Origin of the sequence: Kineococcus rubinsiae (assembly GCF_011839805.1) — a bacterium.
GTDB lineage: Bacteria > Actinomycetota > Actinomycetes > Actinomycetales > Kineococcaceae > Kineococcus > Kineococcus rubinsiae.
This window is the reverse complement of sequence record NZ_VWPY01000003.1, coordinates 1-184,953: the sequence shown is the minus strand read 5'-3', so window position 1 is coordinate 184,953 and position 184,953 is coordinate 1. Positions and strand designations below refer to the sequence as shown.

Annotated in this window: 158 protein-coding genes, 1 rRNA gene, 2 pseudogenes and 1 riboswitch; of the genes and pseudogenes, 65 read left to right on the top strand and 96 right to left on the bottom strand. The window is 73.7% G+C overall.

Annotation, left to right across the window (positions count from 1 at the left end; all coding sequences use genetic code 11):
- Positions 1 to 761 (bottom strand): zinc-binding dehydrogenase (locus F1544_RS03840; RefSeq protein ID WP_167582259.1); only part of this gene is annotated, 761 nt, incomplete at its 3' end.
- Positions 762 to 903: 142 nt separating this feature from the next.
- On the opposite strand from F1544_RS03840, the gene F1544_RS03835 reads away from it, so the two are divergent.
- Both F1544_RS03835 and F1544_RS03830 read left to right on the top strand, forming a co-directional pair.
- Complete coding sequence (locus tag F1544_RS03835; RefSeq protein WP_308469862.1) at positions 904 to 1,878, top strand: sugar-binding transcriptional regulator; 975 nt, start codon at positions 904 to 906, stop codon at positions 1,876 to 1,878.
- Entirely contained in the window at positions 1,878 to 2,678 is an 801-nt protein-coding gene (locus tag F1544_RS03830; protein ID WP_167582255.1) for an SDR family NAD(P)-dependent oxidoreductase, read from the top strand. Before F1544_RS03835 ends, F1544_RS03830 begins: the two co-directional genes overlap by 1 nt.
- A 25-nt stretch (positions 2,679 to 2,703) precedes the next feature.
- On the opposite strand, the gene F1544_RS03825 is transcribed toward F1544_RS03830, so the two are convergent.
- The 5 genes from F1544_RS03825 to F1544_RS03805 form a co-directional block, all read right to left on the bottom strand.
- On the bottom strand, positions 2,704 to 3,567 hold the full coding sequence (locus F1544_RS03825) for a GAF domain-containing protein (RefSeq protein ID WP_167582253.1): 864 nt from the start codon (positions 3,565 to 3,567) through the stop codon (positions 2,704 to 2,706).
- Positions 3,568 to 3,606: 39 nt separating this feature from the next.
- Positions 3,607 to 5,184 carry a chemotaxis protein CheW gene (locus F1544_RS03820; protein ID WP_208971238.1) on the bottom strand — a complete coding sequence of 526 codons (1,578 nt, stop codon included), beginning with the start codon at positions 5,182 to 5,184 and terminating at the stop codon, positions 3,607 to 3,609.
- Positions 5,177 to 7,615, bottom strand: a complete 2,439-nt coding sequence (locus F1544_RS03815; RefSeq protein WP_167582251.1) for a methyl-accepting chemotaxis protein — start codon at positions 7,613 to 7,615, stop codon at positions 5,177 to 5,179. The genes F1544_RS03820 and F1544_RS03815 overlap by 8 nt, the downstream gene beginning before the upstream one ends.
- 121 nt (positions 7,616 to 7,736) lie before the next feature.
- Positions 7,737 to 8,843, bottom strand: coding sequence for an alcohol dehydrogenase catalytic domain-containing protein (locus F1544_RS03810; RefSeq protein WP_167582249.1), 1,107 nt, complete (start codon positions 8,841 to 8,843; stop codon positions 7,737 to 7,739).
- Positions 8,840 to 10,306 (bottom strand): purine-cytosine permease family protein, encoded by a 1,467-nt coding sequence (locus F1544_RS03805; protein ID WP_167582247.1) that lies wholly within the window; start codon positions 10,304 to 10,306, stop codon positions 8,840 to 8,842. Before F1544_RS03805 ends, F1544_RS03810 begins: the two co-directional genes overlap by 4 nt.
- Positions 10,307 to 10,466: 160 nt before the next feature.
- On the opposite strand from F1544_RS03805, the gene F1544_RS03800 reads away from it, so the two are divergent.
- From F1544_RS03800 to F1544_RS03790, 3 genes are all read left to right on the top strand, one after another.
- Positions 10,467 to 10,916, top strand: a complete 450-nt coding sequence (locus tag F1544_RS03800) for a YybH family protein (RefSeq protein ID WP_167582245.1) — start codon at positions 10,467 to 10,469, stop codon at positions 10,914 to 10,916.
- A gap of 132 nt (positions 10,917 to 11,048) precedes the next feature.
- Positions 11,049 to 11,855, top strand: a complete 807-nt coding sequence (locus F1544_RS03795; protein ID WP_167582243.1) for a hypothetical protein — start codon at positions 11,049 to 11,051, stop codon at positions 11,853 to 11,855.
- Between the two features lie 44 nt (positions 11,856 to 11,899).
- On the top strand, positions 11,900 to 13,021 hold the full coding sequence (locus tag F1544_RS03790; protein WP_167582241.1) for an XRE family transcriptional regulator: 1,122 nt from the start codon (positions 11,900 to 11,902) through the stop codon (positions 13,019 to 13,021).
- Positions 13,022 to 13,079: 58 nt separating this feature from the next.
- Here F1544_RS03790 and F1544_RS03785 read toward each other — a convergent pair whose 3' ends face one another.
- From F1544_RS03785 to F1544_RS03765, 5 genes are all read right to left on the bottom strand, one after another.
- Complete coding sequence (locus F1544_RS03785) at positions 13,080 to 14,576, bottom strand: FGGY-family carbohydrate kinase (RefSeq protein ID WP_167582238.1); 1,497 nt, start codon at positions 14,574 to 14,576, stop codon at positions 13,080 to 13,082.
- A gap of 69 nt (positions 14,577 to 14,645) precedes the next feature.
- The gene (locus F1544_RS03780; RefSeq protein WP_167582236.1) at positions 14,646 to 15,680 is read right to left on the bottom strand and encodes a Brp/Blh family beta-carotene 15,15'-dioxygenase; all 1,035 of its coding nucleotides are present in this window, start codon (positions 15,678 to 15,680) and stop codon (positions 14,646 to 14,648) included.
- 11 nt (positions 15,681 to 15,691) lie between these two features.
- Positions 15,692 to 16,570 (bottom strand): bacteriorhodopsin-like, encoded by an 879-nt coding sequence (locus F1544_RS03775; protein ID WP_167582234.1) that lies wholly within the window; start codon positions 16,568 to 16,570, stop codon positions 15,692 to 15,694.
- 408 nt (positions 16,571 to 16,978) lie between these two features.
- Positions 16,979 to 17,827, bottom strand: a complete 849-nt coding sequence (locus F1544_RS03770; protein ID WP_167582232.1) for an NAD-dependent protein deacetylase — start codon at positions 17,825 to 17,827, stop codon at positions 16,979 to 16,981.
- Positions 17,824 to 19,059 carry an MFS transporter gene (locus F1544_RS03765; protein ID WP_208971237.1) on the bottom strand — a complete coding sequence of 412 codons (1,236 nt, stop codon included), beginning with the start codon at positions 19,057 to 19,059 and terminating at the stop codon, positions 17,824 to 17,826. Before F1544_RS03765 ends, F1544_RS03770 begins: the two co-directional genes overlap by 4 nt.
- A gap of 73 nt (positions 19,060 to 19,132) precedes the next feature.
- Here F1544_RS03765 and F1544_RS03760 point away from each other — a divergent pair, with 73 nt between their 5' ends.
- Together F1544_RS03760 and F1544_RS03755 are read left to right on the top strand one after the other, a co-directional pair.
- Positions 19,133 to 20,059 (top strand): LysR family transcriptional regulator, encoded by a 927-nt coding sequence (locus F1544_RS03760; protein ID WP_208971236.1) that lies wholly within the window; start codon positions 19,133 to 19,135, stop codon positions 20,057 to 20,059.
- An 81-nt stretch (positions 20,060 to 20,140) separates the two neighbouring features.
- Complete coding sequence (locus tag F1544_RS03755) at positions 20,141 to 20,311, top strand: CsbD family protein (RefSeq protein ID WP_167582227.1); 171 nt, start codon at positions 20,141 to 20,143, stop codon at positions 20,309 to 20,311.
- A gap of 39 nt (positions 20,312 to 20,350) precedes the next feature.
- Here the strand turns inward: F1544_RS03755 and F1544_RS03750 are convergent, their stop codons facing one another.
- The 3 genes from F1544_RS03750 to F1544_RS03740 are packed head-to-tail and all read right to left on the bottom strand — an operon-like array spanning position 20,351 to position 23,428.
- Positions 20,351 to 21,085, bottom strand: coding sequence for an SDR family oxidoreductase (locus F1544_RS03750; protein WP_167582225.1), 735 nt, complete (start codon positions 21,083 to 21,085; stop codon positions 20,351 to 20,353).
- A gap of 16 nt (positions 21,086 to 21,101) precedes the next feature.
- Positions 21,102 to 21,995, bottom strand: a complete 894-nt coding sequence (locus tag F1544_RS26095; protein WP_167582224.1) for a DNA-3-methyladenine glycosylase family protein — start codon at positions 21,993 to 21,995, stop codon at positions 21,102 to 21,104.
- A complete protein-coding gene (locus F1544_RS03740; protein WP_308469861.1) occupies positions 21,992 to 23,428 on the bottom strand; it encodes a DNA polymerase IV in 1,437 nt (478 codons plus the stop codon). The genes F1544_RS26095 and F1544_RS03740 overlap by 4 nt, the downstream gene beginning before the upstream one ends.
- 82 nt (positions 23,429 to 23,510) lie before the next feature.
- Between F1544_RS03740 and F1544_RS03735 the strand changes: the two genes are divergently transcribed.
- From F1544_RS03735 to F1544_RS03725, 3 genes are all read left to right on the top strand, one after another.
- On the top strand, positions 23,511 to 24,263 hold the full coding sequence (locus F1544_RS03735) for a sulfite exporter TauE/SafE family protein (RefSeq protein WP_167582223.1): 753 nt from the start codon (positions 23,511 to 23,513) through the stop codon (positions 24,261 to 24,263).
- 46 nt (positions 24,264 to 24,309) lie between these two features.
- A complete protein-coding gene (locus F1544_RS03730; protein ID WP_167582222.1) occupies positions 24,310 to 25,491 on the top strand; it encodes a winged helix DNA-binding domain-containing protein in 1,182 nt (393 codons plus the stop codon).
- Between the two features lie 66 nt (positions 25,492 to 25,557).
- Positions 25,558 to 25,779, top strand: coding sequence for a hypothetical protein (locus F1544_RS03725; protein ID WP_167582221.1), 222 nt, complete (start codon positions 25,558 to 25,560; stop codon positions 25,777 to 25,779).
- 59 nt (positions 25,780 to 25,838) lie between these two features.
- On the opposite strand, the gene dnaB is transcribed toward F1544_RS03725, so the two are convergent.
- Positions 25,839 to 28,391: a replicative DNA helicase gene (gene dnaB, locus F1544_RS03720; RefSeq protein ID WP_167582287.1), complete on the bottom strand. Its 2,553-nt coding sequence runs from the start codon at positions 28,389 to 28,391 to the stop codon at positions 25,839 to 25,841.
- A 474-nt stretch (positions 28,392 to 28,865) separates the two neighbouring features.
- Between dnaB and F1544_RS03715 the strand changes: the two genes are divergently transcribed.
- Positions 28,866 to 30,149, top strand: a complete 1,284-nt coding sequence (locus F1544_RS03715; RefSeq protein ID WP_244307805.1) for an MATE family efflux transporter — start codon at positions 28,866 to 28,868, stop codon at positions 30,147 to 30,149.
- 65 nt (positions 30,150 to 30,214) lie between these two features.
- Here the strand turns inward: F1544_RS03715 and F1544_RS03710 are convergent.
- From F1544_RS03710 to F1544_RS03700, 3 genes and pseudogenes are all read right to left on the bottom strand, one after another.
- Positions 30,215 to 30,586 (bottom strand): annotated as a pseudogene (locus tag F1544_RS03710) (choice-of-anchor I domain-containing protein); the annotation flags it as partial.
- 87 nt (positions 30,587 to 30,673) lie between these two features.
- Positions 30,674 to 31,558, bottom strand: a complete 885-nt coding sequence (locus F1544_RS03705) for a YncE family protein (RefSeq protein ID WP_167582215.1) — start codon at positions 31,556 to 31,558, stop codon at positions 30,674 to 30,676.
- 146 nt (positions 31,559 to 31,704) lie between these two features.
- On the bottom strand, positions 31,705 to 32,490 hold the full coding sequence (locus F1544_RS03700) for a carbon-nitrogen hydrolase family protein (RefSeq protein WP_167582213.1): 786 nt from the start codon (positions 32,488 to 32,490) through the stop codon (positions 31,705 to 31,707).
- Between the two features lie 189 nt (positions 32,491 to 32,679).
- Between F1544_RS03700 and F1544_RS03695 the strand changes: the two genes are divergently transcribed.
- From F1544_RS03695 to F1544_RS03680, 4 genes are all read left to right on the top strand, one after another.
- Positions 32,680 to 33,675: an alpha/beta hydrolase gene (locus F1544_RS03695; protein WP_167582211.1), complete on the top strand. Its 996-nt coding sequence runs from the start codon at positions 32,680 to 32,682 to the stop codon at positions 33,673 to 33,675.
- 72 nt (positions 33,676 to 33,747) lie between these two features.
- A complete protein-coding gene (locus tag F1544_RS03690; RefSeq protein ID WP_167582209.1) occupies positions 33,748 to 34,746 on the top strand; it encodes a helix-turn-helix domain-containing protein in 999 nt (332 codons plus the stop codon).
- Between the two features lie 128 nt (positions 34,747 to 34,874).
- Positions 34,875 to 37,313, top strand: coding sequence for a diguanylate cyclase domain-containing protein (locus F1544_RS03685; protein ID WP_167582207.1), 2,439 nt, complete (start codon positions 34,875 to 34,877; stop codon positions 37,311 to 37,313).
- A gap of 39 nt (positions 37,314 to 37,352) precedes the next feature.
- A complete protein-coding gene (locus F1544_RS03680) occupies positions 37,353 to 37,877 on the top strand; it encodes a GAF domain-containing protein (protein ID WP_167582201.1) in 525 nt (174 codons plus the stop codon).
- Positions 37,878 to 38,004: 127 nt separating this feature from the next.
- On the opposite strand, the gene rplI is transcribed toward F1544_RS03680, so the two are convergent.
- The 8 genes from rplI to F1544_RS26090 all read right to left on the bottom strand — a co-directional run bounded on the left by rplI (position 38,005) and on the right by F1544_RS26090 (position 47,997).
- The gene (gene rplI / locus F1544_RS03675; RefSeq protein ID WP_167582199.1) at positions 38,005 to 38,457 is read right to left on the bottom strand and encodes a 50S ribosomal protein L9; all 453 of its coding nucleotides are present in this window, start codon (positions 38,455 to 38,457) and stop codon (positions 38,005 to 38,007) included.
- A gap of 14 nt (positions 38,458 to 38,471) precedes the next feature.
- Positions 38,472 to 38,708, bottom strand: a complete 237-nt coding sequence (gene rpsR, locus F1544_RS03670) for a 30S ribosomal protein S18 (protein ID WP_104431617.1) — start codon at positions 38,706 to 38,708, stop codon at positions 38,472 to 38,474.
- A 71-nt stretch (positions 38,709 to 38,779) separates the two neighbouring features.
- Positions 38,780 to 39,361: a single-stranded DNA-binding protein gene (locus tag F1544_RS03665; RefSeq protein WP_167582197.1), complete on the bottom strand. Its 582-nt coding sequence runs from the start codon at positions 39,359 to 39,361 to the stop codon at positions 38,780 to 38,782.
- On the bottom strand, positions 39,361 to 39,657 hold the full coding sequence (gene rpsF, locus F1544_RS03660) for a 30S ribosomal protein S6 (protein ID WP_167582195.1): 297 nt from the start codon (positions 39,655 to 39,657) through the stop codon (positions 39,361 to 39,363). The genes F1544_RS03665 and rpsF overlap by 1 nt, the downstream gene beginning before the upstream one ends.
- 191 nt (positions 39,658 to 39,848) lie before the next feature.
- Positions 39,849 to 41,240 carry a glycosyltransferase 87 family protein gene (locus F1544_RS03655; protein ID WP_167582193.1) on the bottom strand — a complete coding sequence of 464 codons (1,392 nt, stop codon included), beginning with the start codon at positions 41,238 to 41,240 and terminating at the stop codon, positions 39,849 to 39,851.
- Positions 41,241 to 41,254: 14 nt separating this feature from the next.
- The gene (locus F1544_RS03650) at positions 41,255 to 43,453 is read right to left on the bottom strand and encodes a transglycosylase domain-containing protein (protein ID WP_167582191.1); all 2,199 of its coding nucleotides are present in this window, start codon (positions 43,451 to 43,453) and stop codon (positions 41,255 to 41,257) included.
- Positions 43,454 to 43,688: 235 nt separating this feature from the next.
- Positions 43,689 to 45,512: a serine/threonine-protein kinase gene (locus tag F1544_RS03645; protein WP_167582189.1), complete on the bottom strand. Its 1,824-nt coding sequence runs from the start codon at positions 45,510 to 45,512 to the stop codon at positions 43,689 to 43,691.
- 193 nt (positions 45,513 to 45,705) lie between these two features.
- Entirely contained in the window at positions 45,706 to 47,997 is a 2,292-nt protein-coding gene (locus tag F1544_RS26090) for a molybdopterin-dependent oxidoreductase (RefSeq protein WP_167582187.1), read from the bottom strand.
- A gap of 89 nt (positions 47,998 to 48,086) precedes the next feature.
- Between F1544_RS26090 and F1544_RS03635 the strand changes: the two genes are divergently transcribed.
- Entirely contained in the window at positions 48,087 to 49,988 is a 1,902-nt protein-coding gene (locus F1544_RS03635) for a diguanylate cyclase domain-containing protein (RefSeq protein WP_167582185.1), read from the top strand.
- Between the two features lies 1 nt (position 49,989).
- Here the strand turns inward: F1544_RS03635 and F1544_RS03630 are convergent, their stop codons facing one another.
- The 7 genes from F1544_RS03630 to F1544_RS03600 all read right to left on the bottom strand — a co-directional run bounded on the left by F1544_RS03630 (position 49,990) and on the right by F1544_RS03600 (position 57,167).
- Positions 49,990 to 50,646, bottom strand: a complete 657-nt coding sequence (locus F1544_RS03630; protein WP_167582183.1) for a GAP family protein — start codon at positions 50,644 to 50,646, stop codon at positions 49,990 to 49,992.
- Entirely contained in the window at positions 50,643 to 51,467 is an 825-nt protein-coding gene (locus F1544_RS03625) for an aldo/keto reductase (RefSeq protein WP_167582181.1), read from the bottom strand. The genes F1544_RS03630 and F1544_RS03625 overlap by 4 nt, the downstream gene beginning before the upstream one ends.
- A gap of 87 nt (positions 51,468 to 51,554) precedes the next feature.
- Positions 51,555 to 52,430, bottom strand: coding sequence for a phytanoyl-CoA dioxygenase family protein (locus F1544_RS03620; RefSeq protein ID WP_167582179.1), 876 nt, complete (start codon positions 52,428 to 52,430; stop codon positions 51,555 to 51,557).
- 37 nt (positions 52,431 to 52,467) lie between these two features.
- Positions 52,468 to 53,361, bottom strand: a complete 894-nt coding sequence (locus tag F1544_RS03615; RefSeq protein ID WP_167582177.1) for a carbohydrate ABC transporter permease — start codon at positions 53,359 to 53,361, stop codon at positions 52,468 to 52,470.
- Position 53,362: 1 nt separating this feature from the next.
- Complete coding sequence (locus tag F1544_RS03610) at positions 53,363 to 54,313, bottom strand: carbohydrate ABC transporter permease (protein ID WP_167582175.1); 951 nt, start codon at positions 54,311 to 54,313, stop codon at positions 53,363 to 53,365.
- Positions 54,313 to 55,608 (bottom strand): ABC transporter substrate-binding protein, encoded by a 1,296-nt coding sequence (locus tag F1544_RS03605; protein ID WP_167582173.1) that lies wholly within the window; start codon positions 55,606 to 55,608, stop codon positions 54,313 to 54,315. Before F1544_RS03605 ends, F1544_RS03610 begins: the two co-directional genes overlap by 1 nt.
- A 53-nt stretch (positions 55,609 to 55,661) precedes the next feature.
- On the bottom strand, positions 55,662 to 57,167 hold the full coding sequence (locus F1544_RS03600) for an alpha-N-arabinofuranosidase (protein WP_373368053.1): 1,506 nt from the start codon (positions 57,165 to 57,167) through the stop codon (positions 55,662 to 55,664).
- A 358-nt stretch (positions 57,168 to 57,525) separates the two neighbouring features.
- Between F1544_RS03600 and F1544_RS03595 the strand changes: the two genes are divergently transcribed.
- Positions 57,526 to 58,548, top strand: a complete 1,023-nt coding sequence (locus F1544_RS03595; RefSeq protein ID WP_167582169.1) for a LacI family DNA-binding transcriptional regulator — start codon at positions 57,526 to 57,528, stop codon at positions 58,546 to 58,548.
- 25 nt (positions 58,549 to 58,573) lie between these two features.
- Here F1544_RS03595 and F1544_RS03590 read toward each other — a convergent pair whose 3' ends face one another.
- Together F1544_RS03590 and F1544_RS03585 are read right to left on the bottom strand one after the other, a co-directional pair.
- A complete protein-coding gene (locus F1544_RS03590) occupies positions 58,574 to 58,927 on the bottom strand; it encodes a VOC family protein (protein WP_167582167.1) in 354 nt (117 codons plus the stop codon).
- 158 nt (positions 58,928 to 59,085) lie between these two features.
- Complete coding sequence (locus tag F1544_RS03585) at positions 59,086 to 59,763, bottom strand: TetR/AcrR family transcriptional regulator (protein WP_208971232.1); 678 nt, start codon at positions 59,761 to 59,763, stop codon at positions 59,086 to 59,088.
- Positions 59,764 to 59,850: 87 nt separating this feature from the next.
- Between F1544_RS03585 and F1544_RS03580 the strand changes: the two genes are divergently transcribed.
- From F1544_RS03580 to F1544_RS03570, 3 genes are all read left to right on the top strand, one after another.
- Entirely contained in the window at positions 59,851 to 60,357 is a 507-nt protein-coding gene (locus F1544_RS03580; protein WP_167582163.1) for a nitroreductase family deazaflavin-dependent oxidoreductase, read from the top strand.
- A 112-nt stretch (positions 60,358 to 60,469) separates the two neighbouring features.
- The gene (locus tag F1544_RS03575; RefSeq protein WP_167582161.1) at positions 60,470 to 61,486 is read left to right on the top strand and encodes an NADP-dependent oxidoreductase; all 1,017 of its coding nucleotides are present in this window, start codon (positions 60,470 to 60,472) and stop codon (positions 61,484 to 61,486) included.
- A gap of 49 nt (positions 61,487 to 61,535) precedes the next feature.
- A riboswitch (guanidine-III (ykkC-III) riboswitch) is annotated at positions 61,536 to 61,602 on the top strand.
- Positions 61,603 to 61,612: 10 nt separating this feature from the next.
- Complete coding sequence (locus F1544_RS03570; RefSeq protein WP_167582285.1) at positions 61,613 to 61,927, top strand: DMT family transporter; 315 nt, start codon at positions 61,613 to 61,615, stop codon at positions 61,925 to 61,927.
- 58 nt (positions 61,928 to 61,985) lie between these two features.
- Here the strand turns inward: F1544_RS03570 and F1544_RS03565 are convergent, their stop codons facing one another.
- Together F1544_RS03565 and F1544_RS23910 are read right to left on the bottom strand one after the other, a co-directional pair.
- Entirely contained in the window at positions 61,986 to 63,482 is a 1,497-nt protein-coding gene (locus F1544_RS03565) for an alpha-L-fucosidase (RefSeq protein WP_167582159.1), read from the bottom strand.
- Complete coding sequence (locus F1544_RS23910; protein ID WP_373368052.1) at positions 63,479 to 64,825, bottom strand: alpha-L-fucosidase; 1,347 nt, start codon at positions 64,823 to 64,825, stop codon at positions 63,479 to 63,481. The genes F1544_RS03565 and F1544_RS23910 overlap by 4 nt, the downstream gene beginning before the upstream one ends.
- Before the next feature lie 210 nt (positions 64,826 to 65,035).
- Between F1544_RS23910 and add the strand changes: the two genes are divergently transcribed.
- Positions 65,036 to 66,034 (top strand): adenosine deaminase, encoded by a 999-nt coding sequence (gene add, locus F1544_RS03555; RefSeq protein WP_167582283.1) that lies wholly within the window; start codon positions 65,036 to 65,038, stop codon positions 66,032 to 66,034.
- 30 nt (positions 66,035 to 66,064) lie between these two features.
- Here the strand turns inward: add and F1544_RS03550 are convergent, their stop codons facing one another.
- Both F1544_RS03550 and F1544_RS03545 read right to left on the bottom strand, forming a co-directional pair.
- The gene (locus tag F1544_RS03550) at positions 66,065 to 66,766 is read right to left on the bottom strand and encodes an SDR family oxidoreductase (RefSeq protein ID WP_167582155.1); all 702 of its coding nucleotides are present in this window, start codon (positions 66,764 to 66,766) and stop codon (positions 66,065 to 66,067) included.
- Positions 66,763 to 68,220 carry an MFS transporter gene (locus F1544_RS03545; protein ID WP_167582153.1) on the bottom strand — a complete coding sequence of 486 codons (1,458 nt, stop codon included), beginning with the start codon at positions 68,218 to 68,220 and terminating at the stop codon, positions 66,763 to 66,765. The genes F1544_RS03550 and F1544_RS03545 overlap by 4 nt, the downstream gene beginning before the upstream one ends.
- A gap of 14 nt (positions 68,221 to 68,234) precedes the next feature.
- On the opposite strand from F1544_RS03545, the gene F1544_RS03540 reads away from it, so the two are divergent.
- Positions 68,235 to 68,840 (top strand): LmrA/YxaF family transcription factor, encoded by a 606-nt coding sequence (locus tag F1544_RS03540; RefSeq protein WP_244307804.1) that lies wholly within the window; start codon positions 68,235 to 68,237, stop codon positions 68,838 to 68,840.
- Positions 68,841 to 68,844: 4 nt separating this feature from the next.
- A complete protein-coding gene (locus F1544_RS03535) occupies positions 68,845 to 69,714 on the top strand; it encodes a class I SAM-dependent methyltransferase (protein ID WP_167582152.1) in 870 nt (289 codons plus the stop codon).
- Between the two features lie 11 nt (positions 69,715 to 69,725).
- Here the strand turns inward: F1544_RS03535 and F1544_RS03530 are convergent, their stop codons facing one another.
- The gene (locus F1544_RS03530; RefSeq protein WP_167582150.1) at positions 69,726 to 70,715 is read right to left on the bottom strand and encodes a hypothetical protein; all 990 of its coding nucleotides are present in this window, start codon (positions 70,713 to 70,715) and stop codon (positions 69,726 to 69,728) included.
- A 140-nt stretch (positions 70,716 to 70,855) separates the two neighbouring features.
- Here F1544_RS03530 and F1544_RS03525 point away from each other — a divergent pair, with 140 nt between their 5' ends.
- Complete coding sequence (locus tag F1544_RS03525) at positions 70,856 to 73,942, top strand: SNF2-related protein (RefSeq protein WP_167582148.1); 3,087 nt, start codon at positions 70,856 to 70,858, stop codon at positions 73,940 to 73,942.
- Positions 73,935 to 74,933, top strand: coding sequence for a hypothetical protein (locus tag F1544_RS03520; RefSeq protein ID WP_167582146.1), 999 nt, complete (start codon positions 73,935 to 73,937; stop codon positions 74,931 to 74,933). Before F1544_RS03525 ends, F1544_RS03520 begins: the two co-directional genes overlap by 8 nt.
- On the opposite strand, the gene F1544_RS03515 is transcribed toward F1544_RS03520, so the two are convergent.
- From F1544_RS03515 to F1544_RS03505, 3 genes are all read right to left on the bottom strand, one after another.
- Positions 74,830 to 76,788 carry an amylosucrase gene (locus tag F1544_RS03515; RefSeq protein ID WP_167582144.1) on the bottom strand — a complete coding sequence of 653 codons (1,959 nt, stop codon included), beginning with the start codon at positions 76,786 to 76,788 and terminating at the stop codon, positions 74,830 to 74,832. The genes F1544_RS03520 and F1544_RS03515 overlap by 104 nt on opposite strands.
- Before the next feature lie 172 nt (positions 76,789 to 76,960).
- A complete protein-coding gene (locus tag F1544_RS03510) occupies positions 76,961 to 78,247 on the bottom strand; it encodes an alkaline phosphatase (RefSeq protein ID WP_167582142.1) in 1,287 nt (428 codons plus the stop codon).
- Between the two features lie 115 nt (positions 78,248 to 78,362).
- Positions 78,363 to 79,058: a TetR/AcrR family transcriptional regulator gene (locus tag F1544_RS03505; protein WP_167582140.1), complete on the bottom strand. Its 696-nt coding sequence runs from the start codon at positions 79,056 to 79,058 to the stop codon at positions 78,363 to 78,365.
- Positions 79,059 to 79,174: 116 nt separating this feature from the next.
- Between F1544_RS03505 and F1544_RS03500 the strand changes: the two genes are divergently transcribed.
- Together F1544_RS03500 and F1544_RS03495 are read left to right on the top strand one after the other, a co-directional pair.
- Positions 79,175 to 80,089 (top strand): hypothetical protein, encoded by a 915-nt coding sequence (locus F1544_RS03500; protein WP_167582138.1) that lies wholly within the window; start codon positions 79,175 to 79,177, stop codon positions 80,087 to 80,089.
- Entirely contained in the window at positions 80,086 to 80,415 is a 330-nt protein-coding gene (locus F1544_RS03495) for a DUF2834 domain-containing protein (RefSeq protein WP_167582136.1), read from the top strand. The genes F1544_RS03500 and F1544_RS03495 overlap by 4 nt, the downstream gene beginning before the upstream one ends.
- A gap of 21 nt (positions 80,416 to 80,436) precedes the next feature.
- Here the strand turns inward: F1544_RS03495 and F1544_RS03490 are convergent, their stop codons facing one another.
- Together F1544_RS03490 and F1544_RS03485 are read right to left on the bottom strand one after the other, a co-directional pair.
- Positions 80,437 to 80,985, bottom strand: coding sequence for a MarR family winged helix-turn-helix transcriptional regulator (locus F1544_RS03490; RefSeq protein WP_167582134.1), 549 nt, complete (start codon positions 80,983 to 80,985; stop codon positions 80,437 to 80,439).
- Positions 80,986 to 81,048: 63 nt separating this feature from the next.
- The gene (locus F1544_RS03485) at positions 81,049 to 82,341 is read right to left on the bottom strand and encodes an MFS transporter (protein ID WP_308469857.1); all 1,293 of its coding nucleotides are present in this window, start codon (positions 82,339 to 82,341) and stop codon (positions 81,049 to 81,051) included.
- A gap of 151 nt (positions 82,342 to 82,492) precedes the next feature.
- On the opposite strand from F1544_RS03485, the gene F1544_RS03480 reads away from it, so the two are divergent.
- Positions 82,493 to 83,344: a LysR family transcriptional regulator gene (locus F1544_RS03480; RefSeq protein ID WP_308469856.1), complete on the top strand. Its 852-nt coding sequence runs from the start codon at positions 82,493 to 82,495 to the stop codon at positions 83,342 to 83,344.
- A gap of 51 nt (positions 83,345 to 83,395) precedes the next feature.
- Here F1544_RS03480 and F1544_RS03475 read toward each other — a convergent pair whose 3' ends face one another.
- Positions 83,396 to 83,791, bottom strand: a complete 396-nt coding sequence (locus F1544_RS03475; RefSeq protein WP_167582128.1) for a hypothetical protein — start codon at positions 83,789 to 83,791, stop codon at positions 83,396 to 83,398.
- A gap of 41 nt (positions 83,792 to 83,832) precedes the next feature.
- Entirely contained in the window at positions 83,833 to 84,915 is a 1,083-nt protein-coding gene (locus tag F1544_RS03470; protein ID WP_167582126.1) for a Gfo/Idh/MocA family protein, read from the bottom strand.
- Between the two features lie 127 nt (positions 84,916 to 85,042).
- On the opposite strand from F1544_RS03470, the gene F1544_RS03465 reads away from it, so the two are divergent.
- The 4 genes from F1544_RS03465 to F1544_RS03450 all read left to right on the top strand — a co-directional run bounded on the left by F1544_RS03465 (position 85,043) and on the right by F1544_RS03450 (position 89,286).
- Complete coding sequence (locus F1544_RS03465; protein ID WP_308469855.1) at positions 85,043 to 85,870, top strand: alpha/beta fold hydrolase; 828 nt, start codon at positions 85,043 to 85,045, stop codon at positions 85,868 to 85,870.
- Positions 85,867 to 87,627, top strand: coding sequence for a sensor domain-containing protein (locus F1544_RS03460; protein ID WP_167582122.1), 1,761 nt, complete (start codon positions 85,867 to 85,869; stop codon positions 87,625 to 87,627). The genes F1544_RS03465 and F1544_RS03460 overlap by 4 nt, the downstream gene beginning before the upstream one ends.
- A 28-nt stretch (positions 87,628 to 87,655) precedes the next feature.
- Positions 87,656 to 88,663 (top strand): hypothetical protein, encoded by a 1,008-nt coding sequence (locus F1544_RS03455; protein ID WP_167582120.1) that lies wholly within the window; start codon positions 87,656 to 87,658, stop codon positions 88,661 to 88,663.
- A 68-nt stretch (positions 88,664 to 88,731) separates the two neighbouring features.
- Complete coding sequence (locus F1544_RS03450) at positions 88,732 to 89,286, top strand: isochorismatase family protein (protein ID WP_167582118.1); 555 nt, start codon at positions 88,732 to 88,734, stop codon at positions 89,284 to 89,286.
- 10 nt (positions 89,287 to 89,296) lie between these two features.
- Here F1544_RS03450 and F1544_RS03445 read toward each other — a convergent pair whose 3' ends face one another.
- The 9 genes from F1544_RS03445 to F1544_RS03405 form a co-directional block, all read right to left on the bottom strand.
- On the bottom strand, positions 89,297 to 89,950 hold the full coding sequence (locus F1544_RS03445) for a CoA transferase subunit B (RefSeq protein ID WP_167582116.1): 654 nt from the start codon (positions 89,948 to 89,950) through the stop codon (positions 89,297 to 89,299).
- Positions 89,947 to 90,723 carry a CoA transferase subunit A gene (locus F1544_RS03440; protein ID WP_167582279.1) on the bottom strand — a complete coding sequence of 259 codons (777 nt, stop codon included), beginning with the start codon at positions 90,721 to 90,723 and terminating at the stop codon, positions 89,947 to 89,949. Before F1544_RS03440 ends, F1544_RS03445 begins: the two co-directional genes overlap by 4 nt.
- Positions 90,720 to 91,733, bottom strand: coding sequence for a fumarylacetoacetate hydrolase family protein (locus F1544_RS03435; RefSeq protein WP_167582114.1), 1,014 nt, complete (start codon positions 91,731 to 91,733; stop codon positions 90,720 to 90,722). The genes F1544_RS03440 and F1544_RS03435 overlap by 4 nt, the downstream gene beginning before the upstream one ends.
- Entirely contained in the window at positions 91,730 to 92,869 is a 1,140-nt protein-coding gene (locus F1544_RS03430) for an FAD-dependent monooxygenase (RefSeq protein ID WP_167582112.1), read from the bottom strand. The genes F1544_RS03435 and F1544_RS03430 overlap by 4 nt, the downstream gene beginning before the upstream one ends.
- A 58-nt stretch (positions 92,870 to 92,927) precedes the next feature.
- On the bottom strand, positions 92,928 to 93,929 hold the full coding sequence (locus F1544_RS03425; RefSeq protein WP_167582110.1) for a cyclase family protein: 1,002 nt from the start codon (positions 93,927 to 93,929) through the stop codon (positions 92,928 to 92,930).
- A complete protein-coding gene (locus F1544_RS03420; RefSeq protein ID WP_167582108.1) occupies positions 93,926 to 95,083 on the bottom strand; it encodes an alpha/beta hydrolase family protein in 1,158 nt (385 codons plus the stop codon). The genes F1544_RS03425 and F1544_RS03420 overlap by 4 nt, the downstream gene beginning before the upstream one ends.
- Before the next feature lie 13 nt (positions 95,084 to 95,096).
- Positions 95,097 to 96,122, bottom strand: coding sequence for a VOC family protein (locus F1544_RS03415; RefSeq protein WP_167582106.1), 1,026 nt, complete (start codon positions 96,120 to 96,122; stop codon positions 95,097 to 95,099).
- Between the two features lie 130 nt (positions 96,123 to 96,252).
- Complete coding sequence (locus tag F1544_RS03410; RefSeq protein ID WP_208971230.1) at positions 96,253 to 97,524, bottom strand: MFS transporter; 1,272 nt, start codon at positions 97,522 to 97,524, stop codon at positions 96,253 to 96,255.
- 160 nt (positions 97,525 to 97,684) lie between these two features.
- A complete protein-coding gene (locus F1544_RS03405; protein ID WP_167582104.1) occupies positions 97,685 to 98,602 on the bottom strand; it encodes a LysR family transcriptional regulator in 918 nt (305 codons plus the stop codon).
- A gap of 122 nt (positions 98,603 to 98,724) precedes the next feature.
- On the opposite strand from F1544_RS03405, the gene F1544_RS03400 reads away from it, so the two are divergent.
- From F1544_RS03400 to F1544_RS03375, 6 genes are all read left to right on the top strand, one after another.
- On the top strand, positions 98,725 to 99,516 hold the full coding sequence (locus F1544_RS03400) for an SDR family NAD(P)-dependent oxidoreductase (RefSeq protein ID WP_167582102.1): 792 nt from the start codon (positions 98,725 to 98,727) through the stop codon (positions 99,514 to 99,516).
- Positions 99,513 to 100,286 (top strand): SDR family NAD(P)-dependent oxidoreductase, encoded by a 774-nt coding sequence (locus F1544_RS03395; RefSeq protein ID WP_167582100.1) that lies wholly within the window; start codon positions 99,513 to 99,515, stop codon positions 100,284 to 100,286. Before F1544_RS03400 ends, F1544_RS03395 begins: the two co-directional genes overlap by 4 nt.
- Before the next feature lie 184 nt (positions 100,287 to 100,470).
- Positions 100,471 to 100,968, top strand: a complete 498-nt coding sequence (locus F1544_RS03390; protein WP_167582098.1) for a nuclear transport factor 2 family protein — start codon at positions 100,471 to 100,473, stop codon at positions 100,966 to 100,968.
- A gap of 118 nt (positions 100,969 to 101,086) precedes the next feature.
- Positions 101,087 to 102,331 (top strand): RNase A-like domain-containing protein, encoded by a 1,245-nt coding sequence (locus F1544_RS03385; RefSeq protein ID WP_167582096.1) that lies wholly within the window; start codon positions 101,087 to 101,089, stop codon positions 102,329 to 102,331.
- Positions 102,331 to 103,290 carry a hypothetical protein gene (locus F1544_RS03380; protein ID WP_167582094.1) on the top strand — a complete coding sequence of 320 codons (960 nt, stop codon included), beginning with the start codon at positions 102,331 to 102,333 and terminating at the stop codon, positions 103,288 to 103,290. Before F1544_RS03385 ends, F1544_RS03380 begins: the two co-directional genes overlap by 1 nt.
- A 31-nt stretch (positions 103,291 to 103,321) precedes the next feature.
- The gene (locus tag F1544_RS03375; protein ID WP_167582092.1) at positions 103,322 to 103,471 is read left to right on the top strand and encodes a hypothetical protein; all 150 of its coding nucleotides are present in this window, start codon (positions 103,322 to 103,324) and stop codon (positions 103,469 to 103,471) included.
- A gap of 37 nt (positions 103,472 to 103,508) precedes the next feature.
- On the opposite strand, the gene F1544_RS03370 is transcribed toward F1544_RS03375, so the two are convergent.
- The 5 genes from F1544_RS03370 to F1544_RS03350 form a co-directional block, all read right to left on the bottom strand.
- Positions 103,509 to 104,498, bottom strand: coding sequence for a sensor domain-containing diguanylate cyclase (locus F1544_RS03370; protein ID WP_167582090.1), 990 nt, complete (start codon positions 104,496 to 104,498; stop codon positions 103,509 to 103,511).
- Positions 104,499 to 104,628: 130 nt separating this feature from the next.
- Positions 104,629 to 107,631, bottom strand: coding sequence for an alpha-mannosidase (locus F1544_RS03365; protein WP_167582275.1), 3,003 nt, complete (start codon positions 107,629 to 107,631; stop codon positions 104,629 to 104,631).
- A gap of 150 nt (positions 107,632 to 107,781) precedes the next feature.
- Positions 107,782 to 109,041: an ROK family protein gene (locus tag F1544_RS03360; RefSeq protein ID WP_208971228.1), complete on the bottom strand. Its 1,260-nt coding sequence runs from the start codon at positions 109,039 to 109,041 to the stop codon at positions 107,782 to 107,784.
- A 49-nt stretch (positions 109,042 to 109,090) separates the two neighbouring features.
- Entirely contained in the window at positions 109,091 to 110,314 is a 1,224-nt protein-coding gene (locus F1544_RS03355) for a hypothetical protein (RefSeq protein WP_167582088.1), read from the bottom strand.
- Between the two features lie 12 nt (positions 110,315 to 110,326).
- Positions 110,327 to 111,256: a hypothetical protein gene (locus tag F1544_RS03350; RefSeq protein WP_167582086.1), complete on the bottom strand. Its 930-nt coding sequence runs from the start codon at positions 111,254 to 111,256 to the stop codon at positions 110,327 to 110,329.
- 81 nt (positions 111,257 to 111,337) lie between these two features.
- Here F1544_RS03350 and F1544_RS03345 point away from each other — a divergent pair, with 81 nt between their 5' ends.
- The 6 genes from F1544_RS03345 (at position 111,338) to F1544_RS03320 (ending at position 118,202) form a co-directional block, all read left to right on the top strand.
- Positions 111,338 to 113,245: an ABC transporter ATP-binding protein gene (locus tag F1544_RS03345; RefSeq protein WP_167582084.1), complete on the top strand. Its 1,908-nt coding sequence runs from the start codon at positions 111,338 to 111,340 to the stop codon at positions 113,243 to 113,245.
- The gene (locus F1544_RS03340) at positions 113,242 to 115,017 is read left to right on the top strand and encodes an ABC transporter ATP-binding protein (RefSeq protein ID WP_167582082.1); all 1,776 of its coding nucleotides are present in this window, start codon (positions 113,242 to 113,244) and stop codon (positions 115,015 to 115,017) included. Before F1544_RS03345 ends, F1544_RS03340 begins: the two co-directional genes overlap by 4 nt.
- An 809-nt stretch (positions 115,018 to 115,826) precedes the next feature.
- Positions 115,827 to 116,240 (top strand): hypothetical protein, encoded by a 414-nt coding sequence (locus F1544_RS03335; protein WP_167582080.1) that lies wholly within the window; start codon positions 115,827 to 115,829, stop codon positions 116,238 to 116,240.
- Between the two features lie 21 nt (positions 116,241 to 116,261).
- Positions 116,262 to 116,768, top strand: a complete 507-nt coding sequence (locus F1544_RS03330; protein WP_167582078.1) for a hypothetical protein — start codon at positions 116,262 to 116,264, stop codon at positions 116,766 to 116,768.
- Positions 116,765 to 117,550, top strand: a complete 786-nt coding sequence (locus F1544_RS03325; RefSeq protein ID WP_167582077.1) for an HTTM domain-containing protein — start codon at positions 116,765 to 116,767, stop codon at positions 117,548 to 117,550. Before F1544_RS03330 ends, F1544_RS03325 begins: the two co-directional genes overlap by 4 nt.
- Before the next feature lie 127 nt (positions 117,551 to 117,677).
- Entirely contained in the window at positions 117,678 to 118,202 is a 525-nt protein-coding gene (locus F1544_RS03320) for a VOC family protein (protein ID WP_167582075.1), read from the top strand.
- Between the two features lie 22 nt (positions 118,203 to 118,224).
- Here the strand turns inward: F1544_RS03320 and F1544_RS03315 are convergent, their stop codons facing one another.
- On the bottom strand, positions 118,225 to 118,536 hold the full coding sequence (locus F1544_RS03315) for a hypothetical protein (protein WP_167582073.1): 312 nt from the start codon (positions 118,534 to 118,536) through the stop codon (positions 118,225 to 118,227).
- Positions 118,533 to 119,162, bottom strand: a complete 630-nt coding sequence (locus tag F1544_RS03310; RefSeq protein WP_167582071.1) for a nucleotidyltransferase domain-containing protein — start codon at positions 119,160 to 119,162, stop codon at positions 118,533 to 118,535. The genes F1544_RS03315 and F1544_RS03310 overlap by 4 nt, the downstream gene beginning before the upstream one ends.
- Before the next feature lie 241 nt (positions 119,163 to 119,403).
- Between F1544_RS03310 and F1544_RS03305 the strand changes: the two genes are divergently transcribed.
- Positions 119,404 to 120,063, top strand: a complete 660-nt coding sequence (locus tag F1544_RS03305; RefSeq protein WP_167582070.1) for a DUF6226 family protein — start codon at positions 119,404 to 119,406, stop codon at positions 120,061 to 120,063.
- A 13-nt stretch (positions 120,064 to 120,076) separates the two neighbouring features.
- On the opposite strand, the gene F1544_RS03300 is transcribed toward F1544_RS03305, so the two are convergent.
- Entirely contained in the window at positions 120,077 to 121,084 is a 1,008-nt protein-coding gene (locus F1544_RS03300; RefSeq protein WP_167582271.1) for an isopenicillin N synthase family dioxygenase, read from the bottom strand.
- A 156-nt stretch (positions 121,085 to 121,240) separates the two neighbouring features.
- Between F1544_RS03300 and F1544_RS03295 the strand changes: the two genes are divergently transcribed.
- Positions 121,241 to 121,777: a hypothetical protein gene (locus F1544_RS03295; RefSeq protein ID WP_167582068.1), complete on the top strand. Its 537-nt coding sequence runs from the start codon at positions 121,241 to 121,243 to the stop codon at positions 121,775 to 121,777.
- A 115-nt stretch (positions 121,778 to 121,892) separates the two neighbouring features.
- Positions 121,893 to 123,572, top strand: a complete 1,680-nt coding sequence (locus F1544_RS03290) for an amidase (protein ID WP_167582066.1) — start codon at positions 121,893 to 121,895, stop codon at positions 123,570 to 123,572.
- A 486-nt stretch (positions 123,573 to 124,058) separates the two neighbouring features.
- Here the strand turns inward: F1544_RS03290 and F1544_RS03285 are convergent, their stop codons facing one another.
- The 5 genes from F1544_RS03285 to F1544_RS03265 all read right to left on the bottom strand — a co-directional run bounded on the left by F1544_RS03285 (position 124,059) and on the right by F1544_RS03265 (position 128,767).
- Entirely contained in the window at positions 124,059 to 124,316 is a 258-nt protein-coding gene (locus F1544_RS03285; protein WP_167582064.1) for a hypothetical protein, read from the bottom strand.
- A gap of 92 nt (positions 124,317 to 124,408) precedes the next feature.
- Positions 124,409 to 125,245, bottom strand: coding sequence for a carbohydrate ABC transporter permease (locus F1544_RS23905; protein WP_167582062.1), 837 nt, complete (start codon positions 125,243 to 125,245; stop codon positions 124,409 to 124,411).
- The gene (locus F1544_RS03275) at positions 125,242 to 126,204 is read right to left on the bottom strand and encodes a carbohydrate ABC transporter permease (protein ID WP_167582060.1); all 963 of its coding nucleotides are present in this window, start codon (positions 126,202 to 126,204) and stop codon (positions 125,242 to 125,244) included. Before F1544_RS03275 ends, F1544_RS23905 begins: the two co-directional genes overlap by 4 nt.
- Positions 126,201 to 127,496 carry an ABC transporter substrate-binding protein gene (locus F1544_RS03270; RefSeq protein WP_208971226.1) on the bottom strand — a complete coding sequence of 432 codons (1,296 nt, stop codon included), beginning with the start codon at positions 127,494 to 127,496 and terminating at the stop codon, positions 126,201 to 126,203. The genes F1544_RS03275 and F1544_RS03270 overlap by 4 nt, the downstream gene beginning before the upstream one ends.
- 41 nt (positions 127,497 to 127,537) lie before the next feature.
- The gene (locus tag F1544_RS03265) at positions 127,538 to 128,767 is read right to left on the bottom strand and encodes an aminotransferase class V-fold PLP-dependent enzyme (RefSeq protein ID WP_167582058.1); all 1,230 of its coding nucleotides are present in this window, start codon (positions 128,765 to 128,767) and stop codon (positions 127,538 to 127,540) included.
- Positions 128,768 to 128,940: 173 nt separating this feature from the next.
- Here F1544_RS03265 and F1544_RS03260 point away from each other — a divergent pair, with 173 nt between their 5' ends.
- Positions 128,941 to 129,627, top strand: coding sequence for a FadR/GntR family transcriptional regulator (locus F1544_RS03260; RefSeq protein WP_167582056.1), 687 nt, complete (start codon positions 128,941 to 128,943; stop codon positions 129,625 to 129,627).
- A gap of 38 nt (positions 129,628 to 129,665) precedes the next feature.
- Here the strand turns inward: F1544_RS03260 and F1544_RS03255 are convergent, their stop codons facing one another.
- Positions 129,666 to 130,835 (bottom strand): Fic family protein, encoded by a 1,170-nt coding sequence (locus tag F1544_RS03255; RefSeq protein ID WP_208971225.1) that lies wholly within the window; start codon positions 130,833 to 130,835, stop codon positions 129,666 to 129,668.
- Positions 130,836 to 131,093: 258 nt separating this feature from the next.
- On the opposite strand from F1544_RS03255, the gene F1544_RS03250 reads away from it, so the two are divergent.
- Positions 131,094 to 132,800, top strand: a complete 1,707-nt coding sequence (locus tag F1544_RS03250; RefSeq protein WP_167582052.1) for a DEAD/DEAH box helicase — start codon at positions 131,094 to 131,096, stop codon at positions 132,798 to 132,800.
- A gap of 517 nt (positions 132,801 to 133,317) precedes the next feature.
- On the opposite strand, the gene F1544_RS03245 is transcribed toward F1544_RS03250, so the two are convergent.
- The 5 genes from F1544_RS03245 to F1544_RS03225 all read right to left on the bottom strand — a co-directional run bounded on the left by F1544_RS03245 (position 133,318) and on the right by F1544_RS03225 (position 144,866).
- Positions 133,318 to 135,834: an N-6 DNA methylase gene (locus tag F1544_RS03245; protein WP_167582050.1), complete on the bottom strand. Its 2,517-nt coding sequence runs from the start codon at positions 135,832 to 135,834 to the stop codon at positions 133,318 to 133,320.
- A gap of 4 nt (positions 135,835 to 135,838) precedes the next feature.
- Positions 135,839 to 139,051, bottom strand: a complete 3,213-nt coding sequence (locus tag F1544_RS03240; RefSeq protein ID WP_167582048.1) for a type I restriction endonuclease subunit R — start codon at positions 139,049 to 139,051, stop codon at positions 135,839 to 135,841.
- Positions 139,052 to 139,054: 3 nt separating this feature from the next.
- Positions 139,055 to 140,326, bottom strand: coding sequence for a restriction endonuclease subunit S (locus F1544_RS03235; protein ID WP_167582046.1), 1,272 nt, complete (start codon positions 140,324 to 140,326; stop codon positions 139,055 to 139,057).
- Positions 140,323 to 142,329 (bottom strand): type I restriction-modification system subunit M, encoded by a 2,007-nt coding sequence (locus F1544_RS03230; RefSeq protein ID WP_167582044.1) that lies wholly within the window; start codon positions 142,327 to 142,329, stop codon positions 140,323 to 140,325. Before F1544_RS03230 ends, F1544_RS03235 begins: the two co-directional genes overlap by 4 nt.
- 437 nt (positions 142,330 to 142,766) lie before the next feature.
- A complete protein-coding gene (locus tag F1544_RS03225) occupies positions 142,767 to 144,866 on the bottom strand; it encodes a GmrSD restriction endonuclease domain-containing protein (RefSeq protein ID WP_167582042.1) in 2,100 nt (699 codons plus the stop codon).
- A 717-nt stretch (positions 144,867 to 145,583) separates the two neighbouring features.
- On the opposite strand from F1544_RS03225, the gene F1544_RS03220 reads away from it, so the two are divergent.
- The 4 genes and pseudogenes from F1544_RS03220 to F1544_RS03205 all read left to right on the top strand — a co-directional run bounded on the left by F1544_RS03220 (position 145,584) and on the right by F1544_RS03205 (position 151,265).
- Positions 145,584 to 148,679 carry a DEAD/DEAH box helicase gene (locus F1544_RS03220; RefSeq protein ID WP_167582267.1) on the top strand — a complete coding sequence of 1,032 codons (3,096 nt, stop codon included), beginning with the start codon at positions 145,584 to 145,586 and terminating at the stop codon, positions 148,677 to 148,679.
- A 70-nt stretch (positions 148,680 to 148,749) separates the two neighbouring features.
- Positions 148,750 to 149,391 carry a uracil-DNA glycosylase gene (locus F1544_RS03215; RefSeq protein WP_208971222.1) on the top strand — a complete coding sequence of 214 codons (642 nt, stop codon included), beginning with the start codon at positions 148,750 to 148,752 and terminating at the stop codon, positions 149,389 to 149,391.
- A gap of 130 nt (positions 149,392 to 149,521) precedes the next feature.
- Positions 149,522 to 149,680 (top strand): annotated as a pseudogene (locus F1544_RS26780) (carbohydrate ABC transporter permease); the annotation flags it as partial.
- Positions 149,681 to 149,870: 190 nt separating this feature from the next.
- Positions 149,871 to 151,265, top strand: coding sequence for an ADP-ribosylglycohydrolase family protein (locus F1544_RS03205; protein ID WP_167582040.1), 1,395 nt, complete (start codon positions 149,871 to 149,873; stop codon positions 151,263 to 151,265).
- On the opposite strand, the gene F1544_RS03200 is transcribed toward F1544_RS03205, so the two are convergent.
- On the bottom strand, positions 151,225 to 151,665 hold the full coding sequence (locus F1544_RS03200; protein WP_167582038.1) for a very short patch repair endonuclease: 441 nt from the start codon (positions 151,663 to 151,665) through the stop codon (positions 151,225 to 151,227). The two genes, F1544_RS03205 and F1544_RS03200, sit on opposite strands and share 41 nt — an antisense overlap.
- 305 nt (positions 151,666 to 151,970) lie before the next feature.
- Here F1544_RS03200 and F1544_RS03195 point away from each other — a divergent pair, with 305 nt between their 5' ends.
- The 4 genes from F1544_RS03195 (at position 151,971) to F1544_RS03180 (ending at position 155,200) form a co-directional block, all read left to right on the top strand.
- Complete coding sequence (locus F1544_RS03195; RefSeq protein WP_208971220.1) at positions 151,971 to 152,750, top strand: transglutaminase-like domain-containing protein; 780 nt, start codon at positions 151,971 to 151,973, stop codon at positions 152,748 to 152,750.
- Complete coding sequence (locus F1544_RS03190; protein ID WP_208971219.1) at positions 152,747 to 153,631, top strand: transglutaminase domain-containing protein; 885 nt, start codon at positions 152,747 to 152,749, stop codon at positions 153,629 to 153,631. Before F1544_RS03195 ends, F1544_RS03190 begins: the two co-directional genes overlap by 4 nt.
- 106 nt (positions 153,632 to 153,737) lie before the next feature.
- Positions 153,738 to 154,340 (top strand): DUF6318 family protein, encoded by a 603-nt coding sequence (locus F1544_RS23900; RefSeq protein WP_167582034.1) that lies wholly within the window; start codon positions 153,738 to 153,740, stop codon positions 154,338 to 154,340.
- Positions 154,341 to 154,360: 20 nt separating this feature from the next.
- Positions 154,361 to 155,200 (top strand): PKD domain-containing protein, encoded by an 840-nt coding sequence (locus F1544_RS03180; protein ID WP_167582032.1) that lies wholly within the window; start codon positions 154,361 to 154,363, stop codon positions 155,198 to 155,200.
- Between the two features lie 4 nt (positions 155,201 to 155,204).
- Here F1544_RS03180 and F1544_RS03175 read toward each other — a convergent pair whose 3' ends face one another.
- The gene (locus F1544_RS03175; protein ID WP_308469853.1) at positions 155,205 to 156,323 is read right to left on the bottom strand and encodes an NAD(P)/FAD-dependent oxidoreductase; all 1,119 of its coding nucleotides are present in this window, start codon (positions 156,321 to 156,323) and stop codon (positions 155,205 to 155,207) included.
- A 116-nt stretch (positions 156,324 to 156,439) separates the two neighbouring features.
- On the opposite strand from F1544_RS03175, the gene F1544_RS26085 reads away from it, so the two are divergent.
- Positions 156,440 to 157,501, top strand: a complete 1,062-nt coding sequence (locus F1544_RS26085) for an HNH endonuclease (protein ID WP_167582028.1) — start codon at positions 156,440 to 156,442, stop codon at positions 157,499 to 157,501.
- A 24-nt stretch (positions 157,502 to 157,525) separates the two neighbouring features.
- Here F1544_RS26085 and F1544_RS03165 read toward each other — a convergent pair whose 3' ends face one another.
- Complete coding sequence (locus F1544_RS03165) at positions 157,526 to 157,879, bottom strand: nuclear transport factor 2 family protein (protein WP_167582026.1); 354 nt, start codon at positions 157,877 to 157,879, stop codon at positions 157,526 to 157,528.
- 102 nt (positions 157,880 to 157,981) lie between these two features.
- On the opposite strand from F1544_RS03165, the gene F1544_RS03160 reads away from it, so the two are divergent.
- Positions 157,982 to 159,100 (top strand): spore photoproduct lyase family protein, encoded by a 1,119-nt coding sequence (locus F1544_RS03160; protein ID WP_167582024.1) that lies wholly within the window; start codon positions 157,982 to 157,984, stop codon positions 159,098 to 159,100.
- A 39-nt stretch (positions 159,101 to 159,139) separates the two neighbouring features.
- On the opposite strand, the gene F1544_RS03155 is transcribed toward F1544_RS03160, so the two are convergent.
- The 5 genes from F1544_RS03155 to F1544_RS03135 form a co-directional block, all read right to left on the bottom strand.
- Complete coding sequence (locus tag F1544_RS03155) at positions 159,140 to 159,919, bottom strand: GolD/DthD family dehydrogenase (RefSeq protein WP_167582022.1); 780 nt, start codon at positions 159,917 to 159,919, stop codon at positions 159,140 to 159,142.
- A 34-nt stretch (positions 159,920 to 159,953) separates the two neighbouring features.
- A complete protein-coding gene (locus F1544_RS03150; protein WP_308469863.1) occupies positions 159,954 to 161,018 on the bottom strand; it encodes a substrate-binding domain-containing protein in 1,065 nt (354 codons plus the stop codon).
- Between the two features lie 55 nt (positions 161,019 to 161,073).
- On the bottom strand, positions 161,074 to 162,060 hold the full coding sequence (locus F1544_RS03145) for an ABC transporter permease (protein WP_167582019.1): 987 nt from the start codon (positions 162,058 to 162,060) through the stop codon (positions 161,074 to 161,076).
- A gap of 1 nt (position 162,061) precedes the next feature.
- Complete coding sequence (locus F1544_RS03140) at positions 162,062 to 163,660, bottom strand: sugar ABC transporter ATP-binding protein (protein WP_167582017.1); 1,599 nt, start codon at positions 163,658 to 163,660, stop codon at positions 162,062 to 162,064.
- Positions 163,661 to 163,813: 153 nt separating this feature from the next.
- Entirely contained in the window at positions 163,814 to 165,361 is a 1,548-nt protein-coding gene (locus tag F1544_RS03135) for a xylulokinase (RefSeq protein ID WP_167582016.1), read from the bottom strand.
- Positions 165,362 to 165,488: 127 nt separating this feature from the next.
- Between F1544_RS03135 and F1544_RS23885 the strand changes: the two genes are divergently transcribed.
- The 5 genes from F1544_RS23885 (at position 165,489) to F1544_RS03110 (ending at position 172,290) form a co-directional block, all read left to right on the top strand.
- Positions 165,489 to 166,298, top strand: a complete 810-nt coding sequence (locus F1544_RS23885; RefSeq protein WP_167582015.1) for a DeoR/GlpR family DNA-binding transcription regulator — start codon at positions 165,489 to 165,491, stop codon at positions 166,296 to 166,298.
- A gap of 56 nt (positions 166,299 to 166,354) precedes the next feature.
- A complete protein-coding gene (locus F1544_RS03125) occupies positions 166,355 to 167,401 on the top strand; it encodes a zinc-dependent alcohol dehydrogenase (RefSeq protein WP_167582014.1) in 1,047 nt (348 codons plus the stop codon).
- 5 nt (positions 167,402 to 167,406) lie between these two features.
- Positions 167,407 to 168,048: a class II aldolase/adducin family protein gene (locus F1544_RS03120; protein WP_167582261.1), complete on the top strand. Its 642-nt coding sequence runs from the start codon at positions 167,407 to 167,409 to the stop codon at positions 168,046 to 168,048.
- A gap of 130 nt (positions 168,049 to 168,178) precedes the next feature.
- Entirely contained in the window at positions 168,179 to 169,945 is a 1,767-nt protein-coding gene (locus F1544_RS03115) for an alpha/beta hydrolase (RefSeq protein ID WP_167582012.1), read from the top strand.
- Between the two features lie 167 nt (positions 169,946 to 170,112).
- Positions 170,113 to 172,290 carry a glutamine synthetase III family protein gene (locus tag F1544_RS03110; RefSeq protein ID WP_167582010.1) on the top strand — a complete coding sequence of 726 codons (2,178 nt, stop codon included), beginning with the start codon at positions 170,113 to 170,115 and terminating at the stop codon, positions 172,288 to 172,290.
- Positions 172,291 to 172,362: 72 nt separating this feature from the next.
- On the opposite strand, the gene F1544_RS23880 is transcribed toward F1544_RS03110, so the two are convergent.
- Genes F1544_RS23880 through F1544_RS03090 form a run of 4 tightly spaced genes read right to left on the bottom strand, consistent with a single transcriptional unit; the run spans position 172,363 to position 176,508 of the window.
- A complete protein-coding gene (locus F1544_RS23880; protein WP_167582008.1) occupies positions 172,363 to 173,187 on the bottom strand; it encodes a carbohydrate ABC transporter permease in 825 nt (274 codons plus the stop codon).
- Positions 173,184 to 174,122, bottom strand: coding sequence for a carbohydrate ABC transporter permease (locus F1544_RS23875; RefSeq protein ID WP_167582007.1), 939 nt, complete (start codon positions 174,120 to 174,122; stop codon positions 173,184 to 173,186). The genes F1544_RS23880 and F1544_RS23875 overlap by 4 nt, the downstream gene beginning before the upstream one ends.
- Before the next feature lie 5 nt (positions 174,123 to 174,127).
- The gene (locus tag F1544_RS03095; RefSeq protein ID WP_167582004.1) at positions 174,128 to 175,513 is read right to left on the bottom strand and encodes an extracellular solute-binding protein; all 1,386 of its coding nucleotides are present in this window, start codon (positions 175,511 to 175,513) and stop codon (positions 174,128 to 174,130) included.
- Positions 175,510 to 176,508, bottom strand: coding sequence for a carbohydrate kinase family protein (locus tag F1544_RS03090; RefSeq protein ID WP_167582001.1), 999 nt, complete (start codon positions 176,506 to 176,508; stop codon positions 175,510 to 175,512). Before F1544_RS03090 ends, F1544_RS03095 begins: the two co-directional genes overlap by 4 nt.
- Before the next feature lie 148 nt (positions 176,509 to 176,656).
- Between F1544_RS03090 and F1544_RS03085 the strand changes: the two genes are divergently transcribed.
- Positions 176,657 to 178,027: a 6-phospho-beta-glucosidase gene (locus F1544_RS03085; RefSeq protein WP_167581999.1), complete on the top strand. Its 1,371-nt coding sequence runs from the start codon at positions 176,657 to 176,659 to the stop codon at positions 178,025 to 178,027.
- Here F1544_RS03085 and F1544_RS03080 read toward each other — a convergent pair.
- The 9 genes from F1544_RS03080 to rrf all read right to left on the bottom strand — a co-directional run bounded on the left by F1544_RS03080 (position 178,012) and on the right by rrf (position 184,832).
- Positions 178,012 to 179,031: an ADP-ribosylglycohydrolase family protein gene (locus tag F1544_RS03080; RefSeq protein ID WP_167581997.1), complete on the bottom strand. Its 1,020-nt coding sequence runs from the start codon at positions 179,029 to 179,031 to the stop codon at positions 178,012 to 178,014. The genes F1544_RS03085 and F1544_RS03080 overlap by 16 nt on opposite strands.
- Before the next feature lie 167 nt (positions 179,032 to 179,198).
- Entirely contained in the window at positions 179,199 to 179,942 is a 744-nt protein-coding gene (locus tag F1544_RS03075; protein WP_167581995.1) for an anti-sigma factor, read from the bottom strand.
- The gene (locus tag F1544_RS03070) at positions 179,939 to 180,544 is read right to left on the bottom strand and encodes an RNA polymerase sigma factor (RefSeq protein WP_208971217.1); all 606 of its coding nucleotides are present in this window, start codon (positions 180,542 to 180,544) and stop codon (positions 179,939 to 179,941) included. Before F1544_RS03070 ends, F1544_RS03075 begins: the two co-directional genes overlap by 4 nt.
- A gap of 47 nt (positions 180,545 to 180,591) precedes the next feature.
- Complete coding sequence (locus F1544_RS03065; RefSeq protein ID WP_208971216.1) at positions 180,592 to 181,236, bottom strand: class F sortase; 645 nt, start codon at positions 181,234 to 181,236, stop codon at positions 180,592 to 180,594.
- A 26-nt stretch (positions 181,237 to 181,262) separates the two neighbouring features.
- Positions 181,263 to 182,087 (bottom strand): DUF4397 domain-containing protein, encoded by an 825-nt coding sequence (locus tag F1544_RS03060; RefSeq protein ID WP_167581989.1) that lies wholly within the window; start codon positions 182,085 to 182,087, stop codon positions 181,263 to 181,265.
- A 97-nt stretch (positions 182,088 to 182,184) separates the two neighbouring features.
- On the bottom strand, positions 182,185 to 183,033 hold the full coding sequence (locus F1544_RS26080; protein WP_167581987.1) for a sulfurtransferase: 849 nt from the start codon (positions 183,031 to 183,033) through the stop codon (positions 182,185 to 182,187).
- A 15-nt stretch (positions 183,034 to 183,048) separates the two neighbouring features.
- Positions 183,049 to 183,333 carry a hypothetical protein gene (locus F1544_RS03050; RefSeq protein ID WP_167581985.1) on the bottom strand — a complete coding sequence of 95 codons (285 nt, stop codon included), beginning with the start codon at positions 183,331 to 183,333 and terminating at the stop codon, positions 183,049 to 183,051.
- A complete protein-coding gene (locus tag F1544_RS03045) occupies positions 183,330 to 184,547 on the bottom strand; it encodes a hypothetical protein (protein WP_167581983.1) in 1,218 nt (405 codons plus the stop codon). The genes F1544_RS03050 and F1544_RS03045 overlap by 4 nt, the downstream gene beginning before the upstream one ends.
- 168 nt (positions 184,548 to 184,715) lie before the next feature.
- Positions 184,716 to 184,832, bottom strand: a 5S ribosomal RNA gene (rrf, locus tag F1544_RS03040).
- Positions 184,833 to 184,953: the final 121 nt, after the last annotated feature.

The following is a 184,953-nucleotide window of genomic DNA, read 5'->3' as shown; positions in this document are numbered from 1 at the left end:
GAGGCGATCATCCGCAGCGCCGCGGGCCACGTGTTCTGCCCCAGGTGCGCGCCCAGGACGTTGAGCTCCTTGTCGTCGCTGATGATCGACCAGTCCACGCTCACCGGGTCCTTGAACACGCTGTACTCGACGTAGGTGCCCTGCTTGCGCAGCAGGTTCAGCCCCTGCGACACCGCCGAGGGGTGACCGGTGCCCTCGATGTACACGTCGGCGCCGTAGCCCCCGGTCATCTCCTTGATGATCTCCACCGCGTCCTGCTCGGCGATGTTGATCGTCAGGTCCGCCCCGCACTTGCTCGCCAGCGCCAGCTTCGAGGGCAGCGCGTCCAGGGCGATGACCTTCGCGGGGAACTTCGCCGCCGCCCCGGGGGTGCGGCGCTTGAACCCGAACATGTCGTGTGGCTGGCACATGTGGTACTGCCCGCGGTCGCAGTAGCGGCAGTTCCAGCACGGCACGATCTGCTCGGCCACGACCCGGTCACCCTCGACGACCCCCCACCGGGCGGACGCCTCGGCGTCGATCTCGACGATGCGGCCGGTGAACTCGTGACCGGGGCTGGTCATCGTCTCCGCCCACGCGGGACGGTTCTCGTCGCCCCAGAACTTCGCCGCCCCGTGGTAGCACTTCAGGTCCGAGGCGCAGATCCCGACGGCCTCGACCTTCAGCAGGGCCTGACCCGGACCCGCGGTCGGGACCGGGATCTCCTCCAAGCGGTAGTCGTGGGGACCGTGCACCACGACAGCCTTCATCGTGCTCGTCATGACTGCTCCTTCGCAGACGGCGCTCTGGCGCTCCGAACGCTAGGGGCGTTCCGCACACTTGTCCAGCACATCTGTGCAACAGTGTGGCCGCGATGAGGCACCGACGCCTCGTAGGGTGAGCGGATCCCGAGAGGAGGCCGTCGTGGCCCTCAGTCCGTCCGGCGCGCGGTTCCCCGCATCGCTGCTGCACACCGCCGCGACGCTCTACTACCTGCAGGACGCCACGCAGGCCGAGGTCGCCGAGCGCCTCGGCACCAGCCGCGCCACCGTGAGCCGCCTGCTGCGCGAGGCGCGGGCCCGCGGCATCGTCCGCATCGAGGTCGTCGCCCCCAGCGAGCAGGACTCCTCCGACCTCGCCGAGCGGCTGCGCGAGCAGCTCGGCCTGCAGCGCGTGCACCTGTCCGCGGCCGGGGCGCCGGGCCACGTGCCCGACGCGGTGTCCCCCGTCCTGGCCGAGGCCCTCGCCGGCGTGGGCCTCGTGCGCGACGACGTGCTGCTGGTGTCCTCGGGCCGCACGGTCTACGAGGTCGCGCAGCGGGGCCTGCCCTCGCTGCCGGGGGTGCTGGTCGCCCCCATGGTCGGCGGGCAGGACGAACCCGAGGCCTGGTACCAGACCAACGAGATCACCCGGCAGGTCGCGGTCGGCATCGGCGGGGTGCCGAAGTTCCTCTTCGCGCCCGCCATGCCCGGGGAGGACCTGCGCGCCAGCCTCGTCACCGACCCCTCGATCCAGCGCGTGTTCGACCTGTGGAGCCGCGCCCGCTGCGCCGTCATGGGGGTCGGTGCGCCGCCCCTGCTGCGGGAGTCGATCCCGGGGTTCGTGCCCACGGGCGAGGAACCCCTGCGCCGGGCCGTCGGCGACGTCGTCAGCCGGTTCTACGACGCCGACGGGGTCGAGGTCCTCTACGACGGCGCCCAGCGGCTCATCGCCACCCCGCTGGAGACGATCCGCACCATCCCCACCACCATCGCCGTCGCCTACGGCGCGCAGAAGGTCCCGAGCATCGTGGCCGGCGCGCGCGGCGGGTACTTCAACCACCTCGTCACCGACCCGTCCACGGCCGCGCTCCTCGTCGCGACGACCGCGGACGCCCCGATCTCCCCGGAGGACACCTGATGCCCACCTCGTCGTCCAGCCCGTCGTCCAGCGCGCCGTCCACCCCGTTCAGCCTCGCCGGGCGCCGCGCCCTCGTGACCGGTGCGTCGCAGGGCATCGGGGCCGACGTCGTCCACGGGCTCGCGGCCGCGGGCGCCGACGTCGTCCTCACCGGGCGCCACCGCACCCCGCTCGAGGCGCTCGCGGCGGACGTCGAGCGCGCCCACGGCGTGCGCACCGCCGTCGTCGTGGCGGACCTGTCCTCGGCCGCGGAGACGGAGCAGCTCGCCGATCAGGCGCTGGTGCCCTTCGGCGGGCTGGACGTCCTCGTGGGCAACGCGGGGATCTCGCACCCGCAGGCGGTCGTCGACGTCGACGCCGACACGTGGGACGCCGTGATGGCGGTGAACCTGCGCGCGCCCGCGCTGCTGGGTTCGCGCGTCGGGCGGGCCATGGCCGCGGCCGGCGGCGGCAGCATCGTCATGGTCGCCTCGGTCGCGGGCTCGCTCGCCCTGGCCGAGCACTACAGCTACTGCGCCAGCAAGGCCGCGCTCATCATGGCCACGAAGGTGCTGGCGCTGGAGCTCGGGCCGGCCGGGGTGCGCGCGAACGTCGTGAGTCCGACCGTGGTCATGACCGAGATGGGGCAGCGGGTCTGGGGCGAGGCGGAGAAGGCGGCGCCGATGCTGAGCCGGATCCCGCTGGGCCACTTCGCCCTGCCGCCGGACGTCGCGAACGCCGTGGTGTTCCTCGCCTCCGACGCCTCGGCCATGGTCAACGGCCAGGACCTCCGCCTCGACGGCGGGTTCTCCGCCGCCTGACCCGCAGCCGCCTGAGCGACGGGGTTCAGGCGGTGGCCGTGCCGCGACCGGCCTCGAGCCGGGCCAGCGTCTCCGCGCCGATCGCGGCGAGGTCCGCGAGCTGGTCGGGCCGCGGGTCCAGCGGCGCGTCGTCGAGGACGCACAGCGCCCCGATCGCGTGCCCGTCGACGGTGATGAGGGGAACCCCCGCGTAGCTGACGATGCCGCCGGGCTGCACGAGCGGGTTCGCCCGCTGCAGCACGTCGACGGTCGCGTCCTCGATGACGTAGGCCTCGCGCCGGCGCACCGTCGTCGCGCAGAAGGCCCACTCGACGGGGGTCCCCCCGGCCTCGAGCGGCCACCCCTCGAGCTGGTGGCTGCCGACGTAGCTCTGCGCGCCCTCGGTCAGGAGCGTCACGAGCCCGAGCCGGGTCCCGAGCCGCTCGGAGGCGCGGCGGGCCGCCGTGTCGAGGATCCCCCGGTTCGCCTCGGAGAACAGGTCGAGCGCCGCGATGGCGGCGATCCGCCGGTCGTCGGGCATCCGGCTGCGCACCAGCTGGGCCGCGGAGCGGAACCCCGGGTCGTAGGGCCGGGACGGCACGCCGGCCGCCGCCTCCTGGTCCGCGAGCAGCTTGTAGCTGAGGACCCGCACCCGGAAGTCGCGGCCCGCGACCCCCACGGCGGCGGGCTGGGCGACCATGGCCGCCGCGAGGTCCTCGGCCTGCGCCACGGTCAGCAGGTGGACCCCGGTGGACAGGCCCGCGGCGGCGCAGACCTCCACCCAGACCCGGTCGACGATTCGGCCGTCCGCGTGGGCCGCGTGGCCGAGCACCCGGCGGGCGTCGTCCCCGGTGGGGGCGGAGAGCCCGTGCAGCGGCAGGCGCGGCAGGGGCGTGGCGGCGGTGGTCATGGTGTCCTCATCGACGGTTCTAGAAGGGGGCTTGAGCCCTCAGACCCGCGCGCCCGGGGCGTGACGCGGGGCGCGGCTCCCGGGGGCCGTCTCGGCCTGGACCCGGCGGGCGAGGGCCGGCAGGTCGAGGTCGGGCAGCAGCTCCCGGCCGCCGCCCACGCCGATGAGTGCCGCCGAGCGCAGGGCCTGCGCCGAGGCGCGCACGGGCGGGCGCGGGGCCGGTGCGCCGTCCGGCCCGGCCTCCTGCCACGTGAGGGAGTCGATGCCCCGCAGCGTGTCCACGACGAAGGCGACCTGCTCCCCGTCGACCTCGACCAGCAGCAGGCACGTGGAGGCGGTGGGCGCGGTGCGCGGCAGGCCGAGGATCGCGGGCAGGTGCAGGACGGGGACGGCGGCACGCCGGTGCACGAGGACGCCGAGCACGTGCTCGCCGACGTGCGTCGGCGTCCACGCGGGCGGGTAGGGGAGGATCTCCGCCACCTGGTCCAGGCGCGAGGCGACGTCGACGCCGACCGAGTACGTCAGGTACGCGGGGGCGGTGCGCGAGGCCACGGCCGCCGCGGCCCCGTCGCGCGCCCCGCCGTCGGCGGCCCCCGCCAGCAGGGTGTTCACGGACGCGTAGGTCACGAGGTCCGGCTCGGCGCGCAGCGCGTCCCCGTCGACGACGAGGCACTGCCCGCGGCCCGCGACGTCGACGATCCCGGTCAGCAGGTCGGGGCGGCCCACGGAGAACCGCGGGACCGGCAGGACGTCGTCGGTGGGGACGCGGACGATGTCGAGCACCGCGGAGACGGCCAGGACGACGTAGCCGGAGCCGAGGTCGAGCACGACCCCCGCCCCCGACTCGGGGCCCGCCGGGAGGCCGCCCAGCCCCAGCACGGCCAGCGGGTCGAGCACGGCCACCTCGCGGCCGGCGAAGTCGGTGACCCCCCGGCACGAGGCCCCGGCCAGGACGGACGGGCGCGCCGCGGCGCCGGCGAGCGTGGTGTGCACGACGTCCACGTCGAGGGCGAGGACCTGCGGGCCGCACTGCAGCAGCGTCAGCGTGCGGCGCGTCGCCGACGAGCGCAGCTCCGCGGTGCGCTCGGCGACCGCGGCGTCGTCGACGGCCTCCCCGACCTCGACGGTCGGCACGCCCGGCAGCGCCAGGACGGCCCCGACGTCGAGGACGCTGAGGACCGCGTCGCTGCCGGCGTCGCGGACGGTGTGCGAGAACAGCAGGACGGTCCCGGCGGCGCGCACGGCGCGGCGGGCCGCGAGGCCGATCTCGCCGATGCCCCGGACGGCGTCGGCGAGCAGCCCCAGCTGCCGCTCCCCGTCGGAGACGATGACGACGACCTGGTCGAGCAGGCGCTGCGTGGGCGTGCCGAGCACGGGCCGCAGGTCCAGGACGGGCAGCGGCACGCCGCGCAGGACCATCGCGCCCAGCAGGCCGGGTGCGCGGACCGGGAGGTCGGTGAACTCCGCCGGGGCCGGGACGACCTCGCGCAGCGCCGACAGCGGCAGCGCGACGTCGACCCCGGCCATCGACAGCAGCCCGCAGACGACGTGCCCCCCGCCGGTCGCGCAGTCGGTCGCCCCGTCGGGCACCTCGCCGGCCGCGGCCGGGTCAGGCACCGTGGTGGTCCGCGATCTGGGAGATCAGCTGGTTCACCGTCTCCGACGTCTCCTGCTGCACCCGGGTCCGGTCGGAGATCGTGCGGATCGCGTCGTTCGTCTTGGCGACGCTGGTGACGATCCGCTCGAAGGCCTGCTCCGCGCGCTTGGACACCTGCGCGCCCTGCGCGACGCGGTCCTCGGACTCCTCGATGAGCTTGCCGATCTGCTGCGCCGCCTCGGCGGAGCGCTCGGCGAGCTTGCGGACCTCGCCGGCGACGATCGAGAAGCCGACGCCGTGGTCGCCGGCCCGGGCGGCCTCGATGGAGGCGTTGAAGGCCAGGAGGTTCGTCTGGTTCGCGATCTCGCCCATGACCCGGACGATCTTGCTGATGGACGACGACGAGCGCTGGATGAGGTCGATGGCCTCCAGCGCCGCGCGCAGCGCCTCGACGCCCTGCTCGGCGTTCGCGTGGGTCTCGTGCGCCAGCTCGGTGGCCATCCCGGAGCTCTTCGCGATGTCGCTCGTCGAACCCACGAGCCCGCGGACCGAGACGGTCATGTCGGCGGTGCTGCGGGCGACGCGGCTCTCGCGCTCGACCGAGTCCGTGATGTCGTAGGCGTACTTGACGACCTTGACGACCTGCCCCTTGAGGTCCAGGACGGGGTTGTAGGAGGCCTGGATGTAGACGTCGCGACCGAACTTGCCGACGCGGTGGAAGCGGCCGCTGATGACCTCCCCCTTGCCCAGGCGCATCCAGAAGTCGCGGTACTCCGCGGACCGGGTGTAGTCCGGGGGGCAGAGGGTGCTGTGGTGCTGGCCGACGAGCTCGCGGCCCGAGTAGCCGACGCACCGGAGGAAGTTCTCGTTGGCGTCCAGGACGACGCCGTCGAGGTCGAACTCGATGACGGCCTGCGACCGGTCGACGGCCGTCATCCGGCTGGCGACCTCCGCGGTGGCCAGCTTCGTCGCCGTGACGTCGGTGGCGAACTTGACCACCTTCAGCGGTGCCCCCTCCGAGTCCAGGATGGGGTTGTAGGTGGCCTGCAGCCACACCGCGCGGCCGGACTTGGCGACGCGCTCGAACTCCCCGGCGCAGTAGAGCCCGGCGCCGAGCTGCTCCCAGAAGGTGGCGTACGCGTCGGAGGCGGCGTGCGCCGGGTCGCAGAACATGCGGTGGTGCTTGCCGACGACCTCGGCGAGGGTGTACCCCATCACGGCCAGGAAGTTGGCGTTGGCGGTGAGGACGTGCCCCTTGAGGTCGAACTCGATGACGGCCTGGGCGCGGTCGACGGCGGCGACCTTGCCGATGAACTCGGCGTTGGCGATCTTGGCGGCGGTGACGTCGGACGCGAACTTCACGACGCGCTCGACGCGGCCCTCGGCGTCGAACACGGGGTTGTACGTCGCCCGCAGCCAGAGCTCGCGCCCGTCGCGGCCGAAGCGCTTGTACTCGCCGGCCTCGTACTCCCCCGCGCCGAGGCGGTCCCAGAAGTCCTGGTAGGCGGCCGACGCCACGAGCTCCTCGCTGCAGAAGATGCGGTGGTGCTTGCCGACGATCTCGGGCAGCGTGTACCCGACGACGTCGAGGAAGTTCTTGTTGGCCGTGATGATGCGGCCCTCGCGGCTGAACTCGATGACGGCCTGGGACCGCTCGATCGCGTTGACCTTGCTCACCTGCTCCGCGGCCCGGACGGTCGACTCCGTGACGTCGCTCGCGATCTTCACGATCTTCAGGACGGTCCCGTCCACGTCCAGGACGGGGTTGTAGGTGGCGTTCAGCCACACCTCGCGGCGGTCCTTGGTGAGGCGCTTGAACTCCCCGGCGACGTACTCGCCGGCCCCCAGCCGCTCCCAGAAGAGGCGGTACTCCTCCGACGCGGCGTGGGCGGCGTCGCAGAAGGCGCGGTGGTGGCGGCCGACGACCTCGGCCAGCCCGTACCCCATCAGGTCCAGGAAGTTCCGGTTGGCGGTGAGCACCCGGCCCTCGAGGTCGAACTCGATCACGGCCTGCGCGCGGTCCACCGCGGCCGCGGTGCCCCGGGCGAGGGCGGCGTCGCGCTCGGACGACGTGACGTCGACGGCGTTCAGGAGCACCCCGCCGGTCTCCGGCAGGACGTGCAGCTCGGCGTGCAGCAGGCGGGTGCCGCCCTCGGCGGCGAGCCGCAGGCGGAGGCTCACGGGCTCCCCGGACGCGGCCACGGCCACCTCGGCGGCCAGGTCGCGGCCGCTCGTCGTGCTCAGCAGCGCGGCGGCACCGTCGGCGACGACGTCCGCCCGGGGGCGCCCCGCCACGCGGCAGAAGGCCTCGTTGGCCTCCCGCACGGCGAGGTCGGCGGGATCGAGCACCAGGACGAGCTGCTCGCGCAGCGCGATCTCGCCGAGGCGCTCGGCGATGGCCTGTTCCGCGGGCGCACCGGGCACCGGGTTCGCGGGACGGGGGTCTGCCATGACGGGGCTCCTCGAGGACGAGCGGCGGTGCTGTGCACGGAGGGCCGCTGGTGGACCCACCTCCACCATCGACCGCCACCCGCCGGTCCTGAACGTCCCGGGTCGGCCGGCCCGCGCGGGGTCAGTCGTGGACGACGACGGTGCGCAGGCCGCGGGCGGCCCGCAGGTCGTCCAGCGCCGAGCCGATCTCGTCGAGGGCGACGGTGCGCCCGACGAGGTCGCCGAGCGGCAGGGCGCCGGCGAGGTGGGCCCGGGCGAGGCGGGGGAAGTCGACCTGGGCGATCGAGGAGCCGTAGTTGCAGCCGAGGATCCGCTTGCCCGCGTCGGCGAGGTCGAAGGGCCGCAGCCGCACGGTCGTGTCGTAGGCCGTCATCCCCACGAGGACGGCGGCGCCGCCGGGGGCGACGAGGTCGGGCAGGCCCTCGATGGTGGAGGCGCGGCCGATGCACTCGAAGGCGAACTCGGCGCCGCGGCCGGTGAGCTCGCGGACGGCCGCGGGCAGGTCCTCGACGTCGCCGCGCACGAGGTGCTGGGCGCCGAAGCGCCCCGCGGTGGCGAGGCGCTCGTCGGAGAGGTCGACGGCGATGACCGGTCCCGCCCCGACGAGGTGCAGGCCCATGACGGCGGCGAGGCCGACCCCGCCGCAGCCCACGACGACGGCCGACTGACCGGCGCGCACCCCCGCGGTGTTCACGACCGCGCCGACCCCGGTGGCGACGGAGCACCCGATGAGCGCGGCGACCTCGAAGGGGACCTCGCGGGGGACCCGCACGACGGCCGACTCCCCCACGACGACCTCGGAGGCGAACGCCCCGAGGCCGAGGAACGGGGCCACGGGGTTCGCGTCGAGGTCCGTGGACGGCACCGACCCGTCGGGCAGGCGGTTCTCCAGCGACCGGGTCCGCGAGCACGTCCACGGCCGGCCCTGGGCGCAGTCGGCGCAGCGCCGGCACGGGGCGAACCAGGACAGCACGACGTGGTCGCCGACCTCGAGGTCGAGGACCCCCGCGCCGGTCTCGGTGACCACCCCGGCGCCCTCGTGGCCGAGGACGAGGGGTTCCTCCGCCGGCCAGTCCCCGTCGACGACGTGCAGGTCGGAGTGGCAGACCCCGCTGGCCCGGACGGCGACCCGGACCTGGCCCGGGGCGAGCGCGTCCGGGGTGCGGACCTCGCGCACGACGACGCCGGCGGCCCCGGGTTCCAGGACGGCGGCGCGCACGACGCTCACGCCCCGCCTCCGAGGTCGGCGAGGGTGTCCTCGCTGCGGGTGATGGCGGCCTGCTCCTGCCGCGGGTCGAGGCTGCGCGAGAGCAGCAGGTAGACGACCCCCGGCACGACGAGCCCCACGACGACGGCGACGTCCACGCCGCCGAGCGCGTCGGCCACCGGCCCGGAGAACACGTCGGCGACGTGGATGAACGGGAGTTCCGCGACGATCCCGACGCCGTAGGCGACGAGCCCCCGCCGCCCCCAGCGCCCGTAGATGCCGTCGGGCGTGAACAGGTCGGCGATCGCGTAGTGGCTGCGGCGCACGAAGAAGTAGTCGACGAGGTTCACCGCCGTCCACGGCGCGAGCAGGTACAGCATGATGAGCAGGGCGTTGTTCACGGCCGCGCTGGCGTCGCTCAGGCCGATCGCCACGACGGTCCACACGACCGCGAGCACGAGGATCGCGACGACGCGCACGGAGCGCGTCCGCGGCACCGGGCGCACGGAGTCGACCGCGGTGACCAGGGAGAGCATGCCGCTGTAGGCGTTCAGGCCCATGGTGGCCACCAGCGCCAGGACGGCGAGCAGCGTGAGGATGCTGCCGAACGCGGGGACGACCTCGTTGCCGGCGTCGTGCAGGCCGACGAGCGCGTCGGTCGCCCCGAGGTTCGTGGCGAACCAGGCGCCGAGCGGGATCAGCCAGGCCGGCGAGGCGGCCGCACCCCAGAACACCGAGCCGATGATCTTCGCGGGGGCGGTGTCCTCCGGCAGGTAGCGGGAGTAGTCCGACACGTAGGGCGCGTAGGTGATGTTGTAGCTCGCCGCGACGGTGAACATGATGACGAACCCCGTGCCGGAGAACCCGCCGGGGTCCGCGGGCGCGGTCCCCCCCGCGGCGCCCGCGAGCACGCCGATCGTCAGCACCAGCCAGAACGGCAGCGAGATCCAGAACAGCACCTTGAAGGCGAGGTGCAGCCAGTCGTGGCCGAAGATCGCCAGCGCCGTGGCGATGACGCTGATGACGATCCCCACCAGCACCGGGCTCCACCCGAACAGGCCCTGCAGGCCCGAGCCGATGATGACGGTGTCGACGATGTTGAACGCGACGAACGTGACGAGGGAGCCGACGAGCGGGACGAGCACGCCGCTGTAGCCGAACTGCGCGCGCGACTGCACCATCTGCGGCAGCCCGAGCCGGGCGCCCTGCGTGGCGTGGAACGCCATGAACAGGGTGCCGAAGAGGATCCCGGCGATGCCCGCCACGGCCGTCCAGCCCAGGGAGAGGCCGACGCTCGGCCCGACCAGCCCGATGGCCAGCGTGAACGGCTGGAAGTTGCCCATGAACCAGAACGGCCCCTGCAGGCCCACCCTGCCGTGGCGCTCGGAGGTGGGGACCCAGTCCAGGGACCGGGCCTCGACCAGCGGGGTCCGCGGGGCCGGGGCCGGGGCCGGCCCACCGGAGGACGGGCTGACGGGCGTCATGCTCACTCCCTCGTGTCGGGTGACGTCACGCGCTGCCGCGCGGTCCCACGCTCCCGCAGCCCGAACACGCGGTCAACCCCGGTTTATCGCCCGAAACCGACAGTTAACAACCCGGCACGTCTGCCGTAGCGTGGCGCGCTCCCCGACCGGGAGGACCCCCATGACGCCGCCGCCGGCAGCACCGCGCACCACCCCCTCCGACACCGCCCCCTCCGACATCGAGCTGGCCGCCGCAGCCGAGCGCCTCGTCGCCGCCTTCGCCACGGGCGACCTCGACGCCTACTTCGCGAGCTTCGCTCCCGATGCGACGTTCGTCTTCCACAGCACGGCGGAGGTCCTGACCTCGGTCGCGGCCTACCGCGCGCTGTGGGCGCGCTGGGTGGCCGAGGACGGCTTCACGGTCCTGGCCTGCACGAGCAGCGAGCAGCACTGGCAGGAGGAGGGGGGTTCCGCGGTGCTCGTGCACCGGGTCGCGACCACCACCCGCGCCGGCGGGGTCGTCTCCTCCACCGACGAGCGGGAGTCCATCGTCTTCACCCGGCGCGAGGGCCGCTGGCTCGCCGTCCACGAGCACCTCTCGGAGCACCCCGCCGCCGGGGCGGACGCCTGACGGGGGTCAAGGACCCGATCCGGGGACAGTAGGCCCGACACAGGTCAAGGGCGGGGTTCACAACGACACGCTGAGCACGCCTTTGGGTTCAGTTCCTTGCACCGTTTACTGATTCCGGGTAGTGTCTGCGCCATGAGCGAGCAGGATGACGCACTGCATGACCTCGGCGAGTCTCTCGTCCTCGAGGGGCTGCGCTGGGCGGCTGCGTCTAGCGCCAACCGGGTCCTCAGCGACTACGACGCTGAGACCGGTCACGATCAGGGTTGGCTGGGGTACTCCCACCACAAGCTTATGAAGGACCGCATGGATCGGGTCTTTTCGTGCGGCAAGTACGCCGCTCCGTCAGTCGACGAGTCAGCGGCTGGCCTCGACGTGGTCGGAGCCGGGCTGAGCCAGGAGGATCTGCGCGCCATGCCGCAGCTGGCGTCTGACTTAGTTGTCAGGGAGGACCTCAACGGCTCGCCGGGGTGGCGCTTCGGGGAGTGGCGATGGCTGCTTGCCTCCTTCCGCCACGGTGAGGCCCACCGCATTCAATGGACTAGGAAGAGTTTGACCAAGCAGCGCGTGGCAGCACAGCGGAACCCGGACCAGCTGGCGTTCGACGACGAGCAACTGGGCATCGCCGAGCTGACGGACGTGTTCGCCAGCCTGTCGCAGTTGACCGCCGTGCCCAGCACGACACTGGTCCTAGGGCATGCTCTCGATCCGTTCAACGGAGGCGTACAGCTCCCTCTCGGTCGGCCTCGGCTGAATCCCGGCGGCACTGAACCGTGGTACTGGATGAAGGACCTCGTCGACGACTGGCAGCCGGGCGGCCGAGGTCGCGTCGGCAGCACTGGGTCGAACCCCAGTGGATCGGGTGGGCCTGACCTGCCGGACGCCCCTATTCGTCTGCGCAGGCGCAACATGAGTGCGAGCGGCGGCGACAGCGACCAGTGATCCAGAGGTCTGCGTCGCCCGACCGAGTTGGCGATGCCGCACGCATGTTCGACGGCGAACGACTGACGCTTGCTCGCCACCTCGCGGGCCTGCGCAAGAATGCGTTGGCTGAGGCCATCGGCAAGACGCCAACCGCCATCGCTTCCTACGAGAATGGGACGAAGAGGCCGTCGGGTGGGACTGTCGCACAGCTGTGCCTTGCTTTGGGAGTCGAGCCAGAATTCTTCATGGCCGGCTTGCCTCGTTTCGCGTCATCGCATGGCAGTCCACATTTCCGGTCCCTTCGGTCGACTACTCAGGTCGCTCGCGACCAGGCGTACGCCCTTGGACAGTTGGCGGTCAGCGTCGCCGCAACACTTGAGCGGCACGTCGAGCTGCCTGCCGTGGACGTACCTCGACTGAACGTGAGCCTGGACAGCTCACTTGACGATGCTCAACATGCAGCGCGTGAACTCCGCGAGCTGTGGGGCATTACCTCGGGCCCTCTCTCTCATACGATTCGACTGATGGAGCATCACGGGATCCTTGTACTGTTCTCGGCTGCACAGACCTCCTCGGTTGATGCCTACTCTTTCGACAATTCTCACCGGCCCGTGGTACTGCTCAATCCGGTAAAGGACGACTATTACCGACAGCGGTTCGATGTTGCTCACGAGCTCGGACATCTAGTGATGCACGCCGATTCCGAGCCGGGCGGAAGAGTTATCGAGGAGCAAGCTCACCGTTTCGCAGCTGAACTGTTGATGCCAGCCGAGCAGATCGTGGATCTACTACCGACGAGGGCGGACTGGAGACTGCTAGGTCGATTGAAGGAGACTTGGGGGGTCAGTCTTCAAGCGCTGCTCTTCCGGGCGCGGCAGCTTAACGTCATGAGCGATGTGACTTATCGGAACGCCATGGCGACTGTGTCAGCTCGCGGCTGGCGGCGGCGTGAGCCGGGCGCCAGCATGACCGTGGAGCAACCCTCGCTGCTCTCTCGTGCTGTCGAGCTTTTGGAGTCGGAGGGTGTCGCTGGGCTACGTATCGCAGGAGAGGCTCGGGTACCACTTGAGCTTTTCTGGCTGGTGACATCGCGAACGCCTCTCATGTCCGCAGTGGACCAAGACGGCGACGCCCCCTCGACCGCCACCGGAACGGTCTCGCTGCTCACCGCCCCTCATCCTTGATAGGCAAAGTGTGTCTAGCAGTCTCTAGTCTTGTGAGGTTTTGAGGCCTGGCCGGCCGTCAGCCCCGGTCGCTCGAGCGCTCGAGCGCCGACAGCTGGTGCTGCAGGTCGGCCGTGGCCTCGTGCAGCCGGCGGTACGCCGGGTACAGGCTCGCGTAGACCCCGGCGTCGGGGCCGGGTTCCGTGACGACCTCGACGGAGTTCCAGGTCGCGTCCACCGCGACGGCGCCGAGCGCGACGGCCGCGAACTTCGCGTCGCCCAGGGAGGCGCCGATGCGCTCGGCGGGCAGCTCCTGCGGGCGGCCCGTCACGTCGGTGACGATCTGCGGCCACAACCGCGACCCCGTGCCGCCCCCGACGCCGACGACCCGGCGCACCTCGACGCCCGCGTCCTCCAGGGCGTCGACGTTGTGCCGCACGCCGAACGCGGTCGCCTCGAGCAGCGCGCGCTGGACGTCGCCGCGCGTGGTGCGCAGCGTGAGCCCCAGCACGGCGCCGCGCGCGTCGGCGTCGGCGAAGGGCGTCCGCTCCCCCGCGAAGTAGGGGAGCGCGAGCAGGCCGTGCGCGCCCGCGGGCGCCGCGGCGGCCTCGGCGACGAGGTCGGCGACGGGCGGTGAGCCGACGGTCTCGCGCCACCACTCGGTCGCGCTGCCCGAGCTGGCCATGCCCGCCGCGAGGGTGCTCTGCCCCGGCCGCGCACCGGCCGTCCCCCACAGGGCCGGGCTGGTGCGCGGGCCGTCGGTGACGGCGACGAGGAACATCGTCGAGCCGTACATGACCATGAGGTCGCCGGGGCGCCCGACGTCGACGCTCTCCGCCTCCGCCCACGCGTCGATCGTCCCCGCGGCGACCGGGATCCCGGGCGGCAGGCCCGTCGCCTCCGCGGCCGCGGCGCTGACGCGACCCACCTCGTCGGAGGGCCACACGAGCCGCGGCATGGGGATCCCCGCGGCGATCTCCTCGCAGCGCTCGGGGATCCACTCCGCGGCGTGCCGGTCGTACAGCGGGGTCGCCTGGCTCGCGGAGTGGTGGTCCAGCACGTACTCCCCCGTGAGGCGGAACACGAGGTAGGAGTTGCACATGAAGAGGTAGCGGGCGCGGGAGAACTCCTCGGGCCGGTGGCGGCGCAGCCACTCGACCTTCGCGCCGGCGGCCTGCGAGGACATCTGCGACCCGCAGCGGCGCAGCAGGTCCTCGGCGCCGTAGCGCTCCTGCAGCTCCGCGGCCTCGGCGAGGGCGCGGGTGTCGACGCCGTAGAGGATGGCCGGGTGCAGCGGCCGGCCGGCGTCGTCGGCCAGCAGGACGGTCGGGCCGACGCCGCTCGTGCACACGGCGACGACGTCGTCGCCGTCCTCGCGGGCGCGGTCGGTCAGCACCCGCGCGATCGCGGCGAAGTCCGCCCACCAGATCGCGTCGGCGTCGTGCTCGACGTGCCCCGGCCGGGGGTTGTCGGTGCGGTGCGGGCGCGACTCGCGCGCGACCACCCGCCCGTCCAGCGTCGCGAGCACGCCCTTGCTGCTGCCGGTGCCGATGTCCACGCCCAGGACCAGGTCCACCACGCCTCCTCGCGCTCCGCCTCGCCGCGCATCCTGCCACCCGCGGCGGCGGGGTCCGGGCGGGGGCGCTCACCCCCTCCCGTGGACGGGCACCTCCGCGACCGCCGGGCCGCGGGCACCCCGGGCGCGGGCCGCGTCGAGGACCGCGACGGTCTGGACGTGCGGGAACGTCAGCGCGAGCAGGACGGCGATCTCGGTCGCGAGCAGGGACGACTCGCGGGTGGCGGCGATGGCGAGCAGCGCCGCGAGGGCGACCGCGGTGGGCGCGGCCGCGTGCAGGGCGTAGCGCAGCAGCGCGCGCCCCGGCCCCCTCACCGGTCCGGTCCCCGACGGGCCCGGGGCGGCGGCGAGCTCGACCATGCGCCACGTGTGGCGCATGGCGTGCCAGAGGCCGAAGTAGACGCCGAAGGCCGCCGCCGGCGGCACCACGGCGAAGCACGCGACGAGGACGGCGAGCTCGGTCAGCTCCCGCCACCGGCCGCGCCGCGCGAGGTCCGCGGCGGCCAGCAGCACGAGCACGCCCGTCGCGGCCACGACACCGAGGCGCAGCGCGGGCGACGGGTCCGCCACGGCCGGGGCGAGCTGGCGCAGGACGGCGGCGGCCTCCCGGCTGCCCAGCGCGAAGAGCAGGCCGACCACCGTCGCGCCGTGGGCCAGCGCGAGGGGGAGGTCCTCCAGCAGCCGCGGGGCGGGGCGTCCCGCGCGGGCCGCCGCGACGACGACCTCGCCCCGCCCGAAGTGCAGGGCGGAGACGACGAGGAACACGACGAAGGCCGGGCCGGGGGCGAGCAGGAGGGCCGCGGCGGCGAGCCCGGCGACCGCGAGGTAGGAGGTCAGGACCCCCACGAGGCGGCGCAGGGTGACGGGTTCGCCCGTGCTCCAGAACGGCACGAGGTGGTCGACCGCCCCGTGCGGCAGCCCCAGCAGGAGACCGGCGACGGCCAGCGCGGGCGCGGCGGCGGCGAGCGAGGCCGGGGACGCCAGGTGCCAGAGCAGCAGGACGGCGAGCGCACCCGTCGACGCGGTCGAGACGAGGGCGGCCCCCCGCCCCGGCCGGGCGCCGTGAGGGCGCCCGACCGGGGTGGGCCGCAGCAGGAGCGCCACGGCGGGCGACGTCAGTCCGCGACCACGACGGGCCGGGGGCCGTCGGCCGCCGGCCGGCCGTTCCGGTTCCCGCGGTGCTCGTCCCCGGGTTCCGTGCCGTGGTCGTCGGCGTACACCGCGTCCTCCAGCCCGCTCTTGACCCGGGCGATCTTGAAGATGATCAACCCGTAGGCGGCCTTGGCGAGGATGTCGGCCACGGAGTAGCCCACCTGCTTGGACACGAAGGCGTCGGAACCCACGAGGCCGAGGATCGGGAACAGGTAGGCGATCGGGTAGATGCCCCAGAGGCCCACCAGCATGATGCGCAGCATCTTGATGGTGTGCTGCACCTCGACGGGCTGGCGCACGATCGAGCGGGACAGCTCCACGAACAGCACGTACAGCAGGTAGACGAACGGCACCGTCGAGGCCGCACCCCACAGGGCGCGCGGCACGACCTCCACGGTGATCTCCCCGGGGTAGCCGAGGATGATCATCAGCGCGGACGCGGGCACCAGCTTGTAGAGCAGCCGGCTCTGCTCGACCTTCGCCAGCGCCATCACGGCGACCGTCTCCACCAGCAGCAGCGGGACGGTGAGCAGCCAGTCGACGTAGCGGTAGCCCTCGTTGAACTCGATGTTCCCGAGAGCGTGCGCAGCGGTCGCCGTCGCGCCGGGCGGGAAGCTGTCGCGGAAGTTCTCGAAGATCCGGAAGTAGTGGTACGCCGCGATGCTGCAGACGATCGCCGAGACGACGACCGCGTTGCGGTAGCGGGGGGCGACGCGGCTGCGGGAGAACAGCAGGTAGATCGCGGTGAACAGCAGGCTCGCCAGAGCGAGGGACAGGACGTTGTAGACCGTGGCGTACTGCGAGGCGGTGAGCGATGCGGGGACAGCCTGGGCCGGGAGCATGGATCGTCCTCCGTGCGGGAGTGACCGGGACGTGACGGGGCACCGCGGCGGCGGTGCCGCGACGGTGGTGCCGCCGGGACGGGCCCGGCAGCGGGACGAGCGGGCGTGCGGCACCGCCGGAGGTGCGGGGGTGCCGCTGGACGGGCGTGACGTGGTGCGGGACAGGCGCTTCTCGACGACGAGGGGCCGTGCGCGACGGCCGTGTGCGCTCGCGGGGGCTGCGACGGTGCAGCGCGGCGCGGGACGCGATCGGATGAGCGGGGGAACTCTCAGGACGTCCTGAGTGCTCACATCATGCGCTCAGGTCGTGACCCTGTGATCGCTGTCCGGGGGTGACCTGCATCACGCCGGCTGAGGTGCGCCCGGCCGCTCGCGGAACTCCCCCCGGCGGTCGCCGCCGGGGAACCCTCAGGCCCGCTCGCGCCCCGTCGCGCAGGCGCGGGCCAGGCGGGGCAGCACCTCGCCCAGGGGCGCGTCCAGGCGCAGGTCCGCCTTCTCGTCGCCGCGGGTCGGGCCCGCGTTGACGATGGCCACGGGCAGGCCGAGCTTCGCCGCGTGCAGCACGAACCGGTAGCCCGACATGACCTTCAGGGAGGACCCGAGGACGAGCAGCGAACGGGCGCCGTCGACGATCGCGAACGAGCTCTCGACGCGGTCCTTCGGCACGGTCTCGCCGAAGAACACCACGTCGGCCTTCAGCGCGTCCTCGCCGCAGCGGCGGCAGACCACGGTGCGGAAACCCTCGAGCTGCGCGTCGCTGAGGTCCGCGTCGCCGTCGGGGTTCACGGCCGTGAACTCCCGGCGCCGCGCGTCGAACTCCGGGTTCGCCGCGGCGAGGCGGAGGGCGAGCTCGGCCCGCGCGGTGACCTCGGCGCAGTGCAGGCAGACGACCCGGTCGAGGTTGCCGTGCAGCTCCACGACCGAGCGGGTCCCCGCCGCGACGTCGAGGCCGTCGACGTTCTGGGTGATGGTGCCGCGCAGCAGGCCCGCCGCGTCCAGGGCCGCGACGGCGCGGTGGCCGGAGTTCGGCTGCGCCCGGCGGAAGTGCTCCCAGCCGACGTGGCTGCGGCCCCAGTAGCGGCGCCGGGCCTCCGCGGAGCCCGTGAACTCCTGGTAGGTCATCGGGGTGTGGCGGGACAGGGACCCGCCGGGACCCCGGTAGTCGGGGATGCCCGAGTCGGTGGACAGGCCGGCCCCGACGAGCACGGCGACCGCTCCGTCGCCGACGAGGTCGGCGAGCCTCTCGTCGTCGCTCACGCGGCCATGCTGCCCGCCGGGCGCGCGCGCCGCAGCACCAGCCCCGCCAGCAGCACCGCGACCGCCGCGAGCGCCGTGACGAAGGCGACGACCGCCCCCCACCCCGCGGCCCCGTAGAAGGCGCCGCCCAGCCACCCGAGCACGCTGGAACCCAGGTAGTAGCCGAACGTGTAGAGCGCCGACGCCTGCGCCCGCACCTCGGGGCGGGCCCGCGCACCCGTCCAGCCGCTCGCGGTGGCGTGGGCGGCGAAGAACCCCGCCGTGAGCAGGACCAGCCCGGCGACCACGACGGGCAGCGACGCGGCCAGCGTGAGCAGGCAGCCGACGGCGAAGACGGCGCCCGAGCCGACGAGCACCCGCAGGCGGGAGGACCGCCCGGCCAGCCGCCCCGCCAGCGTCGAGCTGGCCGTGCCCGCGAGGTAGGTGACGAACAGCAGGCCCACGACGGTCTGCGACAGGGAGAAGGGCGCGGCCAGCAGCCGGAACCCGAGGTAGTTGTAGACGGTCACGAAGGCGCCCATGAGCAGCAGCCCCTGCGCGTAGAGCACGAGCAGGCCGGGGTCGGCGAGGGCGGCGGACAGGCGCCGCACCAGGTTCGCCTCCCCGGGGGCGCGGCGGCGGCCCGCGAACCCCCGCGCGCGCGGCACGAGGACGCAGAACACGACGGTGGCGGCGACGCCGAGCGCGGCCACGGCCCCCACGCCCCAGCGCCACGACGTGAGGTCGGCGACGGCGCTGGACACGACCCGCCCGGACAGCCCCCCGATGGTGGTGCCCGCGACGTAGGCGGCGGCCGCCTGCGCCACCTGCGACGAGCGGACCTCCTCGGCCAGGTAGGCCATCGCGACGGCGGGCAGCCCGCCGAGGGCCGCGCCCTGCAGCGCGCGCAGCAGGAGCAGGCCGCCGAGGCCCGGCGCGAGGGGCACGGCGAGCCCGAGGACGCTGGCCGCGACGACGGAGGCGACCATCGCGGGCACCCGCCCGACGCGGTCGGCCAGCGCGCTCCAGCCCACGACGCCGACGGCCAGCGCGCCCGTCGCGACCGAGACGCCGAGCGCGGCGCGGGAGGGGTCGACCGCCAGGTCGCCGGCCAGCGCCGGCAGCACGGCCTGCACCGAGTACAGCTGCGCGAACGTCGCGACCCCGGCCGCGAACAGCGCGACGACGACGCGGCGGTAGCCGGAGCTGCCCAGCGGGTGCCCCGTCCAGGGCGTCGTGCGCAGCTCGGTCACCCGCTCGACGCTAGGCACCCGCCACCGATGCGTCCAATGCATCGGAGGGCCCGGACTGATGCAGGATGGCGGGGTGGAGGAGGACCTGGACGCCGTGCTGCGCGAGCTCGCCGGCCCCCTGCGGGTGTTCGCGGCGGTCGCCGAGCACGGGCACGTGACCCGGGCCGCGCAGGCGCTGGGCCTGGGCCAGCCCACGGTGAGCCGGGCGCTGGGCCGGGTGGGTGAGGCGGTCGGCGTCCCGCTCGTCGTCCCCGCCGGGCGCGGGGTGCGGCTGACCGCGGCCGGGGAGGTGCTCGCCGCCGCCGCGGTCCGGGCGCTCGCCGAGGTCGAGCGCGGGGTGCGGCGCGTGCGGGAGGACGACGACCCCCGCACCGGGCGCGTCGCCCTCGGGTTCCTGCACACCCTGGGCGCGAGCGCCGTGCCCGCCCTGGTGCGGGCGTTCCGCGAGCAGAGCCCGGGGGCCCGGTTCTCGCTGCGCCAGGGGGCCGCGGGCGCGCTGCTCGCCGAGCTGGAGACGGGGGCCGTGGACCTGGTGCTGACCTCCCCGCTGCCGCAGCGCCCCGGCCTGGCGGTGCGGGCCCTGCTGGAGCAGCCGCTCGTCCTGGCCCTGCCGACGGGGCACCGGCTCGCCGGCCGCCCCCGGCTGCGGCTGGCCGACGTCGCGGCGGAGGAGTTCGTCGTCTTCGAGCCGGGCTACGGCCTGCGCAGCACCGTGGACCGCATGTTCGCCGAGGCGGGGATCGTGCCGCGCATCGCCTTCGAGGGGCAGGACGCCGACACCGTGCGCGGCCTCGTCGCCGCGGGGCTGGGCGTGGCGGTGCTGCCCGCCGCCGAGGGGGCGCGGGGCGTCGTGGACCGCCCGATCGACGGGCCGACGACGTCGCGCACGCTGGGCCTGGTCTGGCGCGAGGGGGACCTGCCCCGCGCCGCGGTCGCCTTCCGCGACAGCGTGCTGCGCCACCCGGACCCGCTCGGTGGCGGGGCTCCCGGCGCCACCTGACCGGTCGCTGGGAACGCCCCGCCGTGCCATGGTCACCGGTGGGGGACGCGGACGTCCCCCACCACCGACGAGGAGGACGACATGGGTCTCGACGACAAGATCAAGAACGCGGCCGAGAAGGTCACCGGCCAGGGCAAGGAGAAGGTCGGCGACGCCACGGGCGACGAGCAGCTGAAGGCCGAGGGCCAGGGCGACCAGGCCAAGGGCTCGCTCAAGCAGGCCGGCGAGAACGTCAAGGACGCGCTGCGCTGACGTCCCGTCCTCCGGTGCCCCCGCGCGGGGCGCCGGGGGTCAGCGTCCGCCGCTGACGTCGAGCGTCGCCCCCGTGACGTAGGACGCGGCGTCGGACATGAGCCAGACCACGGCCTCGGCGACCTCCGCCGCCTCGCCCCCGCGGCCCATCGGCACGGTGCGCTGCAGGCGCTCCACACGGCCGGGTTCGCCGGCGCTGGCGTGGATGTCGGTGCGGATGAGCCCCGGGCGCACGCCCGCGACGCGGATCCCGTCGGCCGCGACCTCCTTGGCCAGGCCCACGGTGAGGACGTCGACGGCCGCCTTCGATGCCGCGTAGTCCACGTACTCCCCGGGGCTGCCGAGCACCGCCGCGCGCGAGGAGACGTTGACGATCGTCCCGCCGCCCCGCGTCGTCATCCGGCGCACCGCCTCCGCCGCGCAGAGGAACGCCCCCACCACGTTGACGTCGAGGATGCGCCGGATCCGGTCGGCGTCCAGGTCGACGACGGAGGACTGCGGGGCGTTGATGCCCGCGTTGTTCACCAGCCCGCCCAGCGGGCCCATCTCGTCGGCCTCGGCGAACAGGCGGCGCACGTCGGCCTCGACGGAGACGTCGGCCTGCACGGCCTTGACCCGGGTCCCGAGGTCCTCGGCCGAGGCCGCGACCACGTCGGCGGCCTCGCGGCGCGAGGCGTAGCTGAAGCACACGGGGATCCCCCGGGCCGCGAGCGCCTGCACCACGGCCGCGCCGATGCCCCGGCTGCCACCCGTCACCACCACGGTTCCGTCCACGCACGCACGGTAGCGCTCAGGCGAAGACCGCGTCCGTCCACAGGTGCAGCAGCGCGTACCCCCGCCACGGCCGCCACGGCTCGGCGGACGCGGTCGCCTCGCGCGCCGCGATCCCGCCCAGCGCGCGCCGCAGGACCAGGTCGGAGCCGAGGAAGGCGTCGGAGTCCCCGAGCACCCGCAGGGCGACGTAGTCGGCGGTCCACGGGCCGATCCCCCGCAGCGCGAGCAAGTCCCGGTGGGCGCGCCGCGCGGCGTCCGGGTCCCCCGCGGCCGCGGCGAGCGCGGCCGCGTCCAGGTCCAGGCCGTCCGCGAGCGCGGCGGCCAGGGTGTGCAGCGCGAGGGCGCGCGCCCCCGTCACGCCCGTGGTGGCGCGCAGGGCGTCCGGCCCCGCGGCGGCCAGGACGGCGGGCCGCGGGAAGGCGGTCAGGCCGTCCGCGACGGGCCGGCCGAACGCGGCGACGAGCCGGCCGCCGAAGGTGCGGGCCGCCGCGAGCGACACCTGCTGCCCGAGGACGGTGAGCAGCGCGGTCTCCGCGCCGTCGACCGTGCGCGGCACCCGCAGCCCCGGCCGGGCCGCGACCAGCGGCGCGAGCCGCGGCGACGCCGCCAGGGCGTCCTCCACCGCGTCGGTGTCCGCGTCGAGGTCGAGCCAGCGCCCCACGGTGGCCAGCACGGCCGCGGAGGGGTCCCCTCCCCCGCTCGCGCCGGCCGTCAGCACGCGCACGGTCCGCGCCCGCGCGTCCGGGCCCAGGTCGACGCTCACGACGACGGGACCGTCGGGTGCGGGGACGACGCGCGTGTGCACGCCCGTGGCCGGGTCGTACCGCTCGGCGCCGGGCAGGGCGTGGGCGGCCAGCCAGCGGCGCAGCGGCTCCGCGTTCACGGGCGTGCGGGCGGCGAGGTCGGTCACTCGGCGGCCTCCTGGACGGCGTGGGTGGGGACCTCGAGTTGGGAGGCCGTGGGCGCGGGCTGGAACACCGGCGGCGGGCCGGGCTCGAGGTCGGGGTCGTCGTCGGCGAAGGTCCGGATCCGGCCCACCGGGGTGTGCGGGCCCTCGAAGCGCACGGTGACGCGCCCGACGCCGGACCCCTGCACCCAGCCGGGCCCGTGCTCGGCGTGCACGACGTCCTGCCCGGGGCGCCAGCCCGCCGCCGCGGCCGGCGGGCCGTAGGGCTGCTCGCTCGCGACGGGGGTCTCCTCCGTGGCGGCCTCGTCGGCGTCGCCCGCGGCGGTCTGCTCCTCGGCGGCGGCCTCGTCGGCGAGGAGGTCGGCGAGCAGGTCGGTCTGGGAGAACTCCGTCAGCCCGGACACCCCGACGCCGAGCAGCCGCACGCCGTCGGCGACGTCGATGCCCGCGAGGAGCTCCGCGGCCCGGGCCGTGATCTCGGCGGCCGAGGACGTCGCCCGCGTCAGGGTGCGGGAGCGGTTCAGGGTCGTGAAGTCGTAGCGCCGCACCTTGATCGTCACGGTGCGCCCGGAGACGCCGGACGCCGCGAGGCGCGCCGCGACCCGGTCGGCCATCCGGCGCGCGCGCTCGGCGAGGTCGCGGGGGTCGGTGAGGTCGGTCGCGAACGTCTCCTCCGCCGAGACCGACTTCGCCTCCCGCTCCGAGACCACCGGGCGCGGGTCGATGCCGCGCGCGAAGGCCAGCAGGCCGCTGCCGTGCGCCTTGCCGAAGGTGCGGACGAGTTCCGCCTCGTCGGCCACCGCGAGGTCGCCGATCGTGCGGATCCCGCTGCGGGTGAGGCGGTCCGCCGTCACGGCCCCCACCCCCGGCAGCGTCCGGATCGCCAGCGGTCCCAGCACCTCCGCCTGCTCGCCCGGCGGCACGACGACCAGGGCGTCGGGCTTGCGCAGGTCGGAGGCGATCTTCGCGACGAGCTTGCTGGCCCCGACGCCCACCGAGATCGTCAGGCCCGTCGCGGCGAGGACCCGCTCCCGGAACCCCTCGGCGATCGCGGTGACCTCGGCGACGTCGATCGCCGGGTGCTCGACCGAGAGGTCCACGTACGCCTCGTCCAGCGACATCGGCTCCACCAGCGGCGAGAGCTCCCGGGCCAGTTCCATCACCCGCTCCGACACCACGCGGTAGGCGTCGAAGCGGCCCGCGAGGTAGGCGGCGTTCGGGCACAGCCGCCGCGCCTGCTGGGTGGGCATCGCGGAACCGATCCCGAACACCCGCGCCTCGTAGGAGGCCGTCGCGACCACGCCCCGCCAGCCCGTGCCCCCGACCACGACGGGCCGGCCCCGCAGCGACGGCTTGTCCCGCTGCTCGACCGCGGCGAAGAACGCGTCGAGGTCCAGGTGCAGCACGCCGGGGCGCGTCGGGTCGGGGTGGTGCACCCCACGATTCTGCGCGCCCTACCGTTGCGCGAGTGCTACCGCCCCGACCCCGCCCCACCACCGCCCCGTCCGGAGGTCCCTCGTGGACGTGAGCACGGGGGGTTTCATCGCCCTCGCGATCGCCGCCCTCGTCGTCGGGTTCTCCAAGACCGCGATCGGCGGGGCCGGGCTCATCGCCGTCGCCGTCTTCGCCGCGGTGCTGCCGGCCCGCGAGTCGACCGGCGTCATCCTGCCGCTGCTGCTCGTCGGTGACGTCTTCGCGATCGCGGCCTACCGCCGCCACGCCGACTGGGGTCTGCTCGTGCGGCTGTTCCCGTCGGTGGCCGTCGGCGTGCTCGTCGGCGCCGGGTTCGTCTCGGTCGTCGACGACACCGTCATGCGGCGCTCCATCGGCATCGTCCTGCTGGCGCTCGTGGTGATCCACGTGCTGCGCCAGCGGCGGCTGCGGCGCAGCGGGGAGGCGCTGCCCGCCTCGCGCACCCGCCGCCTGCTGCTGGCCGGGGGGTTCGGGTTCCTCGCCGGGTTCACCACGATGGTCGCCAACGCGGGCGGGGCGCCGATGGCGATCTACCTGTTCACGATGGCCCTGCCCGTCATGGCCTTCCTCGGCACGGGCGCCTGGTTCTTCTTCATCGTCAACCTGTTCAAGCTCCCGTTCAGCATCGGGCTCGGGCTCGTCAGCGTGGACTCGCTGTGGCTGGACCTGCGGCTCCTGCCCGCGGTGGTCGTCGGCGCCCTGCTGGGGCGCTGGGTGATCGGGAAGCTCGACGCCAAGCGGTTCGAGAACCTCGTCCTGGGTGCGGTGACCGTCTCCAGCCTCAACCTCGTCCGCTGAGCGCGCGCCCTCCCCCCGTGTCGGCGGGCGGGGGCACCCTGGGGGCGTGACCGCAGCGAGCGCCACCGCGACCCGCCTCCCGCGCAGCGAGGTCGGCCTCGTGCGCCTCGCCGCCCAGCGCGTGCACGCCCCGCCGGGAGGCGCCGCGGACGTCGTGCGCCACCTCGGCGCGGTGCAGGCCCAGGACCTCCGCGCCGGCGCGACCGCCGTCGCCCTGCGCTGCGGCGCGGCGGACGTCTCCGGGGTCGCCGCGGCGCTCGCGGCGGGGACGGTGGTGCGGACGTGGCCGATGCGCGGCACCCTGCACCTGCTCGCCGCCGAGGACGTCGGCTGGGTGCTGGGGCTGACCGCCGGGCGCACGGTGACGGCCACCGCGACGCGGCGGCGCCAGCTCGGCCTGGACGAGGCGTTCGTCGAGCGCGCCCGCGAGGTCGCCGTGGGCCTGCTGACCGGCGGCCGCGCCGCGCGCCGCGCCGACCTGCACGCGGCGTGGACGGCGGCGGGCCTCGACGTGACGGGCCAGCGGGCGCCGAACCTCCTGCAGCACCTCGCCCTGACCGGGACGCTCGTCCTCGGCCCGCCCCGCGGCCGCGAGCAGCTCGTCGTCCTGCTCCAGGAGTGGGTGCCCACCGGGCGCCGGCTGACGGGCGAGGAGGCGCTGACGGAGTGGGCGCGGCGCTACGTCGCGGGCCACGGCCCCGCGACGGCCGCCGACTTCGCGACCTGGACGAAGCTGCCGCTGACCGCGGCCCGCCGCGCCTTCGCCGCGCTGCGCCCCGAGGTCGAGGCGGTCGACGTCGACGGGGTCGAGCACCTCGTGCACCCCTCGGCCACCGCGGCGCTCGCCGCGTCCCGCCGTGCGCTGCGCGCCGTGCACCTGCTGCCCGGCTTCGACGAGTTCCTCCTGGGCTACGGCGACCGCTCGCACGTCCTCGCCCCGGAGCACGTCGACGCGGTCTGCCCGGGCGGCAACGGCATCTTCCGCGGCACCGTGGTCACGGCGGGTCAGGTGGTCGGCACCTGGGTGCGCGAACGGGGGACGGTCGCCGCCACCCCCTTCACCGCGTTCGGCGCGGCGGTCACCGCGGGTGTCCGGCGGCGGGCGCAGACGCTGCCGGACGGGTTCCTCGACGAGGGCCCCGCCCCCGCAGCGGCCGCCCCGCGGGCCCCCCGATCGGCCCAGGCCCCGGCTCCTCCGACCGGGGGATCTCAAGCCGCGCCGCTCTAGCCGGCCGCCGCGGGACCGATCCCTCATGTCGCGGGACGAGCCCGCTCCGTCGAGAGGACGACTCCCATGGCCGGCTTCGGCAGCTCCACCCTCAGCATCGCGTCCGTGATGGCCGCGCAGGCGTACGTCGCCACGCGCCCCGCCACGCCCAAGGTCGAGGAGCCGGCCGCCGCCGCGCTCACCGCGCCGGAGCCCGCGCCCGCCGACGGCACCGTGGCGCCCGTCGGCGACGCCCGCCGCTTCCGCCACTGGTCGGCCCTGGGCGCCGCCCGCCGCGCCGTCCTCTGACGACCGCCCCGGCCGCCGCACGGTGGCCGACGCGGGGCGCCTCCGTCAGGTGGTGCTCGTCAGGTGGCCATGTCCACGAAGCGCGAGTAGTGCCCCTGGAACGCGACGGTGATGGTGTCCGTCGGGCCGTTGCGGTGCTTGGCGACGATGAAGTCCGCCTCCCCCGCGCGGGGAGACTCCTTCTCGTACATGTCTTCCCGGTGCAGCAGGATGACCATGTCCGCGTCCTGCTCGATAGATCCACTTTCGCGCAGGTCGCTGATCATCGGCTTCTTGTCGGTGCGCTGCTCCGGCCCGCGGTTCAGCTGCGAGAGCGCGATGACGGGGACCTCGAGCTCCTTGGCGAGCAGCTTCAGGGCCCGGGAGAACTCGGCGACCTCCTGCTGGCGGCTCTCGACCTTCTTCCCGGAGGACATGAGCTGCAGGTAGTCGACGATGACGAGCTTGAGGTCGGCCTTCTGCTTCAGGCGCCGGCACTTCGACCGGATCTCCATGAGCGACATGTTGGGCGAGTCGTCGATGTACAGCGGCGCGTCGGCCAGCGCGCCCATGGTGCGGGCGAGCTTGGTCCAGTCGTCCTCGCGCATCGTGCCCTTGCGCATGTTCTGCAGCGGGATGCGCGCCTCGGCGGACAGCAGGCGCATCGAGATCTCGTTGCGGCCCATCTCCAGCGAGAAGATGACCGACGCCAGACCGTGTTTGATCGAGCAGGCCCGGGCGATGTCGAGCCCGAGGGTCGAGTTGTGCGTCGGGACCATGGACGGCCCTGCGAGGTAGAGGTGCTCCGCGTTGTCGACCTCCACGCACCGCACCGGCACGGGCTCGACCCGCCGCACCTCGGTGATGAACCGCGAGTCCCGGCGCTGGAACGTGCGCTGGCGCCGGTCCTTGTGGACGAGGCGCTTGCGCTCCAGCCGGAAGACGTCGTCGTCCGTGCTGAACGTGATCGTGAACGCCGTGCTGGACTCCGGCGACCGGCCCCGCACGGCCTTCTCGCTCCAGCCCGTGCGGTAGCCGAGGCTGTGCAGGAGCTCGCGGACGTCGTCGGCCAGCCGCCGCGACGTCACCGCGAACTGCACGGTGCCGCTCGGGGCGACCGTCCCGTCGGTGTCGAGCAGGCCGGCGAGCAGCTGACGACGCTGGTCGACGGAGGCCCGCAGGTACGTCGTGGGGATGTGCTTGTCGCCGAGGACGCCGAGGGTCCGCAGCCGGGCCTGCACGGTCCCGTGGTGGTCGCGGCACGCCTGGCAGAGCACGAACCCCGAGGAGGGGCGGTCGCAGTCGGGGCAGCGCGGCGGCACGCTCGGCCCGCCGATGCCCTTGGCGCGCCCGCCGCAGCTGCGCCCGCACGTCTTCACCTGGGAGGTGTGCGGGACGAACTCCTCGCCGCACACGACGCAGTCCTTGCGCGCGACCACGGGGACCGGCAGCTGCAGCGAGTAGGAGTACCCGCCCCGGGGCACCACGTGCAGCCCCTCCGCCTCGAGGTGGACCACGATCTCCGGGTCGGCCGTCGTGAACTGCGCGGACGCGCTGGTGCCGTCACCCAGCCAGGCACCGAGGACGTACGGCGGGACCAGCAGGTCGGCCACCTCCGGCAGCTCCAGCGGCGCCGTCAGGGCCACGGCGTGGTTGAGGCGCTGCTCGGCGGGGCCGCCGCAGCGGACCGTCGCGGCGATCTCCTCGGTGGTGCGCACCGCGGGGAACGTCCGCTGGGTCCGCGTGCCACCCGAACCCGTCGCGGCCGCGTTGGCCGACTTCCGCGACGCGCGGCTGCTCGTCAGCCACTGGTGCTGCGCGTCGGCCACGACGACGCTGCCGTCGGAGAAGTGCACCTCGTAGCAGGGCCGGTCGAGCATCACCTCGGTCGCCGCGACGACGCGGGTGGGTCGGCCGTCGGCCGCGATGAGCTCGTCGCCGACCTGGACGGCACCCATCGTCGTCCAGCCGGTGGGCGTCGGTAGCGGCGTGTCGAGGGCGAGCGCCTTCCCGACTGCCGGTCGAGCCGCGATCACGATCATCTGACCGGGGTGCAGGCCGTTGGTCAGGCCGTCGAGATCCGCGAAGCCCGTGGGGACGCCGACCATGCCCTCGCCGCGGTGCGCGGAGGCCTCGATCTCGTCGATCGCGCCCTCGATGATCTCGCCCAGCGGCGCGTAGTCCTCGCGGACCCGCTTCTCCGTCACGGCGTACACGGCGGCCTGGGCGGCGTTGACGATGGTCTCGACGTCGCCGCCGTCGGTGCCGTAGCCCATCTGCACGATCCGGGTGCCAGCCTCCACGAGGCGGCGCAGGACGGCGCGCTCGCGGACGATGACGGCGTAGTAGCCGGCGTTCGCGGCGGTGGGGACGGTGGAGATCAGGTCGTGCAGGTACGGGGTGCCGCCGACGCGGGACAGCTCACCGCGGTTGGTCAGCTCCGCCGACACCGTGACCGGGTCGGCCGGCTCGCCGCGGCCGTACAGGTCGAGGATCGCCTCGTAGATCAGCTCGTGGGCGGGGCGGTAGAAGTCCACGCCCTTCAGCGCCTCGACGACGTCGGCGATGGCGTCCTTGGAGAGCATCATCCCGCCGAGCACGCCCTGCTCCGCGGCGATGTCCTGCGGGGGCATCCGCTCGTACGGCTCGCTGCCGACGGAGGGGCCGCGGTCGCTGCCGCCCCGGCCGCCGCGACGGGGTTCGTCCTCGAATCCGTCCCACTGGGTGGGCAAGTCCTGGTCGGTCGTCACGCAGCGCCTCTCTCTCCTGCAGGTGTCCGCCGAACGTCTCGACGGGGCAGTCCTACAGGGCGCCGCCGACACTGGTGCACGGCCGCGCCAGGGTCAAACCGCCCTGTGCACAGCCCCGTTGACAACCTGTGGATGACGGGGGGGCGGTTGTGCACAGGCGGTGGACAACCCTGGGGACAACACGCCGGAGCGCGACGGATGTGGCGCACGCCCGGCCTGTGACCTGCGACGATGTCGTCCACCCCGTGTGGAGGGGAAGAACTTCGGGGAGACGGGCGGGTGGCCGGCGTGTTGCGGTCGGGTAACGGTCTGGCCCGCAGGCTTCAGGTCACAGCGCGTGATGCCGAGATACTCCGGTTGGCTGTCCCCGCCCTGGGGGCCCTGGTCGCCGAGCCGCTGTTCCTGCTCGCCGACTCCGCGATCGTCGGCCGCCTCGGCACGCTGCCGCTGGCCGGGCTGGGCATCGCGGGGGCCGCGCTCTCGACCGCCGTCAGCGTCTTCGTCTTCCTCGCCTACGGCACCACCGCGAGCGTCGCGCGCCGCCTGGGCGCCGGCGACGAGAGCGGCGCGCTGGCGCAGGGCGTCGACGGGATGTGGCTCGCGCTCGGCCTGGGCGTCGTCGCGGCGCTGCTCGCCGTGCCGTCCGCGGGCTGGGTCGTCGACGCGCTCGGGGCCTCCGCCGCGGCCCACCCCTACGCCGTCACCTACCTGCACCTCAGCCTCCCCGGACTGCCCGGGATGCTCGTCGTCCTGGCGGCGACCGGGGTGCTGCGCGGGCTGCAGGACACCCGCACCCCCCTCGTGGTGGCCGGCGCCGGGGCGGTCATCAACGTCCTGCTGAACCTCCTGCTCGTGCACGGGCTGCACCTCGGCATCGCCGGCTCCGCGATCGGCACGGCCACCACCCAGGTCCTCATGGCCGTGGCGCTCGCCGTCGTCGTCGGGCGCGGGGTGCGGCGCACCGGGGCACGCGTGCGCCCCCACCCGCTCGGGGTGCTGCGCACCGCCCTGGGCGGGGTGCCGCTGCTCGTGCGCACCCTCACGCTGCGCGCCGCGCTGCTGCTCACGACCGCCGTGGCCGCCGCCCAGGGCGACGCGTCGATCGCCGCGCACCAGGTCGCGATGACCGTCTGGACGACCACCGCCCTGGCCCTGGACGCCCTCGCGATCGCCGCACAGGCGCTCGTGGGCCGCGCCCTGGGCGCCGCCGACGTCGAGGGCGTCCGCTCGAGCGTGCGGCGGATGGCGCAGTGGGGCGTCGCCGTGGGCGTCGTGCTCGGCCTGCTCGTGGGCGCCACCGCGTGGCCCGTCGCGGGCTTCTTCGCCCCGGCGCCCGACGTCCGCGCGCACCTGGCGGCCGCGCTGGTCGTCGTCGCGGCCTCGCTGCCGCTGGCCGGGTGGGTGTTCGTCCTGGACGGCGTCCTCATCGGCGCGGGCGACGGGCGCTACCTGGCCCGCGCGGGGCTCGTCACCCTGGCCGTCTACGCGCCGCTGGCCCTCCTGGTCCACGCGAGCGCCCCGGCGGGCCGCGCCGGGCTCGTCTGGCTGTGGATCGCCTTCGCGGGCGCGTTCATGCTCGCGCGCCTCGTCACGCTGGTGCGCCGCGAGCGCTCGGGCCGCTGGATGGTCACGGGCGTCTGAGGGGTACGACCGTGCGCGGACGGTCCCCGCGGGGCGGGTGTCCGCGCACGGTCGTCACCGCCGGCTCAGCGGCGGCGCGTCGTCAGGGTGAAGACGCTGATGGTGCCGTCGTCCTCGTTGCTCGTCAGGAGCAGGTCGCGCGAGGGGACGGCGAGGACGCCCTCGGGCGCCGTGCCGGTGGCCAGCACCTGCTGCAGCCGGGGCGCGCGGTCGTCGTCCAGGACGTAGGTCAGCACGGCGTTGCCCCGCTCCGAGCCGATGAACGCGTACTGCTGCGCGTTCCGGCCCCGCCCGAAGGTCGCGACCTCCGCGCCCTCGAACTCCGCTCCCTTGTCGTCGCTGCGGCCGTCGGGGTAGCGGCCGGCGCCGGCCAGCGCGCGCTCGGCGGAGCCGCCGGCCGTCCAGAGGACCTCGCCGCGGGGGGAGAACACCGTCCAGCCGCGGCCGCCGGAGGGTTCCCCGGCGAGGTCGCCCTCGTCCGCCGTGACGAGGTTCCCGTCGGCGGTCCACTGGACGCCGTCGGGTTAGCGCGGGGCGGTGAGGGGCTCGGTGAAGCTCACCCGGCCGTCGTCGTGCAGGTCGGCGTCGGTGCGGTGGACCTGCCCCGCCGAGAACGACGTCAGCACCTGCGCCGCCGCGAGGTCGACCAGGACGACGGCGTCGTTCTCCTGCAGCGTCACCGCCGCCACGCCGCGGGCGTCGACGTCGACGAACTCGGGCTCGGGGTCCTCGGGGAACGCGAGACCGGGCAGGCCGGCGACGTCGACGCGGGTCCCCCTCCAGTGGGCGACCCCACCCGTGAGGTCGAGCGCGACCACGAAGCCCGCGGGGGCCTGCGGCAGGCCGCCCTCGACCCCGCCGACGGTGAGGTCCTCGTCGCGCTGGTTCTCGATCGCCACGGCGCCCGTGCGGCCGTCGGGGGCGATGCCGATGGAGTCGGGCTGCCCGCCGAGGTCCAGGCTCCGCACGACGGTCGCCGTCCGGAGGTCCACGACGTCCAGGCGCCCCGAGGGGGTGGTGAACGCGCCGTCGGTGGTGTCGACGACGACGAGGGCGTAGCGGCCGTCCGGCGTGGTGGCCACCGAGGTGGGCTCGCCGCCGACGTGCACGACGCCGAGCTGCCGCGGGTGCGAGGGGCGGGTCAGGTCGACGAGGCCGAGCTCGCCGCGGGCGGAGTCGGTGTAGAGGACCGTGCGCCCGTCCGGGGTGACGGCCAGGATCTCCGCGACCTCCCCGCTGACGGCGAACGTGGCCGTCGGGACGAACTGCCGGTTCGCGGGCGGCCGGGGGTGGGCCGAGGCGGCGGGGGCGGACGCCGCGCCGGTGACGACCGGGACGAGGGCCAGGGCGCCGGCGACGGCGAGTCCGCGCGGGGTGCGGCGGGCGGTGGAGCGGGCGGTGGGGGACACCGGGCGTACCTCCGTAGGTGGTGGGACCGAACACCTACCGGCCGTGGACGACCTGAGCGTGTCCTGGGTGTGAACCCCCGACCACGACGCGGGGCCGTCCCCTCCACCCCGCCGACCGGCGGCCGCGCGGGCCGCGAAGCCGCGGCTCAGAACCGGCGGTCGGCCAGCACGGGCAGGCTCGCGCGCGCCGCGGCGACCTCGGTGAGGTCGAGGTCGACGACCAGCGTGCCCACCTCGGCGCCGAGCTCCGCGACGACCTGCCCGAGGGGGCCGACGACGCGGGAGTGCCCGACCCCCGTGGGGGCCCCGGTCGGCTCCTCGCCGCGGGTGGCGGGGTCGGCCTGCCCGCAGGCGGCGACGAAGCAGGTCGAGTCCAGGGCCCGCGCCGCCGTCAGGAGGTCCCACTGCTCGACCTTGCGGGGCCCCGCACCCCACGACGCGGCCAGCGCGACCACCTGGGCGCCGCGGTCGGCGAGCGCCTGGAACAGGCCCGGGAAGCGCACGTCGTAGCAGGTGGCGAGGCCCACGCCCACGCCGTCGACGTCGAGGACGACGGGTTCGGTGCCCGCCTCGACGGTGCGGGACTCCTCGAAGCCGAAGGCGTCGTAGAGGTGGACCTTGTCGTAGTGGGCGCGGACGCCGGCGCCCACCGCGACGAGGGTGTTGCGGACGCGGTCGCCGGCCGGGGTGAAGGACCCGGCCACGACGGTCAGCCCGGCGTCGTCGGCGAGGCGCTCCACGGCGCTCGCCCAGGGCCCGTCGACGGGTTCCGCGACGGGGCCCAGCGGCACGCCGAAGCGGCAGATCATGGCCTCGGGCAGGACGAGCAGCCGCGCACCGGCGTCGCGGGCGCGGGCCACCTCGGCGGCGACGAGGTCCAGGTTGGCGCGCGGGTCCGTCGTGCTGATGGTCTGGCCGAGCGCGATGCGCACGGTGCTCCTCCTCGGGTCCCGGCGCGCCGGGAGGCGTGCCGCCGCGGGTGCGGGTCGTGACCGCACGGTACCGAGCGGGCCCGCGACCTGGCGGGGAACGCCCGCCGGGGCGCGGTCCGCGCGCAGCCTCGGCGGGTGCACGCTGGGCCCGACCCGGCGTTCCGGGCTCCTCGGCAGAAGGGGTCGACGATGACCACCACCAGCAGCGGTACCAGCGTGCCCGTCGGCCCACCGCCGCCGTTCGACCCCGAGGTCGCCGCGGCCCTGGCCGCGATGGGCGGCTTCCCGCCGATCACCCCCGACCTGATCCCCGTCCTGCGCCAGGGCCTGCCCGGGCAGGAGCCGCCGTCGGACGCCGACCTCGCGCGCGGCGGCGCGTTCTCCGTCGCGGAGCGCTCGGTGCCCGGGGCGGCGGGCGACCCCGACGTGCGGTTGCTCGTCTGCCGGCCCACCGGCACGACGACGCCGGTGGGGGCCGTCTACTGGATCCACGGCGGCGGCATGGTCCTCGGCGACCACCGCAGCGGCGTCCTCGAGGCCCTGGACTGGGCGCAGGAGCTGCAGCTCGTCGTCGTGTCCGTGGAGTACCGGCTGGCGCCGGAGACCCCCCACCCCGGTCCGGTCGAGGACTGCTACGCCGGACTGGTGTGGACCGCGGAGCACGCCGCCGAGCTGGGCGTCGACCCCGCACGGCTCGTGGTGGCGGGGGCGAGCGCCGGCGGCGGGCTGTCCGCCGGGGTGGCGCTGATGGCCCGCGACCGCGGCGGCCCCGCCCTGGCGGGGCAGCTGCTCATCTACCCGATGCTGGACGACCGCAACGACTCCCCCTCCGCGGTGCAGATGGGCGACACGGGCACGTGGGGGCGCACCGCCAACGACACCGGGTGGACGGCCCTGCTAGGCGAGGCGCGCGGCGGGCCGGACGTCTCCCCCTACGCCGCCCCGGCGCGCGCGGAGGACCTCTCGGGCCTGCCGCCGGCCTTCGTCGACGTCGCCTCGGCGGAGAACTTCCGCGAGGAGGACGTCGCCTACGCGACCCGGCTGTGGCAGGCCGGGGGCCGGGCGGAGCTGCACGTGTGGCCCGGCGGGTTCCACGGCTTCGACACCTTCGCGCCGGAGACGGTGATCGCGAAGGAGGCGCGGGCGGCGCGGCTGCGCTGGCTGCGCCGGCTCCTGGCGGACTGACGCGGTCGTCGGTGGGGCCGTCGACCGGAGGGGACACCGCCGCCGGGTCCCGCGCGGGGCGATGATGACGCCGTGCGGGAGCTGACGGTGCGGCTGGCGGCGCTCGACCCCGAGGCCGGGGCGGCGCTGCGCGTCGTGTCCTACTTCGACGAGCTCGCGGCCGGGCACGCGGGGCTGCAGGCCGTCGTGCGCGGGGCGGCGGTGCTCACCGGGGGCGCCGCGGGCCTGACCGACGACCGCCGTCACCTGTCGGTGCGGGTGGCGGCCGACGGCGCCTCCTCCCCCGGCGCCCCGGACCCCGGCTGGCTCAGCACGCCCGTCGACGAGGGCGCGGTGTTGTGGCTGGAACGCACGGGCCCGGCGCGGATGGTGGACGCCGTCGTGCTGGAGCGCGCGGCGGCGCTGGCCCGGACGGTCCTCGAGCGCACGCGGCCGCTGCCGGGGGCCGGCGCGGCGGGCGGCCGCCAGGACGACGCGCTGCTGGAGGTCGTCGGCGACCCCGCCGCCGACGTCGTCGCCCGCCGCGCGGCCGCGCACGCGCTCGGCCTCGCGCCCACCGCGCCGGCCCGGGCCGTCGTGTTCGCGGGCGGCGAGCTCCGGGTGCTGCCCGCGCACGAGGCGGTCGACCCCGGTGGGCGCCGCGTGGGCGTCGGGCCGGCGGGGCCCGTCGAGGACCTGCCGGCCTCCCTCGCCGCGGCCCGCCGCGCGCTGCGGCTGACAGCCGAGGACACCCCGGGCGACCCCGGCCCCCGCGTCGTGCACGCCGAGCAGGCCCAGGCCCTGCTCCTGCTGGCCGGCACCGTGACCCCGGCCAGCCCACCGGTCGCCGACGTCGTGGCGCTGGAGCGGGCCGCCGCCGCGGCGCCCTGGATGCTCGGCACGCTGCACGCCGTCGTCTCCGCCCCCACGCGGCGCTCCGCGGCCACCGACCTGGCCGTGCACCACTCGACGCTGGCCGAGCGCCTCGCCACGGCCCAGCGCCTGCTCGGCTGGGACCTGCACGAGCCGTCGGGTCAGCAGCGGCTGCACCTCGCGCTCGTGCTGCGGCGCCTGCACCGCAACCCCGCCTGACTCCCGGCCTCCGCGAAGATCACGCCCGGTGCTCAACCGGGCGCACCCGCGTGTCGATGGACTGCTGCGCCCACTCCCCCGGTGGGCGCACCAGTCCTCCGGGAGCAGCGAGCGTCAGGCGGTGAGCGGTGCAGCCAGCGGTCGGCACCGTCGTGTCCCGGTGGCGCGCCCCGCTGCGCAGCGCGGCCTTCGCCGCCGTCTTCGCCGGGGCCGTCCTCCTTGGGCGCCTGACGGTCATGGACGGCACGAGCCTCAGTCTCGTGTGGCCCGCCGCGGGCGTGGCGGCGGCCTGGTTCGCCGTCCAGCGCGACGCCGGGACCCGCCCGCTCGACGTCGCTCTGCTCGCCGTCATCACGTGGTCGCTGAACGTCGCGACCGGCACGGGCGCCGTCCTCGCCGTGTTCTTCGTCGCCGCCAACCTCGTGCAGGTCGAGGTCTTCGTCGTCCTCCTGCGCCGCTGGTGCCCGGGCCTGTGGGGGTCGGGGGGCTCCGCACCGCTGACGGGCACGCGCACCCTCGCCCGCCTCCTGGCCGCCGCCGTCGTCGCGACCGCCGCGGGCGCCCTCGTGGGACCCACCGCCGCAGCGCTCGACACGGGCCGCTGGTCGTGGCTGGTCGTCGCGGTGTGGCTGGTCCGCAACACGGTCGCGGTCCTGCTCGTCACGGTGGCCGCGCTGCGCCTGGGCCACGTCCTCGGCGCCGTCGCCGGCCGAGCGGGGCAGGGCCCCCGGGCCACGGCCGACGCGCTCCCCCGGCAGCTGCCGTTCCTCGTCCCGCGGGGCTGGCAGGCCCTGGAGCTGGCGGCTGCCGTGCTCGCCTCGGCGCTCGCCTACGGGGCCGTGTTCTGGTTCGCCCACGGGCTGCCGCTGGCCTTCCTGCCGCTCTCCCTCACGGTGTGGGTGGCGCTGCGCTTCGACACCACGCTCGTCGCCGTCCACGGCGTCGTCGTGAGCTCGGTCGCGGTGGTCTGCACGCTCGCCGGCGGCGGCCCCTTCGCCCTCATCGCGACCGACGCCACCCGGGCCCTCGTCGTGCAGGCCTACGTCGGGCTGCTCGCCGTCATCGGCCTCATGCTCGCGGTGAGCCGCGACGAGCGCGAGGTCCTCGTGCGCCGGCTGCGCGGCTCCGAGACGCGGACGCGGGAGCTGCTGGACCAGGTCCGGCTGCGCGCCGACTTCGCCGACACCGTCCTCGCGACCGCCGACGTCGGGGTCGCGGTGTGCGACGCCGACGGCCGGCTCACGCTGCTGAACGACACCGCCCGCACCTGGTTCGGCCTGCGCCCGGACGACGACCTCGACACAGCCGGTCCCGCGCTCGACGCCCTCGTGAGCGACGGGTCCGCCCTGCGGCGGGCCCTGGCCGAGGGGCGCGTCGAGGGCCTGGAGCTGCTCGTCGCGCCGCCCGGGCGACCGCCCGTCCCCGTGACCTGCAGCGCCCGCCGCATGAGCGCCTCCGACGGCACCCACGTCGGCGCCGTCGTCGCGCTGCACGACCTGCGCGGCCTGCGCTCGCGGGAGTCGGCACTGGCCGCCGCCAACGACCGCCTGCGCGAGCACAGCGAGCACCTCGAGCGCCTGGCCCACGCCTCCCGCGCCGTGCTCACCTCCGAGGACCCGCGCCGCGCGGTCTGCGAGGCCGCCCTGGACATCGGCGGCGCCTTCTCCGTCACGCTCTGGCAGCCCGACACCGCCCGGCAGCGGTTCGTCGCCACGGCCAGCGCCGCCGACGGCGACTCCACACCGGTCGCCACGCTGCGCCTCGACCACGACGGCGACCGCGCGAGCAGCCTCGTGAGCGCGTGCTACCAGGCCGGCGAGGCGATCTTCCTGGCCGACGCGGCCCGGCACCCGCTGGCCAGCCCGCTCATCGCCGAGGTCCTCGGCGACGCGTCGGGCGTGTGGCTGCCCGTGCCCGACCCCGACGGCGGGGTGGCCGGGGTCCTGGTGGTGCTGTGGACGCAGCGCGTCGCGGTGCTGCCCGCCGCGACGTCCGCCCTGCTCACCGCCCTGGCCGGGGAGGCCGCGCACGCGTTCGACCGCGCCGACCTCGTCGCCCGGCTCGACCGGGCCGCCGGGCACGACGCCCTGACCGGCCTCGCCAACCGGCGCCGGTGGGACGAGGCGGCCGCGGCGGAGATCGCCCGCGCGGCCCGCACCGGCGACCCCGTGACGTTCGCGCTCATCGACCTCGACCACTTCAAGGCCTACAACGACACCCGCGGTCACCTCGCGGGTGACGCCCTGCTGGCCGAGTTCGCACGCCGGGCCCCGGAGCACCTGCGCGAGGGCGACGTCCTGGCCCGCTGGGGTGGCGAGGAGTTCGCCGTCGCCCTGCCCGGCTGCACGGCCGAGCAGGCCCGCACGGTCGCCGACCGCATCCGCGCCGACGTGCCCGACGGGCAGACCTGCAGCATCGGGGTCTGCCAGTGGCAGCCCGGCGCGAGCGCCGAGCAGGTCATGGCCGAGGCCGACGCCGCGCTCTACCGCGCCAAGCACCAGGGCCGCGACCAGACCGTCCTCGCCGGGTCCGAACCCTCGCTGAGCCGGTCCGGCGCAGCGCGCTGACGACGCCCCCCCACCCCGACCCACCGACCTGGAGGACCTGTGCCCGCCGCCCCCGAGCACCGCGACGAGCGGCGACGCCTCGCGTCGCTGGAGGAGCTGGACGCCCGGGCGACCAGCGCGGACGTCGAGCTGCGCGCGCTCGCGACGGAGGCGGCGCGGGCGCTCGGCATGCCGGCCGCGATGATCAGCATGGTCGGCGGCGACCGCCAGTGGTTCGCCGCCCGCCGGGGCCTCACCGGCGTCCTCGGCTACGACGCGCCCCAGACGCCGCGGGACGTGTCGTTCTGCGCGCACGTCGTGGCGGCCGAGGCACCCATCGCCGTGCCCGACGCCACCGCCGACGAGCGGTTCGCCGACAACGCCCTCGTCACCGGCCCCGAGCACCTGCGGGCCTACGCCGGCGCGCCCGTCTTCGACCGCGACGGCCTGCCGCTGGGCGCGCTGTGCGTGCTGGACCGCCACCCCCGCGACCTCGACGCCACCGCGCTGGCGGTGCTCAGCGAGCTGGCGGCGTCGGTGGGCGAGGTGCTGGACCGCCACCGCCCGGCCGCTCCCCCGGCCTGACCGGCACGACCTCACCGCCGGTCTCCACGGCCCGTCGCGGACCGGACCCGGCCGGACGCACCGGAGGCCGGTCACGCTGCTGCGTGACCGGCCTCCGGGCGACCCCTCGCGGGGTGGGCGAGCTCCCTCAGGCGGAAGCCTCGGTGACGTCGACCGTCACCTTGGCGGACACCTCGGGGTGCAGGCGGATCAGCACGGTGTGCGAACCCGTGATCTTGATCGGCTGCGGCAGCTCGACCTTGCGCTTGTCGACCGACGGGCCGCCACCGGCCGTGACGGCCAGGGCGATGTCGGCGGGCGTGATGGCACCGAACAGGCGGCCACCCTGACCGGCCCGGGCGGTGAGCACCACGGGACGCGACTCGAGGGACTGCTTGATCGACTGCGCCTCGTCGAGCGTCGCGATCTCGCGAGCCTGACGAGCCTTGCGGATGACCTCGACCTGCTTCTCGCCGCCGCGCGTCCACGGGGTCGCGAGGTTGCGGGGCAGCAGGAAGTTGCGGCCGTAGCCGTCCTTGACCTCGACGATGTCGCCGGGGGTCCCGAGGCCGGAGACCTCGTGCGTGAGGATGAGCTTCATCTCTGGTCCCCTCCTCAGCGGGCGGAGCTGCTGTAGGGCAGCAGCGCCATCTCGCGGGCGTTCTTGATCGCGGTCGCGATCTGCCGCTGCTCCTGCACGGACACACCCGTCACCCGGCGCGCGCGGATCTTTCCGCGGTCCGAGATGAACTTGCGCAGCAGCGCCGTGTCCTTGTAGTCGACCGCCTCGATCTTGGCGGCCTTGAGCGGGTTCTGCTTCTTCTTGGGCTTGCGCACGGGCACCTTGGCCATCGTGGTGCTCCCCTCTCGTGAGAGCCCGGGGGACTGCCCCGGGATGGTGGTGTTCTAGAGGTGGACGACCGTCAGAACGGCGGGTCGTCGTTGGAGGAACCGCCCCAGCCCCCGCCGGATCCGCCCTGGCTCCCGCCGGACGGGCCGGTGGCCCAGGGGTCCTCCTGCTGCTGGCCGCCGCCACCCTGACCGCCGCCGGAGTTCCCACCCCAGCCACCGCCCTGGTTCCCGCCGCCGCCGGAGTTGCCGCCGCCGCCGAAGCCACCGCCGCCGCCACCCCCGCCACCGCGCGAGGTCTTGTTGACCTTCGCGGTCGCGTAGCGCAGCGAGGGGCCGACCTCGTCGACCTGCATCTCGATGACGGTCCGCTTCTCGCCTTCCTTCGTGTCGAAGGTCCGAGACTGCAGACGGCCCGTGACGACCACGCGGGTGCCCCGGGTCAGCGACTCGGCGATGTTCTCCGCGGCCTCACGCCACACGGCGCACCGCATGAACAGCGTCTCGCCGTCCTTCCACTCGTTCGACTGACGGTCGAACGTGCGGGGGGTCGAGGCGACCGTGAAGTTCGCGACCGCCGCACCCGAGGGGGTGAAGCGGAGCTCCGGGTCGTTCGTCAGGTTCCCGACGAGGGTGATGACCGTCTCGCCGGCCATCAGGCGACCTGCGCGCGGAGCAGCTTCGTCCGCAGCACCGCCTCGTTGAGGTTGAGCTGGCGGTCCAGCTCCTGGGCGATCTCGGGCGTCGCCTGGAGGTCGACGACCGCGTAGATGCCCTCGGACTTCTTCTTGATGTCGTAGGCCAGACGGCGACGACCCCAGATGTCGACCTTGGCGACCTCGCCACCGCCCTGACGGACGACGTTGAGGAACCTGTCCAGCGACGGGCCGACGGTCCGCTCCTCGAGCTCTGCATCGAGGATGACCATGAGCTCGTAGTTGCGCGTGCTCATTCCCCACCTCCTTCGGTCTCATGCGGCCACGGTCTCTCCGTGGCAGGAGGGTGAGCGTTCAGTCTACCGGCCCTCCGACGCCCACCCTGCCGCGAGCACCGGGCGCCGGCTCCGCCCGTCCACAGGCTGGCGTCGCGCTGCGGCGCGAGCCCCCCTGTGGACCCGGCGGACGGGGCGGCCTGCGGGCCGGCTCAGGCCACGCGGACGACGAGGCGGTCGGGCGCGCCGTCGAGGACGCCGCCCGCCGGGTCGTCGTCGCCGTCGGCCCGCACGACGTCGCGCTCCGGGGTGCGCACGTCGCGCACGACGGCCACCACGAGCCACGCGATGCCCGCCGCGCGCAGCAGCACGGCGACCGCGTAGAACTCCGGCGGCAGCGCGCGGGCCGGCGTCGACTGGCCCGCGATGAACAGCCAGACGGCGCCGAAGTACAGGGCCTCGGTGACCCACCAGAGCACGTGGTCGCGCCAGCGGGGCGCGGCCAGCGCGGCCAGCGGCAGCAGCCACAGCGCCGCCTGCACGGGGAAGGACGAGCCGAGCACGCAGAATCCCGCCACGAGCAGGAACGCGACCTGCGGCACGCGGGGCCGCCGCGGCGCCCACAGCACGAAGACCGTGACGAGCAGCGACCACACCACCCACGCGGCGAGGGTCAGCGCCGTGACCGCCCCCGCGGGCAGGCCGTCCTGCGACGCGGCCTCGGTCGCCTGCTCCACCAGCTGCGGCAGCAGCCAGAGCGAGCCGTAGCCGGCGCGCTGGGGGAAGAAGCCCGCCAGGTACGCCGACCAGGCGTCGTAGGAGGTGAGCGCCAGGGGCAGGTCGACGACGAGCCAGGTCGCGACGGCGGCCGCGGCGGTCGTCGCGAAGGCGCGCAGGCGGCCGGCGCGCAGGGCGAGCAGGAGCAGGGCCAGCAGCAGCAGCACCGGGTAGGTGCGGGCGGCGACGGCGAGGCCGAGCAGGACCCCGGCCGCGACGGGGCGGCGGCGGGCCCAGCAGGCGAGGCCCGCGGTGGCCAGCGCGACCCCGGCGAGGTCGAGGGACACGAGACCTGTGATGGCCAGCAGGGGGCTGACGGCGACGAGCAGCACGTCGAGGCTGCGGCGGCGCCCGGCCGCGACGACCACGGCCGCCACGACGACGAGGGCGGCCAGCAGCAGGGCCACGGCGGTGGCGTCGAAGTAGGCGCGCTGCGCGGCGACGGTCACCTCGTGGGGCGCGAAGCGGCCGATCAGCCACGCCAGCCCGGCCGTGACCGGCGGCTGCGACAGGGACACCCCGTCGGCGTAGGGGCCGAGCCCCGACGCCAGCCCTGAGGACGTGTAGACGACGGGGGCGTCGGAGTAGCAGAGGTGGAAGAACTGGTCGGGGCTGTTCCAGCCCACCGTGCGGCAGTGGTGCTTCGCGACGGCTCCGACCGCGACCAGGACGGCCGCGAGCGCCAGCCCGAGGGGCAGCGCCCCCGCCCACCAGGGTGGCTCGCCCCCGATCCGGCGCCCCGCCGGTCCACCGACGACCTCGCTGGCCGCGCGGGCCAGGGGGTCGCTGCTGGTCGGCGACTTCGCTCGCCGTGTCGGAGTGCTCACCGACCCAGCTTCCCTCACCCGGTCGGGCCAGCGCTCGCAGACCGCTGGTCGGGGGCTTGCGTCGGCACGGCCTGGGCGGCGTCCTGCGTCGTGGACGGCGCGGAGGAGGTCGCGGCGCTCGCCGTCGGCGAGGACGTCGGGGCGTCCGTCGCCGAGGAGGTCGGCGACGCCGTGGGCGACTCGGTGGGCGAGGCCGTCGCGGTCTCGCTGGGCGAGGACGTCGCGCTGGTCGACGGCGACGGGGTGCGCGAGCGGGTCGGCGCGCTCGTCGCGGCCGGGGCACCGCGGGAGGTGCCGAGGTAGACGGGCTTCGGGAACGCCTGCGTCGGCTGGCCCTGCAGGGCCGCCCGCATGAACGCCGTCCAGACGCGGACGGGGTAGGAGCCGCCGGTGACCTCGCCGGAGCCGAGCTTGACCGTCTGCTGGCTGCCGTCCTCGCCGATCTGGTACAGCGCCACCGTCGCCGCGAGCTGCGGGGTGAAGCCCGCGAACCACGCGGACTTGTTGCCGTTGGACGTCCCGGTCTTGCCGGCCGCGGGGCGCCCGAGGTTGCGGGCGTAGCGGCCGCTGCCCTGCTGCACCACCTGCTGCATCGCGTACGTCGCGTCGGCCATCACCTCGGGGGAGAACACCCGCTGGTTGGTGGGCGACGCGGTGAAGGTCCGCGCGCCCGTCGCGTCGTCGACGGAGGCGACGGTGTGCCAGTCGTTGCGGACCCCCTGCGCCGCGAACGTCGCGTAGGCCTGCGTGACGTCGATCGGGCGCGGTGCCGCCGTCCCGAGGACGTTGGCGGGGTTGTCCGCGAGGTCCTGCGTGGTGTCGGGGTAGCCGGCCCGCACCGCGACCTGCTCGGTCTTGGCGGGTCCGACGGCGGCGTTGAGCTGCGCGTAGACCGTGTTCACCGAGTTCGCGGTGGCCGTGAGCAGGTTGATGCGCCCGAAGGACTCCGAGCCGAAGTTCCTGACGGGCGTGCTCCAGCCCTTGACCGTCATCGGACTGGACCCGCTGTAGGTGCTGCGCAGCGAGATCCCGTCCTCGAGCGCCGCGACGAGCGCGAACGGCTTGAAGGTGGACCCTGCCTGAGCTGTGTCCTGCGTCACGGCGTTACGGCTGCGCTGCAGGAAGTCCGCCCCGCCGTACATGGCCCGCACCCCGCCCGTCGCCGGGTCGATCGCCGACACCGCGACCTGGAAGCCGGCGGGCCGGTCCTCCGGCAGCTGCTCGGCGACGGCGTCCACCGCGGCGGCCTGGGCGGTCGCGTCGAACGTCGTGACGATCCGGTAGCCGCCGCGGTCCAGCTCGTCCTCGGTGAGCCCGACCGTGGGGGACAGCAGCTCGCTCCGCACGGTGGACAGCAGGTACCCGTCGGTGCCGGCGTAGGCGTCGGGCTCCTGCGACGGTTCGACGGTCGGCGGGAGCCCGGAGGCCGCGCGGTCCGTCGCCGACAACCAGCCCTCGGAGACCATGCCGTCGAGGACGTAGTCGACGCGCTGGGTGGCCGCCTCCGGGTCCTTGCGCGGGTCCAGCGCGCTGGGCGCCTTGAGCACGGCGGCCAGCAGCGCGCCCTCGGAGGCGTTCAGCTGCCCCACGTCCTTGCCGAAGTACGCCTGCGCCGCGGTCTGGATCCCGTAGGCGTTGCGCCCGAAGTAGACGGTGTTGAGGTAGTCCTGCAGCGTCTCCGACTTCGACTGCGCCTGGTCGATCTTCAGCGACAGGAAGAACTCGTCGAACTTGCGCTTGTAGGTCCGCTCGGACGTGAGGAAGTAGTTCTTCACGTACTGCTGGGTGATCGTGGAGCCGCCCTGCTGCGAGCCGCCGCTGACGTTGTTCCACACGGCGCGCGCGATGCCCGTCGGCGAGACGCCGCGGTTCTCGTAGAAGCTGCGGTCCTCGGCCGCCAGCACCGCGTGCTGCACGACGAGGGGCACCTGGTCGATCGTGACGCTCTCCCGGTTGCGGGTGGCGAAGTCGCCGATCTCGGTGGTGCCGTCGGAGTAGTAGACGGTGCTGACCTGGGCGTCCGCGAGGGCGTTCGGGTCCGGGATGTCGGTCAGCGAGTACGCCGCCGCGAAGCCGCCGACCCCGAGGACCAGACCGAGGCCGACGAGCCCACCGAGCCACGCGGCGATCCGGCGGCCGCGGCGCTTCGGGCGGCGCGCCGCCGCCTTCGTCGCGGCGCGGGTCGGGGCGGGGGCGGGTCGGCGTGCTGCCACTGCGGTCTGGTCCTCCGGCGTCGGGGAGCGCACGGCACCGGCGGTGCGCCTGGAACTGGTCCTGCTCCACCGGGGCGGCCGGCGGGGACCGGCCCCGCCGTCGGGCGCACCGGTCACATCCAGTATGCGGGCACGCCGAGGGCGGACCCCGCCCTCGGGCGGGCGCACCCCGAGGTGTGCACAGCACCTCCACGCGGCCCCGCCGGCCGCGGCGGCGGCCCGGGACGCGGGTGGATCAGGGGCGGACGGGCGGTCGGCCCGAGGCGAACGGCGGGACCGATGGCCCGCCGGACCTCGGCGGTTCCACGGTGACGGAGGCGCTCGGCAGGATCGTCGTCGTCGGGCTCGACGAGGGGCTGGTCGGCTCCGTCGTCGGCGAGGGCGACGACGTGGGGGCCGGCGACGACGGGGCCGGGGACGACGGGGGTGGCGACGAGGGGGGCGGCGACGTCGGCGGGGGCGAGGCCGGCGGCGCCGAGGAGGGCGGCGGCGGGGTGATGACCGGCGGCGTCGTCACGGGCGGTGACGTCACGGGGGGCGACGTCACGGGGGCCGACGTGACCGGGGGCGACGTGACCGGCGGGGACGACGGCACGGGCGCCGCGGACGGCGGGAACGGGCCGGACACCGCGGGCGGGATGAGCGGCGGGACGGTCGGCACCTCGCCGGCGGGCGGCACGAGCGCCTCGCCGGGCACGAGCGCGCCGGGAGCCGACGTCGGGGGGACGCCCGGCACGGTCCCGGGGGCCGTGCTCGCCGCACCGGAGGAGCTGCTGCTGGGCCGCCGGCGCGTGGTCGTCGAGGGCGCGCTGTCCCCCTCCGCGCTCTCCTGCGCCGCGCTGGGGGCCTGCGTGCTCGGGACGCCGAGCGCGTCGGTCGACTGCGTCACGGGTGCCGGCTGCACGATCGCGACGGGGTTCGGCACGTCCTTGAGGCGGCCCTGCTGCACGGCGGCGATGGCGATGCCCGCCCCGGCGGTGGCCAGGACGAGGGCCCCGACGACGACGGCGACCGGCCGGCGGGGCAGCGAGCGGGTGCCGGCCGCGGCGCGCGCGGGGTCCTCCGCGACGACGTGGCCGACCGGGACGACGGGCAGCGCCTCGGTGGCGGGCGACGGGTCGACGTGGGCGCGCAGCGCGTTGACCCACAGCGGCAGCCGGTCGGGGCGGTCGTGCGGGTCGGTCGCGACGGCCTGCAGCAGCAGCTCCGCCATCCCCGGGTGCGGGGCCGTGTACGGCGCGGCGCCGAGCTGGCGGCGCACGAGGTCGAGGTCGGGCTCGCCGTCGTGGCCGACGACGGGCGGCTGGCCCGTCAGGACGGTGATGGCGGTGGCGCCGAAGCCGAAGACGTCGCTGGCGGCCGAGGGCAGGCCGCCCGCGCGCACCTCGGGGGCGGTGTAGGGCGAGGCCGGGTCGCCGTGCAGGGGGCCGCGGCGCAGCCCGCCCAGGCTGGCCCCGGCCAGGCGCACGCCGTCGGACGGCCAGAACCCGCCGAGCCGGACGGTGCGCGGGGAGATGTCGCCGTGGACCAGCGGGGGCACGTGGTCGGAGCCGCGGTGCAGCTCCTGCAGGACGCCGGCCGCGGTCGCGAGGACCGTGAGGCGCTCCTGCACGGGGGCGCCCGGGTCGTCCCGCAGCCAGTCGGCCACCGAGCGGCCCGAGGCCTGCTCCAGCACCGCGTAGCTCCACGGCTCGTCGTCGGCGACGGCCCGCCCCGGCGCGTGCGGCGCCGGGCCGCGGAAGGTCGTGACCACGCCGGCGAGGCGCTCGTGCCGCACCCGGGTGAGCCCGGCGGCGCGCTCGCGCCACATCTCCTGCTCGGCCTGGTGGCCCTCGGCGTCCTGACCGGCGCGCGGCGTGGGCCGCAGCGTCACGAGGGTGAACAGCGCGTCCCCGGCCCCCGCGTCGCGGTCCAGGACGTGCCAGCCCTCGTCGGGGCCGTCGGCCGGGCCGAGGATCTCGTAGCGGTCCTCGTCCCCCACCGGGCCCGCGCAGTGCCGCACGATCGACGGGACGTCCGCAGCGCCGGTCACCCGGTCGTCAGGCCATCCCTCGGTCACGGTGGCTCCTCAGGGCCTCGGCGGTGCGACGTGCGCACCGTGGTCGGAGTTCCATGATGCCGCATCCGGGGGCCGCGACCGCCCGTTCGCGGCAACGGTCCGGTGGAGCGCCTTGCACCCCAGGCGCACCGGGGGTAAAAGGCGTCCGTCGCGTCTGCTCCCCTCCGACGCGCTCACGCGCCCCGGGGTTCCCTCACGCCCCGGACGTGACGGGCTGGTCGAACACGGTGACGCGCGGCACCGGCCCGTCGAAGGACGACACCTCGACGGCGGCGTGCTGCCCGGTGCAGCCCTGCGCCAGCCGCGACGTGCCCGTGTCGGTCGTCAGCACGTTGACGTTGCCGTGCCCGCACGTCACCCCGGCCGCGGCGCCCGCGACGGGGTCGAACCAGGCGCCCGTCGACATCTGCGCGACGCCCTCGCGCACGTCCGCGGACGCCACGAGCCCGGCGAGGCAGCTGCCGCGCCGGCTGCGGACCACGACGACCTGCCCGGCCACCAGGCCGCGCGCGCGCACGTCGGCGGGGTGCATGCGCAGCGGTTCGCGCCCCGCCACCTTCGACGCCTGCGACGTCGCCCCGTGGTCGAGCTGGCTGTGCAGGCGGCCCGCCGGGTTGTTCGCGACGAGGTGCAGGGGGAACGCCGCGTCGGGACGCTCCTCGGGCTCGCGCCACACGGGGTGCCCGGGGCAGTCGTCGTAGCCGAATCCGGCGACCACGGCCGAGTGCAGCTCGATGCGCCCGCTGGGCGTGCGCAGCGGGTGGCGCTGCGGGTCGGCGCGGAAGGACGCGAGCAGGACCCGCTCGGTGGGTTCCGGCGGCAGCACCAGCTCGCCGGCGGCGACGAAGCCCGCGTAGGGCGGCGCGTCGATCCCGGCGCGCGCCGCAGGCCCCTCCCGCCACTGCTCGTAGAGGTGCTCGACCCACTGCTGCGCCGTGCGGCCCTCGGTGAACCGCTCCCCCACCCCGAGGCGCTGCGCCAGGGCGGCGAGGACCGCGTAGTCGTCGCGCGCCTGGCCGAGGGGCTCGTGCACGCGGCCCATCGCGATGACCCGGTCGTCGTAGCGGGCGGCGCCCAGGTCGACGCGCTCCATCGTCGTCGTCGCGGCCAGCACGACGTCGGCGTGGCGGGCCGTGGACGTCCAGAACGGCTCGTGCACGACGACGGTGTCCGCGGCCCGGAACGCCCGCTGCAGGCGCTGCAGGTCCTGGTGGTGGTGGAAGGGGTTGCCGCCCGCCCAGTGCACGAGCCGCAGCCGCGGGTAGGTCTCGGTGCGCCCGTCCACGGCGTACTCCTCGCCGGGGTGCAGCAGGGCGTCGGCGATGCGCGCCACCGGGATGCGCCGGCGCAGCGGGTCGCCGAACTGCGGCAGGGTCGGCAGCGCGAGGCTGCCCGCGCGCCGCGCCACCCCGCCCGTGGAGCCGTAGCCGTGGCCGAACCCGCCGCCCGGCAGGCCGATCTGGCCCAGCAGCGCGGCGAAGGCGATCGCCGCCCACAGCGGCTGCTCGCCGAAGCGGGCGCGCGGCACCGACCAGCTCAGCGTCACCAGGGTGCGCCCCGCCGCGGCCCGCCGGGCCAGGGCGCGGATCCGCTCCGCGCTGATCCCCGTCAGGGGTGCGGCCCACTCGGGCGTCTTCTCCACGCCGTCGTCGCCGCCGCGCAGCGACGCGAGGAACTCCTCAGGCCCCGCGCAGTGCGTGCGCAGGAACTCCTCGTCGTGCAGGCCCTCGGTGACCAGGACGTGCGACATCGCCAGGAGCAGCGCGGTGTCCGTCCCGGGCTCGACGGCGTACCAGTCGGCGTCCAGCTCGGCGGCCAGGTCGTCGCGCAGCGGGGAGACGAGGACGAACTCGGCGCCCCGCGCGCGGGCCCCGCGCAGCCGCCCGGCGACCTCGTGGCGGCTGATCCCGCCCGAGGCGACCTGCGCGTTCTTCGCGGGCAGGCCCCCGACCGCGATGACGAGCTCCGTCGTCGCCTCCACGACCGACCACGCCGTCGGCGAGACCAGCGCCTCCAGCGACCCCAGGACGTGCGGCAGCAGCACCTCGGCCGTGCCGTGGCTGTAGGTGCCGCTGGAGCGCGTCGCGCCGCCCAGGCAGTTGAGGAAGCGGTGCAGCTGGCTCTGCGCGTGGTGGAAGCGCCCCGCGCTGGCCCACCCGTAGGAGCCCCCGAAGACCGCCTCGGGGCCGTCGGTGTCCAGGACCCGCCGGTACTCCGCGGCGAGGCGGTCCAGCAGCTCGTCCCAGCCGACGGCGAGGAACTCGTCGCGCCCGCGCCGCTCGTCGGGGCCCGCGCCGTCCTCCCACCAGCCGCGCCGCACGTGCGGGCGCAGCACGCGCGCCCTGCCGGTCGCGGCGACCGGGAGGTTGGCGAGCAGGGCGGAGGGGTCCGGGTCGTCGGGGTGGGGGCGGACGCCGACGCTGCCGTCGGCCTCGCGGACGGCGGTGAAGGAACCCCAGTGCGACGCGTGCGGGACGGTGCTCACGCGCCCAGGATCCGGCACGCGCGCGGCGCGGGGGAAACTTCGTCCGTCCGGGCGCTCAAGGTCCGGCCCCGACCTGCCGAAGAGGGCACATGATCACGGCACCGGCCCGAGGTGGGGACCTCACCCGTCCGGCCCAGCGACGTCGCGACGGCACCTCGGGCGGCGGTCCTTCGAACGGCGGCTACGGGAGCGTCCGGGGCGGCGGGCCGCGGCTCGCGGTGACCACGGCCGCCGTCGTCGCCGTGCTGGGTGTGCTGATGACCGGGCTCGTCGGTGCCGACTCGCTCGGCGCCACCGTCTGGTGGCCCGCGGCGGGCGCGGCCCTGGCGCTCGCGGTCCGGCGCCCGGCGCGCCGCTGGTGGGTGGTCGGCGGGACCCTCGTGGGCACCGTCGTCGCCGGCCGCCTCGTGGGGGACGACGCGTCCGCGACCGCGGTCTTCGCGAGCGCCCAGGCGCTGCAGTGCGGCGTCGGCGCCTCCGTCGTGACGCTGCTGGCCGGCGGCGCGCCCGTGCGGCTGCGGCGCGGCCGCGACGCGTGGGGGCTGAGCGCGGGCGCGGTGGCTGGCATCCTCGCGGCGGCGCCGCTCGCGCAGTCGACGGACGCCTCGACGCAGGTGCTCGCCTACGTCCCGACGCAGGTGCTGGGCGTGCTGCTCGTGGCCCCGCTGCTGCTGCTGCCGGTGCCCACGCCCCCCTCCGACGCCCGCTCCGCCCGCCTCGCGGCCCTGGAGTGGTTCGGCGTCCTCGCGACGGCGGCCGGGATCTCGGCGACCGTCTTCCTGTTCTCCGACCCGGGCCCCTGGTCGTTCGTCGTCGTCGTGCCGCTGCTGTGGGGCTCGGCGCGGCTCGAGGTGGGCCGGGCGCTGAGCGCGCTGCTCCTGGTCGCCGTGGTCACGACCGCGGGGACGGTCGGCGCGGCCGGCTCCGCCGCGCTGCTGACGTCGCCCCAGCTGCACGTGCTGCAGGCGCTGCTCTCCACCGCCGGGGCCGTGACGCTCGTGATGACGCTGGTGGTGCGCTCCCGCGAGCGCGCCGTGGTGGTCGCCGGCCGCCGCGAGGAGCTGTTCCGCCGGACCTTCGACGACGCGCTGCTCGGGGTGGCGCTGCTGCGGCTGCGCGCCGACGGCTCGGCGACGGTCGCCCGCGTCAACGACCGCCTCGTCTCGATGCTGGGCACGGGCGACGTGGTGGCGGGTTCCGACTGGGCCGACCAGGTCGCCGACGTGCACCGCGACGCGTTCGTCGACGCGGTGCAGGGCCTCGTCGAGGGCGTCGCGGCGGGCGAGCCCGGGCACTGGCACGCCGAGCTGCAGCACGGGGACGGGCGGGTGTGGCTGGAGCTGGCGATGGCGGCCTGGCCGACCACTCCGGACGGTGCGCGCACCGGCGACATCGCGGCCGTCGTGCAGGTCGCCGACGTGACCCAGCGCCGCCTGGTGCAGCGCCGCCTGCGCGAGGCCGCGCTGCACGACCCGCTGACGGGTCTGCCGAACCGGACGCTGCTGGAGGACCGGCTGCGCCACGCGCTGGACGCCTCCTCGCGCTCGGGGCGCCGGGTCGCGCTCCTGTACTGCGACCTCGACGACTTCAAGCCGGTCAACGACACGGGCGGCCACGCGGCCGGCGACCACGTCCTCATCGGGGTCGCGCAGCGGCTGACGCACGCCGTGCGCCCGGGCGACACGGTGGCCCGCCTGGGCGGCGACGAGTTCGCCGTTGTGTGCCCCGACCTGCCCGACGAGGCCGCGGCGCAGGCCGTCGCCCAGCGCGTCGTCGACGCCATGCGCACGCCGTTCCCGGTGGCGGGGTGGTCGTTCGACGTCGGCATCAGCGTCGGCCTGGCGATGGCCGAGCTCGGCGCGGACCCGCAGCGGGTGCTGCAGCAGGCCGACGGCGCGATGTACGAGGCGAAGGGCTCCGGGAAGGGCCGGGTCCGCGCGGCGGGCGTCAAGGTCCTGGACCTGCGCGCGCAGCCCCGCACCGGCAGCTGACCTAGGCCAGGGCCGCCGCGACCAGGAGGGCGGCGGCCAGCACGACGCACGCGACGACGACGGGGACGCTGCGCTCCTTGCCGCCGAGGCGCCCGAGCAGCCCCGCCAGCAGCGAGCGGGCCCGCTCGCGGTGGGCGGCGACGAAGCCCAGGACGACGAGCGAGGGCAGCGAGAGCACGACGACGTAGCCGACGAGCGCGAGGACCGCGGCCGTCGTGGAGAGGTCGGCGCTGACGAGCCGTTCGACGGCGAGCAGGAACGGCAGGGCCGTGGGCAGGTCGCCGAGCGCACCGGCGGCGCCGAGCGCCACGGCGGTGCCCGGGGAGAACCACCGCGGCAGGCCCGGGGCGCGCCCGGGGCGCGTGCGCGCGCGCCGGACGGCGTGCACGAGCAGCAGCACGGCGAGCAGGACGAGCCCGGCGCGGCGGACGGCCAGCAGGCCGCCGGTGACGGCGTCCTGGGCGGCCGCGGCGCCGAGGTACAGGGCGACGCCCACGACGAGGAACACCGCCGCCGCCCCGGCGACGCACGCGATCGCGGAGGCGACCGGGCGTCGGGGGGCGGCGAGCAGCGCGGCGACGGCGACGAGCATCGCCGACGTGTTCAGCGCGTCGAGCAGCGCCAGGCCCGCAAGCGCCAGCGCGAGGCCGGGGCTCACCCGAAGGTGTCGGGGTCCGGCCCGGTGCGCTCGTCGCGGTTCAGGCCGGAGATCGCGGCGACCTGCTCGTCGGTCAGGGTGAAGTCGAAGACGTCGATGTTGCTCTCGATGCGCGAGGGCGTCACCGACTTCGGGATCACGATGTTGCCGAGCTGCACGTGCCAGCGCAGGACGACCTGCGCCGGGTCCTTGCCGAGCTCCTGCGCCACGGACGTGATGACGTCCTCCTTGAGGAGGTCCCCGCCCTTGGCCAGCGGGCTCCACGCCTCGGTGAGGATGCCGTGCTCGGCGTTGAACGCCCGCAGGTCGTCCTGCACGAGGTAGGGGTGCTGCTCGACCTGGTTGACGGAGGGGACGATGCCCGTCTCGTCGAAGAGCTTGCGCAGGTGCGTCTTCTGGAAGTTCGAGACGCCGATGGACCGGATGCGGCCCTCGCGCTGCAGCTCCTCGAGGACCTGCCAGGTCTCGACGTAGTCGTCGGCCAGGCCGGGCCAGTGGATGAGGTACAGGTCGAGGTACTCGAGCTGCAGCTTCGCCATGCTCTCGTCGAAGGCGCGCAGGGCCTTCTCGCGCCCGTGGGCCTCGTTGGCCAGCTTGGTGGTGACGAACACGTCCTCGTGGGCGAGGCCGCTGGCGCGCAGGGCGTCGCCGACGCCGGCCTCGTTGCCGTACCCGGCGGCCGTGTCGATGTGGCGGTAGCCGGCGTTCAGGGCCGTGAGGACGACCTCGGCGGTCTGCTCCTGCGGGACCTGCCAGACCCCCAGGCCGAGCTGCGGGATCTCGACCCCGTCGTTGAGCGGAAGGTTCGGGACGTTCGGCACTGCTCCTCCTCGAGTGGACTGCCGCCAACGTAGGACCGCGTGATCCGGGCCGCCCGGTGGGACGGCCCGGACCGGGGACGGCCTCGCTCAGCCGGCGGCTCCCGCGGCGGCCTGCTGCGCCCGCAGCCGCGGGGGCACGACGGCCTCGCGGGGCGCGCTCGGGCGGAACGCGAGGCGGTCGACGCCGAGGCCGCGCAGGACGGCCTGCTCCACCGGCGAGGAGAGCGAGGCGTCGGCGCGGTCGAAGTCCATCGGCTCCCTCAGCGCCAGCGGCGGGTTGGTGATGAGGCGCTGCGCGCGCAGCACGTTCTGGGACGTGGCGTGCAGCATGAACGGGTGCATGAGCACGACGTCGCCGGCCTTGCCGGTGAGCTCGGCGAAGTCGTGGCACTGGCGGATCAGCGCGGTCTGCTGCAGCTCGTCGGGCAGGACGCCCTCGGGGCGCCCGGCGAGGAAGCGGGCGACCACGCCGACGGAGTCGGTCGCCACGAACGTCCCGCCGCCCTGCGACAGGACGTCGGTCCACAGGACGATGGTCAGCAGGCCCTGCTCGGGGGAGTCCAGGAAGTGGCGGAAGAAGTCGCCGTCCTTGTGCCACCCGTCCACCTCGGCCGACGGCGGGTCGAAGGGGCGGTCGGCGCCGACGCCGAGGTTGGCGATGATGCCGTCGCTCCACTGCCACGGCGTCTGGACGCGGTCCTCACCGCCCAGCAGCTGGCACGCGGCGGCGTAGGCGGCGGGGGCGAACTCCGCGGCGTCCACGTGCTCGACGGAGGGCAGGTGGACGCGGGGGCGGTCCCAGGTGGTGGGGTCGTCGCGGTCGACGCCGAGGCGGTCCCAGGCGCGGTCGGCGATCGGGGCGGCCTGCTCGGCGTCGAAGCAGTGCTCCAGGACGACGAAGCCCTTCTCGAGGAAGTGCTCGACCTGGCTGTCGCTGAGGGGGGCGGTGGTGCTGGTGCTCACGGGTGTCCTCCCGGTGGCGAGTGGTGGGGGAAGGGTCTCAGCCCTTGAAGGCCCCGTCCATGATCCCGGAGACCATCTGCTTGCCGAAGAAGGCGAACAGCACCAGGAGCGGGACGGTGACGAGGAAGGACCCGGCCATCGCGAGGCCGAGGTCGACGGAGATGTTGCTCTGCAGGGCCTTGATGGCGATCTGCGCGGTGTACATGTCGGGGGACTTCAGGACGATGAACGGCCAGAGGAAGTCGTTCCAGGCGTTGACGAACCCGAGCAACCCCAGCACCGCGGCCGCGGGCCGCACCACGGGAAACGCGATCCGGGCGAAGATCTGCCAGGAGTTCGCCCCGTCCATGCGCGCCGCCTGGAGCAGCTCGTCGCTGATGGTGGCGCTGATGTGCTGGCGCATCCAGAAGATGCCGAAGGCGCTGACCAGACCGGGCACGACGAGGGCCTGCAGGGTGTCCACCCAGCCGAGCCGCGACATGATCATGTACTGGGGGATGATGGCCAGCTGGGCCGGCACAGTCATGGTCAGCACGAGGACGAGGAACAGCGCGTCCCGGCCGCGGAACGTCATCTTCGCGAAGGCGTAGCCGGCGAGCGAGCACAGGAACGCCTGACCGACGGCGATCAGCGCCGCCACGACGAAGCTGTTGAACAGCGACCGCAGGAACGGCACGGTCTCGAAGACCAGCTTCAGCAGCCCCAGGAAGTTCCCGCCGGGGATGACCCGCGGCGGCAGCTGGGTGGCCGCCGCCGAGCCGACGGAGGAGACCACGAACATCCAGTAGACGGGGAAGATGCAGGCCAGGGCGGCCAGGGTGAGGAGCAGGTAGGTGTACCAGCGCACCCGGGCGATGCGCGGCTGACGGCGGGGCCGGGACGCGCGCTGGGGCGCTGCGGTGCGGCGGGGCGGGTCGGTGGTGGTGGTCATGTCAGGCCTTCTTCCCCAGACGGCTCGAGAGCAGGAAGTTGATGAACGCCACGACGACGATGATGGCGAAGAGGGCCACCCCGACGGCTGAGCCGTAGCCGAACTTGAACGAGCCGAAGCCCTGCTCGAACAGGAACAGCGAGAGGGTCTGGCACTGGCGGGCCGTGCCGCAGGTGAGCGTGCCGTTGGACAGCAGCAGCGGCTCGGTGAAGATCTGCAGCCCGCCGATGGTGGACATGATGACGGTGAAGACGATGACCGGGCGCAGCGAGGGCAGCGTGATGTTGATGAACTGCTTGACCGGCCCGGCCCCGTCCATCGCGGCCGCCTCGTAGAGGTCGCGCGGGACGGCCTGCAGCGAGGCCAGGTAGAGCAGCGTGTTGTAGCCGAACCAGCGCCAGATGACCATCACCGAGATGAGCAGGTGGCTGCCCAGGGCGGTGGACATGAAGTCGATGTGCCCGATGCCGAGCAGCCCCAGGAACCAGTTCAGGAGGCCGTAGTCGCGGTTGAACAGCTGCGCGAAGACGATCGCTGTCGCCGCCACCGACGTGATGTACGGCAGCAGCATCGCCATCCGGTAGAAGTTCGCCAGCCGCAGGTAGGCGCTGTTGAGCACCTGCGCCAGGATCAGCGCGATGAGCAGCTGGGGGACGGTGGAGATGATCCAGATGCTGAAGGTGTTGCGCAGCGCGTTCCAGAACCGCGGGTCCCCGGCCAGCTGCTGGAAGTTCGCCAGGCCGACGAACGTCTTGTCGCCGATCGGGTTCCAGTCGAAGAGCGAGACGTAGAACGTGAACAGCAGCGGGAAGAGGCCGAAGACCAGGAACAGGACGTAGAAGGGCGCCACGTACCCGTAGGGCGCCACCCGCTCCCAGCGCTTCTCCACCGGCCGGGTGGCCGTGGCCGGCTTGACGCCCCGGAGGCTGCCGGGGGTCAGGGTGGCGCTCATCAGGCGCCGATCGCGGTCTTGATGTTCTTGACGGCGGTGTCCCACGCGGCGGCGGCCGGCGCCCCGTCGCCCTCGACGCCGTTGAGGCCGTTGAGCAGCTCGGTGCTGATCTCGGTGTTGTACTCGCCGTTGACGAAGGGCTTCAGGCCCAGGACGGCCTGGGTGAAGATCTTGCCCGTGGGGGCGTCGCTGAAGAAGGGGTCGGTGTGGTCGACGAGCTCGGGCTTGTCGTAGTTCACCGGGGTGGTGGGCAGGGACCCGGACTCGATGAAGTGCTGCAGCTGCTGCTCGGGGGACTGCATCCTCGAGATGTAGGTCCAGGCCGCCTTCGGGTTCGCCGCCCGCGCCGGGATGGCCAGGTAGCTGCCGCCCCAGTTGCCGCTGCCGCCGGGGATGGTGGCGATGTCCCACTTGCCCTCGGTGTCCGGGGCCGCGGAGCGGATGGAGCCGAGCATCCAGGACGGTGCCGCGACGGCGGCGAAGTCGCCCTTGGCCATGCCGGCGTTCCAGCCGTCGGTGAAGCTCTCCAGCTTGGCGGTGATCCCGGCGGCGATGGCCTTCAGGCCGAGGTCGAAGGACTGCTTGACGATGGGGTTGGTCGCGTAGACCACCTTCCCGTCCGCGGAGTAGTACTGCTCCTCGCCCTGCGAGACCGCCTGCAGGAACACGGTGGTGGCGGCGTTGTCGATGAAGGCCTTGCCGCTCGCCTGGGTGTAGCGCTGGCCGGTGGCGATGAAGTCGTCCCACGTGGGCCACAGCGCGCTGACCTCGTCGCGGTTCGTCGGCAGCCCGGCGGCGGCCATGAGGTCCGTGCGGTAGGCGACGCCCATGCCGCCGACGTCGGTCGGGATGCCGATGATCTCCCCGGACTGCGCGGTGGCCTGCTTCATCACCCAGTCGACGTACTCGCTCTGGACGTCGTCGGCGCCCAGCGTCTTGAGGTCGGTGAAGTTGCCGGGGTTCTTCATGAACTTGGGCAGGTCACCGGCCTGGATGAGCACCAGGTCGGGGACCTTCCCGCCCGCCAGGGCGGTGGTGAGCCCCTGCGCGGTCTCCTGCGCGTTGCCGACCTCGGTGAGCTTCACGTTGACGTCCGGCGCGAGCTTCTTGTACGCCGCGACGTCGTCCTTCTGGTTGATGCCCGTGAAGGACCAGAAGTCGAAGGTGTTCGGGTCGCCGGACCCGGACGAGCCCGACGAGCAGGCGGTGAGGCCCAGGCCGCCGGCGAGCCCGGCGAGGCCGAGGAGGTGGCGGCGGGACAGGGACGACAGCGGGGTGCGGGACGGCGTGTTCACGCGGAGTCCCTCCTTCGGGAGAGTCGAGGGGTGGGGTGGTGGTGCGGGAGAGGTCAGGCGTCGACGGCGAAGCGGACGGTGGCGAAGCTGTGGGCGGGCAGCGTCACCCGCAGCACCCCGTCCTCGACGGAGACGTCGTCGAGGTCGCGCACCTGCACCGCGGTGTCCGTGGCGGTGTTGTGCGCGGTGAGGGACCCGGCGGTGAGCAGCCGGCCGGTGGGGGCGCCCACCGCGGAACCGCGGACGTCGACCTCCACCGTCAGCGGCGCGGTGGCGTCGAGGTTGCTCAGCGAGACCAGGACGTGGCCGTCCCGGACGCTCGCCGAGCCGGAGAACGTCGGCAGGGCGGTGCCGTCGACGTCGTGGACCGGGGCCTCGCCCCGCACCGTGAGCGGCAGCACCGCCGCGCCCTGGTGGCCCTTGTTCATCTCGAACACGTGGTAGCTGGGCGTCAGGACGAGGGCGTCGCCGTCGGTGAGCAGCATGGCCTGCAGCACGTTGACGGTCTGGGCGATGTTGGCCATGACGAGGCGGTCGGCGTGGCGGTGGAAGGCGTCGAAGTGGACGCTCGCCACCAGCGCGTCGCGCAGGGTGTTCTGCTGGAACAGGAAGCCGGGGTTGGTCCCGGGTTCGACGTCGAACCAGGTGCCCCACTCGTCGAGGACGAGGCCGACGAGGCGGTCGGGGTCGTAGGCGTCCATGACGTTGGCGTGCCCGGCGATGATCCGCTCGATCTCGGCCGCCTTGACCATGGTGCGGTAGTACTCGTCGGTGTCGAAGTCGGTCGCCGAGCCCTTGTTCTCCCACGTCGGCCCGACGACGGTGTAGTGGTGGAACGAGATCGCCTGGTAGGTGTTCTTGCCGTGCCCGCTGACCTCGCCGACCCCCAGGTAGCGGCCGAGGTTCTGCATCAGCACCTCGGTCCACGGGTAGTCCGCGTCGGCGGCCCCCGCCGCGATCCGGTAGAGGTGGTTGTCGCCGTGGTCGAGGCTGTAGGTGCCGTACTGGCGGGCCAGCTCCGCGTAGGCGCCCGCGCCCATCCCGCCCCCGCAGCCCCACGGCTCGTTGCCCAGGCCCCAGAACGGGACCCTCCACGGCTCCTCGCGGCCGTGGGAGCGGCGCAGCTGCGCCATGGGCGACTCGTCGGCGCGGGTCAGGTACTCGATCCACTCCGCGGCCTCGCGGACGGTGCCGCTGCCGACGTTGGCCGAGACGTACGGGTCGGTGCCCAGCAGCTCGCACAGGGCCATGAACTCGTGGGTGCCGAAGGAGTTGTCCTCCACGACGTCGCCCCAGTGGGAGTTCACCATCGTGGGGCGCTGCTCGCGCGGGCCGACCCCGTCGCGCCAGTGGTAGGTGTCGGCGAAGCAGCCGCCGGGCCAGCGCAGGTTCGGGATGTCCAGGGCCTTCAGGGCCTCGACCACGTCGAGGCGGATGCCGCCCTCGTTCGGGACGTCGGAGTCCTCCCCCACCCAGAACCCGCCGTAGATGCAGCGGCCGAGGTGCTCGGCGAAGTGCCCGTAGACGTGCTTGCTGATCGTGGCCCCGGGCAGGTCCACGTCGAGGACGGCCCGGACCTGGGGGGAGGTCGGGTCGGTGGGGACGGCCGGCCGGGTGGTGGCCGGTCCGGCCGCTGGGTCGTCGAGCACGCGGTCCTCGCAGGAGATCGGGGTGGTGCGGGCAACCGGCCCGGAGGGTCGAGCAGCGCTGCTCCGCAAGAGGTCTGGTCGTCGCCTCGTGGCCGTCGCGCACCCTCGTCGGTGCGGTCGTGCACGAGTGTGTATCGGTAAACGTGTATCGGTATAGTGGAACTGCCGCACCGACGCTGTCAAGGACCTGACCTCTGCGTGTCCCTGTACCGTGATCCACGGGACGGCGCGCTCACCGCGGTCCGGCACGCGGAGCGGGAGGAGCTCGATGGTCACCATGCGGGACGTGGCCCAGGAGGCCGGCGTCTCGCCGATGACCGTCTCCAACGCGCTCACGGGGCGCCGGCCGGTCAGCGCCCGCACCCGCCAGCTCGTCCTCGAGACCGTCGAGCGCCTCGGCTACCAGGTCAACGTCGCCGCGCGCAGCCTGCGCCAGGGGCGCACGGGGGTCGTCGGCATCGCCGTGCCGACCCTGGACAGCCACTACTACAGCCAGCTCGGGCACCGCCTCGTCCTCGCGTTCTCCCAGGCGGGGCTCGCGACGGTGGTCGAGGAGACGCACGCGAGCCGCGAGGGCGAGCTGGCCGCGTTCCGCGACTCCCGGCTCAACGCCTACGACGGGCTGGTCATCGCGGCCCTGGGCCTGTCCGAGCGGGAGATCAACGCGCTCAGCCGGGAGGTGCCGGTCGTGGTCCTCGGCGAGCAGGAGCTGCACCAGACCGTCGACCACGTGAGCATGCCGAACCTCGAGGGGTCCGAGGCCGCCACCCGGCTGCTGGTGTCCCGCGGCTGCCGCCGCCTCGCGATCGTCGGATCACCCAGCCTGGACGACCTCGCCGACTTCGTCGTGCCGGAGGGCGCGGCGTTCACCCTGCGCGCCGAGGGGTTCCTGCGGGCCGTGCGGGAGGGCGGGGTCAGCGCCACCGCGACCCACGCCGGGGTGACCCAGGCCGCCGGGGTGCGCTGCGCGGAGAACCTGCTGGCGCTGGACGAGCTGCCGGACGGCATCTTCTGCGTCACCGACACCCTGGCCTTCGGCGTCGTGCGCGGTCTGGCCGACCACGGCGTCCGGGTGCCCGACGACGTCCTCGTCATCGGCTTCGACGACGTCGAGGACGCCCGCTACCGCGTCCCGTCGCTGTCCTCGGTCGCCCCGGACCTCGACCACCTCGTCGACGAGGCGGTCCAGCTGCTGCAGCGCCGCATCGCCGACCCGTCGGCCGCGCCGCGCGACGTCACGGTGGGCTTCACGGTGGTCGAGCGCGAGTCGACGACCCGGCGGGGCCGGTAGCCCCGGCCCCACCGTCGCCGCGTCGTCAGGCGGGCGGCGCGTAGAACTGCAGGTCGTTGCCCTCGCTGTCCTTGAACGGCGCGATGCGACCCCACTCGTGGTCGCTGATCTCGCCGGTGAACTCGACCCCCGCCTCGCGCAGCCGGGACACCTCGTCGTCGATGCTCCCGTCGGGCTGGAACGAGATCACGGCGCCGCCGTCGGCGTGGCGGGCCGTGCCCTCGCGCGCGTTGAGGCCGATCATCAGCCCGTTCGCCGTGACCTCGCTCCACACGGGCGACGTCGACGCCACCTCCAGGCCCAGGGTCTGCCCGTAGAAGCGGACCGCGCGGTCCATGTCGTCCACCGGGACCCACACGCTCGCCACACCACTCGCCATGTCGTCCTCCAGGACGTCTGCGGTCGCCGTGTTCGGACCCCCGCGGCCCGGCGACCGGGGGCTCCGCGGAGTGCGGCCCACGCTGACGCACTCCCGGCGAGGCCGCACGTCGGGGCTCCGGACCCGTTGCCCAACAGGCCGCTCGGGGACCGGGCGGCTCAGAGCCCGAGACGGTCGGCGAGCGCCTCGATCGTGGCGTCGGCGAACGCGTCGGCCGGGTCGAAGGTGTTCGCGAGCTGACCGAACAGCTCGCTGCTGACCAGGCCCAGCAGCGCCGTCCAGCACTGCGCCGCCGCCACGACGAGGCGGGGCGGCACCGCGCCCGCCCCGGCCGCCGCGATCCGCGAGGCCCCCTCGGCGAGGCGGGGTTCCAGGCGGGCGACGGGGGCCGGGTCCTCCAGGCCGTCCAGCACCGCGAGGAGCGCCAGCGGGGCCCGCGCGCCGGCCGCGGTCGTCCGCTCGTCGCCGCGGTAGCCGGGGACGGGGGAACCGTGGACGAGGGCGTACTCGTGGGGGTGCTCGACGGCCCACGCGCGCAGCGCCCGGCACCCGCCCGTGAAGCGCGCCCGCCGGGACCGCCCGCGCCGGGGGGCGGCGGCGGCCTCCACCGCGTCGGCGAGGTCGCCGTAGGCCTCGACGATCAGCGCCGTCAGGAGCTCGTCGCGCGTGGCGAAGTAGCGGTAGAGCGCCGAGGAGGCCAGGCCCAGCTCGCGGGCGACCGCGCGCACCGACAGCGCCGCCGCCCCGGACTCGGCGAGCTGGCGGCGGGCGGCCTCGAGGATGTCGGCGGTGAGCTCGCGGCGCGCGCGCTCGCGGGCGGTGGGGACGGCAGGCACGAGGCCATCCTCCCACATGCGGGATCGGTGCTCACGGACGAGAGCGGTGCTCTTGCGCAGTGGGGGCGAGGGGTGCATCCTGAGGACATGACGAGATCAGTGCTCTCCGACAAGACCACCGCTCACGGCAGCGCGGCGCCCCGCTACCTGGCCCCCGACGTCCTGACCCGGCGGGTGCTCAACCCGCTCGTGGCGGTCTCGACGCGCCTCGGCCTGCCGCTGGCCGGCTCCCGCGTCCTCGCGGTCCGCGGCCGCACCAGCGGCGAGTGGCGCACGACGCCCGTGAACCCCCTGACGATCGACGGGACGCGCTACCTCGTGGCCCCCCGCGGCCACACGCAGTGGGTGCGCAACCTCCGGGCCGCGGGCACCGGCGAGCTGCGCGCCGGCCGGCGGTCGGAGGCCTTCACCGCGGTGGAGGTCCCCGACGCCGACAAGCCGGCCCTGCTGCGGGAGTACCTGCGCCGCTGGGCGTGGGAGGTCGGCATGTTCTTCGACGGCGTCGACGCCTCCGCGACCGACGCGGAACTGCTGGCCGCGGCGCCGAAGCACCCCGTCTTCCGGATCACCTCCGCCGAGCGCGTGCACCGCTGACCGCTCCGGGTCGGCGTCACAGCGCCCCGGCGAGACCGACGAGGGCCCGGTGGGGAGCTCCGGCGTCGCCCGCAGTCATCGGTCGCAGGCCGGGCGGCCTACCGTGGCGGGCATGTCGACTCGCAGCACGCAGGTCCAGCTCGTCGCCCGCCCCCACGGCTGGCCCACCCACGACGACTTCCGCACCGTCGAGGTGGACCTCCCCGACCTCGCGCCCGGTCAGGTCCGCGTGGCCAACGAGTTCCTCTCCGTCGACCCGTACATGCGCGGCCGGATGAACGAGGGACGCAGCTACGTCCCGCCCTTCGCGCTGGGCGAGACCATGACCGGCGGGGCCGTGGGCCGCGTCGTGGAGTCCGCCGCGGACAGCGTCGCCGTGGGCGCGCTCGTGTCCCACATGCAGGGCTGGCGCACCGTCGCCCAAGGCGACGCCGGCGAGTTCCGCGTCGTCCCCGACCTGCCCGGTGTCCCCTCCTCCGCCCACCTCGGCATCCTCGGGATGACGGCGCTCACGGCCTACGTCGGGCTGCTCGACATCGCCGGGATGAAGCCGGGCGACACCGTCTTCATCTCCGGGGCGGCCGGGGCCGTCGGCACCGCCGCGGGCCAGATCGCGCGGCTCAAGGGCGCCGCCCGCGTCGTCGGCTCGGCGGGGTCGTCCGAGAAGGTCGCGCTGCTGACCGGGAAGTACGGCTACGACGCGGCGTTCAACTACAAGGACGGCCCCGTGCGCGAGCAGCTGCCGACGGTGGCGCCCGACGGCATCGACGTCTACTTCGACAACGTGGGCGGCGACCACCTCGAGGCCGCGCTCGACGCGTTCAAGGACGGCGGCCGTGCCGCGCTGTGCGGGGCCATCTCGGCCTACAACTCCACCGAGCGCACCCCCGGGCCCGACAACCTCACGAACATGGTCACGCGCGGCCTCACGCTGCGCGGGTTCACGGTGGGCGGCTGGTTCCACCGGCTGCCCGACTTCGTGGCCGACATGACCGGCTGGCTCACCAGCGGCCAGGTCGTCTTCGACGAGACCGTGGTGGACGGCATCGACCACGCCGTCGACGGGTTCCTCGACCTCATGCGCGGCGGGAACACCGGCAAGATGGTCGTCCGGGTCGCGCAGGGCTGATCCCCGGGCGGCCGGCTGGCCGCCCCGCAACGGTCGTGACACGGTTGCCGGGAGCCCGCGGCCCGCGGGCTCCCGGACGAGGGGTGCCGTACCCGGTCGACGACAAGACGGCCCGTGGAGGCCGTCGTGCCGTGGTTGTTCCTCGTCATCTCCGGTGTGCTGGAGGCGGTGTGGGCCACCGCGCTGGACCGCTCCGAGGGCTTCAGCCGGAAGCTGCCGACCGCGGTGTTCGTCGTGGGGGTCGTCGCGAGCATGGTCGGGCTGTCCCACGCCCTGCGCTACCTCCCCGTCGGCACCGCCTACGCGGTGTGGGTCGGCATCGGCGCCGTCGTGACGGTCGCCTACGCCATGGTGACCGGGGCGGAGTCCGCGTCCGTCCTCAAGCTCGTCTTCCTGGCGATGATCATCGGCGGGGTCGTGGGGTTGAAGATCACCTCGTGAACCGGTGGAGCCCCCGCCCGGCGCCCGTGGGCGCCGGGTGGGGTGCTGAACGGCTCGCTCAGTGCCACTGGTCGGTGCGGCGCACCGCGACGGGCTCGACGACCCGGACGCGGACCACCACGCCGACACCGCTCGGCCGCTCGGCGGGCAGGTCGACCTCGAGCGCGTCGCCCGTGCGGCGCGAGGTCGTCTCTCCCGCACCGAGGACCGTGACGTCCGCGATCTCCAGCGGCAGCAGACCGGAGGCCCGCCCGAACGCGCGGATGCGGGCGGTGCCGTCCTCCGGCCACGCGAGCACGGTCGCGTAGACGTAGGAACCGGTGGTGTTCGAGCGCGCCGTGAAGCGGACGTCGCGGGAGCCGTACTCGCGGGCGGTCGCGTCCACGAAGGACCCGGCGGCGAACTCCGTCGGCCCCTCCGACGGGATCGTCCACGGCCGCGTGCCGTAGACGGCCTCGCCGTTGACGTCGAGCCAGTCCCCGATACCGTGCAGCAGCTCGACCTCGGCCGCGGGGATGGTGCCGTCGGCCTTCGGGCCGATGTTCAGCAGCAGCACGCCGTTCTTGGCGACCACGTCGACCAGCTCGCCGACGAGCTCCGCGACGCCCTTGTACTCGTGGCCCTCGACGAAGCTCCACGACGTGCGCGAGACCGACGTGTCGTTCTGCCACACCTGCGGGTGGATCCCGGGCATGGCCCCGCGCTCGATGTCGTAGACGGCGCTGCCGGGCGCGAACGCCTCCCACTTGTAGTTGATGACGACCTCGCGGCCCCACCGCGCGGCCTCGTTGTAGTAGTAGGCGGCGAGCAGCCGCAGGTACGGCTCGAACGCCGGCTGCTCGATCCACCAGTCGAACCACAGCACCTGCGGGCGGTAGCCGTCGATGATCTCGACCGTGCGCAGCAGCCAGTCCTCGAGGTGCTGCTGGTTCGGGGCCGTCTCCTCGCGCATCGCGGGGCCGTACAGGTCGGCGAACGCCGGGTCCCGCACGTCGGAGTCGAAGAGGTTCCCACCGTTCATGAACCACCAGTGCTCCGCGCGGTGCGAGGAGGCGCCCAGCACCATGTGCTGGTCGCGCACCGCGGCGCCGAGGTCCCCCAGCACGTCGCGGCCCGGCCCCATCGCGGACGACTTCCACCGCGAGCGGGCGGTGTCGTACATCGCGAACCCGTCGTGGTGCTCGGCGACCGGCACGACGAACTGCGCCCCGGCCCGCCGGAACGTCGCGGCCCACTGCTGCGGGTCGAAGTGCTCGGCCGTGAACTGCGGCACGAAGTCCTTGTAGCCGAACCCGGTCTGCGGGCCGTAGGTCGCGACGTGGTGGTCGAACTCCGGCGTGCCCTGCTTGTACATGTTCCTCGCGTACCACTCGTTGCCGAACGCCGGCACCGAGTAGACGCCCCAGTGGATGAAGATGCCGAACTTGGCGTCGGCGTACCAGCGCGGGGACTCGTAGGTCTGCAGCGACGGCCACTCCGGCTGGAAGGGCCCGGCGGTCGCGACGGCCCGGATCCGGGCGAGCTCCGCGTCGTCGGCGGAGACGGCCGCGCTCACCGCAGGTCCAGGGCGACGACGACCGGGCCGGGCACCTTCGCGGCGGGCACGTCGACGACGATGCCGTCGCCCTCGGCGCGGGCGGGCACCGGCGTGCCGTCGAGCAGGCGGGCGGAAGCGACGTCGAGCCGGGCCGGGTCGGCCGCGAGTGCCACCTCGCCGGCCGCGTCCACCACGGCGTGCGCGGTGTCGCCCGCGCGCGTCCAGCGCACCCAGGGCTCCTCGCCCGCCGAGGCGAGCGCCGCGTCCAGCACCGTGGTGCCGTGCACCGCGGCCGCGTGCAGCTCCATCCAGTCCGCGACGCCCTCCAGGCACTGCCGCTGCAGCTCCGGGATCCGCCCGCGGCTGTCGGGGCCGACGTTCAGCAGGAAGTTCCCGCCGCGCGAGACGACGTCCAGCAGGTGGCGGACCGCGGCCGGGCCGTCCATGTAGTGCGAGGCGTCCTCGACCTGGTTGTAGCCGAACGAGTAGCCGACGCCGCGGCAGTTCTCCCAGGCGCTGTCGTCCTCGTTGTCGCGGCCCTGCTGGTACTCGCTCGTGCGGAAGTCCCAGTGGGTGGCCCCGAACCGGTCGTTGACCACGCCCTCGGGGTTCGCGGCGTAGAAGCGGTCCAGCACGTGCTCGAAGCTGCGGGGGCCCGCGGGCTTGCCCGCGTCGGGCCACTCGATGTCGCCCCACAGGACGTCGGGGGCGTAGCGCTCGACGAGGTCGTCCAAGTGTGCGTTGGCGTAGTCGGTGTACGCCTCGTCCACGGGACGCCGGGCCGAGAAGTCCATGTCGTCCAGCGCGGGGAAGTCGCTCACGTGCCAGTCGAGCCCGCCGGAGTAGTAGACGCCGAAGCGCAGGCCGGCCGCGCGCGCGGCGGTCGCGAACTCCCCCACCAGGTCGCGGCGAGGGCCGCGGGCCACGGTGTTGCGGCCGTCGGTGCCGGGGGCGTCCCACAGGGTGATGCCGTCGTGGTGCTTGGTCGTCGGGACGACGTAGCGCGCACCGGCCCGCCGGAAGAGGTCCAGGACGGCGTCGGCGTCGAAGTCCTCGGCCGTCCACCGGTCGAGGAAGTCGTCGTACGGCGCGCCGCCGTGCACGTCCTGCTGGTGCTGCTGGGCGGGGCTGCCGTCGATGCGGATGGTGTTGGCGTACCACTCGGCGTAGGGGTTGTGGGCGAACCACGTCTTGGCGTCGATCGTCCCCAGCTCGCCGATGGGTTCCGCCCACGCGGGCACGGAGTAGGCGCCCCAGTGGACGAAGATGCCGAACTTGGCGTCGCGGTACCAGGCCGGGACCTCCCGCTCGAAGCGGCGGTAGTTCTCGGGCCGGACGTGCTCGGAGTGGGCCACGCGGATGTCCTCCGTCGGAGTCGGGCGGGCGCCCGCGGAGCTCCCCGGGTGCCCGAGGTCCGGGGTCACGCCTCGTCGCCGCCCCGGGACCTCGTCGTCGCAGTCACGGTCACAGACGTCTGACGTCTTGTCAACGGGGAACCGCGGGCACCCGTCGACGCCCGCCGCGGGGGCCGCCATGATGGGCGCGTGGACCTCGGCCCCTTCATCGACCTCATGCCCAAGTGCGAGCTGCACGTGCACCTCGAGGGCACCCTCGAGCCCGAGCTCAAGCTCGAGCTGGCGCAGCGCAACGGCGTGGACATCGGCCAGACGACGGTCGAGGAGGTCCGCGCCACCTACGTCTTCGACTCCCTGGCCTCCTTCCTGGCCGTCTACTACCCGGCGATGGACGTGCTGGTGACCGAGGAGGACTTCCACGACCTCGCGCTCGCCTACCTGCGCAAGGCCGCGTCCCAGGACGTGCGCCACGCGGAGGTGTTCTTCGACCCGCAGGTCCACGTCGGCCGCGGGGTGCCGTTCGAGACGGTCGTGCGCGGCTACCACCGCGCGACCGTCGAGGCGGAGGCCGAGCTGGGCATCACGTCCGCGCTGATCCTCTGCATCGTCCGCGACCTGCCGGTCGAGAGCGCGGCCGAGACGATCCGCGCGGCGCTGCCCTTCAAGGACCTCATCGTCGGGGTGGGGCTCGACTCCGACGAGCGCGGGAACCCGCCCGCGAAGTTCACCGAGGTCTTCGCCACCGCCCGCGAGGCGGGGTTCCACCTGACGATGCACTGCGACGTCGACCAGGAGGACAGCGTCGAGCACCTCCGGCAGGCGCTGGAGGACCTGGGCACCGAGCGCCTCGACCACGGCACGAACGTGGTCGAGGACGCCCGGCTGCTGGCCCTGGTGCGCGAGCGCGGCATCGGGCTGACCTGCTGCCCGGTGTCGAACTCCTTCGTCACCGACGACTCGAAGGCGCCCGTGATCGCGATGCTGCTGCGCACGGGCGTGAAGGTGACCGTGAACTCCGACGACCCGGCCTACTTCGGCGGCTACGTCAACGAGAACGCCCGCGCCCTGGCGGAGGCGGCCGACCTCACGCCCGACGAGCTCATCCAGCTCCAGCGCAACGCCTTCGAGATCGCCTGGATCAGCGACGAGCGGCGCGAGGAGCTCCTCGCCGAGCTCGACGCCTACGCCGTGCTCTCGGTGCCGCCCACCGGCTGAGCCGGGGCGGGGTCGCCGCGTCCGGGAGGCTCAGGCGGCCGCGCGCGCGAGCCCGAGGTGCACGGGGTCGCCCGCCAGCGCGGACTTCACGAAGCGGCTCGTGTCGTCGGCGAGCACCTCGGTGGCGTCGTCGAGGATCCCCTGGACGGCCGCGCGGGCGACGTCGCGCGGGTCGTTCTTCGGGGCGTCCACGTGCGCCGTCATGTCGGTGTCGGTGTAGCCGAGGTGCAACCCGGTGACGAGCGTCCCGGCCGGTGCGAGCGCCGCCCGCAGGCCGTTGGTGACCGACCAAGCGGCCGCCTTCGAGGCGCTGTAGCCGTTGCCCGCGCTCCCCCACGACAGCGCCGAGTGCACGTTGAGCAGCGCGCCTCCCCCGGCCGCGGCGAGGACCGGCGCGAAGGCGCGCGACACCGCGAGCAGGCCCAGCACGTTGACCTCGAACTCGTCGCGGACGTCGGCGAAGTCCCCCGTCAGCAGGTCGGTGGAGCGGTCGACCCCGGCGTTGTTCACGACGATCGAGACGTCGCCGAGGCGCTGCGCCAGCGCGGCGACCTGCGCCGCGTCGGTCACCTCCAGCTCGACGGGCCTGAGCCGCGGGTCGTCGCTCGGGACCGGTCGGCGGGCGGTGACGTGGACGGTCGTGGCCCCCGCGTCGAGGAGGGCGGCGGCCAGGGCGCGGCCGAGACCGCGCTGCCCACCGGTGACGAGAGCGGTGCGTCCGGAGATGTTCACAGGGGGGATCCTTCGGGGACGAGGCCGAGCGCTTCGGCCGGAGCGGTGCGCGGGGTGCGCAGGAGGAGGAGCGGCAGGGCGGCCGCCAGCACGAGGACGACGACGGCCACGAGGAGCCCGTCGCCCACGGCGGCGGAGAAGGCGGCGGTGGGGTCGCCGGCGCCCGAGCGCAGCCGGTCGGCGTAGCCGCGGGTGACGACCGTGCCGAGCACGCTGCCGCCCAGGGCGGCACCGACCTGGCGCACGGTCGTGAGGGTGGCGCCGGCCATGCCGGTGCGGGCGGCGTCCAGGCCGGCGAGCGCCGCCGCGGTCGTGGGGGCGATGAGCAGCCCGAGGCCGACGCCGACGAGCAGGTACCCCGGCCAGGTGAGGGCGAAGGACGTCTGCGGGCCGGTGGCGCGGGCGAGCAGCGCCCCGGCCGCGGTCAGCAGGAGGCCGGTGACGAGGGTTGGGCGGACCCCGGCGCGCCGCACGACGCGCGCCGCGAGGGCGCTGACGACGACGTAGGGGCCCATCAGCCCGAGCAGCCGCCACCCGGAGCCGAGGCCCGTGACGCCGTGCACGCGCTGCAGGTCGAGGACGAGGACGAGCGCGACGCCCGTGAAGGCGAACAGCGCGACCGCGGCGACGACCAGCGCCGTCGTGAAGCGGCGCGAGCGGAAGAGGGCGAGGTCCACCACGGGGTGGCTGCTGCGGCGCTCGATCGCGACGAAGGCGAGCAGGGCGAGGACGGCGAGGGCGCCTGCGGCCACCGGGACCGCGCCGGTGAGGCCGTCGGAGCCCACCTCGACGACCCCGACCACCAGGGCCGAGACCGCGACGAACGCCGCCAGCGTGCCGGGGACGTCGAGGACGCGGCCGGGGACGCGGGTGTCGGGCAGGACCAGGGGCGCGGCGGCGAGGACCACGACCGCGACCACCACGTCGACGAGGAACACCGCGTGCCACCCGGAGGAGGCGAGCAGGAGGCCCGCCGAGAGCGGACCGACGGCGAGGCCGATGCCCGAGCAGGCCGCCCAGACGCCCACCGCGCTGGCCCGCCGGGCCGGGTCGCCGAAGGTGCCGGCGACCAGCGCCAGGCTGTTCGGCACGACGAGCGCGGCGCCGGCCCCCATGACCACCTCGCCGGTGACGACCGCACCGGCGGAGCCCGCGGTCGCGGTGACGACGGCCCCGGCGGCGAGCACGAGGCTGCCCGCCTGGAACACCCGGCGGCGCCCGAGGACGTCGCCGAGGGTGCCGGCCGAGAGCACGAGCGCGGCGAGGGCGAGCGGGTAGGCGCTGCTGACCCAGACGAGCTGGACGCTGCTGAGCCCCAGGTCCGCCTGGATCGCGGACAGCGAGGAGACGGTGGCGGTGATGGTCAGGAAGCTCATCGTCATGCCGAGGCACGCGACGGCGACGCCCCACCACGAGCGCCGGTCCCGCCGAACATGACGACCGTCATAATCCATGGGGAGGTTGTAGCATGACACTCGTCATGACGTCGAACCCCGAAGCACCCGGCCCCCGCGACCGCATGGTCGACAGCGCGCGCGCGCTCATCCAGGAGCGCGGCGTCTCCGGCGTCGGCCTGCGCGACGTGGTCGCCCACGCCCAGGCCCCGCGCGGCTCGCTGCAGCACTACTTCCCCGGCGGCAAGACGCAGCTCGTCGCCGAGGCCCTGGCGCGCGCCGACGTCGTCGCGCGCGCCGTGGTGGGCGCCGCCGCTGCTGACGGCACCGGCGCGGCCGCGATGCTGAGCGCGGTCGTCGCCCGCTGGCGAGCGGCCCTCACCGACGGCGACTACGCCCGCGGGTGCCCGTTCGCCGCGACCGTCGTGGACGTCGCCGCCGGCAACGAGGCGCTGCGCGAGGCGGCCGCGACCGGCCTGGCGGACTGGCGGAGCGACGCGGCCGCGGTGCTGCGCCGCGACGGCTTCCCCGCCGAGCGCGCCGCGTCGCTGGCCTCGCTGCTCCAGGCCGCCGTGCAGGGTGCGCTCCTCCAGGCGCGCGCGCAGCGCTCGACGGCACCGCTGGACGCCGTCGAGCGCGAGCTCCTGCCCCTGCTGGCGCCGCCCGCGGTGGCACGCTGAGGGGATGACGCAGGGCCCGGGGGACGTGGCCGGTGGGGACGTGGCCGGCGGGGACGTGGCCGGTGGGGACCCGCTGCTCTATGCCGGCAGCGCGGCCCACTACGCGGTCGGCCGGGTCCCCTACCCCCCGGAGCTCGCGGGCGTGGTCGCGCGGACGCTGGGGCTGGACGGCACGGGCGTCCTGCTCGACGTCGGCTGCGGCCCGGGGTCGCTGACGCTGCCGCTCGCACCCCTCGTGGCGCAGGCCGTGGGCATCGACGCGGACGCGGACATGCTCGCCGAGGCGGCCCGGCAGGCGGACCGCCAGGGGGTGGGCGACGTCTCCTGGCGGCGGCTGCGCGCCGAGGACCTCCCGGCGGACCTCCCGGCCCCCCGGCTGGTGACCTTCGCCCAGTCCTTCCACTGGATGGACCGCCCACGGGTGGCCGCGGCGGTGCGGTCGATGCTCATCGCCGGCGGGGCCCTGCTGCACGTGGGCGCCGTCACGCACGAGGGCCTCGACGGCCCCGACGACCTGCCCCACCCCCGGCCCCCGCGGCGGGCGGTCGAGGCGCTGGTCGAGGCGCACCTCGGCCCGCGGCAGACCCCCGCGCAGCGCGTGCTGGCCGGGCGGACGGCAGGCGACGAGGACGACGTCCTCCGTGCCGCCGGGTTCTCCGGGCCGGAGCGCGTCGAGCTGCCCGGCCGCGTCGTCGAGCGCACGGTCGAGGAGGTCGCCGCGTCGGTGTACTCGCTCTCCAGCTCGACCCCGCACCTCTTCGGCGACCGGCTGCCCGCCTTCGACCGCGACCTGCGGGCGCTGCTGGCCGCGGCGAGCGACGACGGGCGCTTCAGCGAGTCGATGCGGCCCGTCGCCCTCAGCTCCTGGCGCTGAGGGACGGGTCGTCAGCCCTCCGCGGCCGGCTCCTCGTCGTCGGTGAAGAACACCCGGACGGACGCCGCGATCGCCGGGCCGAGGCCCGCGGGCGCGGTCCACGGCTCGTCGGCCGACAGGACCCCGCCCGCGGTGAGGCGGCTCACGAGGTCGAGGGCGGCCGACATCGCCTCCGGCTGGTCGGGCCCGACCGTCGCCTGCAGCTCCCCGGTCGACATCGGCCGCCCCAGCACGGCAGAGGCGAGCGCCGAGAGGCCACCGACCATGCCGGCCTCGACCGTCGCGCCGGTGACCTGCTCCACGATCCAGCCGACGAGGACGGCGCGGTCGGCGGCACGCCGGGCCTCAGGCGCGAGGTCCTCCTCGGCGGTGGCCGCGGCCACGACGGGGACGGCCGCGAGCGCCGCGAGCTCCTCCTCCAGCGTGACGCCGGAGACCGCCACGGCCAGGGCGTCGAGGACGTCGCCGCCGAGCTCGCCGGGGGCGTCGGCCGCGACGACGTCGAGGCAGTCCGCGAGCTCCTCGTCCTCCCCGCGCCAGCTGCCCGACTCGCCGAGGAACTCCAGGTAGGACGCCCACGAGGACGCGACCTCCTCGCGGAGCTCGGGCAGGTCCAGGTCGTTGGCCTCGGCGACCGCGGGCAGGACCTCCCCCAGGAGGCCCTGCAGCTCCGCGGCCGTGAAGTACGTGGCCGAGGACGGAGCGACGTCCTCGCCCTGCGAGAGCAGGAGCCAACCGAGGGACTCCATGAGCCGGGCCTCGACGTCGCCCGGGGACATCCAGTCGTCCGGAGCCTCGATCCCGTCCACCTCGGTGCCGGCCACCGCGACTGCGTCCGCCTCAGGCGCGTCCGCCCCGACCGCGTCCGCCTCGGCCTCCAGGAAGGCCCGGAACGGCACCTGCAGGTCGCCGATCGCGCGCCCGCCCGTGCGCAGCGGGGAGCGGACGACCGGCGTGCGGACGGGGCGCGACGACGTGCGGGAGGACTTCTTCTTCGGCACGGCTCGGGCACCTCGGGACGTCGGGGACGGGCGGCCGACCCTACCCAGCGGGTCCCGGTCGCGGCGCCCCGGCGCGGGGCGGGGCGCGGGGCGGGGCACGGGGCCGGGCTGCTGTCGGTGGCGTCGTCCACCATGGCGCCATGGTCCTGCGCACCACCTCCGCGACCGGACCGGCGTCCGCCCCGCCCGCCGGTCCCGCGGTGGTGCACGCGGTCCTCTCCCCGGCGCACGGCGTGGTCTGGTGGCTGGAGCGGCACTCGCGCTGGGAGCTCGGCGCCGGGCTCGCCGCCCACCCGGGGGCCCTGCCGGCGGCCGAGCGGCGCGCGCTGGCCCGGTCCCTGCCGGACGCGTCGCTGCGCGCGGCGCTGACCGGCCCGGCGCGGACCGTGCGGGTCCTCATGCCGGTGCGCGACGGCGTGCCGGTCCGCAGCCCCGAGGCCGTCGGCCGGGTCCCGCAGCAGCGCCGCCCCGCGGGGTCGACCGCCCTAGAGGTCGTGGCGCTGCCCGTGGCGGCCCCCGACGTCGCGACGAGCCTGGCCGCGCTGCGCTGCGTCGCCGAGGGTCCCGCCCTCCTCGTGGGGCGCGAGGTCCGGCACCTCGCGGCCCTCGTGCGCGACGTCGAGCGGCTCGTCGAGGCGGGGCGCGTGGTGCCCGAGGCGGTCTCCGAGCCCGGCACCGACGTGGTGCGGGCGACGTGGCGCCTCGCCCCCGACGAGGACGTCCGCGCGTGGATCGCCGCCCACGCCGCCGCCCTGCCCCCGGCTCTGTCCACGGCCCTGCGCACGGGGTCCAGGGGGGCCACGGCGGGCACGGCCGAGGAGGTCCTGGCCGGGCTGCTCGACGCGGTCGTGCCCGTGCTGGTGCGCGAGCGGGCCGCCGGGGACGCGCGCGTCGAGCCCGTCCTGACCGACGCCCACCCGCTGCTGACCGCCCTGGTGCGGGGCACGGCCCTGGGCGTCGACGCCTCGCGTTGGGCGCGGCTGCGCGCCGACCTGGCCACCTGGGTCGCCTCGCACCGCCGGCGGCGGGTCGAGGTGGTGCTGCGCCTGCAGGAGCCGCGGTGGTCCGACGACGAGGTGGCGGCCGGAGACGACGCGGCCTGGCCCGTGGACGTCCTGGTCCGCCTCGACGGCGCGGTGCCCGAGCCCCTCGCCGGGCTCACGGGGGACCGCGAGGCCGTCGCGGCCCTGCGCGACGGGCTGCGGCGGGCGCTGACCGTCCTGCCGTCGCTGCGCGCGGCCCGGCGCGACGCCGTCGACGAGGGCCGGCTCTGGGTCACGACGACGACCGCGCTCGGGCTGGTCGAGCACGGCGCCGACCTGCTGCGCGAGGCGGACGTCACCCTGCTGCTCCCGCGCGACTGGACGCGCGTCGCCCCCTCCCTGCGCCTCGACGTGCAGGGCTCGCGCGACGCCGGCGGGGAGCGCCCGCTGGGGTTCGCGGCCCTGGTGTCGTGGGACTGGTCGGTGGCGCTCGGCGGGGACGTCCTGACCGAGGACGAGCTCGGCGTGCTCGCCGACGCGGCCTCGCCCCTGGTGTGGCTGCGCGGGGAGTGGGTGCGCCTGCAGCCGGGCAGCCTCGCCGCCGCCCGGCGGTTCGTGCGGCGCGCGCGGCAGCGCCGCGACGACGCCCCCGCCTCGCTCGCCGGGCTCGTCGCCGAGCTCGCGGGCGCCGATGCCCTGCCGGTGCCGCTGTCCGCCGTGACGGCCCGCGGCTGGGTGGACGGGCTGCTGCGCGGCACGGAGGCCGAGGTCGTCCAGGTCCCCGTCCCCGCTGCGCTGCAGGGGGTCCTGCGGCCCTACCAGCACCGCGGGCTGTCGTGGCTGGCGTTCCTGGACCGCCTGGGCCTCGGCTCGGTGCTGGCCGACGACATGGGGCTGGGCAAGACGGTGCAGGTGCTGGCGCTGCTGCTGCACGAGCGCGACGACGCGCCCTCCCCCGGGCCGACGCTGCTGGTCTGCCCGATGTCGCTGGTGGGCAACTGGTCGCGGGAGGCGGCGCGCTTCGCCCCGACCCTGCGCGTGCGGGTGCACCACGGGGCGTCGCGGGCGCGCGGCGAGGCGGTCGCGGCCTACGCGGACGCCGACGTCGTCGTGACGACCTACGGCGTGCTGGCCTCCGACGTCGACGAGCTCGCGGGCGTGGCCTGGCACCGGCTCGTCCTCGACGAGGCGCACCAGGTGAAGAACACCGCGACCCGGCAGGCCCGCGCGGTGCGCCGCGTCCCGGCGGCCCGGCGCATCGCCCTGACGGGAACTCCCGTGGAGAACCGCCTGGAGGAGCTGCGCGGCGTCCTGGACGCCGTGAACCCGGGCATGCTCGGCTCGGCCGCGGCGTTCCGCGACCGCTTCGCCCGGCCCATCGAGCTGCGGGCGGACGCGGCCGCCGCCTCCCGGCTGCGGGCGGTGACCCGGCCCTTCGTCCTGCGCCGGGTGAAGACCGACAAGGCGGTCATCGCCGACCTGCCCGAGAAGATCGAGATGGTCGTGCCCGTGTCCCTGACGCGCGAGCAGGCGGCGCTGTACCGCTCGACGGTCGACGCGCTGCTGACCGGGCTCGACGACCTGTCCCCGATGCAGCGCAAGGGGTCCGTGCTGCGCACGCTCACCCAGCTGAAGCAGGTGTGCAACCACCCCGCGCACTTCCTCGGCGACGGGTCGCCGCTGCTGCGCGGCGGCCGGCACCGCTCCGGCAAGCTCGCGGCCGTCGACGACCTCGTCGAGTCCCTGCTCGCGGAGGGCGACCGGGCCCTGCTGTTCACGCAGTTCGCGGAGTTCGGCCGGATGCTCGCGCCGCACCTGCAGGAGCGGTTCGGGGTCGAGGTGCCGTTCCTTCACGGCGGGACCACCCGCACCCAGCGCGACGGCATCGTCCGGCGGTTCCAGTCCGACGACGGGCCGCCCCTGCTGCTGCTCTCGCTCAAGGCGGGCGGCACGGGGCTGAACCTCACGCGGGCCAACCACGTCCTGCACGTCGACCGGTGGTGGAACCCCGCCGTGGAGGACCAGGCGACCGACCGCGCGTTCCGCATCGGCCAGGACCGCACGGTGCAGGTCCGCAAGCTCGTCACGGCCGGCACGGTCGAGGAGCGCATCGACGCCGTCATCGCGGGCAAGTCCGCGCTGGCCGACCTCGTCGTCGGGCCGGGCGAGGGCTGGCTGACCGAGCTCGGCACCGAGGCGCTGCGGGAGCTGCTGGTGCTGTCGCAGGAGGCCGTCGATGCGTGAAGGCCTGGGGCACCTCGCCGACGCGCGCGCCGCGACGTCGGGCGAGGAGCTCGCGCGGCTCGTCGAGGACCTCGCCGACCCGGGCCGCCACGACCGGGGGCTCGTCCTGCTCGAGGAGGGGGCCGTCGGCCGGATCGACGTGGCCCGCGGCCGCTTCACGGCGACCGTGCACGGCGCGAGCGGCCTCCAGCACGACGTGCAGGTCCACGTCCGCGCCCTGCCCCGCGACGAGGCGGCGCGGCTGTTCCGGCTGCTGCTGGACGACCCGCGGCTGCTCGCAGCGCTGCTCGCGGGCACCGCCGACCTGGCCGCCCAGGCGGGCCGCGGGGCCCGCACACCCCCGCCGCGGCCGACGGGGCTCACCGAGGACGACGTCGAGTTCGTCTGCAGCTGCCCGGACCCGGACCCGCTGTGCAAGCACGCCGTCGCCCTGGCCCTCGCGGTCGCGGACCTGGCCGACGACGCCCCGGCGACGTGGCTGCGGGCCAGAGGTGTTCCGCTGGAGGGGCTCTCGCGCGGCGGCCGCGCGCTCGTCGTGGTGCCCGAGCTCCCGGCCGCGCCCGAGGAGGACCCGGCGGCCGACTTCTGGGACGGCCCGGGCGGGGCTCCCGTGCTGCCCCCGGGCCTGTGGCACCGCCCCGCGACCGCCGTCCGGGACCCGGACCTGCTGGCCGGGGTGTTCCGCCCGCTGCTGCGCGCGGAGGACCCGCGGCGCGAGCGGGAGCGGGTGGCGCAGGCCGTCGCGGGCCTCGCCGCGGTCTACGCGGCGCTCGCCGGCGCGGCGGCGCAGGAGACGCCCGCGATCGGCCCGCCCGACGTCCCCTCACCGACCGGTACCTCCGCGACCGACACCTCTCCGACTGACCCGGCCCCGGCCGCGCCGGGGCTCAGCGCGACGACGCCGGCCGGTCGGGGACCCGCAGCCAGAGCGCTCCCGCCGGCGGCAGCCACACGTCCCCGTCGCCGCCCCACGGCACCCCGGCCCCGGTGAGCGCGTCCTCGGCCTCCGCCAGGCCGAGCTCGCGGACGCGGTGCCCGGGCCACGCACGCCACTCACCGGTCACGTTGTAGAGGCACAGCAGGTCGCCCACGGGGTGGCGCCGCAGCACGGCCAGGACGCCGGGGTCGCTCACCTCGAGGACCTCCGCCGCGACCGAGGCGTGCAGGTGGGGCAGGCCGGCGCGCACGCGCACGAGGTGCCGCAGCCCGGCGAGGACCCGGCCCGGCACGGTGGCCGGGTCGGCGGCCGCGGCGAGCTCGGCGTCGTCCAGCCACGGGCGGTGCACCCAGCGGTTGTCGGCCTCGTGCCCCTCCTCCCCGGCCCAGCCCGGGTCGCCGGACTGCCCGAGCTCGTCGCCCATCCACAGCACGGGGATCCCGCCCCAGGCCAGGACGACGGCGTGCGCCATCAGCACCCGCGCGACCGCCGCGTCGACCCCGGCGTCGTCACCGGCCTCGCGCGCCGCCGTGAGGCCCGTCAGGTCGGCCGCGGTCCCGCTGATCCGCCGGTCGCGCGTCGCGGGGTTCTCCTGGAACACCAGCCCGCGCGCGGATGACCCGGGGAACTCCCCGCTGTACCAGTCGGACAGGAACGAGCGGTGCCAGAACCCGGACAGGCCCACCGCCTCGGCGTCGGCGTCGGAGATCGCCCAGCCGATGTCGTCGTGGCAGCGGACGTAGGTGATCCACGCGGTGGACGTCGGCACGGCGGGCAGCGCCCGCAGCGCGTGGGTGGCCAGCCGGACGTCGCGCGCCGCGAGCATCGACCAGACCTGCACCATGAGGGTGTTGTGGTAGGCGAGGTCGCTGACCCGGCCGTGGTGGCGGCCGCGGCCCAGGTAGTGCACGAGGTCGGCGGGCGCCACGATCGCCTCGGCCTTCAGGAGCACTGCGGGGCAGGCGATCCGGGTCAGGGCGCGCAGCACCTGGGTCAGCGAGTGCACCTCGGGCTCGTTCTGGCAGGTGGTGCCCAGCCGCTTCCAGAGGAACGCGATCGCGTCCAGGCGCAGCACGTCGACGCCGAGGTTCGCGAGGAACAGCACGATGTCGGCGTACTCGACCAGGACGTCGGGGTTCGACCAGTCGACGTCCCACTGGAACGCGTTGAACGTCGTCCAGACCCAGCCGTCCAGCTCGTCGTCCCAGGTGAAGTTCCCCGGCGCGAAGTCCGGGAACACCTCGGGCAGGGTGCGCTCGTAGGCGTCGGGGACGCTCCGGTCGGGGTGGATCCGGAAGTAGCGGCGGTGGTGCTCGTCCCCGCGCCGGGCGGCCTGGGCCCACGCGTGCTCGCGCGCGACGTGGTTCAGCACGAGGTCCAGGACGAGGCTGACGCCCCGGCCCCGCAGGGCCCGGGCGAGGTCGCGCAGGTCCTCGACGGTGCCGAGGTCGGAGCGCACCGCGCGGTAGTCGGCCACCGCGTAGCCACCGTCGCTGTCGCCCGAGCGCGGCTGCAGGACCGGCATGAGGTGCAGGTAGGTGACGCCGAGGTCGGCGAGGTGGCCCAGCCGGTCGTGCACGCCCGCGAGGGTCCCGGCGAACCGCTCGGTGTAGGCCGCGTAGCCCAGCATCGTGGGTTCCTGGAACCAGTCCGGGCGCAGGGTGCGCTCCTGGTCGAGGCGGTGCAGGTCCTCCTCGCGCTCGGCGTAGGCGGCGGCCGCGGACGCGAGCAGCCGCTGCGCGAGCCCGTCGACGACCTCGGCCGGGTAGACGTCGGCCAGGCCGTCGCGCAGGTCGGGCCACCACCGCTGCACGCGCAGGTCGAAGAGCTCGCGGCGCTCGGCGGAGAGGCCCGCCAGCACGTCGTCCGGGACGGGCGGGCCGGCGGGTGCGGCGGGGCGAGCGGGCACGGCGTCCTCCTGGGCGGGCGGGGAGGGCCACTGTCCCAAGCCCTCCCCGCCCCCGGCCAGCAGGCCGCGCCGGGCGCCGGTTCGCGACCTCGGCGCGGTCCGGACCCGGCGCAGCGCCGACCTCAGCGCGGACCCGAGCCGGTGCAGCCCCGACCTCAGCGACGACCCGATCTCAGCGACGACCCAGCATCGCGGCGGCGATGGCGTCGTGGACGTCGGTGCTGTCCTGGACGCGGCCGAGGCGGTCCGCCCCCGGCCCCTGCGCCGTGAGCGGCGTCGCCGCCCCCGTGTGCTGCTCCGTGGTCCAGTCGACGACGAACTCCAGGTCCGTCCCGGCCACGGTGAACGGCCCGTCCTCGGTCGACTCCCCGTCGCCGGACTCGTCGTCCGCGTCGGGGTTCTCGATGGCGAGCCCGCCCGTCTCGTGGTCGCCGACCACGACGACGAGGGTGTCGGGGTGCGTCTCCGCGAAGTCGAGGACGAGCTGCACGGTCGAGTCCAGCGCGGCGCCCGCCTCGATCGTGAGGTGCGCGTTGTTGTGGTGGGCCATCTCGTCGACGCCCTCCTCCTCCACGAGCAGGAAGAACCCGTCGCGGTCGCGCGAGAGCACGTCCAGCGCCTTGGACGCCATGTCCCGCAGCGGGACCGCCGGGTCGTACAGGGCGTCGGGGCCCTCGTTGCGGTGCTCGAACATCTCCTCGTTGGCGAACAGGCCGAGCAGCCGGCCGCGGGGGCGGGCCGCGGCCAGGCCCTCGGCGTCGGAGACGTAGTGGTAGCCGAGCTCCTGCGCGCGCTCGATGAGGTTGCCCTGCGTGCCGGCGCTCTCCTCGGTGGGGTCGGTGGCCGGGTGGTCGGGCCACGCGCCCTCCTCGCCCGGCGGCAGCCACCGGTCCTCGCCGCCGCCGAGGACGACGTCGGGGCGCGTCTCCTCGATGAACTGGCGGGCGATCTCGCTCTGGTCGTCTCGGTCGGGGACGTGCGAGCCGTAGGCCGCGGGCGTCGCGTCGGTGACCTGCGACGTCGTCACGAGCCCGGTGGCCTTGCCGGCGCGGCGGGCCTGCTCGAGCAGCGTCGGCAGGGCGCGGCCGTCCGCGTCGACGCCGACGGCCCCGTTGTAGGTGCGCACACCGGTCGCGAACGCGGTCGCGGAGGCGGCGGAGTCGGTGACGGTGTCCTCGGGGTCCAGCGGGTCGGTGTGGACCCAGCCGGCGACGTCGAGGGAGTCCATCGCCAGCTCCTCGTCCTGGCCCTTGGTGGCCAGCCGGACCAGCTCGCGGTGGGCGATGCCCATGCCGTCGCCCTGCAGCACGACGACGTTCTTCGCCCGGGCGTGGCGGGGTCCGCCGGCCGGGTCGGCGGTGGGGGCGGGCTGGACGCCGCAGGCGGCGGCGGTCGCGGCCAGCGCGATCAGGGTGGCGGCCCCCAGCAGGGGCCGGGACGGACGGGAGCTTCGGGGCATGGCGTGGACCTCTCGCAGCGCTGCGACGTCAGGACCCGCGCGAGCCTGGCAGTCCGCTGTGTCCCGCGCCAGCCGGCGCTGTGGACCACGTGTGCGGCGCCGCCGGCCCCGGCCGTCAGCGGGTGAGGGCGGTGATGGTCGAGCGCAGGGTGGCGTCGAACAGCGCGGGCTGACCGCGCAGCTGCGGCGGCAGGTGCCGGTTCAGCTCGAGGTCGATGGCCCCGTGCAGGGCGGCGTAGCAGATCGCCGCGGCGCCGAGGGCGGCCGCGGGCAGCGGGCGGGGCAGCGCGGCCGACCAGCCCTCGAGCGCCGCGCGCAGCGGGTCGGTGAGGAGCGCGTCGACGGTGGCGGTGTCCACGCGGTCGGCGTCCACGGCCCGGGCCATCACCTCGAGCAGGACGCCCGAGGAGCGCTGCGCGGCGGCCGTCGTGGCGTCGGTGCCGGTGTAGCCGTCGACGGGGTTGCCGAAGGCCAGCCGGTACTGCAGCGGGTCGGCGAGCGCCCAGTCGCGGTAGGCGCGGCCGACGTGCAGGTAGGCCTCGACGGCGTCGGCGCCGGCGGGCACCTCGTCCAGCGCGGTGCGCAGCCGGGCCGTGAGGGCGTCGAAGCAGTCGACGACCAGGGTGGTGAGGAGGTCGTCGCGGCTGGGGAAGTAGCGGTAGAGCGCGGAGACCGCCATGCCCATCTCGCGGGCCACCCCGCGCAGGGAGAGCCCCGTGGTGCCGGAGCGCGCCATGTCCGCCCACGCGGCCGCCTTGATCTCGGCGAGCGTCGCGGCCCGCTGCTCGCTGCGGCGCGTGGTGGCGGTCATGGGGAGAAGGCTACCGCAGTCGTGTGAACGACGTTCTCGAGGAGAACACTGTTGACAACCGCGGCGAGGCGAGTGAACGGTGTTCGCACCACCCCTCCTCGCTCCTGGAGCTCCCCGTGACCGTGCTGCACCCCGCCCCCGCCCCGCCCTCCCCCACCACGGCGTCCCGGGTGCTCCGGGGGGTCGCGGTGGCCTGCGTCGCCGCGCTCGCCGCGACCGCCGTCGGCCTGCTGCTCGACGACCGCACCATCACCGGCGCCCCGGCGTGGCTCAAGCCCGCCAAGTTCGCCGTCTCCATCGCCGTCTACTGCGCCACGCTCGCCTGGGTGCTGCGGCAGGTCACGGGCCACCGCCGGGCCGTCGCCGCCATCGCCTGGACGACCGGGGTGGCCCTCGTCGTCGAGCTGCTGCTCATCGGCCTGCAGGTCGCCCGCGGCACGACGAGCCACTTCAACGACGACACCCCCTTCGACGCGGCCGTGTTCAGCGCCATGGGCGGCTTCGTCGCGCTCGTCTTCCTCGCCGCGGCCGCGGCCGCCGTCCTGCTGCTGCGCCAGCGCGGGCTGCCCCGCACGCTCGCGGCGGGCCTGCGGGGCGGGCTGCTCGTGTCGCTGCTGGGCATGGCCGAGGCCGGGCTGATGCTGGCCAACCGCACGGCGACGGCCGCGGGCGCGCACACCGTCGGGGCCCCCGACGGCGGGCCCGGCCTGCCGGTGACGGGCTGGAGCACCGCGGCGGGCGACCTCCGGGTGGCGCACTTCGCCGGGCTGCACGGCCTGCAGGTGCTGCTCCTGCTCGCCTGGGCGCTGCACCGCTGGGCGCCCGGGCTCGCCGACCGCACCGCCGCCCGCCTGGTCACCGTCGCCTCGGCCGGGTACGCGGGCGGCGTGGTCCTGCTGGCCTGGCAGGCGCTGCGCGGCCTGCCGCTGCTGCGCCCCGACACCGCGGTGGGCCTCGCGGCGCTCGGCTGGGCGCTCGCGGTCGCGGTCGCCGGCGGGCTCGTCCTGCGCCGCCGGGCGGTGGCGGCGTGAGCGCCTCGGCGGGGCGGCAGGTGTTCTACGGCGTCGCGGCCGCGGCGGGCCTCGTCCTCACCTGGTACTTCAACCTCACCTACGACGGCTCCACCGGGTACGTGCAGGCGTGGTTCGCGAACGCGGCGTCCTCGTCGGCGGCCGTCGACCTGCTCGTCCTCGCGGCCGCCGTCAGCATCTTCGTCGTCACCGAGGGCCGGCGGCTCGGGATGCGGTGGCCGCTGGCCTACGTCGTCGCCGGCCTGGTGGTGGCGATGGCCTTCGCGGTGCCGCTGTTCCTGCTGGTGCGCGAGCGGGCGCTGCACGCCCGCCGCGGGGACGGCTGAGCCCTCGGGCCCAGCCCGCGCTCAGCCGGGGGGCGTCGTGCCCCGGCTCGTCACCGAGCCGCAGAGGAAGGGCGAGGCGGGGTCGATGCGGGCCAGGACGGCGCGCGCGATCTCCGTCAGCTGCTCCAGCTGCTCGGGCGTGAGGGGTTCGATCACGTGGTGCAGGACCGTCCGGACGTGGCCGGGGGCCGCCTCGACGACCTTGCGCCGGCCCGCCTCGGTCAGCGTGGCGATCGTGTAGCGCCCGTCGGCCGGGTCGGTGCTGCGCTCGATCAGCCCGAGCCCCTCGAGGCGCTTGGCGGCGTGCGAGAGCCGCGACAGGGAGCCGTTGCAGTCCTGCGCGAGCGCGCTCATGCGCAGCAGGCCGGCGGGCTCCTCGGTGAGCCGCGCCAGCACGCCGTACTCGAAGTTGGTGACCGCGGCCTCGCGCTGGAGGTTCGCGTCCAGCAGCGCGGGCAGCTTCACGCTGAGCTCGACGAGGCCGCGCCAGGCGACCTGCTCGTCCGTCGTCAGCCACCGCGGGGGCCCGTCGACCGCAACCGTGGCGGAATCCTGCCGGGGATCCGTCATGTTCCCCACGGTACTAGAACTCTTGACCCTTCAACGGGACACGCCGTGGCGGGTCCCCTCCGCTCAGGCGGCGAGCTGCGCCGTCCGGGCGGCGCGCGAGACGCGGACGGAGAGCATCAGGCCGAGCGCGAGGGCCGCGACCATCGGCACCAGGCCGCACAGCGCCATCCCGGCCCGCACGCCGGCGTGCTCGGTGACGTAGCCGACCAGCGGCGCGCCGAGCGGGGTGCCGCCGATGAAGACGAGCATGTAGAGGCCCATGACCCGGCCCCGGAACTCCGGGTCGACGGAGAGCTGGACCGAGGAGTTCGCCATCGCCTGGAAGGCCAGGTTGGTGACGCCCATGGCGACCAGCGCGACCACGAAGACCGCGAGCGTCGGGGCGAGGGCGGCCGCGAACTGCGCCAGCCCGAAGGCCGCGCCCATCGCGACGATCAGCCGCAGCCGGATGCGCGTCCGGCTGCCGGCGATCAGCGCGCCGGCGATCGAGCCGACCGCGAGGACGATGTTGAAGGTCCCGTAGAGCCCGGCACCGCCGGCGAAGGTCTGGCTGGCCATGGCGGTGAGGACGACGGGGAAGTTGAGGCCGAAGGTGCCGAAGACCCCCACGAGGGCGATCGTCCACGCGACGTGCGGGCGGTCCGCCACGTAGCGCAGCGCCGAGCGCAGCTGCCCCGGCGCGCGCAGGGACCGCGGCGTGGGGGTGAGGTCGGCGGTGCGCAGGAACGCCAGCGCGACGGTCGGGCCGAGGTAGCAGAGCGCGTTCACGCCGAAGGCCCAGCCGCTGCCGACCGTGCCGATGAGGATGCTGGCCACCGCGGGGCCGACGAGGCGGGTGCTCTGGAAGACGGCCGCGTTCAGGGCGACGGCGTTGCGCAGGTAGCGGGCCGGGACGACCTCGCTGACGAACACCTGGCGCGTGGGGTTGTCGATCGCGAAGACGACCCCGCCGATGAGGGCGACGGCGTAGACGAACCCGACCGAGATCCGGCCCGTCAGCGTCATGACGGCGAGCGAGCCCGCGAGCAGGCCCGAGAGGACCTGCGTCGTCATGAGGATCGTGCGCTTGGAGTAGCGGTCGGCGAGCATGCCGCCGTGCATCCCGAGGAAGAGGATCGGCGTGAACTGCAGCGCCATCGCGATGCCGACGGCCGCGGGGCTGCCGGTCAGCTGCAGGACGAGCCAGTCGAGGGCGATGTTCTGGATCCAGGTGCCGGTGTTCGCGACGGCCTGCCCGCTCACGTAGATGCGGTAGTTCGGCACGGCCAGCGCCCCGAACGTCGCGCGCAGCCCTCCGCTGCGGGTGGATCCTCTGCTGACGGACTTCCTGCCGTGCTCGGCGATCGCCGCGGTCACAACCAAACCTCTCGTGGTCCAACGCTCTGCCACCCAGTCTCGGCGAGGACCCGCGTAGACTTCACCCCCAGCTACCTCGATCAAGCAACTATCAGTCATCACGAATCGCGATGGGCGGGACCTGGTGGATCCGGCGACGACGCTCGACCCCGTGCAGCTCCGCTCGTTCCTCGCTGTGGCGCAGACGAACAGCTTCACCCAGGCGGCCGCGCGGCTCGGGGTCCGGCAGTCCACCGTGAGCCAGCACCTGCGCAAGCTCGAGGAGGCCGTCGGGCGCACCCTCGTGCTGCGCGACACGCACACCGTCTCCGTCACCCCGGACGGTGAGGCGATGCTGGGGTTCGCGCGCTCCATCCTCGCGGCGCACGAGGAGGCCGCGAGCTACTTCCGCGGCGAGCGCCCCCACGGCCGGCTGCGCATCGGGATGTCGGACGACCTGGCCCTGACCCGGCTGCCGCAGATCCTGCGCGACTTCCGCTCCGAGAACCCCCGGGTCGACCTGGAGCTGACGGTCGACCAGTCGGGAACCCTGCACCGCCGCCTCGAGAGCGACCGCCTCGACATCTTCATCGGCAAGCGCCCGCGCGGTTCCGGCGAGGGCAAGCTCGTCAAGCGCGAGCGGATGGTCTGGGTGGGCAACCCGTCCACCCGCCTGGACCTCACCAAGCCCATCCCCCTCGCGGTCTACCCCTCACCCAGCCTCAGCGGCACCGCGATGCACGAGGCGCTGGAGAACGCGGGCATCGGCTACCGCACGGCGTGCGTGTGCCGCGGCGTGAACGGCCTCATCGCCGCGGTCGCCGCGGGCATCGGCGTCTCGTGCCTCGCGAGCAGCCTCGTGCCCGTGCAGCTGACCCAGCTCGGCGCCCAGCACAAGCTGCCCGAGCTCGGGCAGATCGACCTGGTGCTGCTGACGAACCCGCGGACGGAGGGGCGGCCCGCGGCCCGGGCACTCGCCGCGGCCGTGCTCTCCAGCGGCCCCCGCGGCCTCTCGGCGTCCTGATCCCTCCGTGATCATGCAGGTGATCCCTGCAAGATCACGGAGGGATCGGGGTCAGCTGACCTCGGCGACGGCGCAGAGGCGCCGGACGGCGGCGGACGCCGCGACGACCTGCGTGACCAGGCCCGTGAGCTGCTCGTCGGAGAGCGCGCTCTCGCCGCTCCCCGTCGCGACCACCTGCGCGGCCGTGTCGGAGAGGGTCGCGTACCCGCCCGCGAGGTCGCGCCAGCGGGCGTCCTCCTCGGCCGCCGAGGCCGCGAGCTCCGCCGCCTGCGCGTAGGCGTCGCGGCGCTCGGTCGAGACGCCCGCCGCGTCGTCCGCACCCGGGTCCTCAGCGGGCACGGGCGCCGTCGAGCACGCGGCGGCCGCGTCGCCGGCCCCGCCGTCGCCGCAGGCCGCGGTCAGCAGGAGCAGACCCGCCAGGGCCGCGGCGGCCGTCCGTCGGTGCACCCCGCCGACGCTACCCGCGCGGCCCCGGCGGGGCGGGGGGTCTAGGCCCAGGGCTCCCCGGCGACGGTGACGTCGGCGCCCGTGCTCGCCGACTCCTCGATCGCGAGCGCCACCGCGTGGTCCTGGCAGGCCTGCGCGAGCGGGTACGGCTCCGGCCCGTCGCCGGCCGCCCACGCGCCCGTGTCGGCGAGGATCTGCGCCACCGCGATGTCGTCCTCGGACATCCGGGTGCCCGCCCAGGCGTTGCGGTAGACCACGCGCCCGTCGAAGCTCACGGTGTCGAGGTCGACGCCCTCGAGGTTCATGTCGATGCCGCGCCGCCGGTAGGACAGCAGCGAGGTGACGGGGCTCGTGGGGTCCACCATCCGCGTGACGGCGTCGTCGACGATCTCCCCGGCCGAGCCGCGCACGACGACGCGCCGGGCGCGCAGCGGGTTCCACCACTGGTTGTCGGTGAAGTCGTAGAGGCCGGAGCGCCCGCCCCAGTCGAGCATCCCGAGCGTGGTGGTGCGGGGTTCCGCCGGGGCCGGCGGGTTCCAGCCGGCGCCGCTCATCGGGTCCAGCAGCGGCGCCGCGAACCGGCGCGCGGTGACCGTGACGGGTTCGCGGTCGACGCCGAGCAGGCCGCGCACGAGCGAGACCGCGTGGTACTGGTGCGTCGAGGAGACCTGCACCGACGTGGGCTCGCCGATGACGCCCTCGCGCACCAGGGTCCGGCGCGCGGCGTGGCCCGGCATGAGCAGGTACTGCTCGGCGACCTGGACGCGCCCGCTCGCCCCGACGTCGGCCCACAGCGACCGCAGGCCGTCGAGGTCCGGGGCGGGGGGCGTCTCGGCCAGGACGGGCAGCCCGGCCGCGACGAGCTCGCGCACGGTGACCGGCATCTGCGCCCACGGCACGGAGGCGACGACGAAGGCGGGCCGCTCCCCCGCCAGCACCTCGGCGATGGTGCGCACGGCCGGCACGCCCCACTCCCGCGTCACGCGCTCGCCGCTCTCCGCGCTGCGGGTGACGACGCCGACGGCGCGCAGCGCGTGCGGCGCCATCCGGGCCAGGCGCAGGAAGAAGTCGCAGCGCCAGCCGCTGCCGACGACGGCGAAGGGGACGGGTCCGGGGGAGGTCACGTCCGCAGCCTGCCACCGCGCCCGGCCGGCGCACCCGCTGGAGCGGCGGTTCAGGACGCCGACCCCGCTGCCGATGCACGGAGGGAGACGTCGACGCCACGGCGTGCACCACGGAGAACGGACCACGGTGAACCACCTCGCAGCAGACACGGCGGCCCGGCGCGCCAACGTGACCGTCCTGGGCCGTCCCGGGGGCCGGACCGTCGTCCTGGTCCACGGCTTCGGGTCGGGGCAGGAGATGTGGCACCGGATCCTCCCGGCGTTCACCGGCGAGCACCGCGTGGTGCTCTTCGACCAGGCCGGCGCCGGCCACTCCGACCCGGCGGCCTACGACCGCGTGCGGCACTCCTCGCTCGACGGGTACGCCGGCGACCTGCTGGACGTCTGCGCGGAGCTGGACCTGCACGACGTCGTCCTGGTCGCCCACAGCGTCGGCGCGATGGTCGCCGTGCGCGCGGCGGTCGCTGCGCCGCAGCGCTTCTCGCAGCTGGTGCTGCTGGCCCCGTCGGCGCGCTACGTGGACGACCCCGCGACGGGCTACGAGGGCGGGTTCTCCCGCGAGGACGTCGAGGAGCTGCTGGACTCCCTCGACCACAACTACTTCGCCTGGAGTGCGGCGGTCGCGCCGATGATCATGGGCACCCCCGACCGGCCCGAGCTCGGGGAGGAGCTGACGCACGCGTTCCGCCAGACCAACCCCGAGACGGCGCGCGACTTCGCCCGCGTCACGTTCCTCTCCGACAGCCGCGACGTGCTGGCGCGGGTCACGACGCCCACCCTCGTCGTGCAGTGCCGCGCCGACGCGCTGGCCCCGGCCACCGCGGTGCGCCGGGTGCACGAGGGCATCGCGGGCAGCGTCCTGGTGCAGCTGGCGGCGATCGGCCACTGCCCGCACGTCAGCGCCCCCGAGGAGACCGCGGCCGCCGTGCTGACGCACCTGCGGAACCCCGGGTGAGCACCGCCGACGGTGCCGAGGCGCTGTTCCAGCAGGCACCGTGCGGGTACCTCACGACCACCGACGACGGCACGATCACCCGCGCCAACGACACGTTCCTCGACTGGGCCGGGTACCGGCGCGGCGACCTGCTCGGCACGTCGGTCCTGCGCCTGCTGCCCGTGGGCGACCGCATCCTCTTCAGCACGCACTGCCTGCCGCAGCTGCTCACCGCGGGAGCCGTCAGCGAGGTCGTCGTCGACGTCGTCGCGGCCGACCGCTCCCGGCGCGCGTGCCTGCTGACCGCGACGCGCAGCCCCGCCGCCGGGGACCGCGCGGCGGAGCTGCGGATCATCGTGTTCAGCATCCCGGAGCGCCGCGCCTACGAGCAGGAGCTCGTCGCCACCCTGCACCGCGCCGAGGCGTCCGAGGCGGCGCGCGTGCGGGCGGAGGAGGACCTGCGGCGCCAGGCGCTGCGCGACGCCCTGACCGGGCTGCCGAACCGGGCCGGCCTGGACGCGGAGCTGACGCACCGCCTCGCGGGCGCGCCCGCGCCGTTCGGGCTGCTCTTCGTCGACCTCGACCACTTCGCCGCCGTCAACGCGAGCCTCGGCACCGCCGCCGGCGACGAGCTGCTGGGGGTCGTCGCGGGCCGGCTGCGCGCGAGCGTGCGCGAGTCCGCGACCGTCGCGCGCCTGTCTGGGGACGAGTTCGTCGTCGCCGACCAGCTCGACGCGGCGGCCGCCGTCGCCCTCGCCCAGCGGGTGCAGGCCGCCCTCGGCGTCCCCCTCGTCGTGCAGGGCCTGGAGATCGTCGTGTCCGCGAGCGTCGGCGTCGCGGTCACCGCCTCGCCCGAGGACACCGCCGAGCGGCTGCTGCACCACGCGGCCGTCGCCGTGCACCGCGCCAAGGCGGCCGGGCGCCGCCGCGTCGAGGTCCACGACCCCGCGTGCACCGACGTCGCCGTCGACCGGCTGCGGCTGCTCGGGGAGCTGCGCCGCGCGGTCGCCGGCGGCGAGCTGCGCCTGCACTACCAGCCGCGGATCGGGCTGGCGGCGGGCACGATGACGGGCGTCGAGGCGCTGGTGCGCTGGCAGCACCCCGAGCGGGGCCTGCTGCCGCCGGCGGCGTTCATCGACGTCGCGGAGGAGTCGGGGCTCGTGCGCGAGCTCGGCGCCTGGGTCCTCGACACGGCGGTCGCGCAGGCGGCGCGGTGGGCGGACGACCCCGCGCACCGGACCGTGGAGATGGCCGTGAACGTCTCGACCCGCCAGCTCGCCGACCCCGGGCTGGTCGCCGCCGTCACCGCGGTGCTGGCCCGCCACGGCCTCGACCCGCGCCTGCTGGTCCTGGAGGTCACCGAGACGGCGCTCGTCACCGACCCGGAGACCGCGGCCGCGACGCTGCACGCGCTGAAGGCCCTCGGCGTCGGCATCGCCGTGGACGACTTCGGCACCGGCTACGCGAGCCTCACGTACCTGCAGCGCTTCCCCGTCGACGAGCTCAAGATCGACCGCTCCTTCGTGATGGGCCTGGGCGTCAACGACGGCGACGACGCGATCGTCGCGACGTGCGTGCAGCTCGCGCACGCCATGGGCATCCGCGCCGTCGCCGAGGGCGTGGAGACCGAGGGGCAGCGCCTCGCGCTCGTCGGCATGGACTGCGACTTCGTGCAGGGCTACCTCTTCGCCCGGCCGCTGACCGCCGGCGCGCTGGAGGACTGGGCGCCGGTGGACCGGACGCGGGACGAGCGGGCACCCGTCCGCACCGCGGGCTGAGCCCGGCCGCCTCGCGTAGCGTGCTGGGGTGTCCCGACGGCCCCCTCCCGTGGACTTCGTCCGCAGCCCGAAGGCCGTGCAGCACCTGACGACGTTCGTCGTCTCCGCGGTCACGACGATCCTGCTGACGCGGACGCTGCTCGCGCTGACGGGCTACCCGCAGATCGGCGGCGGCGCCGGCCTGCACATCGCCCACGTCCTGCCCGGGGGCCTGCTGATGGCGGCGGCCCTGCTGCTGCAGCTCGCCTACCTGGGCCCCGGCCCCCGCCCGCTCAGCGCGGTCCTCGGCGGCGTGGGGTTCGGGCTGTTCATCGACGAGGTCGGCAAGTTCGTCACCACCGACAACGACTACTTCTACGAACCCGCCGCGGCGATCATGTACGGCGTCCTGGCCGGGGTCGTCGTGGCCGGTCACACGTGGCGCCGCCGCCGCCCCCTCGACGCCGACGAGCGGGTGGCCGCCGCGGCGCACGCCCTGGTCGACGGGCTCGCGGGGCGGTTGCCGGAGCACCGGCGCGACGAGGCCCTCCGCTCGCTGGCCAAGGCGGGCGACTCCCCCGCGGCCGCCGAGCTGCGGGCTCTGCTCACCACCGTGCCCACGAGCTCCCCGGGCGTCCCGCAGCACGTGCTCCGGGCCTGGCGGGCGGTCGCCGCCCGCGTCGAACGCGCCTCCGCCGCGTGGTGGGCGCTGCCGCTCATGGGGGTGCTGCTGGCCGGCCAGGCCCTGATGTCGGTGCTGGTCCTGCTGGAGGTGTGGAGCCGCCGCGACCTCTACGACGTCTCGATCGCCGGGGTGTTCGTCGGCACCGCGGTGTCCCTGGTGTTCGTGGCCGCGGGTCTGGTCCAGGCGCGCCGGCGCGGGCGGCGCGCGGCCGTGGAGTCGTTCCAGCGCAGCGCCCTCGCGTCGCTGCTCATCACCCAGGTGTGCCTGTTCGTGTCCTCCCAGCTGCTCGCCACGGCCGGGCTCGTGGTGGTCCTGGCCCTGCTGGGGCTGGTGAACTCCGACCTCGCCCGGCACCGGCGCCAGCCCCGCTGAGCCCACTCTGCTGTCGGTGCCCGGCGCTAGCGTGCGGAGCACGGACACCGCGCGAGCAAGGGGAGACCATGACCACCCTGGAGAACCGCCCGAACACCGCCCTCCTCGTCGTCGACGTGCAGAACGGCGTCGTCGCCGAGGCCCACGAGCGCGACGCCGTCGTCGCGAACATCGCCACCCTCGTCGGGCGGGCGCGCGAGGCCGGGACGCCGGTCGTCTGGGTCCAGCACGCCGACGAGTTCATGGCCCGCGACAGCGACGACTGGCAGGTCGTGCCCGAGCTCCCGGCGGGCGACGGCGAGGCCCACGTCCACAAGAACCACGGCGACTCCTTCGAAGCCACCGACCTCGAGGACGTCCTCGCCGGCCTCGGCGTCGGCCGCCTCGTGATCGCGGGCGCGGAGACCGACGCGTGCATCCGCTCGACGCTGCACGGCGCGTTCACCCGCGGCTACGACGCGACCCTCGTCGGCGACGCCCACACAACGGGCGACAAGACGTCGTGGGGCGCCCCCGCCCCGGCCGCCGTCATCGCGCACACCAACCTCTACTGGCAGCACCAGACGGCCCCGGGCCGCACCGCCGGCACGGTCGCGACGGCGGACGTCGTCTTCGGGAGCTGACGCCGCCGCGTCAGGAGGTGGGAGAACCCGCCCGGTCGCGCACCGGGGCGCCCGTCACGGCGACGAGCGCCTCGCGCGTGACGCCCGGGGCGAGTTCGACGAGCTCGAACGCGTCGCCCGCCACGTCGAGGACGCCGAGGTCGGTGATGACCCGGTCCACGACCGCCTTGCCCGTGAGGGGGAGGTCGCACCGCGCCAGCAGCTTCGGGCTGCCGTCGCGCGCGGTGTGCTCCATGGTCACGACGACGCGGCGGGCGCCGTGGACGAGGTCCATGGCCCCGCCCATGCCCTTGACCATCTTCCCGGGCACCATCCAGTTCGCGAGGTCCCCGGCGACGGAGACCTGCATGGCGCCGAGGACGGCGACGTCGACGTGGCCGCCGCGGATCATCGCGAAGCTGAGCGCCGAGTCGAAGAACGAGGAACCCGGCAGGACCGTGACGGTCTCCTTGCCGGCGTTGATGAGGTCGGGGTCGACCTCCTCCTCCAGCGGGTAGGGGCCCACACCGAGGATGCCGTTCTCGGACTGCATGACGAGGTGGACCCCCGCGGGCAGGTGGGTGGGCACGAGCGTCGGCAGCCCGATCCCGAGGTTCACGTACTGCCCGTCCTGCAGTTCGAGCGCGGCGCGGGCCGCGATCTCGTCGCGCGTCCAGCCGGTCACCGCTCCGCCTCCCCGGGTCCGCGCGTGGTGCGCTTCTCGATCTGCTTGCGCGAGGCCTGCTCCGGCGTCAGCGCGACGACCTGCTGCACGAAGATGCCCGGCAGGTGCACGTCGTCGGGGTGGATCTCGCCCGCCTCGACGACCCGTTCCGCCTCCAGGACGGTGAACCTCCCGGCCATCGCGGCGAGGGGGTTGAAGTTCCGCGCGGCCGCGTGGAACACCGCGTTCCCGTGCCGGTCGGCGACGGCGGCCCGGACGAGCGTGACGTCGGTGACGATGCCCTCCTCGAGGACCATCTCGCGGCCCAGGAACGTGCGGACCTCCTTGGGCGGCGAGGCCAGGGCCACGGTCCCGTCGGCGTGGTAGCGCCACGGCAGGCCGCCGTCGGCCACCTGGGTCCCGACGCCGGTGGGCGTGTAGAACGCGCCGATCCCGGCGCCGCCCGCGCGCAGGCGCTCGGCGAGGGTTCCCTGCGGCGTGAGCTCCACCTGCAGCTCGCCCGCGAGGTACTGCCGGGCGAACTCCTTGTTCTCCCCGACGTAGGAGGCGATGACGCGGTCGATGCGGTGCGCGGCGAGCAGCAGCCCGAGGCCGGCCCCGTCGACACCGCAGTTGTTCGACACGACCGTGAGCCCGCCGGCGCCCTGCTCGAGCAGCGCCTCCACGAGGATCCACGGGATGCCGGACAGCCCGAACCCGCCCACGGCGATGCTCGCGCCGTCGGCGATGCCCGCGACGGCCTCCGTCGCTCCGACCACCTTGTCCACGCTCAGACCCTACCGGCGGGGTCGACGCGGTCGGCCGGCCGTCGTCGGGGCCGCGTGCGGGCGGCCCGGACCACCGGGAGGTCGCCGATCGCCGCGCCGGCGACCACCCGGTTCTGCACCGCGCCGAGGCCCTCGGCCTCCAGGCGCACGACGTCGCCCGGCACCAGCGGGGGCGGGTCCTGGCGGCCCGCCCGGCCCCAGAGCTCCGCGAGGCAGCCGCCGTTGCCGGCCGTCCCGGACCCGAGGACGTCCCCGGGCCGCACGACCGCGCCGCGCGAGGCGTAGGCGATCATCTCCTCGAACGTCCAGGAGGCGTTCGACAGCAGGTCCGAACCCACGACGCGGCCGTTGACGCTCGCGGTCAGCGCCAGGTCGAGGAACCCGTCCGCGTCGCGGGACCACTCCAGCTCGTCGGCGGTCACGAGCCACGGGCCGAGCGTCACCGCCGAGTCCTTGCCCTTGGCCGGACCGAGCCCGACCTGCATCTCGCGGCGCTGGAGGTCGCGCGCGGACCAGTCGTTGAACAGCGTGTAGCCGAACACGTGCCCGCGGGCCTCCTCCGGGCTGAGGTTCGTCCCCTCCCGGCCGACGACCACGGCGACCTCCAGCTCGTAGTCGAACGCGGAGCAGCCGGGCGGGACGGCGACGTCGTCGTGCGCGCCGATCGCGCTGTGCGGGTTGCCGAAGTAGAACGTCGGCGCCTCGTACCAGGCGGGCTGCACGCCGCCCTCGCCGGAGACGCTGCGCACGACCCCCTCGACGTGCTCCTCGAAGGCCACGAAATCGCGCACCGAGGCGGGCCGCAGCGGCGGCAGCAGGCGCAGCGCCGCGACCGGCACGGGGTCGGAGGAGCCCACGGCCCGCTCCCCCGCCTCCACGGCGGCCCCGAGCCCCGCCGCGACGAGGTCGTCGACGGTCGTGCCGAGCGGCAGCGCGTGCAGGACCTCCTCGCCGGCCGCCCCGACGACGACCCCGCCGAACCGGCGCCCGCCCTGCTCGACGGTCGCGAACCTCACGCGGGCACCGCCACGAGCGCGAACGTCCGGGCCATCAGCCCGGGGACGTCGGTCTCCTCGCGCGGCACGCGGTCGAGCATCCACTGCGCCAGCTGCACCGACGCCTCGACGATCGTCCGGGCGCGGTCGCCGCGGCGCGCGGTGAACCGCTCCCAGAGCGCGTCGTCGAGCCGCTCGGAGGTGGTGAGCAGCTCGCCGAGCACGGCCGCGTCCTCGAGGGCCTGGGCCGCGCCCTGCGCGATGGTGGGCGGGCAGGCGTGCGCGGCGTCACCGATCAGCACGACCCGGCCCCGGTTCCACGGTCCGTCGACGAAGTGGCTCTCGAACCGCGTGTAGTTGACGGGCGTCTCGTCGGTGAGTCCGTCCCGCACCGCGTCCCACGGGCCGTGGTACGACGACGCGAGATCGCGGAACACCGCGATCTGCTCGGCCTGGTCCAGGCCGCTGCGGTCCTGGTGGTCCTCGACGAGGTAGGCGTAGAGGGTGTCCTCGCTCGTCGGGCAGTACCCGGCGATGTAGCAGCGACCGCCGTAGACGAGGTCGGTGCGCACGACCTCCGGCGGCCGCGGCGCGTGGATGCGCCAGATGCCCATGCCCGTCGGCCGCGTCTCGACGGGGACGCCGATGAGCTCGCGCGTGGCGGAGCGGATCCCGTCCGCGCCCACGACGACGTCGTAGCGCCCGGTCGAGTCGTCCGCGAACCGGACGTCGACACCGTCCGCGTCCTGCTCCAGACCTGTCACGGAGGTGTCGAAGCGGACCTCCGCACCGACCTCCGCGGCGCGGGCGAGCAGGATCCGGGCCAGCTCCGGGCGCGACATCCCCATGGTCCCGGGGAGGTCGGGGCCGCCCGTGCGGACGTCCGGCATCTCCACGAGGAGGGTGCCGGCCGGGTCGGGGGCGCGGATGCCGAGGGAGTCGAACGGGAAGCCGCTGGCCGCGACCCGCGGCCAGACGCCGAGGTCCCGCAGGACCCTCAGGGCGTTGCCCTGCAGCGTGATGCCGGACCCGACCTCGGGGGGGCCGGGACGCTGCTCGGCCAGGTCGACGGCCACCCCCGCCCGCGCGAGCAGGACGGCCGCGGCCGCACCGGCCGGGCCCCCGCCGATGACGAGGGCGGAACTCACTGCAGGCATCGTCGCCTTCTTCCTGTGCTGTGCTCGGTGGTGCGGGCCGGTGCGGGGGCGCCGGTGGTCAGAGCAGGGCGATGGGGTTGACGGGTGAGCCGACGGCGCCCGTGACGGGCAGCGGCGAGGCCGTGAGGAGGAACTCGAAGACCCCGGTCGAGGCGCAGTCGGCCGCGAGCGCGTCGAGGTCCCACATCTCCCCCAGGTAGAGCCCGACGTGGGGGATGACGACCTGGTGCAGCGGCTGGAAGGCGACGTCGAACTCGTTCGGGCGCACCTCGAAGCCCCACGTGTCGGTGGCGACCGCGGCGATCTCGCTGCCGTGCAGCCACCCGGCCGTGCCGAAGGACAACCCCGGTGACGCGCCGCCCGCGTAGTCGCCCCAGCCCTCGCGGCGGGCGCGGGCCAGGCGTCCCGTGCGGACGAGCAGGAGGTCGCCCCGCCCGACGCCGGCGGTCGGACCCTGCGCGGCGATCGTCTGGTCCAGGTGCTCGGTCGTGATGGCGAAGCCGTCGGGCAGTTCGCCGTCCTCCCCGACGACGCGGCCGACGTCGAGCAGCACGCCGCGCCCGCACAGCGGGGCGGCGGCGGTCTGGATGCCCGTGACGAGGTCGCCCTCGCTGGTCACCACGTCCCCGGCCCGGCGGCCGTTCCAGGCCCGGCCGTGGTCGAAGATGTGCCCGAGGCCGTCCCACTGGGTCGAGCACTGCAGCGGCATCGTGATGACGTCGTCGGCGCCGCCGATCCCGTGCGGGAACCCCTGGTTGCCGCGCTCGGCGTCCACCCCGGTGTCGAGCATCGTGTGCACCGGGTTGGTGCGCCGGCGCCAGCCCTTCTGCGGCCCGTCCATGTCGAAGGACTGCGACAGGGAGAACGTCACGCCGCGGCGCACGAGACCCGCCGCCCGCACGCGGAGCTCCGGTGTCAGGTGGTTCAGCGTCCCGTGCACGTCGTCCGGGCCCCAGCGGCCCCAGTTCGAGCAGCGCGCGGCGGCCTCGGCGATGGCGCCCTCCGGGTCGGACCGGTCCCACGTCGGGGTGGCCGCCGCGGCACTGGTCGGCGCGCTCACCCGAGCCGCCCGGAGAAGCGCTCGGCGACCCAGTCGGCGATGAAGTCCGTGGCCACGGCGCCGTTGTCGACGCTGGAGTGGTGGACGCCGCCCTCGCGGTCGGTGAACACCTTCAGCTCCCGGTCGGGGCTGTTGACCAGCTGCTCGTAGCTGCGGTGGGCGTAGGCCAGGGGGATCTGCCGGTCCTGCTCCCCGTGGGTGACGAGGAACGGCACCTTCACCTGGTCCAGGACGCCGTCCAGCGTGACGCGCCGGGCGATCTCGAAGAACTCGTCGCGGTCGGCCGCACCCCACACCCACTGCACGTGCTCCCAGTAGTGCGGGACGGGACGCTCCCCCTGCGCCGCCAGCCGCGCCTGCTGCACCTGGCCCCAGTCGTGGTTCGCGCCCCAGGCGACGCCGAGGGCGAAGCGCGGTTCGAACGCCACGGCCCGCGGGGCGTAGTAGCCGCCCAGCGAGACGCCGAGGATGCCGATGCGGTCCGGGTCGACGTCCGTCCGCGCGGCGAGGTGGTCGTAGAGCACGCTCGCCCACTCCTCGGCCTCGACCACGGCGGGCAGCTCCTGCCAGCGCAGGGCCTCCCCCGTGCCGGGCTGGTCGACGATCAGCGAGGCCACGCCGCGCCGGGCCAGCTTCAGGGCCGGCCCGGTCCGGTAGACCATCTCCTTGGTCGAGTCGAGGCCGTTGACCTGCACGAGCACGGGGGCCGGTCCCTCGACGCCCTGCGCGGGCACGAACAGCGCCGCGAGGTGCGTCCCCGCGTAGGGGACCTCGATCCGGGTCACGTCCTCCCCGGCCAGCGCGGCGCCCCGGTCGAAGGTGTGGCGGAACTTGGCGTACAGCGCGACGCGGGGGGCGTGGTCGCGGGCCTGCATGCGCTCACCCGTGATGAAGTACGTCGCCGCGCGCCCCAGCTTCTCGCCCGCGCTGAAGCGGCGGCCCGCGGCCTCGTCCTCCGCGGCCAGCTCGACGAGCTGGTCGCCCTGACGCTCCCAGGAGGCCAGGAACTGCGGGGTGCCGACCTCATCGCCCCGCTCGAGGGCCGCGCGCAGCGGACGGCAGATGGCGTCCACCTCGCCGATGCGGGCGCCCATCTCCATGGCCAGGTTGGCCGACAGGTTCCAGACGTAGTTGCCCGGGAAGTACTCGAACACGGTGCCGCCCCCCTCAGCCCTGGCCCTGCAGGGCGTAGGGGTTCAGCAGCTGCTCCTCGGTGCCGGGCAGGACGCCCTCCTCCGTCGCGCTGGGGTGGGTCGCGTCCGGCGGGAACGACTCGGTCATCGACATGGGCATGGCGCCGTTGCGGTAGATGCTGTTCGACCCGGCCGACGGCGTCCACACGTTCGGCGTCCAGTCCGGGACGTAGTTGCGGTAGCCGCCGGTGTTCAGCTCCACGCGCAGGCTGCTGGGCTCGCGGAAGTACAGGAACGTCTGCTCGCCGACGCCGTGGACGGACGGGCCGTACTCGATGTCGGTTCCGTTCTCCATGAGGACGTCCGCGGCGCGCAGCAGCTCCTCGTGGGAGTCGACCCAGAACGCGATGTGGTTCACGCGGCCCGGGATCGGCGAGGAGTCCAGGACGACGCCGAGGTCGTGGGACTTCTCGTTGGTCGTGAGCACGCCGAACACCGTGACGTCGGCGTGGTCCAGCTGCGTGTAGGCCATGATGCGGAACCCGAGCGCCTCGTTGTACCAGTCGGCGAACCCCCGGACGTCGGACGCGGCGACGGTGACGTGGTCGAGGAACCGCGGGGCGGCGCCGTGGCGGGAACGGCGCGAGGGGCGGTCGGGGAAGATCGAGGCTCGGCCCTCGGGGGCGACGAACCGCTCGACCTCCCAGTACAGCTCCATGGTGTGCCCGTAGGGGCCGGTGAACTGGTAGGAGCGGCCGTGGTGGCGGCGGGCCCCGTGCCACGTCCCCGTGGTCCCCTGCGCCTCGATCCGGCGGGCGGCCTCGTCGAGCGCCTCGTCGCTGGAGGTGCGCCACGCCATGTTCAGCACGGCCGGCTGCTCCCCCGGGCTGACGACGAGGCTGTAGCGGTAGTAGTCGCCCCAGCAGCGCAGGGACACCGATCCGTCGGTGTCCCGGTCCACGCCCTCCAGGCCGAAGTGCTGCTCGTAGAAGGAGACGGAGGCCTCGACGTCGGGGGAGGCGATCTCCAGGTGGGCCAGGTGCGAGAGGAGCTTGATCACCGTTGATCCTTCCGGGTGGGGAGTGCGGCCGGCACGGCCTCGTGCGGTCGCCACGACTGTGGCGCAGGAGGAGACGGCCGCGGAAGCGGAGTTCCGTGATGCGGGGCATCACGGAGGTCGATGCGTCCGCTCAGCCCTCGAGGGCGACGCTGGGCCGGCGCGCGAGCACGACCGCGACCAGGACGGCGGCGAGGACGGCGATGCCCAGCAGGGCCGCGGACAGGCCACCGAGCGCAGCCGTGAGGGCGAAGACGACGAGCGGGCAGAGGAACTGCCCGAAGAAGAGGCAGCCCGTGAACACGCCGGTGGCCCGGCCGCGCTGCTCGAACGGCAGCGTCGTGAGGGTCCACGTGAGGAGCGTGGGGAGCAGCAGACCGGTTCCCGCGGAGGCGATCACGGCACCCACGACGATCGGCGCCACGGCCGGGGACAGCGCCAGGACGGCGATGCCGACGCCGGCGAGCGTCAGCGAGACCAGCAGCAGGGTCGTCGGCCCTCGACGTGCGAGCCGCGCGAACGCGAACGCCCCGACGGCCGTGGCGACCGAGGCGAAGGCGCTGATCGCGCCGATGGCCGCGCTGTCGTCGACGCCCGCGGCGTCGAGCACGAAGGACAGCTGCACGATCGGGGTGGCGAACACCGCACCACCCGGCACGGTGATGGCCAAGGGCAGCAGGATCCGGCGCCACGGCACCGCGGGCAGTTCCCCGCGGACGCGGGCGGCAGGTTCCCACAGCAGCAGCGGGACGAGGACGGCCGCCACGATCCCGACGGCGTACAGCCAGAACGGGGCGCGCCAGTTCCCCTGCCCGAGCACCCCGCCCGCGGCGAGGAACACGATCGCCGAGACGGACGCGGCGACGGTCTGCAGGCCGAAGTAGCGGTTGCGCCGGGCGCCGGAGTAGTAGTCGCCGATGAGGGTCGTGGAACTCGTCATGATGGCGGCCTCGGCGACACCGACGAGCGCGCGGCTCGCGACGATCGCGGGCAGGCTGCCCAGCCACAGCGGTGCGGTGCCGAAGATCGAGTAGGCGACCAGGGCGACGACGAGCAGCCGGATGCGGCCGACGCGGTCGACGATGCGGCCCGCGAAGGGGGCCGTCAGGCCGACGACGAGCGCCGGCACCGTGAGGGACACCGGGACCAGCAGCCCCACGCCCGGCTGGTCGGCGAACGCCCGGGCGATGGCGGGCTGCACGGGCGCGATGAGGACCGCGCCCAGCACCGACAGGCAGCTGAGGCAGAGCAGGAACGTGGCCTGCAGCGCGGTGGGGCGGCGGTCGGGGGCGCTCCCGACCGTGGTGGGTGGGGAGGTGCGGGCCGCCGCGCCGGGGCGGGTCGGTGACGTGGCGTGCGCCGCGGTCGTCGAGCGCACGGGGCCGTCGGGGATGACGTCGGACACGGGATCCTCCTGCCGCGGGCCCGCGCCGTCGCGGGTCAACCGGGAGGCCGAGCATCGCGTCCCGCGTGGGCGCTGACCAATAGACAACCGTGGGGACGCCCATCAGCCACGTCGATGCGGCCGTCCGGGTGAACGGGTGCAGAGGGGGGCGGGCGGACGGTCAGGGCGGTGGGGTCGTCCCCTGCGCCGCCCGCAGCACCAGGTCCCGGAAGAACGAGTGCTCCGGGTCGGGGGTGTAGGAGGGGTGCCACCACATCGCCTCGATGAGCGGGCCCACCTCCACGGGGCACGCGACGGCGCGGACGCCGGAGCCCGGGGGCAGCGCGTCGACGAGCCGCTGCTGCAGCAGGGCCACCCGGCCGCTGCCCGCGACGAGCCCGGGCACGGTGAGGAAGTTCTCCGTGACGACCTGGACGTGGGGTTCCACGCCGAGCATCCGCATCTGCCGCGCGGCCGGCGTCGACGCCGTCGGGCCGTGGTAGCTCGCGACCCAGGGCATCGTCCGCGCCTGCTCCAGCGACAGCGTCTCCCCCACCTCGGTGTTGTCCGCGGCGACGACGCAGACCCACTCGTCGCGGTGCAGGTCCTGGTGCGGGAGGTCGGCGACGAACCCGTGCGGCATGACCATGAGGTCGGTGCTCAGCAGTACCCGCTCCGCCCCGTCGACCACGCGCGGGGTGTTCGCGGACAGCCGCAGCCGGGCCCGGGGTGCCTCGGCGTCGAGGAGCGCCACGACCAGCGGGGCGAGGACCGTGCTGCTGTAGTCGCTGGTCACCATCGTGAACTCGCGCGTCGTCGTGCGCGGGTCGAAGTCCGGTTCGGCGGAGAACACCCGCTCGACGTCGGCGAGCAGGACGCGGGTGCGCGCCGCGAGCTGCTCGGCGAGGGGGGTGAGCTGGTAGGTGTTGCCGACCCGGACCAGCAGCGGGTCGTCGAAGTGGCGGCGCAGGCGGGCCAGCGAGGCGGACAGCGCAGGCTGGCTGAGCAGGAGCCGCTCGGCGGCGCGGGTGACGCTGCGCTCCTGCAGCAGGGCGTCCAGGGGCACGAGCAGGTTCAGGTCGAGGTTCGCGAGGTTCACCGCCGACGCCGCCGCATGCCCGTCACTGTATCGACGGGGTCGATGCGGGGTATGCCTCAGCGCACCTTCCGCCCGGCGCACGCACGCCGCAGCATGAGGCGCGTCCCGAGGAGGAACCCACCGTGCCGCCGTCGTCCACCCCCGCTCCTCCCCCACCGGGGAGGCCCGCCCTCGCGGGCCGCGTCGTCCTCGTCACCGGGGCCGGTTCCGGCCTCGGCGCCGCGCAGGCGCGCCTCGCCGCCGCGGAGGGCGCCACCGTCCTCGGTCTGGACGTGCTCGAGGAGCCGCGCGAGCCGCTGCCCGGTGTGGAGTACCGCCGCCTCGACGTCACCGACGAGGAGGCGTGGTCGCGGACCGCCGCGGACGTCGCGCGCCGGTTCGGGCGCGTCGACGCGCTGGCCGGGAACGCGGGCGTGACGTGGCGCGCCCGCCTGGGCGACGTCTCCCCGGCCGACCTGCTGCGCGTGCACGAGGTGAACGTCGTGGGGACGCTGCTCGGCGTGCAGGCCGTGACACCGTTCATGGCCGCCCGTTCCTCGATCGTCGTGGTCGGTTCCGTCGCGGCGCTGACGGGGCACGTGCCCCTGGCCTACACGACGAGCAAGTGGGCGCTGCGGGGCCTGGCCAAGGCCGCCTGCCTGGAGCTCGGCCCCCGGGGGATCCGCGTCAACACCGTCCACCCCGGCTTCATCGAGACCCCGATGACGGCCTCGGCCGCGCCCGGGTTCCGCGCCGCCAACGTGGCGGAGACCCCGCTCGGCCGCACGGGCACCGCCGACGAGGTCGCCGCGGTCGTCGTGTTCCTGCTCGGCCCGGCCGCCTCGTTCGTCTCGGGCGCCGAGGTCACCGTCGACGGTGGTCTCACCGCCCACGGCGGCGTGAAGTCGATCGCGGACGCGATGGCCGGCGCGTGAACCGCCTCGTCGACAAGGTGGTCCTCGTCACGGGCACCGCCGGGGGGCAGGGCCGGGCGGCAGCCCTCCTGTTCGCGGCCGAGGGCGCCGTCGTCGTCGGCTGCGACCTGGACGCGGCGGGTTCCGCGGAGACCGTGCGCCTCGTCGAGGCCGCCGGGGGACGGCTGGACAGCACGGCCCCCCTCGACCTCACGGACGAGGCGGCCGTCGGCGCGTGGGTCGACGGCGCGGCCGCCCGGCACGGCGGCATCGACCTGCTGCACGCCAACGCCGGCGCGACGCGCTTCTCCCCCGTGGCCGCGACGTCGTACGCGGACTGGTCGTTCGTGCTGCGCGCGGAACTCGACACCGTGTTCCTCACCACCCGTGCGGCCTGGCCGCACCTCGTTGCCCGGGGCGGCGGGAGCATCCTGCTCGTGGGTTCCACGGCCGGGACCACGGGTTCCCGCACCAACACCCGCCTCGCGCACACGGCGACCAAGGGCGGGGTGGTCGCGATGACGAGGCAGCTCGCCGCGGAGGGTGCGCCGCACGGCATCCGCGCGAACTGCGTGAGCCCCGGGATGATCCGCACCCCCGCCACCGAGAGCGACCTCCTGCGCGCCGACCACCCGATGCGGTCCATCGCGGACGCCATCCCCCTCGGCCGGATCGGCGCCCCGGAGGAGGTCGCCCGCTGCGCGCTGTTCCTGCTGAGCGACGAGGCCTCGTACGTGACGGGCGCGAACCTCGTCGTCGACGGCGGCTGGTCGGCCGTCCTCCCGGGTTGAGACCAGACACCCTCGGCGAGAACGGATCAGCCCGCAGAGGGACGTGCGGCGAACGGGTGCCCACGGTCACCACTTCCCCACACCGAGGCGCTCCGCGAGTGCGGACGGACTCATCCCCGCCGGTGATGACGGGCATCACCCGGTCCGCCTTCCGCCGGGGCGCCCCGTTCCGCAGACTCTGGCCGTGACCACCACCCCGCACACCGCCGTGCCGGCCGCCCCGCCCACCGACCCCGTCGCGCAGCTTCGGTGGCTCGTCGACCGCGCCGCCATCGGCGACCTGCTCGTGGAGTTCGCCCGCACCCTGGACGTGGGCGACTTCGCCGCGAACACGGCCCTCTACCTGCCGGACGGCGTGTTCCAGGTCGAGGGGACGCCGTTCCGGCTCTCGGGTCACGAGGAGCTGGCGCGGACCGGGTCCCCGAGCGGCCTCGCGCGCTACGACGCGACGTGGCACCTCTCCTCCAACCACGCGATCGACGTCGACGGCGACACCGCGACGACCCGCTCGTACCTGCTCGGAGTCCACCGGTTCACGGGGGACCTCACACGGCACGCCGACGGCGCCGGCTGGTACGACTGCACGCTGCGCCGCACCGAGGAGGGCTGGCGTTTCGCGACGGTGACGATCCACGAGGTCTGGCGCGCGGGCGAGGAGCTGCCGCACGTCCTGCCGAGCTGAACCCCCCTCGTCCCCCACCACCCGTGGGCAGCGGAACCTGTGGACGACCGCGCCTGTGGACGACACTGCCTGTGGACGACGCAGCCGCCGTCGGTGCCGTGCGACCTAGGTTCCCCGCATGGACGAGCTGTCGATGCTGTCGCCGGGGGCCGCGGACACCGCCGCCCGGGCGGCGCGCAGCACCGGCACGGCCTTCGCCGAGGCCGCCGGCCACACCGCCGGGGCGCGCATCGGCAGCTGGTCCGGCTCAGCGCAGCTCGGGTTCGCCGCGCGCGCCGACGCCCTGCACGACCGCCTCACCCTCCTCGCGGACGTGGCCGCGGCGGGCGCAGGCATCGTCGAGGAGTTCTCCCGGGAGCTCGGGGTGCTGCAGGCGCGCCTCCGCACCGTCGACGCCGACCTCGCCGAGGCCCAGCGGCGCACCCTCGACACGACCCTCACCGTCGCCGACTTCCAGTCCACCTGGGCCGCCGTCGACCGCTGGCAGCGCACGCGTCAGCAGGTCCTCGACGCCTACGACGACGCGACGGACCGCCTCGCCCAGCGGCTCACCGCGATCCTCGACCACGTCCCGCACCGTCCCCGATCCCTCGGCGAGCACCTCGCCGACGCGGGCGACGCCGTCGGCGAGAGCGTCGAGGGCAGCCTGTGGATCGGCCTCGGCTGGCTCGACGACCCCGGCGGCTGGTGGCGCGACGTCCGCGGTCTGCCCGCCGCCCTGCAGAGCCAGGCCACCCACCCCGTCGACACCGTCCGCGACGCCCTGCACGTCGACGACCTCGAGGACGGCCGCTACGGCACCGCCGCCGGCGCCCTCGGTGCGGCGGCCGTCGGTCGCGGCCTCGGCCGGGCCGTCGAACGCGTCACGCCCGACGGCGTTCCCGGCCACGAGCGGAACGGTCCCGGCCGTGCTCCCGGGCTCGTTCCCCAGAGCCTCGACGAGATGCTCGTCGGCGTCGACCTCTCGCGCAGCGAAGGTGTCGAAGGCGGCCACACGATCGAACGGCACGTCGACGTCGACGACGACTACCTGAGGGCGAGGCTCTTCAAGGGAACGCCGAACCCGGCCACAGGGCAGCTCGGCAGGCCCCTGGGAGAGGCGTCCCGATGGACCGACCTGTCGACGGCGCAATCGGTGATCACTCGAGTCCTGGGCGAGAACCGGTCACGACTCGTGGAACTGCCGGTAGGAGGGACGGTCGCCCTCTACGCCGCCGTCCCCCCGTCGAGCGGGACGTTGCTCGTCAAGGTGAACGGGGAAGCGGTGGAGCGGCCCGCCAGCCGTGCCAAGATCGTCGTGGGTCGTACCGCTGCCGGTGAGTACTACGTGAGGACCGCGTACCTGGACGGAGGCCGAACCTGATGGACGATCCCATCATCGAGGAGAGCTTCGGCGAGGACCGGGACATCGTCTACACCAGCCTCGACGACCGTGAGGCCCTCGAGCGCCAGATCGCCGCCCCGAACCACGACGCCGGATTGACGCTCGGGCGCTGGCGGGCCGCCGTGGACGCGACGAGCTCTGAGGAGGACATCCGGAACGCGATCAACTCCCTGGGCGCCAACGTGTGGCAACCCCTGGAAGGAACCTCCTGGCGACGGTGGGCCACGTGGTTCGAGAACCGCCTCCAGGAGGCGGTCGACCACCCCGACACCGTGCTCCCGAGCGAGCACCTCCCGGACCACTACACCTGGCGCCGCAGGACCACCACGCGCCTGGACCCCGACGCCGCCGACCGCTGGGCCCGGGAAGCGTCGCGGGTCGACGTACGCCGCATCGAAGACTGGCTCGCCGCGGACGCCGACGGCGGGGTCCACCTGTACCTGCTCTACGACACGGGGCAGGTGGTAGGTGAGGTCAGCGACCTCGAGGAACGGGACACGTACGGCCACCAGCTGGTCGTCCGCTCCCGCAGCAGCACCCGCGTCGGCGTCCGCCTCAGCCGCTCCCTCACCGGCAACGGCATGCACCCGTTCGTCCGCGGCGTGCACGTCGCCGAACCGGTGGACGATCCGCGCGCCGCCTCCTGGCGCGCGGCGTGGCCGACGCTGACCGCCGTGCTGGGCGGCTGCTTCAGCGACACGTACCAGCTCACCCCGTGGACGGATCAGCGGCGGATGCTGTTCGCCGAGCCGGCCGCCGTCCTGGACCGCCTCGCGGCCGAGGGCGACGAGCTCCTCCGCCTGGACGACGACGACCTGCACGCGGCCGTCGTCGCCCTCGGCTGCTTCGTCGAACCGCCGCACCTGCGGCTCTGGCTCACGTGGATGTTCTGGCGCATCCGGACCTTCGACTGGAACCCCGAGGAACTCGACCCGTGACGGCGGGGGCGGCGGCTCGTACGCTCCGCGCATGGACTACGCGGTCTGCCCCCGGGACGGGATCCAGGTCCTCGTCGTCGAGGTGCGCTGGGGGCCCGAGCAGGAACCCCTGGTGCGCTGCCCCCGGTGCGGAACGAGGTACGTCCTGCACGGCGACGGCCTGCAGGAGGTCGCACCCTGACCTCCGCGCCGGCCGGGCGAACGCGCCGAAGTAGCGGTCAGGTCGGTGACGGCGCCTCGCACCGCGCGGCGGCACCCGTCTGCCGGACGCGGCGGTGCGCGGCCTTCACGCCGTACATGCGCTGGTCGGCGCTGTGGACGACCTCGTCGGGGTGGGCGTGCGGGCCCGCGCAGACAGTCCCGATGCTGACGTCGACCGAGAGGAGGCCCGCCACCGTGGCGACCGGTCCGCGGACCGACTGCTGCAGGCGTGCCGCCAGCGCGAGGAGCTCCTGCTCGTCCACCCCGGTGCGCAGCAGGACGAACTCGTCGCCGCCGAGGCGGGCGATGACGTCGGTGGGGCCGGCGGCGGCCCGCAGCCGCTGCGCCACCTCCACCAGCAGCAGGTCACCCGTGCGGTGCCCGTGGGTGTCGTTGACGGCCTTGAAGCCGTCGAGGTCGCAGTAGAGCAGCCCGCACCCCGTCCCCGCGGGGTCGGCCAGCACGGCGGTGAGGGTCTCGTAGAACGCACCGCGGTTGAGCAGTCCGGTCAGCTGGTCCGTCGTGGCACGCCGGCGCAGCAGCGCCTCGGCCCGGCGCTGCTCGGTGACGTCCACGCCGACGACGACCATCGCGCAGGACGCGCCGTGCTCGTCGCGCAGGGCGTCGGTCTGCATCGAGATGCGCCGGCGCTGCCCGTCGCGGGTGAGCCAGTCCGCCTCCTGCGGGAAGGCCTCGCCGTCGCGCACCGCCCGCACGAGGCAGTCGCGAGCCAGGTCGCGCTCCTCGGGGACGGCGAGGACGTCCCAGAACGGCGCGGCGCGCAGGTCCTCCGCGTCCCAGCCGAGCAGGCGCGTCAGCGCGGGGTTGGCCACCAGGCAGCGCCCGTCGGCGCCGAAGACGATCACCAGGGCGCTGCTCTGGAAGAAGGCGGCGGCGCGCACGCCCTCGGGGAAGCCGGGCAGGTCGACGCTCGCCGGCGCGGTGAGCGCCCCGGGAACCCGCGACGGGGCCCGGTCCGACGGGACCGCGGTGTCACTGCCGGGCACGCGACGCCCCTTCCACTGGTGTGTAGAAGGTTGGTCGGCGCCCCCGGCCCGGATCTTGAGCCACGGCCGCGACCGGGCGCCCCGTCGAGGGTCGCCCGGCCACGGCGCGGCCGGCCGGGAAGCGCTGGCGTCAGGCGCGGGCGAAGCGCAGCGTGACCAGCTGGAAGGGCCGCAGGTCGAGCCGGGCGACGCCGCCGTCGGCGTTCCGGAGCGCGCGGGGCGCGGCGTCCGGCCGCTCGAGGAGGTCGGTCTCCACGACGGAGGCCACCCCGAAGGACGGGCGCACCGCGGCGCGGGCACGGCTGCCGTGGGCCTCGTACAGGCGCACGACGACGTCGCCGCTGCGGTCCTCGGCGAGCTTGACGGCTTCGACGACCACGCCGTCGCCCTCGACCGCGAACAGCGGTTCGACGGGCCCGGCGCCCGCCACCTCGCGCAGCGGCAGGTTGAGCCGGTAGCCCTCGCGGACGGCGTCGGGGATGCCGGCGCCGACGACGAGGGAGGTGCGCAGCCGGTGTTCGCCCTGGTCGGCGTCCGGGTCGGGGAACAGGGGCGCCCGCAGCAGCGACAACCGCACCGAGGTGGTCGTCCCGCCGTCCTCGCGCGTGGTGCGCCCCGTGTCGTGTCCGTACGTCGAGTCGTTGGCGACGGCCACGCCCCAGCCGGGTTCGCCCACGTGCACCCAGCGGTGGGCGCACGTCTCGAACCGGGCGGCGTCCCACGAGGTGTTCGTGTGGGTGGCGCGCATGACGTGCCCGAACTGGATCTCCGAGGCCGCGCGGTCGGCGTGCACGTCCAGCGGGAACGCCAGCTTCAGCAGCTTCTGGCGCTCGTGCCAGTCGACGTCGAACTCCAGGTCGACCGACGCGGAACCCGCGGCGAGGGAGATGACCTGCTCGACGCGGGAGTCCCCGAACGCGCGGACCACGCGCACCGCCACCCGCTCCGCGGAGCCGTCCATCAGCTCCACGGACTCGGCGTCCACGAGGTCGGTCGTGTGGCGGCGGTAGTGCTCGTCGACGTCCCAGGCGTCCCACTGCGTGGGGGTGTCGCGGTGCAGCTGCAGCAGCCCGCCCCGCGCCCCGGGGGCCAGCACCTCGCGGTCGGCGGCGAGGTCGCGCACGGACGCCAGCAGCCCGTCGGCGTCGACCACCACGCGCACGCGGTCGTTGGCGAGGACGAAACCCCCGTCCTCCGCCGACGCGGTCGCGTCCGCACCGACGGCGGCCGGTGCGGCACCCAGTGCGGGAACCCCGTCGCGGGCGAACGGCGAGGCGTTGAAGGTGACCGGGGTCGTCCCCTCCCCCGCGAGCTCCCGCAGGCTGCCCTCGACGAGGGCGGTCAGCTCCCGTGCGACCTCGGCGTAGCGGGCCTCGGCCTCGCGGTGGACCCAGGCGATCGAGGAGCCGGGGAGGATGTCGTGGAACTGCTGCAGCAGCACCGTGTGCCAGATCCGCTCGAGGTCCTCGTACGGGTAGGCGGTCCCGTGCTGGACGGCGGCCGCCGTCGCCCACAGCTCCGCCTCGCGCAGCAGGTGCTCGCTGCGCCGGTTCCCGCGCTTGGTCCGCGCCTGCGACGTGTAGGTGCCGCGGTGGAACTCCAGGTACATCTCCCCGCTCCACACGGGCGGGTCGGCGTACTCCGCCTGCGCCCGGCGGAAGAACTCCCCCGGCGCGGCGATCTCCACCGCGGGCGACCCCTCCAGGGAACGGGTGCGCGCCGCGGCCGCGAGCATCTCGCGGGTGGGCCCGCCACCGCCGTCGCCGTAGCCGAAGGGCAGCAGCGAGGTGGTCGCCCGGCCCTTCTCGGCGAACTGCCGCTCGGCCAGCGCGAGCTCCGCGCCGCTGACCTCGGAGTTGTAGGTGTCGGCGGGCGGGAAGTGCGTGAAGACGCGGGACCCGTCGATGCCCTCCCACGTGAACGTGTGGTGCGGCATCCGGTTCACCTCGTTCCACGACGGCTTCTGCGTGAGGAAGTACCGCGCCCCCGCCGCCCGGGCGATCTGCGGCATGGCCGCCGTGTAGCCGAAGGAGTCCGGCAGCCAGACCTCCAGGGGTTCGACGCCGAACTCCTCGGCGAAGAACCGCTTCCCGGCGACGAACTGCCGGGCGAGGGCTTCCCCGCCGGGCATGTTCGTGTCCGACTCCACCCACATGCCGCCGACGGGCACGAACCGGCCCTCGGCGACCCGCTGCTTGATGCGGGCGAACAGCTCCGGGTGGCCGTCGCGGACCCACGCGTACTGCTGCGCGGAGGAGCACGCGAACACGAGGTCCGGGTCCTCGTCCATGAGGGCGAGGACGTTCGAGAACGTCCGGGCGCACTTGCGCTCGGTCTCCCGCGTCGGCCACAGCCACGCCGAGTCGATGTGGGCGTGCCCGACGGCGACGACGCGGTGGGCGCTGGCCGAGGCCGGCTGCGCGAGCACGTGCGCCAGCGCGCGGCGACCCGCCTCGGCGGTCCCCGCGACGTCGGACGGGTCGACGGCGTCCACCGCGTCGTCGAGGGCGCGCAGGACCTCGGCGCGCCGCGAGGACTGCTCGGGCAGTTCGGGCAGCAGCCCCCGCAGCGTCCAGACGTCCTGCAGCAGCTCCCAGACCGTCACGTCGAGCTCGGCCACGTCGGCGGCCGTGAACCGGTACAGCGGCGCGTCCCCGGCGGTCGCGAGGTCACCGAGCTTCGTCGGCGTCGCGAAGACGCCGTCGCCCGAGACGTCCGGGTTCGACGACGCCTCGAGCAGCACGTCGACCCCGCCGCCCGAACTGACCTCCGCGAGCGGCAGGTAGCGGTTGCGCGGGTGGAGCCCCTTCACGATCGTGCCGTCCGGCCGGTAGGCGGTCGCCTCGGCCTGGAACCCCGGCTGGACGTGGCTGTAGCCGAGGTCCACGACGACCTCGAGCCGCGTGCCCGCGCCGCCCCACCCCGCGGGGGCGGGGCCGGTGAGCCGGAACCACGTCGTGCCCCACGGCCGGCCCCAGGACTGCCCGGCGGCGAACGGCGCGAAGGACTTGGCGGACGCCTCGGCGAAGGGCACCGGCTCACCCGGCGCCACCCACGCCGTCACCTCCAGCGGGGCGCGGCGGCGGTAGAGGGCGGGTTCCAGCCGTTCGGAGACGAAGCGCTCGACGCGCATCTCGACGAGGCGGGGGTTGACGAACAACGGGACTCCTCCGGTGGTGCGGTCAGGACGGCGGGTCACGCCGCCCCGGGCTCACCACGGACGCCCGGCGTGCGGGTCGTCGTCGATCCCCACCCGATATCTAAATCAAGTGGAGTTTCGACGTCAAGGGCTGGCGGGCGAGACCAGCAGGACCGAGGAGCGCGGGCTGAACGCGTCGTCGAGGACCAGGCAGGCCGCACCGACCGCGGCGACGTCCTGCCCGACGCGGGTGCCGCGGATCTCCACGGGGTGCAGGGCCGAGGCGACCTCGCGCGCGCGCACCAGCGGCGGCACCACCTCCAGGAAGCGGCTCTCCAGCCGCGACCACAGCGGTCCGCCGAAGACGACGAGGTCCATGTCCAGCAGGTTCTGCACGCCGGACACGGCCCGGGCCATCCGCGCGGCGGCGCCGTCGACGACCGCGAGCGCCTCCGGGACCCCCTGCCCGGCCAGCTCGCAGACCCGGGCCAGCGCGTCGTGGACCTGCAGCTCGTCGTCCGTCGGCCAGGGGCCGAGGCCCGCCTCCTGGGCCCGCAGGACCATCGCGCGCGGTGAGTTCATCTCCCCCAGGCAGCCGCGCTGCCCGCACGCGCAGAGCGGGCCGGCCCCGTCGGCGACGAGGTGCCCGAGCTCACCGGCGTTGCCCGAGGCGCCACGCAGCACCTCGCCGCGCAGCACGAGCCCGGCCCCGAGCCCGGTCCCGAGGTAGAAGAACGCGAAGGAGCCCGTCGGTCCCGCGCCCCCCGCCCACATCTCCGCGACCGCGGCCGCGATGACGTCCTTGTCCAGCAGCACCGGCAGCCCGGTGCGCCGCGCGAGCTCGTCCTGGACGGGGACCCGCTGCCAGCCGGGCAGGTTCGGCGCGCCGACCACGGCCCCCGCCGGCCCGTCCACGGGCCCGGGCACCGCCACCCCGAGCCCGGCGATCCGCTCGCGCGGGACCCCGGACGCGGCGATCGTCGACTCCACCTCCGCGGCCACCATCTTCAGCACCAGGTGCGGCGGCACCTCGGGCGAGAGCGGCACGTTCGAGCGGGCGACGACGCCGCCGCGCAGGTCGAGGACCACGGTCGTGACGAGCACCGGGTCGAGGTGCACGCCGACGGCGTAGCGCCCGTGCGGCGCGAGCTGCAGGATCGTGCGCGGCTTGCCCGGGCCGCCGCTGCTCTTGCCCGTCTCCTCGACGAGACCCTGGTCGAGCAGCCACCGGCAGATGTTCGAGACCGTCTGCGCCGAGAGCCCGGTGAGCGCGGCGACCTCCACGCGGCTCAGGCCGTCCACGTGCCGGCGCACCGCGTCCAGCACGACCGCGCGGTTGTAGTCCCCGACGCGCGGCAGGTTCGACCCGCGGCGCACCGCAGGCGGTCGGGGAGGGACGGACACCGGTTCAGAGTGCCACGGTCGATCCGGCCCGCGGTGGCCGTGCGGGAGCTCAGCGGCCGCCGAACATCCCGCGGATCTGCTGCGCCTGGTCGTCGCCGACACCGAGCTGGCCGAGCACCGAGTCGAACCAGTGGGGCGGCTCCTCGCCGCCGAACAGGTCGCCCAGCGGGCCGTCGTCCTCCTCGGCAGCGGCCGCCGCGATGGCCGGCCAGTACCCGCGCGCGACCGTCCACGGCGCGGACTCGCTGACGATGCCGAAGACGCTCAGCTCCTGCAGCCGCTCCTTCAGCTCCCCGATCGCGACGGCCGCCGCGGGCCCGAGGCCGGCGGCCCCGTCGACGAGCTCCTCGAGGTCCGCGTCGTCGAAGGGCTGCCCCGCCATGGCGGAGGCGAAGATCGTCGGCAGCACGGCCTCGGCGATCGAGAACCCGCCGTCGATCGCGGACGGGTCGTCGAGGATGAAGCTGCCGACGAGGTGGCGGCGCAGCTCCCGCGGCTCGGGCGAGGGTTCCAGCCACGTCGCGGCCTCCGCGCCCGGCACGAGCAGCGTCTCGTCCTCGCCGTCCAGCAGGTCGAGGGCGATCATCGTCAGGACGACCTGGCGCAGCCACGGCACGTCCTCGAGGTGCTGCGGCTCGCCGTCCTCGCCCTCGGTGACGGGGAGGCGGTGCTCGAACCCGGCGAGCACGGCGGTGACGTCGTCGGCGGCCAGCTCCTCGTCGTCGGGGACGGTCAGCCCCTCGCCCACGTGCTCGAGGACGGCCATGGCCGCGCGGACGGGGAAGGACGCGAGGACGGTCGCGTCCTCCTCGCCCTCGTCGACGCTCGCGGCGGCCTGCGCCAGCACCTCGGTGACCTCCGGCGGCTCACCGGCCAGCAGCGACAGGCACGTCTCCAGGTCCCCGCGCGAGCCCGCCCAGCGGCCCGTGTCGCCGAGGAAGGTGAGGAACGTCAGCCAGAGCTGCTGGAGGTCCTGCTCCATCTCCTCCGGGTCGGGCGACCCGACGTCGGACACCATCGCGGGGATCACCCGGCCCGTCAGCGCCTCGACGTCCTCGGGCGACTGGCGCACGAGCTGCGCCTGCGGCCGCACGGTGAGCAGCCCACCGGCGGCGACGGTGAGCGCCTCGAGGATCGCGTCGACGCCCACCTCCTCGTCGACCTCGGCGTTGAGGTCGAGCCAGCGGCGCAGCGGCTCACGCAGCTCGCGCAGCGCGGACTCGCCCAGGGCGTAGGAGTCGCTGACGGGGGGCCGGTCCTCGTGGCGTGCCATGCGCCAAGCCTGTCACCCGTCGCGGGGTGGTGCCGCTCGCCACCGGTTCCACCACCGGCTCCACCACGGACGAGGAGCGGGCGGTCGCGCTCCGTACGCGGCGGCGACCTCCTCGACCGAGCGGTCGAGGGTCCGCTGGAACCACGCGGCGTGCACCGCGTCGGGCAGCTGCGCCAGGTCCCGCCGCCGGCCCACGTCCCGCGTGACCGTGTGCAGGCGCGGGCCGGCGCGCACGGCGGACTCGGCGGCCGGCGGGGGCAGCGCGTCGGGGCCGCGTCCGCTCACGGCGGCCCCGACCAGCGCGACGAGCCAGACCTGCGCCAGCCCGGTCGGCCGCAGGCTGCCGCAGCGCCCCGTCGGCGTCCAGACCAGCGTCATGGTGTCCAAGCGCTCCGCGCGCCAGAGTCCCGCCGGGTCCCCCGCCTCGACGCGGCACACGCGGTCGGTGTGCAGGTCGATCCGCGCGCCGAGCGACTCCAGGGCCGCGACGGTCGCGGGGTCGAAGAGCCGCGCGGGCTCCGTGCGCTCCCGCTCGCGCAGCGCGGCCTCGTGGCGCCGCGCCGCCAGCGGGGCCCACTGCTCGCGCAGGCGACGGCGGTCCAGCGGCTCCCCCGCGCGCAGGCGCCCCAGCAGCCAGTCCGCGTCCACCTGCGTCCAGTACGCGTGGTCGAGGTGCGGGACGCCCGGCCCGGTCGGCAGGTCCGCGACGGTGCGAAACCGGTCGTCCCACGTCCGCGGTTCCTCCCAGGGGGCGGTCCAGACGGCGAAGGGCGTGCCGTTCCAGGACGACACCCACGTCGAGCCGCCGGACACCGAGACCCGCGGGGCGGCCACGGCGAAGAGCTCCGCGAGCGTGGCCGTCTCCGCGACCTCGACGGTCTGCTCGTGCAACTCGACGTCGTCGCCCATCGCCACGCTGTCCCGGTCCACGATCACGCGCACCCCCTGATCGTGGCGCACCGCACCGACCGGTCGCCCCGCGACGATCAGCGCGGTTCGCCCAGCCGTGCGAAGCTTCGTCCAGTGAGCGGCACCTTCCTGACCGGCATGCGGACCATGGCCCGGGGCGCCCGCGAAGAACCCCGGTTGTTCGGCATCGCCATCGCGGGCTCGGCCGTCTACGGCGCGGGCACCGCAGCCTCCGGCTACCTCGTGGGCCGCGTCACCGACCGCGTCGTCGTCCCCGCCGTCACCGGCTCGGGCACCGTCAGCACCGGCGACGTGTGGCTGGCCGGCGCGACGCTGATGGCCGTCACCGTCGTGACCGTCGCGGGGATCCTCGTGCGGCGGATCTGGGCGGGCATGGTGGCCTTCGCCCTGCAGGCGAGCTACCGGCGGCGCCTCGCGCGCCGTTACCTCGAACTCCCCCTCGCCTGGCACCACGCCCACCCCGCGGGCCGCCTGCTCGCCACGGCCGGCTCCGACGTCGAGGCGACCTGGCAGGCGATGTTCGTGTTGCCGTTCGCGCTGGGCGTCGTGGTCCTCATCGCGGTCGCGGGCGTCGCGATGGCCGCCGCTGACCCGGTCCTCGCCACCATCGGGCTGCTGGTGATCCCCGCGCTTCTGCTCGCGAACATCGTCTACCAGCGCCGGATGTCGCCGCGGGTCACGCGCGTGCAGCAGCTGCGCGGCGAGGTGTCCGCGACGGCGCACGAGAGCTTCGAGGGCGCGCTCGTCGTCAAGACGCTGGGCCTCGCCGACGAGGAGGTCGAGCGGTTCACCGTCGACGCGAACCGGTTGCGGGACGCGAACGTCGCGGCGGGCCGGACCCGCGGGGCGTTCGAACCCGTGATCGACGCGCTGCCCGCCCTCGGCACGCTGGCCGTCCTCTGCGTGGGCGCGTCCCGCGCAGCCGGCGGCGCGGTGGGCGTCGGCGACCTGGTGCAGATCGCCTACCTGCTCGGGCTGCTCGCGTTCCCGGTGCGCTCCTTCGGCTGGGTGCTGTCGGAACTGCCCCGCACGGTCGCCGGGGACGCCCGGGTGCAGGCCGTGCTGCGCGAGAGCGCGACAACCCCGTGGGGCGGGCGCACGTTCGACGACGCCCCCGACGCCGGGCCGGTTCCGGTCGCGACGAGCGGCCTCGGCTACCGCCACCCCGTCCCCGCCGTCGACCCGCTCGACGAGCACCCGGACCTCCCCGGTCAGCGGGCGCGAACCGCTGCGCCGCAGCACGAGCCGACGCCCGCCCTGGCCGACGTCACCCTCGACGTCGCCGCGGGTTCCACGGTCGCGGTGGTCGGCAGCACGGGCGCCGGGAAGTCGACGCTGGCCGGGATGCTGGTGCGCCTGGTCGACCCGACGTCGGGTGAGGTGGTGCTCGACGGCGTCGACGTCCGGGAGCTCGCGGAGGGTCAGGTCGCCGGGACCGCGACGCTCGTGCCGCAGTCCACGTTCGTGTTCGACGACACCGTGCGCGGCAACATCGCCCTCGGCCTCGACGCCGACGACATCCCTGCCGGGCGCCGGGTGAGCGACGACGACATCTGGCGGGCGCTGCGCCTGGCGCGCGCCGAGGACTTCGTCACCGCGCTGCCCGGTGGCCTCGACGAACTGGTCGGCGAGCGGGGTTCGACGCTGTCCGGCGGCCAGCGCCAGCGCCTCGCGCTCGCCCGCGCCCTCGTCCGCAAGCCCCGGCTGCTCGTCCTCGACGACGCCACGAGCGCCCTCGACCCGACGGTCGAACGGGCCGTGCTCGACGGCCTGGCCGAGTCCGGCGAGGGCACGACGGTCGTCGTCGTGGCCTACCGCCCCGCGACGATCGCGCTGGCCGACGAGGTGGTGCACCTGGAACGCGGCCGGGTCGTGGACCGCGGACCGGCGGAGGAGGTGGCCGCCCGCGACGCCGGTTACCGGGAACTCGTGACCGCCTACGCCCGGGCCGCCGCGGACCGGGCCGAGGAAGCGCACAACAACAAGGCGGGCATGGCATGAGCACCCCCACCACCTCCGCTCCCCGGGGCGGCGTCCTGCGCCGGGCGCGGGAACTCGCGCCCGAGTTCGCCGTCGGCCTGCGGGTGACGCTGGTCATCGCCGCGGCCACGACGATCGGCAAGCTCGTGGTCCCGATCGCCGTGCAGCAGACCATCGACACGGGTCTGCTCGCCGCCGGCGGTCCCGACGTCTCGCGCGTCGTCACGGTCTGCGCGATCGCGGCCGTCGTCGTCCTGATCACCACGGTGACCGCGTGGGTCGTCAACGTGCGGCTGTTCCGCTCCACCGAGGCGGGTCTCGCGAGCCTGCGCGTCCGCGCGTTCCGCCACGTCCACGACCTCGCGGTCCTCACCCAGAGCGGCGAGCGCCGCGGGGCGCTGGTCAGCCGCGTCACGAGCGACGTCGACACCATCTCGACGTTCCTGCAGACCGGGATGCTGGTGCTGGTGCTGTCGCTCGGGCAGGTGCTGCTCGCGACGGCGGTGATGTTCTTCTACTCCTGGCAGCTCGCCCTCGTGGTGGTCGGCTGCTTCGTCCCCCTCGTGCTGATCCGCAACCGGCTGCAGCGCCCCGTCGCGACGGCCTACGCGCTCGTGCGGGTGCGGATGGGCGAACTGCTCGGCGCGGTCTCCGAGACCGTCGTCGGCGCCGACGTGATCCGCGCGCACGCCGCGTCCGCGCGGTCGTGGCGGGCCGTGGACGCGGCCGTCGAGGCGCACCGCAAGCAGGCCGTGAAGGCCCAGGTCGCCACGGCGTCGACGTTCTCCGCCGGGGTCGTCGTCTCCGGTCTCGTCGTCGCACTGGTCGTGGTCGTCGGGACCCTGCTCGGGATCGGCGGCGACCTCACCCTCGGGCGCCTGCTCGCGTTCCTGTTCCTCGCGCAGCTGTGGGTCGGGCCCGTGCAGGCCACCACCGAGGTGCTCAACGAGCTGCAGAACGCCCTCGCCGGCTGGCGCCGCGTGGTCGAGCTCATCGACACCCCGGTCGTCGTCCCCGAACCCGCCGGGGACCGCGTGGAGGCGCTGCCCGCCGGGCCCGTCGACGTGCGCGTCGAGGACGTCGCCTACACCTACCCGGGCACCGAGAAGGTCGTCCTGGCCGACGTCGCCCTGCACCTGCCTGCCGGTTCCCGCACCGCCGTCGTCGGCGAGACGGGTTCCGGCAAGACCACGCTCGCGCGCCTCGTGACCCGCCTGGTCGACCCCGCCGCGGGCCGGGTCCTGCTCAACGGCGTCGACGCCCGCGACCTGCCCGGCCGCGAGCTGCACCGCCGTGTCGTCGCCGTCCCGCAGGAGGGTTTCCTGTTCGACGTGAGCGTCGGCGACAACGTCCGCCGCGGCCGCCCGGGGTCCACCGACGCCGACGTGCGCGGCGCGTTCGACGAGCTCGGCCTCACGGGCTGGCTCGACGGCCTCCCCGAGGGCCTCGACACCCCCGTCGGCCAGCGCGGGGAACGCCTCTCCGCCGGCGAGCGCCAGCTCGTCGCCCTGGCTCGCGCCCACCTCGCCGACCCCGACCTGCTCGTCCTCGACGAGGCCACGTCGTCCGTCGACCCCGCCACCGAGGTCCGGTTGCAGCGAGCGCTCGAGGGCGTCCTGTCCGGCCGCACGTCCGTCGCGATCGCCCACCGGCTCTCGACCGCGGAGGCCGCCGACACCGTGGTGGTCGTCGACGCGGGGCGGGTCGTGGAGGTCGGGTCGGCCGTGGAGCTGGCGCACGCGGGCGGACCGTACTCGCGGCTGCACGCGGCCTGGACCGCGCAGCACGCCTAGATCGACGCGTGGCTCGGTGCACGCAGAGAAGTGCTCTCGAGCGTGGCAACCCTTGGACGCCACCGGTGACGCCGAGTACGCTCACCTCCCGAACGATCTTCGCTCGAAGCAGAGCGGATCCCACCGCGGGGGCACACGCTTCTGTGCTTCCCCGGCCCGAACCACGTTCGCGGAGCGGTAGCTGGACCACCTCAGGCACGACGCGGAGGGCGGCCAGACACGCGAGGTTGACCGCCTCGTCCCAGCGCGACGGAGCGCTGTCCCGGTGTCGTCCTTCCTCGAACCTGCGGAAGGAGACACCCTCGTGAGCCACGGTGAGCCACTGCTCGTCGGAGCCACGTCGTGCTGATCGGTGTCAACCCGCCCTGCCCGCCCCGCTCAGCGGCGAGCAGCGGGACGAGTCGCGTCGGCACCCCAGCAGAGTGCTGACGTCCTCGACACCAGGAGTTGGGTGAGCTTCGCCATGGAGAACAGCGTGGACCTCGAAGAGCTGAGGTTCTTCTCGACGGCAGACGAGGAGGCCCGTCGACGGCGCGTGTCGTCCGTCGACGTCCTCGACTACCGCCCCGCGGACGAGCGCGGACTACGCCTGGCCGCACCTGGCAGCATCACCGTCTACGTCGGTCGCCGGGGGGACGAGCGCCTGCAGCGGGTGCGCGACATCGCGGCCGGTGACCACGACGACGGTTCTCTGGCCGCGTCCCTTCAGGAGCAGCACGCGGGGCGGCGGTCGAAGGAGCCCGCCGAGATCAGGGAGGTCCTCGGGAGCGCGGGGGGTCTACGGCACCATCCGTTGCGGAGCGCGCCAGTTGGCGGCCCACCTCGTCCTCCCGGAACAGGGCGACCTCGCCGTCATCCCCTGCGCCTACAACGGGGGCCGGTTGCCGGCCGAGGAGTTCACGCTGATCGAGCACCTGCTCGACGACAGCGACGACGAGCTCGAGGCGGTCGCCCTGCGGGCAGACCCCGTCCTCACCGCCGCCGAGGCCGCAGCGGTCGAGCAGATCGGCGCGGACCAGGTCGAACTCAACATCGCACCCAACGCGGGCTGCTCGGAGAGCATGACGGCCTACGCGATCCTCATCCTCATCGCGTTGGCCATCATGCCGGTGGAGAATCCCGTCGATCACCTGGACGAAGCCACTCTCCGCGAGCTCGGCCCGGAGAAGTCGGCGCGCGAGCTGATGGGCATCCGACAGCGCGCGATCCGGCTGCAGCGCTGACGCGGGCGGAGGTCGTGCACCGTGGCCGCGATCGCCGTGGGCTTCCTGGCGCTGTGGCTGGTCCTCTCGGCCCTGGCGCAGGTCTCGGACCGCGCTCTGCGGGCGATGCGGCGCTTCGACGTCCTCGGCCTGATTCCGGCGTACAACTTCTTCGCGCCGACACCGGGGACGCTCGACTACCACATCCTGGTGAGGGACCGGGGTGCAGACGAGCTGCTCACCTCCTGGCGTGAACTCCCCTACCTCCCCGCCAACCCGTTCGCCTTCGCCTGGAACCCCGGCCGGCGGCACAACAAGGCGATCTTCGACGTCATGAAGGACCTGGCCGTGTGGATCGACGAACTGGGCCCCCACAACGCGTCGATCTACCTGTCCACCCCCTACCTGACCCTCCTCGACCACGTCTCCGCCACACCCCGGACGCATCCTGCGACCCGGACCCAGTTCGTCCTCATGAGTTCACGGCGGCGGCACGGGGCGGTCGACATCGCGCCGGTCTTCCTGTCGTCCTTCCACCCGCTCGCATGACCGAGCACCAGTACCTCGCCCTCTCGGAGCGGCTGATCGCGCTGGCCGTGGCCGTGTCCTGCCTGGAGTACCTCGTCCGTCCCGGGGTCCTCAGCGACCACGGACTCGCCGGCTGGCCGGTCGGGCGGCTCAGCCGACCGTGGAAGACGGGGTCGTGGGGCTGGGTGCTCGAGGCCGTGATGACCTCGTCCCGGTACCGGGTGGTCCTCGCTGTGCGGTTCGGCGCCGCCCTGCTGCTGGTGCTGCCCTGGGGCGGGACGGTGCCGCGCGTGCTTGCCTTGGGCTTCGTCGTCGTGGGCGCCGCCCTCGCTCAGGTGCGCTCCTCGTACGGCCACGACGGGGCCGACCAGATGTGCCTGGTCGTGGGCTGCGCCCTCCTGATCGCCCGAGTGCCGACGGTGGCGGACGCGGCCCTGTGGTTCATCGCCCTGCAAGCCTGCCTGGCGTACACGACGGCCGGGCTGAAGAAGGTCGCTTCACCGGTCTGGCGCAGCGGGCAGGCCCTACCGGGTGTGCTGGGCACCACCATCTACGGGCACGCAAGCGCCTACCGGATCCTTAACGGTCATCCGCGGGTGGCCCGGCTGGCGGGCTTCTCCGTGATGGCTATGGAGGCGGCCTTCCCTCTGGCGCTGATCGGCCTTCGCCCGCTGACCTACCTCATCCTGGCCTGCGGCCTGGTCTTCCACCTGTCGACCGCGGTCCTGATGCGGCTGAACACCTTCTTCTGGGCCTTCGTCGCGACCTACCCGGCCATCTTCTACGTCGCCTTGGCCCGCTGAGCCGTGTGACGGGCGATCGGACATCGACCCCAGACGTCACCGTCGGCGCAGATCCGACAGGTCGTCTGCAGCGGCTGCGGACCCCCAGGCCATGATGGGCGCACCACCCCCCGAGATCGGATCATCGATGACCGCCCAGACCGGACCGTTCCTGCACCACGTCTGCATCGTGGTCGAGGACCTCGACCGCACCCGCGAGTTCTACGTCGGCGTCCTCGGCTGCACCGAGATCGTCCGGCCCACCGACTTCACCTTCAAAGGTGCGTACTTCGCCCTCGGGGGCGGCGAGATCCACGTCGTGCAGGAGTCCACCCCCGGCCGGCTGCGGGACAACCCGCCGAACTGGGGCGCGGACGAGCTGAAGACCGGCCTCGTCGCGCACTTCGCCCTCTGGGTCCCGGAGGTCGCGCCGTACATCGAGCGGCTGCGGGCCACCGGGCAGGACCGCGTCGGTGGCTACCGCGTCCGCGACGACTACGTCGAGCAGGTCTACATCGCCGACCCCGACGGCAACGTCATCGAACTCCTGCAGCAGCACGACGAGACCGCCGGGCGCCTGCGCCGCCAGGCGATCTTCGACGACGGCACCGCCGTCCCCGTCGCACCGGGCCACGACCTCATCGACCCGCGGCAGAAGTACGGAGTCTTCTGAGGGTCGATCGGTCGGAGGCGGTTCAGCCGGCGCGGACCGCCAGGTCGTAGAGGCGCCGAGCCCACTGCGCCGCCTGCTCAGCGCGCGGACCCGAGATCATCGTCGCGGCGTAGTGCGCCTGGTCCTTGATCTCCAGCAGGCGACGGAGGTCCTTCGCCATCGACGGCCCGTCCGGCAGCACGGTCGCCAGGAGTTCGACGGCCTGGGGGGTCGCGAGCCCGTCGTCGGCCTCGTCCAGGACGAGCTCGGCGACTTCCAGGAAGGCGCGCGCCTGTTCGAGGCGGACGCGACCCTCGGACGGGGAGCAGTCGCTCGTGCGACCGGAGGGGCTCACCGTGAAACGCTCCGCAGCAGTGCGCTGACCTCACGGCCGGCCAGGGTGATGGCCTCCCGCCGCCAGGACTGGACGAGGGGCTCTCCCGCGTCCACGTGAGCCCGCACCTCGGCCAGCGAGACGTCGTAGGGCTGAGCCCGGTTGCCGGTCCACGCCTCGATCGCTGCCACCAGTGCGTCCACCTGCTGCTCCCACGACCTGGTCAGATCGTCGGTGAGGTCGTCACCGTGAACGAGGAGCAGGTCGACGTCGGAGTCGGTGCCACCTTCACCGCGAGCGAGAGAACCGAAGACGGCCACGGTCAGCGCGGGAACGAGCCAGGTCCCCACCTGATCGGTGATCCGGCTCAGCAGTTGTCGCCGCAGACCGGCGAGCAGCTCGACGGCGGGCCAGGCGAGGTGCTCGCGGTTGGCGCGGTAGAACACCGCGTTGCCGCGCCGCTCCCGGTGGACCACGCCCTCCGTGGCGAGGCGCGACAACACGCGCTGCACCCCGGCGTGAGAGGTCTTTCCGACCAGGCGGGTGACTTCCCGGCCGGACACCGGGGCGCTGACGCCTGCGAGCACCACGAGGACCGGACCCTCGAGCGAGGGCACCACACTGCGGATCGGGAGCGTCAGGTCCACGCGGCCACTATACGAGCCATGTGGCTGAAAAAACAGCCATTGGCCCAGGGTTTCGAGTAGCTGGAGAGCCGCCGAGCACCGCGGCGCTTCGTACCGCTGCTTGACATCAAGCCGCTTTCTTGCGATAATCACGGTACAACCTCGGTTCGGCCTCCGGCCGCCGAGGTTTTGTCATGTCAGAGGCCCTGGGCGCCGCGCAAACCGGTCGCTGCAGCCCGCGCGGCTGTCTACCGTCGCCGACGTGAACGAGCAGATCCTCCTCGCCGCGGTCGAGGCCGCCTTCGCGGAGACCGCGGCGGCGCTCCCTGGCTGGCCCGACCCGCACCCGGGCGCAGGGTCACCGGCGGAGGAGGAGTACTCCCGATGCCTGGACCCGGGCAAGTACCGGATCCTCACCGCCCGAGCCGAGGCCTGGACGCGCGCCCTGACCGAGCTGGATCTGGCCACGGTGGAGCCGCTCGACCCTGCCGACACCCCGGCGGCCTGGCTCAAGGGCCTGCCCTACGACGTCTCCCCCACCCGTGCGCACTGGCTCCGCCCGCACCGCGCCGGGGCCCAGCCGCTGCTGATCAGCTACCGCGGCTTCGACGGGTGGGACGACAACATCGTCGCCGTCAGCACCGGGCAGCCGGCCGTCCTGTTGACCAGCCTGCCTTCGTGCGGGTGCGACGCCTGCGACGACGGCTCCAGTCCAGAGCTCGAGCTGCTCGACGCCGCCGTCGTGGACGTCGTCAACGGCCAGGTCGTCCACGTGGTGACCCCCCACGGGGAGGTCATCGGCCACGAGAGCGGCTGGGAAGCCGACGGCGTCGGCAGCCCCGAGGAGGTCGAGCGGGTCCTCGACGACGCCCGGGCCGACCGCTCACCCCACCGCGTCACGCGCGGGCGGCCGTGGTGGTGAGGAGGAGGACGCGTCAGCCGAGCAGGTCCGCGTGGTGGATCGCCACGACGTTCGGGTGGGCCCGCAGCCGGTAGCGCAGCGCGTTGTCGCCGTAGGTCTCGAGGATCGGGCTGTTCGTCGGGTCCAGCGACAGCTCTCCGGTCTCGCCCCGCAGCTCCTCGGCCAGCTCGAGCTGCGGCATCCGCGCGTCCAGGGCCGGGTTGAAGAAGAACGGGATCGACATCCGGTCGCTGCCCTTGCGCGGCGAGATCACCCGGTGCAGCGTCGCCCGCAGGTAGCCCTGCGTCGCCAGCTCGAGCATCTCGCCGATGTTCACGACGAAGGCGCCCGGGACGGCGGGGGCGTCGATCCACTGCCCGTGGTGCTCGACCTGCAGGCCGCCCTTGCCGGGCTCGACGAGCAGCAGGGTGAGGACGCCCCCGTCGCGGTGCTGGCCGACGCCCTGCACCGGGTCGGGGTCCGACTCCCCCGGGTAGCGGACGATCTTGGTGAGGTTGAAGGGCCGGGTGGCGAAGGCGTCGTCGAAGCTGTCCGCCGGCGCGCCCAGCGAGGCGGCCATGGCCCGCAGCAGCCGCAGCGCGACCCCGCTGAGCAGGTCGTTCCAGCGGTCGACGGTCGCCTTCATCTCCGGCAGCTCCTGCGGCCACAGGTTCGGCCCCTCGAGGCGCCAGTAGTTCGCGACCCCGTCCCCGGTCGGCACGGTGTCGCGCTCGACGCCCACGTCGATCTGCTCGCGCCAGTCCACGTCCCCGGCGGTCAGCTCCCCGCCGACGCGGGTGTAGCCGCGGAACTGGGGGCTGTGCACGTTCTCGATCGCGAGCTTCTGCTCCTCGGGCAGGGCGAAGAAGCGCCGCGAGACGTCCAGCAGGTCGTCCGTCAGCTCACCCGGCACCCCGTGCCCGGTGAGGTAGAAGAAGCCCACCTCGTGCATGACGGTGCGCAGCTCGTCCCGGAACGCGGCCGCCTCCTCGGGTCCCGCGTCCAGGCGCGAGAGGTCGAGGACGGGCAGCGTCGTCAGCATCGCGCCGGACGAAGCCGGTGCAGCAGTCGTGTCGGTCACGGCGTCATGGTGCACCTCCCCGCGGGCGTCCGGAGCGACGGGCCACCCCGTTCGGCCGAGCGAAGTGCTTGAAGGTGCACATTTGCGCTGGTGGCCGCCGTGCTGTAGCCAGACCCTGTGAAGACATCGCGATTCGTGCTCGACGTGGCGACCGGGCTCCTGGCGGGCTGGGTCGGCGTGCAGGCGAAGGGCAAGGCCGAGTCCACGCTGCAGGGCTGGGGCGAGAAGGTCTTCCCGCCCGCCCCCGGCCAGAAGGAGCTGCCCGGCGCCGACCCGACGGGCCACGGCGAACGCATGCCCCCCTCGGTGTTGTACCGCCGGCTGGTCGACTGGCGCGGCGGCGACGGGGACGCCCTCGAGGGCGACGACCTCGAGGCCGGCGCCGTCTGGTTCCACCGCGCCCTCGCCTACGGCTACCCCGTCGCCTACTCGGTGCTGTCGCGGCGGATCCCCTTCGCCCGGGCGGGCGCGGGCACCCTCGGCGGCGCCGCGCTGTTCGGCGCGTTCCACGGCGCGGTCCTTCCGGTGACGGGAGTGCAGGCGTCTCTGTCAGAACTTCCCAAGGCGTGGTGGGTCTGGGAGGGCGGGTCGCACCTGGTGTTCGGCGTGGCCGTGGACCTGGTCGTCGGGACGGTCCGCCGCGTCACCGGGTAGTTCCGGCGGCGTCACATAAGTCCCAGGCGTAACACAGGCGTGACACGTCGGACGCACAGGTGACCTTCGGCGCCCCTAGCTTCCGAGGCGACACCCCGTCGTCCTCGGAGGCCCCGTGCCCGTCTCGTCCCGCGTCCGCCGCCGCTCCGCCGCGCTGCTGGCCGCCACCGCTCTCTGCCTCGCCCCCACGTTCGCCCCCGCGAGCGCCGCCCCCACCCCGCACGACGAACTCCCCCAAGTCATCGGGCTTGACGTCACCACCGAGGTCGAGATGCTCGACGCGGGGAAGACGACCTCGGTGGACCTGGTGAGCGCCTACCTCGACCGCATCGAGGCCTACGACGACGCCTACGCCGACCAGCCTGGCCTCAAGGCCGTCGTCACCGTCAGCCCCACCGCGCTGGCGAACGCCCGCCTGCTCGACGCCGAACGCGAGGCCGGCATCTCCCGCGGTCCCCTGCACGGGGTTCCGGTGCTGGTGAAGGACAACTACGCGACCTACGACATGCCGACGTCCGCGGGCAGCGTAGCGCTGGCCGACTACCAGACCGCGCACGACTCCACCGCCGTCGCGCGGTTGCGCGCCGCCGGCGCGATCATCATCGGCAAGACGAACATGGCCGAGTTCGCCTGGCACGGCACCTACTCGCTGTCCTCGGTGCGCGGGCGCACCGCGAACCCGTACAACCAGGAGTACAGCGCCTCGGGTTCCAGCGGCGGCACCGGTGCGGCGATCGCCGCCAGCTTCGCAGCCGCCGGCCTCGGCACCGACTCCTGCGGTTCCATCATCGGGCCGAGCGCCCACCAGAGCCTCGTCGGCTACCGCCCGACGATGGGCCTGACCAGCGTCGCGGGCATCGTCCCGCTGTCGGTGCGCCAGGACGTGTCCGGCCCGATGACCACGACGGTCGAGGACGCCGCCCTGCTCGGCAGCGTGCTCGCCGGGGTGGACCCCGCCGACCCGCAGACCGCGATCGCTTCCGAGCAGGACCCGTCGACGTTCGTCCCCGGCCTCAGCGACACCGCCCTGCAGGGCAAGCGGATCGGCTCCTTCCACTGGGACTACTCCACGGCCATCCCGGAGGGTCCGCGCCCCGGCACCGACGAGGTGACGAAGATCGTCGACCAGGCCGTCGACGACCTCGCCGACCAGGGCGCAGAGATCGTCGACGTGCCATTCACCCGCGAGTTCGTCCAGCAGCAGCTGGCCAGCGGTGGCTGGATCGACATGCGCTCCAGCGTCGACGCGTTCTTCGCCTCCACCAAGGCCGAGTGGCCCGCGGGTCTCGCCGAGCTCACCGCCCCCGCCGACGAGCTGACGTTCTCCGACGTCGTCGCAGACGGCCGCTCTTCCCTCGACAAGGAGACCCTCGACTCCTGGCTCGCGCTGGCCGACGTCCCCAACCCCGACTACGACAAGGCCGTCGCCGCGCAGGAGGCCGGCAAGAAGGCGGTGGACGCGTTCTTCGAGCAGTACGACCTCGACGCCCTCGCCATGCCCACCAGCGAGGCGCCGGCGAACGAGGACTGGGCGGGTACGACGTTCTGCGACGTCGGCGCCAACACCGGCATCCCGTCGATCTCCCTGCCCGCGGGGTTCACCGCCGCGGGCCTGCCCGTCGGACTGGAGCTCGCCGCCCCCCGCTCCACGGACGCGACCCTGCTCGCGATGGCCTACGACTACGAGCAGGCCACCGACCACCGCCTGCCCCCGGCCAGCACCCCCGAACTGCCGCGCAACGGCGTCATCCCCAAGTCGGTGATCGCCACGGGCCCGGCCCGCGAGGAAGGCTGACCGTCTGAGCGGAACGGCCGGCGCCCGCACCGTACGGGGCGCCGGCCGTTCTGTCGCGACAGCGTTCGGACGTCATGCGTAGCAGGGCTCACCGTGACCCGCACCGCAGGAGGGCGCTGACGTCTCGGTGGGGGTGACGAGGCCAGCCGCGGTCGAGAGGACGGCGCCGTCCAGGGAAGGCACCACGCTGCGGATGCAGGATGTAGGTACATCCGGCTGCTGCAGAGACCCATGACTGCAACGGCAGCACCGCGTCAACTCGTCGAGCTCGCTCGTGCAGTGGACGGGCGCTGTGCAACATGCGTCGCTCGCTGCATACCTCGTCCGCTACTTACCTCGTCCGCTACTTACCTCGTCCGCTACTTACGCCTTGCGCGAGGCGCTCGGCGCTCGCCGCTCGGCGCTCGGCGCTCGGCGCTCGGCGCGGGACGCTCGCGGCATTGCGGTGAGCGCCTCTGATATGGACGAGCGAGTGGCAGGGGTCCTTCATCTGCGCTTGGCAATCTTCACAACGTCGTCACTCGCGACGACGAGCGGCGCGTCGTCGACGCGATCGCCTTGCCACGCCGGCCGGGCGCGCCGCAGCGCTGAGCGACCGCGCTGCTCCTCCGCGAGGCGTGTCAGCAGCTGCATGAGGACCGGGACGCGCTCTCCGTACAGCGCGGTCGCCACTCCCGCGGCGAGCGACTGGGTCGTGAAGGTCCACAGTGGTGCTGCGAGGATCTCCGCCGGTAAAGCCGCCACCAGCTGCTCCCAAAGATGTTCGACCAGTACGCAGCCGCTTAGCCCTTCCGATGAGCAGCTGGCTACTAACGCCGGTCTCCCAGGAAGTTGCGTCAGCCCTTGACCGCGCCCGCGGTCAGTCCCTGCACGATCCACCGGCTCGCCACGGCGAACAGCAGCATGGTGGGGACGACGGTGAGGACGGCCGCGGCAGCCATGGGGCCCCACTCGACGTTGAAGCTCGAGATGAACCCGTTGATGGCCGTGGGGATCGTCTGGTTCTCCGTCGAGTTGATCAGCGTCACCGACAGGAACAGCTCGTTCCAGCAGTTGACGAAGTTGAAGATGAAGGAGGCGATGATGCCCGGCATCATGACGGGGACGATGACGCGGAACAGCGCCCCCAGCCGCGAGCACCCGTCGATCATGGCCGCCTCCTCCAGCGCGTCGGGCACGTTGGCGAAGAAGCCGCGCAGCATGACGGTGCAGAAGGGGATGCAGATCCCGATGTAGACGAGGATCAGGCCGAGCCGGCTGTCGACCAGGCCGAGCTTCGTCATCATGAGGTACAGGGGCCCGAGGGCGATGAAGGACGGCACCATCTGCGTGACGAAGAAGGCCGCGAGCAGCACCCCCTTGCTGCGGAACTCGAAGCGGGCCAGCACGTAGCCCGACAGGAGCGAGATCAGCGTGGCGACCGTGGCGCCCACCAGGGAGACCAGCAGGCTGTTGGCGACGAAGACGCCGAAGTCCGACTGGGCGAACAGCCCCGCGTAGTTCTCCAGCGTCAGAGCCGTCGGCCAGTACGTCAGCGGCTGGCTGAAGATGTCGCCGGGCGCCTTGAGCGACGTCACCGTGATCCAGTACAGCGGGAACAGCGTGATGACGAGCCACAGGCCCAGGAAGGCGACGCGCGTCACGCGCGCCGGGACGGTCTCGCGGAAGATCACCGCTTCACCCCTCTCTCCCGCAGCGCGAGGAGGTAGAACACCGAGAACATCAGCAGCACGACCAGGACCATGAGGCCGATGGCCGCGGCCACGCCGTAGTCCCCGCGCTGGGTCACCTGGATCAGCCACGTCGTGACGATGTGGGTCTTGTCCGCCGGGCCGCCGCCCGTCATCCCGTAGATGATGTCGGGGAAGTTGAAGATCCAGATGACGCGCAGGAGCACCGTCACGGTGAGCGTGATGCGGATGTAGGGCACGACGATCTGCAGCAGCGTGCGGGTCCGGCCCGCCCCGTCGAGAGCGGCCGCTTCGAGGATCTCGTCGGGCACCGACTGCAGCGCGGCGAGGATCATGATGGCGAAGAACGTCACGCCGTACCAGATGTTGGCGATGAGCACGGCGACCATGGCGGTGCTGGGCTGCGCCAGCCACGGGACGGGACTGTCGATGAGCCCGACCTTCTCGAGCAGGTCGTTGACGACGCCGAACTCGCCGTTGAACATCCAGCGGAAGAGGATGCCGATGAGGAACCCCGACACGGCCCAGGGGTAGAAGATCAGCGCCTGGTAGAGGCCGCGGAAGCGGAAGTGCCGCCGCAGCCAGAGCGCGATCGCGAAGCCGATGACGAACTGCGGAACGAGCGAGCCGACGACCCAGATGACGGTGTTGCGCAGCACGCCGGGCAGCACCGGGTCGTGCAGGACGGTGCGGAAGTTGTCGAGGCCGACCCAGGACGCGTCGGTGAAGTTCGACAGGTTCCAGTCGCGGAACGCCATCTGCGCACCCGTCAGCAACGGGTAGTAGGTGAAGATGCCGACGAACACGGCGGCCGGGGCCAGGAAGGCCAGGATCGTGAGCGCGCGGCGCCCGGTGAAGGCCCGCCGGGGAGCGGCCCCCCGCCCGCTGCCGGGCCGCGGCCCGGCAGCGGGACGGCGGGCGATGGTCTCCGGGGTCGTCACGCGGCCGCCCACTTCTCCACCCAGTAGGCGTCCCAGCCGGCCAGCAGCTCGGCCGGGGTCATGTCTCCGGTGATGACGCGCTGGACGTCGCCGTCGGCCTTCTGGGTCCACTCGGTCCACCAGTCGACGTTGCGGGGCTGGATGACGGAGAGGTAGGTGTCGGGGGCGTTCGTCATGGTGACGTAGCTGGCCCACGGCCCCTCGGAGTAGTAGGGGTCGGACGCGGCGCTGGTGAGGATCGGGACGAGGCTGTTCTCCTTGGTGAAGGTCGTGGATGCCTCGCCCGAGGACAGGAACTCGATGAGCTTGGTCGCCTCGGCCGCGTGCTCCGTCGAGGCCGACATGCCCCAGCCGGCGGTGGCGACGGGCTGAGCCGCCTTGCCCGTCGGCCCCACGAGCAGCGGCGCGGTGCCCCACTGGTCGGGCTTGATGGCCGTGGACTGCCCGACGGTGGCGATGACCTCGGGGTCCTGCAGCAGGAACGCCGTGGAGCCGTTGGAGAAGCCCTCGACCATCTCGGGGTAGCCCCACGCCACGGAGGACGGCGGGGACGCCTTCTCGAACAGGTCGAAGTACGTCTGCGCGGCGGTGAGCGCCTCGGGTGCGGCGAAGATGCTCTTGCCGTCGGTCGTCTTGAACGCGTTGGCCTTGTCGAGGTCGTCGGCGACGTAGGCCTCGATGGCCGTGACCAGGTTGCCGTTGCCGTTGGTGCCGCCGCGGAAGGCGTACCCGTAGGTCCCGGCGTCGGGGTCCTGGATGGCCGAGGCCTGCTGGAGCAGCTCGTCCCAGCTGGCCGGCGGGCCGGCGAACCCGGCCTTCTCCACGAGGTCCTTCCGGTAGAACAGGCTGAGGCCGTAGAACCCGTACGGGATGTACCAGGTGCCGTCCTCGCCCTGGGCGTAGTCGACCGCCTGCTGGGTCATGTCCGCCCAGCCGGCCCAGCCCTTCAGGTCCGGGGCGAGGTCGCGCAGCCAGCCGTTGGCGGTGAACGGGCCGACGGTCGTGTCGCGGACCTCGAGGACGTCGATGCCCTTCTTCGACTGCAGCATCTGCTGGATCTTCTGGTCCGCCGAGTTCGTGGGCGGCGAGATGAGGTCGACGGTGGTGCCGGGGTTGGCGGCCTCGAAGTCCTCGATCAGCCCCTTCAGGACGGCGGTGCGGGCGGGGTTGGTCAGGCTCTCGACCATCTTCAGCTCGACCCCGTCGTCGGAGGAGCCGGCGGAGCTTCCGCAGCTGGTGACGAGCAGGGCCGTCACGAGCCCGGCGCCCAGCAGTCTCAGTGTCTTCGTCACAGAACGTCCTTCGTGTCGTGGTGGGGGCGAGGGGAGAGAAGTCAGGCGCGGGAGGCCCAGCCGGCGAGGACGGGGACGCACCGTTCGGCGAAGTCCTCGTAGTCGTCGGGGGTGTTGTAGGCGTGAGCGGACAGCCGCAGGTAGCCCACGCCGTCGAAGGAGGTGAACGCACCCTCGACCCCGAGTTCGGTGAGGACCCTGTCCCGCAGCGCGTTGCCGCCGCCGGGGCCCAGGCACAGGGGCGCGGGCAGCCGCACGAGGCGCATCGGCCCGACGGTCATGCCGACGTCGACCCGGTGGTCCTCGCCGGTGAGGGCTGTGAACGCGTCGGCGATCACGGCGGCGCCGTAGCTCGCCAGGCGGTCGCTGTGCTCGCGCACGACGTCCCAGCCCCAGAGGTCCTCGACGAGGTCGAGGGAGTCGGGGGCTGCCAGCCAGCTCGTGGTGTCCAGCGTGCCCTGCTCGTCGAAGCGGGCCGGGAACGGCTTCGGCGCGCCCCACGAGTCGATCAGCGGGTTCATCTCCCCGACGAGGGGTCCGCGCGCGACGAGGACGCCGGCACCGCGCGGGGCGCACCCGTACTTGTGCAGGTTGCCGACCCAGACGTCGCAGTCGACGCCCTCGAGGGGGTCGGCGACCATCGCGGGGTAGTGCGCGCCGTCCACGAGGAAGGGGATCTCCCGTGCGCGGGCGGCGGTACCGATCTCGGCGACGGGCATGCGGCGCGCGGTGGGCGAGGTCACGTGGTCGACGACGACGAGCCCGGTCCGGTCGGAGAACTCGGCGATGACCGCAGCCGCCGCCTCCTCGGGCCCCGCGGACAGCGGGACGCGTGCGACGCGGACCGTTCCGCCCCACCGGCGGGCCAGCCGCTCCGCGCCCATCGTCACCGCGCCGTAGCCGTGGTCGGTGACGACGATCTCGCAGCCCGCCCGCACGGGGATGCACGTGAAGGCCACGCTGGCCCCGCCGCTGGCGTTGGGCACGAAGGCCAGGTCGTCCGCGGCGACCCCCAGGTGCGGGGCGACCCGGGCGCGGGCCTCAGCGTGGCGCGCGGGGAGGCCGACGTACCAGCGCAGCGGGGAGGCCTCCATCTCCGCACGCAGGCGGGCCTGTCCCTCGATCACCTCGGAGGGCACGGCGCCGAAGGACCCGTGGTTGAGGTGGCGCAGGGCAGGGTCCGAGGGCCAGGCCGCCGCGGCCGGGCGGCCGTCGGGCAGCAGCAGGGGCGGCGGCGCGACCGGGGCCACGGCAACGTCGAGCTGGGTCATCGGTGGAGCACTCCTCGTCCTCGGCTGTGAGCACACCGTAGACAATTCGTCCGATGACTTGGGTTACGTTCGTGTTTCGATTCGCGGATCCACCCGTCTCGTGCCCAGTAGGTCAGATGAGTTGTCCCGGTGCCCTACGGTGGGCAGCGACCCGACGGGAGGCACGAGATCGAGTGAGCGCTGTCGACGACGCCTTCCACGGACTCCGCCGGATGATCAGCACCGGACGGCTGGGCGCCGGCCGGAAGTTCCCGGCCGAGGCCGAGCTGTGCGACGAGCTCGGGGTCTCCCGGGGTTCGCTGCGCGAGGCCGTGCGCATGCTGGCGGCGCTGGGCGTGGTGGAGTCCCGCCACGGTTCCGGCGTCTACGTCACGGCGCTGCGTCCGGAGGAGCTCATCGGCTCGCTGCGGCTGACGGTGGACCTGCTCCCGCTGTCCGGGCTGCTGGAGATGTACGAGGTGCGCCGGGTGCTGGAGGCGCACGCCGCGAGCCAGGCCGCCGCCCGCGTCGACGACGAGCTCCGCACCGAGCTGCTCGCTCTGTGCGCGGCCATGGAGGCGACCGACGACGTCGAGGAGGCGGCCACCCTCGACGCGCTCTTCCACACCCGGATCGCTCGGGCCGGTGGGAGTCCCACCCTGGTGGCGTTCCTGGACGTCCTGCGGACGCGATCCCGCTCGTACCAGATGTTCGGCATGCCGGACGGTCCGACGATCATGCGCACGTCCAACGCGGCGCACCGCACCATCGCCGACGCCATCGTCGGGCGGGACCCTGCCGCCGCAGCCACCGCCGCCGGCGCCCACGTCGCCCAGACCGAGGCGTGGTTGCGGCACTACCGCCCCGGGCCCACCACTTGAACTCGCCGGAGACGTACGGAGTTCGCCATCGCTACGGGTCAGCGGGCGGGGCGTCGCGGCACGGGTCGTGCCGGCGGTTCGACGGCGGTGTCACCCGCCGGTGAGGCCAGCGACCGCTCGAAACCGGTGATGAGGTCGATGAGCCCGTCGACCTCGAAGGCGCGGTTGCGCCGCCCGGCCGTGGTCTGTCGCAGCACGCCGGCACTGTGTAGACGGTCGACGGCCTCGTTGACGGCCTGGGTCGAGCGGCCGGTGAGCGTCACCAGCTGGGCGACCGTGAACACCGGGGTCTGCGGCAGCACCTCGTCGAGCAGCTGCGCCGCCGTCGATCCCCCGCGGACCGTCCCGGTCGCCTCGCGCCAGCGCCCCTGCAGGGCGGCGAGCCCGTCGGTCAGTCCCGACACCCGCTCGCAGGCCTCGGTCGTGGCGGCGGCGAAGGTCGCGATCCAGCGGGCCGGCCCGTCGTGCCCCTCGGTGCGGAAGCTCTCGAGCCCGGCGATGTAGTCCTGGCTGCGGGTGGCCAGCACGAGGCTGACCGGCGGGACGTGGTGTGGGCTCAACCCGCGGCGGGTGAGCGCGACGTGGATGAGCGCGCGGCCGGTGCGCCCATTGCCGTCGGCGAAGGGGTGGATGGTCTCGAACTGCGCGTGGGCGAGGGCGGCCTGCACCACGGGCGGGTGGAGGTCGGACTCCAGGTACTCGACCAGGTCCGTCAGCAGCTCGGGAACCTCGTCGGGTGGCGGCGGCACGAAGTCTGCAGCGCACGGGTTGTAGCTCGATCCACCGATCCAGTTCTGCCGATCGCGGTAGTTGCCCGCCCACGAGGCGTCGCGCGTCCCGGCCAGGAGGGCGCGGTGGATGTCGCTGATCGCGTCGAGGTCGAGGCGTGGTCGCCGGGCGACGTCGTCGACCGCAGCACGCATCGCGTCGATGTTGCCGAGGACCTCCGCCGCTCCGACGTCGTGGGTGGAGCCGTCGGCGGCCCGGGCAGCGTCCGCCCGCGCCAGTCGCCGGCCGCCGATCTCCAGACCTTCGATGCGCGACGAGGCCACCGCCTCGGCCCGGAGGAGGAGCCGGGCGATCGCCTCGTAGCCGCGGAAGGGCAGCCCCGACGCGTTGAGCTGGAGGACCGCGCGTTCAGCGTCGGAGACGTCGGCGGCGACGTCCGCAGGGAGCAGGACCTCTCGGCCCACCAACGGATCCGGCACGTAGGCGTCGTAGCGACAAGGGCGGCGGTGCCGTCGCGGCAGGCCGCTGACGTCCCCGGGGTCGGGGCTCCAGACGGCGCTGACAAGGCGAGACACCCGACAAGCATATTCAAGGTTCCGACGGAAAGCTGATCACGAGGCCGATTCCTTTCGTCATCGCCGCCGCAGGATCGGTCGACGACGGCTCCCCACGCCCAGCCCGTCAAGATGGTCGTGCCAGGAGGCCGCTGCCTCCAACGATCTGGAGGAGTTCTCTCGGTGACCGACACGACGCCCAGCGACGCGGTGCCGGCCACGGGCCGCGAGCAGCCGGACACCGCATCGGCACCGGCGTCGCTGGCCGAGGCCGTCCTCGCCGAGGTGACCCGGGCACCGTCGTCCACCGCGCGCGAGATCGGCCTCGGGCTGGCCGGCACCCCGTGGGCTGCGGACAAGACGCAGATCAACAAGGTCCTGTACGCCGGCGAGGGCGCCTCCTTCGTCAGGGACGACGCCACCCGCCCCCGGTGGTCGGCGGCCGACGGCGATGGGCAAGCCACATCTGCGGCGAGTCGCCGACACCGCCAGCAGGACGCCCGCGCCGCGGGCGATGAGGCGCCGTCGACGGCGATGGAGGAACTGCTCGCCTCGTTGGAGCAGCAGACGGTGGCGCCCCGACCTCCCGTCGAACGCATGTCGGCCGTGGCGGTCCCGGCATCCTGGGGCCTGCCGCTGCACCCGTGGCAGGACGAGGCGATGCGCGGTTGGTACGCCAACGGCTGCCGGGGAATCGTCGAGGCCGTCACGGGCTCAGGCAAGACACACCTCGGCCTGGCAGCCGCCGCTCGGGCTACGGCGGACGGCATGACCACCACCGTCCTCGTCCCGTCGGTGGAGCTGCAGCGCCAGTGGCTGCACCGTTTCGCGACCCACCTCCCCCACCTGTCGGTCGCCGCGGTCGGCGGTGAGGAGAAGGGCGACGCCGCCCGCGCCGACGTGGTCGTCGCGGTCGTCAACAGCGCCGCCCGTCGCTCGCTGCTGCGGGGCACCGGTGGCGACCTGCTCGTCGCCGACGAGGTGCACCGCTACGGCGCCGGCACCTGGTCATCGGCCCTGCGCGACGGGTACACGCGCCGCCTCGGCATGACCGCGACCCTGGAACGCAGCGACGACGCGGTGGACTCGCACATCCGCCCGTACTTCGGCAACACGGTGTGCGAGTACACGTTCGAGCGAGCCCTCCGCGACCAGGTCGTGTCTCCGTTCCGGCTGGTGCTCGCCCCCGTGGGGATGACCGACGAGGAGCGCGTGGAGTACGACACGCTCAGCTCCCGGGTCAGCGACAGCCTGCGCAAGCTGCGGAGCATGGGTGCGCTCGGGGGGACGTCAGGCATCTCGCTGAACCAGCGGCTCCGGCAGCTCGCCGGCGTCGGGGGCGTCGTGGGGCGCGCGGCTCAGACCGCCGAGACCGCCATGCGCGCCCGCCGCCGGCTCCTCGCGGAGCTGGTGGGCAAGGTCGACGCGGTCGGCGAGATGGCGCCGCTCATCGACGCCTCCGAGGGCACCGTCGTCTTCACCCAGACGAAGGACAGCGCCGAAGCCGTGGCGCACCGCCTTCGAGAGCATGGCGTTGCCGCTGCGGCACTGCACGCCGACATGGACCGGCGGGAGCGTCAGGACAACCTCGACGCCCTGGAGAGCCAGCGCCTCCTCGCGCTCGCCGCACCCAAGCTCCTCGACGAGGGGATCGACCTGCCCACCGTGGACCTCGGCATCGTCACGACGGCCAGCCGCAGCCGGCGGCAGATGATCCAACGCCTGGGGCGCGTGGTCCGCCGCAAGCCCGGAGGTCGCGTGGTCACCTTCGTCATCCTCTTCGCGGCGGGCACGGTCGAGGACCCGAGCGACGGCGCGCACGAGGGCTTCTTCGACATGGTCGTGGGCGTGGCCGAGGACGTCCAGCGCTTGGACAATGAGTGGCAGTAAGAGATTTCTTCAGCATCTGACCCTGCGCTTCCCGCGGGCGACACCGCCGCTCGGCGGCGTGCTCACTCTCTGCGGCAGAAGCACAAGCGCCGGAAGCGAGAGGCAAACAGCACCCACTGACTCGCGACGAAATAGAGGCCGGCGCTCCTTGCAGCACCTGCAGCCCTAAGAAGCATCAACGCGCACAGCGATTAACGGCCCACCACGATCGAGGGTGTACTCAAAGTCGGAACCCGCCATTCTCGACTACACCCTAGATCGTGATGAGCCGGTTTCGACCGTAGAGGACCGGTCGGTCGGGACGCGTACGCGGTTGGCCCACCGTGCTCGCCACGTCACGGTGAAGGGCCCGGGCCTTCCTGTAACAGGCGGACAAGGGGGTGATGGTGAGCTGTTCAGTCGGCGTCGCCCGATCCCCGCTGGCGGCGGGCGACAAGGTTAGGGCATGGCTTGTGGGCCGACTGTTCGCCAGCTCGAGCGCCTGAACGCTGAGGGTCTCGTGCCGAAGCCCTTCCACTTAGGTCGCCAGCTCGCCGAAGTCCGCCCGGAGGCTCTCCACGTCGTCCTGCAGCTCGCTTTCCAATCCGTATTGGTAGCTCACCATACGCACGCTCGTCCCCTCGGTACGGTTGTAGAAATACGTGGTGAACTGAGCGCTGCTCGGGGCGGCACGCAGCTGTATGAAGTGTCCAAGGCGCAGCGGCGATTGCGATCCATCCCGAACAAGGTAGAGCTCATCGTCGAACATGTGCTCACCCACGGTAAAATCGCGAGTTGCAAAAGGCGTCCGAGTCCCGACCGCAACCTCGGCCGTCTGTACGAGGCCGTCACGACGGCGCTTGGCGCTGCCGGGGCGGACCAGCACAAGCTGGGACCAGACGTTCCCGAGGAGCCCGCGGAGCTCTCTGAGGTCCGAGACGAGCGAGTCGACCTGAGTCCTCAGCGCCTGCTCCGAGGTGTAGCCCGTGTGGCCGGACCATCGGTTGCGCTTGCCGTTCAGCTCGTTGAACTTCTTGACGACCTCCTTGGAGATCAGCCGCTCGATACCGGCGCGCCCGAGATCGGCGAACGCGCGGCGGACACGGGCCACGTCGTCGGCGTCTCCGTTCTCGAGCGCGCTGCGCAGGTTCTTCGACGTCTTCTCGACGATGACCACCCAGGTGCCGAACGACGCCCGCTCGATGCTCAAATGGTTCTCTTTCAGGGTCTGGCGGATCGCGATATCGGTCTCGCTACCGCTTCCCGGATCGCTGCGGCTCGCCGAGAGCAATACCGTCGCATGGAAGGTCACGATCGCCTCCCAGGCGTGGAGGTAGGCTCGCTGCTGCTCCGTCACCGAATGGGCGGACTCTGCGGTCCACAGCGCCGATGCGATCGGGTAAGGCAGCTGGTCTAGCCATACGGTCAGCGAGTCGTCGAAGGCACCCGCTATCTTGCTCACGACGTCGTCGGCGTTCTCCGGGGCAGACCAGATGGTGGCTCGCTGAGTGCTCAGCTCCGTCTGGAAAGAACCGAGTCGCTCGTCCGCCGACGCGAGCGCGAGCTGGACGCCGAGATCCGGGACCGGCACGAGGAGCTCGTCGGCCCACCTCATGAGTGAGAGAGCGTCCGACCGCAGCGCCCGTATATTGTGGCCGGAGCTCCCGTTGTCGATTGCTCGGAGCCGGCTGGTGACGCCCTGCTCGGAGTTGAGCCATGCGGCCAGAAAGGGCGGGTAGACCGAGTCGTCGTCGAGCTGAACCGACAGGACACGTCCGCCGGCGTTCGTCTCGGATAGGTCGGTGGCGGCTCTGCCAGTCCAGGTCGTCGGGACGAAGAGCTGGCGTGCGCCATGTGCGTCCGCGGAATCTGTCACGGCCTCGGGTTCCCGGGCGAGGAGATCGCTCAAGCGCCGGGTTGGCCAGCCCTTCGCGGCCATGTCTCGAAGCACTTCGCGCGAGTCGTCGCCAAAGACGCGACTGGGATCGAGATCGAGGATCTCGCGCGGCTCCTCGTCCAACACGACGCTGGGGTTTGGGCCGTAGCGGGTCTCCAGGAAGTGGCCGTCGACCGCCGTGTCGTTGTAGGTGGTGACGCGCCACGTGAGCTGACGTTCCTGGCTCGTGCTGCGCGACAGCCGTGCGTCCCGGCGCGTGAACTGGCGGGTGCTGATAGTGCGATTGCGGGGGCCCGACTTCTTTGTCCTCAGCCCGGAGTCGAGCTCGTGGAACGCCTCGACCGGGATCGACCTGCGGCGGTGCTCGGTGGTGAACAACGTCTGCAGGTCCGCGATCATCGCTTTGCCCTTACCGACGTCCTCGGCTCTGGTGGAGAACGTCAGAAGGTACAGGGGGATCTCGGTGTTCGGCGCGAGACCATCGGGAAGGCGGGTGACCGACTCCAGCAGGCCGGCCTCGACTATCCTTCGCCTGACCTCTGCGGTTACGCCGCTGGAGCTGAGCGCGCCCGGGTTCACCAGTGCCGCTACACGTCCTCCGCCCTGCTCCACCGAGCGCAGCTTTTCGAGCGCCAAGGAGATGAACAGCCAGGTGCTGTCGGAGCGCTGAGGAAGACCGAACCCGAACTCGCCGTTGGATTGCCTTCTTTCCACTGCTGCAGCCGAGTGCCGCCAGTCCATTCCCCAGGGCGCGTCGACGATCACTAGATCGGCACTGAAGTCGTCAAACGCGTCGTGCGTCAACGTGTCCGCGTGGGCGATCTCGGCGTCGCGGAGCCCCTCGAACCGACGAAGGCTTGCGGACACGGCGGCTTCGTTGATGTCCTGGCCGCGGTAGCGGACTTCTACCCCCGACGACTGCAGCGCATCGACCAGGAGGCGTCCAGCGAATCCCAGTCCGGCCGCAGGATCCCAGACGTCGACGGTCGTTAGACTCGGATCGAGGCGGCTGAGGCAGCCGACGGCAAGGGCCCGCGCCAAGGACAGGCTCGTCGCGTGCGCCAGGCCGACCGGACCGCGGTCCTTGTCGGAGTACGGCACCAAGTTGGAGTCCTGGAGCACCGCGCTGATCGCCGGATGCGGAGCGTCCTTTGCCATCGCCCTACTCACTCTCGTCGGAAGAAGCGGCGTCGGCATCCGTCGCATAGACCGTCCGCACCCGGCGCGACTGGTACAGGTACTGGCCGATGAGCCTGATGAACTCGTCGGCTCGCTCATTCTCGCCAGTCAGCGCGCCGGTGAGCTTGCCGAACGCTCCCTCGTTCAGGACAGCGGCGTCAGTCAGCGTCTCGCGCAGTTCAGGCGAAGCCAGGAACTGGTCGACGGCGTTGTGGTCGATCTGGGCGGCGATGCGCTGGTCCTCCTCGGCCATTCCTGCTGCAGCGATTACGAAACCCTCGATCTGCGGGTCGGCGAACTCCGCGCCGAACAGCGAGTTGATCCGGGCGACGATTTCGGACAGCAGCTCCTGCTGCGGGTCGGGGTGGGAGATACCGGACCCGACGCCGGTGATGTCAGACAGGCCCGGCGTGTCTTGGTCGCCGGAGAGGCCGATGCGGGCTTTGCCCTGGTCGATCTGGCGGACGCGGCGCAGCTCGAGCCCAGAGACGTCGGCGTCCGGGCCCAGGTCATCGGACGGGAGCAGCCGCGCGAGCTGCCTCAGGAACTCGGCCAGTTTTTCCAAGTCGCTGGTTCCGTAGTCGACGACCTGCGACATGAAGTCGTACAGCCGCACGTAAGAGCCACAGTCCTTGCGGAAGGTGCGCAGCTCGTCGAGGGCCTGACTGTCCTGGCCTTCTGCGGCCTCGGCCCACCTACTCGCGAACTCGTCGCGGGCAGGGGTCACCGCGGCGGCCAGCGCGGCGTGGGACTGCGTCGGCGTCCACCACGCCTTCGCGTAGCGCTCGACGTCGTCCGGGGTGTAGATCCGCGCCTGGGCGAGCTTGGTAGCGAGCCGGTGGACCAGGTTTGGGTCGGTCTCAGTCTCGACGTGGGCCTCGAGGTAGTAGGTGAGGAACGCCTCGCGGACCTCGGCTGGATCGTTGACGAAGTCCAGGACGAACGTGCGGTCTTTGAACTCGCCCGACGGGGCTCGGTACGTGCGGTTCAGCCGCGACAGCGTCTGCACCGCGTGCACGTCCGGGAGCTTCTTGTCTACGTACATCGCGCACAGCAGCGGCTGGTCGAAGCCGGTCTGGAACTTGTCGGCGACGAGCATCAGCCGGTACCCGGGCCGACGGAACTCCCGCGCGAGGTCGGAGCCGAGTCCTGGGTTCATCGACGCCTCGGTGACGTCGATCAAGCCGTACTCGTCGTCGCTGATCTTGTCGGAGAAGGCGACGATCGACTGGTATCCGTAGCCCTTCTGCGCGAGGTACTTGTCGACCTCGACTTTGTACCGGACCGCGGCCTGCCGGGAGTCGGTGACAATCATCGCCTTGGCGTGGCCGTCGAGGAGCTGGGCAACGTTCGCGCGGAAGTGCTCGACGATGATCTCGACCTTCTGGCCGATGTTCGTCGAGTGCAGCTTTGCGAACCGCATGATCTTGCGGGCCGCGATCTTCGGATCCACCAAGCGGTCGCCGTCGTCGACGATGCTTGTCACCACGCCATCCTGGCTGCGCTGCTCGATCTCGAACGCGGTCTTGTACGTCTGGTAGCCGCGTAGCACGTCGAGGATGAAGCCCTCCTCAATCGCCTGCCGCATCGGGTAGACGTCGAATGAGACCGGCTTCCCGTTGTCGGCCTCGCGGCCGAACAGCATCTTTGTCTTGGTCTTCGGTGTTGCCGTGAACGCCAAGAACGATATGTTTCGAGCGCCGGCCCGGGCTGCCGTCTCAGCGACGATCTGAGCCTCGCGCGCGTCGTGGGCCTCGACGATCTCATTGACGACGTCCTGGGAGTCGACGTCCTCGTCGGTGGCGATCAGGCCGTCCTCGGTGAGAACCTTCTTCAGATCGGCGGCGGTCTTGCCAGACTGGGACGTGTGCGCCTCGTCGATGATCACAGCGAAGTGCTTATCGCCAAGCGTTGTCTCCAGCAGGCCCTTGACGTAGGGGAACGTCTGGATCGTCACGACGATGACCAGCGCTGGGCCGGTCAGCGCATCCAGCAGCGCGCGCGACTTCGATCCGCCGGAGCGACGCACGGCCGCGGAGTCGATCACGGCGACGGTGCCGACGGTGTCGTCGACCTGCTCGACGGCCTGCTGCAGCTGGGCGTCCAGGACGCGGCGGTCGGAGACAATGAGGACCTTATCGAAGACCTTCTCGTTCGCGCTGTCGTGGAGCCGCGCAAGCCGGTGCGCCGTCCACGCGATCGTGTTGGTCTTGCCCGACCCAGCAGAGTGCTCGATCAGGTAGCGCTCGCCCGGCTTCTCCTCGGCGATCGTCGCGACGAGCTTCTTCACCGCGCGCCACTGGTGGTAACGCGGGAACACCAGCGTCGCCGACCGCTTGAGCCTCCCGGTGGCAGGGTCCTCGTCGGCCTCGGTCTTCAAGAACACCTGCGAGCCTAGGATGGCCAGCCAGTTGTCGCGCCACAGGAGCTGCTCCCACAGGTAGGACGTGGCGGCTCCGCCCGGGTTATGCGGGTTGCCAGCAGCACCGGTGTCGTCGTGGCCGCGGTTGAACGGCAGGAAGTAGGTCTTTTCACCCGCGAGCTTCGTCGTCATGTGCACCTGGTCGTCGTCGACGGCAAAGTGCACCAGCGCGCGGGCGCCGAAGCCGAGTAGCGGCTGCCCCGCCGGGTGCCGGTCGTTCCGGTACTGGCTGACGGCGGTGCGCCACTCCTGCTTGAAGAACGACTTAAGTTCGATCGTTGCCACTGGCAGCCCGTTGACGAAGAGCACCAGATCGATCGACCGGGAGTCCCCGCGCTTCGAAGAGAAGTGCACCTGACGGACAACGCGAAGGCGGACCTTGTGGTAGTTATCGGTGACGTCCTTGTTGAGCGTGGTCGCCGGCCTAAACTGGCACATCCGCAGGTGTGCGGTCGCGCCGCGGGTGTGGGAAAATTTCCGGCGCAACACGTTTAAGGTGCCTCCGCCCGAGCTCATCGGCGTGTCCAGGCGTGACACCAGCGACGTCAGCAGCGCCTCGCGGTCGACCTGTTCAGCGCCCGTGCCGACGCGCACAACCTTCGCGTATTCGTCGGGCTGCGTCTCACTCAGCCACCAGTGCACGTCCTCGGGCCAGATCGCCCGCTTGGCGTCGTAGCCGTCGTCCGTCTTGCTGTACTCCCAGCCGTGCGCGGCGAGGTACTCGGCGATCTCAGTTTCGAACGCCTCCTCGCGGGTGCCATCGGGTGCCACCATGATTCAGCTCGCCTTCCGTGCATTGCGTACGTTGATCCGCCCCGTCACCGCCGCCGTGATCAGCGCCGAGCGCCGCTCTTTGGCGAGGGCGATGTGCTCTTCGGCCTTGGCAATCAGGGCGTCGATGCGGGAGCTCTGCTCGTGGTACTCGGCGACGAACGACTTCTGGAGCTCCGTCGGCGGGAGCACCAGCGGGACGCGCGCGAAGGTTCCCCAGTTCCGGAAATCGACGCTCCGCTGTCTCGTGCTTGGGGCCTGGGTGGCGAGGAAGCCAGACGTGCCCATGTACCGGATGAGGAGTGCGAGGTACTCGGCGTCGTCGTCGTACCGGGGCGAGCAGACGTGGTAAACCGGTGAGCATTGACCATCGCTGTCTGAAATGCCGACTGCGCCAGCGAAGCCGTCAAGGGCGTGGAACACGATGTCCCCCGGCATGACGCCTTGGTAGCCCGCCTCCGCCTCTGACATTGTGTAACCGTCGGCTCGCCGGTTGGCGCGCAGCGTGACGACTCCGTCGCGGTAGGCAGTCACGACGCCCGAACTTGGAAAGGGAGCCCGCTTCAGGGATATCAGCGCCTGACGAACGGTCGCCGTACGCTTGCCCTCGGTCCGTTGGAATTCGGCATCAGCAATTGCGTCTCGCCGCTCCCGAAGAAGTCCGGTGAACTCCTCCTGCTTCGCGACGAGTACGTCGATCTGCGCCGTCTCGTGGTCCAGGTAGTCGGCGATCGCGTGCTGCTCATCCGGCGGCGGAAGCGGGATTGTGACTTTGTTGAGGTCGGTGCTACGAATGCCGACGCGAGTCACACCCGCAGCCGTGACACCCCACTGGCGTGCGATGGGCTCGGAGTCGAGCGCCCAGTATAGAAATTTGGGAATGACCCGCCGTGCGTTGGGCCGGACGACCGCCAAGTGGTACCCGCAGATGAGGTCGTCGGCTTCGTACTCGACAAAGGCAGGAACGCCGATGTCGTCAGCTGTCTCGGAGTCCTTGGTGATGAGGGTGTCTCCGACTCGGATACGGAACCTTCGGATCTGTCCCCTCGTGGCGGTGGCGGCCATGAAGTCGATCGAGTCGACGATAGAATTGTTCTTATAGACGTCCACGTAGTTGCAGAGCCTGACTGCTGGCTCGCTGTCCACAGTGTGCTTGTCGACGTTGCTCGTCCAGGCGGCCGCGACCTCGAACAGGCGAGCGCCTGTCCACCCCGCAGGAAGGTCACCGAGCCACTTGTGGACACGCTCCGCGACAGCGTCTACCACCTCGACTGTCACGCCTCCACCTCCCGAAGCAGGGTCATGATTTCGCCAACGACCCGCTCGAGGTCGTCGTCAATTTCCTCGAGCGGCCGGGGCGGCTCGTAGGTGTAGAAATGCCGCGTGAACGGGATCTCGTAGCCGGTCTTCGTCTTCGACCAGTCGATCCAGGCGTCGTCGACGTGCGGTTTCACCTCGGCGTCGAAGTAGGCCTGCACGGTCTCCTCGAGGGCCTCATGCGCCTTCGAGTGGCCGCCCCAGCCGAACGGAACGTTCTCGGTGTCGCGCAGCGCCGGGTCGGGTTCAGGCTCACCCTTGTGGGCACGCGAACTGTCCAGGCAGATGTCGGCGAATTTGTCATGCACGCCGATGGTCTGCCAGAGCGTTTTCCGCTGTGCGGTGGTCAGACTGACGCCCTGGTCGCCGAGGTGCTTGCCGAGCTCCTTGTTGAACTTTTCCCGATTCAGGTGAGGCTCGTCCCCGAACGTCTCCAGCGCTTCGGTCAGGCCCGTGATCTTGCCAAGCGTCTTGTGCTCGGCCACAGCGCTGATCGTCTCGGGCGTGCACTGGAAGCGCAGCTGGAGGGGCCGCTCGACAGTGACGGTCCAGTAGGCGAAGTCCCGGTTGGCGAAGACCTTTGCCGGTACCTGAGCCTCGTCGCCTTCACTCTGCGTCCCGCTGAACGCTCGCACAACAGCTTCGCGATTCGTCTCGGTGATCTCGACCCGCTTGGAGCCAATCGCCTTGCGCAGCTTCGAGCCCAAGCCTGTTGCGTCAATGAGCTGCACGGTGCCCTTGCGCTCGTCGACCTTAGCGTTCGACAGCACCCACAGGTAGGTGGCGATTCCTGTGTTGTAGAACATGTCGTTCGGCAGGGCGACGATGGCCTCGATGAGGTCGTTCTCGAGCATGTGACTGCGGATGTCCGACGGCCCAGAGCCTGCGCCTCCGTTGAACAGCGGTGAGCCGTTAAGGACGATCCCCGCCTTGCCGCCGCGGCCACTCTCGTCCTTGTCGCGCATCTTCGACGCGACGTGGAGGAGGAACAGCATTGCCGCGTCGCCGACGGCCGGGAGCCCCGGAGCGAAGCGCCCATGCCCGCCGCGCCCGTGCTCGTCCTTCACATTTGACTCGACGGCCTTCCAGTCCGTCCCAAACGGAGGATTGGACAGCACGTAGTCGAAGCGTCTGTCGCCGAAGCAGTCGACGACGAGCGTGTCGCCCTGCCGGACGTTCGAGGGGTCCTGGCCCTTGATGAGCAGGTCAGCCTTGCATATCGCGTAGGTGCGCGGGTTGATCTCCTGCCCGAAAAGGGCCGTGGACGCGTCCGGGTTGAGCCTGTGCAGGTGCTCGTCGGCGACGGTAAGCATGCCGCCGGTGCCGGCCGTGGGGTCGTAGATGGACCGCACTGTGCCGCGGCCGCGCAGCGCCTCGGTGTCCTCGGCGTACACGAGGTCGACCAAGAGTCGCACGACATCGCGGGGCGTGTAGAACTGACCCGCACCGTCGTTGGCGGACTCGGCGAACCGATAAATTAGGTTCTCGAACAGGTCGCCCATGTCGGCGTTGGAGACATCGTCGGGAGACAGCGGAATCGTCGCGAAGTGGCGGGTCACCTGGGCGAGCCGGTCGCGGTCGGCGAGCGTGCGGATCACGTTCTCGAAGCCGAAGGACTTGAACACGTCTAAGTTCGCGGAAAACCCGCCAACGTAGTCGATGAGGTTCTCTACCAGGTTATCCGGATCCTGCAGTGCCTTCTCCAGCGTGTAGGCGCTCGTCGTCCAGAACGACAGCCCCGTGCTGTCCTCGCTGCGGGTGGCGATCTTTAGATGCGTGCGCCGCTGCTGCTCGCCGGGGTACATCCCAACGATCTTGGCTATCGCCTCGCGGTGCGGTTTCATCACGCACTCGAGGCGGCGCAGCACCGTGAAGGGCAGGATCACCGATCCGTACTCGGCCTCGGCGTAGGGACCGCGCAGCGTGTCGGCGACGCTCCACACGAAACTTGAAAGGACTGACACGGTTGGTGATTCTCCAGATTGGATCGGCGCGAAACATGCTGGCGAGACCGGCGATTCCTGAGTGTTCCAAGATTACCCACGGGCGCCGGCGAAGTAGGCGGAGTCGCGCGACCGGATCGACCAGACCGGGGACGACGGGCGAAATCCGCTATCTGCCCTGTAGGCGCGTGGGCGTTCCGGTCATGGCTCAACCTCCCTGGCGGAGTTGGGTAGGGCGGGGCTCGTGATGACAGGGCGTTCCCGGCGGCGTGCTGGACGGGCCAAGGCGATGGGTCCGGTGGCCAGTACGAGGCGGGTCAGGCGACTGCGTAACACCCGGCAAGGGTACCGAAGGTGGCGTATTTGGTGAGCGATAACGTAGAAAATGCAGGCACACTAGCGTGGAGAAGGCGTCGAAGACCACGCCGACGGAAGCCTCAAGGGTTAGCAGAAGGCCGTTACGTAGGCGGCGGGGAGCTAAGCTGCGCGAGTGGGGTCGGAGACCCGGTGGCGGTGTCCGCGAGCCAGAAGTGCCAGCCGTCTGCGGCGGCCCCGGCGCCGGCGGCCGCTTGGCTGGGGGTGTCGTACACCTGTCCGTCGATGTCTAGGCGGCCATCCTCCAGCACCGTGGCGAGCGAGTCGACGCTGTCGTCGGCCGGCATCAGGACCGCCCCGACAGCGAGCAGTCCCTGCTCAATGAGGTCGGCCACGGAGTCAAAGGACTGCGCTGCCCCGGCCGGAGACGTCGCGGGCGACCCGGCAGGCGGGGCGGCCGGCTGCGGGTAGCTCGGGGCATAACTGCTGCTGCGGAGCTGGCTGAAGGCCTCTCGCACGACCTCGCCCATGAGCTTACGGCGGGCCGCGAGAAACTCCGAGTAAGCCATCAGGGTCCAGCCGTGGGGCAGGGCGTGGTGCCGCTCCTGCCGGGCGAGCGTGTCGGTCGGGAAGTTGCGGGCCGCGACCTGGGCTGGCCAGTACGTCGATGGCGGGTCGTCGGACACCGCGATGTTGTCGGACCACTCGACCAGCGCCATGTTCGCGATCTGGTTGACCTGCTTGGTGTCGGTGACCTGCAAGACGTCGCGCAGGTAGCCCTTGGGAAATAGGTGGTGACGTTCAATGCCCTTCTTGGCCACGATGGCTGGGTCGAGGCGCGAGCGGACCTTCCCGGTGCCCATGAGTGCATCTGCGTCGAGGATGTTCAGGGCGGCGATGTAAGCGCTCAGCGCTGGGCTGCGCGACGCCGAGGTCGCCAGGTCGTTCGGTAGCGTGATCGTCCAGTAGTCCGAGGACAGTGTGTCGTCGATGACGCGGTCGAGGACTTCGATGAACTCCTCACCGGTCCTAACGTCGGCCATCCGGGCCACGTCGGACTCGAAGCGGCTCTCGAACGAGCCGGCGTAGCGGCTGGTCACCTGAACCATGAAGAACCAGCGGGCGATGACCTCGCGCAGCGCCTGGACGCTCATGGCGTAGTCGACGCGGCCGATGAGCCACATCGCGTAGCTGTAAAGGACTGCGCTCTCGCTGGTGATCATCTTGCCGCTGCGGTAGCCGGCCCTTTCCAGGCACTGCAAGAACTCGTGCCAGTTCGTCAGGTTCAACGTCTTGGCCTGGGCCTGGCGCAGGGTCTCGAACTGGGTCTCGCGGGAGGTGACCGACACTAGGCCGCTCTCGAGGTCCTTGCCTCGCAGCAGGCTATACACGATCTTCAGTACAGCGCGGCGGAACGCCAGGGCAACGGACACGCGCAGCATCTGCGGCGGCTGCGGCTGGATGAACCAGTTGAACGGGGAGGCCCCGGACAGCGACGGCTGCTTCGCAGCGCGGCTGAAGTCTTCAAGCTCGGCGCGGCCCTTGTCCCAGAACACGCTCATCAGGGTCAGGATGAAGTCGGCGCGGTTGAGCTTGACGCCCTCGGAGTTGATGCGGACGAAAATCTCGGCGACCTGCTCCTCGTCGACGTCCGCGGACAGCTCAACGACCTTGAACGGGTAATTTTGAAGGTCGTATAGCCGGTCCAGGGCGTCGTCGAGCCGATCCTCCTCGACCTGGTCGACCGTCCGCTTGGCCCGTAAGCGTTCAAGGTAGGCGCGGACGGTCTTCTTGCGCTCACCTTCAACCCACAAGGCAGAGATGTCGCCGAGGAATTCGGGGTCCTTTTCGACTGCGGCGTCAGTGACGGTGAACGTGGCGTCGCTAGGCCGGAAAGCGATGCGGATGCGGGCCTCGGTATAGTCCTCGCGGATGACCTTGGTGCCGGTCTGCACGGCGAACAGCGAGGTCAGGCGCTGCTGCCCGTCGACGATGAGTAGGCGCGGCGGTGCCTGCTTGACGTCGATGCCGATCTGGCGGACGCCGGCGCCGGCGCCGGTCTCCCAGAACAACAAAAAGCCGACCGGGAACCCGCGGTACATACTATCGAATAGGTCCCGAACCTTCGCTGCGGGCCACACGAAGGGGCGCTGGATGTCGGGTAACGCCACCTCGCCGCGACGGATGTCCTCGATGAGGCCGTGCAGGGTGTACGTCGTGTCCTTAAATAGCGTGATCGCCACGTGCGCTCCGCTCGTCTCGGCTCGGCTGGCGCTCCGGCTGCGGCTCGCCAGCCACCATCTCACCACGGCTCCTGACCGGTTCCGGCCTCACCCACGGTCGCACCAATGCATTCCAACAATGCGGAGGCATGCTGTTCGCCCCAGGACCCCGGCCTGATCCAGGCGCGTGATGCTTTGATGACGACCTGGTGCCGGACTCAGGGAGCGTCGGCGACGCGGAGTCACCTCCAGGGCTGGGGCGTAGCGCACTCCGCAGCCGTGGAGCGTTGCGCGTCGAGGTGGACGCCCAGATCTTCCCGGACGTTCGCACCGGCCCAGGCCAGCTGCCGCAGGAAGTCGACCAGCCGGCTGACCTGCCCCACCATATTGCGACTGCGTGTCGCGCTCTCGCCTGCCGTCATGACACGCCCTCTCACGTAGGCAACGAGTGCGCCCGAGGACACTGACACGAGGGGCAGCCTCAGTGCGGCTCGTGCAGGAGCACCATCGGCGGACTGGCCTGGCCAGACGTGTCCGAGGTGCTTCAGCGGGCCGGCGACGACTCTGCCGTCGAACTCATCGTCGTCACTCGCCCCCGCGGCACCTGAGCACGAGCGCCGCCGTCGGTGACCGCATGTCCCGCGGCGGCCGACCAGTCGACCGGAGACTTGCACCGTCCGCTGTCACTGGGTCACCGTCTGACACAGTGGAGCCGTGAGCGCGGAGAAGGCCCCGTCGATGGACGACCTCGTGGAAGGTCTGCACGAGGTCGTCGTCGCAGCAGGCTTGAAGGTGTCCCTGACGGACGCCGCGGGCTGGGCGACCGTGGTGCGCAGCGTCGACGACGCGGACGCGCCCCACGTCTTGACGCGCCACGTCAGCGCCCTGATCCAACGGTCGCTGGAGGCGACGGCGGACCGGTCCGAGCGGTTGACGTTGATCCGTGGACTCCTCGAGGTCCTCGGCGAGCGAGCAGCGGTTCCCGTTCCCGACGAGAAGGATGCCCCGCAACAGCTCCTCGCGGTACACCGGATCCGCGCCCTCACCCGACCGTCGACCGCGAGGCCGGCAACGCCCCTGTCCGAGGCCGCCTTGCTGACGAACAGTGCGGCGGACCCCAGTCTCGCGGCGGAGCTACGAGCGGAGCTGGCCAGCGCGGACCGCGTCGACCTGCTGTGCGCCTTCGTCAAGTGGTCGGGGATGCAGCTGCTGGAGCGGTCGCTGAAGGACCTCCAGGACCGCGGCGTCCCCTTCCGCGTCATCACGACGACCTACATGGGCGCGACAGAGCGCCGGGCCGTGGACGCCCTGGTCAACGACTTCGGCGCTGAGGTGAAGGTCATCTACGAGACGACGCGGACGAGGCTGCACGCCAAGGCGTGGGTCGCTCACCGGGCGACCGGGTTCAGCACCGCCTACGTCGGGTCCTCCAACCTGTCGCGCTCGGCCCTGCTGGACGGGCTCGAGTGGAACGTCCGCCTGTCCGCGGTGGCCAACCCGGCGTTGCTGGCCAAGTTCGACGCGACCTTCGCCAGCTACTGGGCCAGCAGCAGCTTCGAGACGTACGTGCCGGACCGCGACGGGGAGCGGCTGGACGTCGCGCTGGCTGCGGCGGGCGGGCAACGGGGTCCCGGGACGCCCATCGACCTGTCGGGTCTGGAGGTCACTCCCCGCCCGCACCAGCAGGAGATGCTCGAGCAGCTCGCGGGAGAGCGGCAGCTGCACGACCGTCACCGCAACCTCGTCGTCGCGGCCACCGGCACCGGCAAGACCGTCCTCGCGGCCTTCGACTACCGGCAGCTGCGTGAGCAGCACGGCCACGACCTCACGCTGCTGTTCGTCGCCCACCGACGCGAACTGCTGGAGCAGGCTCGGCGCACCTACCGCGAAGTGCTGGGTGATGGCGCCTTCGGCGAGCTGCTCGTCGGTGGCGAGCGTCCCCGCCGGGGCAAGCACGTCTTCGCCAGCGTCCAGTCGCTGACCGTCGACGTGCTGAACGGCTTGCCGCCGGACCAGTACGAGGTCGTCGTGCTCGACGAGTGCCACCACGCCAGCGCCGGCAGCTACCAGCGCGTCCTCGACCGAATGGAACCCGTTGAGCTGCTGGGCCTGACCGCTACCCCCGAACGCGCCGACGGTCAGGACGTGCTCGCGCTCTTCGGCGGTCGCACCGCGGCGGAGTTGCGGTTGTGGGACGCCTTGGCCGACGACCTGCTCGTGCCGTTCCACTACTTCGCGGTGGACGACGGCACCGACCTGCGCGACCTGACCTGGCGCCGGGGCGGCTACGACGTCGAGGGTCTGACCAACCTCTACACCGGTGACGACGCGCGCGCCCGGCTCGTCCTGCGAGAGTTGCGCCGCCGGGTGAGCGACGTCCGCACCATGCGAGCGATCGGCTTCTGCGTCAGCGTCGAGCACGCGCGCTACATGGCCCGCGTCTTCCGCGACGCGGGCATCGACGCGCTCAGCGTCAGCGGGAGCAGCACACCCGAGGAGCGCTCGGCGGCCATGCGTCGGCTGAAGGACCGCGAGGTCCGCATCGTGTTCGCCGTCGACCTCTACAACGAGGGCGTCGACATCCCGCAGGTGGACACCGTCCTCTTCCTGCGACCGACGGAGTCGTCGACCGTCTTCCTGCAGCAGCTCGGACGCGGTCTGCGCACGTCACCCGGCAAGGCAGTGCTGACGGCCCTGGACTTCATCGGGCACCAGAACGCCGACTTCCGCTTCGACACCCGGTTCCGCGCCCTCACGGGGGCGAGCCGCGGCGCCCTGCAGCACCAGGCCGAGCAGGGCTTCCCCTTCTTGCCCGCTGGCTGCTCGATCGTGCTGGACGAGGTGGTGCAGCAGCGCGTCGTCGCCAGCATCCAACGCCAGGTCAGCCCCCGGGCGCCCGCCATCGTCGCCGAGGTCCGAGCACGGGGCACCCAGCGGATCTCCGACTTCCTCAGCGACAGCGGCCTGAGCGTGCGCGAGCTGCTCGGCAGCAACCGCTCCTGGACGGACCTGCGCCGCCGTGCTGGTCTCGAAACGCCAGAGGCTGGACCGCTCGAGACCACGCTGCTCAAGCGGGTGCGCGCGGTCACGCACGTCGACGACCGTCTCCGCCGCGACGCCTACCGTCGTCTGCTCGCCGACGACGTGCGGCCGAATGCTCTCTCACCCCTCGAGCAGCACCTCGCCGGCATGCTCACGGCGTGCCTGTGGCCGTCGGGCGCGCCGGGAGACCTGCCTCGCGTGCTCGAGGTGCTGCGGCACGAGCACGCCGTCCGGGACGAGCTGAGCCAGCTCGTCGACATCGCGTTCGACACCGCGCGTCACCCCACCACCGCCCTCACCGGCGACTTGGCCCACCTGCCCCTCAGCGTCCACGCGCGCTACTCGCGCGACGAGATCGTCAGCGCCCTCGGGGTAGCCACGGCCAGCCGGCCTCCGATGTCCTTCCGCGAAGGGGTCGTCTGGGCCCCTGAGCGACGCACCGACGCGCTGCTCATCACGCTGGCCAAGTCCGAAGTCGACTACTCGCCCACCACCATGTACCGCGACTACCCGCTCACACGGGACCTCTTCCACTGGGAGTCCCAGTCGCGCACGACCGTCGCGTCCACGACAGGACGGCGCTACCTCAACCACCGCACGCTCGGCACTCACGTCCTGCTCTTCGCCCGGCAGCGCAAGCAGGGTGACATGGGCGCCGAGCCGTACCTGTGCCTCGGTCCGGCTGACTACGTGTCGCACGAGGGTGAGCGGCCCATCGGCATCACCTGGCGGCTGCACCACTCGATGCCGACCGACTTCTTCACCGAGGCCGCCTTGGTCAACGCCAGCTGACGTCCCAGGACGTCGAGCGAAGTCCTGACGTTCGCCCCGTGCGCTCGGCAAAGCGCGGCAGGATGGGCCCGTGGTGCGACAGATGGCAGACCCGAGCTTCCGTGAGCGGCAGTTCCTCGACCGGTACGCGGACCACGTGCGCCCGGTCAACCAGCTGGTCGACGAGCTCCGCGGTCACGATGGCCGCGGCTGGATGCCCTGCGTAGCCCCGCTGCACGGAGGCGTGGAGGCTCGCGTCCTCTCCATCCTGCGGGACCCCGGGCCGGGTACGCAGGAGGAGGGTGGGTCTGGCTTCTTGTGCATAGAGAACGACGACCCGACCGCTGTGGCCCAGGCTGAGCGGTTCGAGTGCGTCAACGTCAAACCTCACGACATCACCCCCTGGAACGCCTACCCCTGGTACATAAACCGTGCGCCGACGGCCGCGGAGTTGACGGCGGGCGTCACGCCGTTGCACCGCCTGCTGCAACTTTTGCCCGATCTGCGCGTGGTACTCCTCCAGGGACGCCACGCTCAACGCGGGTGGGAGCTCGCCATGCGCCGCTACCCTGATTTCCTGCGCGACCGACCCGATCTCCCTGTCGTCCCCACCTTCCACCCGGGGCCAAAGGCGCTTTTCCATCCGGATCGTGAAGTCCGGGAGGCGCGAAAGGCACATCGCCGGGCCGCCTACGAAACCGTGGCCGCCCACCTGGCCGACGGAAGCGTCTGAGAACACTGAGACAAAGTCCGTCGCTCCTTCTCAGAAGGCTCCTTCGAGCCCGGAGAAGCACATCGAACTCGACAGCGGCGTTCAAGGTCCGTACTCGGACCCGTTCCTCTCGGACGAGGAAAATGGGAGGCTGCCGGTGACGCTGTTCACCTTCATCTGCTGCGCCAGCACCGACTGAGGCGGTCTCATGGCCGCCGCCACCCTCATGACAGCTCCCGTCCTGCTCGCGACCGTCTTGCGCGAGAAGTACCTCGTCGGGGGGCTAACCGCCGGCGCTACCGAGGGTTGACGCCCGCCACCTCAGGACCCCGGTGAGGCGCCGGGCATCGGGGTCGAGTACGCCGAGGAGCTGGTAGCGGCGCACCTCTACGTCCCGGCGTACCTGCCGGGCAACCGGCTTGCGGACGGGACGGTGCACGACTGGTGACGTCCGCGGCCCGGTGGGCAGGATGGTCGCCACCACCAACCGGGGAGAGCTCGTGGACCGACTGCACCGCGTGATGGGTTCCCTCGTGGGCTCCGCCGTCGGCGATGCCCTTGGCGCGCCGTTCGAGTTCGGCCCGCCCGACGCGCTCAGCGCCCGCTTCCCCACCGCGGCTCGTGGGGTCGCCACCGAGATGTGCGGCGGCGGCACCCTCGACTGGGAGCCCGGCGAGTTCACCGACGACACGCAGATGGCGCTGCTGCTGGGCCAGTCGCTGGTGGAGCGCGACGGCCTCGACCAGGCCGACGTCTTCGACCGCTTCCAGCGGTGGGCGCAGGCTGACCCGCCGGACATCGGCATCCAGACCTCCGCGGTCCTGCGGTCGGGACTGCCCTGGGAAACCGCCGCGGCCGAGCACCTGCGCGCAGGGAACCGGGCGGCCGGCAACGGGTCGCTCATGCGCACCACCCCCGCGGCGATCTTCTTCGCGCGCGCCGGGCAGGAAGCGACGATGGACGCCGCCCGGCGCATTAGCGCCCTCACCCACGGCGACCCCGCGGCCAGTGAGGGCTGCGCGCTCTTCCATGAGGTGCTGCGGGCCCTGCTAGACGGCGGGGACGCCGACGCGGCCGTCGCGGAGGCGCTGCCCCTGGTGGCGGAGCCGCACCGCGCGAAGTGGGCACAGGTGTGTGACCCGGACTGGCGCCCGGAGCACGCCACCGAGGCCAACGGTGCGGTGTGGCCGACGCTGGGGTCGGCGTTGTGGGCCCTGCGCCGCTCGACGATGTTCGAGGAGGCGATGCGATTGGTCGTCGACCTCGGCGGGGACACCGACACCGTCGCCTGCGTCACCGGTGCGCTCGCCGGCGCTCGCGCGGGCATCACCGGCATCCCGATCCGCTGGACATCCGTCGTGCACGGCCGCATCCCGGGGTTCGGACCGCAGGTCCGGGAGCTGCGCGACCTGCAGCTCCTCGCCGTTCGCCTGGACGGCGAGCGCGGTGCCCGCCTCCACGAACCGCCGCCCACCCGAGGCCTCGACGCCGCGGAGGTCACACCCGGTGTGTGGGCGGCGGACCTGGACGGCGCGCGCCGCAGCGACCGCGACTTCGCCGTCGTGTCGCTGTGCCGCACCGGTGGGCGCTTCGGCCACGACGTGCAGCGCTTCGCCTACCTCACCGACGACGACAGCAACACTGAACTGGTCACCTTGCTCGACGACGTCCTCGGCGACATGGCCGCGCTGCGCACCGAGGGCAAGCGGGTGCTCGTGCACTGCCACGCCGGCGCCTCGCGCACCGGACTCGTGCTGCGGGCGTGGCTCGTCCGCGAGGAGGGCCTGTCGGCGCGGGAGGCGACCGAGCGGGTCGCCGCGGCCTGGCCGCACCTGAGCGTCTGGAACGACGGCTTCACGAGAGCGCTGGACAAGCTGGCCGAGCGCCGCGGGTGACCGGTCCTCCGCGGCGCGAAGCCGGTGTCCGCGCGTGCAGCATCCCCGCAACCCGGTCGGCCGCCGCGACGGCGGGCACGTGCTCCCACACCCGCAGCGGGTACCAGCCGAGCGCCGCGAGCGAGGCGTCGGTGTCACGGTCGCGCGCGGCGATGCTCGCGAACTTCACGCGCCACCACTCGGCGTTGGCCTTGGGCGGGTGGAAGTGCTCGGGGCACGCGTGCCAGAAGCAGCCGTCGACGAAGACGGCCACGCGCGCGCCGCGGAAGACCACATCCGCCCGGCGACGGCGGTTCGTTCCGGGCGGGGTCGTGTCGACCAGGTAGCGCAGACCGCGGCGGTGCAGCTCCCGCCGCAGCGCGAGCTCCGGGGCGGTGTCCCGACGGCCGGTGCGACTCATGATGGCCGCCACCGAGACGGTCGAGGGCGGTGGTGCCGGCCCCGGGTCCTGCCACGACGGCGTCACCGGGCACCGCGCTGCACGGACCCGACGCTAGGGCCGCCGCACACCGCGCCGCGGGACTCGTCCACAGGGTCTCCTCCCGCAGCGGCCACCGACCGGCTAGCGTCCCCTGCACGACTCGACGCAGAGGTGGCACCGCACCCTGCGAGGTCACCGCGCCGGGAACCGGCGGAGGATCCGCCGGCGGGACGCCGAGGAGCTCACGGATGACGGTGCGGCGGGTACACGTGGGGTGCGAGTTCGTGCACGAGGCCGCTGTCGACACACCGTCGGTCGTGCAGGTCATGCCGCTGCGCGAGCAGGGCGGCGTCCGCATCACCGACGAGCGCTGGTCGATCGAGCCCGCCCAGGCCGGACGCACCTACACCGACCTCTACGGCAACGAGTGCCTGCGCCTCATCATCCCCACGGGCCGCTCGACCTTCCGCTACGACGCCATCGCCGAGGTCCCGGACGCCACCGAGGACGTCGACGTCACCGCCCCCGAGGTCGCGCCGCTCGACCTGCCCGACGACGTCCTGCTCTACACGCTGCCCAGCCGCTACGTCGTGCCCGACCTGCTGGGCGACGAGGCGTGGAACCGCTTCTCGCAGCTGCCCAAGGGCTACACGCGCGTGCAGGCCATCTGCGACCACGTCCACCGGCACCTGACGTTCCAGTACGGCAGCAGCACGGCCTCCTCGACCGCGGCCGACGTCTACGCGTCCGGCTACGGCGTCTGCCGCGACTTCACCCACCTGGCGATCACCTTCTGCCGCGCCCTGAGCATCCCCGCGCGCTACGTCTTCGGGTACCTGCCGGAGATGGACATCGAGGGCACGGCCATCGTCCCGGACTTCTCCGCGTGGATGGAGGTGTGGCTCGGCGACCGCTGGTGGACCTTCGACCCGCGCAACAACACCCCCCGCAAGGGCCGCGTCCTCATCGGCCGCGGACGCGACGCGTCAGATGTCGCGATGTTGACCACCTTCGGGGGACCCTTGCTGGAGTCCATGGTCGTCCACGCGGAGGAGGTCGAGTGATCCTCGACGACGCGCTGTCCGCTCCCCTGCTGGACCACAAGGGTCTGGACCTGGACGGTGCCGAGCGCATCACCTACCGGCTCGAGCAGACCTTCCGCTACGACTACGACCTCCCCGTGGCCGCCGTGCGGCAGCGGCTCGTCGTCGTCCCGCCCGTGCGCCACGGCGACGTCCACCGCCGGCACTACGCGCTGGACGTCGAGGGCTCGCGCGCCCGGCCGCTCGAGCGCCTGAACTCCGTCGGCAACCACCTCGTCGAGGTGCACGCCGCCCGGGTCGACGAGCACATCGAGTTCCGCCTCACCGCGCTGCTGGAGCGCGACGGCGACGCCCTGCCGGTGCTCCCCCGCTCCGCGCTCGACGACGTCCGCTGGCGCCTGCCCACCCGCCTCACCGCGGCCGACGAGCGCCTGCGCGGCTGGGCGACCGAACTGCGCCGGCCGCACGAGACGACGATCGACACCGCCGAGCGCGTCACCCACGCCGTGCACCAGACGATGACGTACGAGTACGGCCCGACCGGCACCCGCACCACCGCCGCGGAGGCGCTCGACGGCGGACGCGGCGTCTGCCAGGACTACGCCCACATCATGCTGGCGCTCTGCCACGAGCTCGGCGTGCCCGCGCGCTACGTCTCCGGGCATCTGCTCGGGCAGGGCGGCACCCACGCGTGGGTCGAGGTCCTTGTGCCCGCCGACGGTGCCGCCGTGGCCGTGCCGTTCGACCCGTGCAACGGCCGCCGCGCCGGACGGAAGTACGTCACGGTCGCCACCGGCCGCGACTACACGGACGTCGCCCCGACCGCGGGGACCTACGTCGGGCCGGCGACCGGACGGCTCACGAGCTCCCGGCGCCTCGGCATCGTGGACGTCGCGGCCTGACCCCCTTCCCTCGGTGATCTTGCGTGTTGCACCGTGCATGATCACCGCGGGTGGGGCTGTGGACGACGCCAGCGGCGACGGCAGCGGGTGCCCTAGCGTTTCGTGAGTGCTCCGACGACACCTGGCGCCCCTCGCGGGCCTCGCTCTGCTGCTGCCGCTGGCCGGCTGCAGCGCCGACGAGGCGACGCCGGCTGTCGTGTCGAGCGCTCCGGTGACGACGCCGACCACGTCGACCAGCCAGCCGGTGACTCCATCTCCGACGACTCCGACGTCGGTCGCCACCGTCTCGCTGCCCGCGCCGACCTTCCGGCCGGAGGGGACGTTCAACGAGGACGACGCCATCGGGTTCGCGGCGTACTACTTGCAAGTCTTGAACTACGCCCGCGCCAGTGGCGACCCCACGTTGCTCCGCAGCATCAGCGAGCCCGACTGTCAGACGTGCGAGACGCTCGCCGCCTCGGTGGACGAACACCGCACGCTCGGCTACACGAGCATCAACCGCGACGTCGGCTTCGAGTCGGCGGAGTTGCTGTTCAGCGACCCGGTGAAGCAAGAGGCCGATGTCAACCTCCGCCTGGTGACGAAGGACTCGCAGCTGGTGGGACCTGACGGCTCGATCGTCAACGAGAACTCAGGCTCCGTCACCGACGGCCTCGTGCAGATGCACCTACGTGACGGGCACTGGTACATCCAGGCACTGCCGGTATGACACTGCGAGTCAAGAGCATCTTGACCATCTTCGTGTTCAGCCTTCTTCTCCTACCGCAACCGATGCAAGCCAGCGCCAAGCCGCCACCGCAGATCCGCGGTGAGATTGGCCAGGGTGACGTTGCAGTCGGCGGTCGGTTGCATGTGGATCAACGGCGAACCAATCGATCGGTGCCGGCCTCTGCAGGGCAAGTCAAACCAGTACTGGCGCCGGTCCTTGACATTCGTCGGACACCCGCTTGCTCGCAGAACGACCCGCGCCGGAACACTGGCGCCAGCGACAACTCCTGCGGCGCAGCGGCCACCTGCCCTGCGGGCCAGGTGATGCTGACGACCTGGACGAGCCCGGCGGGGACCAACCAGTGGGCCCGTGGCGCGTCGCGGTGCACATCGCTGAATGAGGCGGGAGCGGCGGCCGCGGTGGTGCTGCCGACCGTGACGATCGAGGACGTGCGGCGCATCGGGTTGCCGCCGGGGGTCGTGTCGCTGCAACCCGACTCGGGGCGGGTGGCCATCAACCTGCCGGTGAACCTGGTCGCGACCGCGGGGCAGGTCACGCGGACGGTCGACATCCTCGGGTTCCCCGTGACGATCCGCGCGACGCCCGTGTCCTACCGGTGGGACACCGGCGACGGTGCCGTCGTGGGGCCGACGGCGGACCCCGGCGCACCGTGGCCGGCGCTGACCGTGACGCACACCTACACCCGGCCCGGCGACTACGCGATCACCCTGACGACGACCTACACCGCCGAGTACTCGGTCGCGGACCTCGGGTTTCAGCCTATCGCGGGCACCGTCGGCATCGCCTCGGCCGGTGACCCCGTGACGGCGCTCGCCGGCACCACCGTCCTGACCTCCTGACCGGTCACCGCGCGACGGCGGTGAAGCGGGACGGGCGGAACGACGACAGCAGCGGGTTCTCGGCGCCCGTGACGACCTCGCGGGCGGTGAACTCCCCCAGCACCAGCCCGAGCGTCGCCCCGCTGTGCGTGAACAGGACGTGCAGCCCGGGAACGTCGGCGACCGGGCCAACCACGGGTTCGCCGTCTCCGGGGATCGGCTTGGGCCCGACGCCCGTGCTCGCCACCGTCAGCGACGGGTTACCCACCAGGACCCGCGACGCCTCGGCGATCAGCCCCGCCACCGTGGAGTCGTGCACGACGTAGTCGCCGTCACCGCGCACCTCGACCTCGCGCTCGGACCACCCGGCGTCGAGGACGAGCGTCCCGCCGGGGGCGGGACGGACCGCGACGCGCGGGGTGTTCAGCACGGCACGCAACCCGCTGTCGACCGGCGCGGTGCGGACCAGCAGCGCGACGGGCGACTGCTCGGGCACCGCGACGCCCAGCTCGGCCAGGTCCCGCGGGACCCACGGACCGCCGGCCAGGACCACGGTGTCGGCGGGGAACTCGGCCCCCGAGGCGGCGCGCACCCCGGTCGTCCGGCCGCCGCTGAGGACGGGAAGGCAACGCCCGACCCCCTCGTGCACCGAGCCCCCCGCGGCGACGACCTCCGCCAGCAGGGTCTCGACGACCAGCGGTAGGTCGACCCAGCCCTCGCCCGGGTTGAGCACCGCCCCCTCCTCGGCGACGGCTGAGACGTCAACGCCGGGCACCCGTGCGGCGACCTCGGCCCGCTCGAGCCAGACCGAGTCGTAGCCGATCGAGAGCTCGTGCTCGTGCCGCTCGCGGTGGCTCTCGCCGGGTGCCGCCCACGTCAGCCCGCCGTCGAAGCGCACGCGGTCGTCGAGGCCGACGTGGGCGAACGTCCGCCACCGGTCGATGCCCACCGTCCGCAGCCGGTGGTAGTCGTCCGTCCGAGCCCCGGCGGAGTTCAGCCACGACAGCGAGCGCCCCGAGGCGCCCGAGGCGACGGCGCCCTCGGTCACGAGGTCGACCCGAGCGCCGAGCCGCACGAGGTGGGCGGCGGTCGAGGCGCCGAGGATGCCGGCGCCGATGACGACGACGCGGGGCGTGGTGCTCACGGGGTTCCTCCGGGGATGGTGATCGCGGCGGCTCGCTCCTCGACCACCGGGAGGTCCCATGCTGGCCGATCGGCGTGGTCGCGGCAGCCGCGGGTCCGCTCTGGTAGGCACGGAGGGTGCCTCCCGATCCGCTCGAGGTCGGCGCCCGCGTCGCGGACCTCCTCGCCACGGGCCGCCGGGTGTCGACGTACAAGCTCGCCGTCCTGTCGGCGCTGCTGCAGCACTGCCTCGAGCACCCGACCGGCGCCGACGCCGGGCTGTGGGTCCCGATCGGGGACCTCGCCGACCGGGTCGTCGACCTCTACTGGCCGCAGGTCCGCCCCTTCGCCGCCGCGGGGGTGCTGCGGCAGAACTCGACGAGGGGCCGCACCATCCTGGACACCGTCGCGGACCTGCGGGCCGTCGCCGCAGCGGCAGGGCTCAGCACCCCCGCCCAGCTGCGCCTCGCCCACCCGGACGTCGTCGCGCGCGCTCGCCGCAGGACAAGCGTCACGCTCGCGCAGCAGCCGTTGTTCGCTCTGCAGAGGACCGGCGGCGGAGCCCCGGGCACGCCGTTCCTCTACGCCGACGGCTGGTTGAGCGAGGACGTGACGATCACGGCGCTCGACGCGCACGACTGGTCGATCACGCTCCACCCCGGCATCGCACACGCCCTCGCCCGCGTCTCGGGCCTGCTGCAACCCGTCCTGCAGCAGTGGTGGGTCAGCGACCTGCTGCGACTGAACGCCGCCGACCTGGACGCTCCGGACCTGCACGGCTTCCTGTTCGGCGCCGCCCGCACGGCCGTGGCCCGCCTCGCGCCCGGGCTCACCGACCTGCAGGCCGGCCGCTGCTTCTACTGCCACCGGCCGCTGGGCCGCGACGTGCACGTCGACCACGTCCTGCCGTGGTCGCGCGTCGCCATCGACGGCCTGGCGAACCTCGTCGTGGCCGACCCGCGCTGCAACCTCGCCAAGTCCGCGAGCCTGCCCGCCGTCGAGCACGTCGCTACCGCCCTGACCCGCACGCCGGGCGACCTCGCGGAGATCGCCGGCCCCCTGCGCTGGCCGGTCGACCGCGACCGGGTCGTCGGGGCCGCGACGTCGCTGTACGCGGCGAGCCCCGCGGGGACGCCGCTGTGGCGCGAACCCGGGGTGTTCGACCTGCTCCCGGCGGCCGGGGTGCGGCTGCCCCGCTGACCGCCCGGAGTCAGACCGGGGCGCTCAGGTCAGGATCGTGTAGAGCGAGACGATCCGGCCGTCCCGCACCAGGGCGATGTCCATGCCCGTCACGACCGGGTCCTGGCCGGGCGGCCCGAACGCCCAGGCCTGGTGGCCGAGGTCCTGCGCGACGTGCGCCGGGCCGACCGGGCTGAAGACGAACCCGGGGGCGTCGTCGAGCAGCTTCTGCGCCTTGGCGTCGAGGGCCGTGTGGCCCGTGACGACCTCCTCGCGGTCGGAGAACACCACGTCCTCGGCGTAGGTGCGCTGGATCGCGGCGAGGCGGCGCTCGGCGTCGCGCTCCCCGAACACCTCCAGGAGCGTGGCCCTCATCAGGGACTCGACCGGCTGGGGCATGCGTCCTCCTCGGTGGTGCTGGTGGTCGGCCCACCGTAGGGGCACCCGTCCCGCGGGTGATCCGCTTCGGCCCGGTGTGCCGCGCGCCACGCCTAGCAACGGATGGTCGCCACGGCGACGGGTGTTGTACCCAGCGTGCCGATCGCCGCCGCTCGCCCCGTCCTCTGGACCCCGACGCACGTCCTCGTCACGGCCTCCGCCTACGCCGAACCGCACGGCCGCAGCATCGTCGAGCGGCTCACCGCAGCGGGCGTCGAGGACGTCACCCTGCTCGCCGGCGACCGCCTGCCGAGCCTGCGCCAGGCCGACGAGCTCGCCACCTACGCCCGGGCCAAGCGCACCCTGGCCGTCGTCACGAGCGCCGCGAGCAAGCGGCGCCCCACGCCCATCCCGCCGAGCGCCGACTGGTCGTTCCCGCTGGCCGAGGGCTGCCCCGGGCACTGCCAGTACTGCTACCTCGCGGGGTCGCTGTCCGGCCCGCCCATCACCCGGGTCTACGCCGACCTGCCGCGCATCCTCGCGGGGCTCGACGACGTGGTGGGCGCCGGGTCGGTCACCTCTGGCACCGAGGCGCGCGGTCACGAGGGGACGACGTTCGAGGCGTCCTGCTACACCGACCCGCTGGCCATCGAGCACGTCACGGGCTCGCTGGCCGCGACGATCACACACTTCGGCACGCACGACTGGGCGGGCCCCGTGCAGCTGCGGCTGACCACCAAGTACGACGACGTCGACGGCCTCCTCGACCTGCCGCACCACGGCCGGACGCGGATCCGCGCGTCGGTCAACGTCGGCGGCGTGGAGAAGTTCGAGGGCGGCACGGCCCGCGTCGCGGCGCGGCTGCGGGCGCTGGGGAAGCTGGCCCGCGCCGGGTACCCCGTCGGCCTGACCATCGCGCCGATCATGCCGGTCGAGGACTGGGAGCAGCAGTACGGCGAGCTGCTCGCCGCGGCCCGGGCGGAGCTCGCCGACGTGCCGGACCTCGACCTCACCGTCGAGTGCATCACGCACCGGTTCACGCCCAAGAGCAAGGACGTCCAGCTCGGCTGGTACCCGAAGACCAAGCTCGACCTCGACGAGGAGACGCGCACCCGCAAGCACGGCAAGTTCGGTGCGGTGAAGTACGTCTACGACAAGGACACCATGAAGGACCTCCGGACGTGGTTCGAGGCGGCCCTCGCGCGGGAACTCCCCCAGGCCCGCTACCTCTACTGGACCTGACCCGCACGAGGACCGCCTCGCGGTCGAACCACCGGACGACTACCGGATCGTGTAGCCCCCGTCGACGACGAGGTCGGTGCCGTTGACCATGTCCGCGGCGCCGGAGGCCAGGAACAGCGCGGCCCCGGCGACCTCGCGGGGCAGCGCGAACCGGCCCGTCGGGATGGCCGCCTTCGCGGCGTCGCCCTTCGGCCCCGACCAGGCCTTGCGGCCCAGGTCGGTGAGCACGACCGTCGGGGAGATCGAGTTCGCGGTCACGCCGCGCCCCGCCCACTCCGACGCCAGCACCCGGGTGAGGCCGACGACGCCGGCCTTGGAGGCGCAGTAGGCCGCGTGGCCGTCGAGGGCGACCGAGGCCGCCTGCGACGCCATGGTGATGACCTTGCCGTGGCCCCGCTCGAGCATGCCCCGCCCCACGGCCTGCGCCGTGAGGAACGTGCCCGTGAGGTTGATCGCGATGGTCCGCGTGAACGAGGCCACGCTCAGCTCCTCGGCCGGGGCCAGGTCGACGATGCCGGCGCACGTCACGAGGACGTCGATGCCGCCGGTCGCCGCGACCGCGTCGGCCGTGAAGCGCTCGACCGAGGCGGCGTCGGAGACGTCGCCCTGCAGGCCGACCGCGTCCCCGCCGACCTCGCCGGCGCGGCGGGTGACCGCCTCGCCGTCGAGGTCGACGAGGACGAGCCGGGCGCCCGCGGCCGCGAACACGCCCGCCATGGCACTGCCGATGCCCGAGGCACCGCCGGTGATGAGGGCCGTGCGGCCGTCGAGCCGGAAGCTCAGGTCGACGTCCTCGTCGGTGGGTTCGGTGGTGCTCATGACGGTCTCCTCCCTGTTCGGTGCTGCGGGTGGGTCAGGACGCGGCGGGGATGCCCTCGTCGGCGATGTCACCGGTCTTGAGGTTCTTCGCGGTGAGGTCGGGCAGCTGCGCCAGGAAGTCGCTGCGCTTGGTGACGACGTGCTCCATGGCGACGTCGACGTTGGACTGCGTGATGCGCGGCATGTTGTAGACGGGCTTGGTGTCCACGTCCTCGCCCTTGGCCAGCGCGGCCGCGACGGCCAGGCCGGCGGACAGCTCCACGGTGCCGTTCTGCAGCATCGTGCCGATGAACTCGCCGCTCTTGACGGCGTTGAGGCCGTCCTCGATGCCGTCGATGCCCACGACCGGCTTGGTGAGGCCGGCCTCCTTCATGGCCTGCAGGGCGCCGAGGCCCATGTCGTCGTTCTGCGCGACGACGCCGTCGATCTGGCCGCTGAACGCGGAGATCCAGTTGCCCATGCGGTTCACGGCCTGGTCGCGGTCCCAGTTCGCGGTGTCCTGCGCGAGGACCTTGATGTCCGGGTACTTCTTCAGCGTCTGGTCGATGCCGGTCTGGCGGTCGATCTGGCCGGACTGACCGATCGGGCCCTGCAGGACGACGATGTTGCCCTTGCCGCCCAGCTTGTCGGCCATCATCTGCATCTCGGCCGCGCCGGCCGCGACGTCGTCGGGCTGGACGCTGGCCTTCAGCGCCGCGTTGTTGAGCTTGGCGTTGACGTCGAGGATCGGGATGCCCGCGGCGTTGGCGGCCTCGACCTGCGGGCCGAGGGAGTCGGCCTGGACGGGGATGACGATGATCGCGTCGACGCCCGCGTTGACGAACTGGTCGACCTGGTCGGCCTGCGAGTTGACGTCGTCGTTCGCCGAGTTCCAGAGGAGCTCGATGTCGTTGGCCTTGGCGTAGGCCTCCATGCCCTCCTTGCCGGCGGTGATGAACGACGTCATGTTGTAGGCGCTGACGCCGATGCGCAGGCCACCGCCGCCACCGCCGCTCGCGTCCGCGCTGCTGCCGGTGTCGGCGGACGGGTCGCCGGCACCGCAGGCGCCGAGGCTGAGGGCGAGACCGGCGGCGGCGACGCCGGTGACGAGCTTGCTGATGCGGAACACGGGTTCTCCTCGGGAGTGGTGGTGCGTGCGTCGGGGGGAGGGTGGGTCAGGTGCGGCGCTTGACGGACCACACGTCGACGGCGACGGCGGCGACGATGAGGACGCCCTTGATGACGTTCTGCCAGTAGGCCGGGACGAGCAGGATGTCGAGCCCGTTGTTCAGGGTCTGGATGAGGAGCAGGCCCAGCGCCGTCCCCCAGACCGTGCCGCGACCGCCCATGAGGGAAGCCCCGCCGATGACGACGGCGGCGATCGCGTCCAGCTCGTAGCCCTGGCCGAGGGTCGGCGGGCCGGAGCTGACGCGGGAGGACAGCATGACGCCGGAGATCCCGGCGAGCAGGCCGCTGACGGCGTAGACGCTGAACAGCGTGCGGCGGGCGTTGACGCCGGCGATCTCCGCCGCCGTTCGGTTGCCGCCCACGGCGTAGATGCGCATGCCGTACGCCGTGCGGCGCATGGCGATGCCGAACCCGACGATGCCGATGATCATCAGCAGGACGGGGATCTGCAGGCCCAGGACCTTGGTGTTGGCGATGGTGCCGAACTCCGCGGGCAGGCCGTTGATGGGCGCGCCGTCACCGATGACGAAGGCGACGCCCGACCCGGCCGTCAGCATGCCGAGCGTCGCGATGAACGGTGGCACGTCGACCCGGGAGACGAGGAACCCGTTGATCGCGCCGGCCAGCAGGCCGACGAGCATCGCCGCGCCCACGGTCATCCACACCTGACCGGGGTTCGACTTCGCGATCGACGCCCCCGTCATGGCGGACACCGCGATGATGCTGCCCACCGAGAGGTCGATGCCGCCGGTGAGGATGACGAGCGTCTGCCCCAGCGCGATGAGCGCGAACGGCGCGGCCGCGATGAGGATGGTCTGAAGGTTGTCGAGGCTGGAGAACCGCAGGCTGCGGTAGCTGAAGAACGCGATGACCAGCAGCATCACGATGAGCATCGCGCGGCGGATCAGCTGCGCGACGATCCAGTCGCGGCTGAAGCGGCGGCGCGGGAGGGGCACGGCGGCGGTCGCGCTCATGTCAGGCGTCCCCTTCTTCGGGTTGACGGTCGGGTTCTGCGGCGCGCTGGCCGGGTTCTGCGGAGCGCTCGTCGGGTCGGGGGTCGAGCCCCGAGGACAGGCGGAAGATGAGCTCCTGGACGTCGGGACGGTCCAGGTCGTCGCGGTCGAGCTCGCCCACCACGCCGCCCTCGCGCATGACGAGCGCGCGGTGGGAGAGGCCCAGGACCTCGGTCATGTCGGAGGAGGCCATGACGACGGCCATGCCGGCCTCCGCCAGGTCGGCGATGATCCGGTAGATCTCCGACCGGGCGCCGACGTCCACGCCGCGCGTGGGCTCGTCGAGCAGGAGGACGTCGACGTGCTCGGTGAGCCAGCGGGCCAGCACGACCTTCTGCTGGTTGCCGCCTGACAGCGTCCCGACCTCCTGGCCGAGCCCGCGGCTGCGCAGGCGCACCGACTCCATGGCCTTGCCGACGCTCTGCGAGCGGGCCCTCTGCCTCAGCCACCCGGCGACGCTGAACTGCGCGAGCCGCGGCAGGGTCCCGTTGTCGAGGACGCTGAGCCCCATGATCGCGCCGGACAGCTTGCGGTCCTCGGGGACCATCGCCATGCCCGCCGAGATCGCAGCGGCCGGCGACCGGCGCCGGACCTCGCGGCCGGCGACGACGATTCGGCCCGACGTGGTGGCCCGGATGCCGAAGACGCCCTCGAGCAGTTCCGTGCGCCCGGCCCCGACGAGCCCGGCGAGGCCGAGGATCTCGCCGCGGCGGACCTCGAACGAGCAGCCGCCGGGCTGACCGACGACGTGCACGTCCTCGACCTGCAGGACCCGCTCCGCGTCGCGCGGCACGGTGTGCAGCGGGGGGAACAGGTCCTCGAGCTCGCGGCCGATCATCGCGGAGACGATGTCGTCGTCCGAGACCTCCGTCATGGGCCGGTCCAGCACGAGGCCGCCGTCGCGCAGGACGACGACGCGGTCGGCGAGGGCGCGGATCTCGGCCATCTTGTGAGTGGTGAAGACCATCGCGACGCCGGAGTCGCGCAGCTGGCGGACGACCCGGTAGAGGCCCTCCACCTCCCGCTCGGAGATCGCGGAGCTGGGCTCGTCCAGCAGCAGCACCTTCGCGCCGCGGCTGGAGTTCTTGACGATCTCGACGATCTGCTGCATGCCGACGGGCAGGGTCCCCATCCGGGCGCCCGGGTCGATGTCGACGCCGAACACGTCGAGCATCTCCGCGGCCTGGCGGGACATGGCGCGGCGGTCGAGCGTGCCGATCCGCGTCGTCAGCTCGCGGCCCACGAAGAGGTTCTCGTAGACCGTCATGTGGGCGATCGACGCGAGCTCCTGCGGCACGATCGCGACGCCGAGGCGGTGCGCGTCGCGGATGTCCCCGGCCGCCAGCTCCTCGCCGCGGACGCGGACGCTGCCGGAGTCGGCCCGGTACTGCCCGGAGGCGATCTTCATCATCGTCGACTTGCCGGCGCCGTTCTCCCCCGCGAGCGCGGTGACGGTGCCGAGCTCGAGGCTGAGGGAGACGCCCTTGAGGACGGGGACCCCGCCGAAGGACTTCTCCAGGTCGTGGCACTCGAGGACCGGGCCCTCGGTGGTGGTGCTCACCGGTCCACCGGCCCGGGCCGGGCCTGGCCGGCTGCGTCGTCGCGGTTCACGTGGTGCCTTCCGTGTCGTGCCGTGCTGCCGTGCAGCGGGTCGTGGAGCTCCCCGGAGCTCTCCAGGGAGGGTGGTCTGCGGGGACGGGTGCGGCCCCGGGGTTCAGGGGCTGTAGGCGCGGAGCGCGGTCATGGCGGGCCGCAGCGCGGAGTAGAGCGTCGCGTGGATCTCGCCGAGGTCCGCGTAGACGGCCACGGCCGCCGGGTCGGGGACCACGGTCCGCCCGAGGTGCCCCATGGCCGCCGCGGCCGCCGCCAGGTCCGGGTGCAGCCCGGCCGCGGTCGCGCCGATCATCCCGGCGCCCAGCGCGGTCGTCTCGGGTTCCGCGCACAGCACGAGCGGCGAACCGCTGACGTCGGCGAGGACCTGCGCCCACAGCGCGCTGCGGGAACCGCCCCCGGTGACCAGGCGCGTGTGCGGGGCGCCGACGGCGGCCGCGACGCCGTCGACGAGGGTCTTCGCCTCGAACGCGATGCCCTCCAGGAGGGCCCGGTACAGGTGCGCGCGGGTGTGCCCGCCGGTCCAGCCGACGACGGCGCCGCGGGCGGCCGCGTCCCAGTGCGGGGTCTGCGCGCCGTTCCAGTAGGGCAGCGCGAGCAGCCCGCCCGACCCCGGCGCGATCTTCGCGGCCGCCACCTCGAGGAGCTCCTCGGGGGCCAGGGCGACGCCCGTGGACCCGAACGGGCCGAACGTCTCGCAGAACCAGGTGACCAGGTACGTGCCGGAGGACAGGAACGCCTCGAGCAGGTAGCCGGAACCGCCGGCCGCGGCGACCGTGCGGTAGCTGCGGTCGAAGCTGTAGTCCGCGGAGACGCTGCCGCAGACCAGCGCCGTGCCCACGTTGAGGTAGAGGGTGCCGGGTGCCACGGCGCCGGCGCCGATGGCGGCGCACTGCCCGTCCCCGCCGCCCGCGACGACCGGCGTCCCGGCACGCAGACCCGTGGCGGCGGCGGCCGCGGCCGTGACCTCGCCGACGACGTCGCCCGGGCGCACGCACACCGGCAGCTGCTCGACGCGGATGCCCGCGAGGTCGCACAGCTCCGCCGACCAGCTCAGGGTCCGCATGTCCATGAGGCCCGTGGAGTCGGCGCTGGCCCAGCTGGACGCCCAGCGGTCGGTCAGGCGCAGCGACAGGTAGGCACCGACGTCGCCGATGCGGGTCGCGCGCTCGATCACCGCGGGTTCGTGGCGGGCCAGCCACGCGATCTTGTACAGCGACGGCGTCGTGTCCGGCGGGCGCCCCGACACCTCGTGCACGCGGGTGCTGCCGAGCTCCTCGACCTCGCGGCGGGCGCGGGAGTCCAGCCAGAGGATCGCCGGCCGCAGCTCCTCGACCCCGTCGAGGCAGACGAAGGACTCGCGCTGGTGCGTCACGGTGACCGAGGCGATGCGGGTGGCGTCGACCTGGGCGACGACGGCCCGGACCGCGACGCACGTCGCCGACCACCAGTCGTCGGCGTGCTGCTCGTGGGCGCCGGGGATGCCGACGGCGGAGCGGGTCAGGGGGATGGGGTGGCGGCCCGTGGCCAGCGCCCGCCCGGTCGCGTCGAAGACGACGGCCTTCGCGGCCGTGGTGGAGCAGTCGACCGCGAGCACGAGGTCCGCACCTTCTCTGCCCACCGTCTCGTCGCCCTCTCCTTCGAGTGCCACCGCAGCGCCGTCGCCGCAGGGTCGCGAGCCCATGGTCCGGATGTTGAACCTCACATGTCAAGCGGTGGATCGGTAACGAATCGTGTTACGTTTCCGCTCGTTCACTCGCCGCCGAAGGAGACGCGCCGTGGCCCCCGACGTCCCCTCCCGTCGCCGACAGGCGATCGCGCAGTTCGTGCAGGACGCCGGCACCGCCCGCATCGAGGACCTCGCCGAGCGCTTCGGCGTGAGCCCGATGACGATCCACCGCGACCTCGACGTCCTCGCCGCGGAGGGCTGGCTGGAGCGGACCCGCGGCAGCGCGCGCACGGCCAGCCTGCGGCTGCACGAGCGGAACGTGAACCTCCGCCGGCGCCAGCAGGCCTCGACCAAGCAGGCGCTCGCCCGCGCGGCGATGGCCCACCTGCGCCCCGGGATGTCCCTCGCGCTCGACGACTCGACGACCGTCGCCGCGCTGCTCCCCCACCTCGCGGCACTGCGGCCCCTGACGATCATCACGAACTTCCTGCCGACGATCACCGCGGCGGCGGCCGACCCCGACATCGACCTCGTCTGCCTCGGCGGGCAGTACGACCGCAACCTCGACTCCTTCGACGGGCCGTCGGTGATGGACCAGCTGCTGACGCTGAACGCCGACGCCGTGGTGATGTCGGCGGCCGCGGTCCACCAGGGTTTCCTGCTCTACCCGACGCCCGACGCCGCCCGCCGCAAGCGGGTGTTCATCGAGATGGGCGAGCTGAAGATCCTGCTCGCCGACAGCACGAAGTTCGCGGCCCGCGCCCCCCACCGCGTCATCGGGGTCGACGTCTTCGACGTCGTCATCGTCGACCGGCAGACGGCCCCCGAGCACCTCGAGTCCCTCGCCGCCGCCGGCGTGCGGGTCGAGGTGGTGGACGTGCCGCCCGAGGACCACGACACCGAACCCCCGCCCCCCTGATCCCCGCCGACCCGAACCACGCCAACCCCCTGCCACGCAGACCATCGGAGCAGCTCATGCGCGCAGCCGTCTTCCACGGCCCCGGCGACCTCCGCATCGAGGAGGTCCCCCGCACCGTCCCCGGCCCGGGGGAGGTCTCGGTCGCCGTGCACGCCGCGGCCACCTGCGGCACGGACCTCAAGTCCTACCGCCGCGGCCACCCCAAGTTGTTCCCCGTCCTGCCGAGCCGGTTCGGCCACGAGTTCGCCGGCGTCGTCGACGAGGTCGGGCCGGGGGTGGAGGGGTTCGAGGTCGGCCAGCGCGTCGTCGCCGCGAACACCGCCCCCTGCGGGCACTGCTGGGCGTGCACCAAGCAGCGGCCGAGCCTGTGCGAGAACCTCGAGTTCCTCAACGGCGCCTTCGCCGAGCAGGTCGTCATCCCCGCGGCGATCGTCAGCCGGAACACCTACGTGCTGCCGGACTCGGTGAGCTTCGCCTCCGCCGCCCCGCTGGAACCCCTGGCCACCGTCGTGCACGGGATGGCCGAGGCCGGGATCGCCCTCGGGGACACCGTCGTCGTGCACGGCTGCGGGCCCATCGGCCTGATGTTCGTCCGGCTCTCCCGGCTGCGCGGGGCGCGGGTGATCGCGACCGACCGGTCCGCGACCCGGCTCGCGCAGGCGCGCGAGGCGGGGGCGCACACCGTCGACCTCACCGACCTGGCCACGACGGCCGACCGCTCGGCCGCCGTGCGCGAGCTCACCGAGGGCGGCCGGGGCGCCGACGTCGCCGTCGAGGCCGTGGGCCTGCCCGAGGTGTGGGAGCAGACCGTCGAGAGCCTGCGCCCCGGCGGGACGGCGCTGCTGTTCGGCGGGCCGAAGGCCGGGTCGCGGTTCTCCGTCGACGCGGTCGCCATGCACTACAGCGAGTACACGCTGAAGGGCGTGTTCCACCACACGCCGCAGTACGTCAAGACCGCGCTGGACCTCCTCAGCTCCGGCGACCTCGACGGGGAGTCGCTGATCTCCGAACGTCGCCCGCTCGAGGCGCTCGTCGAGAGCCTCGAGGACATGGCCGCGGGCCGCGGCGCCAAGTACCTGCTCACCCCCCTGGAGGCGTCGTGACCGACCTGCTGCTGGCCGGGGAGCGCGCGGCCGTCGTCGCGCTCGCCCAGCGGATGGTGCGCGACCGGCTGGTCGTCGGCACCTCCGGGAACGTGTCGCAGCGCTGCGGCGACCTCGTCGTCTGCACGCCGAGCGGGACCGCCTACGACACCATGCGCCCCGAGGACGTCGTGGTCGTCGACCTCGAGGGCACCGTCGTGGACGGGGCCCTCAAGCCGACCGTGGAACTCCCGCTGCACCTGGTCTGCTACACCGAGCACGGGGCGCAGGCCGTCGTGCACACCCACTCGACCGCGGCCACGGCGATGTCCCTGCTGCGCGACGACGTGCCGGCCGTGCACTACCAGCTCGCCATGTTCGGCGGTCCCGTCAGCGTCGCGCCCTACGCCACCTACGGCACGACCGAGCTGCGCGACAACGTCTCCCGCGCCCTGCAGGGGCGCAGCGGCTGCGTGATGAAGCACCACGGGACGATCTGCACGGGGGCCTCGCTGGGCGCGGCCTACGACCGGGCGCGGCAGCTGGAGTGGCTGTGCGACGTCTGGATGCGGGCCAGCGCCATCGGGACCCCGGCCCTGCTGCCCGACGAGGAGGTCGCGCACGTCGTCCAGCGGTTCGGCGGGTACGGGCAGTCCCGGGACGTGTGAGAGCAGGGGACGCCTGAGCGCAGGGGACGCCTGAGCGCACCGGAGGTCCACACGAACGGGTCTGCCCCGGCCCAGGTACCGCTGCTACGTTCCGGGGACCCCGCCCGCTGCGCCACCCCAGGAGCTCCCCGTGACCGGACCGTCCCGCCGCTGGGTCGTGGGCGCGGTGGTCGGAGCAGGGGCCACCGCGGCGGTGCTGGGCAGCGCCGCCTCCCCCTCCGCGGCCCCGCGTCCCGCCGCGGGTGCGGGACCGGCCCCGTGGACCGCGACGGTGACCCTCGCCGACGGCGTCGTCGACGCCGCCGTGACGGGCCGGGTCTACGTCGTCCTGACCACCGACGAGGACGGTGAGCCGCGCGAGCAGGTGCGCGACGTCGCCGACGGTGCCCCGTTCTGGGGCCTCGACGTCACCGGCCTGGCGCCCGGGCGCAGCACTCCCGTCCCGCTCGGCGCGCCGGCCGACGGGTTCCCGCTCGCCGACGCCGCGGCGCTGCCCGCGGGCCGCTACCGCGCCCAGGCGTTCCTCAACGTCTACACGCACTTCTCCCGCTCCGACGGCGCGGAGGTCGACCTGCACCTGCCCGGCGGCGACGGCCACGACGTCTTCGCCTCCGCGGGGAACCTGTACGGCCCGGTCGTCGAGGTCTCGGTCGACGGCACGGGCGAGCGGCCACCGCTGCAGCTCACCCTCGACTCCGCGCTCGCCCCGTCCCAGCCGGTGCCCGAGGGGGGTACGGCCCAGCAGGGCAACCCCACCGACTCCGAGCACGTGCGGCACGTGAAGATCTGCAGCGCGGCGCTGTCGGAGTTCTGGGGCCGCGACATGTTCGTCGGCGCCGACGTCCTGCTGCCCGCGGGCTACGACGACCCGGCCAACGGCGCCGTCCGGTACCCCGTCGAGGTGAACCACGGGCACTTCCCGGGTGACGCCCCCCGCGGTTTCGCGGAGGACGGCAGCACCCCGTTCAGCGCCTTCTGGCTGTCGGGGACGGCGCCCGCCTTCATCACCGTGACCCTGCGGCACGAGAACCCGTACTACGACGACTCCTACGCCGTGGACAGCGCGAACCTCGGCCCGTACGGCACGGCGCTGCACACCGAGCTGCTCCCGGAGCTCGACCGGCGGTTCCGGACGGTCGGCGCCGCGTGGGGCCGGGTGCTCTCCGGGGGGTCGACCGGGGGCTGGGAGGCCGCGGCCACGCAGGTCTTCTACCCGGACCTGTACCGGGGCGCCTGGGTCGGCTACCCGGACCCGCTGGACTTCCACGCCGTCGAGCTCGTCGACGTCTACGGCGACGACAACGCCTACGCGACCCGCCACGCCTACCTCGACGCGCCCGTGCCCGCGGCGCGCGAGGTGAGCGGCAAGGCCCTGTTCACGGTCGGTCAGGAGAACGGCTGGGAGCGGGCGCTGGGCAGCCGCGGCCGCTCGGGGCTGGGGCAGTGGGACGTGTGGCAGGCCGTCTTCTCCCCGCGCGGCGACGACGGCTACCCCGCGCCCGTGTTCGACAAGGCGACCGGCGTCATCGACCACGACGTGTCCGCCGCCTGGGAGGCCTTCGACCTCGCCGCCCACGTCGAGGGGCACTGGGACCAGCTGCGCGACAAGCTCGACGGCCAGCTGACGATCTACGTGGGTGACGCGGACACCTTCTTCCTCAACGTCGCGGTCAACGCCTTCAAGGCGCGCGTCGACGAGCTCGAGGGCTCGAACGTGACCTACGCGTTCGGCCGGGACCAGCCGCACGGCTGGACGCCCTGGACCATCCGCGAGTTCTACGACCTCCTCGCCGACCACGTCGCCGCCGGCGCCCCGGCGGAGCAGCAGGCGGCCGTGACCGCCTGGCGGGCCTCGACCGGGCCGGCCGACGGGACGGGCACCGAGCCCCTCGAGTGACCGCCGGGCTCGCGGCGACGCGTCAGGTGGCGTGACGGTCAGTCACGGCATCCGCCGGACACACGGACGAAACACGATCGGTGCACGAGGTCCCTAGGGTCCGCGGTGACCCGTGCGGCCGGGTCGTTCCCGCTCCGGCCGTCCCGCGAGACGCCCAGGAGCACCCCATGAGCGGCAGCAGCGCCCGCCGGCAAGCGATCACCGCGGTGATGGCCTACCAGCCCCCGGCCTCGTCCTTCGACCACGCGGAGGCGCCCGGCGACATCTTCGGCGCCAACGTCTTCACGAAGGCCGAGATGCAGAAGCGGCTCCCGAAGGCCGTCTTCAAGTCCGTCGTCGCGACGATCGAGCTGTCCCGGCCCCTGGACCCCTCCGTCGCCGACGCGGTCGCCTCCGCCATGAAGGACTGGGCGATGGAGAAGGGCGCGACCCACTACGCGCACGTCTTCTACCCCCTGACCCACTCCAGCGCGGAGAAGCACGACAGCTTCCTGGAGCCCGGCGACGACGGCTCCTCGATCGCGGAGTTCGCCGGCAAGACCCTCGTGCAGGGCGAGCCGGACGCGTCGAGCTTCCCCAACGGCGGCCTGCGCTCGACGTTCGAGGCGCGCGGCTACACCGGCTGGGACGCCACGAGCCCCGCGTACGTGCTCGAGAACCCCAACGGCAACACCCTGTGCATCCCGTCCGTCTTCGTCTCCATGACGGGGGAGGCGCTGGACCACAAGACGCCGCTGCTGCGCTCGCAGCAGGCCATGGCCACGCAGGCGGCCCGCGTCCTGAAGCTGTTCGGCCACGACGACCCGGGCGCGATCGTGTCCTACGCCGGGCCCGAGCAGGAGTACTTCCTCATCGACCGGCACTTCTTCCTGTCGCGGCCCGACCTGCTGAACTCCGGCCGCACGCTGTTCGGCGCCAAGCCGCCCAAGGGCCAGGAGTTCGACGACCACTACTTCGGGGCCATCCCGGAGCGGGTGCTGGCCTTCATGCTCGACACCGAGCGCGAGCTGTTCAAGCTGGGCATCCCCGCGAAGACCCGCCACAACGAGGTCGCGCCGGGGCAGTTCGAGATCGCGCCCATGTTCGAGCGCTCCAACCTGGCCGCGGACCACCAGCAGCTGCTGATGGTGACCATGAAGCGCATGGCCCACAAGCACGGCATGGAGCTGCTCTTCCACGAGAAGCCGTTCGAGGGCGTCAACGGCTCCGGCAAGCACGTCAACTTCTCCTTCGGCAGCACCACCGTCGGCAACCTCATGCTGCCGGGCGACAACCCGCACGACAACGCGCAGTTCCTCGTCTTCTGCGCGGCCGTCATCCGGGCGGTGCACAAGTACGGCGGGCTGCTGCGGGCCTCGGTCGCCTCCGCGACCAACGACCACCGCCTCGGCGCGAACGAGGCCCCGCCGGCCATCATCTCGATCTTCCTGGGCGCGCAGCTGGCCGACGTCTTCGACCAGGTCGCCAAGGGCGGGGCGACGTCGTCGAAGGACAAGGGCACGATGACCATCGGCGTCGACACGCTGCCGGTCCTGCCGACCGACCCGGGCGACCGCAACCGCACGAGCCCCTTCGCGTTCACGGGCAACCGCTTCGAGTTCCGCGCCCCGGGCTCCAACCAGTCCATCGCCTCCCCCGTCTACACGATCAACACGATCGTCACCGAAGCGCTGGACCACATCGCCACCGCGCTGGAGGAGCGCGTCGCGGCCGGCGAGGACTTCAACCACGCCGTGCAGAAGGTCCTCGAGGAGATCGTCACCGACCACGGCGCGGTCGTCTTCAACGGCGACGGGTACTCCGAGGACTGGCAGACCGAGGCGGAGGCGCGGGGCCTGAAGAACCTGCGCACGACCCTCGACGCGGTGCCCGAGCTCATCTCCGAGGAGTCCCTGGCGCTGTTCGACAAGTACGGCGTGCTGTCCCCGCGGGAGATGCACAGCCGCTACGAGGTCGCGCTCGAGCAGTACGCGCTGAGCATCACCGTGGAGGCCAAGCTCACCCTCGAGATGGCCACCACGAGCGTCCTGCCGGCCGCCGTGCGCTACCAGACGGAGCTCGCGCAGAACGTCGCGGCGCTCACGGCCGCCGGCGTCGAGGGTGACACGACGATGCTGGCGGAGTTCACGGCGCCGGTCGTCGCCCTCCGCGCAGGGCTGAAGGCGCTGCGCGCGGCCCTGGCCCACGACGGGGCGACCACGCCGCTGGCCGAGGCCGAGCACGCCCGCGACGGGCTGCTCCCGGCGATGGACGCCGTGCGCGCCGCGGCCGACGAGATCGAGACGCTGGTGGCGGACGACCTGTGGCCGCTGGCCACCTACCAGGAGATGCTCTTCATCAAGTAGGTCCTCGGAGCAGCGGGGACGACGACGGCGGTGCGGAGCTCACGCACCGCCGTCGTCGTGCGCCCGGACCGCTCAGCCCTTGACGGCCCCCGCCAGCATCCCGGCGATGAACCGGCGCTGTAGGAACAGGTACAGCACGACGATCGGCAGGGCGATGATCGTCGCCGCGGCCGCGAGCAGCGACGTCTGCGTCGTGAACTGCCCCTGGAAGAAGGCCAGCCCGAGCGGCGCCGTGCGCCACGTCTCGCTGGAGATCATCACCAGCGGCAGCAGGAACTCGTTCCAGGTCCAGAGCGCGATGAGCAGGCCCATCGTCGTCAGGGCCGGGCGCGCGCTGGGGACGAGGATGCGCCACAGGAGCACCCGGTCGGCCGCGCCGTCCAGGCGCGCCGCCTCCAGCACGCTCACGGGGAAGGCCCGGAACGTCGTGCGCATCCAGAACGTGCCGAACGCGAGCGACTGCGCCGTCTGCGGGAACAGCAGCGACCAGTAGGTGTCCGTCAGGCCCCACCCGCGCAGCGTGTAGTAGAGCGGGATGACGAACGACTCCAGCGGCACCATCAGGCCCAGCAGGAACACGTAGAACAGGACGCGGCGGCCGGGGAAGCGCAGGGTCGCGAAGGCGAAGCCGGCGAGGACCGACAGCACGGTCGTGAGCGCGACGACGCCCAGGACGACCAGCGCGCTGCTGAGCAGGTAGTGCGAGAACCCGCCGTCGCGCCAGGCCGTCGCGAAGTTGCCCAGCGCGATGCGCGAAGGCAGCTGGAACCCGTAGCGCCCCTCGCCCTGCGGGGTGACCGCCGCGAGGAGGACGCCCACGAGCGGGGTCAGGGCGGCGACGGCGAAGACGCCGAGGAGGACGTAGTTGAGCACCGCCTCGGCGCGGCTGATCCTCACGCGTCCTCCTCCGCCGGCTGCACGCGGGAGACGAGCAGGGTCACGAGGAGGATGAGGACCGCCAGCGTCACGCCGATCGCGCACGCCGACCCGACCTGGCCGGTGCGGAAGGCGCGGTCGTAGGCGAGCAGGGCCGGGACCGTCGTCGACGTGCCCGGGCCCCCGCTGGTCGTGACGTAGACGAGGTCGAAGGTCTTCAGCGCCGCGACCACCGTGAGCGTCAGCGCCACGGCGATCTGCCCGCGCAGCCCCGGCAGGGTCACGGCGAAGAACTCCCGGAAGAGGCCCGCGCCCTCCAGCCGCGCCGCCTCGTAGAGCTCCCGGTCGATCTGCGCGACGCCGGAGAGGAAGAGGACCAGGCACAGGCCGATGCCCACCCAGCTGCCGACGAGGCCGACCGCGGGCAGCGCCGTGCCGAAGTCGCCGAGCCACGCCCGCGTGGCGACCTCGAGCCCGACGAGGCGCAGGAGCTGGTTGACCAGCCCGTCCGGGGCGTAGAGCGCGAGCCACGAGGTCGCCACGACGACCGAGGCGACCACCTGCGGCAGGAACAGGACGGCGCGGAAGAAGCCGAGGCCGCGCATCCGCACCGCACGCCCCATGACGGCCGTGAGGAGGAGGGCGAGCACCACCGGCAGGACCGCGAAGAACGCGATGAGGACGAGGGCGTGCCCGAAGGCCGCCCGCACGACCGGGTCGCCCGCCATGTCCCGGTAGTTGCCGAGACCCGTCCACGTGGCCAGGGAGAGCCCGTTCCAGTCGAAGAGCGAGATCCAGATGCTCTGCGCGAACGGGTAGAGGAGGAACGTGCCCAGGACGGCGAGCGCCGGCGCGAGGTAGAGGTAGGCCTTCCACTGCCGGCGGGGCCGTGGTCCGCGGGGCCTCGGTGCGCGGGGCCGTGGTCCGTGAGCCCGGGCCGGGGTGACGGTGGCCACGGGGGTCAGGCGCCCTTCCGGAACGCGGCGTCGTCGGCCTGCAGCGCCTCGGTGAACTGCTGCGGGTCCTGCCGGCCGCCGGTCAGCTGCTGGATGCCGGCGGTGAGGGTGTCGTAGAAGGTGGGGGTCGCGTAGTCGAGGTAGGGCACGAGGCCGCCGCCCTGGCTGACGGCCTGCCACGAGGTCGCGACGTCGCCCGCCAGCGTGCCCGCGGGAGCCGTGTAGCCCTCGGGGAACACCGCGGGGAGGTTCCCGGTGTCGACGAGGACCTGGCCGGCGGCGGCGTTGGTGAGGAAGTCGACGTAGGCGGCGGCCGCGTTGGCGTTCGCGGTCTTCGCCGAGACGGCCCAGGCGAGGCCGATCCCGCCGAGCGTCTCGGGGGTGCCGCCGGTCCCGGCGAGGGCCGTGAAGCCGACGTCGGCGCCGAGCGCCGCCTGCAGCGTCGCGAGCTGCCAGGTGCCGTTGAGCATGTAGGCGCCCTGGCCCTGACCGAAGCGCGCGACGGCGTCGTCCTCGGCCACGCCGTTGTGCCCGGCGGGGAGGTACCCGGCCTGCGCCCACTGCTGCAGCGCGGTCGCCGCGGCGACGACCGCGGGATCGGTCCAGGCCCCGCCGGCACCGGAGACCAGGGCACCGGCCGCCTTGGCCCCGGCCATCGTCGCGAGGGCGACGCCGAACAGGTGGATGCCGGGGCTCTTGTCGGCGTCGCCGTACTGGATGGGCAGTTCACCGGCCGCGAGGATCGTCGGCAGCGACGCCGTGAACTCGTCCATCGTCGTGGGCGGCTGCACCCCGGCCCGGGCCAGCACGGCCTTGTCGTAGTAGACGCCCACCATCTCCCCGGTCTGGGAGACGCCGAAGAGGTCGCCGTCGCGCCACGTCGCGCCGTCGGCGGAGAACCGGTTGAGGCTCAGCAGGTCGGCGGGGTAGCGCTTCGTCCAGCCGTAGGCGTCCGCCCACGGGTTCAGGGACTGCAGGAGGCCCGCCTGCACGAACGCCCCCATGTCCGGGTAGCCCTGGTTCGCCTGCACGACGTCGGGGGCGACGTCCCCCGACAGCGCCAGGCGCAGCGTCGTCTTGAGGTCGTCGAAGGAGCGCACGGTCCGCTCCACCGTGATGTTGGGGTAGGCCGCCATGAACGCCGCGTTGAGCTTCTCCTGCGCCGCGTTGATCCCCTCGTCGGTGTTCTGGTCCCACACCGCGAGCGTCACGTCGCCCAGCGACGCCGCGTCGGTGGAGACCGGCGCGGAGCTCGAGGCGCCACCGGAGGGGCCGGAGCTGCCGGGGGCGCAGGCCGCGAGGCCCGCGCCGGCCGCGGCGAGCGCGCCCGCGAGGACGGAGCGCCGGGCGAGGGGGCGACGGGGGGAGCTGCCGCTCGAGGTGCTGGTCACGTGTCCTCCGGGGGGTTGTCGCGGCCGGTGGCCGCCCAGTCGTGGATCTGGCGGAAGTCGCCGGCGGGGCGCTCCCGCTCGAGGAAGTCCAGCACGTCGCGGGGCCGCGGCGCGCTCGTGGCGCCGCCGAGCGTCCGCACGGACAGCGAGGCGACGAGGCCGGCGAAGCGGACGCGGGTCGCGAGGTCCCAGCCGAGGACGGTGCCCGTCATGAGGCCCGAGGTGAACACGTCGCCCGCCCCCGTGGGGTCGACCGCCCGGACGGCCACCGCCGGGACGTCGACCCACTCCCCCGTGCCCGCGTCGACCGCGATCGCCCCGCGGCCGCCGCGGGTGACGACGACGGTGCCCACGCGCTCGGCGAGGACCCGGGCCGCGGCCGCCGGGTCCCCGGTGCGGGTGTAGCTGGTGGCCTCCACCTCGTTGGGCACGAAGACGTCCACCTCGCCGAGGCGGTCCAGGACGTCCGGGGACCAGCGGTGGCTCGCGTCCCAGCCCACCCCGCCGAACACCGTGGTCCCGCCGCGGCGCAGCGGCGCGACCCAGGCGGGCAGGGGGCCGGCGACGCTGACGTGGCAGGTGCGGGACGCGGGAGCGGGGCCCGGCCACGCGGCCGGCACGGCGGTGTCCGGCTCCTCGTAGGTGATGAAGCTGCGGTCGTGCTCGTCGGTCACGGCGACGGTCAGCGCGGTGTGCGCGGAGGCGTGCTGCTGCACCCAGCGCAGGTCGAGGTTCTCCTCCGCCGCGAGCAGCGAGAGCAGGTGGTTGCCGAACAGGTCGCGGCCGAGCACGGCCAGCAGCGCCGTCCGCAGGCCCAGCCGGGCGGTGGCCACGGCCCGGTTCGCGGTTCCGCCGGGGGTGAGCACGAAGCCGTCGGCGTAGACCTCCGCGCCCGGCCGGGGCAGCTGCACGCCCGAGAACACCAGGTCGCAGAACACGATCCCGCCGAACGCCGCGTCGACGGGAACCGGCGGCGCGGGTGGAGCCGAGTGCACGACGACCGGTGTCCTCCCCGTCGGTCCCACCCGGGACCGGGCGCGACCGAGTATGGGCACGGGGTGCGAACTCACGCAAGGAGAGCCCCCGCGGCCCGTCCGCGGCAGTTCTGCGACCCCCCGCGGGCCGCTGCTACCGTCGTCTCCCGTGAAGCTCTGCATCCTCGGCGGCGGCGGGTTCCGCACCCCCTACGTGTACCAGGCCCTCCTGCGCGACACCGGGAACCCGCGCGTGGAGGAGGTCGCGCTGCACGACGTGGACCCGGAGCGGCTCGCGGGCATGCAGCGCGTCCTGGAGCAGATCTCCCGGGGTTTCCCCGACGCCCCGCGGGTCGTCGCGACCACGTCGCTCCCCGAGGCGCTGCAGGGCAGCGACTTCGTCTTCGCCGCCGTCCGCATCGGCGGTCTGCGGGGGCGCTGCTGCGACGAGCGCGTCGCCCTGGACCTCGGTGTCCTGGGCCAGGAGACGACCGGCCCCGGCGGCCTCGCCTACGCCCTGCGCACCGTGCCGTTCATGCTGGACGTCGCCGAGCAGGTGCGCCGCCTGGCCCCCCAGGCGTACGTGCTGAACTTCACCAACCCGGCCGGGATCATCACCGAGGCGATGCAGTCGGTGCTGGGCGACCGCGTCCTCGGGATCTGCGACACGCCCTCCGGGCTCGGCCGCCGCGTCGCGGGACTGCTGGGGCTGGACCCGAACCGGGTGCAGATGGACTACGTGGGCCTGAACCACCTCGGCTGGATGCGCCGCGTCCTGCACGACGGGGTCGACGTGCTGCCCCGCCTGCTGGCCGACGACGCCGCGCTCGACGTGCTCGAGGAGGGGATCGTCTTCGGCCGCGACTGGCTGCGGACGCTCGGCTCGGTCCCCAACGAGTACCTGTACTACTACTACGCCAACCGCGAGGCGGTGCGCGCGATCACGGCCTCGCCGCAGACGCGCGGGGAGTTCCTCCTCGCGACGCAGGGCGAGTTCTACGAGCGGCTGCGCACGGCCGGTGAGGGGGCCGCGGACCTGTGGCGCGAGACGGTCACGGCCCGCAGCGCCAGCTACATGGCCGAGGCGAAGGGCGGTGAGCAGGGGCGCCCCGCGCACGTCGACCAGCCCGAGCTCGACCCGTCGCAGCAGGGGTACGCGGGGGTCGCGCTCGCCGTCATGGCGGCCGTCAGCCGCGACGAGCGGGCCACCAGGATCCTCAACGTCCGCAACGGCGGGACGATCGCGGGCCTGCCCGACGACGCCGTCGTGGAGGTGCCGACGACGGTCGACGCGAACGGCGTCCACCCGCTGTCGACGGCGGCGCCCGACCTGCACCAGCTGGGACTCATGCAGCAGGTGAAGGCCGTCGAGCGGCACACCATCGCCGCGGCGGTGCACGGCGACCGGTCCGAGGCGCTGAAGGCGTTCGCGCTGCACCCGCTCGTGGACTCCGTGCAGGTCGGCCGGCAGCTGCTGGACGGCTACGTCGAGCGGATCCCCGAGGTCGCGGCGGTCTTCGACCGTCAGCCCACGGGGTAGCGGGCCCGCCAGCGGACGTCGGCGCCCGCCCCCCACGTCCCGTCGGCGTTCTGCCGGGCCTCGCGGGCCAGGTCGCGGCCCAGCTGGTCGAGGACGTAGGCCAGGTCCAGGCTCGTGACGACCCGCCGGGGCAGCGCGTCCGCGCCGTGCACCGCACCGAGGAACGCCCCCGTCACGGTGGTCACCGGGGCCGCGAACGGGGCCTGCCGCGCCAGCCGCAGCGCGCGCGGGACGTCGCCCGGGCCGGGGTGGGAGAGCAGGCAGTAGACGGCGCCCCACAGCGCGGACGCGCTGGTGGAGTCCGGGGCCCCGCCCCGCAGGCGGTCCCGCCGGCCCGGCTCTTCGCGCGCCGCGCGGACCGCGTCGTCGACCACGCCGACGGTCGCGAAGTCGACGCCGTGCACGACGGCCGACGAGAGCCCCGCGCCGACGGCCTGCTCCGCGTCGCCGGTGCTGATCGCGTAGGCCGCCACCAGCGAGGCGGCGGCGGCGGGGTACCAGGACCCGGGGCCGTGGGTGACGGCCGCGGACTCCGCGCCCAGCACGGCCGCGAGGCCGTCGGCGCGGACGTTGAGCGTGGCCAGCGGCAGGGCCCGGGCCAGCGCGTGCCACCCCGAGCTCGTGGTCACGGGGCTGTCGAGACCCCCGCCGGTCCCGGTCGCCAGGGCCCGCGCCGTCGAGCCCGCGGGCCCGCGGTCCTCGGCGAGCAGCGGCACACCCCCGAGCCAGCCGTCGTCCGCGGCCGGCGCCGCGTCGGGCGCCGAGCGGCGGCGCCACCACCGCCGGTAGGCCCCGCGCAGCTCCCGCGGCGGGTCGGCCCGGTCCTCGACGAGCCAGCGGACGGAGCAGCGCACGGTCGCGTCCGCGGTCGCGCACGCGAGCTGGGTGACGACCCCGTGGCGCAGCACCCCGGTGGGCTCCCGCGCCCCGGAGCGCCCGAGGACCTCGCCCACCGCGAGGCCGAGGAGCAGGCCGCGCACGCGGGACTCCTCCAGCGTGCTCACGCGGGCCTCCTCACGGCGTCCGGGGGACCTCGCCGGCCCGGAGGAGATCTTCACCGACGCGGGCGCGGATCGGCGGGAGGACGCCCTCCACCCCGTGGTGTCGGGACCCCGCGACCACGCCTGGACCCCTGCCCGCGCTCGTCACCCGTTCAGCGCCGGCGCCCGCCTCAGGCCTCGGGGGTGAGCTCGCCTCGCAGGACGCTGTCGGAGGAGTGGGCGGGGTCGCCGTCCAGCGGTTCGCGCGAGACGTCGACGGTGGCGAAGCGCGCGAGGTCGACGTCGGCGGGCAGCGGCACGTTCAGCTGGTCACCGGCCATCGTCCCGACGGCCAGCAGCCCCCCGTCGGAGTCGAGCAGCCACACCTCCAGCACCCCGGCCGGCGCGGCGGTGACGCCCTGCACGGACACGTCGAGCTCGCGGTGGCCGTCCACGTCGCGGACCGTGGCGCTCCCGCGACCGGTGGACGCGACGGGCGCGAGCTCGGCGCTCGCGACGGCGGGCGCGGCTGCGGGCACGGGGTCCGGGCGCAGGGCGACGGCGCCCGCCCCGAGGCCCGCACCGACCACCAGCGCGGCGGCCACGGGCAGCCAGCGGCGCGCGCGACCGTCGCGTCGCCGGGGAGCGTCGCGTCGCGGGGCGACGACGGAGAGGTCCGGCCGCGGCGCGGTGGGCGCGAGCCCGGCCTCGCGGCGGACCGCCTCCCACGTGCCCGGGGGCAGCGGCACGGGGGGCACGTCCTCCCCGTCGCGCACGGTCGTCACGAGGCGGCGCCAGGTGTCGAGCTCGGCGCGGCAGGCGGCGCAGGTCGGCAGGTGCTGCCCGACGGCGGGCGACGGCGCCTCGCCGAGGGCGGCCAGGACGGCCTCCTCCTCGGTGAGGTGGGGGCCCGCGGTGGGGTCGGGGAGACTCACGCGCTCCCCTCCAACCGGTCTCGCAGCCGCCGCAGCGACCGTCGCACGTGGCTCTTCACGGTACCGACCGGGAGGTCGGTCCGTTCGGCGATCTGCACGTGCGTCAGGTCGTCGAAGAACGCCATCCGCAGCACCGTGCGCTGCGGTTCGCCGAGCCGCTCCAGCTCGGCGAGCAGGACGATGCGGTCGGCGGCGGCGTCGGCCGCGTCGGGCACCACCGGTTCCGCGGCGGGGCCGTCGCGGTCGTCGACGGTGCTCAGCTCGGGCGCGCGGAGCCGGGCGGCCACGGCGTCGGCGATGCGGTGCCGGGCGATGCCGACCAGCCACCCGGGCAGGGCGCGGTCCGGGTCGTAGCCCGCGCGGGTGCGCCACGCGGAGACGAACACGGCCTGCACCACGTCCTGCGCGTCGGCGTCGGGGAGCCGGCGCAGCGCGAGCCCGTGCACGAGCGGCGCCCACCGGGCGAAGGCCACGGCGAAGGCGCGCTCGTCCCCGGCCGCGAAGCCCCGCCCCACCGCCTCGTCGTCCGCCGACGCGAAGGGGTCCGCCCCCGTGGTCGGGACGTCGTCCTCCTCGCGGGTCGGCACGACGCGGAGGGCCACGGGGGGCACGGTACGGGGGATCACCGGCCCCGCCAACCCGCCCCCGTTCATCCCCGGGGTTCGGCCGTGACCACGAGGTTCTCCTCGTAGCTGCGGGTGTCCTCGTCGAAGGGACCGGAGCACGTCACGAGGACGAGCTGCGGAGTTCCCCCGCGGCGGAACACCGTGTCCACCGGCAGGGACGTCTTGGGGAACGACTCGCGCGCGGTGACCGAGAACTCGCGGACGGAACCGTCCTCGAGCGTCACGGCGACCAGGTTCCCGGGTTCGGCCCGGGACAGGTCGTAGAACGCCCCGGGACCGTCGCGCAGGGTGTCGACGTGGCCCGCGAACACCGCGGTCCCCGGCTCACCGGGCACCGCGCTCCACCGGTACCAGCCGACGTCGTCACCGTCGCGCGGGACCTCGAGCAACCCGTCGGGATCCACACCGACAGGCAGGACCGGTGCGGAGATCCGCCGGTCGGGCAGGTCGAGCGACACCGGTGGGAGTACCACAGCCACGGGTGGGACTGCGGCGGAACGGGTTCCGACCAGCGGAACGGCGACCCCCGCCGGCGCCGCCGGGAGGGCGACGACGGCGGGGGCGGTGGTGGCGGCGGGGGCCGCCACCACGCCCACGTCGGCGGCCGGCCGGGCCGACCACCACGACAGGAGGAGCGCCACGCCGGTCAGGGCGAGCACCAGCGACACGAGCGCCTCCCGCCGCCACACGGGGTTCACCGGCCTGCGACGGCCTTGGAACGAGCCCGGACGACGCTCGCGCCGGCGCCCGCGAGCAGCAGGACACCCGCACCGGCGACCCACGGGGAGAGGCCCGTGTCGGCGAGACCGGCCTCACCCGAGGGGATCCCGCCGGGAGCGGAACCCCCACCGGTGATGGTCTGCGTCGCCAGCTTGAGGTTCCCCGCCTCGGCGGAACCCCACGCGTAGACGATGGTCTGCGCACCCTCGGGCAGCGTCAGGTCGGCCGGCCCGATCGCGACGGTGCTCGTGCCCGCCAGCGTGACGTCCGCGCTGACCGTCCCGGCGGGCACGTTGATGCTGGCCTCGTTCGGGTTGGTGAGCCCGGTCAGCACGGCGGTCCCGGCGGCGCGCACGTCCACGGCCGGGGCGGCCGCGGTGTGGCGGACGGTGAGTTCCGCCTCGCCGGCCGCGAGGTCCGCGGGTGCGTTGACGAACGGCGTCAGCGTGGGCGTACCGGTGGCCGAGAGGTGCGCGACGACGGTGATGTTCGCACCGGCGGGAACCGTCACGTCGTCCGCCGAGATGGCGGGCTGCGTCGCCGCGGGGTCGGCCCCGGCCGGGTAGACGGCGAGGTCGTAGCTGCCCGCGGGCAGCTGCAGCGGGTCGGTCAGGGTTCCGGGGGTGAAGTCGCCGACGACCTCGTTGCCGTTGGCGTAGACGTCGACCGGGAGGTCCGGGACGGCGTGCAGGATCGAGACGGTGGCGTTCCCGGTGCTCGCGGCGCCTGCGGCCGCGGGGGCGGCGAGCGCGACGAGGGGGACGGCCACGAGGGCGGCGGCGACGGAGGCTCTGCGCACGGTTTCTCCTCGGAGTTCGCGGGCCGCGGTGCGACCCGTTCACTCCTCCTTCTCCGCGGACGCCCCGCGCGGATGCAGCGGGGAGCGAGGAGTTTCCTCAGCCCGTCTCGGCGCCGGTGGCGACGGGACGCTCGGGGTTCGTCACCCACTCCGACCACGAGCCGGGGTAGAGGGTTCCGGTGAGGCCCGCGACGTCGAGGGCGAGGAGCTCGTGCGCGGCGGTCACCCCGCTGCCGCAGTAGACGCCCACCTGGACCCCGTCCGCACCGAGCGCGGTGAAGCGCGCCCGGAGCTCGTCGGCCGGGAGGAAGGTGCCGTCCGGCCCGACGTTCGCGGCCGTGGGCGCGTTGACCGCACCCGGAACGTGACCGGCCACCGGGTCGACCGGCTCGACCTCCCCGCGGTAGCGCTCGGGTGCGCGGGCGTCGAGCAGCAGCCCGGTGCGGGCGAGGGTCGCGGCCGCGTCCGCGTCCAGCACGGGCAGTGCACCCGCCCGCAGGGCGACGTCCCCGCGCGGCGGCGACGGGACGTCGGTCGTCACCTCGCCCCCCGCCGCGGTCCACGCGGCCAGACCCCCGTCCAGGACCGCGACGTCCGTCAGCCCGGCCCAGCGCAGCACCCACCAGCCGCGCGCCGCGCTCGTCGCGTCCCGCGCGTCGTACAGGACGACCACGGAGGAGCCGCTGACGCCCGCGGCGCGCAGCACCTCCTGCAGGGCGGCGACGTCGGGGAGGGGGTGACGCCCCGAGGTCGCCGTGCGGGCGGAGGACAGCTCGGTGTCCAGGTCCACGAACACCGCCCCCGGGAGGTGGCCGCGGTCGTAGTCCTCCCGGCCGTGCGGCCCGGTCAGGCTCCAGCGGACGTCGAGCAGGACGGGCGGCTCCTGCCCCGCGCAGCGGGTGCGGAGGGCGGCGGCGGACACGAGCGGGCTCGGGACGGAGGGCACGTCAGCAGTGTGCCGTCACCGGGGACGGGGTAGGGCGGAGGACTCGGCGTCCTCGTAGTCCTGCGCCGCGACCGTGGTCCGCAGGGCGAGGTCGTCGAGCTCCTCCGCCCCCGAGCGCACCCCGTCGAGCAGGGTGGCGAGGAACGCGTCGGCCCGGGTCCGCGCCCGCCCCGTGGCCCAGGCCGCGACGGCGGAGCGCTGCGCGTCCAGGGCCGCGGTGAGCCGGCCCACGCGGTCGGCGGCGTCGGCCAGCTGCTGCGCGGCGGCGCGCAGCTCGTCCGTGCGGACGGCCAGCCTCACGCCGTACCCGTGAGGGGGAAGGCGTCCATCCGCCACAGGAGGCGCTCGAGCCACCCGCGGGTGCCGGCCGGGACGACCGCACTCCCGAGCCGCAGCAGCGCGTGGCGGAGGTCCGTGTCGTCGAGGGCGAGCAGCTCGCCGGCTTCCCGTCGCCACGCGTCGAGGACAACGGCCGGCTCACCGGCCAGCAGCGCCCGCTGCGCCGGCCACGGCCGGACGTCGAGACGGGGGCTGCTCGGGCCGAACCAGGCACCCAGCACCGAGGCGGCCACGGGCAGCCGGCTCCGGAGGCCGTCGTCGAGCGGCACCTCCGGAGAGGCGTCGAGGACCTCGAGCGTTCCGTCCTCCCGCCGCTGCCCGACCACGACGGCCGCAGTCGCCGCGACGTCGAGCGCCGGACCGTCCGTCGTGACGCTCCCGAGGACGCGGCCCAGGTCGGCCCACACGTGGAGGCGGCGAGGCTGGTCGGGGAGCGACAGCCAGGCGGTGACGTCGTCCGAGCGGAGGTCCAGCACCTCCTCGACCACGGCGCCGACGTCGACGGCCCGGTCGAACTCCCCCGTCCGCACCAGGTCCGGAGGGGAGGTGTCCCGGGGCGGGGAGACCTCACCTCGGGCGACCTGCTGGAGGTGGGCGGTGAACCAGTCCGCCCACGCGGACCAGGTGAGGCCCTCGACGGGAGCGGTGGCAGCACCGGTCGCGGCCTCGACCACCTGGTGGGCCGTGACAGCGTCCGGTCCGCCGCCGGTCAGGGCGATCCACTGCGCCGCAGCAGCTCCCGCACGCTCCGGGTCCGCGGCCAGCGCCTCGTCGAGGGCCTGCCGCGGATCCAGCCAGTCCTCGACCGCGTCCTCGCGGAAGCGGGTCAGGACCTGCAGGAGCTCCCACGCGTCCTCGAACAGCGGCAGGTCCTCGGGCAGGGACGCCCGCACGACGGGCGCGGGACCGGAGAGGTCCATCCGCACGACGGCGCACGACACGTCGCGCTCCTCGACGTCCTCACCCGTGCGGACGAAGAGGGTGCCGGCCGACGCGGGGACGGGAGCGCGGAACTCGACGGCCGACTCACGCCGTGCCGCCGCCGCTCGCAGCCGCGCCTCGTTCGCCCGCAGCGTCTGCGTGGTCCACCGGTTCGCGGCGTCAGCGTCCACCCAGCGGGACGCGCGGCTCACCGGCGGCAGTTCGAGCGCGGGCCGGCGCTGCAAGGAGGTCACGCGCTGACGCTAGCGAGGTGGTGGAGTGGCCCGCCGTCGCCGTCCACAGCCGCGGTGAGGCTCACCTCGCGCATCAGCGCGGCGGTGTGGGCATGAAAGAAGGGGTAGGGGTGTGACTGACGACCCTTGCGGGTCGATCAACCACACCCCTACCCCCCACGTTGAGCGGTCCGGCGGCGTCCTACTCTCCCACTCAGTCTCCCGAGCAGTACCATCGGCGCTGGCAGGCTTAGCTTCCGGGTTCGGAATGAGACCGGGCGTTTCCCCACCGCTATGACCACCGGACCACAAACACCAGGATCCGACCACCACACCCCCACACCAACCACTCTCACGAGGGGTCGTGCTTGGGGTGGGTTCGGTTGTATCCCGAGAACCGCACAGTGGACGCGAACAACAGTTGATG

Coding starts and splice junctions, on each gene's coding strand:
- F1544_RS03830 (WP_167582255.1), top strand. CDS start 1,878: ATGCCCACCTCGTCGTCCAGCCCGTCGTCCAGCGCGCCGTCCACCCCG.
- F1544_RS03825 (WP_167582253.1), bottom strand. CDS start 3,567: ATGACCACCGCCGCCACGCCCCTGCCGCGCCTGCCGCTGCACGGGCTC.
- F1544_RS03815 (WP_167582251.1), bottom strand. CDS start 7,615: ATGGCAGACCCCCGTCCCGCGAACCCGGTGCCCGGTGCGCCCGCGGAA.
- F1544_RS03805 (WP_167582247.1), bottom strand. CDS start 10,306: ATGACGCCCGTCAGCCCGTCCTCCGGTGGGCCGGCCCCGGCCCCGGCC.
- F1544_RS03800 (WP_167582245.1), top strand. CDS start 10,467: ATGACGCCGCCGCCGGCAGCACCGCGCACCACCCCCTCCGACACCGCC.
- F1544_RS03795 (WP_167582243.1), top strand. CDS start 11,049: ATGAGCGAGCAGGATGACGCACTGCATGACCTCGGCGAGTCTCTCGTC.
- F1544_RS03790 (WP_167582241.1), top strand. CDS start 11,900: ATGTTCGACGGCGAACGACTGACGCTTGCTCGCCACCTCGCGGGCCTG.
- F1544_RS03775 (WP_167582234.1), bottom strand. CDS start 16,570: ATGCTCCCGGCCCAGGCTGTCCCCGCATCGCTCACCGCCTCGCAGTAC.
- F1544_RS03755 (WP_167582227.1), top strand. CDS start 20,141: ATGGGTCTCGACGACAAGATCAAGAACGCGGCCGAGAAGGTCACCGGC.
- F1544_RS03725 (WP_167582221.1), top strand. CDS start 25,558: ATGGCCGGCTTCGGCAGCTCCACCCTCAGCATCGCGTCCGTGATGGCC.
- dnaB (WP_167582287.1), bottom strand. CDS start 28,391: ATGCCCCCGCAGGACATCGCCGCGGAGCAGGGCGTGCTCGGCGGGATG.
- F1544_RS03695 (WP_167582211.1), top strand. CDS start 32,680: ATGACCACCACCAGCAGCGGTACCAGCGTGCCCGTCGGCCCACCGCCG.
- rplI (WP_167582199.1), bottom strand. CDS start 38,457: ATGAAGCTCATCCTCACGCACGAGGTCTCCGGCCTCGGGACCCCCGGC.
- rpsR (WP_104431617.1), bottom strand. CDS start 38,708: ATGGCCAAGGTGCCCGTGCGCAAGCCCAAGAAGAAGCAGAACCCGCTC.
- F1544_RS03665 (WP_167582197.1), bottom strand. CDS start 39,361: ATGGCCGGCGAGACGGTCATCACCCTCGTCGGGAACCTGACGAACGAC.
- rpsF (WP_167582195.1), bottom strand. CDS start 39,657: ATGAGCACGCGCAACTACGAGCTCATGGTCATCCTCGATGCAGAGCTC.
- F1544_RS03635 (WP_167582185.1), top strand. CDS start 48,087: ATGATCACGGCACCGGCCCGAGGTGGGGACCTCACCCGTCCGGCCCAG.
- F1544_RS03615 (WP_167582177.1), bottom strand. CDS start 53,361: ATGACCACCACCACCGACCCGCCCCGCCGCACCGCAGCGCCCCAGCGC.
- F1544_RS03610 (WP_167582175.1), bottom strand. CDS start 54,313: ATGAGCGCCACCCTGACCCCCGGCAGCCTCCGGGGCGTCAAGCCGGCC.
- F1544_RS03595 (WP_167582169.1), top strand. CDS start 57,526: ATGGTCACCATGCGGGACGTGGCCCAGGAGGCCGGCGTCTCGCCGATG.
- F1544_RS03590 (WP_167582167.1), bottom strand. CDS start 58,927: ATGGCGAGTGGTGTGGCGAGCGTGTGGGTCCCGGTGGACGACATGGAC.
- F1544_RS03580 (WP_167582163.1), top strand. CDS start 59,851: ATGACGAGATCAGTGCTCTCCGACAAGACCACCGCTCACGGCAGCGCG.
- F1544_RS03575 (WP_167582161.1), top strand. CDS start 60,470: ATGTCGACTCGCAGCACGCAGGTCCAGCTCGTCGCCCGCCCCCACGGC.
- add (WP_167582283.1), top strand. CDS start 65,036: ATGCCCAAGTGCGAGCTGCACGTGCACCTCGAGGGCACCCTCGAGCCC.
- F1544_RS03545 (WP_167582153.1), bottom strand. CDS start 68,220: ATGGATTATGACGGTCGTCATGTTCGGCGGGACCGGCGCTCGTGGTGG.
- F1544_RS03540 (WP_244307804.1), top strand. CDS start 68,235: ATGACACTCGTCATGACGTCGAACCCCGAAGCACCCGGCCCCCGCGAC.
- F1544_RS03535 (WP_167582152.1), top strand. CDS start 68,845: ATGACGCAGGGCCCGGGGGACGTGGCCGGTGGGGACGTGGCCGGCGGG.
- F1544_RS03525 (WP_167582148.1), top strand. CDS start 70,856: ATGGTCCTGCGCACCACCTCCGCGACCGGACCGGCGTCCGCCCCGCCC.
- F1544_RS03520 (WP_167582146.1), top strand. CDS start 73,935: ATGCGTGAAGGCCTGGGGCACCTCGCCGACGCGCGCGCCGCGACGTCG.
- F1544_RS03510 (WP_167582142.1), bottom strand. CDS start 78,247: ATGCCCCGAAGCTCCCGTCCGTCCCGGCCCCTGCTGGGGGCCGCCACC.
- F1544_RS03505 (WP_167582140.1), bottom strand. CDS start 79,058: ATGACCGCCACCACGCGCCGCAGCGAGCAGCGGGCCGCGACGCTCGCC.
- F1544_RS03490 (WP_167582134.1), bottom strand. CDS start 80,985: ATGACGGATCCCCGGCAGGATTCCGCCACGGTTGCGGTCGACGGGCCC.
- F1544_RS03450 (WP_167582118.1), top strand. CDS start 88,732: ATGACCACCCTGGAGAACCGCCCGAACACCGCCCTCCTCGTCGTCGAC.
- F1544_RS03430 (WP_167582112.1), bottom strand. CDS start 92,869: ATGCCTGCAGTGAGTTCCGCCCTCGTCATCGGCGGGGGCCCGGCCGGT.
- F1544_RS03385 (WP_167582096.1), top strand. CDS start 101,087: ATGGACGAGCTGTCGATGCTGTCGCCGGGGGCCGCGGACACCGCCGCC.
- F1544_RS03380 (WP_167582094.1), top strand. CDS start 102,331: ATGGACGATCCCATCATCGAGGAGAGCTTCGGCGAGGACCGGGACATC.
- F1544_RS03375 (WP_167582092.1), top strand. CDS start 103,322: ATGGACTACGCGGTCTGCCCCCGGGACGGGATCCAGGTCCTCGTCGTC.
- F1544_RS03365 (WP_167582275.1), bottom strand. CDS start 107,631: ATGCGCGTCGAGCGCTTCGTCTCCGAACGGCTGGAACCCGCCCTCTAC.
- F1544_RS03355 (WP_167582088.1), bottom strand. CDS start 110,314: ATGGCACGCCACGAGGACCGGCCCCCCGTCAGCGACTCCTACGCCCTG.
- F1544_RS03340 (WP_167582082.1), top strand. CDS start 113,242: ATGAGCACCCCCACCACCTCCGCTCCCCGGGGCGGCGTCCTGCGCCGG.
- F1544_RS03325 (WP_167582077.1), top strand. CDS start 116,765: ATGACCGAGCACCAGTACCTCGCCCTCTCGGAGCGGCTGATCGCGCTG.
- F1544_RS03320 (WP_167582075.1), top strand. CDS start 117,678: ATGACCGCCCAGACCGGACCGTTCCTGCACCACGTCTGCATCGTGGTC.
- F1544_RS03300 (WP_167582271.1), bottom strand. CDS start 121,084: ATGCTGACGACGCTGCCCGTCCTCGACCTCTCGCGCCTGGACGCGGGA.
- F1544_RS03265 (WP_167582058.1), bottom strand. CDS start 128,767: ATGACCCAGCTCGACGTTGCCGTGGCCCCGGTCGCGCCGCCGCCCCTG.
- F1544_RS03245 (WP_167582050.1), bottom strand. CDS start 135,834: ATGGCAAAGGACGCTCCGCATCCGGCGATCAGCGCGGTGCTCCAGGAC.
- F1544_RS03240 (WP_167582048.1), bottom strand. CDS start 139,051: ATGGTGGCACCCGATGGCACCCGCGAGGAGGCGTTCGAAACTGAGATC.
- F1544_RS03220 (WP_167582267.1), top strand. CDS start 145,584: ATGGACGACCTCGTGGAAGGTCTGCACGAGGTCGTCGTCGCAGCAGGC.
- F1544_RS03200 (WP_167582038.1), bottom strand. CDS start 151,665: ATGAGTCGCACCGGCCGTCGGGACACCGCCCCGGAGCTCGCGCTGCGG.
- F1544_RS03165 (WP_167582026.1), bottom strand. CDS start 157,879: ATGCCCCAGCCGGTCGAGTCCCTGATGAGGGCCACGCTCCTGGAGGTG.
- F1544_RS03160 (WP_167582024.1), top strand. CDS start 157,982: ATGGTCGCCACGGCGACGGGTGTTGTACCCAGCGTGCCGATCGCCGCC.
- F1544_RS03155 (WP_167582022.1), bottom strand. CDS start 159,919: ATGAGCACCACCGAACCCACCGACGAGGACGTCGACCTGAGCTTCCGG.
- F1544_RS03145 (WP_167582019.1), bottom strand. CDS start 162,060: ATGAGCGCGACCGCCGCCGTGCCCCTCCCGCGCCGCCGCTTCAGCCGC.
- F1544_RS03125 (WP_167582014.1), top strand. CDS start 166,355: ATGCGCGCAGCCGTCTTCCACGGCCCCGGCGACCTCCGCATCGAGGAG.
- F1544_RS03110 (WP_167582010.1), top strand. CDS start 170,113: ATGAGCGGCAGCAGCGCCCGCCGGCAAGCGATCACCGCGGTGATGGCC.